The following is a 227,610-nucleotide window of genomic DNA, read 5'->3' on the forward strand; positions in this document are numbered from 1 at the left end:
AGGAACATCGGCGCCGACGCCCCGGTGAACAGCACCGCGCGCAGCACGCCCGCGCCGCGCCAGTTCAGCGTCGTGCCGAACGCCAGCACCACCGCCAGGATCAACGCGATCCCGATCCCGAACAGCGCGAGTTCCAGTGTGGCGGGCAGGAAGTCGGCCAGATCCGACGCCACGCCGTGCCGGGTCCGGTACGAGGTGCCGAGGTCGCCGGTGACCGCGCCGGTCAGGTAGTTCCAGAACTGGACGGGGATCGGATCGTTGAGGCCCAGAGCCTCGCGTCGCTCGGCCACCGCCGATGCCGACGCCTGCGCACCGAGCTGGGCCTTCACCGGGTCGAGCGGAGAGATGTTCTGCAGCACGAACATCACCGCGGTCAACGCGATCAGGATCGCCACCATCGCCGCCAGGCGGGTCGCCACGAACGTCTTCATCGCATCATCTCGTCTTCATCAGGTTGCGCAGGCAGTCGCCGGCGATGTTGCCCACCAGGGCCAGCGCCAGCACGCCGAGGCCGGGCATCACCGGGATCCACCACTGCTGCAGGAAATAGCTGAGGTTGCGGGCGGAGTCGGCGCCCAGTTCCGGGGCGGGCGCCGACTGGCCGAGACCGAGGAACGACAGCGCCGCCAGCGTGAGGATCAGCGTGCCGATGTCCAGGCTCGCGGCCACCAGCGCGTTGGGCACGGCACCGGGCAGCAGGTGCCGGCCGGCGAGCCGCATGGGGCTCACCCCGGCGAGTTTGGCCGCCTCGACGTGCGGCCGGGCTTTCAGGCGGGCCACCTCGCCGCGGACCAGCCGGGCGTAGAACGGCCACCACACGATCGAGACCGCGATCAGCGTGTGCACGAACCCGGGACCGAGGGCCGCGACCACCGCGATCGCCAGCACCGGGGCGGGCAGCGACAGGAACGCGTCGGTGATCCGCATCAGCAGCGAATCCAGCCAGCCGCCGGCGGCTCCGGCGATCAGGCCGACCAGCCCGCCGATCACCAGCCCGAGTGCGACCACCGCCAGCGCGGCGAACCAGCTCGACCGCACGCCGAACAGGACCCGCGACAGGATGTCGCGGCCGATGCTGTCGGTGCCGAGCAGGAAGCCGCCGTGGCCGGGCGCCTGCAGCGGCATCCCGACCGGGGTCAACGGGTCATACGGAGCGAGGACCGGCACCGCGAGCGCGATCAGGGTGACGACGGCGATCAGCGACAGCCCGATCCAGTTGACGATCGCCGAGTCGATCTTCGGCAGCGCCAACAGCTTCCGCTCGCGACCGCGCACCAGCGGCGCGGCGGGCAGCGCTCCGGCAGCCGGTGACACACCGGACGACACGAGGGCCATCAGCACGCCTTCCGTTCGATGCACGCGACCTGGTGCGGGTTGCCGGGTTCACCCTCCAGCCGGACGTCGAGTTGCCGATCACCGCAGGCATCGACAGCGATCGGGCAGCGTGGATGGAAGGCGCAGCCCGGTGGCGGCGACAGCGGACTGGCGGGTTCGCCTGCCAACGGCTGTGATTCGCGTCCGAGGTCGGGTATGGAGTCGACGAGCGCCTGTGTGTAGGGGTGCGCCGGCGCGCCGATGACCTGCTCGGCGGGTCCCACCTCGACGATGCGGCCGAGGTACATCACCGCGATGCGGTCGGCGACGACGCGGGCCACCGACAGGTCGTGGGTGACGAACACGACCGACATGTTCAGGCTGCGCCGCAGATCGCCGATCAGGTTGAGCACCGACGCCGCCAGCGACACGTCCAGTGCGCTGGTGGGCTCGTCGCACAGCAGCACCGACGGCGGCACGACGGTCGCGCGGGCCAGCGAAACCCGCTGGCGCTGACCGCCGGACAGTTGCGCGGCCCGCGATTTCGCGACCTCGGCCGGCAGCCCGACCCGTTCGAGCACCTCGGCCACGGCCGCCCGGCGGGCCGAGCGCGATTTCGTCGTCCCGCGCAGCCGTTCCGCGATCAGCTCACCGACCGACAGCCACGGCGTCAGCGACGCGCCCGCGTCCTGGAACACCATCTGCGGGCGCCGCCCGCCGGCCAACTCGACCGTCCCGGCCGTGGGTTTCTCCAGACCCGCGATGACCCGTAGCAGGGTCGACTTGCCCGATCCGCTCTCGCCGACGATCGCGACCGACTCGCCGTGCTCGACGCGCAGCGAAACTCCGCGCAGCGCATGAAGTTTACCGTCATGGTCGGCGCCGCGGTCGAGCCATCGGCGGGTCACCGAGAACGTCTTGGTGACATCGCGCAGCACCACCGAAGCCGGTGCGGCGGCGCGTTCGACGGGTGGCGCCGGGAAGGGCTCGTCGGTGGTCGTCGACTTGGTGCCGAGGTCGCGGGCCACCTCGTCGAGCGGCAACAGGCAGGCGCTGACCCGATTGGCCCCGACCGCGATCGGGTCCGGTGGCGCCTTGGTGCACGCCTCGGTGGTCAGCGCGCAGCGCGGCGCGAACGCGCAGCCGGGCAACGGGGTGACCGGGCTGGGCACGGACCCGGCCAGCGCGGCGAGCCGACGGTCGCGGGCGGTGGTCAGGGTCAGCCGTGAACGCAGCAGGCCGTGGGTGTACGGATGCGACGGCGTCTCGAGGACGGCCGCGGTAGGACCGACCTCGGCGATCCGGCCGGCGTAGAGCACCGCGATGCGGTCGGCGATCTGGGCCGCGACCCCGAGGTCGTGGGTGATCAGCACGATGCTGCAACCGATTTCGTCGCGCAGCCGCGCCAGCAGCCGCAGCACCTGGGCCTGCACGGTGACGTCGAGGGCGGTGGTGGGTTCGTCGGCGATGATCAGTTCGGGGTCGCCGGCGATCGCGATCGCGATCATCACCCGCTGCCGCAAGCCGCCGGAGAGCTCGTGCGGGTAGGCCCGCATCCGTCGCTCCGGCTCCGGGATCCCGACGGCGGTAAGCAACCGCAGGGCCTCTTCGTCGCTGCCCGCGGCTTCGGCGACCTGCCTGCCGATCCGCATCGTCGGGTTCAGCGACGTCATCGGATCCTGGAACACCGCACCAAGATCCAGCCGGCGCACCTTGCGCAGGGCCTTCGCGTCGCCGCGCACCATGTCGGACCCGGCGACCCGTACGGTGCCGTCGATGCGGGTGCCGGCCGGCAGCAACCCGAGCAGCCCGAACCCGAGCACGCTCTTACCCGAACCGGATTCGCCGACCAGACCGAGGATCTCGCCCTTGGCGATGGACAGCGAGACACCGCGCAGCGCATGGACGTCACGGCCGTTGCGCCGGAACGTCACCCGCAGATCGCCGACCGCCGCGACAGGATCCGCCACGGGTGGTGTGTCAGTGGTTTGCGTGTACGCGTCGGCGTCGGATACCGCGATGCCCATCAATCAGAACGCTCCCGCCTTCGAAGCCTGGCGCAGCGGCACGGCATCGGGCTTGCCTGTCAGTTGACAGTTTCGCGCCGGGAAAGCCTCGGCGGGTGTCGCCGGGGTAACCAATTGCGGGAGTAGGTAACCGATAGGTGTCGTGCGTTTCTGTCGTGTGACAGAAACGCAGCGGGCCTGCCGGTGGCGGGGGCCGATGGGTCACGATGACACCATGTCGCTCGCCAGGGCAGGCCGGCCGCGCCTGCACACCCAGCGGCGCCCCGGCCTGACCGCACGCGACGAAATCCTCGACGCCGCAGGCGAATTGTTCACCACGGTCGGCTACGCCGCGACCTCGACACGCACGATCGCGGAGTGGGTGGGCATCCGGCAGGCGTCGCTGTACCACTACTTCAAAACCAAAGACGACATCCTGTGCGCGCTGCTGAACCAGACGGTGACACCGAGCCTGCGGTTCGTCGGCCGCCTCGCCGACACCCATCCCGCGCTGTCCGCGCCCGAACGACTGCACGCGCTGGCGGCCTTCGACGGTGAGCAATTGCTCAGCGGGCGGTGGAACCTCGGCGCGCTGTACCTGCTTCCGGAATTGCGTGATTCGCGGCTGGAGCCGTTCTGGTCCGACCGCGAACGGCTACGCCTGCACTATCTGGAGTGCGGCCGAGGTGTGGTCGCCCAGACCGGGGTGAACGAGGTCGCCGCCGGGCTCCCGTTCCATCTGGTCGAGTCGCTGGTCAACATGTGGGCGATGCCGCCGGGTCCCGGGCGCGTCGAACTGCCGCTGCACGTCGCCGACGCGTGCGTGCGCATTCTGGGCGTGCCCGACGCCGAGATCGCGGCGCTGCGCGAGCGCACCGGCGAGGTGATCTCCGTGCCGGCCGTCCGCTAGCGTTGCCACCGTGTTCCACGTTCTGAAGTCGACCTATCTGCAGCCCGCCGATGTCATCAACCAGACCCGCCCCGCCCACCTGGAATGGCTCAAAGGTGAGGTCGCCGCCGGACGGATCGTGCTGGCCGGACGCCTGGACGATGAGACCGGCGCGGTGCTGGTCACCGGCGACATCACCGCCGAGGAAGCCCAGGACATCGTCGACCGCGACCCATACACGGCCGCTGAGGTGGCCCGTTACGAGCGGACGTCGTTCAACGGCGCGTTCCGCGCGCCCGGACTTTAGGAGCAAATTCACAGCTGCGCGCGGAATCTCTGCGCACTCGCTGTTCGTTGCCCCACAGGATGCCGCAACGTCGCGGTCAGTTTTTGTTGCCGAATATGGGATAGAAGGCCTTCATGAGCACCGTTACCGCCTACGCCGCACCGTCCGCCTCCGCACCGCTGGAGAAGACCACCATCACCCGCCGCGAGGTCGGACCCCATGATGTGGCGTTCGACATCCACTTCGCGGGCATCTGCCACTCCGACATCCACACGGTGCGCGACGAGTGGGGCCGCGCGAGGTATCCGGTGGTACCCGGCCACGAGATCGCCGGCGTCGTCACCGCCGTCGGCACGGAGGTCACCAAGTTCGCCGTCGGCGACCGCGTCGGCGTCGGCTGTTTCGTCGACTCCTGCCGCGAGTGTGAGCAGTGCCGCGCCGGCAACGAGCAGTACTGCACCGGCACCGGAATGGTCGGCACCTACAACGCGATCGGCCGCGACGGGCAACAGACCCAGGGCGGCTACAGCGGCGCCATCGTCGTCGACGAGAACTACGTGCTGCGCATTCCCGAGGGCCTGCCCCTCGACGCCGCCGCTCCCCTGTTGTGCGCGGGCATCACGCTGTATTCGCCGCTGCGCCACTGGAACGTCGGCGAGGGCACCCGCGTCGCGATCATCGGTCTGGGCGGACTCGGCCACATGGGCGTCAAGTTGGCGCACGCGATGGGCGCGCACGTGACGGTGCTCTCGCAGTCGCTGAAGAAGATGGAGGACGGGCTGCGCCTGGGCGCCGACGAGTATCACGCCACCTCTGACGCCGACACGTTCGCCAAGCTGGCCGGCTCGTTCGACGTCATCCTCAACACCGTGTCGGCCAACCTCGACATGGGCGACTACCTCAACCTGCTCAAGGTCGACGGCACCCTGGTCGAGCTCGGTATGCCCGAGAAGCCGATGGCCGTGCCCGCTCATCCGCTCGCCGGCGGCAGGCGCAGCCTCTCCGGCTCGATGATCGGCGGGATCGCCGAGACGCAGGAGATGCTCGACTTCTGCGCCGAGCATGATGTGCTGCCCGAAATCGAGGTCATCACACCCGATTACATCAACGAGGCCTACGACCGGGTGGTGTCCAGCGACGTGCGGTACCGCTTCGTGATCGATACCGCGTCGCTGCGGTAGTCGTCGGGTTCAGTCGACCGGGTTGACTCGGCTGACGATCAGCGGATCGGCCGGCGTGAACGGGAAGTTCGGCAGGTCGTCGATGTGGGTGTTGAACGCCGCGGCCAGCACTTCCCGCGAATACGCGCTGGCCGATGCGCGGTAGCCGATGTCGGCCGGGAAAGGCTGGTCGAAGAAGATCAGGAAGTGCCACTCGTCGCTGCCGATGTTCTCGATGTGGTGTGGATAGGCGCGCGGGATGAAGTACATGTCGCCGGTGGTGAGGTTCCAGGTGTCCAGCGTCCCATCGGGATTCATGATCGTCATCCGCGCGTCGCCGTGCTGGACGTAACCCATCTCGGCGGTGACCGGGTGCCAGTGCGGTTCACGCATACCGTCCTCGGCGACGCGAAGCGAGTACATCGAGATGTCCTTGAGCGCCGGCCAGAACTGGTCGCGGGCGAACCGCGCGTTGCCGCTGACGTAGTTCAAACCCGGTGTCTGGGCTTCGATGTCGAACTTCTGCGGATCCGAGAAGTACGCCGACGGCGGGATCTCGGGGTCCCCGATACGCGCGGCGAGTTTGTGATCGGCGGTGTCGCGGCGGATCCTGGCGAAGTCGGCCGCGGGCAGGTCGTAGGTGTTGCCGAGCACCGCGTCGCTGAACGCGCCGAACGTCGCACCGAGCCCGAAATCCTCGGGGCGCTCGTGGCGGAACGCGATGATGAACTCTGCGACGTCCTCGCCGATGTTCTCGATGTGGTGCAGCGACCCGGAGTCGGCGTGGAACATCTGCCCGGCGGTGACGATGAAACTGGTGAACCGGCTGTGGTTGTCGAGCATCGACACCAGCGCCGTCCCGGACACGCAGTAGGTGAGTTCGTTGGCGTTGGCGTGCCAGTGCGGGGTGCGCATGGATCCGGGGTTGAGCAGCACGCGCTTGATCGAGAGCCGCTTGAGGATCGGCAGGTTGTCGGCGGTGATCCGGCGCATCGAGCCCAGGTCGTTCTCCTCGACGATCTCGCCGTCCATCAGCGAGGCGGTGTGAACGCTGCGGGTCAGTGAAGCGGTCATCGGCGGTTCTCCTTGTTCGTGTGGTGCGGTGCCCTCAGCGTCCTCTCATCGCACCCCCGCGTCGTCGACGTTGGCGGTAATCCGTGCCGCCGAATCCCCGGACGTTGCGCTACCGGCTAGCCGCCAATTCCGCGGCAGCGCCAGCGCCCGGCGCCGCGAGATGCGAGAATCCTGCAAATGTGTGCCCTGCGGGTGGTCATCGCCGACGACGACGTGCTGCTACGCGAAGGCCTGGCCAGCCTGCTGCAGCGGTCCGATTTCGAGGTCGCCGGGCAGGCGGGTGACGCGACCCAGCTACTGGCGCTCGTGCGGGAGCAGAAGCCGCAGCTGGTGCTGACCGACATCCGGATGCCGCCGTCGCACACCACCGAGGGCCTCGACGCCGCGAAGATCATCCGCCAGGAGTCGCCGGACACCGGGATCGTGGTGCTGTCGGCGCACATCGACGTCGACCACGCGACCGAACTGCTCGCCGGCGGCCGCGCGATCGGATATCTGCTCAAATCGCGGGTGACCGATGTCGCCGATTTCGTCGACACCCTGCAGCGAATCGCCAACGGCGCGTCGGTGGTTGATCCGGCGCTGGTCGCCGAACTGGTCGACGCGCGACGCCGCGACGACCCGTTGGCGGCGTTGAGCACCCGTGAGCGCGAGGTGCTCACGCTGATGGCCGAGGGGCTGTCGAATGCGGGCATCGGGCGCCGATTGTGGGTCACCGAGGGCACCGTCGAAAAGCATGTCCGCAGCATCCTGACCAAGCTGAACCTGCCGGAGGCCGGCGACGATCACCGCCGCGTGCGGGCGGTGATCATGTACCTCGAGTCACGCTGAGGCGAGCAGGTCGCGAATCGCGCTCGGCGACAACGCCAACTTGGGCAGGAAACCGCGCGCGGGACTCGCGGCGATCAGATCGGCGAAGTCCTGCTCGTCGTGCGTGGAGATCAGGATGACCGCAGTGTCGGCGAGCTGCTCGGCCAGATCGGCCGCGATGTCGAAGCCGCTCTCGGCGCCCAGGTCGACGTCGACGAGCGCAACGTCGGGGCGCAGGGTCTTGCCCTGGGTCACCGCCTCGGCGCCGTCGGACGCGGTGCCCACCACCGAGATCCCGCCACGCTCGAGCATCGCGCGGGCGGCGTCGCGAAAGCCGGCACTGTCGTCGACGATCAGACAACGCATCGTGGGCCTCCTCGGCGGTTCATACCTTCAGGGTGGCAGGACCCGTGCACCGTTACATTCCCGCTAACCGGAAAGAATCACGCAGGGTCGCGCATTACCATTCGGCCGGTGACCAGCCAATCGCTGCCGAACCGCCTGCTCGCGGCGTTCGTGCGCCCGACGGCGCGCCCGCTGGGCGCCGGCATCGTCGTCGCGGTATGCCTGCTCATCGGCGAGATCCTGGTGGTCCTCGGGTTGAAACGCCTCGCGCCCGACAACGCGTTCGGGGCGATCTTCCTGCTCGGCGTGCTGATCGTTTCGGCGGGCTGGAACCTCGGCCTGGCGATCGCGACCTCGCTGGCCAGCACGCTGGTCTACGTCTACTTCCACCTCGAAGGCCACGACACGCTCGCGCCGTCGATCATCATCTTCCTGACCTTGGCGCTGCTGGCCAACGTGCTGGCCAACCAGGCCCGGTTGCGCACCGCCGAAGCCGAGGAGCGCAGGCGCGAAGCCGCCGGGCTGGCCGGTCAGCAGGCGGCGCTGCGCCGGGTCGCCACGCTGGTGGCGCGCGGAGCCCCGCCGGAGGACGTCTACCGGACAGCGGTCGACGAGCTCGCCCAGAGCCTGGACGCCCAACACGTGACGCTGCTGCTGTTCGAACCGGGTGAGGTGTGCGAGGTATTGGCCACCTGCGACCGGGCGGGCGTGGAATTGTCTGTCGGAGAGAAGTTTTCGCTCGGCGGGGACAGCATCAGCTCGCGGATCCTGCGCACCGCCGAACCCGCGCGCATCGACGACTACTCGGTGACCGCCGGTGAACTCGCCGAGCGTCTGCAGGGCCTGGGCACCCGCTCCGGGGTCGGGGCGCCGCTCATCGTCGACGGTGCGGTGCGCGGCTCGTTGATCGTGGCGGCGCAGGAGGCCAACGCGATACCTGACGGAACCGAGGCGCACATCTGCGATTTCGCCGACCTGGTGGCGACGGCGATCGCCAACGCCGAGACCCGCGCCGAGTTGACCGCGTCGCGGGCGCGCATCGTGGCCGCCGCCGACCAGGCGCGGCGCGGGTTCGAGCGGGACCTGCACGACGGCGCCCAGCAGCGCATCGTTTCGCTGAGTCTGGAGTTGCGCGCGATCGAAGCGGCGGCCGCCGAACCCGAACTGCAGGAGCAGCTGGGCAAGGTGGTCGGTGGGCTCGGCGAGCTCTACACCGATCTGCAGGAGCTCTCGCGGGGGCTGCATCCGGCAATCCTGTCGAAGGGCGGCCTCGGCCCGGCGATCAAGACATTGGCGCGGCGCTCCCCCGTTCCGGTCGAACTCGACCTCGACGTCGACGGCCGGTTACCGGAGTCGGTCGAGGTGGCCGCGTATTACGTTGTGGCCGAATGCCTTACCAACGCGGCCAAACACGCCAACGCGGAGGTGGTGACGGTGGCCGTGACCCGCGGCGAGGACGCGGTGCGGCTGACGGTGCGCGACGACGGCGATGGTGGCGCCGCGCCGGGCGGTGGGTCGGGGCTGGTCGGCCTGCGCGACCGCGTGGAGGCGCTCTCGGGTGAGCTCGCGGTCGTCAGCCATCCCGGCGACGGGACCACGGTGTCGGCGCGGATTCCCGTGCCGGCCTGAACTCAGTAACCGCGGATCTCGACGGCGTTGACGAACATGCCGTGACCGGTGGCGTCGTAGGTGACGCGGGTGCGCAGCCCCTCGGGCTCGATCGTCCAGCCGTTGATCTTGTAGGCGCCGCCGTCGACGGACACCGGGGCGGTCGGCAGCTGCGCGGGATCGGGCAGCAAACCCCGGTCCCAGAAGAACTCACCGGTGCCACGCACCACCGCGAGGTTCAACCGCTGATGCCACTTGGACGACTCCCACGGCGCCATCCCCCACGGCTGGCCGTTGGTCAGCGCGCAGACGGTCATCGGCCCACCGCCGAAGGCCGGGTCGTCGGTGCTGACCAGGCAGCGCACCGACCCCGACTGCAGGAGCACCATCTGGCCCGTGTCGGCAGCGCCGGCCGGTGGTGCCAGCGCAACGAGTCCGAGCATCACGCCGAAGGCCACCGCTATCCGCCGCATGGTTGTCTCCACGTCCTCCGCGATTGAGCTGTCAGCGGAGAATGCTCTCACGCCGGCGATCGCGGCCGGCCGGTTTCCCGCGAACTGTCGCGCGGGTCACCGGGTCAGAAGTCCCAGTCCTCGTCTTCGGTGTTGACGGCCTTGCCGATCACATAGCTGCTGCCCGACCCGGAGAAGAAGTCGTGGTTCTCGTCGGCGTTGGGCGCCAGCGCCGACAGGATCGCCGGGTTGACGTCGGTCTCGTCGCGCGGGAACAGCGCCTCGTAGCCCAGGTTCATCAGGGCCTTGTTGGCGTTGTAGCGCAAGAACTTCTTGACGTCCTCGGTCAACCCGACGGCGTCGTAGAGGTCCTGGGTGTATTCGACCTCGTTGTCGTAGAGCTCGAAGAGCAGCTCGTAGGTGTAGTCCTTGAGCTCCTGCTGGGTGGCGGCGCCCTCCATGGCCAGCCCGCGCTGGAACTTATAGCCGATGTAGTAGCCGTGCACGGCCTCGTCGCGGATGATCAACCGGATCATGTCAGCGGTGTTGGTCAGCTTGGCCCGGCTGGACCAGTACATCGGCAGGTAGAAGCCGGAGTAGAACAGGAAGCTCTCGAGCAGCGTGGAGGCCACTTTGCGCTTGAGCGGCTCGTCACCCTTGTAGTACTGCATGACGATCTCGGCCTTGCGCTGCAGGTTGGGGTTCTCCTCCGACCACCGGAACGCGTCGTCGATCTCGGCCGTCGAGCACAGCGTGGAGAAGATGTTGCTGTAGCTGCGCGCGTGCACCGACTCCATGAACGCGATGTTGGTGTAGACGGCTTCCTCATGCGGGGTCAGCGCGTCGGGGATCAGGCTGACCGCGCCGACGGTGCCCTGGATCGTGTCGAGCAGCGTCAGACCGGTGAACACCCGCATCGTCAGCTGCTTCTCGCTGTCGTTGAGCGTGTTCCACGACGGGATGTCGTTGGACACCGGCACCTTCTCCGGCAACCAGAAGTTGCCCGTCAGCCGGTCCCAGACCTCGGCGTCCTTCTCGTCTTGGAGACGGTTCCAGTTGATCGCCGAGACGCGGTCGATCAGCTTCATGCCATCACTCACGAGAACCCCATTTCACCTGGCTTTTTGTCTGGCGCCGCGGCATCTCTGCGCGACGCCTCCAACACTACAACTGGTGTCGGACATCCCAGCGCTATACGAGATGTTGTGTCTGGCGTGTCGCGTCGATGTCGCAAATCACCGCCGGTAGAAGCCCATGCCCCGGTGGTGTAACTCGTCGGCGGTCACCCACATCCCGACCTAGGCGTGGGCCGCCGGCGCCGCGACGCTGACCCTGGTCATCAGCTCGTCGAGCGCCACCAGGTCGAGGTAGGCCGTCACGCGGGCCACCTGTTCGTCGCGCATGGTCATCACCCAGGCGTAGTCGTTGACGTACGGCACACCGTCACGCGCGGTCGCGGTTCCGCGCCACCGTGCCACCACGACATCGCCCTCGGTGATCAGCTCTCGGACCTCGGCCCGGATCTGGCCCTCGAGGCGAGACACGATGGGCGCGACCGCTTCTCGCAGGAATTGAGATCGGCTGGTGTAGGTCGTCGGATCGGCGGCCCGCGCCACGGTCCACTGGACGTCGTCGGCGAGGATCGCGTAGAAGCCGTGTTCGTCGCCGACGCCACGTGCGAATGCGTCATGCACCACGTCGGCATTGCGCTGTTCCTGCGCGCTGCGAACCGGGCCCTCGGCGTTGCCGGTCGCGCAGCCCGTCGTCACGGCAGCGAACAGCGCGTCAGAGGATCAACGTCGTCGCGCGCAACAGGTGAGGATTCATGGAACCGACGCTAGGAGCGCCGGCGCGAGCCTGGGAGGTTGCGGCTCTCCCAGGATCACCGCACCCGGCTAGCTACTGAAGCTGTACTCCGACGCGTCGAACTTGCGGGTCGCCAGCCAGTACTGCCAGGTCATCCCGCTCCACAGCGTGCGGTTGACGCCGTGCTCGTCGAGATACCAGCTGCGGCATCCTCCGGTGCTCCACACCGTGCCGGCCAGCTCGTCCTGCAGTTCCTCGTTGTAGCGGTCCTGCGCCTCGCGGGTCGGCGCCAGCGCCTGGGCGCCCGCCTTGTCCACCGCGGCGATGGCCTGGGCCGCGTAGCGGATCTGCGACTCGATCATGAACACCACCGAGTTGTGCCCCAGCGCGGTGTTGGGTCCGAGCAGGAAGAACAGGTTCGGCATGTCGGCGACCGTGATACCGCGCAGCGCCGCGATGCCTTCGCGGTTCCACCGGTCGACCAGGTCTTCACCGCGCGGCCCCTTGATCTGGACGTAGGTGTAGGAGTCGGTGACGTGAAAACCGGTGGCGAACACCACGACATCGACGTCGTGGGCGGCGCCGTCGGCGGTGACGATGCCGGTCGGGGTGAACCGCTGGATCGCTTCGGTGATCACCTGGGTCTTCGGGTTGGCGATACCGCGGTAGTAGGTGTCGGAGTTGAGGATTCGCTTGCAACCCGCCCGGTAATCGGGGGTGAGCTTGCGGCGCAGCTCCGGATCCTTGATCGACTTGCGGATGTTCCACTTGCCCAGCAGCTCACCGATTTTCAGCAGCCTCGGCTGCTGGGTCATCGCGAAGCCGACCCCTTCGTGGATCCAGTAGATGCCCGCGCGCATCAACCGGCGGGTGCCCGGCACGGTCGCGAACATGTTGCGCATCCACTGCGGGATCGGGTTGTTGGGCCGCGGCATCACCCACGCCGGGGTGCGCTGGTAGAGCTGCAGTTCGGCCACGTCCTTGACGATCTCCGGCACGATCTGGATGGCGCTGGCGCCGGTGCCGATCACCGCGACTCGCTTGCCCGTCAGCTCGACGCTGTGCTCCCACTCCGCGGAATGGAAAGCGGCACCGCCGAATTCGTCGAGGCCGGGAAAGTCCGGAACCATCGGGATGTGCAGGCCGCCCGCGCCCGAGATGACGAACTGCGCGACGAACTCGCGGCCGTCCTTGGTGAACACGTGCCAGCGGTTCTCGTCGTCATCCCAGTGCGCGCGGTCGACGTGCGAGCCGAACCGGGTGTAGCGGCGCAGCCCGTACTTGTCGGCGACACCCTTGAGGTAGTCGAAAATCTCCGGCTGAAACGACCACATATGGCTCCAGTCGGCCTTCGGTTCGAAGGAGAACGAGTACATGTGTGACGGGATGTCGCAGGCGCAACCCGGATAGGTGTTGTCGCGCCAGGTGCCGCCGATCTCGTCGGCCTTCTCCAGGATCAGGAAATCGACGTTGCGGCGCTGCAGCGCGATCGCCATGCCGAGCCCGGAGAAGCCCGCGCCGATGATCAGCGCTCGGGTGTGCACCGGTTTCGTCGCGGTCGGCTCGGCTGCCTGCTCGGCAAGGGTCATCGTCGTCTCTACTTCCTGGGAACGCCGGTACCGGGTACTTGAAAGCCAGTGTCCGGTTCGGGGCCGACGGTGTCAACGCGCCGTCAGGCGACAGGCTGCTGCTTGGCGACCGCGGTGTGGATGGGCTGGTCGGCGTCGATCTTGATGCCGATCAGCTCGGCGGTGCCGTTGATGGCGCCCACCATGATCGTGGTCATGTGCGCGACGAACTGGTCGGCAGGCATCCGGCGCGGGTTGTCGTCGTCGGCGCCGAGCCACCAGTCTGTCGCGGAGGCGGCGGTGCCGAAGATCGCGTACGCCGCGAGCTCGAACGCCGCCGGATCCGGCGCCAGGTCCTTGAGTTCGGCGCTGATCATGTCGGCGACCGCCAGCGTGATCTCGCTGCCCTTGTTGACGGCGGTCATCGCGGCCGCGGACTGGTCGGCGAACCGGCCCTGCAGCAGGAACCGAACCACGTTGGGGTGCTGCTCGACCAGCTCGACGTAGTGCCCCACACCGCGCGCGACGATCTGGCGCGCCGAGTCGTGCTCGACATCGATCGACGGGATGATCGCCGCCCACAGCATGTCGCGCATCCGCTGACCGATCTCGGTGAACATGTCCGACTTGTCGGTGAAGTGCCGGTAGATCTTCGGCTTGGCGGTGCCGGCCTCCTCGGCGATCTCGCGCACGCTGACGTTGGGACCCAGGCGGTCGATGGCGCGGAAGGCGGCGTCGACGATCTCGGCCCGCACCTTCTTGCGGTGCTCACGCCAGCGTTCGCTGCGGGCGTCGACCTTGACACCCGGTTCGCCGCTGGGGCGTGGCTTGGACCCTCGTCGCACCCGGTCACTGTACCGCTCGGGCACTGCTGACCTGCTCAGACCGCGCTGGTGCGTGTTTCGCGCGGCGCTGGGCAGCCAAGTAATATCGCTGCGACAGCCGAACGACGAGACGAGTTTCATGACGCAGCGATACGACCTGGTCATCGCGGGTGGCGGGCCTTCCGGCTCGGCCGCCGCGTGGCAGGCCGCGCAGACCGGCGCGAAGGTAGTGGTCCTGGACAAGGCCGAATTCCCGCGGGCCAAGCCCTGCGGCGACGGGCTCACCGCCCGCGCCGTGAGCTATCTGCAGAAGATGGGGCTGGCCGAGGAGGTCGCCACCTACCACCGGGTGAACCGCGTGACGGTGTTCAGCCCGAGCGAGTGGGAGCTGTCGTTTCCCAAGCGGCCCGGCATGCCCGACCACGGCCACACGGTCAGCCGTGAGCGCCTCGACACCACCCTGCTCAAGCACGCCGAGTCGGCGGGCGCCGAGGTGCGCCAGGGCGCCGAGGTGAGCGGGCCGATCCTGGAGAACGGCCGGGTCGTCGGGGTGACGCTCAAGAGCGGCGAGAAGGTGTACGGCGACGCGGTGATCGCCGCCGACGGCGCCTACTCCCCCATCAAGCGCGCGTTGAAGATCGACTCGGAGTACAACGGCTACTCGGCGATCGCCATCCGTTCGGAGATGCACGCCAACCGGCCCGACTCCGACAGCCTCGACATCTACCTCAAACTCGTCTTCGAGGGTGATCAGCTGCCCGGATACGGCTGGGTGTTCCCGATGGGCAACGGGATCTTCAACATCGGGCTGGGCTACGTCAACAGTTACAAGAACTGGCAGTCGATCAACGCCACCCAGTTCCTCGGCGACTTCCTGCGCACGCTGCCGCGCGAGTGGGACCTCCCGCCGATCGAAGAGCTGAAGAAGAACAAGAGCGTTCGCGCCTGGCGGCTGCCGATGGGCTTCACCGCGTGGCCGCCGTGGCGACCCGGCGTGCTGTTCACCGGCGACTCGCTGGGCGCGGGCAAGCCGGCATCAGGTGCGGGGATCTCCAAGGCGCTGGAATCTGGTCTGGCCGCGGGCGAGTGCGCGATCGCGGCGCTGCAGAACGGCGGCCCCGACGACTTCACCAATTACGGGCAGCGCATGGAGGCGGCGTGGGGCCGGGAGTACCGGCGCGGCCGCTACATGCACAAGCTCATCGGACAGCCGAAGCTGGCCAACGCGGGCGTGAAGCTGATCGACAACGCCGCGTTCCGCGACCGGATGCTCAAGGCGCTCTACAAGAAGGCCCAGGGCCCGCAGCACACCATCAAGTGAGGCCGAACGGCCAGTTATCCCGTGCGTTTCGCAGCGAAACGTCGGATAATTGGCCGCTCGCCGCGGTTCGAGTAGTAATCGGGGCGAGCGCTCGGTGATCTTCACTAGACTCCGCGTATGGGTGGAGGGGCCAGCGGTGCGGCGGTCGCGCGCGCTGCGGTCACTGCTGTCACCGTCCTCCTGCTCGGCTACCTGGCTGCGATAGCGCTCTATCCTCAACTGCGTCAACGTCTTCCGAACGGTCTGCGGTGGTTCGGCGAGCCGACACCGGTGTCGGTACCGACGATCATCGTCGTCGTGACGCTGCTTCTGGTCGTGGGCGCCACGATCTTTCGCGCGCACGGCGTCCGGGAGACCGGCGCACCGCTGGCCGTGGTGGCCGGGCTGGCGATCATCAGCCTCGGCCTGAGCCTCGCCTCGTTCTGGCGGTGCCACGACGACTCTCACCCGTTTTTCTTCGCGCCGCTGATCGGGGCGGTCGGCGTCGTCAAGGGCGGTACCGGCGCGCTCGAAACCGAGGCCGGTTCGTGCCCCACACCGGTGCCGGTCGCACTGGAGATTGCCCGTCTGTCCGCGCTGGCCGCGATCTTCCTGGGTGTGATCGGTGTCGCGACCGCGCTCTTCCGGAGCCGGATGGACCGGCTGCGGGTCCGGTTCGCCCGATCGGTGACCGTCGTCGTTGGCGTCGACGACGACAGCCAGTCGATGGTTGAGGCAGTCTCTGAGACCCTGAGTCGGCGCAGCACGCTCGTGGTGCTCACCTCGATCCCGGACCGCCACTGCGTGCACGACGCACGGCGTCGTGGGGCCCGAGTGCTCACCACCGATCTCAGCCGGCCCGAGGCACTGGCGACGCTGTCCTTGTGGCGCCGCCTCGACAGGCTGTATCTGCTGTCGGCGGATCCATCGGCGAATCTGCGGCGTCTCGCCGCGATCAACAGCGCGTTGCCGGACCACGAACGGCAGCGCATTCCGCTCATCGTCAGGATCGACGATCCCTGGCAGGCGACGGCGTGGCGCGCAAAGCATTTCGGCGGCACCGACACCCGATGGGCCGCCGACGCCGTGGGCAAGTACGAGGTGACCGCCCGCCGCTTGTTGGACAGCATCACCGCCGAACGGGTCGAGCGACTACTGGTGTGCGGATCCTCGGCGTTGACACTGGCGTTGTGCGCCGACCTTGCGCAGCGTCGCCTGGAACGCGACTATCACGCCGCCGAGGGCACCACTCCGCTACCCCGCCTCGTCCTGGTCGCCGAGAACGCCGACGAGTATCGCCGCGACCACGAGCACAACCTCCGGCAATCGGGTGTGTCGCCGGACCGTGTCACCGTCGATGTAGTCACCGAAAAACCCTCTGTCGCGATGCTTTTGGCGCTCGTCGAGCGCGGCGACCCGGCGGCGACAGCGCTGATCCTCGTCGACGCCCCTACGCTCGACCCGACGACTGCGACCCGGTTGGCCGCACGACTACCGGCCACCAGCATCTGGTCCTGGGACCCGACTGCCGAAGGATCGGACGACCGCGCCGCACTGGTCGGCGAACTTCGCACGTTCCGGCTGAACATGGACATGCCGAACGGCCAAGCTCATGACGCCTGGGAACGCGCCGCCAGACTCATCCACGAGCGCTATTCCGCCGCTACCGCTCACCGCACGGCAGCGACCGCCCCGTGGCGCGAGCTCGACGAGTTCTATCGCGGGTCGAACCGGCGGCAGGTCCAGAACATCCTCTGGATCGTCGAGGCGATCGGCGGGCACACCTGGAACACGTTCGGCGCCGAGACCGAGGTGGTCTCGACCGCCGACCTGCGCGGGCTCGAACCGCTCGAACAGCTCGGCCGCATGGGATTCGACCGCAAGCGAGCTATGGCCATGGCACGCGCGGAGCACGAAGACTGGTGCCGCTACTACCGCAAACACGGCTGGCGGCACGGCCCGGCCCGCGACGACGGCCGCAAGGTGCACGACAAACTGGTCGACTGGGCCGTGATGGCCTCCGACCCCGAACTGCTGGCGCAATCGCTGAGCAGTCTCGCCGTATCGCTGACCGCGATGCGCGAACTCGGTTATCGTTCGCGCCCTGTCGCAGCGGGCGAGGGCGCCCGGTGGCTGCGGTTCCGCCGCGCCGGCACGGTCATCGCGGAGAAGCGCACCCAACCGTGGACGTGGACCGCCGGCTCCGGTGATTCGATGCAGGCCAGTGCGGGTGACTGGGCCGTGCGCGATCCCGACGGCGGGGACTGGTGGTCGGTGCGCGACGACATTTTCACCGCGGGCTACGAACACGTCGACGGCGACCGTTGGCGCAGAGCCGGTTTCGCGATGGCACGCCCCGCCCGGGACGGCGAGGTCGTCGAGACGCTCGAGGGGCCTGTCACCGCGTCGGCCGGTGACTGGGTGGTCCGCGGCGACCGCGACGAGCAGTGGCCGGTGCCGGGCGACCAGTTCGGGCGCCGCTACCAAGGCCCGATCGCGGACTGAGTCAGTCCGGCGCGATCGGTAGCTCGGGGCACGTCTTGATGTAGTCGATATCCGGGGAAACCCAGTCGTCCCACTGCTTTTGACTCATATTCCCCGTCAGTACGGCGCACAGGTCTGCCGGCGACGCGGTCGCGGGCCAGACGCGGCTGGTGCTGTCGACGCCTCCCGCGGCGAACCGCCTGCCGTCCGGGCTCATGGCGAGGCTGACGACCATCCCGGTCGCTCCCCGGTAACTCTTCCCGATCGGTTCTTCGGTCGCGACGTCCCAGAGCCGGACGGTGCCGTCGCGGCTTCCCGACACCGCTCGGTGATCGCTCGGTCCGAAGACGATCGCTGAGACCGGATCCGGGTGACCACGGACGGGCTCGGCATCGTCTTCGATCTCGTCAGGCTGGTGAAATACGACGTCGCCGTCGCCTCCGACGGCGACGGCACCCGAGCGGCTCACTGTCGCGGTGGACATCAGCCCGAGCGGCTCAGAAGAAATCTCCTCACCGGATTCGGCGTTCCAGCGCCAGAGTCGTCCGAACCCGTCGGACCTCTGGGTGGTGCCGAGGACTTCCCCGCCGCCTTCCCGGACCGCGAGGGCAGTGGTCAAGCCTGGCTTCTCAATGGCGGCGCCCACGGCGCTTCCGTCCTGCAGGTCCCACAGTCGAACTGTGCTGCCTTGCCCTCCGGTTGCCGCGAACCTCGCCTCGGGATCGATGCCCAGCGCCACGATGATCGTATCATCGGCGCCGACATCGACCGGAGCACCGAGCGGCCGCCGGGAGGCGACTTCCCAAACCTGTAGTGTGCCCTCGGCGTTCACCGAGACCATACGTTCACCGTCTGCGCTGAACGCCAGGCGCGCCATCTCACCGTCGGCACCCACGAAGGGCTCCCCTACCGGCTCGTGCGTCGCCGGATCCCACAGCCGCAGGCTCCCGTCGATACCACCGACCGCGAGTTTTCCATCGGGGCTGAACGCAACCGTATGTCCGGCAAGGGGAATGACAGCGGGCATACTCCAGATGCGAAGCGAGCCGTCGCTGCTTCCGGCGACCAGTCGCGTGCCGCTCGGGTCGAACGCCAGCGTCGTCACCGTGCCTGACGGGCCGGTGAGCGGGACGCCGACGGGGTCACCGGTGGCCACGTCCCACAGCCGCACGGTGCGGTCGGCTCCGCCACTGGCAAGAAGCCGGTTATCGGGGCTGAACGCCACTTCGGTGGCCTCGCCGGTGTGGCCTTCGAGCGGCTCGCCGGCGGCCCGGCCGGCCTGCACGTCCCACAGCCGCACGGTGAAGTCGGCCGACGTGGAGGCCAGCCAGGCGCCGTCCGGGCTGAACGCCAGATCGATCACATCCTTGGTGTGACCATCCAGGCGGGATGTCGCGCCAGGCGCGCCGAAACTGCCCATGAGGATCGCCGTGTCCCCGGCCCCCCTTCCGTTGGCCGCGATGACGCCTCGGCTGCTGACGGCCACGAGGTCGGCGCCGTTGGCGATCGGCGCGCCCTTGACCCGATGGGACTCCGCGTCGAACACCCGGACCTTTCCGTCATCGGTGTTGACGATGAGTTCCCGCCCGCCCGAGGCGAAATGCACGGACCGCACCGCTGCGGGTTCGTCGTTGGCACCGGCGTCGCCGACGAAGGCGTCACCGGACTGCCTGCCCGAGGCCACATCCCACACCCGCACCGTACCGTCGACGCTCGAGGCGGCCAATCGCTTGCCGTCCGGGCTGAAACTGAGGTCATTCACCGGTTCTTCATGGCCGCGCAGCGGTTCGCCGTGGGGTTGGCCGGTGTCGCTGTCCCATATGCGCACGACATCGTCCGAGCAGCTCGCGGCCAGCAGCCGCCCGTCGGGGCTGAAGGCCGTTCCGGTCACGAGGCCCGGCGTCTGGATCAGCCGTTGGGTCCATGCCTTCTGCACAACGGCGTCGTAGAGCGTGCCTTCGTCGGGGGCCGTGGTCAGCGCGTGCGCGGCCAACAGTTGTTGAAGGGCACGGATATCGCCGCCGGGCTGGGTGTCGGCGAGCATGGCTTGAGCTTCTGCGTTGAGACGCTGGCCCGTTGCCTCCCTGAACTGTCGGGTGGCCTCGTTGCTGGCCGCGTTCGCGCGGACGAAGCCGACGGCGGCCGCGACCGCCACCACCGCCGTGACCGCCAACACCGACCGCAGGATGCGCGAACGTTTGCGCAGTGTCGCCGCGTGTGCTTCAGCGGTGGCCTGCCGTTCCTGCGCCGTCCGAAGTTCGGCCTGTCGTTGTTCCTCCTCCGCGGCCAGTCGCTCGTTCTCCGCGGCGCGTGAGGCGGCGAGAAAGTCGGAGGTACCGGTGAGGCGTTGCTGGAATCCGTCTGCCACCGCGAGGTTCTCGGCGTCCGAGAGGCGGGACCCGGCCAGCAGCCACGCCGGGTCGTGCCCGTTGGTCGCCCACGCGTGGGCGGCCCGTTCCAGGTCGTCGGCATCCTTGAGGGATTTGCGCTCCTCCCGGAGCCAGCCGGCCAGCTCATCCCACTGTCGCAGCAGGCTTTCCAGTGCGACCTCGACGACCGGCTCGCCGCCCCGCGTGTCTTTGACCATCAACCGCTTCGCGACCAGCGCATCGATCAACGGCCGACCGGGCCCGGGCAGATCGGTGTACCGGGCTACTCGACGCAGCGGCTGATCGTTGTCAGGGTTGATCGTGGCCAACCACGGTATGAACGCCGCGCGCAGACTCGCCAGTTGCGAAGCGCGCGTGGCTGGATCCGCGGCCAGCACGTCATCGATCTCCGTCTGCACGACCCGCCGCATTCCGCCCAGCGATTCGTAGTGCGCGGGCGTGAGCTCGCCGGTAATGCCGTAGTCGGTGAAGAGCCGCCACAGGGTCAGCGCCAGCATCGGCAGCGTGTCGGCGCCTTCGCCGGCGTCGACGAGGAGGCGTTCGACGAGTTCCGGTGCCACTCTCAGGGGGCGGCCGCCGTCCGTCGACCGCCGAGCGGGGCCGACGATCACCTCCTGGAACTGGGTGGGAGGCATCGGTTTGAGTTCGTCGAAGAGCACGGTGCCCAGGCCCGACAGCAGGGGGTGGGTCTGCATCGCCTCGTAGCGATCGGTGCGGATGGTCGCCGCCACCACGATTCCCGCCTCCGCGCCGTTCATCTCCTCGATCACGCCACTGAGCAGCCGCAGGAACTGCTCGGAGCTTTCGCCGCCGTCCGCGGTGAACAGCTCCTCGGCTTGGTCGACGGGCACGACAAGGGTTGGCGCGGCCGCTGATTCGCTTCCCTCGTCGTCGTCAGGCACCCGTGCCGCCGCGGCGGCGCGCAGCTCACCGAGTAACCGAATAACTGTCCCGACCTCACCGGCCGCGCATGCCGCCTTCACCTCCCCGAGGGAGGGTTGGGGCAGCCCGTACCGTGCGCGGGTTCGGCACATCGCCTGAGCGAAACCGGATTCACCGGTTATGACATCGCGTTCGGGCCGGACGATGTCGAGGAGTGCGAACCGGCGGTCCTCGCGCCGTAGCCGCGGCAGCAGGCCGGCCCGTAGAAAGGACGACTTACCGGTACCGGACGGGCCCAGCACCACGAACAGCGAGTCGACCCCCGACAGTCGCATACCGCGCACGGCGTCCATCGCCCGCACGATCTGCGCGTCACGGCCGAAGAAGACTGCGGCGTCGGCTTCGTCGAGGGGTTCCCACCCGCGATAGGGCGAGCGCTGCGGATCGTTCGGCGGCGGCCAGGCGAAAGATTCGGCGCCGATCCCCGCGCCGCGGATCCCGTCGCGCAGAAGGTAGAGCCCGGCCGTGAGCAGTTCGACCGGTTCGCCGTCGCCGATGTCGATCCCGGTTTTCGGACCGTCGCCGAACAGGTCGCACCGCTGCCATTCCGAGGTGAGTTCGTCACCGGCCGACGGTTCCAGACGCGCCACGAAGATCTGCTTGTTCAGGTTCTCGGCCGTGCGGTACTCGACCTTGCACTCGTGAGAGGACTCCCAGTTGGTTGACAGCAGGCAGATGACCGCCTCGCAGCGGGCGTTGGCGCGCCGCAGCGCGTCCTTCCAGCGCGTTCCGGTGCGCAACCCGCTCTCGGGGTCGACGTCGAGGAAGATCTCGTTGGCCAGAGGCGGGTCCTGACCGACCAGCCATTGCTTGAGCGCCACCGCGTCGCGCATGTCCCGGCTCGAGTGACTCATGAAGATGCGCGACAAGCTTCCACCCCAACCCGGATCAGCTACTCAATTCGCGCGACGGTTCTGATCGAGCAAATTGACAATGCAGTCAGGGTAGGTGATCTTGTGCTGGCTTGCGTCGGCTTTGGGTAGGCGAGCAACCGGCGCGCAACGACTCAGAAAAGCCGGTACGCCTGGCGCGAGATCGTGAAGCCGTGACCGTCTTCGACGTCACGGCAGGTGACGCCCGACGGTTCACTCTCGCAGCGGAGCACCCCAGCCGAGAAGTCGTCGCCGTAGGCCAGCGGAGCGCCGCCGCCGAGCGCGGTGTCGCCGGCGCAGACGAACCATGCGCCGCGGCCGGGTTGTAGAACGATGCCCTGGCCGTAGTCGAACCGGCATTCCGTCGGTGGTGGCGGAGGCGCCCAGTCACGCTCGGCGATATCGCAGCGGACGTGGTCGACGTCGATGATGCAGCCGATGTTGCCTGAGGGCGAGGTGAATCCGCTGATGTCGGCGTGCGCGGCGGGCAGTGGGGTAAGTAGGGGCGCAGCACCGATGAGAGCGGCGGCAGTAGCCAGTCGGGCGAGCACCATGTCGTGTCCTGTCCAGGAGTCGTTGCACGGTGCTTATCACAAGTTCCGACCCGGTGTCCGGACAACCGTTGCGTTTGCCGAGCGCACGGCTCGGCCCCGGCGAGAAGGTCAGGTCTCGAAGAGCTGCTTGACCTTGAGCAGCAGCTCGTAGACGCCGTAGGCGAACGGGACGGCCACCCAGACCCAGGCCAACACGATGTAGACCTTCGGGATGGTTTCTTGATATTCGTGCAATTCGGCGCTGTGATCGGTCACTGCTTCGCCTCCTGCAGGGTGCCGTCGGCCTGGGCCGGCTCGTGCCATTTGTCGTTGACGGGTCGGATCAACTCGTTGCACACGAAGCCGACGACGAGCAGCCCGATCATGATCGAGAACGACATCGTGTACAGGTCGGGTCCGGACTTGCCCGCCGCCTCCTGGCTGTCGGCGACCGCATTGACCAGAATCGGCCCGAGGATGCCCGCCGCGGACCACGCGGTGAGCAGCCGCCCGTGGATCGCGCCGACCTGGTACGTCCCGAACAGGTCGCGGAGGTATGCGGGGACGGTCGCGAAACCGGCGCCGTAGAAGGACAGGATCAGCATGGTCGCGACGAGGAAGACGACCTTGTTGGAGTTCTCCATCAGCGTGATGGTCAGATAGAGCAACGCACCCACGCCCAGGTACATGCGGTAGGCGTTCTTGCGCCCGATCTTGTCCGACAGGCTCGACCAGCCGATGCGGCCCAACATGTTCGACAGCGACAGCAGCGCAACGTAGCCGGCTGCGGCCGCGGCGAGTGCGGCGGCGGCGACCCCGGCCGCCGGGAAGAAGTCCTGGTAGATCGGCGACGCCTTCTCCAGGATGCCGATCCCAGCGGTCACGTTGAAACACAACACAATCCAGAGCAGCCAGAACTGTGGCGTCTTGAGCGCATTGTTGGCCGAGACCTGACCGCCGGTGACGATCGAGTCCGCAACGGGCGCCGACGGTGTCCAACCGTGCGGTTTCCAGTCCGGCCTCGGCACGCGAACGAGAAGCCAGCCCAGCGACATGAACACCGCATACGCGACGCCGTGCACGAGGAAGGTTTTCGCGATGCCCGAAGAGTCCGTGCCGAACATGTCGAGCATCGCCGTCGACCAGGGTGACGCGATCAGTGCACCGCCGCCGAAACCCATGATCGCCAGCCCCGTTGCCATGCCGGGTTTGTCGGGGAACCACTTGATCAGGGTCGACACCGGCGAGATGTAGCCGATGCCCCAGCCGATGCCGCCGATGAACCCGTAGCCGAGCAGCACCAGCCAGTACTGCCCCAGTGCGAGCCCGGCCGAGCCGATCAGCCAGCCTCCGCAGAAGCAGCACATCGCGGCGAACATGGCCGCGCGCGGGCCGTTGCGGTCGACCCAGGTGCCGAAGATCGCCGCGGACACCCCGAGGACGACGATGCCGACGGTGAACGGCAACGCGCTCAGGGTGCCGGAGATGCCGAGCGCACCTTCCAGCGGGTTCTTGAAGACGCTCCAGGAGTAGGCCGCGCCGATCGACAAGTGGATCGACAGCGCTGCGGGTGGCACCAGCCAACGGCTCCACCCGGGCGAGGCGACGATGCGGTCCCTGCTGAAAAACGGCGCGGGCCGCGTATTGGTGCCTGCAGTCATTCCTCGCCTTTCATCAGACGCCGCGCGCGGTGTGGTGGACGTCACGGCGCGTACCCCGCAGGACGATAGCGAAAACAACGCGAAATTGAAACGTTTCACAGACAGTGCACAGCGGGGCAAAGAGCAAGCGTTTGCTATGCCATGGCCCGACCACACCCATATCCACACCAGATTCGGGTAACCATTGACTAGCGCTATATCGGTTACACACGATGGAGATTGAATCATGACGCACGAGTTGACGACCCGTGACCTGACCAACGACACGTGGGACGACTTCGTCAGCGCGCTCGGCAGCAACGGCGGTGCCCGCGGCTGCTGGTGCATGCACTGGCGGTTGTCGATCGCCGAGTGGATGGAGGGCAAGGGCGAAGGAAACAAGCGGGCGATGAAGAACCTGTCCCGGCGGAAGCCGGCACCCGGCGTCGTCGTCTACGACGGCGCCACACCGGTGGCCTGGTGTTCATTGGGTCCGCGCAGCGCGTTCGCGCGGTTGGACCGCTCGCCGCTGCTCAAACGTGTTGACGACGAGCAGGTTTGCTCGGTCGCTTGTGTGTTCGTCGCGCGCGGATACCGCAGAACCGGACTGCTGCCGTCGATACTGGACGCGGTGTGCGACTACGCAGCGGCCCATGGCTACCCCGCCGTCGAGGGCTATCCGGTGGATCCGCCCGACGGCCGCCGCGCCGGTTCCGACACGGCGATGACGGGCATCGCCAGCGCTTTTCGAGAGGCCGGTTTCACGGAGGTGGCTCGGCCGCGCAAGGACCGTCCGATCATGCGCCGCGCTGTCAGTTGACGACGCTGCGGTGCCTGCTCGCCTTCTCGCGGTTGCCGCAGGTGCTCATGCTGCACCAGCGGCGGCGCCCGCCGCGCGACGAGTCGAGAAACAACCACCCGCAGCGGTGGCAGGTTCTGATCCGGTCCGGCGGCAGGGTGAACGCTGCGTGGACGGCGAGCAGCGCCAGCGCGGCCGGGATCTTCGCCGGCGCGCTGCACTCGACGTCGAGGTTTCCTCCCGCCACGACCACCCCGGTGACGGCGCCGGTGCCTGCCCGTTCGAGCAGGGCGCCAAACTGCTTGGGCGGCAGCGGTTCTACGTTCGACATTGCCGTGAACACCGCCCATACCTGCTCGCGCACCTCCCGCAGGTCAGCGAGCAGGGTCCGCGAGGCAGCCGTCGTCTTCTTGGGTGGGCGGCCGAGAAGCCCGACGGCCTGGCACCACGTCAGCGCGTCCGCGGGTGTCTTCAGCAGTTCGTTGTCCGGCGCCGGATTCGACCGGTCGACCACGGTGTTGGCCAGGTCGAGTACCGGGTGGCCGCCGATGAAATGCGCGTCGCGCCATGGCCCGCGGGGGCGGACAATCAGGTCGGCGGTAGTAACCATTGAACTCAGCGTAACCGGTTGCAGGCCCGCCCTCGGTTTCGCCGAGCGCACGGTTGTTGACGGTCCCACTCGCGGTTTGTGTACACAAGCGTGCGCTCGGCGAATTCCGCGCTAGGCAATGACTTCGTCGGTCAGCCACTGCATCTCCGGATACGGCGTGGACAGAAGCAGCACGATGTGAGTGAAACCCGCGTCGACCGCTTCGGCGATGGCCGTCCGGGTGGAGGCGGGCGATTCGTAGGACACCGGCAGCACCATGGACCGCGTGATCGCCGCGGGGTCCCGGCCGATTTCGCCGCAGAATCGGTCGAGCAATGCACTGCGACTCGTCGCATCGTCGATATCACCGCCCGGAATGTTCCATACGTCGGCGTGTTCGGCGACCACCCGCAGCGTCGCGGTGGCACGCCCGCCGATGACGATCGGCGGATAGGGGCGCTGAACCGGTTTGGGATTGCCGAACGCGGCGGTCAGTTGGTGGTAGTCACCCGGGAAGTCGAACGGCTCGTTCGCTGTCCAGAGTCGGCGGATGATGGTGCATGCCTCGGCGAGGCTGTTGACCGCGTAATCAGCATCGCGGAACGGCAGACCGTTCGAATCGTACTCGTGCCGGGCGACGGGGTGACCGGGCCGCGATCCGGAGCCGATACCGAAGTCGAGCCGGCCACCGGACACCACGTCGACGGTCGTCGCGATCTTAGCCAGCATTGCAGGTGGGCGGAACCGATTGCTGCTCACCATGATTCCGAGGCGCAGGCGTTCGGTCTGCACCGCCAGCGCCGATAGCAACGTCCAGCCCTCGAAGACCGGGCCGGTCACGTCCCCCACGATTGGTATCAGGTGATCGAACAACCAGGCGTGCTCGATCTCGGGGGTGGCGTCAGCCTCCCGCCACACCCGTTGTATCTCGCGATAGTCGACCTGCTGCGGGGCGGTCATGATGCCGAACCTGGGTGAAGTCATCGAGGTCCTCTCGGCGAGTCTGACATGATGAGCGATAAGCGGAACAACGCTCCTGTTCCGAATATACGGAGCGTTGTTCCGGTTAGCAAGGCGATGTACGGAAAGGACGTTCCTCGTGCCCGATGCTCGACCGCGCAAGCGAGCCGACGCGCGCCGCAACGAGCAGACGTTGCTCGACGCAGCCGCCGCGGCGTTCGTCGCTTCGGGCGTGGACGTGCCCGTGCGCGACATCGCTGCGCGCGCCGGTGTCGGAATGGGCACGATCTACCGTCACTTCCCCACCCGCGCGGACCTCATCATCGCCGTCTACCGCCACCAGGTCGAGGCCCTCGCCGAAGCGGGGCCGGCGCTGCTCGAGCGCCACAGCCCCTCTGTCGCGCTGACGCAATGGGTCGATCAACTCGTCGACTTCCTGGTGACCAAGCACGGTCTCGCTGCGGCGCTGCAATCCGAAAGCGCCGGTTTCGAAGCGCTGCACGCCTACTTCCTCGACCGCCTGCTGCCGGTCTGCGCGCAACTGCTCGATGCCGCGGTGGAGGCTGGCGAAATCATCTCCGGCACAGATACTTACGAGTTCATGCGGGCGATCGGAAACCTCTGCGTCGGCGCCGACGCAGACGACCGGTACGACGCCAGGCGGATGATCGGAGTGCTGCTCGCCGGGCTGCGCACCTGAGCATCAGCGCCGGCCGCGCCCCGTGCGACCCGGCTTGCGGCCGACCTTCCCCGCGGCGGCGCGCGCGGCCTGCTTGGCCAGCGTCTTCTCGCGGGCGGTGCGTTTCGGCGCGGGTTCGGCCTGCCCTCGCGACGAACCGGGTTTGCGGCCGCGGACGATGCCGATGAACTCCTCGAGCATCGCCGACTGCGGTCCTGCCGGGACGGCGAGCGCGACGGGGCAGCTGGGTGCCTCGGCGATCGGGCGGTACGTCAGATCCTTGCGGTGGTGCAACCGGGCCAGCGACTGCGGGACGATCAGCACACCGAGGCCCGCGGCGACGAGTTCGACTGCGTCCTCAGTGGTTTCGGGCCGGTGCTCGACCGGGATGCCGGGCGCGTCGGGCCAGTCGACGACGTCGTCGAGCGGGAGCAGTGTCGGTTCGGCGGCGAGATCGGCGGCGTCGACCGAATCGGCGGCGCTGAAGAGATGCTCGCTGGGCACCACGACGACCGTCGTCTCGTCGTAGAGGGGAATGACCGACAACTCGGAGGTATCGGCCGGCAACCGGATCAGCGCGACATCGACGGTGCCCTCCCGTACCGCGTCCGGCGCATCTGCGGCGGCGACGGCGCACAACTGCAGCGGAACGTCAGGGTGGCGCTGCGCCCAGGTCCGTGCCCACTTCGCGGGTGTCGCGCCCGGCACGTAGCCGAGGGTCAGCGACAGCGGGCTCATCGGTTCAGGCTACCGATACGCTTGATCCATGAGCAGGCCGAACGCGCAGTCCATGAAGCCCGCGACCGCAGCGAAGAAGCTGGATGTGTACCTGCCCGCGACGCCTGCGGAGTTCCAGCAGAACGCGATCACCCGGGGTGAACTCGCTGCTTTGCAAGCTGATCCGCCGCAATGGCTCAAGGACCTCCGCAAGAACGGACCGCATCCGAAGAACCTCGTGGCGGCCAAGCTGGGCGTCTCGATCGCCGCGCTCGCGCGCAACGGCGTCGGCGATGCGCTGACCACCGACGAGATCAACCAGATCCTCGACGACAAGCCGGAGTGGCTGGCCGCCGAACGCGAGAGTTACCAGGAGGTGCTGCGCGAGGAGCGCCGCCTCAAGGCACTGCGGGCTGAGTGCGCCAACGACGACTGAGTGTCCTCATGCGCTCGTCAGCGGTCGAACAGATCGCTGAGGCGGTCGAAGAATCCGTCGACGCGCTGCTCGAGCCGGGAACCCTTGCCCCACTTCTCCCAGAGGTAAATCGAGGCGAACAGCGCTAGGACTATCCCGAGCACCAGGGCGGCGACGAGGATCGCCTCATCGGTCGTGGACAACGGCCGCTACAACATGCAGCTGACGCAATTTTCCACCTCAGTGCCTGCGAGGGCCATTTGGCGCAGCCGGATGTAGTACAGCGTCTTGATTCCCTTGCGCCAGGCGTAAATCTGCGCTTTGTTGACGTCACGCGTCGTCGCGGTGTCCTTGAAAAACAGCGTCAGGCTCAGCCCCTGGTCCACGTGCTGGGTCGCCGCGGCGTAGGTGTCGATGACCTTCTCGTAGCCGATCTCGTACGCGTCCTGGTAGTACTCCAGGTTCTCGTTGGTCATGTACGGCGCCGGATAGTAGACGCGGCCGATCTTGCCTTCCTTGCGGATCTCGATCCGGCTGGCGATGGGGTGGATCGAACTGGTCGAGTGGTTGATGTAGGAGATCGACCCCGTCGGCGGCACCGCCTGCAGGTTCTGGTTGTAGATGCCGTGCGTCTGCACCGACTCCTTGAGCCGCAGCCAATCGTCCTGCGTCGGAATGCGAATGCCGGCATCGGCGAACAGCCGACGCACCTTGTCGGTCTTGGGCTCCCACACCTGCTCGGTGTACTTGTCGAAGAACTCCCCCGACTTGTACTTCGACTTCTCGAACCCGCCGAATGCCTTACCCCGTTCGATCGCAATGCGATTCGATGCGCGCAGCGCGTGGTAGAGCACCGTGTAGAAGTAGATGTTGGTGAAGTCGACGCCCTCTTCGGAGCCGTAGAAGATCCGCTCGCGGGCGAGGTAGCCGTGCAGGTTCATCTGGCCCAGCCCGATGGCGTGCGACTCGTTGTTGCCCTGCTCGATCGACGGCACCGACGTGATCGACGTCTGGTCGCTGACCGCGGTGAGCGCGCGGATGGCCACCTCGATCGTCTGCGCGAAGTCCGGCGAGTCCATCGCCTTGGCGATGTTCAGCGAACCGAGGTTGCACGAGATGTCCTTGCCGACCTTCGAATAGGACAGGTCGTCGTTGAACTCCGACGGTGTCGAGACCTGCAGGATCTCCGAGCACAGGTTCGAGTGGGTGATCTTGCCCTCGATCGGGTTGGCCCGGTTCACCGTGTCCTCGTACATGATGTACGGGTAGCCCGACTCGAACTGCAGCTCGGCCAGCGTCTGGAAGAACTCGCGCGCTTTGATCTTGGTCTTGCGGATGCGCGCGTCATCGACCATCTCGTAGTACTTCTCGGTGACCGAGATGTCGGCGAACGGCAGGCCGTACACGCGCTCGACGTCGTACGGCGAGAACAGGTACATGTCCTCGTTCTTCTTGGCCAGCTCGAACGTGATGTCCGGGATGACCACACCGAGGCTGAGCGTCTTGATCCGGATCTTCTCGTCGGCGTTCTCACGCTTGGTGTCGAGGAACCGGTAGATGTCGGGGTGGTGCGCGTGCAGGTACACCGCCCCGGCGCCCTGACGCGCGCCCAACTGATTGGCGTAGGAGAACGAGTCCTCGAGCAGCTTCATGATCGGGATGACGCCCGAGCTCTGGTTCTCGATGTTCTTGATCGGCGCGCCGTGTTCGCGAATGTTGGTCAGCAGCAACGCCACCCCGCCGCCGCGCTTGGACAGCTGCAGCGCCGAGTTGATCGAGCGCCCGATGGACTCCATGTTGTCCTCGATGCGCAGCAGGAAGCAGCTGACCGGCTCGCCGCGCTGCTTCTTGCCGGAGTTGAGGAACGTCGGGGTGGCCGGCTGGAAGCGGCCGTCCATGATCTCGTCGACCAGCTTCTCGGCCAGCGTGGTGTCACCGGCGGCCAGCGTCAGCGCCACCATCACCACGCGGTCCTCGAACCGCTCCAGGTAGCGCTTCCCGTCGAACGTCTTGAGCGTGTAGGAGGTGTAGTACTTGAACGCGCCGACGAACGTCGGGAAGCGGAACTTCTTGGCGTACGCGCGGTCGAGCAGCGTCTTGACGAAGTTGCGGGAGTACTGGTCGAGCACCTCGCGCTCGTAGTAGTCCTTCTCGATCAGGTAGTCGAGTTTCTCGTCCTGGCTGTGGAAGAACACCGTGTTCTGGTTGACGTGCTGCAGGAAGTACTCCCGGGCGGCCTGCACGTCCTTGTCGAACTGAATCTTGCCGTCGGCGTCGTACAGATTCAGCATCGCGTTCAGCGCGTGGTAGTCCATCTCCCCCGGGAGCGCGTGCGCGCCGGTGGTTACAGGCTCTGCAGCTGTGACGGTTGGTGGCACGTCTGTTCCTTCCAGAATTCTTGCAATCCCGCGCGGACGGCGTCGACGTCGTCCGGGGTTCCCATGAGTTCGAAACGGTAGAGGTACGGCACGCCGCACTTGCGGGACACCACATTTCCCGCATAGGCGAACTCGGCGCCGAAGTTGTTGTTGCCCGCGGCGATGACGCCGCGGATCAACGACCGGTTGTGTTCGTTGTTGAGGAACGCGATGACCTGCTTGGGGACATAGCCACCGTCGTTGATGTCAGGAGTCGCGCGCCCACCGCCGTACGTGGGCAGGACCAGCACGTAGGGATCGGCGACCTCGATACGACCGTGCAGCGGAATGCGAACGGCCGGCAGACCCAGCTTCTCGACGAAGCGATGGGTGTTCTCCGAGACGCTGGAGAAGTAGACGAGGTTGCTCATCGGTTCTCCTTTCCGCCGTCCGGTTACCCCGTTTGTCGTCGTCTGTCCGCTTATGCCGTGGCCGCGACGCCGGCCAGCGCCTTGATGCGGTCGGGACGGAAGCCCGACCAGTGCTCGTTGCCGGCCACCACGACCGGGGCCTGCAGGTATCCCAGCGCCATCACGTAGTCGCGGGCCTCGCTGTCGAGGGTGATGTCGACGACCTCGTAGGCGATGCCCTGCTTGTCCAGCGCCTTGTAGGTGGCGTTGCACTGCACGCAAGCGGGCTTGGTGTACACGGTGATCGTGGGCTGAGTCATCTGCGGTACGGCTCCTGTGCGAACGGGGACTGGCAACTGACGGGGTATTGCGTCCCGCCGAGATTCATTGAATTTCAGCGGTCCGGAGGCTCCGGAAATTCCTGCCGACCGGGGCCGCCGTCGCGGGTGTCGGACTGCTCGACACGACCGGTTCTGGGGCTCCGGCCGGCCCTTCGGAAGCGTGGGAATCGTGGGGGCCTGTCGGTGCTCGAAACACTACACCTAGTGTCCGACATTGCGAAGGGATACAAGATGTTCTGAATAACATTTTTGAAATTCCCAGGTCGTAAGCCTTTCGGACGTGTCGGCACCGGCGTGTCGCACGTCACAAGTGCGTGGCGTGTCGCACGGCACCCCTATATCTAGCAGCGACCACCGACAGCGCCGGGCGAGCGACCGTCGGACAGCAAAGCGCCGGCCGGGTCAGAGACGACCCGACCGGCGCAGCGCGGATAACGCCTCAGCCGACCTCGGCGACCAGCTTCCCGACGATGTCACGCAGGTTCGCGGCAACCTCGGCGTTCTCCCGCGGGTGCTTACCGTCGAGCGACTTGGTGGGCACGGACAACTTGAGGTCCTCGACGACGCGCGGGCCGGCGACCCCGAACGACTTGCGGGTCTCGTCGTGCGCCCACACCCCGCCGTACTGCCCGAGCGCCGCGCCGACGACCGCGAGCGGCTTGTCCTTGAGCGCGCCGTTGCCCCACGGCCGCGACAGCCAGTCGATCGCGTTCTTCAGCACGCCCGGGATGCTGCCGTTGTACTCCGGGGTGATGACGAGCGTCGCGTCGGCCTCGGTGGCGGCCCGACGCAGCGCGACCACAGGTTCGGCGACGTCCTCGTTGTCGATGTCCTCGTTGTAGAACGGCAGCTCCCCCAGCCGGTCGAACAGCCGCAGGTGCACGCCGTCGGGCGCATTCTCGATCGCCAACTCGACCAATTGCCGGTTGATCGACGCTGCCCGGAGGCTGCCGAGCAGCACCAGTACGTTTGTGCCCTTGGAGTCCGACATGTTCATCCCTTCGTCGTCGGTTGCCATGCTCGCACGACTCAACTGGACTACAGTCCGAATAATTCCGGCTGAACTAAACTGCTGACATGGTCGCTCCTCGCCCCCTCCGCGGGTTGCCGGTGGCCGACCAAGCACCGCACGAGCGAGGCGACGCCGCGCGCAATCGCACCCTACTTCTCGACGCTGCCCGACGGCTGATCGCCGAACGCGGCGCCGACGCCGTCACCACCGACGACATCGCCGCGGCCGCCGGCGTCGGCAAGGGCACACTGTTCCGCCGGTTCGGCAGCCGTTCGGCGATGATGATCGTGCTGCTCGACGAGGACGAGAAGGCCCATCAGGAGGCGTTCCTGTTCGGCCCGCCTCCGCTGGGGCCCGGCGCGCCGCCGCTGGACCGGCTGCTGGCCTACGGCCGGGCCCGGCTGGAGTTTGTGCATCTGCACCACGGCCTGCTGTCCGACGCCAACCGCGATCCCCAGATGCGGTTCAGCCCGCCGGCCACGCTGCACCACCGGCACGTGCGGGTGCTGCTGGCCGACGCCGGGACCACCGGTGACCTCGACGCGCAAGCCGCCGCACTGCTCGCCTTGCTGGACTCCGACTACGTGCAGCATCAACTCGGCGACCGCGGTGAGACGCTGGAGTCGCTCGGCGATGCGTGGGAGTCGGTGGCCCGCAAGCTCTGTGGCGCATGACGCGCTGGGTGTTGCACGTCGACCTGGACCAATTCCAGGCAGCCGTCGAGATCCGGCGCAACCCCGACCTCGCGGATCTGCCGCTCATCGTGGGCGGCAACGGTGATCCGACCGAACCCCGCAAGGTGGTCACCTGCGCGTCGTATCCGGCCCGCGCGTTCGGCGTGCATGCGGGCATGCCGCTGCGCACGGCGGCCCGCAAGTGCCCGGATGCGACGTTCGTGCCGCTCGACACCGATGCCTACGACGAAGCCTCCGCACAGGTCATGGATCTGTTGCGCGACTTCGGCCATCCGGTCGAGGTGTGGGGGTGGGACGAGGCCTACGTCGGCGCCGACCTCGACGGCGACCCTGTCGCGTTCGCCCAACACATCCGGGAGTCGGTCACCGCCGCGACGGGGCTGACGTGCTCGGTGGGCATCAGCGACAACAAGCAGCGCGCCAAGGTCGCCACCGGGTTCGGCAAGCCCGGGCGCGGGGCCGATTCGCCGGGTGTGTACCTGCTCACCGACGAGAACTGGATGGCGGTGATGGGCGACCGCCCGGTCGACGCGCTGTGGGGCGTCGGGCCGAAGACGTCGAAAAAGCTTGCCGGCATGGGCATCACCACGGTGGCCGATCTGGCCGCCACCGATGCGGCGGTGCTCACCGCGGCGTTCGGCCCGACCACCGGGCTGTGGATCCTGCTGCTGGCCAAGGGCGGCGGCGAGGCCGACGTCAGCGCCCAGCCGTGGGTTCCGCGCTCCCGCAGCCACGTCGTCACCTTCCCTCGCGATCTCGACGACCACGCCGAAATGCAGTCCGCGATAGCCGATCTCGCACGCAAGACGTTGGCCGAGATCATCGAGCAGCGACGCGTCGTCGCCCGGGTTGCGGTCACGGTGCGCACCAAGACGTTCTTCACCAGGACGAAGATCCGCAAGCTACCTGCCCCAACCACCGACGAGCAGACGATCGTCACCACAGCGCTCGCACTGTTGGCGGACTTCGACCTCGACCGGCCGGTCCGGCTGCTGGGTGTGCGCCTGGAACTCACCCCACCCGAGGGCGGGTACTGATGTTGCAGACGATCGCCATCCGCGGATACCGCTCGCTGCGCGACGTGGTCCTGCCGCTGGCGCAGCTGACCGTCGTCACCGGTGCCAACGGCAGCGGCAAGTCGTCGCTGTACCGGGCGCTGCGGCTGCTGGCGGACTGCGGCCGCGGCGAGGTGATCGGCTCGCTGGCGCGCGAGGGCGGGCTGGAGTCGGTGCTGTGGGCCGGCCCCGAACAGCCCAGCGGCGCTCGCCGAAGCGGCCGTGTCGAAGGCACCACCCGCACCGGCCCGGTGTCCCTCGAATTGGGTTTCGCAGCCGACGATTTCGGCTATCTCGTGGATTTGGGCCTACCGCAGATGGCGGGGCACAATTCGCTGTTCGCGCGGGATCCGGAGATCAAACGGGAGGCGGTGTTCGCCGGGCCCGTCATGCGCAACAGTTCGACGCTGGTGCGCCGCACCCGCGACTACGTCGAGACCAGCGCCGAGTCCGGCCGCGGGTTCGACAAGCTGACCCAGGCGCTGCCCCCGTATCGCAGCGTGCTCGCCGAGTTCGCCCACCCCGGCGCCCATCCGGAACTCGCGGCAGTGCGAGACCGGTTGCGGCACTGGCGGTTCTACGACGGGTTCCGGGCGGACGCGGCCGCCCCGTCCCGCCAGCGCCATGTCGGCACCCGCACCCCGGTGCTCGCCGACGACGGCACCGATCTGGCCGCCGCCATCCAGACGATCGTCGAGGCCGGGTTCGACGACCTGCACCGCGCCGTCGCCGACGCCTTCGACGGCGCGTCGGTGTCGGTGGCCGTGCACGACGGGTTGTTCGACCTGCAGTTGCACCAGCCTGGCATGCTGCGTCCCCTGCGCGCCGCCGAATTATCCGACGGCACACTGCGTTTCCTGCTGTGGGCGGCCGCGCTGCTCAGCCCCGCACCGCCCACGCTGATGGTGCTCAACGAACCCGAGACATCGCTGCACCCGGATCTGGTGCGTCCATTGGCGTCGCTGATCCGCACCGCGGCCGAGCACACCCAGGTGGTCGTCGTCACCCATTCGAAGACGCTGCTCGACCACCTCGACGCCGCGCCGCTCGACGAGGACAACGACGGTGCGGCCGTCGAGATCGCGCTGTTCAAGGATCTCGGCGAGACCCGCATCGCCGGGCAGGGCCTGCTGACCACCCCGCCGTGGGAGTGGGGCAAGCGCTAACGACGCGTGCCAGGCCGCAACGCTCGGGTGAACAACACGTTGGCCTGGCGCATCGCGACGCTGTACGGCCACCAGGCGACCCGCTTGAACATGTACAGCGCCCGGATGTCGACCGAGGTGTAGATGAGGAACCGGTTGCGCCGCACGCCCTTGAGGATGCACTCGGCGGCCCGCTCCGGGGACACCGCGTGGCCGCTGAACCGGTCGGTCCACTTCTTCACCCGCGGGTCCTCCCGGTCCACGCCGGCGATCTGAACCGTCTGCACCAGAGGCGTTTTCACCGCGCCGGGCACCACGACCGACACACCGATGCGGTGCCGTGCCAGGTCGAAGCGCAGCACCTCCGACATGCCGCGCAGCCCGTACTTGCTCGCGCTGTAGGCCGCGTGCCACGGCAGCGCCACCAGGCCGGCCGCCGACGACACGTTGACCACGTGGCCGCCGGTGCCGGCCGCCACCATCGGCGGCACGAACGACTCGATCACGTGGATCGGGCCCATCAGGTTGATGTCGACCATCGACTTCCAGTGCTCGTGCGACAGCGTCGAGACCGTCCCCCACGCCGACACCCCCGCGATGTTCATCACGACGTCCATCGCGGGATGGCGCTGATGGATCTCGTCGGCGAACGCACGCACGGCGTCGAAATCGGAGACGTCGAGGGCGCGGTACTCGGGCACCTGCGCGCCCAGCGAGCGGGCGTCGGCGACCGTCTTCTCCAGCCCTTCGGCGTCACGGTCGGTGAGGAACAGCTCGGCGCCCTCGGCGGCCAGCGCCAGCGCGGTCGCGCGGCCGATACCGCTGGCGGCCCCGGTGAGGAAACAACGCTTGTTCGCAAACCCGCTGTGCGCCATGGCGGTCAGGATACTGGCCCTAGTCGCCGGGCTGACCGGACTGCCGAAGGTGTCCCCAGAACGCCGCGACCCACAAGCGCTCGAGGGCCTCGATGGCCCGGTTCGGGTCGGTGTCGCGGCCGACGAAAGTGCTGTCCTGCGTCAGGGTCATCGTCGTGGTCGCGGCCAGCGTGCGCACGAGGGCCTGCAGGTCGTCGGTTACCGGGCGCGCGTCCTCGTCCTGTTCGAGCAACGTGACCAGTTTGTCGATGATGCCGTCGTAGAAATCGTCCATCATCTCGCGGATCTTGGCGTCGGTGAGGCGGGCCGCCGCGCACGCCGACATCACCGGGTCGTCGTTGGCGTACACCTGGGCCGCGCTGCCGACCATCCGTTTGGCGAACGACTCGGGCGTCTCGCCCGGTTCGCGGGGCGCGAAGTGGTGGGTGAGGCTGTCGAGCAGGTCCCCCGCGTCAGCGAGGATCACCGCCAGCACCGCATACTTCGAGTCGAAGTAGAAGTAGAAGCCGGACCGGGCGACGCCGGCGCGCTCACTGATCGCGCTGACCGACAGGTCGGCGAACGACTGCTCCTGGAGCAGGTCGCGAACCGCTTTGATGATCGCGTCGCGCTGGCGGTCACCGCGGCTGCGACGCGCTTGCGGAGCTGGTTGGGCGGTCATCGTCCTAGACCTTCGCACCGCGACGCGCCAGGACAAAACTTGACATGCGTCAAGTGTGCCATCCAGGATGATGATACGAGTGAGAACGGCCACAGTCCCTTGGCTCAGGAGAACGTGAATGGCAACGATCAGCACCACCGACTACCTGCTCGACCAGGCGAAGCGTCGGCTCACGCCGACGCTGAACAACCTCCCGCTGGGGCCGATCGAGCGGCGACTCAACAACCGTGAGTGGCCGCAGTTCACGCTCGCCGAGCCGCCCGCGGGTAGTGGTCTCAAGCCGGTGATGGGCGACGCGGGGCTGCCGGTGCTCGGGCACATGATCGAGGCGTTCCGCGGTGGCCCGGAGTATGTCCTGCACGTGTACCGCAAGTACGGCCCGGTGCACTACGCGTACTCCCCTGCGCTGTCCTCGGTCTCGGCGCTGGGTCCCGACGCCACACAGGCGGTGTTCTCCAACAAGAACAAGGACTACTCGCAGAAGGGCTGGCACCCGGTCATCGGCCCGTTCTTCAACCGCGGCCTGATGATGCTCGACTTCGAAGAGCACATGTTCCACCGGCGGATCATGCAGGAGGCGTTCACGCGGACCCGGCTGTCGGGCTACGTCGAGCACATCGACAAGGTCGCCTCGAAGGTGGTGGCCGACGACTGGGTCGCCAACGATCCGCGCTTCCTGCTGCACCCGGCGCTCAAGGAGCTGACCCTCGACATCGCGTCGGTGGTGTTCATGGGCCATGAGCCCGGCACCGACCACGACCTGGTCACCAAGGTCAACGAGGCCTTCACCGTCACCACCCGCGCCGGCGGCGCGATCATCCGCACCAGCGTCCCGCCGTTCAAGTGGTGGCGCGGGCTGCAGGCACGCAAGGTGCTGGAGAACTACTTCGAGGAGCGCGTCAAGGAGCGCCGCAAGGCCGAGGGCACCGACATGCTCACGGTGCTGTGCCACACCGCCGACGAGGACGGCAACAGCTTCAGCGACGACGACATCGTCAACCACATGATCTTCTTGATGATGGCCGCCCACGACACGTCCACCTCGACGCTGACCACCATGGGCTACCACCTGGCCGCGAACCCGGAGTGGCAGGAACGCTGCCGCGACGAGTCGTCGCGGTTGGGCGACGGGCCGCTCGACATCGAGGCGCTCGAGAAGCTGGAGACCCTCGACCTGGTGATCAACGAATCGCTGCGACTGGTCACCCCGCTGCCGTTCAACGTCCGGCAGGCCGTGCGCGACACCGATCTGCTGGGCTACTACATCCCGGCGGGCACCAACATCGTCACGTGGCCGGGCATGAACCACCGGCTGCCCGAGCTGTGGACCGATCCCGACAAGTTCGATCCCGACCGGTTCGCCGAGCCCCGCTCGGAACACAAGCGTCACCGCTATGCGTTCGCGCCGTTCGGCGGCGGTGCGCACAAGTGCATCGGGATGGTGTTCGGCCAGCTCGAGATCAAGACCGTCATGCATCGGCTGCTGCGCAAGTACCGCCTCGAGCTGCCGCGGCCCGGCTACACCCCGCAGTACGACTACGCGGGCATGCCGGTGCCGATGGACGGTATGCCGATCGTGCTGCGCCCGCTGCACTGACCCTGCTCGCCGCCGAAGCGGCGCCGATTCAGTCCGTCAGGAGGCGGTTGGCGCACGCGATGATCGCGCTCAACGCCGACTGCGTCGCGTCTTCGTCGAGTCCCATCGCCCACTCGGTCCGCAGCCCGTCGGAGCCGCGGATGAAGGTGGCAGTGCGCTCGCCGACGTGCAACTGGTGAAAGTCGACCATCTCCACCCCGATGCCGCGGTCGTAGAGCATCGCGGTCAACGCGGCGACGGGCCCCGGGGCGGCCGCCGACGACGTGCAGATGCGGTCGCCGATCGCCAGTGTCGCCTGGTAGTGGCGGGCCTGGGGGCCGAGCCTGGTGGCGGGGCGGTCCCCGTCGGCGCAACTCCAGCTGCCCAGCCGCAGCGGGCCCGTGGTCGGTGAGTATTCGGCGAGAAACGAATCGAAGGACATCGCGTCGGCCTCCTCGCGCAGACCGCGCGGCATCGGGGCGTCGACGTGAGCCGCGAACGACGGCGGCGCTGCGGTGGTTGCGGATTCTGGTGCGAACGAGATGGTCATGTGCCGGTCTTCTTCGAGAAGGGAAGTGACCGACTACGTAGCGACGACCCACAGCGAGGGGTCGGTCAGGATCAGACCCCGCTGCGGGTTGCTACTACGAGTCGCCTCGGCACGCGTCCGATGCTATCCCCACCCGGTCGCCTGACGCAAAGGCATAATTGTTCGCATACGGTCGGTGGTTCTTCGCCAACTGGCTGGCCTTCGGCCGACGACGGTGAGAAAGTTTTGGCCTGTTTCTCAAGTCGCACTGACCTGGAGGAATCGTGCGAGACACCGACGCGGCACAACCGGATAACGCGAAGACGACCGACGTTCCGACGTCGGTCGGCGGGCGCGTGGGCACCTTCCGCTACTTCCGCCTCGAGGACCGCTGGGAGTGGTCGGAGGCCGTAGCCGAGATGCACGGCTATGAGCCGGGACAGGTGAACCCCACCACGGCCCTGATGATGTCGCACAAGCATCCCGACGACGCCGCCAGCGTCGCGCTGCTGATCGAGACGGTCACCGGTCAGGGCCGGCCGTTCAGCAGCCGCCACCGCATCATCGACAAGCAGGGCAATGTCCACCCGGTGCTGGTCATCGGCGAGCGGATGCGTGACGAGAACGGCGACATCATCGGCACCCAGGGGCTGTATGTGGACCTCGCCAACGTCGACGAGACCGGCACGGTCGACGCCGCGATCGCCGACTTCACCGAACACCGGTCGATCATCGAGCAGGCCAAAGGGGTGCTGATGCTGACCTACGGCATCTCCGCCGAGCGGGCGTTCGACATCCTGGTGTGGCGCTCACAGGACAGCAACACCAAACTGCGGCTACTGGCCCGGCAGGTCGTCGAGGACTTCACCACCACACTGGCGGTGCCGACGGAGCTGCGCGAGCGGGCCGACCATCTGCTGCTGACCGCGCATCAGCGCGTCACCGCGGTGGGCGCGCGCAGCGACGCCTGCTGATCGCTCAGCGCACCAACCGGCGCAGGCACGCCGAGGCGAGCACGACGCCCGCGACCGCCGCGACGACGAGCACGCCGACGTCGAGCAGCGCGTTGGTCGGTGTGCCGATGAGCAGTCCGCGCAACGCGTTGACCTCGTAGCTGAGCGGATTGACCGTCGACAGCCAGCGCAGCCACTCGGGCATCACGTCGACCGGATACAGCGCGTTGGAGGCGAAGAACAGCGGCATGGTGATCGCCTGCCCGATGCCCATCAATCGGTCGCGGTTGCGCACCAGCCCGGCCAGCGTCATCGACAGGCAGGCGAAGAACGCCGAGCCGAGCACGACGATGCCCATGGCGGCAAGGATTTTCAGCGGGTTGACGGTCATGTGCACCCCGAGCAGATAGGCCAGCAGGACCACACCGACGACCTGCACCACCGAGCGGACGCCGGCCGCGAACGCCTTGCCGGTCACCACCGCCGAGGCGGGCGCCGGCGTCACCATGAGCTTGGCGAGGATGCCCGCGTCGCGATCCCAGATGATCTGGATGCCGTAGAAGATGGAGATGAACAACGCCGACTGCGCGATGATGCCCGGGGCCAGGAACGCCAGGTACGACACATCGCCGGTATCGATGACCCGCAGCGCCGAAAACGTCTGCCCGAAGATCAGCAGCCAGAGCGCGGGTTGCACCATGCGGGTGAGCAATTCGGTGCGGTCGTGGCGGAGCTTCTGCAGTTCGACGAGCGCGAAGGCGCCGATCCGCAATGCCAGCCCCCGCACCCCGCGCCAGCCCCGCGGCGCGCGCACCAACACCGGCTCAACTGACACGACGCGCCGTCCTCCTGCTCGAGCGCACCGCGCGGAACCCGGCCTGCGAGGTGCCCTCGCCCAGATCGGTGCCCGCGTAATGGCGGAACACGTCCTCGAGGGTGGCTTCCGGTGACACCGTCTTCTTCAGCTCGGCCGGTGAGCCGACCGCCTGCAGCCGGCCGCGGTCCATCAGCGCCACCCGGTCGCAGAGCGCGTCGGCCTCCTCCATGTAGTGGGTGGTCAGCAGGACCGTCATGCCGAAGTTCTGCTGCATGTACTGCACCTGTGCCCAGACCCCGTCGCGGGCAATCGGATCCAGCCCCACGGTCGGCTCGTCGAGCAGCAGCAGCGACGGCCGGTTCACCAGCGCCTGGGCCAGCTCCAGGCGCCGCACCATCCCGCCGGAGTAGGTCCCGGCGAGGGCGTCGGCGACATCGTGGAGGTTCATCGCCGACAGCGCCTCGTCGACGCGGGCGCGGCGCTCCCGGCGAGGCACGTCGTAGAGCCGCGCGAACAGTTCGACGTTCTGTCGGCCGGTCAGAGCTTGCTCGATGGAAAGCTGTTGTGGCACATAGCCGATGTTGTGCCGGATGTCCATGGTGTGCCGACGCGAGTCGAGCCCGAACACCGCCACGTCACCGCGCTGCACCGGCGTCAGCGTGGTCAGCACCCGCACGACGGTCGTCTTGCCGGCGCCGTTGGGACCGAGCAGCCCCACCGTTTCACCGGGTGCGACCTGCAGGGTGAAGTCCTCGACGGCGGTGAAATCGCCGTAGCGGTGCGACAGTCCGCGGCAGTCGATCGCGAGGGTCTTGGTCATCGGCCTTTTTCCTGCAGCATGCGGGTCATCTCAGCGAGTACCACCAGCCCGCGGTGCAAATCCTCTTTCTGTTCGACGCTCATGTCGTCGAGCACCGCGGCCAGCGTGGCCCTGCGTGCCGCGCGTGACTCGTCGGCGATGCGCTGAGCGTGCTCGGCCAGGTGCAGCCGGCCGATCCGGCGGTCGTCGGCGTCGACCGTGCGCACCAGCATGCCGTCGGCGGCCAGCTTGGACACCAGCGTCGAGGCGGTGTTGGGCACCAGCGCCAGTTCGGCGGCCGCTTCGCGCACCGAGATTCCGGGACGACGGCCCACCAGCCGCAGCAACTCGACCTGCGACTGGGTCAGGCCGTTGGCGTCGAAACCGCGCCCCGCGCTGCGCCGCAGCTGCCTGCGGAACCGTCCGACCACGTCGAACAACTCGCCGATGACATCGGTGCCCGTCGCCATCCCCATACAATACCTCTGTCACAGAGGTATCCCCGCCCTCCCGTCCGGCGCTGCAGGATCGCGCCGTAACGTGTGGCCGATGTCCTGGGCGCTCCTGTTCGCCGCGGGAGTTCTCGGCGGTCTCACCGGCAGCATCGCCGGGCTCGCGTCGGTGGCCACCTACCCGGCCCTGCTGCTGGCGGGCCTGCCGCCGGTGACGGCGAACGTCACCAACACCGTGGCGCTGGTGTTCAACGGCATCGGGTCGGTGCTCGGCTCGCGCCCGGAGCTGCGCGGTCAGGGCCGCTGGATCCTTCGCACGCTGCCGGTCGCGCTGCTCGGCGGATTGGCGGGTGCGGTGCTGCTGCTGTCGACCCCGGCCGAGGGCTTCGAGAAGGCGGTGCCGATCCTGCTCGGCTTCGCATCGGTCGCGATCCTGCTGCCGCGCCGGCCCGGTGACCCGGACCGGCCGGGCAACCACCGGGTCCGCAGCGTGCTCGAAGCGCTGGCGATCTTCGCGATCTGCATCTACGGGGGCTACTTCGGCGCGGCCGCGGGCGTGCTGCTGCTGGCGCTGTTCCTGCGCACCGGCCACGCCTCCCTCGCCGAGGCCAACGCCGGCAAGAACGTCATCCTCGGCATCGCCAACGCCGTTGCCGCCGTGGTGTTCGCCGTCCTCGCACCGGTGCACTGGTGGGCGGTGCTGGTGCTGGGCCTCGGGTGCCTGCTCGGCTCACGGCTGGGTCCGGTCGTGGTGCGGCACGCACCGCCCGGTCCGGTGCGGGTGGCGATCGGCGCGGCCGGCGTGGCGCTGGCGGTCAAGCTCGGGCTCGACGCGTACGGCTAGCCCTCAGATCTCAAAGGGGCTGTCGCCCTTGGCCACCCGCGTGCCCACGTCGATGAGGTTCTGCGCGTTGGCGTGCAGCGCCTCCCCCGCCTCCCGGCTCGCCTGCCCGACGAGGAAACGCGACCAGGTGCCCTCGATGACGATGCCCAGCTTGAAACACGCCATCGCCAGATACCAGTCCAGGTGTTCGGTTCGCCGGCCGCCGGCGGCGAGATAGGCGTCGAGAAGCTCACGGCGGCTGGCCAATCCGCCCAACGCCGCCAGCCGCGCACCGGCGGTGATCACACTGGTCTCCAGCGGCCAGCAGATCAGCATCCAGCCGAGGTCCAGCAGCGGATCGCCGACCGTGCTCATCTCCCAGTCCACGAACGCCGCGAGTTCGGGCCGGTCCCGGCGCAGCAGCACATTGCTCAGATGCGGGTCCCCGTGCATGACACCGGGCCGGTTGTCGGGCGGCAGATTCGCCGTCAGCCACTCCGACAACTCGGTGACGCCCAGCGTCGCGGGGTCGTAGCGGTCGTGCCGGTAGCTCTCCAGCAGCCGGAGAAACTGCGGAACCTGGCGTTCGGTGAAGGAACCCGGCCGCTTGAGCTCGGCGAGCGGGCTGCCTTCCCACTCGACCTGGCCCAGTTGCGCCAGGCTCGCCGCATATGACAGACCCACCTGGTGCCGCATCGCGGGATCTTGCTCGTAGGCCTCGGACATGTCGTCGCCGGGATTGAACCCGTCGATCTCCTCCATCAGATAGAAGACGACACCCAGCACACTGAGGTCCTCGCAGCCGGCGATGAAGCCGGGGTGCGGCACCGAGGTACCCGCGAGCGTCCGCAGCGCCGCGATCTCGCGCAGCATCGTCTTGTCGCTCGTCGGCCGCGGATGTGCGGGCGGCCTGCGCAGCACCATCGGCCGGCCGTCGACCTTCAGGCGCACGACGATGTTCTGCGTGCCGCCGGTCAGCGGTTCGACATCGCTGACCGTGTCGCCCAGGCCCTGGCGGCGCACCCAGTCCTGCACCGCGGCCTGGTGGTCGGAACTCAGTGTCGGAAGCTGCTGCGCGTCGTCGGGCATGCAGACATGGTGTCAGGCCCGCCGCGCGGTCAGCACCAGATACTCCCATTCCATCGTCGACCCGCCGGCGAGGAAGGAGTCCCCGATCCGCGCGATGGCCGCGTCGAGTTCGGCGATCCGGTCCGCGTCGCCGTCGATGGTGCGGTAGGCGGCGATCGTCGGACCGTAGACGGATTTGAAGTAGTCGCAGAACTCGGCACCGGTCCCGAAGTGGTTGACCGGCAACGTGCGTCGCTCGGTGACGACGTCGGTCACCCCGGTACCGAGGAGACCCCGCACGTGGTCCTCGTCGCCCCACAGTGGTGGCGGCTGTGCACCCGGCGGCGGCGCGGGGGCATACGGCTTCATTGTCGAGAACAGCTGGCCGATGTGGCCCTGCGGAGTCCAGTTGATCAGCCCGATCCTGCCGCCCGGCCTGCACACCCGGATCAACTCGGCGGCCGCGCGCTGATGGAACGGCGCGAACATCACGCCGATGCACGACATCACCACATCGAACTCGGCGTCGTCGAAGGGCAGCGCGTGCGCGTTGGCCTCCTGCCACCGCAGCGTCACACCGCGTTCGGCGGCCAGCCGAGCGCCGTGATCGAGCAGGTCCGGACACAGGTCGCTGGCGATGACGTCGGCGCCGGCCTCCGCCGCCGGGATCGCCGCGTTCCCGGTACCGGCAGCCACGTCGAGGACGCGGTCACCGGGTCCGATGCCCGTCGCGGCGACGAGCACCGGCCCGAGTGGGGCGACGAGTTCGGCGGCCAGCCGCGGATAGTCGCCGGAGGCCCACATGGCGCGGTGCCTGGCGGCGATCTGGCTGTCGTCGACGATTGCGGTGGGTTGGGTCATGGTGGGCCTCCTAGTCGGTGCAGATATCGTCGCGCCGCCCGATCGTGCCGATCCAGTTCCAGATCTGTACCGGCAGTGGTTCGCCCCGCACCTGCCGCATGAGCAGGGGTGTCAGTCTTCGTAATTCAGGCACGCCTCGGCACCGTTGATGACGCCCTCGCGGAACGCCTTGACCCGCGCCCACCCCGCCCCCTGGCGTTCGACGTCGCCCTCGCCGCGGAACACCAGCAGCGCCTTGATCGCCTCGTCGAGGTCACCGGGCGAGATGTGGAAGGTGCTGGTGTCGGGGCGGTTGTAGAGGATGACGCTGGCGGTGTAGCCGCCGGCCAGACAGTCGCCGCGCAGCGTCGACGTCTTCTCGTCCGAGTCGTCGCCCAGCCGCGTCAGCGCCGCCAGGCCCCACTGGGTCGCCAGCAGCGACGCGACCGCGTAGTCGCCGCCCTGCTGGTACACGCGCGGCATTCCGAACTCGTTGTCCCAGGCGACGTAATCGTCTGGGACGCAATAGAACAGCACGTAGCCCTCGGCGAGGGTGTCGCCGCACATCGGCGGCGAATCGGGATGGAACGGTTCGATGCTGCGCAGCGGCGGCCACTGCTGCCCGCCTGCCAGCTCGGGATAGACCTGGCTGAAGTAGTCCTCGATGTCGTAGGGCACGCCGTTGACGATGGAGTCGTAGGGCGCGTTGCCTTCCCGGGCCGCGTCCACCACGTCGGTGAAGGGCAACTCGAGGACCATCGGTTCGTCGTCGCGGTAGTCCTTGCACCGGGCCAGGCCGTTGTCGTAGCCGTCCTGGAAGGCGCTGACCCGGTCGAAACCGCTGCCGTGCGCGTTCGGGTCGATGTGGGAGGTGCCCGGCGTGTCACGCAGGTCGAGGATGCCGGCGAGCGCGGTGTCCAGGTCGGCCGCCGTCACGTCGAAGACCCCGTCGTCCTTGGCGTGCCGCGCCCACGCGCCTGCGAAGCAGTCGGCCTGCAGTTCGCTGGTGACGGTGCGCGCGGTGAAGTTCGACCGGGTCTGCACGGCATGGCCCCATTCGTGCGCCATCACCACCGGGATCGCGAAGTCGCCGAACCGCTCCTGCAGATCGGGCAGCAGCAACTGGGCGTCCCATGCGACGACGTCCTCGGTCGAGCAGTAGAACGCGTTACCGGCCACCTCGTCCGGCGACGTCGTGCAGGGCGGCGCGGGACTGTCCTCGGTGACGGCGTGATAGCCGCCCGCGATCGGTTCGAACTCCTTGTCGTACAACGCGGGAAACTGTTCGCCCCAATACTGTTCGAGGTCGGCGATCGCCTGCATGGCGAGCTTGTTGACCGGCGCCGACGGGTCCCCTTCGATGGTCACCTTGCTGACGTCGGGCGACGCCGCGACCTTCGACTGGCCGGATGACGGGATCTGCGGGTCTGGGCTGCTGCACGCCGCGACCAGCAGCACAGCCGTCGCGACGACGCCCCGCTTCCAGTTCATGAGCAGACATTAGCTGCGGCTTCGTATTTTGGATAGCCGCGCGGCTGATCAGTCGAGGATCCGGCGCGCGACGTTGGTGGTGACCAGGTCCAACAATTCGTCGGCGCGGCCGGCCAGGATTGTCCGAATCGCGTAGAGCGAGAAACCCTTCGCTTGCTCGACGGTGATCGCCGGGGGGATCGACAGCTCCTGGCGCGCGGTGACCACGTCGACGACGGCGGGCCCGTCGTGCGCGAGCGCCTCAGCCAGTGCGGGCTGCAGGTCCGCCGGCTGCTCGACGCGACGGCCGAAGATGCCCATCGCGGTGGCGACGGCGGCGAAGTCGGGGTTGACGAGGTCGGTGCCGAAGTTGACGATCCCGGCGGCCTTCATCTCCAGTTCGACGAAGTTCAGCGACGAGTTGTTGAACACGATCACCTTGACCGGCAACCGGTTCTGGATCAACGTGACGAGTTCACCGAACAGCATCGTCAGGCCGCCGTCGCCGGCCAGCGCGATCACCTGCCGATCCCGGAACGCGGTCTGCGCGCCGATCGCCAGTGGCAGCGCGCAGGCCATCGTCCCGTGGTTGAACGACCCGATCAGGCGACGACGGCCGTTCATCGTCAGGTAGCGCGCCGCCCACACCACCGGCGAACCAACGTCGACGGTGAACACCGCGTCGTCACCGGCCAGCTGATTGGTCAGTCCCGCAACGTATTCCGGCCTGATCGGTGAACGGTCGCGGTCGTTGACGGCCAGTTCGTCGAGCCGCTGGCGGGTCTTGCGGTAGTGCCGCAGCGACCGGTCCAGATGGGCACGGTCGCTCTTCTGGCGCAGCAGCGGAAGCAGCGCGTCGAGCGTGTCGCCGACGCTGCCGACCAGACCGAGATCGACCGGGGTGCGGCGACCGAGATGACGGCCGCGGATGTCGACCTGGATGACCTTCGCGTGGTCGGGATAGAACTGCTGGTACGGGAAGTCGGTGCCCAGCATCAGCAGGATGTCGGCTTCCTTGATGGCCTTGTAGCCGGACGCGAACCCCAGCAGCCCGGTCATGCCGACGTCGAACGGGTTGTCGTACTCGATGAACTCCTTGCCGCGCAGCGCGTGCACCACCGGCGCGTTGAGCAGCCCGGCGGTGCGGATCAGCTTGTCGTGTGCGCCGGCGACGCCGGCCCCGCCGAGGATGGTCACCGCGGACGCGTCGTTGAGCAGCGCCGCGGCCTGTCGCAGGGACTCGTCGTCGGGCCGGATGACCGAGCGCGTCGCGGTGATCGGGCGTGGGCGCCAGTCGGATCCGCGCTGGCTGAAGATCTCGCCGGGGATCACCACCACCGCGACGCCGTTCTCCTCGACGGCGGCGCGCATCGCCATCTCGACGATGCGCGGTGCCATCTCGGGCGTGCTGACGAGTTCGCGGTAGACGCTGCACTCGCGGAACAGGTCCTGCGGATGCGTCTCCTGGAAGTACTCCGAGCCGATCTCGGTGCGCGGGATGTGCGCGGCGATCGCGAGCACCGGCACCCGGCTGCGCTGCGCGTCGAACAGCCCGTTGATCAGGTGCAGGTTGCCGGGGCCGCAGCTGCCTGCGCACACGGCCAGCCGGCCGGTCAGCGCGGCGTCGGCGGCCGCGGCGAACGCGGCGCTCTCTTCGTGGCGGACGTGTTCCCAGCTGATCTCACCCGAGCGGCGGATCGCGTCGGTGAACCCGTTGAGGCTGTCGCCCGGCAGACCGTAGACGCGGCGCACACCGCTGATCCGCAGGGCCTCGATGAGGTGGTCGGCAACGGTCGCCACCCGCTCACCCTATCGGCGATTTCGGTGTAGTTGGTGGCGGTCAGCGCCACCAACTACACCCAAGTCCACGCGAACTACTTGGGGGCGAAGCGCTGGCCGGCGTCCAGGCGCAGGCACTGGCCGTTGAGCATCGGGTTCTCGACGATCGCGGCGACCAGCTTCGCGTACTCCTCTGGCTTGCCGAGCCGCTTCGGGAACGCCGCGTCCTTGGTCAGCGCCTTGGCGAACTCGTCGGGGATGCCCTCGGTCAGGCCGGTGGCGAACAGGCTCGGCGCGATCGCCAGCGCGCGGATGCCGAGGCTGCCCATGTCGCGGGCCATCGTCAGGCACATGCCGGCGATGGCGGCCTTGGACGCGGTGTAGGCGACCTGCCCGATCTGGCCCTCGAACGCGGCGATCGAGGCGGTGTTGATGATGACGCCGCGCTCTTCCTGCTCGTCGTCGACGAGGTCCTGCTGGCTCATCTGCCAACCGGCCAGCCTGCTGATGTTGAAGGTGCCGATCAGGTTCAGGTCCACGCACTTGCGGAAGGTGTCCAGGCTGTGCGGGCCGTCCTTCTTGACCGTGCGCTCGGCCGCGCCGCCGCCGGCGGTCGTGACGATGATGTGCAGCGCGCCCAGCTTGCCGACCGCCTCCTGCAGCACCTTCTCGGTGCCCTCGAAGTCGGTGACGTCCACCTCGAAGAAGGAACCGCCGATCGCGTCGGCCACTTCCTTGCCCTTCGACTGCGGCCGGTCCAGCACCGCCACGTCGGCGCCCCGCTGCGCCAACAGTTCGGCCGTGGCCTTGCCGAATCCGGAGGCGCCCCCGACGACGATGGCCTTCTTGCCCGAGATCTCCACTGAGTCCCCTTTCCAAAAAATGCTCGAATCGTAAAGCAACCTAGCTGACGTCACCGTTCGGTAAGCCCTCTGGGTCGCCCGCGTGAGTACTTTGGCGGCATGACGGCTCCCGCGACCAAGGCGATGGGCGGTATCGCGGCGGCCGCAGTCGCGCTCGGCGTCACCCAGCTGCTCGCCGCGTTCGTCGGGCCGCAGGCCGACGCCCGCACCGCGGTCGGGTCCGCGGTCATCGACCTCACCCCGGGACCGGCCAAGGAGTGGGCCATCCAGACGTTCGGGACGGCCGACAAGCTGTTCCTGGCGCTGGCGGTGCTGGTGGTGATCGCCGCCGTCGCCGCGGCCACCGCGGCGCTGGAGACCCGACGCGTTCCGGTCGGCAGCATCGCGATCGTCGCGGCCGGGGTCGCGGGCTGTGCGGCGGTGCTGTCGCGCGCGGGTGCAACGCTGGTCGACGTGGTGCCGACGGTGGTGGGCACGGCGTGCGGTGTCGCGGTGCTGCGCCTGCTGCTGTCCGGCCGGTTCACCGACGCCCCGCCGGCCGGCGACAGCGGCCCCGACCCGGGCCGTCGGTTGTCGTTGGTGACGCTCGGTTTCCTGGGCGTCGGCGCCCTGACCGGGGTGGGCGGCGCGGTGCTCGGGCGCCTGAGCACCTCGGTGTCGGGTGACCGCAACGCGTTCGCACTGCCGAAGGTCGACGTGGCCGCCCCACCGGTGCCGCCGACCGTGCAACCCCAAGGCGTCGCGCTGCCGTCGTTCGTGACCAGCAACGCCGACTTCTACCGCATCGACACCGCACTGGCCGTGCCGCAGCTGAGCCGGGAGAACTGGCAGCTGCGCATCCACGGCATGGTGGACCGCGAAATCACTTACAGCTTCGCCGATCTGGAACAGTTCGAGGTGATCGAGAAACTCGTCACGCTGACGTGCGTGTCCAACCCGGTCGGCGGTGATCTGGTCGGCAACGCCGCGTGGACGGGATACCGCGTGCGGGACCTGTTGGCGCCGGCCGGAATTCACCGCGATGCCGACATGGTGCTGTCGATGTCGATCGACGGCTTCACCGCGGGCACACCGGTCGACGCGTTCACCGACGACCGCGGGTCGCTGCTGGCGGTCGGTATGAACGGCGAACCGTTGCCGACCAACCACGGCTACCCCGCCCGCCTGGTGGTGCCGGGGCTGTACGGCTATGTGTCGGCGACGAAATGGGTTGTCGACCTCGAGGTCACCCGCTTCGACCGCGCGGAGGCCTACTGGACGCGGCTGGGCTGGTCGGCGCGCGGACCGATCAAGACCGAATCGCGCATCGACGTGCCGCGCAGCGGCCAGGACGTGGCCCGCGGACCGGTGACGTTCGGCGGGGTCGCGTGGGCGCAGGATCGCGGCGTGCGCGCGGTGGAGGTTCGCATCGACGGCCCCGACGGCGAAGGTGATTGGCAGCAGGCCGATCTCGGCGCGTCCTACTCCAACGACACCTGGCGGCTGTGGAGCTACCGGTGGGATGCCACCCAGACCGGGCTGCACACCATCACCGTGCGCGCCACCGACAACACCGGCGCCGTGCAGACCGAAGACATCGCCGACCCGGTGCCCGACGGCGCGACCGGCTGGCACAGCGTCGGCTTCGCGGTCGTCTGAATAATCAGCTGCACATCGGACTGCGCGCGCCTATGTTGGCGTGCCATGACCACCGCACAGACCTGGCGTACGACGCTGCGCGCCGCGCTGCTGACCGCCCGCAAGGACCGCGACCCCGTACGCGTGGCGGCCCTGCGCTCGGCGCTGGCCGCGATCGACAACGCCGAGACCCCGGACGACGCGCGCACCGACGCGCCGGCCAGCGCGACGATCGCCGGCGGTGTCGCGGGCCTTGGCGCCGCCGAGGTCGACCGCCGCGAGCTCAGCGACGCCCAGATCCGCGCGCTGCTGACCGCCGAGATCGACGAGCGCCGCAGTGCCGCCGCCCAGGTCGCGGCCGGTGGGCACCCCGACCGCGCCGCCACGCTGGACGCCGAGGCCGCCGTGCTGGCCGGCCTGATGGGAGATGTCTGACCGGCGTGCCAGGCTGGACGCGTGCAGTTGCTCGATGTCGCCACCGCGTCCACCGAGGTCGGCGCCTCCTCGTCGCGGCTGGCCAAGACCGCCCGGATCGCCGACCTGCTGCACCGCGCCGGCGTGGAGAACGACGCCAAGCAGATCGCCGTCGTCGTGTCGTGGCTGTCCGGTGAACTGCCCCAGCGTCAGATCGGTGTCGGCTGGGCGGCGCTGCGGTCGGTGCCGGCAGCGGCGGCGGAGCCGACGCTGACCGTGCTCGGCGTGCACACTCGGTTCACCGAGATCAAGGCGGTCTCGGGCAAGGGCTCGCAGGCCAAGCGTGCCGAGTTGGTCGCCTCGCTGTTTCGCGCCGCCACCGACACCGAGCAGATGTTTCTGCGCCGGTTGCTCAGCGGCGAGCTGCGCCAGGGCGCATTGATCGGGGTGATGGCCGACGCCGTCGCCAAGGCGGCCGGTGTGCCTGCCGCTGCGGTGCGCCGGGCCGCGATGCTCGGCGGCGAGCTGCCCGCGGTGGCGGCCGCGGTGCTGACCACCGGCGAGGCGGCCCTCGAGCAGTTCACGCTGACCGTCGGTCGCCCCGTCGGGCCGATGCTGGCCCAGACCGCGGCCGGTGTGGCCGAGGCGCTCGACTGTCTCGGCGGCACAGGGGTTTTCGAGGCCAAGCTCGACGGCGCCCGCGTGCAGATCCACCGCGCGGGTGACTCGGTGTCGATCTACACCCGCAGCCTGGACGACGTGACCGCGCGCCTCCCCGAGGTCGTCGACGCGGCGCTCGCGCTTCCGGTCACCACGCTGATCGCCGACGCCGAGGCGATCGCGCTACGGCCCGACGGCCGGCCCCACCGCTTCCAGGTCACCGCGTCCCGCTTCGGGCGCTCGGTCGACATCGCCGCCGCGGCCGCCGCGCAACCGCTGTCGGTGTTCGTCTTCGACCTGCTGCACGTCGACGGCACCGACCTGCTCGACAAACCCGCCGGCGAGCGCGTCGCTGTGCTCGACGCGTTGGTGCCGCAACGGCACCGCGTCGACCGGTTGGTCACCGGCGATCCCGCCGCGGCTCAGGCGTTTCTGGAGACGACGCTGGCCGCCGGTCACGAAGGGGTGATGGCGAAGTCGCCGACCGCGCTGTACGAGGCGGGCCGGCGCGGCGCCGGGTGGTTGAAGGTCAAGCCCGTGCACACACTCGACCTGGTGGTCCTCGCCGTCGAGTGGGGGTCCGGCCGTCGCACCGGCAAACTGTCGAACATCCATCTCGGTGCGCGGAACCCCGATACCGGCGAATTCGTCATGCTGGGAAAGACATTCAAGGGCATGACCGACGCGATGCTCGAATGGCAGACCGCGCGGTTCCTCGACCTGGCTGACGGAGCGGCCGACGGCTACGTCGTCAAGGTGCGTCCCGAGCAGGTCGTCGAGATCGCGTTCGACGGCGTGCAAACCTCGTCGCGGTATCCCGGCGGCATGGCGCTGCGCTTCGCGCGGGTGCTGCGCTACCGCGACGACAAGAGTCCCGCCGACGCCGACACAATAGACACGGTGCGGGCGTTCTACCAGGGCGGAAGTTGAAGCCGCCGTTTTGACACAAGGTCCGCGGGTCCGGTGAAAAGATCGTCACATGGCATCTCCCACCGCCGCTTCAGAACGGACCGAAGAAACCGTAGGTGAGGTCACCTACATTCGTAACGACAAGGATCTGCCGCCGGTGGCGATCGTGGATCGTTCGCCGATCACGGTCAAGCATCGGGTGATCTTCGGGATCATCGCCGTCATCGGCGCAATCGCGTGGGCGGTGATCGCGTTCTTCCGCGGCGAGACCGTCAACGCGGTCTGGTTCGTGATCGCCGCGATCTGCACCTATGTGATCGGGTTCCGGTTCTACGCGCGACTGATCGAGATGAAGATCGTGCGGCCCCGCGACGAGAACGCCACGCCCGCTGAGTTGTTCGAGAACGGCACCGATTACATGCCGACCGACCGGCGGGTGTTGTTCGGTCACCACTTCGCCGCGATCGCCGGCGCCGGCCCGCTGGTCGGGCCCGTGCTGGCCATGCAGATGGGTTTCCTGCCCGGCACCATCTGGATCATCATCGGCGCGGTCGTGGCCGGCTGTGTGCAGGACTACCTGGTGCTGGCGATCTCGACACGGCGGCGCGGCCGCTCGCTGGGCCAGATGGCCCGTGACGAACTGGGTACCGTCGGCGGCGTCGCCGCGATCATCGGCGTGCTGGTCATCATGGTGATCCTGCTCGCTGTGCTGGCCCTGGTCGTCGTCGGCGCCCTGGCCGAAAGCCCCTGGGGTGTCTTCTCGATCGCGATGACCATCCCGATCGCGATCTTCATGGGCCTGTATCTGCGGTTCCTGCGCCCGGGCCGGGTCTCCGAAGTCTCGCTGATCGGCGTGGCGCTGCTCCTGCTGGCAGTCGTGGCCGGCGGCTGGGTCGCCGAAACCTCCTGGGGCACCGACTGGTTCACCCTGTCCAAGGTCTCGCTGTCCTGGGCGATCATCATCTACGGCTTCGCCGCCTCGGTGCTGCCGGTGTGGTTCCTGCTGGCCCCGCGCGACTACCTGTCGACGTTCATGAAGGTCGGCACCATCGCCCTGCTCGCCGTCGGCATCGTGCTGGCCCGCCCCATCATGGAGGCCCCCGCGGTCTCGGCGTTCGCCGGCCAAGGCACCGGACCGGTCTTCGCGGGCTCGCTGTTCCCGTTCCTGTTCATCACCATCGCGTGTGGTGCACTGTCGGGCTTCCACGCGTTGATCTCCTCCGGCACCACCCCCAAACTGCTGGAAAAAGAATCCCAGATGCGCCTGATCGGCTACGGCGGCATGCTGACCGAGTCGTTCGTCGCGATCATGGCCCTGATCACCGCCGCAATCCTCAACCAGCATCTGTATTTCGCGATCAACGCGCCGGCCGCCTCGACCGGCGCCACCGCCGAGACGGCGGCCGCCTACGTCAACAGCCTGCCCGTCGACAGCCCGCCGATCACCGCCGAACAGATCACCGCTGCCGCCGAAAGCGTCGGCGAAGAATCCATCGTCTCGCGCACCGGCGGCGCGCCCACCCTGGCGTTCGGCATGTCTGAGGTGTTGAGCAAGGTCTTCGGCGGCGACGCACTCAAGGCGTTCTGGTATCACTTCGCGATCATGTTCGAAGCGCTGTTCATCTTGACCACCGTCGACGCCGGCACGCGCGTCGCCCGGTTCATGCTCTCGGACGGCCTGTCCAACCTCGGTGGGCCGCTGCGCAAGCTGAAGGACCCCAGCTGGCGCGTCGGGGCCTGGATCTGCAGCCTGATCGTGGTCGCCGCCTGGGGCAGCATCCTGCTCATGGGCGTCACCGACCCCCTCGGCGGCATCAACACGCTGTTCCCGCTGTTCGGCATCGCCAACCAGCTACTGGCCGCGATCGCACTGACCGTCGTCACGGTCATCGTCGTGAAGAAGGGACTGCTCAAATGGGCGTGGATACCGGCGGTCCCGCTGTTGTGGGATCTGACGGTGACGATGACCGCGTCCTGGCAGAAGATCTTCTCCGGTGACCCCAAAGTCGGCTACTGGACCCAACATTTCCAGTACCGCAACGCCAAGGACGCCGGCCAGACCGCCTTCGGGGCGGCCAAGGACCCCGGCGAACTCGACGCGGTCATCCGCAACACCTTCATCCAGGGCACTCTGTCGATCGTGTTCGCCGTCCTGGTCCTCATCGTGTTCATCACCGGCCTGATCATGGTGATCCGCTCCCTACGCGGCACGGGGACACCGACGACCGAGGACGAGCCGGTGCCGTCGCGCATCTTCGGACCGTCCGGGCTGATCATGACCAAACCCGAAAAGGAGGTGGCAAGACAATGGGACGCATTACCGCAGCCGCACGCCAAGTCCGTTGGTACTGGGGCTCACTGATGGGTGACAACCACTATCAGCGCTACCTCGAACATCGCAGACGCACCCACCCCGACCAACCGATGCTTTCCGAACGCGACTACTGGCGCATGCGCCACGCGGCATCGGATGCGAACCCGGGGGCGCGCTGCTGCTAGCCCAACGGTCTAGGTCAAGGTGTAGCGGATCGGCAGGTGCTTGAGCCCGCCGACGAAGATCGTCGCCATGTGCTCGGCGGGTCCGGCCAGTTCGATCGACTTGAGCCGCGGCACCAGTTCGCTGAAGAAGCTGTTGATCTCCATCCGGGCCAGCGCGGCACCGAGGCAGAAGTGCACGCCGTATCCGAACGCGTTGTGCCGGTTCGGGTCCCGGCCGATGTCGAAGCGGAACGGTTCGTCGAACACGTCCTCGTCGCGGTTCGAGGAGGCGTAGGACAGCAGCACCGACTCCCCTTCGCCGATCCGCACACCGCGCACAGTGGTGTCCGCGCGGGCGGTCCGCATGAACTCTTTGACCGGGCTGACCCAGCGGATCATCTCCTCGGTGGCCAGCGGTATCAGGTCCATGTCGGCCTGCAGGCGCGCCAACTGGTCGGGATGCTCGATCAGCGCGTGCAGGCCGCCGGAGACGACGGCGCTGGTGGTGTCGTGCCCGGCGGCGGCGATGATCGCGTAGTAGGACACCGTTTCGATGTCGGACAGCGGTTCGCCGTTGACCGTGGCGTTGGCGATGGCCGACGCCAGGTCCTCCGTGGGGTTCGCCCGGCGCGACGCGGTGACGTTGGTGAAGTAGGCGAACATCTCCAGCAGCGCCATCATCTGCTCTTCTTTGGTTGTCCCGCGCTGCAGTTCGGCGTCGTCGTTGCCGAACAGTTCCTGCGTGTACTTGAGCATCTGCGGGAAGTCCGCCTCGGGCAGGCCCAACATCGACATGATCACGTACAGCGGGTAGTTGACCCCGACTTCCTGCACGAAGTCGAATTCGGGCCCCTTGTCGAGCATGTCGTCGACGAACCGCTTGGCCAGCTCGTCGACGCGGACCTTCAACGCGCGCATCGCCTTCGGTCGGAACCAGTTTGCACCGATCGCGCGAATCTCGCGGTGCTGGGGATCGTCCATGTGGATCAGCGTGCTGATGCCGACGGCCGCCTGCTGTTCGTCGGCCTCCTCCGTCATCAGCACCGGCCGTGGCGAGTTGGTGAACAGGTCGTTGGCCCGCTCGATCTCCATGATGTCGGCATGCTTGGTGATCGCCCAGAACGGCCGGCACCCGGGGACGTCCACCCACGACACCGGGGCGTTGGCGCGCAGGTGCGCCAACGCGGCGTGCAGCCGCGGTTCGTCGGTGTAAACCTGCGGATCGGCGAGCACCCTCGCCGCTTCGTCGATGACACGAGCGCTCATCATGGGCCTCTCACTCATGCGGGCGGGCCGCCGCGTAACTCTCGAACAACTTGCAGGACAGTCTCTTCCGCCACCGACGCCGGGAATCCGATCAGCACCCGGTCGATCAGCCCGTCGCAGCGCGCACGCATCTTGGCCGCCAGTTCCTGGATCGGGGCGACGACGGCGAACGCCTCGAGCACCTCGTCGTCGATCAACATGCCCATCGCGTCCCACTGGCCGGCCAGGCTCAGCCGGTGCAGTTCGGTGTGCAGATCGCCCCAGCCGTGCAGGTCGAGCACCTTGCGGTAGGCAGGGGTCGATCCGTAGAACGCGATCTGCTTGCGGGTGGCGACGGCCGCGGCGGCGAGCTCGTCTTCATCGTTGCCGGTGACCACGAAGATCGGGCACGACACCTGAAAGTCGCTGCGCTGCCGACCCGATCGGGCCATCCCCCGCTGCAGCGCCGGAATGGTCACGTCGGCGAAGTAGCGTTTCGTGGTGAACGCGTGGGCCAGCACACCGTCGGCCACCTCCCCGGCCAGTTCGGTCATCGCCTCACCCACCGCGGCGAGGAAAACCTTCGGCATGCCGTAGTCGTGCGGTTCGGGCGTGAACATCGGCGTCATGAGTTTGTGGGTGTAGAAGTCCCCCTCGAACTGCAGCCGGGTGCCGTCGGCCCAACAGGCCCAGATCTCCCGCATCGCCGAGATGAACTCGTGCATGCGCCGAACCGGTCGGCTCCACGGCATGCTGAACCGCTTCTCGATGTGGGGCTTGATCTGAGAGCCGAGCCCGATGATCAGCCGGCCGCGCGAATAGTCCTGCAGATCCCAGCCGATGTTGGCGACCGTCATGGGATTCCGCGCGAACGCGACCGCGATGCTGGTGCCCAGATCGAGGGTCTCGGTGTGCTCGGCCGCCAGGGTCAGCGGCAGAAAGGGATCGTGGGCCACTTCGGCCGTCCAGCACCCGTCGTAGCCGCGGCGCTGCAGTGTGCTCGCCGCCCCGACGACGTTGGCGAGCTGACTCGAAACCGCCCCGTCGACCTTCAGGCCGGCGCCGCTAAGCATGGTCGTAGACGCTACAGTAAGCAATTCAGTATGGTCAACGAGGACATCCCGGTGCGACGATCACCTAGCCGAGGACAGGAGTTGTGATGACCAAGGCCGATGATTGGCACGCCACACTCGACGAATTGTCCCGTCGGCGGCGCACATCTCACGACATGGGCGGTGCCGAGCGGCTCGCCAAGCATCACGGCAAGGGCAAGCTCGACGCCCGCGCGCGCATCGACCACTTCCTCGACAAGGGCACGTTCCGGGAATTCGGCACGCTCGTCGGCGGTGACATCGCCGCCGACGGCATCGTCGCCGGGTCCGGGCTGGTCGACGGCAGGCCGGTGATGGTCGGCGCCGAGGACTTCACGACGCTGGCGGGCAGCATCGGCCCCGGCGGTAACGCCAAGCGGTATCGGCTCGCCGAGTTGGCGCTGCGCGACCGGGTGCCGCTGGTGATGCTGCTGGAGGGCGCGGGTTTTCGGCCCAGCGGTGAGCACTACGGCCGCACCCCCACCGATCTGCTCGCCCAGGCGCAGTGCTCGGGCAAGGTGCCGATGGTCGCCGGTCTGCTCGGACCGTCGGCGGGCCACGGCGCGCTCGTCGCACCGGTGTGCGACTGGACGATCATGAGCCGCCAGGGCGCGATCTTCACGGCGGGTCCGCCGGTGGTGAAAGAGTCGACGGGCGAGGAGATCTCGAAGGAAGACCTGGGTGGTCCGGGTGTCGCGCTCGCCAGCGGGGTGATCCACAATCTCGCCGAGGACGACGAGGCGGTGCTCGACGACATCCGGCGGTACCTGTCGTACTTCCCGTCCAGCGCGTGGTCGTATCCGCCGTCGCTGCCCGCCGGCGAGTCCGGCGAGCCCCGCAGCACCGCCGACCTTCTCGACATCGTGCCCCGCGGGAACCGGCGGGTCTACGACATGCGGCGCGTGCTCGACGTCGTCTTCGACCGTCCCGACTGGTTCGAGGTGCAGCCGAAGTTCGGTCCCGCGATCATCTGCGCGCTGGCCCATCTCGGCGGCCACCCCGTCGCGGTGGTGGCGAACCAGCCGCAGGTGATGGCGGGGTCGATCGACGCCGACGCCGCAGACAAGGCCGCCCACTTCATCGCGGTCGCCGATTCGTTTCACCTGCCGCTCGTGTTCCTCGCCGACAACCCGGGCATGCTGCCCGGCAGCCGGTCCGAGAAGACCGGCGTGCTTCGCAGCGGCGCGCGGATGTTCGCCGCGCAGACGGCGGCGACGACGATCAAGCTGCACGTCACGCTGCGCAAGGCCTACGGCTTCGGCTCGATGGTGATGTCGCTGTTGGGGTTTGACAACCAGAGCGCGACGTTCGCCTATCCCGGCGCGACGATGGGCGCGATGAGCGCCGCCGCGCTGAGCAAGGCGTCGCACGCCGCCGAGGATGTCGAGGCGCAGTTGCGGCAGATGGAGGTCGACGCGTCGTTCCGGTCGGCCGGCCACCTCGGTTTTGACGACCTGATTCATCCCGAGGAGACCCGCAACGCGCTGTTGGCGGCGCTGCAGCGGGCCGTCTACAGCCGGCAGGCCGCCGCGGAACCGATGGCGCGCACGGTGATCACCCCCTGACCCCGGCGGCTTCGGTGCACTACCTTTCGGTCAGCGATCGGAAGCGCACCGAAATCACTCTGACGCGCGGTAAGCCGTGACGATCGGGGCCAGTTCGTCGGGTGTGCAGCCGTGCAGGATGACCGCGTCGGCGCCGTAGTCGAACTCCTTGCGGACCCGGTCCACGCACTGCTGGGCCGACCCGGTCGCCGACGGCTCGAGCCACTCGTCGGGGATCAGCGTGGCGATGTGTTCGATCTGCTCGGCCGACGCCTTGTGGTCGATCCCGCCGGGGATCGACTGCACGACGGAGTCATCACGGAAACGTTGCAGCACAGCGGGATCCCAGCCGTTCGTGTTGACCAACAGGTCGCCGTAGCCCTGCAGGTAGGTGGCCAGCCGCGCGACGGTCTTCTTCAGCCGCAACTCCTCGGGCAGATGGTCGCCGACCGTGGCGAAACACGACCACACCTGCACGCTGCCCGGGTCGCGACCCGCCTGCTCGGCGGCGTCCTTGACCGTCTTGACCGCACGCTGCAGCGTCTCCGGCGTGAAGTAGGTGTGCAGGATGACGTCGTCGAAGGCGCGGCCGCCCAACGCGAGCGTCTGCGGGCCGAACGCGACGATCGCGAGGCGGATGTCCTCGCGGAAGTCCGGATCCAGAAACAGCACCTGGTACTTGCCGATCGGACCGTCGTGGTTGAAGATCAGCTCGCCGTTCCACAGCCGGCGCATGACCTGCGCGAAATCCTCCATCTGCGCGGTGGTGACGGCGGGTATCCCGAAGGCGCCGTAGATGGCGCCGATCCCGCGGCCGATCCCGAGCGTGAACCGCCCGCCCGACATCCGGTGCATCGTGGTGGCCCACGACCCCGTGATCAACGGGTGACGGGTGTTGTGATTCGTTGCCGCCGTGGCGATCTGCATCCGCGAGGTGACCGCCAGCGCGGCGCCGGTCAGCGACGACGCCTCCTTGACGTTCCACCGCTCGGAGATGAACCCGGTGCCGAAGCCGAGCTCCTCGCCGCGACGCGCCTCGTGCATGAGCGTCGCCGGCCCTTCGCCGCCGGCCCCGGCCAGCAGGTAGTAGCCCAGCTCATCGAGCACCCTGGTGTTGGTCACGCCCAGACTCCTTGTTTGTAGCCGCAGTTCCACACCTCGACGATCCTGCCGTCGACCACCCGGAAGACTTCCATACTGCCGATCGTGGTCTGCGTGCCGTCCTTGAGTTCCATCGGCGACTCGTAGACGATCGCCACGTGCTCACCGTCGTCGCCGGCCACCACGAGGTTGAGGTCGAAGCGGATCGTCTCGGTGATCTCCCACATGTCGACGATCCGGCGCACGGCCTGCGCACGGGTCAGGGTGTGCGCCGCCTCCCCGACCTCGTGTCGAATGATGGTGTCGCCCAGCAGTTCCTCGGCGAGCGCGAAGTCCCGCTGATTCCACACCACCAGGTTGTACAGTTCGACGACTTCTCGCGCCGACCGGGTCACGCGAACACCTCCAGCGCGTCGATCTCGTCGATCGCGGGCACCGCGGCGGTGGTCGTCACGTCTGCGCCTTCCGGGTCGCCTCGGCGAGGAAGCGTTCCGAAGCGTGTTGCACCCCACCTGCGAACAGGTGCCCCACGTGGCTGCCGCGGTGCCAGTACAGTTCGCCGCCCCACCGCTCGTGCAACCGTTCGGCGGGTTCCCGACGGGCCATCTGGTCGTGCCATGCCCCGACGATCAGCCTGCGCGCAGGCGGCGCCGACGGTTCGAGCGCCTGATAGTCGACGACCGCCATCGCCCGCCCGACGGGTTCGGAGCACAGCAACTCGACGGTGTCGCGCACGGACGGGCCCCACCGCCCGAGGTGAGCGGCGATCATCGCGTTCAGCCCGAAGATCGGCGTGTACACCGCGACCGCATCGACCGGCTCGAGGTGTGCGACCAGCCCGGCCACGGGGCTGCCCATCGAAACCCCGGACACCACAAGGGCGCTCCCCTGCGGGCGCAGCCACCGAAGTACCGCCCGCACCTCGGAGACCACGCGGATCATGCCGGCCACGTTGTTCAGCGGGTCCATGTTCGGATACGTCGGCCACCGGTCGCGCCGCACCCCGCACCCGGGCTGCACCGGCAGCGCGATGTTGTACCCGAGTTTCTCCTGCAGCCGCCTCGCCCGCGAGAACACCAGGTCGATCGGCAGACCCTGGCCGGCGCCGTGCACCCACACCAGCCACGGCCGGGTGTCGTCATCGCTGCGGCACAGGTGCACCACGGCGGTCGCCGGCCCGCCGAAGCCCTCCGAGGCCAGCGCCTCGGGCAGGTGCGGGTCGTGCTCATAGGTCAGTTGCTCATAGCGGGTCCGGCCGAACCGCCGCTGCCGAATCGCGCTGGGCCGCAGAGGTTCCGGCGCGACGTGTACGCCGGCCGTGCCCAACGCGGCCAGTTCGTCGGCCACCCGCGCGCAGGACTGCACCGTACGCTCGAGCTTCGGCGGGGGTGCGGTCAGCGTCATCCCGGTCAACGCGAGCTCGTCGAGCACCACCTCGCCCAGTTGTCGGGCACCGGTGAGCGAGAGCGCGTTCCAGTCACCCGACTCTCCGACCGCGGCGTGTGCGCGCGGGACCACGCCTGCGAAGTCGCGCCCGATGCGGTAGGCGCGCTCTGCGGTTCTCATGCGAGCTTGAACCCGGTGTACCCCGCGTCGGCGATCTCGTCGCAGCGGCGCCGGTACTCCGGGATACCGGCGACGTAACCCATGTACAGCCGTTTCTTGCCGGGCACGTTGCCGCCGTTGTACCAGGAGTTGCAACTCGGGTGCACCAGCACGGTCGGTTCGACGAGCGCTGCCGTGTGCTCGATCCACTCGTGCTGCGCCTCGGGCAGCGCTTCGATGGTGGTGTACCCGTTGCTTCTCAGGTACGCGATGCAGTCGCCGATCCAGTCGACGTGCTGTTCGAGTGCGGTCACGAAATTGCTTGCCGGAGCCGGGCTTCCGGGCGCCTGGACGATGAACAGGTTCGGGAAGCCCGCCACCGCGATGCCGAGGTACGCGTAGGGCCCCTCGTTGGTCCAGAAGTCCCCAAGCGACAGCTGGTCGCGGCCCGTGACCGCGATCCGCGTCATCGCGCCGGTCATCGCGTCGAACCCGGTGGCGTAGATGAGCACGTCGAGTTCGTGCTCGCCCTGCTCGGTGCGGATCCCGGCCGGGGTCACCTCGACGATGGGCCCCTCGCGCAGGTCGACGCGCGTGACGTTGTCGCGGTTGAACGTCTCGTAGTAGCCCTGGCCGATGATCGGGCGCTTACATCCGAACGGGTGCGTCGGGGTGAGCGCCGCCGCGGTCCGCGGATCGTGGACGATGCGCGCCACCGCCTCGCCGTAGAGTTTGGCCGCCATCCGGTTGGCCTCGATGTCGAAGAACACGTCGCCCCAGCTGAGCGCGCCGATGATGCCGTCCTCCTCCACCGCGCGCAACTGCTCCTCGCGCGTGGCCGATTTCAGCGGCGGCTTGGTCATCATCTCGAACATCACCGAGAACGCGCTCAGCCGTGCGGCGCCGACCGCGTGTTCGCGCTGCGCGGCGCGGATCTCGGCGTAGTTGGCCTTCAACTCGTCGAGTTCGCCGTCGTCGAACGGGCGGACCTGCCACGGCAGCGTGTAGGCCGGTGACCGCTGGAACACGGTGAGGCGAGCCGCCTGCCGCGCCACCACCGGGATCAACTGGACCCCGGTGCTGCCGGTGCCGATCACGCCGACCCGCTTGCCGGTGAGGTCCACGTCCTGCTTCGGCCATCGACTCGTGAACAACGACAGCCCGGCGAAGGAGTCCATGCCCGCGATCTCGGGCTCTTTGGGGACCGACAGGATCCCGGTCGCCGCGACGACGAACGGCGCGACGAGGGTCTGCCCGTCGCCAGTCCGTATCTCCCACCGCGAGCCGGCCTCGTCGAACGTCATCGCCGTGACCTCGGTGTGGAACCGGATGTCGCGCCGGAGGTCGAGGCGGTCGGCGACGAAGTTCAGATACGCCTCGATCTCCGGCTGACGCGGCATCGTCTCGGTCCAGACCCACTCCTGCTGGATCTTCTCGGAGAAGCTGTAGGAGTACTCGATGCTCTCGATGTCGCAGCGCGCCCCGGGGTACCGGTTGAACAGCCATGTGCCGCCGACGTTCTCGGCCTTCTCCAGGACGACGGTGCGCAGGCCCTGCGCACGGAGCCGATGCAGCGCATACAGGCCGGAGAACCCGGCCCCGACGACGATGGCATCGAAGTGGGCAGTATCTGATGTCGTCACAAGAAGGCCCTCACGTCCAGAAGTCGAGATACTGAAACTATTACAGTATTGCCGCGCACACTCGCGCGGTTTCCGACGAAGACGCTTCCGGAAACTGCTACTGTAAGCTGTTCCATTACGCGGATGAGGGAGGCGGCCGACCGCATGAAAGTCCCGTTCACCTGGAAGGTCACCGGCTGGTTCGTCATCGGCTGGTCCGCGGAGTTCCCCGTCGGCGAGACGCGCCCGCTGCGGTACTTCGGCGACGACCTGGTGGCCTACCGCGACGAGGCCGGCGAACTGCACGTGCTGTCTGCCCACTGCCGGCACCTCGGCGCGCACATCGGCCACGGCGGCAAGGTCGTCGGCGACTGCGTGGAATGCCCGTTCCACGGCTGGCGGTGGGGCCCCGACGGCACCAACCGCTACATCCCCTATCAGCCGGACCGGCCCAACAAGGCGCTGCGGCTGCGGGTCTACCCGGTCGTCGAGCAGTACGGATGCGTGTTCGCCTGGCACCATCCCGACGGCGAACCACCCCGGTGGGAGCTGCCGGACCTGTTCCACAAGTTCCCGCAGTTCCCCACCGACGAAGATGCGTATTACCGCCCGTACCCGGAGTTCTCGAGCCGCGCCGAACGCGAACCGGTGCACCCGCAGATCGTCGCGGAGAACGGCCCCGACAGCGCGCACTTCCACTACGTGCACCACGCCACCGTCACCCCGGTGTGCCTCGACTGGGAGGTCGTCGACGAGGAGTGGCGGTTTTTGACGGGTTGGCCCGACGCCGCCAGCGACGACCCCGACAAGATGGCGCTCTACATCCACAGCCACCTGTCCGGTCTCGGGTTCGCGATCAGCGCCTTCGAGGGCTCGTCGAACCACCGGCTGATCTTCGCGTGCACACCGGTCGAGGACGGCTACTCGGACATGTTCTATTCGATCTGGTGGCCGCGGCTACCCGGTGACACCTCCGACGTCCCACCCGAGGAGGTGCGGAAGAAGGTCGAGCGCCAGTTCATGGGCACCGTGTGGGACGACCTCAACATCTGGCGCTACCAGGAGTACATCGAGAAGCCCGCGCTGTCGCGCATCGATGCGAAACCCTATATGGCGCTGCGGAAATGGGCGACGCAGTTTTACGACGTGCCCGCGTCGGTATGACCGACCTCGCCCAGCTCGTCACACCCGGTCGCACCGCGATCGTCACCCAGGAATGCCAGGGCGCCGTCGTGGGCCCGGACGCGGGGCTCAAGGCGCTGGCCGACGAGGCCCGTCGTGAGGCGGTGCCCAACATCGCGCGCCTGCTGCCGGTGGCCCGCAGCGCCGGTGTCGCGGTGGTGCACTGCCTGGTGCAGCGCCGCGACGACGGTCGCGGGGCCAACTCCAACGCCAAGATCTTCCGGATCGGCAGCGGCGTGGCGATCACCCCGGGCACCCCTGGCGCCGAACTGCTGCCCGAACTGGGTCCCGAACCGTCTGACGTCGTGCTGCGCCGTTGGCACGGCATCGGCCCGATGGGCGGCACCGACCTCGACTCGGTACTGCGCAATCTCGGCGTGTCGACGATCGTCGCCGTCGGAGTCTCGGTCAACGTCGCGATCACGAACCTGGTCATGGACGCGGTCAATGCCGCCTATCGGGTGGTGGTGCCGCGTGACGCGGTGGCGGGCATCCCGACCGATTACGCGGATGCCATCATCGACAACACGTTGTCACTGCTGGCGACGATCACGACGACCGACGAGTTGATGACCGCCTGGAAGTAGCCGCCCCGTGACCGACACCGAGGACCACATCCGCGAGTTCGCCCGCATCCAGCCGACTTCGGGCACGCCGCAGATGGGCCGTTTCATCGCCGCGATGCGCCGCCTGCAGGACATCACGGTCTCCGCCGACCCGGATGCCGCGCTGTGGGAAGCGAGCGCGGCGGCCATCGAGGAGGTGTGCGCGCGACTGGAGGAGCACCGCGCCCCCGCCGGTGTGGCGCCCGCCGGGCGGACCACCAACCTGCCGGGCCACGGCCATCCGCTGATGCCGCCCTGGCAGGTGGTGGCGTCCGGGCCCGAGGAGGTCACCATGCGCGGTGCCTTCAGCCGGTTCCACGTCGGCGGCAACGACGCGGTGCACGGCGGGGTGATCCCGCTGTTCTACGACTGGCATTTCGGCATGGTGGTGTCGGCGGCGGGCCGGCCGGACAGCCGCACCGCCTATCTGCACGTCGACTACCGCCGGGTGACACCGATCGAGATACCGTTGGAGGCGCGGGCCTGGATCGACGCGGTCGAGGGCCGCAAGCTGTTCGTGAGGGCGACGATGACCGACGCCGAGGGCAACGTACTATCCGAGGCCAATGGTCTGATGATCAAACTGCTTGCCCACCAGCCTTGAAAGGCATGACGTCTGTGACCACACAGTTCACCGTCCCGGCCGCCGCCGACGCCGTCGCCGCGACGATCGGCGACCGGGAGTTCATCGTCCAGGGCGACCGGCGCTACACCTACGCCCAGGTCGTCGAGCGCGCCAATCGGCTGGCCGCGTTCCTGCACAGCCGGGGGCTGGGCTGCCACGTCGAACGTTCGGAACTCGGCGGCCACGAGGTCGGCCAGGACCTGCTCGGCATCTACGCCTACAACGGTCCCGAATACATCGAGGGCATGCTCGGTTCCTGGCGGTCGCGGGTCGCGCCGTTCAACGTCAACTACCGGTATGTCAAGAACGAATTGCACTATCTGCTCAACGATTCCGGCGCGAGCGCCCTGCTGTATCACGCGGCCTTCGCCCCGCGAGTCGCCGAGGTGCTGCCCGATCTGCCCAACCTGCGGGTACTGATCCAGATCGCCGACGACTCGGGCAACGACCTGCTCGACGGGGCCGTCGACTACGAGTCGATCGTCGGGTCGGGCACCCCCGTGCTGCCGCCGATCGAACCGTCGCCCGACGACCTCTACGTGCTCTACACCGGCGGCACGACCGGCATGCCCAAGGGCGTGCTGTGGCGTCAGCACGACATCTTCATGACCTCCTTCGGCGGACGCAACATGGCCACCGGCGAGCTGATCACCTCGCTCGACAACATCACCCAGCGGGTCGCCGAGGGGCCCGGCACCAAGATCCTCACGCTGCCGCCGCTCATGCACGGCGCCGCGCAGTGGGCGGCCATGACCGCGATGACCACGGGGCAGACCATCGTGTTCATGGCCACCCCCGGCAGCCTCGACGCCGACGAGGTGGTGCAGACGATCGAGCGGGAGAAGGCGCTCGTGGTGCAGGTGGTCGGCGATGCGGTGGCGCGCCCGCTGGCCGACGCGATCGAGCGCAGCTCGGCCGACCTGTCGTCGCTGGCGGTGGTGGCCAACGGCGGCGCACTGCTCACCCCCACCGCGAAGCAGCGCCTGATCGACGTCAAGCCCGGCCTCATCGTCATGGACGGTGTCGGTTCCTCGGAGACCGGCATCCAGATGAACCACATGTCCGCACCGGGCGCGGTCTCGACCGGCAAGTTCAACGCCGGACCCGACACCTTCGTCGCCGCAGAGGATTTCAGCGCGATCCTCGAACCCGGGCACGACGGCATCGGCTGGCTGGCCCAGCGCGGCTTCGTGCCGTTGGGCTACAAGGGTGACGCGGACAAGACCGCCAAGACATTCCCGGTCATCGACGGGGTGCGCTACTCGATTCCGGGTGACCGGGCCCGCCATCAGGCCGACGGTTCCATCGAACTGTTGGGCCGCGATTCGGTGACCATCAACTCCGGCGGCGAGAAGATCTTCGTCGAGGAGGTCGAGACGGCGCTGCTGTCGCATCCCGCGGTGGCCGACGTCGTGGTCGCGGGCCGGCCCAGCGAGCGGTGGGGCCAAGAGGTGGTCGCGGTCGTCGCCCTGACCGGGGACGCCGCCGCCGACGCGCAGGAACTGATCGACCACGCCGCCAAATCGATTGCCCGCTACAAACTTCCGAAGGCAGTGGTGTTCCGGGCGGCGATCGAGCGCAGCCCGGCGGGCAAGGCCGACTACCGGTGGGCCCGCGAGCAGGCGATCAGCGCGAACGCCTGATCCGACGGCCGGTCCGGTTGCCACCTGCCGCGAAATAGCATTCCTGGTCGCAAACTCGTGCGAACAACAGCCCGGAATGCTCTTTCGGCGACGTCGCACGCCGGTGCACGTCTGAACAGCCCCGCACCTATCGTCGCGTAGTCCGATACTGTAAGCTTTACAGTACCCGTGCTCGTTACTGTCGGACCAGACGAGGGAGATCAACCGTGGATAGCCCCGTACAGGATGTCACGGTCGACGAGACCTTCGACCTGCTACGCGACCCCTATCCGCTGTTCGCGCAGCGGCGCCGGGAAACCAGCGGGGTGTTCCGCGGCAGCGTCATGGATTGGTCGCAGGCCCCGGAGGCGATGCCGGAGAACCTCTACGCCGCAGTGTCTTTCGACGCCGTCAACCGGGTCTTTCGGGACGGCAAGGTGTTCAACTCGCACATCTACGACAACACCATCGGCCTGTTCATCGGCCCGACCATCCTGGCGATGGAAGGCAAGAAGCACTGGGACCACCGCAACCTGGTGTCCGCGGCGTTCAAGTCGAAGTCGTTGGCGCGCTGGGACCCCGAGGTGGTCCGCCCCGTGGTCACCGCACTGATCGACGAGTTCATCGAGGACGGGCGCGCCGACCTCGTGCGCCATTTCACCTTCGAATTCCCCACCCGCGTGATTTCCAAGCTGCTCGGCCTGCCCGAGGATGACCTGCCGTGGTTCCGCAAGCGGGCGGTCGAACTCATCAGCTACCACGTCCGATACAAGCGCGCATTCGAGGCGTCCGCCGCACTGAAGGACTACTTCCTGGCGCAGATCGACAAGCGCAGATCCCAGCCGACCGAGGACATCATCGGCGATCTGGTCGGCGCCGAGATCGACGGCGAGAAACTCAGCGACGAGTCGATCTACTCGTTTCTGCGACTGCTGCTGCCCGCCGGGCTGGAAACCACATACCGGTCGTCGGGAAACCTGTTGCACCTGTTGCTCACCCACCCCGAGCAGTTCGCGGCCGTACAGGCCGATCGCGAGCTGATCCCGGCGGCGATCGAAGAGGGCCTGCGCTACGAGACACCGCTGACCACCGTGCAGCGCTACGCGACCGAGGAAACGGAACTCGAGGGCGTCACGCTGCCGAAGGGTTCGGTCGTCGACGTCTGCATCGGCTCGGCGAACCGCGACGAGAACCGCTGGGAGCGCGCGGAGGAGTTCGACATCTTCCGCAAGCGCGTGCCGCACATCTCGTTTGCCGCCGGCGAGCACACCTGCATGGGCCTGCATCTGGCGCGCATGGAGACCCGCGTCGCGCTGGAATGCCTGCTGGACCGGTTGACCGACATCAACCTCGTCACCGACGACAACCCGCATATCGCCGGCCAACCGTTCCGCTCCCCCACGGCACTGCCGGTGACGTTCGAACCGGTCGGCTGATCGGTGGCCAAACCCGGTAGCCGCCAGCGCCGCGACCGCGGTTCGATCAGTGCCGAGGAGATACTCGAGGGCGCACTGGAAGTGGCGCGGGAGGTTTCGATCGAGAACCTGAGCATGCCGCAACTGGCCCGGCATCTCGGGGTCGGCGTGACCAGCATCTACTGGTACTTCCGCCGCAAGGACGATCTGCTCGACGCGATGACCGACCGGGCGCTGGAGCGGTTCGAGTTCACCGTGCCGACCATCTCCGCGGCGAACTGGCGAGAGTCGTTGCGCGATCACGCCCTGACCATGCGTCGGAGGTTCCGCGCGGATCCGATCCTGTGCGATCTGGTGTTGATCCGCGGGCAGTACGGCCACCGCGCGATGCACCATGCGCTGCAGAAATTGGGGCAGCCGATCGGGGCGCTGGTCGAGGCAGGACTCAGCGTCGATCAGGCCGCCGAGACCTACGGCGCGATCTCGGTGCACATCCGGGGTTCGGTGGTTCTCGAGCGCCTGCAGGAACGCACCGAGGGTTTCCCGGCTCAGCGCGACGACGGCGGCCGCTACATCGCGTTCGCCGACGACATCGACTTCGGCTACATCCTCGACAGCATCCTCGACCACGCCGAGGACATCATCCGCGCGGCGTAGCGCCCGTCCTCGGCGCCCGGTAGGCCACCGTCTTGGACTCCAGGTACTGCTCGAAACCTTCGACGCCGCACTGTCTTCCGACACCGCTGTGCTTGAACCCGCCGAACGGTGCGTCGGCGCCGTAGTACATGCCGCCGTTGACCCCGAAGGCGCCGGCACGGATCCGCCCGGCGATGCTCATCCCCCGCTCGTGCGAGCGCGAGGACACCGCCCCGGCGAGCCCGTAGGCGCTGTCGTTGGCGATGCGCACCGCCTCGTCGTCATCGTCGAACGGCAACATCACCAGCACGGGGCCGAACACCTCCTGTTGGGCTATGGCCGCGCTGTAGTCGACACCGACGACGACCGTCGGCGCGACATAATGACCCTGCTCCAGATGCCCCGGCAGCCCGGTGACCGGTCCGCCGCCCGCGACGATCTCGGCGCCGTCGGCGCGCGCTGCGTCGATGGCGTCGAGCACCCGCTTCTTCTGCGCCGCGCTGATCACCGGCCCCACAAAGGTTTCCGGGTCGAGCGGGTCGCCGACGGGGATTGCCTGATAAGCGGCGGCCACGGTGGCGACCGCGTCGTCGAACAGCGACCGGTGCACCAACATGCGGGTCGTGGCCGCGCATGCCTGACCGGCGTGCACACACACCCCGATCGCCGAACCCAGGATCGCCGCCGGTGGTGCGTCGTCCAGCACGATCGAGACCGACTTGCCGCCCAACTCCAGGAACATCCGCTTCATCGTCTCGGCGCCCTGCCGCATCAACAGCTTGCCGACGGCCGTCGACCCGGTGAACGAGATCATGTCGACGCGCGGGTCGGTGCCGAGCAAGCCGGCGACGTCGTTGGAGGGGGTGGGCACGACGTTGACGACCCCGGGCGGGATGTCGGTGTGCTCGGCGATGAGGCGGCCGAGCCGGGTCGCGTTCCACGGTGTGTTCGGATCGGGTTTGAGCACGACCGTGTTGCCGGTGGCCAGCGCGGGCCCGAGCTTGTTGAGGATGACCTCGATCGGGAAGTTGGACGGCGTGATCGCCGCGACGACGCCGACCGGTTCCTTGACGACGGTGCGCACGTTGCGCTCGCCGAACAGCCCGCCGCCGTCGAGGGTGCGAACCCAGTCGAAGTCGAGCATCAGCCGGGCCGGGAACCGCAGCGCATCGGCGAGCGGCCAATCCAGTTGTGCCGACGCGGTGGTCATCGCGGGGCAGCCGACCTCGGCGATCAGCTCTTCACGCAGATCCTCCAACTCGGCCTCGATCGCGGACTGCAGTTGGTCGAGGCACTGCACACGCAGCCGCCGATTGGTGGCCCAGTCGGTTTCGTCGAACGCGCGCCGGGCCGCGGCGATGGCGCGGTCCATGTCCGGTCGACCGGCCGCGGCGGTGGTGCCGAGCAGGCGCCCGGTGGCCGGGCTCAGATTGTCGAACTCTTCACCCGACGCCGCTGCGACGAGTTCGCCGTCGATGAGCATCCGCGGTTCGGCGCGCCGCGCCGCTCGCTCGCCGACGTCGATGCTGGTTTCGGTCCGTTCTGCTGAATTCATGGCGGAGCTCACCCAGCTACCTCGTAGACTCTTGATGCGGGACGACTAACTGTAATGCTTACAGTAAGTTTATTCAACGCCGGAGCGCCAGGTACGAGGGAGCCGATTTGGTCAAGGTCATGGAGGGCGTGCGCGTCCTCGAGGTCGCACAGTTCACGTTCGTCCCGGCGGCGGGGGCGATCCTCGCCGACTGGGGCGCCGACGTCATCAAGGTCGAGCATCCGGCGCGCGGCGACACCCAGCGCGGCTTCATCAACATGGGCGGCTTCCAGCTCGACCCCAACCGGCACCCGCTGATCGAGCATCCCAACCGCGGTAAACGCAGCATCGGCATCGACGTCTCGACACCCGAGGGGCAGGAGGTGCTCTACGAGATCGCCAAGACGGCGGACGTGTTCCTGACCAATTACCTGCCCGCACAACGCCAGAAGAACAGATTCGACGTCGAACACATCCGCGCGGCGAACCCGGACATCATCTACGCACGCGGCAGCGCGTACGGCGACAAGGGACCCGAGCGCGACACCGGCGGATTCGACGGCACTGCGTTCTGGACCCGCAGCGGCGTCGGCCATGCGCTGACCCCGGAGGAGATCGGCGGGGCACTGTCGCAGGGCATTCCGGCGTTCGGCGACTCGATCGGCGGCATGAACATCGCCGGCGGGATCTCGGCCGCGTTGTTCCACCGGATGCGCACCGGCGAGGCGGTCGAGATCGACGTGTCACTGCTCAGCACCGCGTGGTGGGCCGGCGGGGCCAGCATGACCCAGGGCATGGAGACCGGCGAGACCATTCGCTCGCTGATGCCGGACGCGGCGGGCCCGAGCGTGAACCCGTTCATGGCCAACTATCTGTCCTCCGACGGCGGCACGATCAACTTGTGCATCGTCAGCCCGACCGGATACATCCGCGACGCGTTCGAACATCTGGAACTGCCCGAACTCGCCGACGACCCGCGGTTCTCCGACGTCATGCCGTTGATCGAAAATGCCGCGGCGGCAGCGGAATTGATTCGCGAGAAGATCCGCAGCAAGCCGTTCGAGTACTGGCGTCAGCGGCTGAAGACGATGAAGGGTCAGTGGGCGCCGTTCCAGAGCTTCCTCGATCTGACCACCGACGAGCAGGCGCTCGCCAACGACATGGTCGTCGAGGTGGAGGCCGCCGATGGGGGTGCGCCGTTCAAGGTGGTTCGCGGGCCGGTGCAGTTCAACCACGAGCCGCTGCAGACGACACGCGCGCCACAGGCCGGCGAGCACACCGAGCTGGTGCTGATGGACATCGGCATGGACTGGGATCGCATCGAGGCGCTCAAGGAAAAAGGCGCCATCGCGTAGTTGACTATCAGGCGCGCTCGACGCGGATGGGCACCCCGGTCAGCCACGCCATGCCCGACAGCGCCTCGACATCGCCGGGGTCGCTGGACGTCAGTTGGTTGACGTTGGCGCCGCCGGCGCGGTTGGCCAGCCGCCAACTGCCGGTTCCCTTGTGTCCCCAGCCGTGTGGCACCGCGACGACGCCGGCCACCAAGTCTTTCGTCGTCACCACCGGGACGGTGATTGCGCCGTGCGGCGACGTGATCCGGACCTCGTCGCCGTCGGTGATGGTCCGCTCGGCCGCGTCGTCGACGTGCATCAGCGCGTGCTGGCGCCGGTCGCCACGCATCAGCATCGGCGAGTTGTGCATCCACGAGTTCTCCGAGCGCGGTTCCCGCAGACCGATCATTCGCAGCGGATAACCGTCGGGCACCGCACGCCTCGCCAGCTTGTCGACCTCGGCGGCGATCCCGGGATGGGCCAGCCGCACTCGACGCGACAGGTAACCCACCGCCTCGCGCAGCACACCGGTGCGGATATGCGGTGCGACAACGACGCCGTGCGGATGCTTCTCGGTCAGCCGTCGCAGCGTCAGCCCGCCGCGGCGTAGCCCGAACTTGTCACCGCCCTCCGACATTCGCACGAGCGCGTCGATCATGGTCCGCGGCGACGCCTCGAAACCCAACAGCCCTAATACCTTTCGCACGCCCGCGAACGCCGCGAAGGCCGGCACGCTCCGCGCGAGTCGCCCGGCCAGCTCCGCGACGATGTCCCACTCCCCTCGCGCCTCGCCCACCGGCGCGAGGACGGCTTCGGTCGCCTGCCGGAACGGCGTGGCCTGGAACCCCTGGAACGTGTACGGGAAATCGTCGCGTTCGTACATCGTGGTGACGGGCAGGATGTAGTCGCACTGCGCGCTCGTCTCGGTGACGTAGAAGTCGAGCGCGACCGACAGTTCCAGTTCGCCGAACGCCGCCTCGAGTTCCTCGCCGTTGGGCACCGACAGCACGGGATTGCCCGCCGAGACGAACATCGCGCGGATCCGGCGGTCGCCTGATGTCGTGATCTCCTTGGCCATCAGCGCCGCGGGCTCGGAACCGATCGCATAAGGCGTCCCGCTGATCCGCGAGCGCTTGCGCCGATAGGACCGCCGCATGACGGCGCCCATCGCGACGTTCTGCCAGCGTTGGCCGACGGTGTTCATCGTGCTGAACACCGAACCACCCGGCACATCGAGGTTGCCCGCCACCAGGTTCACCGCGTCGATCAGGTACGTGGTCAGCGTGCCGTGGCTGCCGACGCACGTGCCGAGCCTGCCGTAAACCGCCGCCCGCGGCGTGTTGACCAGGTCGCGCGCCAGCGCCCGCACGCTGTCCGCATCGATCCCGGTCGAAGCGGCCGTCGACTCGGGAGCGAACGGCCCAAACAGGGAGCGCAGCCAGTCGACGCCGTCGGCTCTCACGCGAATCGCGGCCACGTCGACCAGTCCCTCGGCGAACATGACGTTCAGCAGCGAGAGCAACAACAACGAGTCGGTGTCGGGGACGATGCCGAGCCATTCGAACGCCGCCGCGGTCTCGGACCGCCGTGGGTCGACGATCACCACGCGACCGCCACGCTTGACGATGTCGGCCATGCGGTCCTTGATCCGCGGCGCGGTGAGGAAGCTGCCGTGTGACACAACGGGATTCGCGCCCATCATGACCAGCAGGTCGGTTCGCGTCAGATCCGGGATCGGCACCGACGTCGGCACGCCGTAGAGCAGCTGGCTGGCGATGAGCCTGCTGTTGGTGTCCTGCGACGATGCGGTGAAGTAATGGCCGTGGCGGCCGAGGCCCTTCAGGAACAGCAGCGCCGCGAAGGTGTGCGCATAGCTGAACGCCCCGGGGTTGCCCATGTACCACCCGACGGCGCCGGAGCCGTGGCGGCGCAGGATCGCCGAGAGCCGGCCTGCGATGTCGGCCATCGCCTCGTCCCACGTCACCTCTTCGAAGCCGGCCGGCCCGCGGCGCAGCGGCCGCGTGACCCGGTCCGGATCGTTGACCACCTCGGTGAACGCGATGCCCTTCTGACAGGCGAAACCGGCCGACAGCGGGTGGTCCTTGTCGGGCCGCAGGGCCATTAGGCGGCCGTCCTCGACCGTCGCGATCATCCCGCACAACGGCTCGCAGATCCGGCAGAAGGTCGGCTTGTTCTCGATGACCGGCGCCACGCCGATTACGATACTGTAAGAGTTACAGTTACACGTCGGATCGGCGTTGACCAGAGAGGATCAGGCATGCACGACGTGGCGATCATCGGTGTCGGACTACACCCCTTCGGCCGCTTCGAGGGCAAGTCCGCGATGGAGATGGGCGTCGACGCGATCTTCGCCGCCGTCGCCGACGCGGGGGTGGAGTGGCACGACATCCAGTTCGCCACCGGAGGCAGCTGGACCGTCGCCAACCCCGACGCGATCGTCGGCATGGTCGGGCTGTCCGGCATCTCGTTCACCAACGTGTTCAACGCGTGTGCGACCGCGGCCAGTGCCGCCAAGGCGTGCGCAGACGGAATCCGTCTGGGCGACTACGACATCGGCATCGCGATCGGGCTGGACAAGCATCCCCGCGGCGCCTTCACCGAGGACCCAGCCCTGGTCGGCATGCCGCGGTGGTACGCCGAGAACGGCCAGTACCTGACCACCCAGTTCTTCGGGATGAAGGCCAACCGCTATCTGCACGAACACGGCATCTCGCAGCAGACGCTCGCCAAGGTCGCCGCGAAGAACTTCCGCAACGGCGCGCTGAACCCGAACGCGTTCCGCCGCAAGCCGATTCCCGAGGACCAGATCCTCAACTCCACGATGCTGAACTATCCGCTGACGCAGTACATGTTCTGCGCTCCCGACGAGGGCGCGGCCGCCGTGGTGATGTGCCGCGCCGACATCGCCGAGCGCTACACCTCCAAACCCGTCTACCTGCGGGCGGTGGAGGTCCGCACCCGCAAATACGGCGCCTACGAGGTGAACACGACGTTCGCGCCCGTCGAGGAGGACGTCGCGCCCACCGTCTACGCGGCAAAGGCGGCATTCGAAAAGGCCGGTGTGGCACCGCAAGACGTCGATGTCATCCAGCTGCAGGACACCGACGCCGGCGCCGAGATCATCCACATGGCCGAATGCGGATTCTGCGCCGACGGCGACCAGGAGAAGCTGCTCGCCGACGGAGCCACCGAGATCACCGGCTCGCTGCCGATCAACACCGACGGCGGCCTGATCGCCAACGGCGAGCCGATCGGCGCATCGGGCCTGCGCCAGATCCACGAGCTGGTGCGTCAGCTGCGCGGCGAGGCCGGCGATCGGCAGGTGCCCGGCGAGCCGAAGGTCGGCTTCGCCCAGCTCTACGGCGCGCCCGGCACCGCGGCCGCGACGATCCTGACCAGGTGACAGCGCCTGACACCCTGCGGGATCCGGGCGATGGTGGCAGAGTGCGCATAGCTCGACGCACCCACCGGAAGGACCCACATGCCCACGATCACCACCACCGACGGTGTCGAGATCTTCTACAAGGACTGGGGGTCGGGCCAGCCGATCGTGTTCAGCCACGGGTGGCCGCTGTCGGCTGACGACTGGGACACCCAGATGCTGTTCTTCCTGCAGCACGGGTACCGCGTGATCGCCCACGACCGACGCGGGCACGGCCGTTCCGCGCAGGTCGCCGACGGCCACGACATGGACCACTACGCCGACGATCTCGCGGCCGTCGTCGAACACCTCGATCTGCACGACACGGTGCACATCGGCCATTCGACCGGCGGCGGTGAGGTCGCGCACTACCTGGCGCGGCACGGCCAGCAGCGAGCGGCCAAGGCGGTGCTGATCAGCGCGGTGCCACCGCTGATGGTCCAGACCGACGCGAACCCGGGCGGCCTGCCCAAGGAGGTGTTCGACGACCTGCAGGCGCAATTGGCAGCCAACCGCTCGGAGTTCTATCGCTCGCTGGCCGCCGGCCCGTTCTACGGATTCAACCGTCCCGGTGCCGAGCCGTCGGAGGCCATCATCGAGAACTGGTGGCGCCAGGGCATGATGGGCGGCGCGAAGGCGCACTACGACGGAATCGTCGCGTTCTCGCAGACCGATTTCACCGAGGACCTCAAGAAGATCACCATCCCGGTGCTGGTGATGCACGGCGACGACGACCAAATCGTGCCGTACGAGGACTCCGCACCACTGTCGGCGAAGCTCCTACCCCACGGCACGTTGAAGACCTACGCCGGTTATCCGCACGGCGCGTTCGTCACCCACCACGACGTCATCAACGCCGACCTGCTGGAGTTCCTGCGATCCTGAGCGGTCACTTCATGGCACGCGCGGATGCCTTCAACATGACCCTGCGCAACCGATCGGAGATGTACACCGCGACAAGGCCGTTGAAGATCTCCTCGCGCAACCGGGTCAGCGTCGAACTCGCGAAGCGCCACTGACCGTCGATCTTCTCGTAGGTCTCGTGGTAGTGACCGTACCCGCGCAGGTTGACGCCGGGGCCGAAGCGCACGACGTCCTCGAGCGCCCACACACCCCGCGCAGCCGTGGCCGAGGTCAGCTCGATCTCCGGGGCGTGCACCTGGTGCACCGTGGCCTGGTCGCGCAGGCTCTTGCGGGTGAACGCGACGAACTCGTCGGCGCCCTCGATGCGCTTGCCGCCGGCTTGCGTGGTGTCGCTGACGAAGTCGTCGGCGAACAGTGTCCGCCACGCCGACCAGTCCTTGGTGTCGAGCAGCCGGCAGTAGCGCGCCTTCAGTTGTTTGATCGCCTCGATCTCGACGAGGTCCGCTTCGGTCATCGGGTGGCCGCTTTCTTCGCCTGGTCGATGTAGAACCGCGCCGCGCGCTCGAGGGACTCGGTGGTCGGCCGCGGGTGCCAGCCGAGTTCGCGGGTCGCCTTGCTGTGGTCGGCAGGGGCCATGATGTGCAGCAGCCGAACACCGTTGGTGTTCATCGGCATTTCGCGGCCGAGCAACCGCGCGACCCGCTCGGCCACCCAGACCGCCGCATAGACGACGGGCAGCGGTATTCCGATACGCGGCGGCTTGGCCCCGACGGCCGTCGCCGCGGTGGTCAGCATGTCGCGCATCGGCATGTAGGTCTCGGAGATGATGTAGCGTTCGCCGGTCCGACCGTGCTCGGCGGCCAGCAGGAACGCCTCGGCGACGTCTTCGATGCCGACGACCTCGGTGCACACCCCGTTGATGTACACCGGGACCTTGCCGAACGCCGCGTACTGCACCATCAGGCCCTGATGCGGCTGCCAGTCGCCGGGCCCGTACGGGTTCGACACGCACATCGCCACGGCGGGCAGGCCACGGTCCCGCGCATAGGACAACACCAGATCCTCGGCCTGACGACGGGATTCGATGTAGGGGCCGCCTTTGTCTCCCCAGTCGAACGGCATGTCCTCGGTGACCGGTCCGCGGCCGTCGCCCAGCGCGATCGTGCCGATCGTGCTGCAGAACACGAACCGGTGCAGGCCCGCCGTCACCGCGACGTCGAGGACGCGCCGCAGGCAGTTGACGTTGGTCTCGAACAGCGGCGCCGGGTCGCGCAGGTGGAAGCGGGTGTCGACGACGCAGTAATAGACGACATCGCGGTCGGCCATCGCCGCGCGAAGCGCGTCTTCGTCGTAGAGGTCGCCGTAGCAGCGTTCGACGTCGAGGTCGTCGATGCCGACGGTCGAACTGCTCTTGCGCAGGTACACCCGCACGTCGTCGCCGCGCTCGGCGAGCTTGCGGGTGACGTGGGAGCCGACGAAACCGCTCGCCCCCATCACCAGTGCGCGCCGCGGTAGATCGGTCATGGCTCCCTCACGAGCGTGCAGAAACTGTCGACATTCCGCGGCGTGTCGTGCGCTGACACGCACGCTCGCGCAAGGGACAGACTAGGACGCTTTCCTCGCCGGTGGGGCGTAGGCCGGTTTTCCGAGGCCCAGCACGTACTGCGCGATCATGTTGCGGAACACCTCGAGGGTGCCGCCGTAGATCCCGACCAGCGGCGCGAACCGGAACACGTACTCGGCGGCGCCGTCGTCGGCGGCCCGGTCGGCGCCCAGTGGCAGCGAGGCCGCCGTGCCGTGAATGTCCATCAGGTCCGGCGAGATGTCGCGCATCGTCTGCGCCAGCGCGACGCGGCCGAAGATGTTCGGCGTGGCGAACGACGCCTCCATCCGCGCGACGCTGCGGCCCAGGCGGTAGGCCACCGCGCCGTCGTCGATCGGCCGGCGGCCGCTGGGGTCCGGCTCGCTGAGCTTCGCGGCGGCCCGGTCCACCGCGGCGGCCATGTTGTTGGCCTGGTGCATCATGATCGCGACGTCCTGCAGCCCGTCGGCGGCGGCCTCGACCGCGCCGTGCTCGGCGTTGAGCGGTTCGCGCACCACCGTCCAGCCGTCGTTGACCTCGCCGAGGCGGTATTTGTCGTCGACCCGCACGTCGGTGTAGTAGACGATGTTGGTCCGGTCGCCGTCGACGGTCCGGATGCCCTGGATCTCGATGCCCGGTGAGTCGAGCGGCACCAGGAACATGGTCAGGCTCTTGTGTTTCGGCGCGTCGGGGTCGGTGTTGGTGATCAGGAAGACGTACTGGCAGTTGTGCGCGCCGGTGGTGAACATCTTGGAGCCGTTGATAATCCAGCCGTCGCCGTCGCGCACAGCCCTGGTCTTGCAAGTCGCGACGTCGGAGCCGCCCTCGGGTTCGGTGTAGCCCAGGCACAGCCGCACCTCGCCGCTGTACACCCGCGGCATCACCTCGGCCTTCAGTTCCGGTGAGCCGAACTTGTCCACCGACCGGGCGATCATCGCGGTGGTGCCGAACGTCACCCACGGCACGTGCGCGCGGCGCTTCTCCAGTTCCCAGATGCGGCGACGGACCCGGTTGAACCCGCCCTCGGACTCGGGTTTCCACTCGCGCTCCAGGTAGCCCGCCCTGCCGAGCGCCAGATGCACACCCTCGTCGAAGTTGTCGCCGGTCTCGCGGTCGCGGCGCAGCACGTCCTCGGTGACGATGTCGGACAAGAACGCGCGCGACTCCTCGAGGAACGCCTGATCCTCGGCGGAGAGCTCGATCCGTGAGAAATCCATCAGCTGCCTACTCCGCTCTCGCGTGCCGCGACGATCTCGGCGATGTACTTCGCACTGGCGCCCGGGTCTCCCCCGGCCAGCGCCCAGCCCCTGGCCCGGACCAGGTATGCGCTCGCCGCGGCTTCGGCCGAGACTCCCAGCCCGCCTTGCACATGCACGGCCATCGTGGCCGCCTTGGCGGCTTCCTCGGCCATGAACACGAACGCCGATGGGGCCAACTCACGGCGTTCGTCCGGCTCGTTGTCGAGGAACCACGCCGCCCGCCGCGCCAGGTTGCGCCCGCCCTGCACCGTGATCGCGATGTTGGCCAGCGGATGCGAGATCGCCTGCAGCGTGGAGATCGGCACGCCGAGCGTGTAGCGGGTCTTGGCGAACTCCGCGGCGATCGTCATCGTCTCCTCGACCAGACCGGCCAATGCCGCCGCCGTGAGTGCTCGCCACTCGTCCAGTGCGCGTTGGAATTCCGCCAACGCTTCGGCGCCGCTGGCCACCACCGTCCGCGTGTCGGCGGCGGCCGGGTCGATCCACGCCATCGGTAACCGGCCGATGTTGTCGACCTTGGTGGGGCGGGTGGCGAACGTCAGCTGGACGATGTCGTCGCCGTCGCGCAGGACGATGTGGTCGGCCACCGATCCGCTGGGCACCAGCCGGGTGCCGGTAACGGCGTCGTGCTGCGGATCCAGGCCGACGATCTGCTGGCCGCTGACGATGTCGGGGTCGACGGCACCGAGGCGCCCGAGCAGCCGCGCCGCGCTGACGTGGTCGATCCACGGCACCGGGGCCAGCGACCGGCCGATCTCCTCGGCGACCAGGGTCAGGTCGACCAGCGTCGCGCCGTCGCCGCCGACGTCTTCCGGCAGCGCCATCGTCGTCGCGCCCATCGTGCACAACCGCTCCCACAGGCTCTTGTCGAACCCGGAAGCCTCTGCGGCACGGACGGTCTCGATCGAACAGTGGGTCTTGAAGAAGTCCTTGTAGGCCGCTTGTAGCGCCTGGTGGTCCTCGGACAGGCTGTAATCGAGCCTGCGCAGTTCGTAGCGGTCCATCACTGCTCCTGGTCGTCGGTGCCGAAGAAGAATTGCTGAGCGTTGTTGTACAGGTAGTTGTCGAGCACCTCGGCGGGCAGGTCGAGCGCGAGCGCCTCGGGCACCACCCGGCGCATCTTGAGCACCGGCCAGTCCGATGCGTAGATCACCTTGTCCGGCCCGCGGGTACGCATGTAGTGAAGCAGGCTGTCGGGCAACCGTTTCGGCGACCACGCCGAGGTCATCAGGCGCAGGTTCTGGTATTTGATCAGCAGCCGGATCGCGACGTCCCACCACGGGTCGGCGCCGTGGATCATGCACAACTTCAGCTCCGGGAACCGCACGCAGACCCGGTCGAGGTGGATCGGGTTCTGCACCTCGCCGGGGATCGGTGGGCCCGGCAGCCCGGTGTTGACGCACAGCGGCAGTCCGAGTTCGGCGCACTTGGTGTAGAGCGGGTAGTACACCGCATCGCTGGGCGGGTACTGGCCGTCGCCCCAGAAGCTCGGCCCCACCGCCGCATACGCCACCGGCAGGCTGCCGACGACCGCGCTCAATTCACGTAGCGACGGGATCGGGCGCAGCAGGTTCATTCCGCCGATCGCCAACGCGAACCGGTCGGGTCTGGCGTCGACGAACTTGCGCGCGGTCGTCGAGGGTTTGGTGAGGCTGTCCATCAGGATCGCCTTCTCGACGCCCTGCTCGTCCATCTCGTCGAGCAGTTCGGCGAGGTCGACCGGCCCGAACATCGACTGTGGGCCCTTGAAGTAGTCGTCGCGCACCTTGAGCATCCATGTCGGCTGCTGCTCGGTCTCCCCGAAGTGGACGTTGACCAGGCAATCGATAGCCCTGTTGCTCATGCGTTCACCTGTTGTGCGGCAGCGGCTTTGGCCCAGCGATAGTCGGGTTTACCGTTGCCGAGGCGACGGACCTGGTCGACGATGATGAACTCCTTCGGCGCTTTGAACCTCGCGAGGCTGTCGGTGCAGTGGGTGTGCAGCGGTTCGTGGCCGGCCGGCGCGTCGTCGTGCAGGGCGACGAGCGCCACCACCTCCTGGCCCCAGCGCTCGCTGGGCCGCCCGACCACCAGTGCGTCGGCGACGGCGGGGTGGGCCCGCAGCACCTCTTCGACCTCTTCGACGAAGACCTTCTCCCCGCCGGTGTTGACGACGAGCGCGTCACGGCCGAACAGCTGCAGCGTGCCGTCGGCCGCCAGCGAGCCGCGGTCCCCGGAGATCACCACGCGGCGACCCTCGACGACGGGAAACGTTCTGCGTGTGGCGTGTTCGTCGTCGAAGTAGCCCAGCGGGATGCGTCCGCCGCGGGCGACGAAACCGACCTCGTCCTCGCCCGGCTCCAGGAAGCGGGTGCAGTCCTCCGACACCACCAGCGCACCCTCCCGCAGTTCGAAGGTGTCCTTCTCGTCGCCGCGCTGGCTGCGGCCGAACCCGACGTTGCCGGTCTCCGACGATCCGTACCCGTTGATCAGCGTGATCTGCGGCAGCAGATCCAGCAGCGCGCGTTGATGTTTGGGGTTCGTCGCCGCACCCCCGGTGCCGATCGCGAACAGCGACGACAGGTCGTAGCCGCCGGTGCGGAGCGCGTCGACCAGGGGTGCCGCGTACGCGTCACCGACCATCGTCATCAGGCCGACCTTTTCGCGCTGCGCGGTGGTGAGCACCGCGCGGGGGTCGAACCGGGTCTGGTCGTAGAGAATCACCGCAATGCCGTTGAGCAGCGCGGCGAACGCGGTCCACATGCCGGCCGCGTGCATCAGCGGGGACACCGCGAACCACGGCTGACCCTGGTTGGCGAGCTTGGCGCGGATCTCGTCGGCGGAGTCGTGGTCGGCGCCGTTCATCGAGATGACGTAGGTGTCGCTCTGCCGCCACATCACCCCCTTGGGCCGTCCGGTCGTGCCGCCGGTGCACACCATCATCACGTCGTCGGGTGACGCCGCGATCGGGTGATCGGCATCGCCTTGTGCCAGTGCGTCTTCCAGCGCGGTGGCGCCGGACAGCCGGGGCGCCGACGCGTCGTCGTCGATCTCGATGAGCAGGTCCGCCGAGGCGGGGGGCAGGACGTCGGCGAACTTGGGCCCGAACGACCGGTGGTAGATGACCGCGCGCGGCCGGAGGTACTCGAAGAGTTCGGCGACCTCACGCGGCGTGTAGTTGTAGTTCACGTTCACCGGCACGGTCCGGGCCTTGAGGCAGCCGATCACCATGTCCGGGTAGAGGTCGTTGTGCATGAGCAGCGCGACGCGGTCCTGCCCGCACTCCCAGTTCTGCAGTTCGCCGCGTTCGCGGTGGACACCGAAACCCTGGCCGGCGAGGAAGTTGGCCAGCCGGCGGGTGCGGTCGGCGGATTCGCCGTAGGTGCTGCGGCGGCTCCCGCAGATCGTCATCAACCGGTCGGGCGCCGCCTCGGCGATCGCGTCGACGACCGCCCCGATCGTCCACTCGGTCATCTGCCGGCGCCGGCCGTCACATCCACACCGAGCAGCGTCAATGCGTTGTCGCGCATGACCATTCGGGTGTCCTCGTAGCTGAACTCCGGGAACTGCGGGATGTCGGCGGTGAACGACGTGGGATCCGCCAACCCCTCACCGTGCGGCCAGTCGGACCCGAACAGGATCTTGTCGACGCCGATGGTGTCGGCCAGGAGCTTCACGTCGTCCTCGTAGTACGGCGCGATCCACACGTTGTTGCGCAGCTGCTCGACCGGGTCCTCCTTGTAGTGGTAAGGCGCGTTGTTGGCGGACTTTCGGAGCCGCTTGATCAGCCGGTAGACGAAGTACGAGCCGTTCTCGATGCTGACCACCTTGAGCTTGGGGTGCCGGGTGAACACCTGGTGGACGATCATCGAGGCGATGGTGTCGTGGATGGCGCGGTCGTCCATGATCACCATGTCGAGCGGGTCGCGCTTGCCGAAACCCTTGAACACGCCGCTGCCGCCCCACAGCGCGGGGATCGCCATGTAGCCGGAGTCGGACAGGTGGAACACCACGGGCACACCGGCTTCGGCGAGTCGCGCCCAGACCGGGTCGTGCACCGGGTCGCCGAGCGATCGGGGCCTGACCTCACCGGGCACCGGCGCCGGCCGCACGCACACCAGCTTCGCTCCCCTGCCCAGGACGAACTCGACCTCCTCGACGGCCTGCTGCGGGTCGGCCAGCGAGATGATCGGCGCGGCGATGATGCGGTGATCCGGCCGGTCGAAACCCCAGTCCTCGTCGAGCCACAGGTTGAACGCGTGGACCGAGGCCATCGTGGCCGGGATGTCGTGCTTGAGCCCCTCCTCCACGCCGCAGGCGAAAGTCGGGAGCATGAACACGGTTTCGAGGTTCTGCCGGTCGAGGATCTTCACGCGGGCGTCGCGGTTCTGGTACTCGGGATGGTCGGCGAGCCGGTCGACCTTCATCAGCGACGCCGGGTCGACGCCTTCGGGGATCTCCCCGCGGAACAGCAGATCCAGGCAGCCGGGTTCGATGATCGGGTCGAAGGTGGGGTTCGGGATGAAGTGGTTGATCACCCCGCCGAACACCGCGTAGGTGCGCTTGCCGTCGGTGAGCATCTGCACGCCGCGGCTGCGGAACTCCTTGGGCAGGTGCCGGGTGAGCGCGTCCAGCGGCTCGTAGTAGTGGTTGTCGACGTCGATCGCCATGTAGTCCAGCGGCTGCGGTGCGCTCATGACGCATCCTCCTTCTCGAGAGGCGGGAAGTTCGGCGGGCGTTTCTCGAAGAAACTGGTGATGCCTTCGATGAAGTCGGGGCGCGTCATCGACTCGTGCATCAGCTTCTCGGCGCGGTTGCTGGCTTCGAAGACGCTGAGCATGGTGTCTTCGTACACCTGTTGTTTGATCACCGCCAAGGAACTCGGCGCACAGTTGGCGGCGATGTCGTCGGCATAGCCGAGCGCATGCGGCAGCAGCTGGTCGGGTGCGAGCACCTTGTTGACCACGCCGAGTTCGGCGGCCTCCTCGGCCAGGAACACGCGCCCGGACAGCAGCAGATCCGATGCCACCCCGACGCCGACGACGCGGGGCAGCATCCACGAGATGCCGTATTCGGCGATCAGCCCGCGGCGGGCGAACGAGGTGGTGAACTTCGCGCCGGCGGCGGCGAATCGCACGTCGCACGACAGCGCGAGCGTCAAACCCATTCCGGCGCAGGCCCCGTTGATCGCGGCGATGACGGGTTTGCGCATGGTCATCACGAAATGCGGATGGCGTTCGCCGACCAGCTTGCCGACGTCGGTGTCCGCGGCGGCGTCCACGGTCGCGGCGCTGATCGTGCTGAGGTCGCCCATGTCGGCGCCCGCGCAGAACGCCCGCCCGCTGCCGGTCACGACGATCGCGCGCACATCGGGGTCCGCCTCGGCGTCGTCCATGCACCGGAAGAAGCCGGAGGCCAGGCCACCGCCCCAGCCGTTCATCCGCTCGGGCCGGTTCAGCGTGATGACCGCGACGCCGCTGCCGCCGACCTCGTACCGCACGGGCGGCGCTGGTGAGTCAGCCGGCTGGGCGACGCGGTCAGGAGCACTCACCCGGTAGTCCTCCTCCGCCGGTCCGAACACTGTGAATGCTCATACTGTACATCTATCGGTAGCGGCTTCCGCAAGGGTCGCGGCGGCCCCTCCCACCTCGTTGACTCTGCGCCGTGGGCGTGATTTCGGGCGTGAATCGCGCCCTGTGCGCAGGATCAACGAATGACGAGGGCCCGGCGTCAGGTGAAGTCGCTGCCGCCGTCGACGTTGATGTTCGCCCCGGTCATGTAGGAGTTGCGCCGCGACGCGAGAAACGCGACCACGGGCCCGATTTCGTCGGGCAGGCCGGCGCGCGGTAGATGCGCGGGGTGCCCGAAATGCTCGTCGATCGCCGCCATGAGCGCATACGGATCGGAGCCGTCGACACCGACCGATTCGGCCCAGCCGAGCAACGCCTCGGAGGCGATGCTGCCCGGCGAGACCACGTTGACCATGATCTCGTCCTTGGCCAGCAGCAGCGACAGGTTCTTCGAGACGCTCGTGAGCGCCGCCTTGGCCGCGGTGTAGGCCGGCAGGATCACGCTCTGGCGCTGCGTCGAGTGCGCGGAGAAGTTGACGATGCGCCCCCACTGCGCACCGCGCAGCAGCGGCAGGGCCGAGCGCACGCAGTGCACCATGCCCATCACGCCGCCGTCGAACGCGATCCGCCACTGCTCGTCGGTGAGATCCTCGAAGGTGCCGACGGCGTCGGGGCCGACGGCGTTGACGAGGATGTTGAGTTCGCCCCAGCGCTGCGCCAACTCGTCGAAGACCCGCTGCACCTGATCGGCGTCGGTGGTGTCGGCCACCAGCCCCAGCGCGTCGGGGCTGCCCAGTTCGCTCAGCGCGGTGGCCGCGTCGGCGACGACGTCAGGGGTGCGGCCCACCACGGCGACGCGGGCGCCGTCCTGCGCCAGGCAGCGAGCGGTCGCGAAACCCATCCCGCGCCCACCGCCGACCACGACGGCGGTCGCGTCCTTCAGCCCGAGATCCATGTCGCCTTTCGCTCCGCCGAATCCGCAGAGGACCTTTCTATAGGACTTACAGTAAAAGAGGGTATCGACCTGGACGGCCGCCGGCCGAAGGCCTACCGGTAGGGTTGACAGTAACGGCCTGGCCCCGACACACCTGCATCGGCGCAGATCAACGGCGGCTGCCGAGTAGATTCAGGTTCACCTACCCCGAGTGCGTGCGGCTTATTCCGATGGAGGTGCCATGGCGAGGCAGGCGACCGCCGAGAAGCGTCAGCGACGCGAGCGCGGGTCCATCAATCCCGACGACATCATCAAAGGCGCCTTCGAACTCGCCGAGCAGGTCGGCATCGACAACCTGTCGATGCCGCTGCTGGGCAAGCATCTCGGTGTCGGCGTGACGAGCATCTACTGGTACTTCCGCAAGAAGGACGATCTGCTCAACGCGATGACCGACCGCGCGCTGCGCCAGTACGTCTTCGCCACCCCGTACGTCGAAGCCAAGGACTGGCGCGAGACGTTGGCCAATCACGCGCGCACCATGCGAAAGACGTTCATGGGCAACCCGATTCTGTGCGACCTGATCCTCATCCGGTCGGCGCTGAGCCCGCGTACAGCCAAGGTCGGTGTGCAGGAGGTCGAGAAGGCGATCGCCAGCCTGGTCGAGGCGGGCCTGTCGCCCGAGGACGCGTTCGACACCTACTCCGCGGTGTCGGTGCACGTGCGCGGATCGGTGGTGCTGCACCGGCTACGCGAGAAGAACCGCGCTGCCGGGGACGGCCCCAGCGACCTCGAGGAGACGATGAACATCGACGCCGACAGCACCCCGTTGCTGGCGCTGGTCACCGAGAAGGGCCATCACATCGGCGCGGCCGACGACAAGAACTTCGAGTTCGGCCTGGAGTGCATCCTCGACCGCGCAGGCCGGTTGATCGACGAGGCCGGCAAAGCCAAGAAGTCCGCGCGCAAACGCTAGGTGCCGGACGCCGGGCGCGCGACCGCCAGGGCCGCGGAGGCCAACAGCGCCAACCGGGCGGCGTCCTCGGATCCGGCGTCGGCGTGGTAGACGACCAGGTACATGCCGTCGGTTCCGCTGATCGCCAGGCGTTCGCGGTTGAGCCGCAGTTCGCCGACCTGCGGATGGTCGAACAGCGTCGACCCGCCTCGCTGCGCGATGACCTCGTACCGCGACCACATGTCCCGGAAGCGCGGGCTCGCCAACGACAGTTCCCCGACCAGTTCGATGTAGCGGGGATCGTCGATGTCGGTGCCGACCGACCGGCGCAGGCTGCTGATCAGGCACTCGGTGGTGCCGTCCCAGTCCGGATGCAACGCGATCTCTTCGGGGTCGAGGAACATGTCGAGCAGCTGGTTGTGTCCCACCGCCAGTCGCGGGGAAAGCGCTGTGGCCAAGGCGTTTACGGCCAAGACGTCGAAATAACGGCCCTCGATGAAGGCGGGCTGGGTCAGCTGCGGTAACAGCTTGAGCATGCCCGGCGGCACTGTTTCCGTGCGCGGCCGACGCCGGGTGCGCCGCGGTTTGTCGGCCGCGAGGCTCACCAGGTACGCCGTGTTCTCCTCGTCGAGCCTAAGCACCCGAGCGATGGACTCCAGCACCTGGATCGACGGGTTGCGGTCGCGGCCGCGTTCCAGGCGCAGGTAGTAGTCGGCGCTGATCCCGGCCAGCATCGCCACCTCTTCGCGTCGCAGACCGGGCACCCGCCGCAACCCGGTCTCCGGGATGCCCGCGGCGGCAGGTGTGACGAGCCCGCGGCGGGCCCGCAGGTACTCGCCCAGTTGGTTCGGCTTGTCGCTCACGCCTACGACGTTATGCCGTCGCGCGCGGATGTGACGGGTCCTGCCACGATCCGGGACGGCGAGGGCACTGGCTGCCCGGCACCGGCCCGCGCAGGCTCGAAGCCGACAGCGCCACCCGGAAGGACATCGCATGACCACTGTGAATCGGCAGATCCTGCTCGCGAAGCGGCCGCAGGGCGCCCCGAAGCCGACCGATTTCACGATCGCGACCGGGCCTGTCCCGGTCCCGGGTGAGGGCCAGGTGCTGATCCGCAACCTGCTCGTCTCGCTGGATCCCTACAACCGCATCATCATGGGCAACGCGAACAGCGACCAACCGCCGATCGACCTCGGCGAACCGATGTTCGGCTTCACCGTGGCGATCGTCGAGGCAAGCAACCATCCCGGCTTCCGCGCGGGCGATCACGTCGCCAGCATGTCCGGCTGGCAGGACTACGCCGTGTCCGACGGGTCCGACCTGCGCACGATCGATCCGGCTGCCGCGCCGCTGTCGGCGAACCTCGGGATCCTGGGGATGACGGGGCTGACCGCCTGGGTGGGGCTGACCAAGGTCATCGACCCGCGACCGGGCGGCACGCTCGTCGTCACCGCCGCCGCCGGCGCCGTCGGATCGGCCGCCGCCCAGATCGGCAAGCTGCGTGGTCAGCGGGTCGTGGGTGTCGCCGGCGGCCCCGAGAAGGCGCGTCACCTTCTCGAGGACCTCGGCCTCGACGCGGCCGTCGACTACAAGGCACCCGACTTCACCGCACAACTCGCTCGCGCGGTCCCCGACGGCATCGACACGGTCTACGAGAACGTGGGCGCGCCCATGGTTGCTCCGCTGCTGCCGCATCTGAATCCCAAGGCGCAGATCGCGGTGGGCGGCGTGATGTCGGCGATCACCGCGACAACGGCCGCGGACGGGCCGGACCGGCTGCCGGACCTGCTCAGGGCCGTGCTGTACAAAGATCTGCTGCTGCAGGGCTTTTCGGTGCCCGACTACTTCGACTGCTATCCCGAGTTCCTCGACGAACTCGGCCCGGCCGTGGCCGCGGGTGCGGTGCGCTACGCCGAGCACGTGATCGAGGGCCTGGACGCCATTCCCGACGCGTTCCCGGACATGTTCACCGGCCGCGTGACCGGAAAGATGATCGCGCGAATCGCCTCGCCGGAATTTTCCGCGGAGCGCAGTTGTCGCACCGATGAGACTCTGACGGCGGGATGACTTGTGACAGAAACACTGATGCGACGTTGGAACTGGACGAGATCGGCCGTGACAACCTGACCTTGCGGCGCGTTCCGGTGCCCGATCCGGGTCCCGGTGAGGTTGTGGTGAAAGTCGCGGCCGTGGCGCTGAACTACCGCGGCAAGATGGTGATCGAGACCGGTCGCGGCCTGCCGCTGCGGTTTCCGTTCACGCCGGCTTCCGACCTCGCCGGGTCGGTGGTGGCCGTCGGCACCGGAGTCAGCCGGTTCGAGCCGGGCGACGAGGTGATCTCGACGTTCACGCCGGACTGGCGCGACGGCCGGCGCGGCGGCACGGCACGCACGCCCTCGTACCGCACGCTCGGCGGCTACTACGCCGGTGTCTTGGCGGATCATGTTGTGTTCGATGAGAACTGGTTCGTCCGCGCACCCGCCACGTTGACGGCGGCCGAGGCGTCCACGCTGCCGTGCGCCGGGCTCACGGCATGGTTCGCCCTGGTCGAACGCGGTCGGGTGCACGCCGGTGACGTCGTCCTGGTCGAAGGCACCGGGGGCGTCTCACTGTTCGGTGTTCAGATCGCCAAGATGCACGGCGCGGAGGTGATCGTGTCCGGAAGCGCAGCCAAGCGTGACCTCGTAATGGCGCTCGGCGCCGATCATTTCGTTGATCGCAGTCAGGACGGCTGGCGCGAGAGCATCCTGGGCCTGACCGGGGATCACGGCGCCGACCACATCCTCGAGATCGTCGGCGGGCCACATCTGGGTGAAGCCGTCGAAGTGGCGGCCGTCGGCGGGCACATCCACCAGATCGGTGCTGTCGCAGGGTTCGACGTGAGCGCCCCCGTCATGCCGCTGATGCTCAAGGACGTGACGATCCACGGCATCGGCACCGGGCATCGTCGCGCCCTGGAAAACTTCGTCGCCGCGGTGGACCGCACCGCGCTGAAACCCGCGATCGACACCCGGTACCCGCTCGACCAACTACCGGCGGCGCTGGATCATCTGGATCGCGGCCCGTTCGGCAAGATCGTCGTCGTGCTGGATTAGCGGCTCTCACGCCGCGACAAGCGCAACACACAACCCGAGGAGGGCAAGCCCCTGCAGTACGACGCGCGCGTCGATCACCGACTCCCACCGGGTTTGCAGGCCGCGGGCGTCGGCAGGCACTTCGTCGGCGACCGCCGCGGCGGTGAGCACGGTGTTCACCGGCTTGCTGATCCGGGTGTAGACCACGAGGAAGCCGATCAGCGCGACCGCGGCCAGCGCGGCAGCCGCGGCGCTCACCCACCGCCCGCCGACGGCGGCCGCCACGGCCGTCGCCACCGCGGCGATCAGGCCGACGGCGCCGATCACCGAGAAGCGGCGGTCGGCGATCCGGTGGATGTGGCCGAGCAGCTGGGTGAGCGTGCGGTCGTCCACTGAAGCGACCGCCGGCCGCAGCACGATCGCGCCGAAGACGTCGGTGCCGTAGACGACGGCGTTGGCGAGAATCGCTGCGACCGCGAGGATTTCAATGAGCGTGTGCATCAGTGCTCCTGTCGGGTGAGGATGCGGTGGGTCAGATCGAGGCGAGCCTGCGCCAGGTCGGGCCGCAACCGCCCGCCGACCTGCAGGGTCGCCAGCCCGTGCAGCGTCGACCACGCGACCTCGGCGCGGGTGCCGTCGGCGTCGGGAAAGGCCTCCCGCAGCGCCGCGAACGCGCTCCGGAGCGGCTCGGGGGTGTCGTCGGCGGCGAACGGCAGTCCCGAGGGCATCGAGAACATCGCCTCGTACACCTTCGGGTGCGCGGCGGCGAAGTCCAGGTAGGCCCGCATGCGGGCCATCGGCGTGGCCGCTACCGCCTCCAGCGCCGCGGCCATGTCGTCGAATCCGGCCAGCGCCACCGCGTCGACGAGCGCCTGGCGGTTGGCGAAGACCGAGTACAGGACCGGCTGGCTGACGCCGAGGTCGCCGGCGAGACGGCGCATCGTGACGGCGGCCCAGCCGTCGGACTCGGCGAGACCGCGGGCGGCGCGGATCACCTGGTCGCGCCGGACATCGAGATCGGGGGCGGGGCGTGGCGACATAAAACGTAGTCTAGCATTGTTAGATAACAATGCTAGATTATGACCGCTCGCCTTCGAAGGGACCTATGAAATGCACACCACCGCGCTGGTCATCACGCTCGTCGCCTGCATCGCCATCATCGCGATCGGCGGCCGCTTCCTACTGCAGCCGCGCCAAGCCACCGTCGCGTTCGGCATCGCCGCCGACAACATCCGCGGCCTCACCGCGATCAAGGGGGTCCGCGACATCACGTCGGGACTGGTGCTGCTCGTGATCTGGGCGGCCGCCGGCCCGGGACCCCTGGGCTGGACGTTGCTCGCCGCGTCCCTCACGCCGATCGCGGACGCCGCGATCGTGCTCACCAACGGCGGCAAGCTGTCCGCCGCGCTGGGTATCCACGGCCTCACCGCGGCACTGCTGATCGCCGCGGGGCTCGTGCTGGCACTGGGGATTTCGGTGTAGTTGGTCGCGCTCACCGCAACCAACTACACCCAAACCGCCTAGACCTCGATGACGACCGCGCCGCCCTGGCCGCCGCCGGCGCACATCGCCGCGACGCCGATGCCGCCGCCGCGCCGCTGCAGTTCGTACACCAGCGTGGTGACCATGCGCGCGCCGGACGCGGCGATGGGATGGCCGAGACTGCAACCACTTCCGGAGAAGTTCACCAGTTCCTCGTCGATCCCGTACTCCCGGCACGCCGCGATCGGCACGGACGCGAACGCCTCGTTGATCTCCCACAGCGCGACGTCGGACGGCTTGAGCCCGGCGCGGTCGAGCACCTTGCCGATCACCTTGACGGCACCGAGGCCGCAGTCGCGCGGGGGCACGCCCGCGGCGGCCCAGGCTTTCACGGTGGCCAGCTTGGTCAGGTTCTTGGCGTCGGCGTAGTCGCTCTCGACGAGCGCCACCGCGGCGCACGCATCGTTGGTGCCGCTGCTGTTGCCCGCGGTGATCGAGAAGCCCTCGATCTCCGGGTGCAGGGGCTTGAGGCCGGCCAGCTTCTCGGCCGTCGTATCGCGGCGGGGATGCTCGTCGACGGCGAACTCGATCACCGAGCCGTCGAACTGCTGGACCTTCAGCGGCACGATCTCGTCGACGAACTTGCCGGCGTCGATCGCGGCGATCGCGCGCTGGTGCGAGCGGGCCGCCCAGGCGTCCATCTCCTCACGCGTGATGCCGACGGCCTGCGCGGTGTTCCAGCCGACGGTGATCGACATGTCGCGTGTCGGCGCGTCGGGCGTCTCGACGTGGGTCGGCGGCATCCACTTCTCCTCGAACTTCAGCTCGGGGCCCGGGATACGCCAGTTGACCAGCGGCGACATCGACAGCGACTGCACACCGCCGGCGATCAGCACCCGCTCCATGCCGGACCCGATCTGCGCGGCCGCGTTGCCGATCGCGGTCAGGCTGCCCGCGCAGTGCCGGTTCACCGACTGGCCCGGCACGTCGGACAGCCCGCAGGCGTCCGCCGCGTAGCGCGCGAGATCGCCACCGCCGTAATTGGATTCGGCGAAAATCAGGTCATCGATGTCCGCGGGGTCGACGCCCGAGCGGCGGATCACCTCGGGCAGGACTGTGGTGATCAGCGTCTCCGGCGGAGTGTTGACCAGCGTCCCCTTGAAGGAACGGCCGATCGCGGTCCTGGCGGCACCGACGATGACGGGTGTGGGCATGTTCTCCACCTCGGGTTTCGACGTTAACGACGTTACAAAACTAGCAGATACTGTAGCTTACGCCGCTACTCCGGTTCGGGGACGTGGAAGTGCTCGTCACGCAGCCGGAACGCTTTCTTGGTGCCGTGCTGCGCGCGGGTCTTGACGAAGTTGAACTCGCCCTCGGCGAACTGCAGGTTTGTCCCGTACGCGTGGAACAGATAGCTCGCCACCTCTTCGCCCTGATAGGCCTGGCTCTGCTCGACCAGCCGGAACGCCTCCTTGGCGATGACGACGCCGTCGGCCGGCATCTTGGCCGCCTTCTCGGCCCAGTAGCGCGCCCTGGCCTGCACCCGGTCGTCGGCACAGGTCTCGGTGAACACGCCGAGATGCTCGACCGCCTCGGCCGAGATGATGTCGCCGGTCAGCAGCAACCGGCGGGCCAGCACCGGCCCGAGCCGGTGAAAGAACATGTGCAGGCTGCCCAGCGCCGGACCGAGGAACCGCGTGGCGGGCATACCGATCTTGGTGGTGCGCCCGATCACGGAGATGTCGGTCATCAGCGCCATCTCGAACCCGCCGCCGAGTGCGTACCCGTTGATCTCCCCCACCGTGACCTTCGGGAAGCCCATGAAGTTGTGGTAGAAGCCGAACGACTTGCGGTCCACGGTCAGTCGGCGGCGCTGGCTCGGGCGCCGCTTGGCCTGCGGGGCGTTCTGGTCGCCGTACCAGCCGTAGGCGTTGTTCATGTCCGCGCCCGTGCTGAACACGCCCTCGGCGCCGCGCAGCAGCACCACGGTGATGTCGTCGTCCTCGGCCACCTGGTCGAGGCAGCGACCGACGGTCTCGCGCATCGCCGCGTCGTAGGAGTTGCGCCGCGCGGGGTTGTTGAACGTGATGGTCGCGATCCGCGCGTCGCGGTCGACGTCGAACAGCACACGGTCATCGGCAGATGCGGTCATCGGTGTTCCTCACGAGGTGTTGGGAATGAGCCTGGCGTCAATGGTCTTGTCCGTCCCGACCGCAAGCGTGTTGCGCCGGGCGGCGGCGAGATGGTCGGTCGCCAGCCGCACCGCACGGGCCTCGTTGCCGTCGCGGATCGCGTCGAGCAGCCGCTGGTGATCCCGCAGGGCGGCCCGCATCGTCTTGTCGTTCATCGGATCCGTCTCGTCGCCCCACACCGATGACTCGTGCGCCGACCAGATCAACTCGAGGGACCCGATCAGCAGGATCATCGGTTCGTTGCCGCAACGGGACACGACAGTCTCGTGGAAGCGCCGGGCATTCGGCACATACTGCGATGGATCGTCGAAATGCGCGGTCTGCCGCTCGATTTCGCTCTCCAGGTACGGCACCACCTCGGTCATGCGGTCCGGCCTGGCCGCGCACATCCCCGCGCAGATCGGCTCGAGGTGCAGCAGCGCACCGCTGACGTCGGCGGGGGTGGCCGACCGCGACTGCAACACCATGCTGATCATGTGCGCCGTGCGGTCCGCCGACGGCTGGTGCACGACGGCACCGCCCATGTTCCCGCGCCGCACCGAGATCAGCCCGTCGGACTCCAGGATGTGGATCGCCTCGCGCAGAGCGGGTGGGCTGACCCCGAACTCGGCGAGCAGGCCGTCCTGCGACGGCAGGACGTCGCCCTCCTTGAGCCGGCCCGACAGGATGTCGTCGCGCAGCCGTGCGGCGACGATCTCGGCGACGCGGGGTTGGCGGATCCGCTGTGCCCCGGTCATGTGGCGCGGCGTCTCCCGAACTCGAACACCGACAGCTTGTCCGGCGAGGACGCCTTGGTGCTGAACTCGCCGGTGCACAGCACTTCGTCGCCGAGCAGCAGCCGCGCCGTCGAGGTGACGCGGCCGTCGACCTCGGCGCGGTGTACGTCGAAGCGCAATTCGGTCAGGATCGGCGTGGGCCTGCGGAACGTGACCGTCAAGGCCCTGGTCTTGCCGGTCCGCCCGATCGCACAGCTCTGGTGCTGGGTCACGCAGTCGAAGAACACCGCCAGGTAGCCACCGTTGACCAGTCCCGGCGGACCCTCGAACAGGACCGGGAACGTGACCCGGCCGGACGCGGACTCCTCGCCGAGTTCGTCAAACGTGTACTCGGGGAAGGCCGGATTGTAGGCGCCGATGTCGAAAGCGTGATCGAGATAGACGCGTTGAGATTCGTTGGCGCCGGGGCCGATTCGTGGCGACGGATCCGTCGGCGCCGCCGCTGCGAGCTCGCGTTCCCACACCCCGATCTGCTCCAGCATGGCGTCCACGGTCGGATGTTCGTGCTCCAACGACAGCAGCAGCCCGCTCAGCCGCCGGATGGCGCCGGCCGCGGCAACCGTCTGGGCCAACGGCTGCTCACCATAACTGGGCGTCTGCGTCGCCATCGTGGCCCTTCCGTGGAGCGAGCTGTCCTTGCTAACTTGTACAAGATAGCAATACTGTATGTCTATCCATAGAGCTCGGGATTGGCGGATTCGACGGTGACCGGTGCGACCGACGACGTGACGACGACGCGCGACGGCGCGGTCCTGCGGATCACCCTCGACCGCCCGTCCAGGCGAAACTCACTGAGCCACAGCATGATCGACGCACTCGTGGACGCCCTCGGCACCGCGGCGACCGACGATTCGCTGCGTGCGGTGCACATCCGCGGCGGGGGTGCCGACTTCTGCTCGGGCGCCGACTGGGTGGCCACCAACGCCGGCGGCGGGCGGCCCCGCACCGGGGACCTGGTCCGCCGCATCCCCCACACCGCGAACCGGGTCATCGAGCTCGTGCACACCCTGCACCTGCCGGTGGTGTGCACGGTGCGCGGCTGGGCGGTCGGGCTGGGCTGCAACCTGGCGCTGGCGGCCGATTTCACCGTCGCCGCCGACGACGCGGTGTTCTGGGAACCGTTCATCGGGCGCGGGTTCAGCCCCGATTCCGGCGCCACCTGGCTACTGCCCCGGCTCGTCGGCCTGGCGCGGGCCCGACGAATGCTGCTGCTCGGCGAGAAGGTCAGCGGCGCGGACGCCGCGCAGTGGGGACTGATCCACGACGCGGTTGCCGAGTCCCAGTTGGACGATGTCGCCGACGCGCTGGTAGAGCGGCTGGCCGCAGGGCCCACCGTCGCCATCGGCCTGGCCAAGCAGGCGATCGGCCACAGCCAGCACGCGACGCTGCCGCAGTCGATGACACAGGAATTGTTCAACGTGGAGTTGTCCTGCCGGACCTCGGATTTCAAAGAGGGCCTGGCGGCGTTCCGCGACAAGCGCCCGCCGGAGTTCACCGGACGCTGACGACAGGGACGACGGAGGAACCTTTGACGGACAACTCGTTCGACAACATCATCTACGAGGTCGACGGGCACAAGGCCACGATCACGCTGCACCGGCCCGAGGCGCTCAACGCGTTGAGCCCGCACATGATCACCGAGCTGCGCGCCGCCTATGACGAGGCCGAGAACGACGACAACATCTGGCTGCTCATCGTCACCGGCACCGGGCGGGCGTTCTGCACCGGCGCCGACGTGGGTGAGATCCCCGAGGACGGCCGGGTCATCTACGAGCGGCCGTATCTGTCCACCTACGACCAGTGGGAGGCGCCCCAAGAGGGCACACCGCCGTTTCGACGGATGGCCAAACCGGTGCTCACCGCGGTCAACGGGTTGTGCTGCGGCGCGGGCCTGGACTGGATCACCACCGGCGACATCGCGATCGCCTCCGACCAGGCGACGTTCTTCGATCCGCACGTCAGCATCGGCCTGGTGGCGGCGCGCGAAATGGTGCGGCTGGCCCGGATCCTCCCGCGCAACATCGCGCTCCGCATGGCGCTGATGGGCAAGCACGAGCGGATGACCGCGCAGCGGGCCTACGAACTCGGCATGATCAGCGAGGTCGTCGAGCACGACCGGCTGCTCGAACGGGCGCACGAGATTGCCGACATCGTGAACTCCAATGCGCCGCTGGCGGTCCGGGGCACCCGGCTGACGATCCACAAGACCCTGGACCTGCCGCTGCACGAGGCCGAGATCCTCGCCGAGACGTTCCGCGAACGCGTGGTGCGCACCGAGGATGCCCTCGAGGGCCCGAAGGCGTTCATGGAGAAGCGCGCGCCGAACTGGCAGTGCCGATGACGGCGTTCCAGACGCTGTTGCTCGACGTGGACCCCGACGACCACGTCGCCACCATCACGCTGAACCGCCCCGAGGCGCTCAACGCGTTCAATCGCACCATGTGCGAGGAGATGTCGCGGGCCTGGCAGCTGGTCAAGCACGACGACACCGTCCACGCGGTGGTGCTGCGCGCCGCCGGGGACCGGGCGTTCAGCGCGGGGCTGGACATCAAGACGCCCTACGGGCAGCCCGGCAATGTGTGGAACCACGAGGACCCTGGCGAACACCTCAGCCCCAAGTGGCAGAAGATGTGGAAGCCGGTGGTGTGCGCGGTACAGGGCATGTGCACCGCCGGGGCGTTCTACTTCGTCAACGAGGCCGACGTGGTCATCTGCTCGTCCGACGCGACCTTCTTCGACTCCCACGTCAGCGCCGGGTTGGTGTGCGCGCTCGAGCCGATCGGGATGATGCGCCGCGTCGGACTTGCCCAGACACTGCGAATCGCGTTGATGGGCAACGACGAACGCGTCGGTGCCGAGACCGCGCTGCGGATCGGGCTCGTCACCGAGGTTGTCGCCCGAGACCAGCTGTGGCGCCGCGCGCATGAGATCGCGGCGGGCATCGCCACCAAACCGCCGTCGGCGACGCAGGGCACGGTCAAGGCCATCTGGGAATCACTGGAGAAGCCGTATCGCGCGGCGATGGAGCAGAACCTGATCTACACCCGGCTGGGCAACCCGCTGGGCCAGGCCGAACTCGCTGCGAACCCCACCCGCGTCGAGCCGAGGATCCGGTGATGGCCGACCACGCTCTCAGCAGGCGTATCCGCGGGATCCTCGCGCTCGGACCGGACACCCCGGCGATCGAACACGACGGGCAGTGGTGCACCTGGGACCAGCTGTCCGAGCACGCCCAGCAGATCCACGGCATCGGGGTCAGAGGCCGCCAGGTCGGAATGCTGTTGCGCAACAAACCCGCTCACATAGCGAGTCTACTCGGCGTACTGCTGGGAGGCGGGACCGTCGTCGTGGTCAACCCCTCGCGCGGCGACGACCGGATCCGGGCCGACCTGGCCGCGCTCGCCCTGCCGCTGGTGATCGGGGAACCCGAGGATCTGGCCAGGCTGGTGTCCAGCCCGGGCACCGACAGAGTCGCCATCTCCGCAATCGGTGATCCCATCCGGTTGACCGCCGCCACGGCGTTGGTTCCCGAGGAGACCCGACCGGGTGTTGCGGTGCGGATGCTCACCAGCGGAACCACCGGGCCACCGAAACGCATCGATCTCACCTACGACATGCTCGCCCACTCGGTGATCGGTGCGGACTTCGATTCCGCGCCGGCGCCGACCAGCCTGCGCCGCGGGGTGGCGATCGTCAACGCGCCGCTGGTGCACATCGGCGGGGTGTACCGCGTGCTGCAATCCGTCTGCGAGGGACGCTCGTTCGCGCTGCTGGACCGCTTCGAGCTGAGCCGCTGGGCCGACGCGGTCCGCAGGCACCGGCCCCGCGCGGTGTCGCTGGTGCCCGCCGCGCTGCGCACCGTGCTGCACTCGGACCTGACCCGCGACGACCTCGAAAGTGTCCAGGCGGTCACCTCCGGCACCGCTCCCCTGTCGGCCGACGACGCCGACGCCTTCACCGAGAAGTTCGGCATCCCGGTCCTGACCTCATACGCGGCAACGGAATTCGGCGGCAGTGTCGCGGGCTGGACACTGGCGGACTACCGGCAGCACTGGGCCACCAAACGCGGCAGCGTCGGCAGGGCCAGCCTGGGCGCACAACTGCGGGTCGTCGACGAATCCGGCCGTGTCCTGGGCACCGACGAACCCGGGCTGCTCGAGGTCAAACCCGGCCAACTCGGCCCGGACGCGGACTGGCTGCGCACCACCGACATGGCGCGCATCGACGCCGACGGCTTCCTGTGGATTCTCGGACGCGCCGACCAGGCCATCATTCGCGGCGGGTTCAAGGTCATGCCCGACGACGTGCGCGCCGCGTTGGAGAGCCACCCGGCGGTGCACAGCGCCGCCGTCATCGGCCGCCCCGACGACCGGCTCGGCGAGACACCGGCGGCCATGGTGGAGTTGCGCGAACCGGCCGATGTCGCAACGTTGACCGAGCACGCGCGAAACCGGTTGGCCGGTTACGAGGTGCCGACGACCATCGTGGTCGTGGAGCAGATGCCGCGCACGCCGTCGGGCAAGCCCGACCTGAGCGCGGTCCGGCAGTACTTCGCCGAACATGGCTGAGCGCACGGTCGGCGCCGTCCTGCGGGCCCGGGCCCGCTCCCGTGGCGATCACCCGCTGCTGGTCTGCGACACCGAGCGGCTCAGTTACGCCGACGCCGAACGTTGCTCCGCTGAGCTGGCTTCGGAACTGATCGCGCTCGGCGCGGGCAAGGGCACCCACGTCGGCGTGCTGTTCCCGAACGGCCCGGCCTTCGTCGTGGCCACGCTGGCCGCCGCCCGCACCGGCGCCACCGTCATCCCGATCTCGACGATGGCGACCACCCCCGAGATGCGCGAACAACTCGTCCACGCCGACGTCGAAATCTTGCTCGCGGCAGGGTCGTACCGGGCACACGACTACCGGCGGCGCCTCGCCGAGGTCGGTGAGCTGCCGCTGCTGCGCCACGTGCTGATCGATTCCGAGCCGACCCGCCCCGTTGATGCGGAACGGGTCGCGGGCCTCGAAGCCGACGTCGACCCGTCCGACGTGCTGGCCATCATCTACACCTCCGGCTCGACCAGCGCCCCGAAAGGCGTCGTGCACACTCACGCCGGGCTGCTCGAGCACCAGGTCGTGCTCAACGAGATCCGCGGGCTCACCGCCGACGACAAGCTGTTCAGCAACTCACCGTTCTTCTGGATCGGCGGGTTCGCGTTCTCGCTGCTGGCCACGCTCCTGGCCGGGGCCACGCTGGTGTGCTCGAACGCCGTCGAACCCGGCGACACCCTCGACCTGCTGGAGGCCGAAAAACCCACCATGACCAACGGTTTCGTCGCCGGCATCGCCGCGCTGGCGCGCCACCCGAGCCTGGCGGCGCGCGACCTGTCGTCGCTGCGGCGCGGCAACCTGTACCCGATCATGGCGCCCGAGGTGCGGCCTGCCGACCCCGAACTACGCCACACCATGCTGGGTATGACCGAGGCCGGCAGCGTGATCCTCGCCGACCCCGACGAGTCCGACCAACCCGAACACCGCCGCGGATCGTTCGGCAGGCCGGTGCCGGGTTTCGAGGTCAAGGTCGTCGACCCGGACACCGGCAGACCCGTCGCAGGCGGTGAGATCGGCGAGCTTTGCGCCCGGGGCCCGTTCATGATGGAGCGGTACTACAAACGCAGCCGCGAGCAGTGCTTCGACCCCGACGACTGGTTTCACACCGGTGATCTCGTGCGCACCGACCCCGACGGCTTCTTCTACTTCGTCGGCCGCCGCGGCGCGATGATCAAGACCGCGGGTGCCAACGTCGCGCCGGCGGAGGTGGAGCGGGCCATCGCGAAGGTGACCGGCGCCGTCGCGCATGTGATCGGGCTGCCCGACGCCGAACGGGGCGAGGTGGTCGCCGCCGTCGTCGCGCTCGCCGACGGCGACACCTTCGACGAGGCGGCCGTCCGCGAGCGACTGCGGGAAGAATTGTCGGCGTTCAAGATTCCGCGGCGCTTCGCCGCGCTGCCGAGCGCGCAGATACCGGTGATGTCCAGCGGCAAGATCGATCTGAAGAGGTTGAGTGAGGTGTTCGATGCCTGACACCATCGACGCGTTGGTGCGACTGCGGGCCCGCGAGGACCCGGCCAAGGAGGCGGTCATCGATCCGTCGGCGCGGCTGACCTACGCCGACCTCGACCAGGAGTCGCGGCGGCTGGCCGCTGCCCTGTTCGCCGCGGGCGTCGGCAAGGGCCGCCGCGTCGGGCTGATCATGCCCAACCGCACTGAGTGGGTGGCATTGGCGGTCGCGGTGACCCGGATCGGCGCGGTGCTGGTGCCGCTGAGCACGCTGTTGCAACCTCCCGAGCTCGCCGCCCAGCTGCGCACCGCCTCGGTGCAGTTCCTGATCACGGTCGAGGAGTTCCGGGGCCACCGCTACCTCGACGACGTCGCGGCCGTGCGCGCCGATCTGCCTGCGCTGCGCGAGGTTTGGCGTGCCGATCGGCTGCCCTCGCAGGGCTCGGCCCCGGTCGACGAGATCGCGGCGACGGTGACGCCCAGCGACACGCTGGCGATCATGTTCACGTCGGGCAGCAGCGGGCCGCCCAAGGGGGTCATCCATTCGCACGGCAACGCGCTGGCCGCGGTGCGCTCCGGAATGGCGGCACGCTGTATCGATGCCGACACCCGGCTGTATCTGCCGATGCCGTTCTTCTGGGTGGGCGGCTTCGCCGGCGGTCTGCTGTCGGCGTTGCTGACCGGTGCGACGCTGATCACCGAGGAGATCCCCCAGCCGGAGACGACGCTGTGCCTCATCGAATGCGAACGGGTCACGCTGTTTCGGGGCTGGCCCGATCAGGCGGAGGCGTTGGCGCGCCAATCGTCTTCTGTCGGCGCCGATCTGTCGTCACTGCGACCCGGGAGCCTGCCCGCGCTGCTGCCGGCCGAACTGCGCGGCGCACCGGGCGCACGGGCGAACCTGTTCGGGATGACCGAGTCGTTCGGGCCGTACTGCGGTTACCCCGCCGACACCGATATGCCCCGCTCGGCATGGGGCAGCTGCGGAAAACCGTTCGAGGGTATGGACGTTCGCATCGTCGACACCGACAGCGGTGAGCCGGTGCCGGCCGGGACCATCGGGATGATCCAGCTCCGCGGACCGCACGTCATGCGCGGTATCTGCCGTCGCAGCCGCGAGGAGGTGTTCACCCTAGACGGCTTCTACCCCACCGGCGATCTCGGCCACCTCGACGCCGACGGGTTCATGTTCTACCACGGCCGTGCCGACGACATGTTCAAGGTGAGCGGCGCGACGGTCTATCCGAGCGAGGTCGAACAGGGTCTGCGGACGATCGATGGCGTGCACAACGCCTGCGTCACCGAGGTCGACGGCGCCGTCGGCGCGTTGGTGGTCTCCGCGCGGACGGTCGAGGAGCTGCACGCCGAGGCCCGAAAGGTGCTGAGCGCGTTCAAGGTGCCGACGGTGTGGCTGGTCACCGAGTCCGACGACGACATCCCGCGCAAGGCGACGGGCAAGGTCGACGCCCGCGCGCTGCGTGATCTCCTCGCGACAGTCAGGTGATCACGCCGCGCTCGGTGAGGTGCTCGATCAACGGGTCCGCGCCCGCGGCGAGATGCTCGGACATCGCGGTGCGGGCCAGGTCCTCGTCGCGGCGCTCCAGCGCTTCGAGCAACCGGCGGTGGTGCGCGTTCGACTGCTCCGGCCAGCCGCTGATGATCGGGAACACCGACTCGGGTGCGTACCGGGTGATCTGCGACATCAACTGGGCGAGTTTCGGCGAGGCGGCGGCGACGTTGATCGCCCGGTGGAACTCGTGATTGAGCCGGACCGCCCCTTCGTCGTCGGCCGCGGCATACGCCTGCTCGAGATCGGTCTGGATCTGCAGCAGCTCACGCAACTGCTCGTCGGTGATCGCCGCCGCCGCCCGCGCCGCCAGTTCACCGCCGATATAGGCCTGCACGTTCGACACGTCGGTGACGTCACGACCGGTCACCGGCAGCACGACGAACCCCCGGCGCGGCTGCTGCGCGAGCAGACCTTCGGCCTTCAACTCGAACAGCGCCTCGCGCACCGGTGTGACGCTGATACCGAGCTCGGCCGCCAACTGGTCCAGCCGCACGTATTCGCCCGCGGCATAGGAACCGTCGAAGATGCGCTTGCGCACGAAGCGCGCGACATCCTCGGCCAGCTGCGGCCGGAACGCGAAACCCGGAACGGTCACGGTCAGACCTGGTAGTCGGCCAGCAGCCGCTTGCTGATGATGTTCTTCTGGATCTCGCTGGTGCCCTCGCCGATCAACAGGAACGGCGCGTCGCGCATCAGGCGCTCGATCTCGTACTCCTTGGAATAGCCGTAGCCGCCGTGGATCCGGAAGCTCTGCTGGGTGACCTCCGAGCAGAACTCGCTGGCCAGATACTTCGCCATGCCCGCGGCGACGTCGTTGCGCTCGCCGGAGTCCTTGAGCCGCGCCGCGTTGACCATCATCAGGTGCGCAGCCTCGACTTTGGTTGCCATCTCGGCCAATTGGAACGCGATGGCCTGATGCTCGGCGATCGGCTTGCCGAACGTCTGCCGCTGCTGGGCGTAGCGCACGGCGAGTTCGAACGCCCGGATGCCGACCCCGCACGCGCGTGCGGACACGTTGACGCGGCCCACCTCGATGCCGTCCATCATCTGGAAGAAGCCCTGCCCCGGCGCCTCGCCGAGGATGTCGCCGGCATAGGCCACGTAGCCGTCGAAGATGAGCTCGGTGGTGTCGATGCCTTTGTAGCCGAGTTTGTCGAGCTTGCCCGGGATCGTCAGGCCGGGGGCGACTTCGCCGTAGCCGACGGGCTTTTCGACCAGGAACGCAGTGAGGTTGCGGTGCGGTTTGTCGGCACCCTCGTCGGTGCGCACAAGCACTGCGACCAGTGTCGAGGTGCCGCCGTTGGTCAGCCACATCTTCTGGCCGTCGATGCGATACCTGCCGTCGTCGCGGCGCGTCGCCCTGGTGCGGATCGCGGCGACATCCGAGCCGAGTTCGGGTTCGCTCATCGAGAAGGCCCCGCGCGTCTCACCCGTCGCCATCCGCGGCAGATAGTGTTGCTTCTGGGCGTCGGTGCCGTGCTGGCGCAACATGTAGGCGACGATGAAGTGGGTGTTGAGCACGCCGGAGATGCTCATCCATCCGCGGGCCAGTTCCTCGACGCACAGCGCGTAGGTCAGCAGTGATTCGCCGAGTCCGCCGTACTCCTCGGGGATCATCAACCCGAACAGGCCCATCTCCTTCATCGCGTCGACGATGGCCTGCGGGTAGGTGTCGGTCTTCTCGAACTCGGGGGCGTTCGGGATGATCTCCTTGTCGACGAACTGGCGCACCGTCGCCAGTATCTCGGTCTGCACGTCGGTCAAGCCGACGGTCTGCGCGAGTTTGGTCATGCGTCAACCCTTTCGAAGATCGCGGCCAGTCCTTGCCCGCCTCCGATGCACATGGTTTCGAGTCCGTAGCGCGCGCCGCGGCGGTTCAGTTCGCGCGCCAGCGTCGCCAACATGCGCCCGCCCGTCGCACCCACGGGATGCCCCAGCGAGATGCCCGAGCCGTGCACGTTGGTGCGGTCGTGGTCGGCGGCGCCGAACTTCCACTCCCGCATCACCGCCAGCGCCTGCGCCGCGAACGCCTCGTTGAGTTCGATCAGGTCGATGTCACCCAGCGTCAGGCCGGCCTTGGCCAGCGCGACCTCGGTGGCCGGTACCGGCCCGATGCCCATGACGTTGGGCGCCACGCCCGCCGACCCCCACGACACCAGGCGCACCAGCGGGGTCAGCCCGAGTTCGGCGGCCTTCTCCGCAGTAGTCACCACACACATCGACGCCGCGTCGTTCTGCCCGCTGGCGTTGCCCGCGGTCACCGTCGCCTCCAAATCATCCTTCAGCAGAACCGGTTTGAGTTTGGCCAGCGACTCGACCGTGGTGTCGGGGCGCGGGTGCTCGTCGGTGTCGATCACCTCCTCGCCCTGGCGCGTCGAGACGGTGACCGGCACGATCTCCTCGGCCAGGACGCCGTCCTTCTGCGCGGCGACGGCCCGCTGGTGGGAGCGCACGGCGAGCTCGTCCTGCTCCTGGCGGGAGATGCCGTACCGGCGGCGCAGGTTCTCGGCGGTCTCGAGCATGCCGCCGGGCACCGGATAGTGCCGCCCGCCCGCGGTGGTCCGCCCGCGGGCGAGCCCGTCGTGCACCTTGACTCCGTTGCGCGCACCGCCCCATCGCATGTCGGTGGAGTAGAACGCCACATTGCTCATGCTCTCGGCCCCGCCGGCGACCACAACGTCGTTGTCTCCGTTGGCAACTTGCAGACAGGCCTGGATGACCGCCTGCAGCCCGGATCCGCAGCGCCGGTCGACCTGCATCCCGGGCACGGTCACCGGCAGCCCGGCGTCGAGGGCGACCACACGGCCGATCGCGGGCGCCTCGCTGCTGGGGTAGCAGTGCCCGAGGATCACGTCCTGCACTGCGGCGGGGTCGATTCCGGTGCGGTCGAGCAGGCCCTTGAGCGCGGTCACGCCGAGGTCGACGGCGGTCAGCGACTTGAACATGCCGCCGTAGCGGCCGATCGGCGTGCGGACGGGTTCACAGATGACGGCGTCGCGCATCAGACATGCCTCCCGCCGGTGACCTCCAGGACCGTCCCGGTCATGTAGGACGACAGGTCGCTGGCCAAGAACAGCGCGACCTTGGCGACCTCCTCGGGTTCACCGGCGCGGCCCATCGGCACCTCGGCCAGCTTCTGATCCCAGATGTGTTGCGGCATGGCCTCGGTCATCGCCGATCGGATCAGCCCGGGCTGGATCGCGTTGACGCGGACACCGAGATGGGCGAGTTCCTTGGCGGCGGCCTTGGTCATCCCGACGATGCCCGCCTTGGCCGCGGAGTAGTTGGTCTGCCCGACCAGGCCGACCTTGCCCGAGATCGAGGACATGTTGACGATCGCGCCGCGCTTGTTCTCCCGCATGATCGGCGCCGCGGCCTTGAGCCCGTTCCAGGTGCCCTTCAGGTGCACGGCGATGACCTGGTCGAACTGCTCCTCGGTCATCTTGCGCAGCGTCGCGTCGCGGGTGATGCCGGCGTTGTTGACCATGATGTCCAGCCCGCCGAAGCGATCGACCGCCGCGGCGACCAGCGCATCGACGTCGGCGGCCGTGGTGACGTCGCTGCGCACCGCGATCGCGACGTCGTCGCCGAGGCGCTCCGCCGCCTCCTGCGTCGCCGCCAGATCCAGATCGCCGAGCACCACGCGCGCGCCCTCGGCGATGAACCGCTCGGCGATCGCATAGCCGAGGCCCTGCGCACCTCCGGTGACGACCGCGGTCTGTCCCGTCAACAACGACACCTGCGCACCCCTTTCGCTGTCGCGGCCCCAGGCCGGGGCCGCATCAGTCGAACATCATATTTCATATATGATCGGCCCCAGCCCAGGGCGCCGAACGGTGATTACCGCGCGACTTTTCGCCGGTTTTTCGAGCGGTAATCACCGTTCGCGCGAAAGAGGAAGACGAGGGAGGCGCCTGCCGATGACGACATCCGAGGTCGGCGACGACGACTTTCAGGAGATCCTGGCCCAGACCCGGCACTTCGTGCGCACCGCCGTGATGCCGCGCGAACAGGAGATCCTGGCCGACGACCGGGTGCCCGACGATCTGCGCGAGCAGGCCAAGAAGATGGGCCTGTTCGGCTACGCGATCCCCCAGGAGTGGGGCGGGCTGGGCCTGAACCTGTCCCAGGACGTCGAGCTCGCGATGGAGCTCGGGTACACGACGCTGGCGCTGCGCTCGATGTTCGGCACCAACAACGGCATCGCGGGCCAGGTGCTGGTGGGCTTCGGCACCGACGAACAGAAGAAGCGCTGGCTCGAACCGATGGCCACCGGCGACGTGGTGGCCTCCTTCGCCCTGACCGAACCCGGCGCCGGGTCCAACCCGTCCGGGTTGCGCACGAAAGCCGTTCGCGACGGGTCGGATTGGGTGATCACCGGCCAGAAGCGGTTCATCACGAACGCGCCGACCGCGGACCTGTTCGTGGTCTTCGCGCGTACCCGGCCCGCCGACGACGACGGCCCCGGCATCGCGGTGTTCCTGGTGCCGGCCGACGCGGCCGGGGTCCAGGTCGGGACCAAGGACGCGAAGATGGGCCAGGAGGGCGCCTGGACCGCCGACGTCAGTTTCGACGACGTCCGGGTCCCCGCCGAGGCGCTGGTCGGCGGCGCCGAGGACATCGGTTACCGGGCGGCGATGATCTCGCTGGCGCGCGGCCGCGTGCACATCGCCGCGCTGGCCGTCGGATCCGCGCAGCGCGCCCTCGACGAGTCGGTCGCCTACGCCGCCACCGCAACCCAAGGCGGCACGCCGATCGGCAACTTCCAGTTGGTCCAGGCGATGATCGCCGACCAGCAGACCGGGGTGTCGGCGGGCCGGGCGCTGGTCCGCGACGCCGCGCGGCAGTGGGTCAGCGGCGAGGACCGTCGCGTCGCCCCCTCGGTGGCCAAGCTGTACTGCACCGAGATGGTCGGCCAGGTCGCCGATCTCGCGGTGCAGATCCACGGCGGCAGCGGTTACATGCGCGAAGTCCCCGTCGAACGCATCTACCGCGAGGTCCGGCTGCTGCGACTCTACGAGGGCACCAGCGAGATTCAGCGGCTGATCATCGGCTCGAATCTGGTCAAGTCGGCGCAGCGGGACCGCGCGTGAGCGGCCGGCTGGCGGGACGCGTCGCGTTCATCACCGGCGCCGCGCGGGGTCAGGGCCGCGCGCACGCCGTCCGGATGGCCGCCGAGGGCGCCGACATCATCGCGATCGACATCGCGGGCAAGCTGCCGTCCTGTGTGCCCTACGAGCACGCGACGCCCGAGGATCTCGCCGAGACCGCCCGGCTGGTCGAGGCCGCCGGCGGCCGGATCGTGACCGCCGAGGTCGACGTCCGCGACGCCGACGGGCTGCGCCGGGTGGTCGACGACGGGGTCGAGCGGTTCGGCCGCCTCGATGTCATCGTCGCCAACGCCGGGATCTCGCCGCCGCAGGTGTGGGACGAGATCACCCCCGAGGACTTCCGCGATGTCATGGATGTCAACGTCACCGGCGTCTTCAACACCGTGACCGCGGGTGCGCAGCGCATCATCGACGGCGGGCGCGGCGGGTCGATCATCCTGATCAGCTCGGCAGCCGGAATCAAGCTGCAGCCGTTCATGATCCACTACACCGCGAGCAAGCATGCGGTCACCGGGATGGCTCGCGCGTTCGCCGCCGAACTCGGCAAGCACTCGATCCGGGTCAACAGCGTGCACCCCGGCCCGGTCAACACGCCGATGGGTTCCGGCGACATGATCTCGGCAATCGGCGCGGCGATGGAGACCAACCCGCAGCTGCAGAACATGATGACGCCGTTCCTGCCGACGTGGGTGCTACAGCCCGAGGACGTCGCCGACGTGGTCTGCTGGCTGGCCACCGACGAGTCGAAACACATGACGGCGACGGCCATTCCGGTCGATCAGGGGTCGACGCAGTACTGAGTTGCTTCGGCCGAGCAGACGCAAAGTGCCCCGAAAACTCCAGAAAAAGGGGCAATTTGCGTCTGCTCGCGCGAAAAGAAATCTAGCGGAGGTAGCGGACGATCGACTCCGCGACCGCGGCCGGCTTCTCCGACCCTTCGATCTCGACGGTGATCGGCATCGTCGACTGGACGGCACCGCCGTCGAGTTGGTCGATCTTTGTCAACTCCGCCGTCGCACGGATCTTCGCGCCCACCTTCACCGGCGTGATGAACCGAACCTTGTTGTAGCCGTAGTTGATCGCCATCGCGACGTTGCCGACGGTGTAGAGCTGATGGGAGAAGTGCGGCAGCAGCGACAGCGTCAACAGACCGTGCGCGATGGTCGCGCCGAAGGGACCGTCCTTGGCCCGCTCGGGGTCGACGTGGATCCACTGGTGGTCCTCGGTGGCGTCGGCGAACAGGTTGACGCGCTCCTGGGTGACCTCCAGCCACTCGGTCGGGCCGAGCCGGCTGCCCTCGGCCGCGATGAACTCGTCGAGGTCGCTGAACTTCTTCACTGCTGCTTCTCCTCCTCGCCGGCGCCGGTCAGAAGACGACGGTCTGGTTGCCGTATCGGATTATCCGGTCCTCACAGTGCCACAGCACCGCCCGGGACAGAACAACGCGTTCCACATCGGAACCGAGGCGGACCAGATCCTCCACGCTGTGCCGGTGGTCGACGCGCACCACGTCCTGCTCGATGATCGGCCCCTCGTCGAGGTCGTCGGTGACGTAATGCGCCGTGGCGCCGACCAATTTGACGCCGCGCTCCTTCGCCCGCCGATAGGGCGCGGCGCCGATGAACGCCGGCAGGAACGAGTGGTGGATGTTGATCAGCGGGCAGCCGACCTCCGCGATGAACCGCGGCGTCAGGATCTGCATGTAGCGCGCCAGCACCACCAGGTCGACGTTGCCGCGCAGCAGGTCCAGTTGCCGGTTCTCGGCCTCCTCGCGGATGTCCTGCGTCGCGGGGATGTGGATGAACGGGACCGAGAACGGCCGCACCTGATCGGCGAGGTCCGGATGGTTCGCGATCACCATCGCCACCGACATGTCGAGTTCGCCGCGACGGTTGCGCCACAGCAGATCCAACAGACAGTGGTCCTCTTTCGACGCCATGATGGCCACGCGCTTCGGTTTGGCCGCCTCGGTCAGGCGGAAATCCATGCCGAACGGCCCGGCCACCCGTTCGGCGAACTCACGCTCGAGGTCGTCGCGGGCGGCGGTCAGCCCGGGCAGGTGAAAGATCGTGCGCTGCATGAAGATGCCGCCGGACTGTTCGGTCGCGTGCTGATCCAGCGACACGATGTTGGCCCCCGCGTCGGCGAGGAACGCGCTCACCGCCGCGACCAGACCCGACCGATCCGCGCAGCGCAGCAGCAATCTGCCGACGTCTTTGACGGGCAACGCCCCCCGGCCCGCACTCGGATACTCTCCCACCACCCGAACAGGGTGTCATCCGACCGGTTACCGCGCAGCGAAATTCGGTATCACACAGGCGCATGCTCGGTACCGCCCGCGCCGGGAAATGTCGTCTTGTCACCTCGAGCGTCGCACTCCCAATTCCGTCGCCGTCGCACGAACGGCCAATTCACGCGGCCTGATTGCGCGGCCCATAAAGGGATCGCTGATATACCGTCGGCACGATTGGCGCCGACCATTCATCGGAACCGTCGGCAGCCTGAACCCCTGCGGTGGGAACCAGCGACGCCTGGCCGACGCTCGGGGCGTGTCGATGCCGAGCAGAATCCCGCGCGCAGTCCCCCATTCAGCCCCGGTGCCCTGATCGCGCCGTCGCCGAGTTCGCCATAACAGGCGTTCGGTTTTCCAGCCTGCGCGAATACTGAATGCTTAATTAGCCAGTCTTATGCTGTCGGCCATTGGCGCAGAACCATTCGCCGAAAGAATCGTTCGTTTGCAGGATAAGATTTGCCGGCAAACTGGTAATAAAACGGTGCACAGCGAGATACTCACACATGGTGTGGGCAAACCCACACCCTTTCAGCGGACCGCACGCCCATCACGTCCGCCTGACGATCGGATGAGTATGACCGTTGCCCCGTGTGAGACCGCCGACCACGCCATGGCCAGTTTGCGGCACAGCCCGAGTTGCTGGGATCCCGAAACCGAATGCGACGTCGTCTTCGCCCATCCGGCGATCGAACGCGAGTTGTGGCGGGACTTCGTCCGCGGCGCCGAACGCAGCTACACCAAACGCGGCGTCGAGAAGGCGCTCGACATGCCCGCCCTGCACTCGGGCGCCGACACGATCCTGTTCGCCGCGTGCGTCGACCGCGCGGGCCGGGTGGTCGGCGGCCTGCGCGCCAAGGGCCCGTACCAGTCCGCCGACGAGGCACACGCGCTGCTCGAGTGGGAGGGCCAACCCGGTTTCGACGCCGTGCGGAAGATGATCTCCGACCGGCTACCATTCGGCGTCGTGGAGATGAAAACCGCATGGGTGACTGATGATCCCGAGCGGAGCCGTCAGCTGACCAGCGCGATCTCACGCACCCCGTTGCACGCGATGGGCATGCTGGACATCCAGTTCATCGTCGCCACCGCCGCGTCCTACGTGCTCAAGCGATGGCTGTCCTCCGGCGGCATCCTCGCAACGAAGATCCCCCCGACGCCGTATCCCGATGAGCGTTACGAGACCCGGCTCGCGTGGTGGGATCGGCTGACGTTCGCCAAACATGCTGATCCCAAACAGCTCTCGCTGTACTTCGCCGAGCAGCAGAGGATGACACCCCGACCCGGCGGTGCTGCACGAGTCGCGGCCGCCACCGGGACGGACCGGTGACAGCAGGCGCCGACCCGTCACCTCCCTGCAGCGCGGTGGTGCTCGCCACCGACGATCCGGCCCTGGCCGCGCTGCGCGCCGACCCGCAGGTCGGCTTCGTCGACACCGCACCCGCGCAGCGGACGGCGTTGCGGCAACTGCGTCCGCCGCCACCCGAAGACGTTGCCGCCGAACAGATCCGATGGGCGTACTACCCGTGGCGACGCACCGCGGTCAGCGTGCTCGGCCCCCGGGGCTTCCGGCGTGCTCGGCTCGACCGCAACCGCAACCTCATCACCGCCGCCGAGCAAGACCGGCTCCGCGGGCTGACGGTCGGGGTCGTCGGCTTGAGCGTCGGCCACACCATCGCCTATACCCTTGCCGCACAGGGGTTGTGCGGCGGCCTGCGGTTGGCCGACTTCGACGAGATGGACCTGACCAACCTCAACCGGGTGCCGGCATCCGTTCTGGACATCGGGATCAACAAGGCTGTCGTGTGCGCGAGGCGGATCGCCGAACTGGACCCGTACCTGCCGGTTTCGGTACAGACATCCGGGATCACCGAGCACAACGTCGACGAGTTCGTCGACGGCCTCGACATCCTGATCGAGGAGTGCGATTCGCTCGACACCAAGGTGCTGGTCCGTGAAGTCGCCCGGCGCCGCGGCGTGCCGGTCCTGATGACCACCAGCGACCGCGGCCTGCTCGACGTCGAACGATTCGACACCGAACCGCACCGCCCGCTGCTACACGGGCTCATCGGCGACGTCGAGGCGGCCCAGCTCCGCGGTCTCAGCAGCGCCGACAAGGTGCCGCACTCGCTGCGTCTGGTCGACGCGAGCCAGGTGTCGAGCCGGATGGCGGCCTCGCTCGTCGAAGTGGGCGAGACGCTGTCGACCTGGCCGCAGGTGACGTCGGAGGTGGCGCTCAACGCGGCGGCAGTCGCGGAGGCCGTACGCCGGATCGGGCTCGGCGAGACGCTGCCCTCCGGGCGGGCGCGCATCGACATCACCGACGTCATCGACCGGCTCGCCGCCCCACCGGTCAACCGAACCCCCGTGCCCGCGGCCGACGAGCAGCCGGAGCCACCCGCCACCGATGTACACGAATTGATCGCCGACGCTGCCGCACGGGCGCCTTCCGGCGGCAACGCTCAGCCGTGGCGCATCGACGTGCGCGACGAACTCGTCAGCATCGAGCTCACCACCGACTACGCGACGACGATGGACGTCGCGTTCCGCGGGAGCGCGGTGGCCGTCGGCGCCGCGGCGTTCAACGCCCGCGTCGCCGCCGCCGCGCACCACCTCACCGGCGCGATCGAATTCACCAGCGGCCGTGGTGATTCCCCGCTGATGGCGACCCTGCGCCTCGCGGACGGCACGGACCCCGACCTCGCGGCCCTCTACGAGCCGATGCTGCGGCGGGAGACCAACCGGCGCCCCAGCCGCCGTGCGCCCGTCCCCGCCGACACGGTGCGCCGGCTTGCCGCCGCAGCCGAAGCCGGAGGTGCGACGCTGCGCGTGCTCAGCGGGCCCGATGAGCTCGCGGCGGCGGCGGCCGTGCTGGCGGCCGCCGACCGGATCCGCTTCCTCACCCCGCGGATGCACGCGGAGATGTTCACCGAACTGCGATGGCCGGGCGAGCCGTCCCCGGACACCGGCATCGACGTCCGCAGCCTCGAGCTGGCGCCCGGCGACCTCGTGATGCTCGACATCCTGCGCCGCCCCGAGGTGATGGCGCACCTGAAGGCATGGGACGGTGGTGCCGCCCTGGGCCAAGACCTGCACAGCAGGGTGTCCAACAGCTCGGGTCTGGCGGTGATCTCGGTCGACGGCAACGAACTGGTCGACTACGCCCGCGCCGGTGCGGCCGCCGAAGCGGTGTGGATTCTGGCCCAACAGTACGGGCTTGCGGTACAACCGGTTTCGCCGCCGTTCCTCTACGCCACCGAGGGGCACGAGCTGCGGCGCGCGTCCGCCGCTTTCGCCGACGACCTCGGCGAGCTGCAATACAATTTCCGCAGGCTGATCGGTGCCGGTCCCACCGAGTCTGAGGCGTTGATCCTGAGATTCACCCACGCACCGCGGGCGTCGGTGCCGAGCCGGCGCCGTGCCCTGACCCGGCGACACCGCGCCGACCGCATTATGGAGAGTTGATGCCCGTCCTGGAGAACCTCGTCACATCCGTCGCCACCCGGCTGATGGGGGTCAACGCGGCCACCGCGGTGGAGGTGAGCCAGGCGGTGCTCGCCGACCTCGTCGAGTACTTCGGCGTCGACGTCAGCTTCCTGCGGCACAACGATCACCGCATCCACGCGTCGGTGCTCATCGCCGAATGGCCGGTCCGCCCCGGCATTCCGGATCCCGATCCGCTGAAGGTCGTGTACTTCGCCGACGCCGATCCGGTGTTCGCGCTGTGCGAGCACCAGAAGGAGCCGATCGTCTTCCGGCCTGAGCCCGCGACCGACGAATACCAGCAGACGATCGCCGAGGGCAGGCAGATCCCGTCGACCTCGATGGCGTGCGTGCCGCTGCTCTCCGGCGAGGTCACCACCGGGGTGCTGGGTTTCGTCAAGTTCGGCGACCGCGACTGGACGGAGGCCGAGCTCAACGCCCTCAAGGCCATCGCGTCGCTGTTCGCGCAGGTGCAGGCCCGGATCGCCGCCGAGGACCAGCTGCGGTACCTGGCCGAACACGACGACCTGACCGGCTTGTGCAACCGGCGCGCGCTGCTGGCCCACCTCGACGGCCGCCTGGCAGACGGCCGGCCCGGTCCGGTCTCGGTGCTGTTCTTCGACCTCGACCGGCTCAAGGCCATCAACGACTACCTCGGCCACACCGCCGGCGACTGGTTCATCCGCGTGCTCGCCGAGCGGCTCCGTGAGACCGCCGACGGCGGCAACCTGCTCGCCCGCCTCGGCGGCGACGAGTTCGTGGTCGTGCCCGCGGACCCGATGGATGCCGAGGAAGCCGAACGGTTCGCGCGGCGCTTGCAGACCCGGCTGCATGAGCGGGTGGCCGTCGACGGCGAGATGCTCACCCGCACCGTCAGCATCGGCGTGGCGGTCGGCGTACCCGGCCGCGACACGACGTCTGACGTCCTGCGGCGCGCCGACCAGGCGGTGCTGACCGCCAAGTCCTCGGGCGGCAACAAGGTCGCGGTCTTCTCCGACGACATGGCGCTGGAGTCGGAGTTCCGCAACGACATCGAGTTGCACCTGGCCGGCGACATCGAGCGCGGCGCCCTGCTGTTGCACTACCAGCCCGAGGTCAACATGCGGACCGGGGAGATCCTCGCGGCCGAGGCGCTGGTCCGCTGGGAACACCCCACCCGGGGTCTGCTGTCGCCGAACGCGTTCATCGGGGTCGCCGAATCCATCAACATCGCAGGCGATCTCGGGCGCTGGGTGATGCGGGCGGCGTGCACCGAGTTCGCCGGCTGGCGTTCGCGCGGGGTCGGCCTGGACGCCGTGCTGCGGATCAACGTCTCACCGGTGCAACTGGTCACCGACGGGTTCGTCGAATCGGTCGCCTGCATCATCGACGAGTTCGGCCTCGACGGCGGATCGGTGTGCCTGGAGATCACCGAGAACGTCGTCGTCCAGGACATCGAGACCACCCGCAAGACGTTGGCGGGCCTCAAACAGGTCGGCGTGCAGGTGGCCATCGACGACTTCGGGACCGGCTACAGCGTGCTGTCCCACCTGAAGTCGTTGCCGGTGGACACCCTCAAGATCGACAAGGGCTTCGTGCGCGACCTCGGCGAGAATCCGGGCGACCTGGCGATCGTGCGCGCCGTCATCGCGCTCGCCGATGCGTTCGGGTTGCAGCTGGTGGCCGAGGGCGTGGAAACGCCGGAGGCCGCGGCGACGCTGCTCGAGCACGGTTGTCACCGCGCGCAGGGTTTCCTGCTGTCGCGGCCGGTTCCCGGGTCCGAGATGGAGGCGCTACTCGCCCAGGGTCGGATACCCCTGGACCTTGGTGCACCGCCACGGCTGTAGGTGGCGGTAGGTCTCGCGCATGTTCGTCGCCAGCCGACGGTTGCGGGACCGGCACGTCGGCGAGACCGATTTCGGCACCGATTCCGACGAGATGAGTTCGAGCCGGCCGAACCTGCTCGCGCGCTGACCGACCACGCAGACGCGCAGCGCGGCGTCCGCAGGCAGGTTGGCGGGCACCGGCCCACCGATCTGGGCTGCGCTGCCGGCGACCGTCACGCCGTGGCGGGCCCGGATCGCGACGAGCCCCTCGGCGGTGTCGAACACCGCGCCGATCGCCACGCCCTCCTCGAACACCACGCGCTGCAGGGTGTGCCCGCCGTGGATCTCGATGTCCTCGTGGGCCGCGCGGGCGGCGAGCCAGTCACGTACGGCGGCACCGACGTCGGCGGTGCCGGGGGTCAGCGCGCCGAGTTCGGAGACCTCGAGGATCTCGCCGTCAGCGCCGCGCATCGTCGAGGTCTGCCAATCGGGCAGTCGCGTCGACAGAAAACCGTAGGGTGTCGCCACGCAGCGGGCCGCCCAGTCCCGGAGCTTCGAGCCGACGAACGGCGCGACGGTCCGGCCCGTCTCCGCCTGCACCGGCGGCGGTGGCGCCACCCGGATCGGCACGTCCAGGTCGTAGCTCGAGCGGCGCAGCGGCCCGAGGTCGGAGACCAGTTCGGTGAAGAACTCGCGGGTCTCGGCGTCCGCGATCCCGACATCGAGCCACTCCCGGCCGGCCGTGTGATCAGCGCCGGAGTCGGCGACGAATACGTCGGCACCGACCTCGCTGACCGCGAGCGCATGGGCCAGACCGGCCGCTCCTGCGCCGGTACAGACCACGTCGACTTCGTCGTTCCACGTCACCGTTAATTACTCCAGTATTGCTGTGATGCAAGCTCGGCCGAACCAAACCGCCTCGATTTACGGTTATTTGCCGATTGTAAAGACACTATTTGATTCCGTCCGGTGCGTTGCCATAGTCCGCGGAGGGATTCGAGGGGGTTTGCCAGCGCGGACCATGGCAACAAGCTGAAAATACCACTGGGATTTGCTTGCCGAGCCCGAACACGCTGATGCCGACGACGACGCGCCACCGGTGCCCCACCGAGGCACGCTGGACTCGAAGTCATCACATTAGGCACCTTACATACTTTTTGGCTGTTTCAACCGCATGGACATGACTTAAAGTCTGTGAATATTCCGCGTAATTCTCAGGTGCCACAGCAGACACAGAAGGAGGCGCGCCCGATTGCTGCACCCACCCGACAGGCGGACTCACTGCCGCCCATTCGACGTTGCAGGTGAAAGAATCGCGAGGCTGGTCAAATGACCGCACGCAATTCCGGACGAACGGCGCCACTCCCCCAGTGACCGAACAAGTCGATCGGCGATCGGATGCCACGCGGCTGCAGATCCTGCGGGCCGCCTCGCACCTGTTCGCCCGCAGCCCGTACAGCCGGGTAAGCCTCGACGACATCCTCGCCGACGCCGCGGTCACCAAGGGCGCGATGTACTTTCACTTCCGGTCCAAGCACGCGCTCGCCCTTGCGATCGTCGAGCAGCGCGTCTATGAGGCCACGACCTCGGTGCAGGAGGTCCTCGACCGCAAGATGTCGGGGTTGGAGACCCTCGTCGATCTGACCTATCTGATCGCGACCGACGACATCGGCAACGAGACCGCCCGCGCGGGTCTGAACCTGCTCGAGTCGATCGGTAGGACCGACGGGCTGCAGTCCGATGTCCTCGGCCAGTGGGTGCACGCGTACACCCGGGTGATCGACCGGGCCGTCGGTGAGGGCGACGTCGGCAACGGCACCGACCCGCAGGCGCTCGGCCGGGTCCTGGTGTCCATGTACATGGGTCTGCGCCAGGCCAGCGACCTCGACGACCCTCGACGCTTCCTCGGCGACCTGCAGGCCGCGTGGACGCTGCTGTTGCCCGGACTGACGACCGCCGACCGTATCCCGTACCTGACGGAGTTCATCAAGCGCCGCACCGCGGTCGCCGCGCGCACTGTGACCCCGCTGGAATGAATTATGATCCCGGTCCAGGCCATCACCGCCCGGTACGGCCGACCGACCGCGGAGGTAGACCGGCGATGGTGCGCCAGGCACGGTCAGAGGCGACACGCAAGCGGATCATCATCTCGGCCGTTCAGCTGTTCACCGAGATCGGCTACGCCGCAGCCAGTTTGGGCGACATCATCGAGCGGGCCGAGATGACCAAGGGTGCGCTCTACTACCATTTCGACTCCAAAGAGGCGCTGGCCACCGCGATCATCGAAGAGGGCAGCGAGATGATGTTCGGGGTCTTCAACCGGATCCGCGACTCGTCGGCGCCTGCGATGGAACGCATCATCCACGGCTGCTTCCTGGTGGGCGATCTGCTCCGCACCGACATGGTCGCCCGCAGCGGCACCCATTTGTTGCGCGCCTTCGGCGAATACAACGACTCCGCGGGCCGGATCTACGACCGCTGGATCGACGAGATGTCGGCCCGCGTGCTCGAGGCGATGCAGGAGGGCGACCTCCGGCCGGGACTCGATCACCGGGCGGTCGGCGAAACGATCGTCAGCGCGATGCTGGGCGCCGAACTGCTCTCGAACTCGACCTCGTCGGGTGCCGATGTGCTGGCCCGGCTGGCGCGGATCTGGGAGGTGCTGCTGCCTGCCGTCGTCACCGACGACGCGCTGGGCTACTTCCGGCAGTTCCTGGCGCGCGAGTCCATGCGGCACACGACCGAGGCCACCGACGGTGACGCGGCCGGATAGGCCTAGAGTTCCTCGACCCAGAGTTGCTCGGTCAGGTCCTGGAAGGTCGCCAGCGCGACCGGGTCATCGCCGCGGCGCAGCGCCGACTTGCTCATCCGGGCGCGCACGATCGACCCGTCGGCATGGGTGAGTTCAACGATGAGGTTCGCGTGCGCGCGCATGGCCGAGACCGCCGACTCGTCGGCGGGCATGGTGTGAAAGATCTCGCGGAACTTCAGCGCCCCGACCGCTTCGGCGGGATAGCCGAGCATGTCGGCAAAGGCGGAGTTCGCGAACACGATGGCCCCGTCTTCCGCGATCGCCAGCACCGGGACCGGCAGCCGGTCGAGCACGACCAGCGCGGGCAGTTCGTTGAGAACCGCCATCGGGGATGCCGGCATCTGGCCGTCTCGTCGCCGCTCCATCCAAGTAATTATGCCGCCGCGTCAATGTGCTGCGGACACCAATTTCGCACCGGGTCGGCCCGGAGTGGCTTTGCCCGCCGGCGCGGGGCGGAATTCCGGCGCGACGCGCGGAGCGGCGGACACGCCAGAACCGCCATTCACTTATCGCACCCCGACTCGGCCCACGTAATTAACTAGGTTTACCGTGTGCTCAGCCTGAAGACAGGGGACGACGATGGATCTGAAGTGGTCGGCCGCCGACGCCGAGTTCCGCGATGAGGTACGCAGCTTCCTCGACGAGAAGCTGACCCCCGAGTTGCGCCGCGCGGGTCGCCTGATGACCAGCGTGTACGCCGATCACGAGGCGAGCATGCAGTGGCAGCAGATCCTGCACGAGCGCGGGTGGGCCGCGCCGGCCTGGCCGGTCGAGTACGGCGGCTGCGACTGGAGCCTGACCCAGCACTACATCTTCAGCCGCGAGTCGACGCTGGCCGGTGCGTCGTCGCTGTCGCCGATGGGCATCCGGATGGTGGCCCATGCGCTGATCAAATTCGGCACCGACGCCCAGAAGGACTACTTCCTGCCCGGAATCCTGACCGGCGAGGTGTTCTTCTGCCAGGGCTACTCCGAACCCGAAGCGGGTTCGGATCTGGCGGCGCTGTCGATGGCGGCCGTGGACGACGGCGACGACCTGGTGTGTACCGGCAGCAAGATCTGGACGACGCATGCCCGCGAGGCAAATTGGATGTTCGCGCTGGTGCGCACCTCGCGGACGCAGAAGAAACAGCAGGGCATCACGTTCGTCCTGATCGACATGTCCTCACCCGGTATCGAGATCCGGCCGCTGGTGATGACGTCGGGCGAAGAGGTGCAGAACCAGGTCTTCTTCGACGAGGTCCGCGTGCCCAAGAAGAACGTCCTCGGACAGATCGACGACGGCTGGACCGTCGCGAAATACCTGCTCGAGTTCGAGCGCGGTGGCGGTGCCTCGTCACCGGCGCTCCAGGTCATGGCCGACGAGATCGCCGCGGTCGCAGCCGAACAGCCCGCGCCCGCCGGCGGCCGGCTCCTCGACGACCCCGCGTTCTCCCGCAAGCTCGCCGATGCGCGGATCCGCACCGAAGTCCTCGAAATCCTCGAGTACCGCGTGCTCGCCGCGGTCGCCGAGGGCAGGAATCCGGGCGCCGCGTCCTCGATGCTCAAGGTGCTGTCCACCGAATTGAGCCAGGCGATCACCGAACTGGCGATGGAGGCGGCCGGTCCCCGCGGCCGGGTCTACCAGCCGCACGCGACGTGCCCCGGCGGGCCGATCTCGGAGTTCGAGCCGCCGGCGGACGGCTACCTCAGCGGCGAACCATGGCAGGCGGTGGCTCCGCTGCGGTACTTCAACGACCGGGCCGGCTCGATCTACGCCGGCAGCAACGAGATTCAGCGCAACATCCTGGCCAAAGCGGCTCTCGGACTCTGAACAGGCGGCGTGGAGATGGACTTCAACCTCAGCAAGGAACAGGAACTGCTGCGCGACGGCCTGACCAAGTTCCTGGCCACTCGGTACGACTTGGAGAAGAGCCGGTCCGCGGCGAAGTCGGGAGCCGGGTGGCACCCCGACATCTGGGCGGGCTTCGCCAACGAACTCGGCATCCTCGGCGCGGCCCTGCCCGAGGAGGTCGGCGGCATCGGCGGGGGGCCGGTCGAGGTGATGGTCATCGCCGAGGCGCTCGGCCACGCGCTCGTGGTCGAGCCGTACGTGGACACGGTCGTGGTCGCCGGCGGGTTGCTGCACCGCGCAGGCGGTGAGGTGGCGTCGGGACTACTCGAGCGCATCGTCGACGGCACCGCCATCGTCGCGCTGGCCGCCACCGAGGAAGCCTCCGGACACGACTGGGCGCAGGTCGCCACCACCGCCGACCGCGACGGCGACGGCTGGGTGTTGCGCGGCGCCAAGATCGTCGCGGCGAGCGCGCCGCTGGCCACCCATCTGCTGGTCACCGCCCGCACGAACAACGGGATCTCGTTGTTCGTCGTCGGCGCCCACGCGACGGGCCTGCAGGCGCACCACTACCGCACGGTCGACGACCGGCGCGCGTCCGACCTGATCCTCGACGGTGTGCGGGTGCCTGCCGACGCGCTGCTCGGCGAGGAGGGCGGCGCCTGGCCGTCGCTGGCGCAGGCACGCGACGAGGGGGCGGCGGCGGTGTGCTCCGAGGCCGTCGGATGCATGCGAAAGGTGGTGGCCGACACCGTCGAATACGCCAAACAACGGCATCAGTTCGGTCAGCCGATCGGCAGTTTCCAGGCGCTGCAGCACCGCATGGTGGACATGTACATGGAGCTCGAACAAGCGGTGTCGGCGGCATACCTGGCGGTGCTCAACCTCGACGCCGAACCCGACGTGCGCGCCCGCGCGGTCTCGGCGGCCAAGGCGACGATCGGCCGCGCCGCCCGCTTCATCGGCCAGGAGTCGGTGCAACTGCACGGCGGAATGGGGATGACCGAGGAACTCGCGATCGGGCACTACTTCAAGCGGCTGACCGCACTGCAGTACGAGTTCGGCCCCACCGACTACCACGTCGCGCGCTACGCGGAGCTCAGCCGGGCCTGACAATCGGCGGGCTGTCGGCGGCCGCCCGTAGGGTGTCGGCGTGGGCTCGCGAGGGTGGACGCTGTTCGTCGCGATGAGCGTCATCTGGGGTATCCCCTACCTGCTGATCAAGATCGCCGTCGAGGGTGTGTCCGTCCCGGTGCTGGTGTTCATCCGGGTCGCGCTCGGCGCTGCGGTGCTGCTGCCGCTGGCGTTGTCGCGGCGCACCGTCGCGATGGTGCGGTCGCACTGGCCCGCGCTGCTGGCCTTCTCGTTCTTCGAGATCATCGCGGCGTGGTGGCTGCTGTCGGACGCCGAGCGGCACCTGACCAGTTCGATGACCGGTCTGCTGATCGCCGCCTCACCGATCATCGCGGCAGTGCTCGACCGTTGCACCGGCGGAGAACGGCTGGGCCCCAAGCGAATTGCCGGTCTGGCCGTGGGGATCGGCGGCGTCGCGGTGCTCGCCGGTCCGCACATCGGCGGCACCACATGGCCGATCGTCGAGGTGTTGCTGGTCGCGACGTGCTACGCGATCGCGCCGCTGATCGCCGCGCGCCGACTGGCCGACGTGCCGACGCTGCCGATGACCGCGGTCTGCCTGACGTTCGCCGCGCTGGTGTACGCGGCCCCGGCGGTCGCGACCTGGCCGCGTCAGATGCCGGAGACCCGTGTGCTGGTGGCGCTCGCCGTCCTCGGGGTGGTGTGCACCGCGGCGGCGTTCCTGTTGTTCTTCGCGCTCATCCGCGAGGTCGGCGCCCCGCGCGCGCTGGTGTTCACCTACATCAATCCGGCCGTGGCGCTGCTCGCGGGAGTGGTCGTGCTGGCCGAACCGCTGACGGTCGGCAACGTCGCGGCACTGGCCCTCATCCTCGCGGGCAGCGTGCTGGCGACGCGGCGCCCGACGAGCGGTCCGCCGGACGGGGACCACCGGCATCGCGGGCCGGGACCAAAGTCCCTGCCGCGGAAGCGCCGCCCGGCCTACCGTCGAGGTGTAGTTCCCGGTTCACGAAGGAGTGCGCCATGACCACCCATCCGAACGGAATCCTCGTCGGTGTCGACGGTTCGACGGACTCCGAGGCCGCGATCCGCTGGGCCACCCGCCAGGCGATCCTGCACGAGCAGCCGGTCGTGCTGCTGCACGCGATCCCTCCGGTGGTGGTGACCTGGCCGGTGGCCTACCTGGAGGCCAGCTATCTCGACTCGCAGGAAGCCGCCGCCGCCGAAGTGCTCGCCAACGCGCAGAAGCTCGTGCAGTCGGCGTCCGGCGACGCGGCGCCGCCGACGGTCAAGACCGAGGTGGTGCACGCGGGAGCGCCGTCGGCGATGGTCGGCGCTTCGCGCGGGGCATACATGACCGTCTGCGGCACCCGAGGTCTCGGTGCGATCGGCCGCGCCCTGCTCGGCTCGACGAGCGGCGGGCTGCTGCACCACGGGCACGGGCCGATCGCGGTCGTGCACGCCGACGACACCGTTGACGACACCGCCCCCGTGCTCGTGGGCGTCGACGGCTCGCCCGCGTCCGAGGACGCCACGGCACTGGCTTTCGACGAAGCCTCCCGCCGCGGCGTCGATCTCGTTGCGCTGCATGCCTGGAGCGACGTGGTCTACCCGGCGCTCGGGATGGACTGGCAGGGCTACGAGGAGGAAGGCCGGGAGGTGTTGGCACAACGGCTGGCCGGCTGGCAGGAGCGCTACCCCGACGTCCGCGTGCAGCGGCGCGTGGTCTGCGATCAGCCGGCCCGCTGGCTCGTCGACCTCTCCGATCAGGCCCAGCTCGTCGTGCTCGGCAGCCACGGCCGGGGCGGGTTCGCCGGGCTGGTGCTCGGCTCTGTCGCCTCCCGCGTGGCCCAGTCGGCCAAGGCGCCGACGATCGTGGCCCGGCCCCGCTGACGGTCAGCGCCCGTCGAGTTGCACCTCGACGTAGGTACTGACGACGTCGATCAGCGCGCGCAGTTCCCGGCTGACGTCGATCGGCTGCTCCACGGCCATCCCGGCGACCATCGCACCCATCAACGTCGTCCAGATGAGGTTGCCGACCGCGTCGGCGTGGGTGGCGTCCAGGCCTTCGGCGACGTAGCGGCCCAGCCGGGTCAGCAGCGAGAACAGATCGGCGAGGTGCCGCTGGTCGACGTCGGCGCGCCCGGTCCGCGTCGCGATCAGAATCTCCAACGCCGCAACCGAAGTCGGGCTGAGAAACGCGTCGGCGACGGCGTTGATGACCGCCGCCGTGCGCGCGCGTCCGGTCAGATCGGTGATCCGGGCCTGCAGGTCACCCAGGCACGCGACCAGATGGTTGAAGCCGTCGTCGACGACGGCCATCAGCAACCCGTCCCGGTCGCCGAAGTGGTACTGGACCACTCCCCATGTGACACCTGCGCGTTCGGTGATGTGCTTGGCGCTGGCCGCAGCGAACCCCTCCTCCAGCACGCAGCGCACCGTCTCGTCGATGACCGACGCGCGGGTGCGGTCCGCCCGGACCTGTTTGCCGTTGGCCGGGCGGCGCGGAGCGACGTTGGTCGACTGGGCCATCGGCTACCGCTTGAAGCGGCCCGCGAACCCGCGCAGCGGCAGGTCCGCACTGGTGATCAGCCCGGGCGGCGCGGCGACCACCGACCGGATCGCGTGCAGCGCAGGCATTCCCGTGACCGTCATGCCGATCGACGCGAACGCCTCGGGGTTGGACAGGTCGACGCCCGGCTTGGGGAAGATCATGTGCTTGTTGTAGATACACGGGTCACCCTTGATCTGGGTGATGTAGCAGCCCTTGATGTCCCAGCTGGGGTCGGTGTGCGGGGTCATCTGCCACTCCAGATGCGTCTCGACCCGCGGGACTCCGTCGACCATGCCCTGGTACTTGATGTAGTTCCCGCCGAGCGACCCCTTCGGCAGCTGATACCAGCCGAGGTCGACATCCTTTGTGCAGGCGCCCAATTCGTAGCTGAACTTGACCTCGTCGAGTTGCAGGTCGAAGCAGTCGGCCATCATCAGCACACTGTCGGCGAACACCCGGGTGTACTTCTCCAGCTTGCCGGGGATCTCGGGGTCGTCGACCGGCTGGCCGTAGCCGACCTCGATCCAGGTGTCCCTCGAGTGGTGGCACGACACGTCGACCGACTCGATGGTGGTGACGTTCTCGATCTCGGCGACGTCGGCCGAGCACACCACACCCAGGATCTGGTTCACGCCCGGGTTCATGCCGGTGCCGTAGAACGTCGATCCGCCTCTGCGGCAGGCGTCCTCGAGGAGCTGGGACACGGGCTTGCCCGACGGGTGCGGATGGTTGGTGTCGCGGTGCCAGCCGGTGATCCAGTCGGCAGTCGTGACGATGTTGATGCCGGCCTCGAGCACCCGGACGTAGAGATCCTCGTCGGGGAACACGCCGTGGAACGTCAGCACGTCGGGTTCGGCGGCAATGATCTCCTCGACCGTGCCGGTGGCGGTCACGCCGACCGGGCCGATCCCGACGATCTCGCCGGCGTCGCGGCCCACCTTCTCGGGGGTGTAGCAGTGCAGGCCGACCAGTTGCAGGTCCGGATGTTGGCCGATCCGCTTGATCATCTCGGTGCCGAGGTTGCCGGTCGCGACCTGAAAGACGCGGATCGGTTGGGCGGGCGTTGCGGTCATTCGGGACGGCCTTTCTCGGATGTGCCTGCCGGAGCGGCTGATTGGAGGTCCGCGGCGCTGCCGCCGCGGCCGTCGGGATAGAACTGGGTGGCCCACTTGCGCAGCGCGGTGAACCCTTCGTACTCGGCGGTGGCCAGCGCGGGCGGATCGGAGTAACGCTGATGCGCCCAGATGTGCACGTCCTGGGCGAACTGGCGGATGACCTCGGCGCCGAACTGCTCGGCCTTGGCTTCGGCGCGCTCATCGTCGCGGCCGGGTGTACGGCCGATGTAGACCATGAAGCGGACGTCGGACGTGCGCTCGTCGACCGGGGTGATCGCCGAGATCGTCCGGTTGTCGACCATGCCCCAACTCTTGGTGACCGCGATCCCCAGTCCACCGTTGATTGCTTCGACCCCGCTCTTGACGTCGTCGATCGACTGGTGCTCGTCACCCTCGAACGTGATCGTGAAGTCGACATAGGACCACGGTTCGGCGAAGTCGTGCCGGGTGAACACCGGGACGATCGGCGTCTTGTGCACGAACTTGAAGTGCGCGAAGTCGACGCCGTTCTCCAGCACGTACTGCGGATGCATCTCCAGACCCTCGCGGTAGAGGGTCATCGGCGGGTAGTAATCGGCGGCGGTGCGGTCGTCGCCGAAGCTGGCAAAGATGTCGGGCGCATCGAAATACGGTGCGCGGCCGTCGATGTCGTGCCAGATGTAGATCGAGTCGTTCCGCTCGGCGACCGGATAGCTGCGGATCCGCCTGCCGCGGTTCGGCCGGTCCTGGTACGGGATGCAGACGTTGCGGCCCTCAGAGTTCCACTGCCAGCCGTGGAACGGGCACAAGATGACCTCGCCCTCGACGTGGCCGCCGTACCCGAGATGGGCACCGAGGTGCTCGCAGTAGGCATCCATCACCACGGCCTCACCCGAGGCGGTGCGCCAGCAGATCATCTCGCGGTCGAAGTACGTCATCCGCCGGATCTCGCCGGGTTTGACCTCCGCCGACCAGGCCACCTGGAACCATCCGGTCGGCTTCATGGACAAGGGCGGTTTGGCCATTGCCGTCCTCTCGGGCTGCACCGTTGCTGCGGAACAAATCATAGAGCACTCAATGTAAATCTGCCTCCACAATGGGGCGGTGGGAAACCGAATCCAGACGCTGCTCGGCGTCGACTATCCCGTCGTTCAGGCCCCGATGACCTACATCGCCCGCGCCGAACTCGCCGCCGCCGTGTCCGAGGCCGGCGGCCTCGACATGATCGAGACGCTCACCGATCAGGGCCGCGCCGATCTGCTGCGAGTACGTGAGCTCACCGACAGGCCGGTCGCGGCCAACCTGATGATCCAGGGTTGGAAGGCCGACCCCTCGATCGTCGACACGCTGGCCGCCGCCAGTGTGCGCCACGTGTTCACCTCGGCGGGCGATCCGGCGCTGTTCACCGCGCGGTTGCACGACGCGGGGATGACGGTCGTGCATGTGGTCGGGTCCCTCAAGGGGGCGCACAAGGCCGCCGACGCGGGCGTCGACGCGTTGGTGGTCGAAGGCGTGGAGGGCGGCGGGTTCAAGTCGATGCTCGGTGCGTCGACGATGGTGCTGCTGCCGCTCGTCGCCGAACACGTCGACCTGCCGATCATCGCGGCCGGCGGGATGTGCGACGCCAAGTCGGCGGCCGCCGCGCTGGTGCTGGGCGCCGAGGGCGTTCAGATGGGCACCCGGTTCCTGGCCAGCCTGGAGTCGGCCGTGCACGCGAACTTCAAGGACGCGATCGTCGCCGCCAACGACGCCGGCACGGTGATGCTCAACGTCCCGGGCAACCCCACGATGCGGGTGCTGCACACCGGCCTGGCCGCCCGGGTCGCCGCGCATGATCCGAACGCCTCGCTGCTGGGTCGGATCACCGAGCTGTACTTCGACGGCGACATGGACGCCAGCGTCGCCAACACCGGTCAGGTGTCCTCACGCATTCAGGAGGTACTGCCGGTCACCGAGATCGTGCGCCGGACGTGGACCGAGATCGAGGCGGTGTTGACCACCGCGCGCACGCGTCTCTAGGCGATGCGTTCGAGGGTGCGCACCGGTTCGGCCGTGCGTGCCGGCTGCGCCTCCGGGCATACCGCCCGGGTGGTGCGCGGGCCGCGGGCACGCTGGCGGAGCTTGATCAACGAACCGGACCTGACGACGCCCAGCGGACCCGGGCCGGCGAACCGCGCAATGCCCGACGCCCGCATGGTCAGCGCCGCCTTGGCCTGGCGGTAGCCCAACCGGACGCCGGCCGCGGCGACGATGAGCAGCGCGCCGACACCGGGCAGCGCGACCGCCGCGAGCGCGGTCAACGAGGCCGGAACCAGCACCGCTTCGATCACGTGCTGGAAGATCGACTGAGCGGTCCTCGGCGGGTCCATCTTCAGCGGCACCGTGCCGGAAACCGACAGCGGCTTGGTCAGGTCGGCGGAGGCGACCTCGCCCAGCGACGGGCGCGGAGCGAGCGTGCCGAACAGTGGGCCGCTGTCGACGGGCGGTGCGACCTCGACCTGGGCGGCGTTGGGCCCGAACAGCGGCGCACCGGCCGGCGGGGCCTTGACCTTCACCGCGTCGAACGAGCCGCCCGCTCCGATCAGCGGTTGGTTCGGCGGAACCGGCACGCCGAGGAGGGCGTACAGGTCGCCGGGCACCTGCGCGAGCGGCATCATCGCGCCGGCCACCGTGGTGAGCATCTCCTGCACCGAGGCGATCGCGTCGCGCACCGGGGTCGTGGAGGTCCGCAGCTCGGCGAGGGTTCCCGGAACGGAGTTCATCACGTTGCCGACGGTGCTGAACGCGTTCGTCACCGGCGAGATGGCCTTCCACACCGGGTTCACGGGCGGAGTGACCGCGGAGGGGATCGCGGCGGGAACGACGGGCGGTTGCGCGTCGGGCGTCGACGCGAACGAAGATCCCGCGTCGGCGGGCGAGGTCGCGGTGGGCGTCGGAGCCGGGGCCTGCGTGCTGGCCGACGGCGTCGGCGCGGTCTCGGATCCGGCGGCGGGCGTCGACGGCGTGGCGGAGCCGGTCGGCTCCGAGTCACCGGCCGGAGCCTGGTCCTTCTCGTCGTCGGTGCTCAGCGGGGTCGCGTCGACCGCATCGTCTGGCTCGGTCTGCTGCGACGTCGTCGGGCCGGTCGACGTGTTGTGAACGGTCCCCGTGGTGGTCTGGGTGCCCTGCGCACCGACGTTCGATTCCTTGTTGCCGTCGGCCCCGGTGGAGCCGCCGACCGACCCGGATTCGGATCCCTGGCTCGGTCCCGAGGAGGTGCTACCGGACTCGTCGGCGAGCGCGATCGCACTGCCGCTGAACAACAGTCCGGCGGCGAGCACACATACGCCCGCGGTGATGCGCAGATGTGACGTAGGAATGATCGCCTCCGTCTCCCCAAAAAAAGAACTCTCGAAGAGAGTTTCCACAGCGATTGTTACATAAAAAAGTCCCCGCAATACAGCGATATGGCGGACTTCTTGCAGGCCGTAGCGGTTATCGCTGACCGGTGAGTGAGCCGAGCAAACCACCGAGCAGAGTCAGTACCGCGTAAATGGGATTGCCTGCTGGCGGTTTCGGTGTGGGAGTTACCGGCGGCTGTGATGTCGGCAACGTTGTCGGCGGGTTCGACGAAGTCGTCGTGGGGACGGAAGTTGTCGTGGTCGAGGAGGTCGACGGGGTTGTCGGGGTGGCGCCCGGACCGTGCCCGGGGTTCCAGGTGACCTGCGTGCCCGCCCACGGTGTCCAGGTGATCTTGCCGTTCTGGAACTGCATGGTCGTTCCGGTGAGCCCGCCCGCCTCGTCGGTCAGGGCGAGGCCGAGCTCGGGCACCCAGGCGGCGGCCATGTTGCCACTGCCGGAATGCGCGCCCGTGGCCTCCGAGTACCAGACCCGCAGCCCGTTGGTCTTGTTGAAGTCCTGGTAGCCGTCGGCAAACGGACCTTTGGGGCTCACCACATACAGGCCGGCCTTGATCGCCACCGGGTTGGGCGAGGTGACGAATCCGGTCGCGGTCTCATAGACGGTGTCGACGGTGCGGACCTGCGCCCACACGTTGTCGGTGGTCCGGTAGACCGGCGACAGCGGCGTGCCCGCGGACTCGTCGGTGTAGCCCGCGAAGCGGGTGAACTCGGCGGACTTGGCGATGGCGCCCGACGCACCGGCACGCACCGTCGCCTGCGCGGGTTTGGGCGTCCAGTTGGTGTTGTAGATGCCGACGGTGTCCTCGGCACCGATGCTGCCGGTGTGGCGGTCGCGGGTGGTGTAGATGAACATCGGCCCGGTGTAGGGCAGTTCCTGCCACTTCAGCAGCATGTCGCTGATGTAGTCGGTCTGCCTGGCCACTCCCCCGCTGGAGACGGGTTGGCCGTACTCGGTGCACCAGATCTTCTTGGCGTCGTCACCGTTGGCGACCATGATCTGGCGCATCTGCATCAACTGCAGAACCGGCGAGTTCGCGATGCCGACGCCGGCGGAGAACTTCAGGCTGTAGTGGTACGGATGGAAAGTCAGCGCGTCGAAATACGGGCCGGCGCCCGCGGCGTACATGCGGGTCAAAAACGCGACCGGATTGATCGCCATTCCGTTGACGTCGATGACCGATCCGACGGAACCGCCGAGCACCTCGATGGACGGATCGATCGCCTTGATTTTCGGATACGCCGCCTTGAGTAACTCGGCATAACCGGCGGGGTCGGGGGCGGGCGTATAAAAGGTGATCGCATTCGGTTCGTTCCAAATTTCGACCGCCGCGATTTTGCCCAGGTATCGGGTCACGACTTTCGCGACGAAATCGCCGTACGCCGCCGGGGACGCGGGCCGACCGCTCAGGTACTGCCCGCCCGATCCGACCGCCCAGCGCGGCGTCGAGTTCACCATCGCGACGACGGCCAAGCCCCGGGAGGCGGCCGAGTTGACGGTCTTGTCGACCGTGCGCCAGTCCAGCACGCCGTGGGTCGCTTCCACGCCGGCCCACGGAACCATCAGGCGGACCGCCTTGACGTTGTCGGCCCGCAGGGTGTCCATCGTCTTGTCGACGTCGGCCTGGGTCATCCCGTAGACGTCCGAGTCGGCGATGGCCGTGGTCGTCGGCGCGGGGTTGATCGTGACGGTGGCGACCGCCAGCACGCGCCGGGGGCGCTTGTGCTGGGCGAGGTCGCTGCCGATCACGGTGGTGGCAACCAGTCCGACGGTCACCGCCATTGCTGTGGTCAGCAGGGCCCGCCGTCGTCTGTGACGCACTCTTCACCTTCACGGTCTCGGGCAGCGGAGCCCGGGTGGCTTTGCTGCAGGGTCATCTTGGCGCGCAATGTGACGGTAGTGGCGGATGTTGCCGGTGTGTCGCGTGTGCTGATCTTGAAAGTGCCGGCAGCGTCGCCGCGTCAATTTCTAAGCGGACAGTACAAACAGCCCCGCCGGTCTCCGTCGCTGACAAACTGATCAGCAAGTGGTGACGGTTGCCGAGACCCGGAACGGACGACGCCGGGATTGTTGAACTTCGCCTCTGACGGATCACGTTGCGTCACAGGCGTTCAGCTGCCCCTGATACGGGGCCGCAGACTCGAGGAAGCACGAAGTGTGAGGAGATGAGGTTGCCCGACTACGACTACGAAGAGATGAAGCGCGAAGCCGAACAACACATCCGGTTCGACAAGGACCGGAAGAACCGGATCGCCTACATCACCTTCAACCGCCCGGAGGCGCAGAACTCCACCACGATGGGCATGCGCCAGCTCTATGCGGACCTGATTCACAAGTGCAACGTCGACGACGACGTCAAGGTGGTCGTCATCCGCGGCGAGGGCGAGGATTTCGGCAGCGGCGGCGACCTTCCCGAACAGCGCGACATGCTGGAGAGCCCGGGCATGCCGCTGCTGCACGAGTTGGCGATCAACGACGACGACGTCAGGTACCCGCCGGGCGGCTCCTACCGGTACCTGTCGACGGTGACCGACTTCTACGCCAAGGCGCGGGCCGGCAACCGGCCGCTGCAGGAGCTACGCAAGATCAGCATCATCGAGGCCAAGGGCTACTGCTACGGCTGGCACTTCTACCAGGCCGGTGACGCCGATCTCGTGATCTCGTCGGACGACGCGCTTTTCGGCCACCCCGCGTTCCGCTACGTCGGGTGGGGGCCGCGGCTGTGGTGGTGGGCCGAGACGATGGGCCTGCGCAAGTTCTCCGAGATGCTGTTCACCGGACGCCCGTTCAGCGCCAAAGAGATGTACGAGTGCGGCTTCCTCAACAGCGTGGTGCCCCGCGACCAGCTCGAAGCCGAGACCGAGAAGTACGCACTGGCGTGCTCGAAGTCGCGGCCGACCGACACCGTCGCGGTGCAGAAGACGTTCCTCGAGCTCTACAAGCAGCACAAGGGCGAGTACTTCGGCAGCCTGCTGACCGGCATGGTGGAGGGCATGCTGCCGTTGATCCAGAACGACCAGCAGAACGACGTCGACCTCACCGAAGGCACCTTCGAAAAGGGCCTCAACAACGTGGTCAAGGACAACGACCTGAACTTCCCGCCGGAGTGGCGGCTCAGCCGGTCGGGCCGCAACAAGCCCTGAGTTGTCGTGTCCGCGTTGAGCGGCTTCCGGGTCGTCGAGGTCGCCGAGCAGGTCGCAGGTGAGTACTGCGGCAAGCTGCTCGCCGATCTGGGAGCCGACGTCGTCAAAGTCGAGCGACCCGGGTGGGGCAGTCCCACCCGGGCGCTGGCGCCCCGAGTCGGCGACGGCAGCGCCCTGTTCGCCTACCTCAACACCAACAAGCGCTCGGCCGAGCTCGACCTGGCCGGCGTGCACGAGCTGATCGCCACCGCCGACGCCGTGATCGACGACCACGGCGAGACCTGGGCGGCCGCGCACGGGCTCACGGAGGCCGAGGTCACCGGCCGCCACCCCGGCGTGGTGTTCTGCGCGGTCACCCCGTACGGCCGCACCGCACCGCCGGAGTTCGACACTGCGGTGAGCCTGAACGTCTTTCACGCCGGCGGCTGGGGTTACCACACCCCCAGCCACGCCGACCCGGCCCGACCGCCGCTGAAGGGCCCCGGCCGCTTCCTCGCCGACTACGAGGGCGCGCTGGATGCCGCCCTTTGCGTCGCGTCGGCGTTGTTCGACCGCATGCACACCGGCCGCGGCGAGTTCATCGACGTGTCGCAGCAGGCAGTGCTGGTCTCGCGGGCCGACTGCATGCTGGGCCGGTTCCTCGCCGGTGAGATCGCGCCGCAGAACCGCCGCGACGACTACGACCAGGCCGGCCCGGCGTCGTTCTTCGCCTGCCGCGACGAGTTCGTCTACCTGTACATGACCAGCCGTGCGCACTGGCTCGGCCTGAAAACCTTGATGGGCTCGCCGGACTGGCTCGACGAATTCGCCGACGACTGGCTGGAATTCGGCGTCACGCCGCAGCGGGTGGCCGACTTCCGCCGCGGCTTCGCCGCCTGGATGAGCTCCCGACCCGGCGTGGCCACTGCCGAGCAGGCGCAGCGGCTGGGGGTCCCGCTGGTGCCGGTCAACGACGCCGCGGACCTCCTGAACTCGCCGCAGTATCGGCACCGCCGGTTCTTCCGCGACGTCACCCATCCGGACCTGGGCCGGGCCGCCTATCCCACCGCGGGATACCGGCTGAGCGCGTCGGAGGACCGAAGCCCGGTTGCCGCACCGACTCTCGGCCAACACACTGCGGAGGTACTTGCGGAAGCCCGCAGGCCGCGTACACCGCCAGCCGTGTTGGCGCCGCAACTCAAGGTGCCGTGCCGGGCGCGGGGTGGACCACTGCAGGGTGTCCGCGTGGTCGAGTTGACCAAGGTGTGGGCGGGGCCCTACGCGGGCAAGCTGCTGGCCTTCCTCGGCGCCGAGGTGATCAAGGTGGAGAACTCGCGGGCGCCGGAGGAGATGCGCGCGTACGGCGGCACCGACGTCAACCATGCGCCGTACTTCCTGAGCATCAACCCCGAGATTCTCAGCGTGGACCTCGACATCAAGACCCGCCAGGGCCGGGATGCCCTGTGCGCGTTGATCGCTCGCAGCGACATCGTGCTCGACAACCTGCGGCCCGGCGCCATGGAGCGGCAGGGACTCGCGCACCGCGACCTGGTGGCGCTCAAGCACGACATCATCTCGGTCTCCATCAAGATGTGGGGCAACGACGGTCCACTGGGTCACCAGACGGGGTACGCACCGTGCTTCGCCGCGCTGGCGGGTCTCGCCTCGCTCGTGGGCTATCCGGGCGGACCTCCCCTCGGCGCCAGCATGCGCTACGGCGACTCCACCGTCGGGGCGGCGGCGGCGTTCGCGGCCGTTGCGGCCCTGCTGCACCGGGACCGGACGGGCGAGGGCCAGTTCGTCGACGTGTCCGCGGTCGAGGTGCTGTCGTCGATGATCGGCGACTGCCTGTTCGAGCAGAACCTCACCGGCAGGCTGCTGGGCCCGGACGGCAACCGTCATCCGGACATGGCGCCGCACGGGTGCTATCCGTGCGTCGGCGATAACTGGATATCGATCGCCGTCGCCAATGACGGTCAATGGCACCGGCTGTGCGCCGTACTCGGCGCCGATCATCTCGCCGCCGATGCCCGTTACCGGGATTCGGCCACCCGGCATCGCAACCTCGACAGCCTCGATGCCGACCTGAGCGCGCTCACAGACTGCCACGACGCGACCGACCTCGCACACCGGCTGCGCGCCGCGGGTGTGGGCGCGGCCAAGAGCGCGACGGTCACCGACGTCATCGGCGACGAGTTGCTCTGGCAGCGCGGCGCGTACCGTTTCGTGTCGGACCGGCTGGAGGGCAGGCGGCCGGTACTCGGGCCGCCGTGGCGGATGTCGCGCCCGGCCGACATCGACACCGGCGCACCGGATCTGGGTGAACACAACGACTACGTGCTCGGCGACATCTTCGGGCAGCAGGGAGCGAGAACGACATGACCGCCCTGGCCGGGACGGTGGCGCTGGTGACCGGCGCCAGCAGTGGGATCGGTGCGGCGACCGCCCGCGCGTTGGCGGCCGAAGGCGCCGCGGTGGCGCTGCTGGCGCGGCGGCGAGACCGGCTGACTGCGCTGGCCGACGAGATCACGGCGGGCGGCGGCACCGCGGTGGCGGTCACCGCCGATGTGACGGATTCCGAACAGGTCACCGCCGCGGTGGCCGCCACCGTCGAGGCGTGCGGCCGCCTCGACGTGTTGGTGAACAACGCGGGCCTGTTGCGAATGGGCCCGGCCGCCCAAGCGCCGCTGGGCGACTGGGACGACCTCGTCTCGGTCAACGTGCGCGGCGTCCTGTACACCACCCACGCCGCGCTCCCCCACCTGATCGCCGCGGCGGCCGACTCCCTGCGAGGCGTGGCCGACGTCGTCACGATCAGCTCCACCGGAGGCCGCGTGGCCCGGCCGGGCACCGCCGTCTACTCGCTGACCAAGTTCGGCGTCAACGCGTTCAGCGAGGGCATCCGCCAGGAGTTGATCGGCAGCCGCGTGCGGGTGGGCATCGTCGGGCCGGGCAGCGTCGAGACCGAGATCACCGATCACCTTGACGCAGACGCACTCGCAGCACAGCGGGCGCGCACCGCCGGTGTGCTGAAGCTCGAACCCGAGGACGTCGCCGACGCGGTCACCTACATGGTCACCCGCAACCGGCGCGTCGCGGTCAATGAGATCCTCGTGCGCGCAGCGGAGCAGACGTGGTGAGCATCGACCATGTCCGCGGGGACGCCACCGGCCTGACGTTCCCCGCGCACATCGGCGCGCTGCGCGACGCCGGCACCGCCTTCCTGACCGAGGCGTTCCGGGCCTACGGTGCGCTGGCACCTGACAACGCGGTTGTCGCAATCGAAGGCCTCGAAGAGGTTTCGGGCGGCAGCACCGGGCGCAAGGCGCTGCTCACCGTCCGCTACGCCGCACCCGGCCCCCGCACCGACCTGTTCGTCAAGTTCTCGCGGGACTTCGACAATGCGGTCCGCGACGTCGGGCGCGCCCAGATGGCGGCGGAGACCCGGTTCGCGGCACTCACCCGCTCGCCCGCATTCCCCATCGCGGTACCCGCCACGCAATTCGCCGACTATCACCGCGGCTCCGAGACCGGATTGCTGATCAGCGAACGAATCGCGTTCGGCGAGCACAACATCGAACGGCAGTACCACAAGTGCCTCGATTACGAGATGCCCGCGCAGGCCGAGCACTATCGGGCCCTGCTGACCGCCGTGGCCCGACTGGCAGGCACGGAGCGATCCGGGCGGTTGCCCGCCGACCTGCTCGCACAGTTCCCCGTAGACCTGCAGGCCGCGACGGTAGGCCAGCGGCCCACGCTCACCGCCGAGCAACTCGACCGTCGCCTGCTCCGCCTCACCGAGTTCCTCGAGCGTCACCCGGGCCTGTTCGCCGAGAACCTGCGGACGCCCGAATTCTTTTCCGCGCTGACCGCGCAGGCACGCGTGCTGGCCCGGCGCGAACCCGACGTGTGGCATCAATTGGGTGGAGACGCGGACAGCCTGGCGTTGTGCCACTGGAACGCCAACGTCGACAACGCGTGGTTCTGGCGCGGCGACGACGGAGAACTGCGGTGCGGCCTGATGGACTGGGGCTGCGTCAGCCGGATGCACGTGTCGATGGCGATCTGGGGTGCGCTGTCGGGAGCCGAAACCTCGCTGTGGGACGACCATCTCGACGAGCTGCTGGAGTTGTTCTGCAAGGAGGTGTCGGTCAGCGGCGGTCCGCTGCTCGACCCCGCCACGCTCGAACGGCATCTGCTGCGGTACGCCACGCTGATGGGCGTCACGTGGTTGCTCGACGTGCCCGCGCTGGTCCGCAAGCGCCTGCCCGACGCGGGGCCGCACACGACGCGCACCGACCCGCGGATCAAGTCCGACGAGGGTGTGCGTGCGCCGCTGCAGATGCTGACGAACGTGCTGAACCTCTGGCAGACAAGGGATCTGGACGGCGCGCTGGCCGACCTCTAGTCGAGCAGCGCGCGCACCTGCTCACGGGCGAAGAACTCCTGGTCCTCGCCCCAGCCCTGCAGCCCGTCCCAGCGCCAGTCGGTCAGCGTCCAGAACGTCATCCGTCCCGGCCACCCGAGCCAGCGCAGCGCCGTGCGCACCGCCCCTTCGGCGTGCAGCACCCGACCGCGGTCGTCCTCTGCGTCGAGCACCACCCGAGCCGGAGCACCGGCACGGCGGTCGAGCACCCGTCGCTCCCCGGCCACCAGTTCGCCGATTTCACCGTCGCGCAACAGGTATCCACCGATCACGCGGTCCACACCGGAGCGACCCGCCATCGTGATGGCGTGCCAGCTGGACTCCGGACCGGCGATGGCCCACAGGTAATCGCCGGGTCGCCGGGCGCCAGGACGGTGCGGGCCCCACGTGCGGTCGCGCATCGAGTAGCAGTCGATGTCGAACCGGTCACCGTCGAGTATCGCGGTACCCCGCATGCGGCCGGGCTGGTCGAAGTGGCAGTGCTCCGCCCACGCCGAGCCGAGGACGTGCGGCGCCATCAGCGCTGTCCACTCGAGGTCGAGGTCCAGTCCCAGTTCCGAGTACGACAGCCGATACCGCCTCATCGGTTCCACCACCACGTGCCGCAACGAATTGGGCAGTACGAAGTCGGCGTATTGCAGTGTGCCGGTGGGCGGTTGGGTCCAACGCCAGTCGTAGAACAGGCAGTCGTAGGTCTGTTCGCCGCTGGGATCCCAGATCGCGGGGCCGCCCCCGCTGGTCCCGGTGCGAATGTCGTGGAAGTAGTAGACGAAGCCGATGACATCCCGTTCGGGGATCGAGAAGTGGAACCACCCGCTCTCGTTCCAGTACGGATCGTCGGTGGCGGGGTGGAAGGCTTCGTCGAGGTTGTCTGCCATCGGTTGTCAGCCCGGATAGGTGACGGCGGTCAGCTGCTCGGACAACCGCCACAGCGCGCGGCGTTTGTCGTCGTCGTCGACCGATGTCGGCACCTTGGCGAAACCGACACCGCCGCCGGCGGTTTCGTACAGGCCACGAGGACCGTAGTATGCACCGCCCTCGGCGTCGGGTGACGTGGCGGCGTACAGCGTCGGCTTGATCCCCTCGTCGACGTCGAGCCACATGAACGGCAGCAGCCGCCAGGTGGCCTGCGTGACCCGCGCGTTCAGGGTCGGCTTCTCGCGGCCGTAGGAGGCGCCGCTGAGCAGATTAGTCTTCGACAGTCCGGGATGGGCGGCGTTCGACGTCAGCCCCCACCCGTGCGCGCGGCTGCGTCGGTCCAACTCTTTGGCGAACATCAATTGGGCGAGCTTCGCCATCCCGTACGAGCGCATGGGCCGATAGCCGCGTTCGGCGTTGGCGTCGTCGAACGACAGGCGGCGCTGGGTCGCGGCGATGCTGCCGACGGTGACCACTCGCGCGCCGTTTCGAAGCAGTGGCAGCAGACGGCCGGTCAACGCAAAATGCCCGAGATGGTTCGCCCCGAACTGCAATTCGAAACCGTCCGCGGTGACCTGCCGCTGCGGCGGGGTCATCACACCCGCGTTGTTGATCAAGATGTCGATCGGCCTGCCGTCGGCAACCATCCGGTCCCCCAGCACCGCAACGCTTTCCAGCGACGCGAGATTCAGATCCGCCACGGCGAGCTTCGCGCCCGGCACGGCCCGGCGGATCTGCTCGATCGCGGCCTCCCCCTTGGCCCGACTGCGAACTGCGAGGATCACGTCGGCGCCTGCCTTCGACAGTTCACGGGTCAGCCCGAAGCCCAGGCCGCTGTTGGCGCCGGTGACGACGGCGAGGCGACCGGACAGACCGGGCACGCGCAACTGCAGTCCACTGCTCACGACGGCCTCCTCGACGCGAGCCGACGAGCCGGCGCCTGCCACAGGCCGGTGATCGCGTCGGTGAGCCCCTCCGCGGCCTGCGGCCAGGGCGACCGGGCGACCGGCCCGTGCGCTGCCAGCGCCCCCTCGTGTTCGGCGCAGGTGTGCATGAGCAGGTTGCGCGCCATGACGATCCGCTCGAACCGCACGCGTTTCGGGAGATCGGCCAGGCATCCGGTGATGCCGTCGATCACCTGCACCAGATGCGGCGAGGTGAGAGCGTCCTTGGTGACCACCTCGCGGTAGGTCGGGTCAGCCATGGCTTGAGCGGCGAACCGCGCGTACCAACTCGGGATGCCGAGTTCGTCGAGGTGGTCGATCAGCGGCCGCACCAGGCAGTCCACCCAGTCGCGCAAGCCCGCCGACGGTCCGAGTTCGGCAAGCATGGCGGCCCTCAGCCGCTCGATCGGCACCCGGTGCTTGTTCTCGATGGCGCGCAACAGGTCGACGCGGGTCCCGAAGTGGTAGCAGACCGCGGCGTTGTTGCCTTGCGAGGCGGCGTCGCTGATCTGCCGGTTGGACACCGCGTGCATGCCGCGTTCGGCGAACAGGCGCTCGGCCGCGGCCAGCAACAGTTCCCGGGTGCCCTCAGACCGATGACCGCTGAGCGGCCTGGCTGCTGTCACCGGATCAGTAGACACCGTGCGTCGAGTTAAATCAAGCGATTGATTTAGTTGGCCGTGCTTGTCCGGGACCCGCCGCGCCCGCACGATGAGACGATGCCGGCGAATGCGCGCGTCCTCGTGGTGGGGTCCGGGTTCGCCGGACTGTGGGCGGCGCTGGGCGCGGCGCGCTGCCTCGACGAACTCGGTGCCCGCGACGTCGACGTGACGGTCATCAGCCCGCAGCCCTACCACGACATCCGGGTCCGCAACTACGAGCCCGATCTGAGCGGGTGCCGAATCCCGTTGCGCACGTTGCTCGATCCGGTCGGTGTGCGGCACATCGCCGCCGCCGTGCGCGACGTCGACACCTCCGCGGCGACGGTATGCACCGACGACGGCGCGACACTGAACTACGACCGCCTGGTGCTGGCGATGGGCAGTCGCGTCGTCACACCCGACATCCCGGGCCTCGCGGAGTTCGGTTTCAATGTCGACACCTACGACGCGGCGCTACGACTGCAGCGCCACATCCGCGGGTTGGCGCCCGGTGACCCGGCGTCGGCCACCGCCGTCGTCGTCGGCGCGGGCCTGACCGGAATCGAGACCGCCACCGAATTGCCCGCGGTGCTCGGCGACGAGGTCGCCCCGCGGGTGATTCTGGTCGATCGCAATCCGCGCGTCGGATCGGACATGGGCGACTCGGCACGGCCCGTGATCACAGAAGCGTTGCGCATCAACGGTATCGAGGTACGCACGGCGACCGCTGTCACCGCAGTGGACGCTCGTAGCGTCACACTGTCGACGGGCGAGGTGATCGCCGCGGCCACCGTGGTCTGGTGCGCGGGCATGCGAGCGCATCCGCTGACGGAGCGAATCGGAGTACCACTCGACGGGTCGGGCCGGCTACCCGTCGACGACTACCTGCGCGTCGCACACACGTCCGGCGTCTTCGCCGCGGGTGACGTCGCCGCGGCGCGGATGGACGACGCGCACATGTCGGTGATGTCGTGTCAGCACAGCAGGCCGATGGGCCGGTATGCCGGCTACAACGTAATTGCGGATCTGCTCGGGCAACCCATGCTGCCGCTCCGAATCCCGTGGTATGTGACGGTCCTCGACCTCGGACCCGCGGGTGCGGTGTACACCGAGGGTTGGGACCGTCGGGTGGTCGCCACCGGAGCGACGGCCAAGGCGACGAAGCGGGTCATCAATCGGGAGCGGATCTATCCGCCGCGCACCGGTGATCGCGAGGCGCTGTTGGCCGCAGCCGCCCCGACGCTGCAGGGTGCACCCACGTACGGGGCGTAGCGATCACCTGCCGGTGCGCTCCCGGTGTTTACAGCCGGGCCAACAGCACGGCCGGCGCTTGCCCTCCTCGAGTTCCTCCTGAGTGCGCCGGATGCGGCGCTCGCGGGTCTTGTCCTGCTTGGCGTCCTCGACCCAGCAGATGAACTCGTTGCGGGCCAGCGGCGTGATGTCGTTCCACGCCGCCAGCGCGGTGTCGTTGGCGAGCAGAGCGGCCCGTAGATCTGTCGGCAGCTCGTGCACCACACCACCAGAAACCTGCGCGCTACCCATGGCGGTCACGATAGGTCATGCGTGCGGGCCCGCGGCGCGCCGAAACTCCAATCCGGGAAATCCCTACGTTTTCTCGGCGAGAACGCACCCGCTGCCCACCGCCCGGCCGTAAACGCCCAGTCTGGGCGTATGACGACGACAGTTGCGACGTCAAGGTATTCCGGCCGCAGATATGTACACCTACCACCAAGATCATCGGCGGGATACGCTCCTGCCCGTGCAAACCCGACTCGGCACGCACGGCCGACACGTGTTCGGCTACACCTCGCCGTGCGCCTCGGAGCAGTCGGTGCAACGCCAACTCGAGATTCTGGTCGAGCACGGGGTCGCGCCCGACGACGTCTTCAGCGAGGCGGCTCCGTGGGGCGCCGAGCGGCCGGCGCTGGCGGCGCTGATGGAGCGTCTGGGAGACGGTGACTCGGTCGTCGTCGTCGGCCTGCACCGGCTGGGGCACAGTGCCGCCGAGATCGTGGACCAGGTGCTGGCATTCCAGTCGCGAGGCATCACCCTGACCGTCCTGAGCAACCCCGCCGAGGCACCGCCGCTGCCGGTCCCCGCGATCGGTGGTCCGGCGCACTTCCTGGGCGCGCTGCACGCCAACAGCCATGACGGGCCGACGAAGCCGTTCGGCCGCAGCAGGCCGATTGGCCGACCCGTCGCGCTGGATGCGGCCAGAACCGACACGGCGCGGCGGATGATCGCCAGCGGGATGTCCAAGACCGCCGTCGCCAAGATCCTCGGCGTCAGCAGGCCGACGCTGTACAAGGCGCTGGCCGCCCTCGACGAACAGAGCTGAGCCCGGCGCATGCGGTCGGCACTGACCATCGGCGAGTTCGCCGCGATGACGCATCTCAGCGTGCGGACGTTGCGCCGGTACCACGAAGCCGGCCTGCTGGAACCGGCGTCGGTCGACCCGGCCACCGGCTACCGCTACTACACGGCCGAGCAGATTCCGACCGCGCAGGTGATCCATCGGCTGCGCGAACTCGACGTGCCACTGGCCGAGGTCCGGTCCATCCTCGCCACCGACGATCCGCACCGACGCGCCGAGGTGATCGCCGGCCACGTCCGCAGGCTCGAGGCCGAACTCGACCGCACCCGGGCGGCCGTCGCGTCGCTGCGCCGCCTGCTCAATCCGGAGCCGCCCGACATCGCCGTCGAGTTGCGCTCGCTCCCCCGGCGCACCGTCGCCGCGGTCACCGGTCACGTCACGATCGAGAAATCGCTTGCCTGGTACGACGATGCGATGGCCGAACTGGACGCGGAGTTCCCTACCGCCGAGCGCACCGGACCGCCCGGCGGCCAGTACGCCAACGAGTTGTTCACTCTCGGCGCCGGTTCGATGACCGTCTATCGGCCCGTCCGGGAACCGCGTCGGTCCGGGCGGATCGAGGTGGTCGAGCTTGCGGCCGCCGACCTGGCCGTCGCCGTCCACGCCGGGCCGCACGACGACCTCGACGTCACCTACGGCCGCCTCGGCAACTGGGTGGTGACGCACGCGCTGACCGTCGACGGCCCGGTGCACGAGACCTATCTGGTGGGCCCGCGCGACACGGCTCAGGCCGACGAGTGGCGGACGGAGATCGGCTGGCCGGTCTTTCGGGTGGCACCTACCGTCGATGGGGAGTCAGACCGCGAAATCCGCACCGCGCGATAGCTTCTCATACGCTCGGATCTCGGTCAGCGACTCCTCCAAGGTGTCGACTACGGCGTCGAAGCCGCCGCTGCCAAGGATGAGCCGGCGCGGCGGCGGGTTCTCGGCCATTGCGGAGATCACCGCTCGCACACCGCGTGCGGGGTCGCCGGGCTGCGCGCCGTTCTGCTCAATCATCGCGGCCCGGACCTGTTCGAGCATCGGCCGGTACTCGGCGATCGGCTCGGTGACGGGTTCGTCGGCGAATCCTGTGTAGGCGCGGGTGCGGAAAGCGCCCGGTTCGACGGCCATCACGCGGATCCCCAACGGCGCCACCTCTTCGCGAAGTTGTTCGGTGACCGCCTCGAGCGCGAATTTGGTTGCGCTGTAATAGCCGAAGCCGGTGGCACCGAGCAACCCCGCCACGGACGACATGTTCACGATCCATCCGTTGCCCCTGGCACGCATGCCGGGCAAGGCCGCTCTGGTGACCGTCAGCACTGCGAAGAAGTTCAGCTCGAACATCCTGCGCACGTCGGCCTCGGCCATCCCTTCGATCGACCCGTACCACCCGCGGCCGGCGTTGTTCACGAGCACGTCGATGCCGCCGAAGCGGTCCTCGGCGGCGCCGACCGCCGCCCGGACCTGATCCGCGTCGGTGACGTCCAGATGCAGCACCAGGACCCGATCGCCGAATCCTTGTGCCCACTGGCTCAATTCGTCGGGACGACGAGCCGTGAGCGCCACCCGGTCACCGATCTCCAGCGCCGCCTCTGCGAATGCCATACCGAAGCCACCCGGTGTACCGCCGGTGATGAACCATGTGCGGCTCACGGTTCGATCACCAGTCGAGAGATCAGGCCGCGGTCGAGCGTGAAGCGGAAGTGCAGATCGGCTACGCCGCCAGGAAAGTCACCTTCGAGGTGCTGCACGACGTCGAAGCCTGCCTCCCCGATGGCCGTCGCGCCGACGTATTCGGTGGTGTAGGTGTACTCGCTGCTCGCGGTGGCGACGTCGCGGGCGTCGTGGGCGGCGAGGTACGTGGCGATCGCGGTGGGCAGGTCGGTGTATTGGTTGTTGTGCACTGTCATGCCCTCACCATCAGGTCTCCCCCAGGGAGAGGGTCAAGCCGCTCAAGATCAGTACATTTGAAGCATGGCTGTCGATCACCTTGCGACGATCGTCGCCTACGCCGGGGTGGCAGCCGCCGTCACAGTGTGGTTCTGGCGTACCCAGGGCGGCGATGTGCGGCCGGTGCTGCACGGGGTCGTCGCCGTGGTGTTCGGGGCACTGTGGCCGGTTGCGCTGCCCTACCGCGCGGCCGTTCGGGCGACGCTTCGGGTTCTCGCGCGTCGGCGGAGCGAGAACGATCGCGACAATATTCCGGACACCGCTGACCAGCGGTGACACCATGTCGATGTGGGCACCAGCCGGGCTCGTGGCGGTGAAACGACAGACCTGACCTGCGTATCTTGCGGCAGCCGCGCCGATGCGCCGGGCAGGTTCTGCAGCCAATGCGGGGCTCCGCTCGCGCGGGACCATCCTTGCGCCGAGTACAAGCAGGTGACCGTGCTCTTCGCGGACGTGGTGCGGTCATTGGAAATCGCGGCAACCCTCGACATGGAGCGATTGCGCGACATCATCACTGAGCTGCTCGAGCGCTCGGCGGCAGCGGCACGCCGCTACGGCGGCGGGACCGCCGAGTACACCGGTGACGGGTTGATGGTCATCTTCGGCGCCCCGGCGGCGTTGGAGGATCACGCCGTCCGGGCGTGCCTTGCCGCGCTGGCCATCCAGCGCGCTGTCGGCGAGCTGGCCACCGAAGTGGCGCGCGGTGACGGCGTCACGCTGCAGATGCGGGTGGGCTTGAACTCCGGCCGGGTCATCGCCGGTGAGGTCGGTCTTGGGTCACCGCGATACGCCGCGACCGGTGAGACGGTCGGCTTCGCGCACCGCATGCAAGCGGCCGCGCCCGCCGGCGGCGTGCTGCTTTCCGACACCACCGCGCGGCTCGTCGAACACATCGCGACGTTGGCCGAACCGGAATGGGTGCACATCAAAGGCTCTGCCCGTCCGGTTCGGGCCCGTTGCCTGCTGTCGGTGGAACCGCGGGATGCCCCGCTACGACGCACCGAGGGCAGGCTCGTCGGGCGGCGTGGGGAGATGGCGACACTCGATGCGGTGCTGCAAGGTGCGACGGACCGCCGCGGCGGCATCGTTAATGTCGTGGGCCCCGCGGGGATGGGCAAGAGCCGGTTGGCCAGAGAGGCCGCGATGTCGGCAGCCGGCCTCGGGATGGAGGTGTGCTGGGCGTTCTGCGAGTCACACACCCGCGACGTCCCGTTCTACGCCGTCACCAGGCTGCTGCGAGCCGCCAACGGTCTCGCCGACCTCGACGACGGGGCCGCTCGCGCGAAAGTCCGCGAGCGGAGTCCCGACGCCGACCCGATTGATCTGCTCCTGCTTGACGACCTGCTGGGCATCGCCGATCCCGATTTGCCGCTGCCACAGATGGACCCGGACATCCGCCGGCGCAGGCTGACAGCTCTGATCAGCAGTCGTACGATGGCGCGCACCCATCCGGCGCTGTTCATCCTCGAGGACGCACACTGGATCGACGCGGTCAGCGAGTCGATGCTGGCCGAGTTTCTCGCCGTGATCTCACAAGCGGTGTCGATCGTGCTGATCACCTCGCGCCCTGACTACGCCGGCGCCCTGTTGCGCGTTCCGGGTGCGCAGTTGATCACCCTGGATCCCCTCAGCGACTCAGCGATCACCGAACTTCTCGACGAACTGTTGGGACGCGACGCCTCGGTCGCCGAGCTGTCGGCGACCATCGCCGAGCGCGCCGCGGGCAACCCGTTCTTCGCCGAGGAGATGACCCGCGAGATGGTGCAGCAGGGGGTGCTCACAGGCGACCGCGGTGACTACTTCTGCGACACGGATATTACGGAAGTGAGCGTCCCCGACACCGTGGCAGCCGCCATCGGCGCGCGGATCGATCGACTGAGCGCGCCTGCCAGGGAAACGTTGAATGCGGCCGCTGTGATCGGAACGCGCTTCGACGCGGAATTACTCTGCGCGTTGGGGGTTGATGAGGTGCTCGACGAGTTGCTTGGCGCGGAGCTCATTGATCAGGTGCGGTTCAGTTCGACAGCCGAGTACGCTTTCCGGCACCCGTTGATCCGCGCGGTAGCGTATGAAGCTCAGCTGAAATCCGCTCGCGCCAAATGGCACCGACGCTTGGCGGCCGCAATACAGCACCGTACGCCGGGGTCGGTGGAGGAGCACGCGGCGCTGATCGCCGAGCACCTGGAAGCCGCCGGCGACCTGTGGGAGGCCTACGACTGGCACATGCGCGCTGGAGCATGGTCGACCAACCGCGATCTGGTCGCGGCGCGGACCAGTTGGGAGCGCGCCCAACACATCGCCGACGCGCTCCCGGCGGCGCAGCTGTCCATGCGGATCGCACCGCGAACCATGTTGTGCGCCACCGACCTCCAGGCTCGAGATGTCCAACAGAGCCGGTCCCGCTTCGCCGAACTACAGGACCTGTGCGGCGCGGCCGGAGACAAGGTCTCGCTGGCGATCGGGATGAGCGCCGCCGCGACGGAGGCACTGTATTCCGGCCGTCCGCACGAGGCGGCGCATCTGGCCTCGCAGCACATGGCGCTGTTCGAGTCGGTCGACGATCTCACTCCGGTCATGGGTTTGGCGTCCGTGGCCTTCTGCAGCTGGCACGGCATTTTCGCGTTCGATGACATCCTGCGGTGGACGCAGAGGATTGTCGACATGGCCGCCGGCGACCCCGGGGTGGGCGCGGGTTACGGCGTGGCGTCACCGCTGGCGATCGCGATGGCATGGCGGGGCACCGCCCGGTGGTGTACTGGCCGGCCCGGATGGTGTGAGGACCTGCACGACGCGGTGGAGATGGCGCAGAGCAGCAACGCGGAGACCTTTTCCGGTGCCATCGCGTGGAGTTACGGCTTCGCGATGCAGTTCGGGATGCTGCAGCCCGATGACCACGTCCTGGCCGCCAGTGAACACGCTCTGCGCACGGCGCACCGAGCCAGCAGCGACCGAGCGACGGGGTTGGCCGGCTACACGCTTGCTGTCGCGTTGCTCAACCGTGACGACCCGGACGAGCGTCACCGCGGGGTCGACTTGATGAGGCAGACCCGCGAGTTGTGGCTGCGCAAGCGCGCGCTCTTCCTGCTCCCGGTCACCGACGTGTGGGTGGCCAGGGATACGGCCCGGCACGGCGACTGCGATGCGGCGATCGAGGTGATGCGTCCCGCCGTCGACGAACTACGACGGATGTACCCGTTCTACGGCGTCTGGGGCACCGGGGTTCTGGTGGAGACCCTGTTGGAACGGGGTGGGCGCAGCGATGTGGCTGAAGCGTTCAAGGCAATCGATTGGTTGGCCACCCTGGCGACCGACGGCGGTGCGGCCGTCGTAAACCAGATGCTCTCGAAGCTGAGCGGTCTCGCGGAAACTGTTGCATCCGAACGTCATTGATCGTTCATTCCGAGTCGTCGTCATTAGCTGCGTCGTTTTCGGAGGGACTGTCGTTGGTCGGTGACGGGGAGGACTCGTCATCGGTGCCGGTCTCATCGTCGTCGGCGGACAAATCATCGGCGTCGGTGATCGGACCTTTCTGCTGGCCGTCCTCATCGGACTCCTCTTCGCGATCCGCGAGTTCGGGTTCTGGCTTCTCGGACTGTTTCCTCTCGGTCAGCGAGGTGGCCGGGTCGGACTCTGCGTCGATCGGCGGTTCCGTTCGGGGCGGCGCGCTGTTCCGCACGGCCGGCCTGGCGTTCGCCTCTTCGGGGGCCGGCGCCGAAACCGGTTCTGGCGACGGAGCGCTCGGTTGTGGTGATGCACCGGCGAGGGCCAGCGCATTGTTGACTCCCTCACCGACCGCATTCACCAGGTCTACGGCGAGCTTCACCGGATTGATCGGGGGCAGGAGTCGCGCCGGTGTGGGTTCCCACGGCGGGATGGTGCGGTCGTAGCCCAGCCCGACGAGAACACGGAAGAACGGCTCGAACACGTCGATCACGGCTTCCGGCACGCCAAGTGTGCGCAACGGTCCGAACAGCGGCAGGTCGGCGGTTTCGAAGAAGTAGTAACTCGTGTCGCCGTGTGTGCCCTGATAGGCAGGCGACGTCGTGGGATCTTCGGGCAGGCTGACGTCGAAGGGGTAGGTGTGCACGTACAAGAATCCCAGAAGCGCATTCAGATCAGCGATGAAATTCAGTGGGTACAAGGGAAAGTCGGACACACCGTCGGACTCCCGGATGATGACATCGGTGTGGAACTCGGTGTCAGTCGGCGCTGGCGGGTTGAACGACCAGTCGAGCACCGGGATGTACAAGCCCGGAAAGCGGCTGTAGATGCCGCCATTGGGCACATGGAAGTCGCCGCCGAGCACGAAGCTGATGTCGGGAGCCGCCGTCCCCGCCGGATAGCGCTCGGCGAGCCGGCGCTTCGCCGCCGTCGCGACGATCGCGCCTTGCGAATACCCGTAGATCACCAGCGGGCCATCACCTTGCGCGGCCATCGCCTCCTCGAGGCTGTCGACCCCGGCGCGGATCGACTGGTCGGTGGTCAGGTCGAAGAGGCCCGACAGTTTCCACCACGGCTGGTCCGGCCAAGCTGCACCGCCCGGTCCGAAGAAGCTTGGATCGCCGACCACGCGTCCGGCTAGCCGCATCAGCCCGGTGAGGGGCCACGCCTGCCCGGGTGCGGTCACCGCCTCGGGGGTGATGTCCTGGTTCGGATGTGTGGGCGTGATGAATTGGTTCATGATGCGGTCGACGTCGGCGTCGTGCCAGCGGGGGCAGGTGGTCCCGCACACCAGGAGTGCAGTCGAGGCGGCAGACAGTTGCACGGCTGGCGTCGTCGTGACTGCGGCCAACACGACGGTCGCCATTACCGCGGCCGTCGACGTGCCGATCGACCTCGCCACGCGCGCGGCCGCACGCAACCGCCAAGTGGCCGCTCGGGCATCGGCGTGCTCTGCCGTTGTCATCAGCCCTCCTTCGCCTCGGCGGGGGTCATTGGAAGTCATCGTCTGCTCCGGAGGCGAAAGGGAACTCAGTAGCGCGCTACTGCAATCTCACCGGTCGGCTACTGGCGTTACTGAACCGCAGTAGTAAAAGCCTGTCCGTGCGCGCGTGACTAGCCGTGTGCGTTTGCTGATCGCCACGTCTGTGTGAACGTGTCGTTACTGGCGCCCGGGCTTCGTGCGAGGTCAGGCAACCGCAGCTGAACTTGTCGGTCCCGTCGTTATCCTTTAGCTATGGGGAGACAGGGGTGGATACCCGTGATCGCAACAGCAACCGGTACGGCCGGGTGCTCACGAGCCGGCCTTGCGGTCATGGACGAGGAGGAATGTCCAGACCGAGTTCGTCGGCACCACCAGATAGACCGACCATGAGTCGCAACAATTCGAACGACGTCGGTAAAGGCGTCGGCGGGCTGATCTTCTTCATCTTCGTTCTGATCGCGTTGATCCCGAAAGAGATATGGATCCTTCTCGGCGTTCTTGCGGGGGGCGGGATCGTGGTCGGACTGGCTGCGTGGTCGGTATCTGAATTCAACAAGAGTCGCGCTGCAGCGGAAGCTCGGGAGATCGCCGAGCGCAAGGCGCGGGCGGCTGCCGAGCAACGCGAGCGAGAAGACCGAGCCCGTCGTGAAAAGCACTGGCGCAACAGAACTTTGGGCAAGAAGAACGCCGCGCTGGTCGAATCGGCGTTGGCCGACGTGGAAACGGTAGCCGCTTCGGAAGCGGCACGGGCGGGGTGGCTCGGTGATGTCGACTTCTCGTCCGACATCGCGGCGATCACCGCCGGCTTCGAGAGGGCGCACGCGCTGCGACGAGTCATCAGTCAACTGGCCGCGCTGGACGACCCCAGCCCTGATGACAAGAAGATCCTCGCCGAGGCGAGAGCCGCGGTCGCCGATCTGGACGACGAGGCCGCCGAACGCGTCGAGATGATCGCGAAGTGTGCGCGAGAGGCGCGCCTGGTCGACGAGTCGCTGCGGAACGAACGAAAGGCCGCGCGTACCGCCGAGCAACGCGCCCAATTACACGCGCAATTGAGCGCCATGCTCTATGGGATCGAAGCGGCTCCTGATGTCGCGCCGCCGGATTCAGCGGCGGACGCGGTGATGGCACGGGTGCAGGCGTACCGCGACATCAAGAACCAGATTCAGCTGAATGCGCCCACCAGCCACAACCACGACCTGAGTCCCGGCACCTCGGAACGGCTGCTCGCGTTGAAGGCACAGGTGGCGCCCCGGACAGTCCGGTGCTTCAACTGCGATTACGTGCAGAAGGTCCCGGCAACGGCCACGGTGGTGCCGTGCGTCAACTGTGACGCTCGGATGAAACTCAAACCGCAGCCGACGGCCTGATCACCTTCCGGTCACCTCTGAGTCTCGACGCGTCCAGCCTCTGCGTGTCATGACCTCCATCCGGGTAACCGGAGCTAGGAAGGACTCACTATGGCCATGCTCTCGAGAATCGTTTTCCTGTCTGCTGCGATCGTCGGTGCGCTGACCGTCGCGTCCGTCGCGGCGGCGTCGCCCGAGAGCGACTTCTGTGGGAGTATGACGGGCGCCGGGTTCACCGGTGACTGCGCGACCATATCTACCCTCGCGCGAGACGTGTGCGCGCAGTACGACCGCGGCGCTGATCTGACGGCCGTCCTGGACAAGCTGGATCAGACGACCAAGGACGAGAACTTGTCGAACTACATCGTCGCCGGCGCTCAGCTCTACTTCTGTCCACCACCGACAACTACCTGATCCGTTTTTGTCGGTGGTCGAATGTATGTTCGAACCATGGCAGAGAGCCAGGTGCAGGACGCGATGGCCGCGGTGCGCGCGGCCGTCGACGCGCTGGCCGCCTGCGATCTGGACCTGCTGAATGCGCCCGAGCTGGTGGCTGCTCTCGATGACTTCGAGACGGTGTCGTGTCAGCTGCCCGCGGTGGGGCATCGGTTGTTGGCGCGGCTGCGCGCCGAAACCACGCCGCAGCAGATGGGTGCGCACAACTGGAAAGAGGTGCTGCGCGTGCGGTGGCGGCTGTCCTCACCCGAAGCCCACCGCCGCCTGACCGAAGCCGAACTGCTCGCCCCGCGCCAGTCGGTGACCGGGCCGGCGTTGGCGCCGCAGTTGGCGGCCACCGCGGTGGCCCAGGCGCACGGGTTGATCAACCCTGAGCATGTCGAGATCATCCGCAAATCGGTGGCCAAACTACCCAGCTTCGTCGACACCGCCACCCGCGAGAAATTCGAAGTCGACCTCGTCGGCATGGCCGTCAAAGCCGGACCCAAAGAACTCACCGACACCGCTGAACTGATGCTCTACCTCATCGACCAAGACGGCCCTGAGCCCACCGACACCGACCGCGCCCGCAAACGCGCCGTCACCAAGTCCAAACAAGGCGCCGACGGGATGGTCGAACTGCGCGCGCGGCTCACGCCCGAAGCGTGGGCTGGGCTCGAGGTGCTGTTCGCCAAATACGCCGCCCCCGGGATGTGCAATCCCGATGACCCCGAACCGTGCACCTCGGGCACCCCCACCCAAGCCCAGATCGACAACGACCACCGCAGCCTGGCGCAACGCCAACACGACGCCCTGATCGCGCTCACCCGCATCGCCTTGATGAGCGGCGAGCTCGGTCAGCTCAACGGGCTACCGGTGTCGATCATCATCCGCACCACCTTGCAAGAGTTGGAGTCGCGTGCCGGGGTCGCCACCACCGGCGGCGGTACCCGCATGCCGCTGCCCGACGTCATCCGCCTGGCCGGCCACGCCAACCACTACCTGGCGGTGTTCGACCGCGCCACCGGCTCCGCGCTGGATCTGTACCGGTCCAAACGGGTGGCTTCTCCAGCCCAGCGGATCATGCTCATCAGCCGCGACGGCGGCTGCACCAAACCCAGCTGCCCCGTCGGCGCCTACGGATCCCAGGTCCACCACGTCAGCACCGACTGGGCCCAAGGCGGCAACACCAACATCGACGAACTCGGCCTGGCCTGCAGACCCCACAACTGCAGCGTCGACGACGACAGCGGCTGGACCACCCACATGACCCACACACACAACGTCGAATGGCACCCCCCACCCGGCCTCGACACCGGCCAAAACCGCATCAACTACTACCACCGCCCCGAACTGCTCCTCCAACCCGACGACACCGAAACCGGCGACACAAAGCCGGTGCGCGACAGCGGAAGTGGCGGCGCTAAGCCAAATGCCGAGCCCACCGACGACACCGAAGGTGACGCTGAGCAGGACACCGCAGAACCGGTCGACGACACCGAAATCGATGCGGCGGACTTGGACTCCGAGCCGATCAACGACACCGAAGCCCACGAACCGGAACCGCGCCCTAAGCCCGCCAACACCATCGAACACGGCGGCGCCAAGCCCGACGCCCCAACGCCCACCGACCCCATCGACGTGAGCGCCGGCGACGCCGACGCGCGCGACGCGCAGGCAAAGCTCCGAGCGCGGTTCGACGACATCACAATCGACGACACCCAACCCGACGTCGAGCCGATCGAAGACCCCGAGCCGACCGACGACACGGCCGCCATCGACGAACCCGCAGTCGACAAGGCAGGTGAACCAGGCGGCCCCTCACCGCCGAACAACAACGCGGCCTGACGGCCGTAGAGATTCACTAAACGGGAACGGAGATCGCCGAAGTGGCGCTTCGAGTCATCCGTAGAAAAGTCGGGCGAGGAAACTGCGCCCGGGCCGACCGCTGGTCGCGGTCCCAATTAAGTGGAGCTAAGGGGATTCGAACCCCTGACCCCCACACTGCCAGTGTGGTGCGCTACCAACTGCGCCATAGCCCCTTGAGTCGTGCTCATCGAAGTTACACCAACGGTGCGGGGCCCTCAAAATCGCTGGTTACGGGACTTCGCCGCCGGCCTCGGGACCGAACGGGCGCACCGGCGTGTGCTCGCTCGACGGCCGCGACCGAGTCTCCGGGGCGAATATCCAGCCGATCGCCGCCAGCCCCAAGATGACGCCGCTGACCAGGAACGCCAACCCGAACGAGGTGTACTGCGCGATCAGCCCCACCAGCAGCGATCCGCCGATCGAGCCGAAGTCCGCCATCATCTGGAACGTCGCGACCGCGGTCCCACCGCGCGACTTGTTGCCCACCACATCAGCGACAGCCGCCTGCTGCGGTGAGACGAAGATCCCGGTGGCCGCCCCCGCGACATACGCCGCGACCAGGAACACCGGCAGCGACGTGGTGAAGCCCACAAGCGCCGTCGACACGGCCGCCAACGCCAGCCCGAAGATCACCAACCGGCGCCGGCCCAGCCGGTCCGACAGATACCCGCTCGGGATGACGACCGAGATGTTGCCCACCGCGAACGCGGTCAACGCCAGCCCCGCCGCCCCGGCCGAACGGCCCAGCACCTCGACCACGAACAGCGGCACCAGCGCGATCCGCAGTCCGAACGAGGCCCACCCCGTCGCGAAGTTCGAGAACAGCGCCGCCCGGTACGCCCGGTGCCGCGCCACCGCCCGGAACGACACCGCCGCATCCACATCGTCGTCGGACCGGCCGACGACCGCCGAATTACGCAGGCTGACGAAAACGACTGTGGCCGCGACCAACAGCGCGGCCCCGTAGATCAGAAACGGCGCCGACAGCCCGAAGCCCGCCGTCAGGCTGCCCAGGATCGGCCCGCCCACCGACCCGATCATGAACCCCGACGAGAACAACCCCGCCACCCGCCCGCGCGCGTCGGCCGGCGAGATCCTGATCATCAACCCCAGCGAGGACACCGTGAACATCGCCGACCCGGTCCCGCCCAGCGACCGGAACACCAGCAGCTGCCAGTACGTCTCGGCGAACGCGCACGCCGCCGTCGACACCGCGACGATCAGCAATCCGCTGATGTAGACCCGCCGCTCCCCCAACTGCTGCACAAGCAGGCCCGCGGGCGGCGCCCCGATCAGACGCATCACGGCGAAGGCGGTGATGACGAACGTCGCGGCGCTGATGCTCACCCCGAAGTGACGGGCGTACTGCGGCAGCACCGGCGCCACCACGCCGTAGCCAAGCGCCACCACGACGTTGGCGCATACGAGTACCCAGACCTCCCGGGGCAGCCGAGGCTTGGCGACCGGGCGACAGTCGCTCTCCGGATCAGAGCTCACGCAATGACCTTATTGACCACCTCGCGGGCGGCTTCCTGCACCTCGGCCAGATGCTCCGGCCCCTTGAACGACTCGGCGTAGATCTTGTACACGTCCTCCGTGCCCGACGGCCGCGCCGCGAACCACGCGTTCTCCGTCGTCACCTTCAACCCGCCCAGCGGCGCACCGTTGCCCGGCGCCGACGTCAGCTTGGCGGTGATCGGTTCGCCCGCCAACTCCGTTGCGGTCACCTGCTCGGGCGCCAGCTTGGCCAGCCGCGCCTTCTGCTCGCGGTCCGCGGGCGCGTCGATCCGCGCGTACGTCGGCGCCCCGTACTTGTCCGCAAGCTCGACGTACCGCTGCGACGGCGTCTGCCCGGTCACCGCGAGGATCTCCGAGGCCAGCAGCGCCAGGATGATGCCGTCCTTGTCGGTCGTCCACACCGACCCGTCGCGCCGCAGGAACGACGCGCCGGCGCTCTCCTCGCCGCCGAATCCGATTGTGCCGCCGATCAATCCGTCGACGAACCACTTGAACCCGACCGGCACCTCGACCAGTTTGCGACCCAACCCGGCGACCACCCGGTCGATGATCGACGAGCTGACCGCGGTCTTGCCGACCGCCGTCGACTCCGGCCAGTCCGGCCGGTGCGCGTACAGGTAGTCGATGGCGACCGCGAGGTAGTGGTTCGGGTTGAGCAGCCCACCGTCCGGCGTGACGATGCCGTGCCGGTCGGAGTCCGCGTCGTTGCCGGTGGCGATCTGATACCGCTCCCGGTTGGCGATCAGCGAGGCCATCGCGTTCGGCGAACTGCAGTCCATCCGGATCTTGCCGTCGGTGTCGAGCGTCATGAACCGCCACGTCGCGTCGACCAGCGGATTGACCACGGTCAGATCCAGGTTGTGCCGTTCGGCGATCGCACCCCAGTAGTCGACGCTCGCACCGCCGAGCGGATCCGCCCCGATCCGGATCTTCTCGCCGCTGATCGCGTGCAGGTCGACGACGTTGGGCAGGTCGGAGACATAGGCGTCGAGATAGTCATGACGTTGGGCGCCGGCCAGCGCGCGCGCCAGCGGCACCCGCTTGACGCCCTTGAGCCCGTCGCGCAGCAGTTCGTTCGCCCGCCGGGCGATCGCACCGGTGGCGTCGGTGTCGGCGGGTCCACCGTTGGGCGGGTTGTACTTGAACCCGCCGTCGCGCGGCGGATTGTGCGACGGGGTCACGACGATGCCGTCCGCCAACTCGGTGCTGCGCCCGCGGTTGTAGGTGAGGATCGCGTGGCTGACCGCCGGGGTCGGCGTGTAGCGGTCCGCCGAATCGATCATCGCGACAACGTCGTTGGCCGCCAGCACCTCCAGCGCCGACACCCACGCCGGCTCGGACAGCGCGTGCGTGTCGCGGCCGATGAACAGCGGGCCGGTCGTGCCCTGCGCGGCGCGGTACTCGACGATCGCCTGCGTGGTGGCCACGATGTGCGCCTCGTTGAACGCCGCGTCCAGGCTCGACCCGCGATGCCCGGAGGTGCCGAACACCACCTGCTGATCCACGTTCTCGGGGTCGGGCTCTCGGGTGTAGTACGCCGTCACCACCTGGGCGACGTCGATGAGGTCCTCGGGCTGCGCCGGCTGACCGGCTCGGGGGTTGGCCGCCATGCCCTCGATTCTGCTCCTTGCAATCGCGCGGTGTGCGCCTCGGTCCAGCCATACTTTGCGCTGTGTTCGGATACGACGGCCGTGAGGTGCTCGCGGTCTTTGTCGGCGGTGCACTCGGCACGCTCGCGCGCGCGGCCATCGAGACCCTGGCTGCCCCCGAGCCGGGGCACTGGCCGTGGCCGACGTTCGCGGTCAACATCGTCGGCGCGTTCCTCCTGGGCTACGTGGCCACGCGGTTACCCGAGAACAGTTACCGCCGTCCGCTGCTGGGTACCGGGCTGTGCGGCGGGCTGACGACTTTCTCCACCATGCAGGTCGAGATGCTGCGGATGGTCGAGCGCGAGCACTTCGCGCTGGCGGCCGGCTACGCGGCGGCCAGCATCGTCGCGGGGCTGGCGGCCGCGTGGGTGGCGGCGCGGTGGGCGGAGCGATGACGGTCATCGTGTGGGTGGGCGTCGCGCTGCTCGGCGGCGCGGGTGCGGTGGCGCGCTTCCTCATCGACCGCGCCGTGTCGCACCGGCTGACCGGGTTGTTCCCGTCGGGGATCTTCGTGGTCAACATCTCCGGTGCGCTGGTGCTGGGCCTGCTCTCCGGTCTGGCGCTCGGGCCGACGGCCGCTCTGCTGGTGGGGGTGGCCTTCGTCGGCGCCTATACGACGTTCTCCACCTGGATGCTGCAGACCCTCGAACTGCGCGAAGGCGGGCGCACCGGCTTGGCCGTGCTCAACATCGTGCTCAGCCTCGTGATCGGGCTGGCCGCCGCCGCAGCGGGACACTGGATCGGCACGCACCTGTGAGCCGGGGTAAGCCTAGCCTTACCTGAGTCGACGTAGTACCGTCGCACGCCGTGAACCCGTCTAATCCAGAAGCCGTCAGCGTCGCGCTCGCCGAGATCCTGCGCGACGACATGAACGTCGACGTCCGACGAGTCACCCGCGACTCCCGCCTGATCGACGACGTCGGCCTCGACTCGGTCGCGTTCGCGGTCGGCATGGTGGCCATCGAGGACCGGCTGGGCGTGGCGTTGAGCGAAGAGGACCTGCTCAGCTGTGACACCATCGGCGACCTGGAAGCGGCCATCCTGACCAAAGCGGCTGCGACACCCTCGAACTCGTGACCGAGCTGGCCGCGGCGCTGTCGGCGGCGATGACGGCCGCCCCGACCCGGCTCGCGGTGCTCGACACCGGGACCGGTCAGTGGGCCCGGCACCCGTGGCCGGAGTTGCACGCCCGCGCCGAGAACATCGCCCAGCGGATCACCGACGACGCGGCCACGGCGGTCGGCCTGATCGGCGAGCCGACAGTCGAGTTCATCGCCGCGATCCCCGGCGTATTCTTCGCCGGCGCGGGCCTGTCGATTCTGCCCGGCCCGATCCGCCGCGCCGACCCGGACCAGTGGGCCCGCGGCACGCTGGCGCGGCTCGCCTCGATCGGCGCGACGACGGCGTTCAGCCACGGCGCCGAACTCGCGCTGCTGCGCAAGCACAGCGAGTCCATCGTCGTGCACGACGTCGCCGAGGTGGGCCATCCGCGCCGCTCCACGACGTTCCGCGGACCTGACGACGCCGCCGTCGCGATCCTGCAGGGCACCGCGGGATCGACGGGAACGCCTCGCACAGCGCAGATTTCGCCGGCCGCGTCGCTGGCCAACCTGCGCGGGCTGATCAACCGGATCAACGTCGACCACCGCAACAGGCTGCACAGCTGGCTGCCGATCTACCACGACATGGGGCTGTCTTTCGTGCTGGTGGCCACGTTGGGCCAGGCGGACCTGTGGCAGGCGCCCACGTCGGCGTTCTCCGGTTCGCCGTTCAACTGGCTCAAGTGGCTCACCGAGAGCCAAGCCACCATGACCGCGGCGCCGAACATGGCGTTCAACCTGATCGGCAAGTACGCACGCAGCCTCACCGGATATGACCTGTCCAACCTCGGGTTCACCCTCAACGGCGGTGAGCCGGTCGACTGCGTCGGCTATCAGCGCTTCGCCGACGAGATGGCCCGATTCGGTTTCGACCCCGCCACGCTCGCGCCGTCTTATGGCTTGGCCGAATCCACCTGTGCGGTCACCATTCCCGAGCCGTTCTCCGGTCTGCGGGTCGACGACGTCACGGTCAACACCGATGCGGGCGGTGCCACCCGCCGGTTCGCCGTGCTCGGCCACCCGATCGACGGCATGCAGGTGCGCATCAACACCGGCGGCGCGCACACCACCGAGGTGACCGGGCGTGAGATCGGTGAGGTCGAGGTCCGCGGCACGTCGCTGATGACCGGCTACGTCGGGCATGCTCCGCTCGACCCGCGGGGCTGGTTGCCCACCGGTGATCTCGGCTATCTGACCGACGCCGGCCTGGTCGTCTGCGGCCGCGCGAAGGAACTGATCACCGTCGCCGGCAGGAACGTGTTCCCCACCGAGATCGAGCGGATCGCCGCCGAGATCGACGGTGTGCGCGACGGCTGCGTCGTCGCCGTCGGCACCGGCGAAGCGTCGGCGCGGCCCGGCCTGGTGATCGCCGCGGAGTTCAAGGGCGACGACGAACCCGCCGCCCGCAGCGCCGTGGTGGCCCGCGTCGCATCGCAGTGCGGCGTCGTGCCCGCCGATGTGGTGTTCGCCAAACCCGGTGCGCTGCCCCGTACCTCGTCGGGCAAGCTGCGCAGGCTCGAAGTCCAACGCACGCTGGAGGGAGCAGGCCGATGACGGAGTACGACGAACTGCTCGACCGGGTCTTCGACGACCGTGTGACCAACTGGACCGCGAAAGCCGAAGAGAACGAGAAGTTCCCGCGCGAGCTCATCGAGTACCTCGGCGAGTCCGGAGTTTTTGCCGCCAAATGGCCAGCCGGACAGCAGCATCCCGACGTCGCCAAGGTCATCGCGTTGGCCCGCAAGCTCGGCACCCTGGGCTCGGCCGGTATCGGAGTCGGTGTCGGGCTTCATGATTCGGCGATCGCGATCCTGCGCCGCTTCGGCAAATCCGAGTACCTGAAGGACATCGCCGAGCAGGCCATCCGCGGCGAGGCGGTGCTCTGCATCGGCGCCTCCGAACAGTCCGGCGGGTCCGATCTGCAGATCGTCGGCACCGAGGCGCGTTCGGCGCGCGACGGTTTCGAGGTCAAGGGCGTCAAGAAGTTCGTGTCGCTGTCCCCCATCGCCGACCACGTGATGTGCGTGGCGCGCAGCCTCGACAGCGATCCCAACAGCAAGCACGGCAACGTCGTGGTGATCGCCGTGCCGTTGGCGCAGTGCGAAGTGCAGACGCCGTACCGCAAGGTCGGCGCGGGACCGCTGGACACCGCCGCCGTGCACATCGACACGTGGGTACCCGCCGATGCGCTGGTCGCCCGCGCGGGCATCGGGCTGGCCGCGATCTCGTGGGGTTTGGCGCAGGAGCGGATGTCGGTGGCGGGCCTGGTGTCCACGTCGGCGCAGCGGGTCATCGGAATCACGTTGGCGCGCATGATGACTCGACGCCAGTTCGGCCACACGCTCTACGAGCACCAGGCGTTGCGGCTGCGGATGGCCGACCTGCAGGCGCGGGTGGACATGCTGCGCTTCGCGTTGGACGGGATCGCCGCGACCGGCAAGCTCGACCTGCGCACCGCCGCCGCGATGAAGGTCAACGCCGCGCGCCTCGGCGAAGAGGTCATCAATGAGTGCATGCACATCTTCGGCGGCTCCGGCTATCTCGTCGACGAGACCCCGCTCGGCCGGTGGTGGCGCGACATGAAACTCGCCCGCGTCGGCGGCGGCACCGACGAGGTGCTGTGGGAGCTGGTGGCGGCGGGCATGAAACCCGACCACGACGGCTACGCGGAGTTCAACCAGCTGCCCCGATACCGGCGCAGATCAGTCCGCTCGCGGCAGGGCGTAGAGGGCCATCCGGCGGTTGGACATGTCGTGCTCGCCGAGGAAGTCGCAGCCGGCGTACTCGCACACCCCGCGGGCGCCGGAGTTGCGGTGGTCGGGGTCGAACATGATCCGCTTGCACTGCGGGTCGAGCTCGAAAATGTTCTCAACCAAGCGCGGCAACAGGATTGGCGCGATACCGCGGTTCACGAACCGTATCTCGGCGATCGCGGCGTGCAGGCCGATGTCGTGCGGATCGGCGTCGTAGCGCGGCGCGATCGAATCCTTGGCGGCCCGGTACAGCTCGATGTATACGAACGGCTGGCCGCGGAAGCTGCCGACGAACGGTCGCGAGTACTGCCCGGCGAGTTGGGCGCTCAGGTACCGGTGCCAGCGATGCGGCGGCCAGGCGTACTCCCACGCCTCGACCAGGTGCGGGCGGTTCATCCACTCCGAGATCATCTCCGCGTCACCGTCGGGGTCGGCGAGTTTGATGTCGTACGGCGGGCCCAGCGTCGGCGTCGGCGGAGCCGCGACCGCGCGGACGGCATCGGAGATGTCGGTCAGCTCGCGCGGCAGCACGGATGAGGGCGCGTCGTCGATCTCGGTCATGTCCCGACGAGCCTATCAACCGCCATTAAGGGTAGGGTTACCTTCCTCACTGGTCGAAGAGCCCGTCGAGCACGCCCTGTTCCATCTCGATCCACCGGCCCACACGTTTGCGGACCTTGGCGATCGCCGCGTCGTCCAGATGCTGCGCACCCTCGGGCGTGATCCGGCAGAGGTCCATCGGACCGCCCACGCTCGGCGACGACATGTCGAGTGCGTCGAGCACCCGCAGCGCGGCCACCACGCCGTAGTCCACCGGCCGCTCGGCCATCCCGAAATGCGCCAGCAGCGCGTGCGCCTGCTGCGCCATCGGCGACCCGCTGCCGACCGCGTGAAAGCCGATCTCCTCGTAGTGGCCGATCAACCCGTGCGGGTCGACGTCGACGATGAATGGCTCACCGTCGGCATAGCCGGCGGCCAGCACATACGTCGCGGGCGTCGCGCCGGGCTTGCCCTCCGGCACGTCGCTGATGAAGTTCGCGTAGTGGCGTTTGAGGACCGGCAACACCCGCTCCTGCAGGGCGTGCCCCACGTCGGACGCCTCGACGATCGCGTCGGCCTCGGCGCCGAAGATCCGCTCGAGGTCATAGAGCACCGCGCGTGACCCGCTGCCACCCCACGCGGCGTTCGGGCCCAGCGGGTGCAGCTTCTGAGCCGGATAGCTCAGTCCCCGTTCCGGATCGGTGATCTGTGAGTCCGACGCCACCACCAGTCCGTCGGCGCACCGCAGGGCAAGGACGACCGTCATCGGCGCTGTTTCCCGGGCATCGCCCGATCGTCTCATGCGCGGATGGCATGGTGGGGTCATGCCGGTGGATCGACGAGCGGACTTGCAGCGTTGGCAGGACTCGGGCGCGATCTGGGAGGTTCGCGCGCGGCGCGGCGACAGCGTGACCGTCGCCCTGCTGCGCTGCGACGGGGGCGAGGAGGTCGAGGTGTTCACCTCCGACGATCCGCGGCTGTTGGAGTTCATCGGTGACCGGCGCAGCAGTGAGGAGTGACATGCAGGTCGGCAAGCTGGCCTTCGTTCCCGCGACGACGGCGCCGGACCTGGTGGCCGAACCGGTGCGGCGGCGGCTGACCGAGGGGTTGTGGGTCGCCGAGATCGACCCGACGCTCGCGGATACGGCCGCGTTCTGCGAGCACTACGACGTCGCGCTCGAGGTGTCGGCCAACTGCGTGGTCGTCGAGGCCAGACGCGCCGAACGAGTCTGGTACGCCGCCTGTCTGGTGCTCGCGACCACCCGGGCCGACGTCAACGGCGTGGTGCGCAAACACCTTGGCGCACGGAAGATCTCGTTCGCCGCAATGGACACCGCGGTGTCGCTGACCGGGATGGAGTACGGCGGGATCACGCCGGTCGGACTGCCCGACGACTGGCCGATCCTCATCGACGAGGGTGTGCTCGCCCAGGAGCACGTGATCATCGGCGGCGGCGTGCGCGGCTCGAAGCTGCTGGCCGTCCCCGCGGTGCTGGCCCAGCTGCCGAACGCCGAGGTGCTCGCGATCACGAAGGCGGATTGACCGCGCCGCGAACGAGTTCGGTGAACGCGGCCGCCGCGGCGTCGACGCCGGCGAGGTCGTCGGTCGCGACGAGGTCGAGCAGCAGCCCGCGCGCCACCGCCAGCCCGAGCCGCACCATCGCCGGTTCCGCCCCGGCTTCGGCGAGCCAGTCGTCGACGGCGCCGGGCAGCATCCGCGCGAACGGTTGCTCGCCCTGTACGCCGCGCGCGTAGCACTCGAAGAACAGCCGCTCGAACGCCCGCAGTTCCGGCCGCCGTAGGTTCGCCCACATCGCGGCGATCGCCTCGGCCGGATCCTCGGATAGTTCACGCAGCAGTGCCATCTGCCGTTGCTCGACCGCACCGACGATTGCCAGCATCAACTCGTCGCGCGATCCGAAGTGGTGCAGCAGCATGCGGTGGCTGGTGCCGACGGCGGCGGCCAGAGCACGCAGCGACCGGTCGCCGATGCCCGCGGCCGCGACCTCGGCCACGAGCGCGTCCAGCAGGTCCTGGCGACGGCGGAGGTCAGGGGGCCGAGCCATCGGCATGGTGCAGTTGTTCGCAGCGCGCCTTGAGTCCAGCGGCCTCGAGGTCGAGGTAGCGCCGGGTCATCGACCGCACGAGCGCCCCCACCAGCGCGCCGACCGGACCCCGTTGTTCGAGGCGCTGATCGATCCGCGTGGCGGTCGCTGAGGCCGCGGCGACGTCGTGCCGGGCGATGGTCAGCCCGCCCGGCGAGCGTTGCTCCCAGGTCCACGACGCACCGGGGACCATTTCGGTGACCGCCCACACCAGCCGTGGCATCCGCGGCTGCTTGATCGCGAAACGGCGGCCGACTTCGAGCCCTGGTCCATCGAGGGCGACGAGCCGCGTGACCGAGGCTGTCCACTCCGGCCACCGCTCGACGTCGCTGAAGACCGTCCAGACGAGGTCGGCGGGAGCGTCGATGTCGATGCCGCACGCGGTGATCATGTACCAAACGGTACAACAATTGCGCGGCCGTTGTTGCGAACCGCGTAGATCGGGCACGCCGGTCGGTTACCGTACGGCCAACGGAGTTTGCTCGCGGAAGGATTCCGGCAGTGGCAACGACGCCCACGACATATGCCCGGTTCGTCGGCAGAATCGGCGCGCTGGCGGTCGCGCTCGGGGTGGGCGCGGCGGTCGCGACCACGCCGGGCTTCGCGCTCGCCGACGACGGCGGACCGGACACGGCGGACACATCCGGCCCATCGGATCCGGGGCCGGACGCCTCCCCCGCGACGGGCGCGAAGGACACCGACGAAGCCGAGGACAAGGACGTCGAGGATGAGGTCACCGAGGACGACGACGTCGACGACGAGGACGTCGAAGTCGATGACGACGATCCCGCTCCGAAGGACCGCGACAACGACTCGGACACACCGGAACCGCCCCGCCACAAGGCGTTTCGTACGGTAACCACCGAGGAGCCGGAGCCGGTCAGCGTTCCCGACGAGATCGACGCGACCCCCGCGGAACCGGCGCCGGAACCCGAACCCGAACCGACCGTCACCGCGGAGCCGCCGACCCCGGAGCCGCCGACCGAGACGGTGGACGAGACAGTCCTGCCCGCGACGGCGACCGCAACCGTGACGGAAGCGCCCACCCTGGTCACCTCGGTGCTCTCGGCGCTGGGGTTCGGCCCGCTGGCGAGCACCGCACCGGCCGCCCCGCCGTCGCCGCCGCTGCTGTGGACCATGCTGGGCTTCGCGCGCCGCGAGGTCGGCCACACCGCCGAGACCGCCGCGACCACCGAGACGACGGTCAGCCCGTTGGCCACCGCCGAACAACTCGCCGCCGAGCGCGTTGCCGCACGCACCGTCCAGACGTTGCCGGTCATCTTGATGAAAATGGTTCTGCGCCAACAGTTCCTGGCGGCTGCGCAGCGGCTGTACCCGGACGGGATCGACGCCGAGAACATGGCCGCGCTGAACCGCGCCGTCGACGAGTACGCGATGGGCGCGGCGTTCCAGCAGCAGTTGCTCGACTCGATGAACCCGAAGGTCGTCGCGCAGGTGGCCCCGCCGCACGTCTGGTTCGACGAGGCGGTCCCGGGGTCGCGGATCCTCTACGACAACCCCGACACCGTCTACCGCTTCATGGGGGTCAACGGCGCCTCGGAGTACGTCATCACCGGGCGCTTCCACGACCTGACCGCCGACGGCCGACCCTCCGACGTCACCTTCAGCGTGCTCGAGGGCCTCGCCGGTACCACCTCCGCGATCCTGACCGCCGACCATCTCGACGTCAACGAGGACGGCACCTTCACCATCACCGTGAGCCGCGAACCGGCCAACGGGCGCAGGAACCACCTCCAGCTCACCTCGGGATCGACCATCATCGCCGCGCGAGACACGTTGGGCGACTGGAACTCCGAGGTGCCGATGAGCCTGTCCATCGAGCGGGTGGGCGGCCCACCGAACAGCCTGTTCGCCCAGATCGGCGGGTTCGCGTTCCTCGGCCAGTTCGTCAGCGGGAACCCGCTGCTGACCACACTGGTGTCGCTGGTGCCCCCGCTGCCGCACATGCCGCCGCTGCTGCGCGGCGCGTTCACGGCGGTGATCCTGGTGGTGCGCGGCGCCGCCGAGCAGGCCAAGTACATGGCGCTGGCCACCACCGACCCCGACACCGGAGAACCGCGGCCGGTCAACGAGATCAGCCAGCCCGCGAGCAACGCCGAGTTCCTCGCCAACCAGCTGCAGAGCAACGGCCACTTCCAACTCGCCGACGACGAGGTGCTCGTGCTCACCATCGACCCGGGCGACGCGGGCTACTTCATCGTCCCGACCTACAACATCTGGACGATCACCGACGACTACTGGAGCGAACCCGGCAGCCTGAACAACGAGCAGGCCGTCCGCAACGCCGACGGCACCTACACCGTCGTCATCTCCCCCACCGACCCCGGCGCGGCCAACTGGGTCTCCACCAGCGGCCTCAACCAGGGCACCGTCGCGATCAGGTTCCAGGACCTCGGGCTCGTCGACCCGCGCATCGTCGACCAGCAGGTGATGTCGCACGAAGCGTTGCGTGACCACCTGCCGGCTTCCGCGTTCGTCACACCCGAAGAGCGCGCCGCCCAACTCGCGCTGCGGCAAGCCGGGTTCGACAGCCGCTGGTCGTGAGCCCCGCCGCTGTGCGGCAAGATGGCCCGGACATGACCACCGGCGACATGACCACCAGCGGCGAACCCGTCTCCCGCCGACGGCACATCCTGCGGCTCGCCGTGTTCGTCGCCTTCCTGGGCGTGATGTTCTATCTGACCGCGGTCGCCGACGTGATCGATGTCGACCAGGTCCGCCGGGCGGTGGCCTCCGCCGGCCCGGTCGCGCCGCTGGTGTACGTCGTGGTGTCCGGTCTGCTCGGCGCGGTGTTCGTCCCCGGCCCGCTGCTGGCCGCCGCCAGCGGGGTGCTGTTCGGACCGCTGATGGGCACCTTCGCCACCCTCGGCGCCACGGTGACGACCGCCGTCGTCACCAGCCTGGTGGGCAGGCGGGCCGGCCGCGACAGCGCTCGTGCGCTGCTCGGCGAGGAGCGGGCCACCCGGCTCGACGGGTTGATCGCGCGCGGCGGGTTGTGGGCGGTGGTCGGACAGCGGTTCGTGCCGGGTATCTCCGACGCGCTGGCTTCCTATGCGTTCGGCGCGTTCGGAGTTCCGCTGTGGCAGATGGCTGTCGGCGCGTTCATCGGTTCGGTCCCGCGGGCGTTCGTGTACACCGCGTTGGGCGCGTCGATCTCGGATCTGAACTCGCCGTTGACCTACGTGGCGATCGCGGTGTGGTGTGTCACCGCGGTGGTCGGGGCATTCGCCGCGCACCGGGGCCTGCGCAGCTGGCGGCGTAGCCCCGACGAGCCCGGCGCCTAGTCCGGCAGCTGCGCGCTGCCCGCCGGCGGGGCCAGCTGCCAGGTGTCGCAGGCCATCGCGAGCATGCCGTAGGTGCCGACGACGAAGATCAGCTCCATCGCCTGATGCGTGCCGAGTTCGTCGACGAGTCGCCGCCACTGCGCGGGCGTCGCCCGGCCCCGCGCCAGCAACTCGTCGGTGGTCTCGAGCACCAGCCGGTCGACGCCGTCGAACTCGGCGTTGCCGCGCGCTAACCGGTCGATGTCCTCGTCGGACAGCCCGCCGGCCTTCGCGATCCTCATGTGCTCACCCCAGAAGAACGCCGAGCGCCGGGCGTGCGCGAGCCGCAGCACCGCCAGCTCGCGCAGCCGCAGCGGCAGTTCGCCCTGCTGCAACAGGAACGCGTTGAAGCCGAGGAATTTTCGCGCCATCTTCGGATGGCGGGCCAGGACGCCGAGGATGTCGAAATTCGCCGGGTCCCTGGCCTCGCCCGAGCCGGCGCGCGGGACGTCGGCGCCGGGTATGCCCATCAACGCGCCGACCGCGGCGTACTCGTCGTCACCCCATTCGGCGGCGGTCAGCGGCGCCAGCAGTGGAGATCCGTCCTCGTCGGTCATGCTCACCTTTCGTCGTCGCGGTGCAATTCGGCCAGCGCGTGGATCTGTTCGAGGTAGTGCTCGACCGAGCGGTGGATGAACCGCGGACACCACGGTCGTGCCCGCCGCGGCCATCGCCCGCAGCGTGTCCCTGGTCGCGTCCGGGTTGTCGATCGGGTCCAGTGGCCGGTCGGCGGGCAGCACGACCTCGAAGCCGGGCGGTATCTCGCGGGCGCGCAACCATTCTGCGGCGGTCTGCAGCGGGATCCCGAACGGGCACCAGCCGTCGGCGAGCGTGAGCGCACGCCGCAGCGACCGCTGGGTCCGCCCGCCGACCCAGATCGGCATGTGCGCCTGCAGCGCGCACGGGTCCACGGTGAGGCCGCCGAACGAGTAGTACTCGCCGTCGTAGGCCGGCTCGTTGCTCGTCAGCGCCGCGCGCAGCGCCCGCAGCGCGTCGTCGGCGCGGGGTCCGCGGTCCTCGAACGGCGCCCCGAGCAGATCGAACTCCTCCTTGAGCGACCCGACGCCGACGCCGAGGATCACCCGGCCACCGCTGACGTGATCCAGTGTGCCGTAACGCTTCACGATCGCCAGCGGGTGGTGATAGCCCAGCACCAGCGTCATCGTGGCCAGCCGGATGTGGCGGGTCTTGGCGGCAACGTAGCCCAGTGTCGCGAGCGGGTCCCAGTAGCGGGCACCGCGCCGGCCCGCTTCGGAGGCGGGGATGCCGATGTGCTCACTGCAGGTCAGATGGTGGTAGCCCAACCGGTCGGCGGCCTCGGCGACGCGGCCGATGTCGTCGACCGTTGCGTCGCGCTCCCAGGTCAGTTTCGTGCCCGCGACGTTGGTGACGACGGGCGTCGCGATTCCGAGTTTCAATGCAGCGGCTCTTCGCCCGCCAGGATCGTGCGGTGCATCAGCCTGCCGCTGTCGGCGGCGTACGGCAGCGCCCGGTGCATCGTGCCGGTGTTGTCCCAGATGAGCAGGTCACCAACCTGCCAGCGGTGCCGGTAGACGTACTGCGGCTGCGTCGCCCAATCCCGTAGGCGCGCAAGCAGTGCGCGGCTTTGTTCGACGGGCATCCCGACGACGTAGTCGGCCGTCGCGCCCAGCAGCAGCGACTTGCGCCCGGACCGGTGGGTCCACACGATCGGGCACGCCTTGGTCGCCGACTTCTGCCAGAACGCGATCTCGTCGTAGCTCATCTCCGGGGTCACGTAGTACTGCGACCGCTCGGCGCTGTGCACGACGCGCAGATCGGCGATCAGGTCCTTGTCGGACTGCGGCAGATCGTCGTAGGCCGCGTAGGTGTTGCAGAACTCGGTGTCACCGCCCGTGTCGGACAGCCGCACCGCCCGCAGCAGCGTCGCCAGGTTCGGATACGGCTGAAGCGAACCGTCGAAATGCCAGAACAGCGAGCCCTTCAGGTATTTCGCACGCTGATTGACGGTCTCGTCGAGCGAGATCTTGTAGATCCCGTCCTCGCCCTCGTTGGCCACCACCGTGCCGAGTGTCCTGGCGATCGCGACCTGCTGCTCGTCACTGATCTGCAGGCCGCGGAAGAACACCACACCGCGTTGTTCCAGTGTGGCGCGGATCGTTTGGGCTGCCCGCCCGCACACCAGCGTGTCCAGGTCGGTGCGGATCTCGCTGCCGATACGGGGTGTCAGGTCGACGACGTCGAGTGCGGAAGTCAGGCTCACGGCGGCTCAGCTCACTCTCGTCAGGATCGTCTCGGCCGAATGTTTGACGCGCGGTTGGCCCCACAACTCCACCGCGAGCGAGACGGTGATCAGCGAGTACAGCAGGTTGCGCAGATTCGCGACGTCGTCGGGCAGCGGTTCGCCGTACTCGAACTTGTCGACGTAGGCCAGCGCCTCCTCGGCGAAGGGGAAGATCTCGTCGTAGAAGGCGCGGATCTGCTCCATCGAGCTGTTGACCCGCTTGACGTAGCGGTCGTGCCCGTCCTCGATGGCCCATTCGGGCACCAGGTGTTCGAGGTGTGAGAATCCCGGCGGCAGAACGGCGCTCATCGGCCTGCCGTTTCGCCGGCGCTGACGTAATCGCCGACGACCTTGTGGAAGTGGCGCAGCAGGATCTCCTCGTCGTTCATCGTGAAGTGGGTCAGCGCACCGCTGTTCAGCATCGCCTGCAGGCCCTCCGACGGGCTGGCGTCCTCGAGGATGATGTCGTTGAGGAAGGTGACCGTCAGCTCCTGGCCCAGCCGCTCTTTGTGTGTTGTCGGCGGCTGGTAATACGCCTCGGTCTCGAAGATGTGCGAGTGCGGTCCGGTGGGCCAGTGCGTGTGGACGGTGAAACCCGACGCCCCGAAGATCAGCGCGAAGTTCGGGAAGAACTGGAACGAGTCGAATCCGTACTTCTCCGAGCGCGTCGGGTTGATGCCCGGCGGCATCGGCCCGCGGTCGGGCTTCTTGTTCCACGGCCCGGCGGCGCTGGCCTCGAACACGCACTCGATCGGCTTGGAGTACGGCGTCTTTCGGGACGGTTCGCCGGAGAACGAGAACATCCGGTGTGGGCCCTTGAGCCGGTAGGCCAGCGCGTCGGTGAACGGATTCGGTTGGTCGAAGGCGTCTCTGGCCTCGGCGGTGAGCGCGCCGAACGACGACGCGTGGAGGTACGGCCCGTGATAGCTCTCCGCGAAACCGTCGAGGAAGATCTTCCAGTTGCACTGCAGTTCGGCCTTGAACTTGTACACCTGGTGCGGGCCGGCGAACGGGTACCCCTCGATCTCGTGCGCCAGCTCGCCCAGGAAGTCGCGCAGCGGTTCGGTGTTGTGCGGGTTGAGGTTGATGAAGATGAAGCCCTCCCACACCTCGCACTGGATCGCGGGTACCCGGCAGCTGTCGGCATCGAAGTCCAGCAGCAGATCCTTGCGGGTGGCCGAGTGCAACGAGCCGTCGAGCTTGTAGCGCCACCCGTGGAAGCGGCAGTACAGCAGCGGCGCGCGGCCCTCGACTTCCTGGAACGGATCGTCCTCCCACAGCATCTTGTTGCCGCGGTGCGGGCAGATGTTGTGGAACGCCCGGACCACGTCATCCTTGCCGCGCACGATGATCACCGACGTGTTGAGGAAGCGCAGCTCGCGGGTGAAGTAGCTGCCCGACTTGGACACTCGTTCGACGCGGCCCATGTACAGCCAGGTCTTCTTGAAGACGTGTTCGCGTTCCTTGTCGTAGAACTCCGGTGAGACGCAGTCCTCGAGCGAGACCGGCCCGCGGCCGAGTTCCGGGTAGGCGTCGGTCCAGTGTCCGCTCGCGGGTTTGGTCACCAGGCTGTCGTGACTCAACGGTCCTCCTCCGTCGGGCTGGAGACGGTAGGCCGAAGGTACCGCCGGAGAATCCGCCGAAATAGACCCATTCGCGCAACACCGTGTTGCATATTTGGAACGACGACGGGCGCGCGGGAGGTGGAGTGTGGAGCAGAACCTGCCCTTCGACCTCGACGCCCTGCTGATCTTCGGCAAGGTCGTGGAGAACCGCAGCTTGTCGCGGGCGGCGACCCTGCTCGGCATGCCGAAGTCGACCGTCAGCCGCAAGCTCACCAAGCTCGAATCCGACCTCGGCATCAAGCTGCTGCGCAAAAACACCCGCCAGCTGACGGTCACCGACGTCGGCGAGAAGGTGTACCGCCACGCCGTCAACATCCTCACCGAGGCCAACGGCGTGCGCGCGCTGGTGGAGAGCAGCCGCCAGGAACCCCGCGGTGAACTGCGGGTGGCGATCCCGGTCTTCGTCGGCATCGACTACGCGTCGCGGGTCGGCGCGGCGTTCCTGCGGCACTATCCCAACCCGCGGCTCGACATCCGCCTCGTCGACAACATGGTCGACCCGATCCGCGACGGATTCGACGTGGTGTTCGGCACCGGGCCGCTGCAGGATTCCACGCTGATCGCCCGCAAGGTGTTCAGCCTCGAGTTGTTTCTCTGCGCCGCACCGCATTTCGTCGACCAGCTGCCGCAACCGCTCACCGAGCCCGGGCAGCTCGACTCCGTGCCGTTCATCGACTTCGGGTTCGGTGGGCCGCGCCGGCTCGCCGTCACCCGACGGTCGCGCCGGCTGGAAGTGACGCCGCCGGTGCGCGCCCGCGCCAACAACTTTCAGGTGTGCAAGCAGTACATCCTCGAAGGGCTGGGCGTCGGCGCGATGCCGACCCAGATCATCTGCACCGCCGAACTACGTGCGGGCACGATCGTGCCCGTGCTGCCCGACTGGCGCCTCGACCCCCTCGACGTCCACATGATCTACCCGTTCGAGCTGTCGTTCTCCACCCTGATCAGCGCGTTCTACGAAACCGCGCGCGAGATCATCGTCGAGAACATCGCGCGCGCCTGAGCGCGACGTAGCGCACACTTCGGCGCTGGCGTGCATAACCGGGATGTCATTGGGAATACCTGCCGCGATTCTGCCCGGGACACGCCATGGAGACCTGATGTCGAAGTACCTGTACGCGATCGGCGCCTTCAGCTTCCGACGGCGCTGGTGGGTGCTCGGCGTGTGGCTGGCCGTGCTGATCGGCGTCGCCGCGGCCGCGGTCGGTCTGCGCGGCGAGCCCAGCGACAACTTCAGCATCCCCGGCACCGAATCGCAGCGCGCCGTCGAGCAACTGCAGCAGAAGCTGCCCGCGTTCAGCGGTGCGCAGACCCAGATCACCTTCGCCACCCCCGGCGATCCCCGACTGACCGACCCGGCGGTGGTCGACGCGATCAACCGCTCGCTGGACACCGTGCGGTCCATCCCCGAGGTGGCCGTCGCCGCTGGGCCCGCCGAGACCCGGCTGATGTCGGCCGACGCCAACGTCGGGCTGGGTCAGGTGCAATGGAAGGCCCAGCCGGGCGAGGTCGACGACGCGACGCTGACGGCCCTGGAGTCGGCGATGGCGCCCGCGCAGCAGGCCGGAGTGCAGGTCGAGTACTCCGGCAGCGTCTACCCCGGCTACCGGGTCAAGGTCTCGGAACTGCCCGAGATCATCGGAATCGTCGCCGCGTTCCTGATCCTGCTGGTCACCTTCGGCGCGGTGGTCGCGGCCGGGCTGCCGATCATCACCGCCTGCATCGGCGTCGGGATCGGCGCGGCCGGAATCTTCGCGGTCGCCGCCCTTGTCGAGATGCCCACCGCGGCGCTGTCACTGGCGCTGATGCTGGGCCTGTCGTGCGGCATCGACTACGCGCTGTTCATCCTCAACCGCTACCGCAACAACCTGCTGCTGCTCAAACCCGAGCAGGAGGCGGTCGCGCTGGCCGTGGGCACCGCAGGCGGCGCCGTGGTGTTCGCCGGGCTCACCGTGATCATCGCCCTGTGCGGCCTGTCGATCGTCGGCATTCCGTTCCTGACCTACATGGGGCTGGCCGCCGCGGTGTCGGTGCTGATCGCCCTGCTGATCGCGGTCACGCTGCTGCCCGCCCTGCTCGGGTTCGCCGGCAAGCGGGTGGCCAAGTTCATCAAGACCCCGCTGCAGCCGGGACGCGCCAAGGAGGTCGCGCAGGTCGCGGCCTACACCCCGCACCGCACGCTGGGCGCGCAGTGGGGCCGGTTCGTCGTCGCGTTCCGCAAGCCGCTGCTCGTCGCGGGGACCGCGGCGCTCATCGTGATCGGGCTGCCGGCGTTCGGGATGCATCTCGGATTGCCCAGCGGCTCTTCGCAACCCGAGTCGAACACGTCGCGCAAGGCCTACGACCTGACCGCGCAGAATCTCGGCCCCGGATTCACCGGCCCGCTTCTGGTGGTCGCCGACCTGACCGAGGCGCGTGACCCGAACGCCGCGGCCACCATCGCCGGCAACCTGCAGCGTGAGCAGGGCGTGGTGACGGCGGCCCCCGGTATCAGCCAGAACGGCACCGCGATCATCCAGGTCATCCCGGAGACGGGTCCGAACGACACCGCCACCGCCGACCTCGTCAAGCGCATCCGCGCCGACCGCGCCGCCATCGAAGGCGACACCGGCGCCACCATCCTCGTGGGCGGCAACACCGCGTCCAACATCGACACCTCCGAGAAGCTGGCGGCCGCGCTGCCGGTCTTCCTGCTGGTCGTCATCGGGTTGGCGTTCATCTTGCTGACGGTCGCGTTCCGCGCCGCGCTGGTGCCGATCACCTCGATCATCGGGTTCCTGCTGTCGGTGTTCGCCGCGCTCGGAGTGCAGGTCGCTGTGTTCCAATGGGGCTGGGGCGCAGACCTTCTCGGGATCACCCCCGGAGAGACCATCAGCTTCCTGCCGATCATCGTGCTGGCCATCATCTTCGGGCTGTCCAGCGACTACCAGGTGTTTGTCGTGTCGCGGATGAAAGAGGAATTGGCGCGCACCGACGACGCGCTGGAGGCGGTGCGCACCGGCGTGGGGTTGTCCGCGCGCGTGGTCACCGCTGCGGCGCTGATCATGTTCGGGGTGTTCATCGCGTTCCTCGCCGGTGGTGACCCGATCATCAAGTCCGTGGGCCTCACGCTCGCCGTCGGCGTGTTCCTCGACGCGTTCGTCGTCCGCCTCACGCTGATCCCGGCGATCATGGGCATCCTCGGGCGCAAGGTGTGGGCACACTCGCGGTGGTTCGAGAAGTACGTACCCGACGTCGACATCGAGGGCACCGCGCTGGAGCGCGCCGACCGCCGCGAAATGGCCTCCACCGGGACGTAGCGCGTTTAGCCGGCCTCTGGCCGGGTAGTTCCGCGGCGACACCGGCCGTTGGAGGGGACCATGCTCGAAGCAGCAGCCGTGACGAAGGGCCGGTTGGACCGCCGCAGCGAGGCCGTGCTGGCGCAGGCGCCGATCCTGCGGGGCCTGTCCCCCGACGACCGTGCCGAACGGATCGGTTGTTTCGATGCGGTCCGGTTCCGGGCCGGCGACTGCATCTACCGCCAGGGCGAGCGTGACACCCGGCTCTACGTAGTACTGGCCGGCAAGGTCAAGATCGGCTGGAGCTCAGCCGACAACCCCGCGAAGCTGCTGGCGGTCATCGGGCCGCCGGACATCTTCGGCGCGGAGTCGATGTTCGACCCCGGACCACACGCCGATTCGGCGACGGCGCTGACGAACGTCTGCGCGGCGGTGATCGACCGCGAGAAGTTGCAGGCGTGCATCGCCGGGAGCCCGCACGTCACCGAGCGGTTGATGCGGGTGCTGGCGCGCGGCCTGCAGCGCACCGAAGACCTCATCACAGATCTGAACTTCACCGATGTGCCCGGCAGGATAGCCAAGCAACTGCTGTCGCTGTCGCAGCGGTTCGGCGTCCGCCGGGACAACCAACTGCACCTCGACCACGACCTCACCCAGGCCGAGATCGCCCAATTGGTCTGCGCGTCAAGGGAATCGGTCAACAAGACGCTCTCCGAGTTCGCCCAGCGCGGCTGGATCACGGTCAGCGGTAAACGCATCGTCATCCACCAGACCGAGCCGCTGGCCCGCCGGGCGCGCTGAGCCCGGCACATTTGATGGGGTTGCCAACCGGCACGCGGGGGTACCTGTTAGGTCATGGACGCTGACACACTCATCGCGATGGCAGGGCTGACGGCGCTGGCCGCGGCCGCGCTGACCGGAGCGGTCTGGGACAGCGCGTTGGTGAGCAGCCCCGTGCGGGTGCGGCCACGTTCGCGCGGCAGGCACGCGCTCGACGCACCGACACGGGCACGCGAACTCGCCGGCTGACCACCCCGCGGCGATGTTTCGACATGCCGCGCCAGGGGGTAAACCCCAGCAGCCACAGGTTCAGACCCGAGCCGTGCGAGCGATACGGCAGGGTCGAGAGTGAGGAGCCTGTGTGGTGTCAGAGACGACTTCCGAATACGCAGACGTGACGGACATGTTCCGTCAACTCAAGACGCTCGACGCCGGGTCCGTCGCGTATCGGCGCCAGCGGGAGGCGATCGTGGCCCGCACACTGCCGCTGGCCGATCACATCGCCCGCCGCTACCGCAACCGCGGCGAACCGATCGAGGACCTGATCCAGGCCGCCCGCGTCGGACTGGTCAACGCGGTCAATCGTTTCGACCCCGACAACGGCGCCAATTTCCTGTCGTTCGCCGTGCCCACGATGATGGGCGAGGTGCGCAGGCACTTCCGCGACTACGGATGGGCCGTCAAGGTGCCGCGCCGGCTCAAGGACCTACAGGGCCAGTTGGTCAAGGCGCGCGCGGAATTGTCCCAGCAGATCGGGCGGGCGCCGACCGCCTCCGAGGTCGCCGCCCACCTCGGCATCGACCGCGAGTCGGTGATGGAGGCGACGATCGCGAGCAGCAACTACTCCACGCTGTCCACCGACGTGCAGACCTCCTCCGACCACGAGCACCGCTCGGTTGGCGACACCTTCGGCGACGTCGACCCCAACATCGACAAGGTCGTCGACCTCGAAACCGTGCGGCCGCTGATCGCCGCCTTGCCCGAACGCGAGCAGACCGTGCTCACACTGCGGTTCTTCGAGAGCATGACCCAGACGCAGATCGCCGAACGAATGGGCTACTCGCAGATGCACGTCTCGCGCCTGCTCGCCCAGGCGTTGCGACGGCTCCGCGAGCAGGTGGCCGAACCGCCGGCCGATGAACCGCCGCGCGGCAGGCGCCGCCCGCCGCCGGTCAGGCGCGGCGCGGCATGAACACCGGCACGAACGCGTCCTGACCCTGGCGTTCGAAGCGCACCTGCACCGGCAGCCCGATGTGGACCGAATCCGGTTCGCAGTCCACGATATTGGCCGCCAACCGCAGCCCGACCTGTTCTTCGAGCTCGACGATCGCCACCACGTACGGCACCGGCACGGCCGGATTGAACGGCTGATGGTTGACGGTGTAGGTGAACACGGTGCCGCGCCCGGACACCGCGCGCGGGGCCAGTTCCCCGCCGCAGTCCGGGCAGTCGGCGGCCGGCGGTGACACCCACCGCTCGCAGCTCACACACCGGCTGATCAGCAGCCTGCCGTCGCCGCCGCCCGTCCAGAACGGCCGGTTGTGCTCATCGAGAGGCGGCAGCATCCTCGCTGCGGGTGCGACGTCATCGGACACACCAGGCAAAGTACAGTCGACCGCACTGTCTTCACAAAAACGCGCGAACGGGAGCAGGACACCGATGGGCACGAGCACCTTCGAGAAGGACGCGATCATCAGTGGCCTCGGCATTTCGCGCATCGGACGGCGCACCGGCATCCCCGGCATGGAACTGACCATGGAAGCGGTGCACGCCGCGGTTGCCGATGCCGGGCTGCGCGCCGAGGACATCGACGGCGTCGTCACATTCGGCGACGTCCCATCGACCGAAGTGATTGCCGCACTGGGCAATCACGCCACCGACCAGGGCTTCGGCTATCCCACCGGCGGCATCCTCACCCCGGTCATGTCCGCGATGGTGGCGGTGTCGGAGCGTCGCGCGCGACACGTGCTGGTCTACCGGACCGTGCAGATGCTCGGCGGCACGATGAACCAGGCCCCCAGCGGCGCCGACGACAACCCGCTGGCCAATCCGCCCGTCGAACCGCGTACCCCGGGCACGCCGCGCAAGTTGCGGCCGTTCGAGGACGTCGGCGAACTACTGGCCGCGCACGCCTACTCGGCGGCCAACTGGCTCGCGATGCACTGCCGTCGGCACATGGAGTTGTACGGCACGACGAAGGAACAGCTGGGCTGGCTGGCGATCAACAGCAGACGCAATGCCGCGCTCAATCCGCTTGCCGCATACCGTGATCCGATGAGCATGGCCGACTATCTGGCGGCTCGGCCGGTGTCCACGCCGTTCGGGCTGTTCGACTGCGACGTCCCGATCGACGGGTCGATCGCGCTCGTCGTCTCCCACGCCGACCACGCCGCCGACTGCCCGCAGCCCGCAATCCGGGTGGAAGCCGCCGGCGGATCGTATGGTTCGGGCGGATGGTTCCACCGCGACGACTTCCCGAAGATGGCCTCCACCGACGCCGCGGCGCAGATGTGGTCACGCACCGACCTGCGTCCGTCCGATGTCGACGTGGCCGAACTCTACGACGGTTTCACCTTTCTGACGTTCGCCTGGCTCGAGGCGCTCGGGTTCTGCGCCGACGGCGAGGCGGGCCCGTTCGTCGAGGGAGCGACGCGGATCGCCCTCGACGGTGAGCTGCCGCTGAACACCTACGGCGGGCAGTTGTCGGCAGGCCGGATGCACGGATACTGGCTGCTGCACGAGGCCTGCGCGCAGCTGCGCGGGCAGGCCGGTGACCGCCAGCTGGCGCGGCAGCCCGAGGTCGCGGTGGCCGCGGCCGGCGGCGGCCCGATCGCGGGCTGCCTACTGCTGACGCGCTGACTGCGGGTTCGGTCTGCGCAGCGCGCCCCACGCGCCCACGCCGATCCCGATGACCGCGCCGCCGAGACCGATGACGCGCTGCGAGCGCTTCATCTCGTGGTGCACGCCGATCCCGCCCAGCAGGTCGGCGGCGTCGGCGCCGCCGGAAGCCAGGAACCATCCGCGGGTGTCGCGGCCGCGCAGCGCCGCCGACAGCAGCAGCCCGCCGATCAGCGCATCGCGATACCCCATGGACCGCAGCAGCAATCGCGTTGTCGCAGCGGGCTCGTCGGGGTCACCCCAGAGCCGGTTGGCGCGCAGCGGGTCGATCAGGAACGAGACGCCCGAGGCGAAGCGGATACTGCCCGCGACGAGCGCGGCGCGGTCGAGTGCCATGGCCGCAGCCTAAGCGATAGGTTGCCCCGCATGGACGACGATCCTCTGTACTCTACGGGCTCCGCGGCGATGATCCTGGCGATGGCCGCGCTCAAACACGCCGGCGGCACACCGGCCGGTGAGGCGTTCACCGCGGCGCACGAGGAGTGGCGCAACCACGTCCGCGTCCGGCACAAGGATTCGTGGTTGTTCAGCGAGATGCACGAGGCCGTCGCCCGGTTGACGCGCTGACGGGGACTAGCCGACCGCGAACAACTCGAGCTGGATGTTGTCCGGATCGCGGAAGACGACCGTCGCGAACGGGAACGGCTCCTCCCCCGCGCGTACACCGGAATGCGGGATGCCGAGTTCGTCGAGCCGCCGCGTCCACTGGTCGAGTTCGTCGCGCGACGCGACGTTGAGCGCCACATGGTCGAGACCCGTTCGTGCCTCGTCGAACCGCTGGCCGTCGTTGCCGGTGTTGGTGTGCAGTCCGATCACCACCCCGGAGCGCGGTTCGATGAGCAGTTCGCCGTAGCCGGTGTCCTCGCAGTCGTAGTGCGGGAATTTCATCGGCACCCGCTGTGCACCGAGCAGCCGCTCGTACCACGCCAGACTCGCTTCGAGATCGGTCACGGTGATCGAGAAGTGGTGAATTCCGGTGATGGCCGGTTCGGTCATCGCGCCTCCTGTTGCGCTAGACCTCGGCGACGAGCCCGAGGTCCCGGTAGATCTTCGGACGTTCGGCGTGCGCGTCGGGCAGGAACGGGAAGATCGTCCAGTCGTGGACCTGGCCGTTGCGCAGTTCGAAGGTGAAGTCGGCGCCCGGTGTGGCGCTCGCCTTCTGCTGCAACACAAGCACATCCGGTGTCCGCAGGTCCAGTGAGCCGGCGTAGACCGTGGTCGGCGGCAGACCCGCCAGCGACCCGTAGATCGGGCTGGAGAGCGGGTGCTGGGTGCCGTCCGGGTCCCCCGGTGTCTCCAGGCCGCGCGACCACCACAGCCCGTTGCGCTTCGAACTGGCCGCGCTGAGCAACGGATCGTCGACGTCGGCGATGGCCGGGTTGGTCATGCTCGAGTCCAGCGCGGGCGAGAGCAGCACGAGGCGTCCGGGCAGCGTGGCGGCCAGGCAGGCCTGATCACCGTCGCAGCGGCGCACGAGTTCCTGCGCGGCGGCCAGCGCGATCGAACCGCCCGCCGAATCGCCCAGCACGCTGACGTTGTCGCGGCCGTGAGTGTCCACCTGGGCGGCGATGAAGTCGGCCACGGTCGGCACGACCGTCTTGGCGGTGCCGCCGGTGCCCTGCGCGTTGGCGAGCGGGTACAGCGGCACCACCACCGTCGCACCGGTGTCGCGGGCTAGATCGGCGTAGGTCCACCAGTGGAACAGGCTGGCGGTGGAGATGAACGCGCCGCCGTGCATGGCGACCACCACCTTCTCGGTGGGTTCCGGCGGCGCCAGCGTCCACACCTTCCAGCCCTGGTACTCCGAGCTGCTCACCTTCAGCCCGAACGTCACGAAGAACGGCGGCACACCGTCGGTGAAGAACGGGATCCGCGCGCTGGTGCCGTTCAGTTCGATGCCGAACAGGTTGAGCACCGGCTTGATGAGCCGCAGTCCCGCGACGAAGATCTGCGTCACCAGCGACGGCCGGCCGGTGAACACCGGTTCCGCGTCGGTCACCTCGGCGGCGGCCATCGGCGTGCTGACCGATTCGACGACCGGCGCGTTCGACAACAGGGCGCTGTCGACTTCGCGGCGGGCAAATGCCATGAGCGTCAACGGGATCGGTGGCGGCGGAGCGGGTTGGGCGGGCCCGTCGGCCAGGGGCGCCAGCACCGTCGTCAGCACCGCTGAGAGCAGCGTGGCCGTCGTGCTCACCGGGGCCGGGTCGGGCTCGCGGTCCGGCGCGACGGTGACGACGGTCTCGGCCGGCGGCGCCTCAACCGGTTGCGGCGCAACGGGTTCGGTGACTTCGACGAGATCGGGCTCGGGCGGCGTCGCCGGCTCGACCGGGTCGGCCACCTGAGCGGTGGGTGCCGCCGGCTCGGGTTCGGTGACGACGCGGTCCTTGTCGCGCTTGACGGTCCCGGCGCTCTCCGGCGCCGGTTCTGGTTCTGGTTCTGGTTCTTGCGGGTCGTCGTCGCGGTGGTGCGCGCCGCCGGTCGAGACGACGACGCCGACGGGGGCGGACCGGACGTCGTCGCTCTCCGGCTCGGCCGGCTCCGACGGTTCGGCAGGCTCAGCGGACGGTGACTGCTCGGACTCCTGCTCGGCGGGCGCGCTGGCGGGCGTGTCGGGTCCGCTGTCCTCGGTTTGCGCCCAGGCGACGCCGCCGCCACTGAACGCGGCGGCTCCGACACCCAACGCGACGGCCAGACCGCCGATCCGACCGATGTACGTGACAGCTCTGTCCATGCCGACGGTCATATCAGATTGTTTGCCAGAAACCCGTCGGATTGCGCGGATTGCGGTCAGCGGCCGTGGCCGGCGAAGAACTGTCCGGTGGCCTGCGAGGCGTCGAACGGGCTCAGGAAGCCACCCGGCCACACGTGGCCGCCACCGTCGATCTGGACGAACACCACCTCGGTTCCGCCGGCGCAGCCGGCCGCCGCGATCCGGCGCACCGGGCCGTTGACCTCTTCGACGGGCGGCGGGCACCCGTTGACCTCGCGCCACCGCTGCGCCATCGCCGCCGGCGCGACGATGTCGCTGGGGCCGCCGCGCCCGAACATCCGGCCGCCGCCGATCGGCACGACCGGGTCGGCGGTGCCGTTCACCTGCAGGACCGAGACCGCCTGCGCCGGTGCGCACGGCAGCCCCGCGGTGAACGACGCGGCGACCGGGGCGATGGCGGCGAAGACGTCGGCACGCTGACAGCCGAGCCGCGACGCCATGAACCCGCCCGCCGACGTGCCGGTGGCGAAGATCCGGCCGGGATTGATGTCGTAGTCCTGCCGCAGGCGATCCACGAGCGCGACGATGAAGCCGACGTCGTCGACACCCTGACGGTCCGGCACCGACGCGCCCCGCCCGTCGGCCCAACTCATGTCCACGCCGTCGGGGTAGGCGACGACGAACCGGTGCTGATCGGCGATCGCGTCGTAATTCGTCGCCTCGGCCTGGGCGAACCCTGTCATGCCCGCGCCGTGCAGGTTGACGACGAGACCGGCCGGTTCCTCCGGTCCCGGCGGGGTGTGCACCTGATAGGTGCGGTTGAGGCCGCCGACGGTCAACGCGCCCGCCGCGTCCCCTCCGGGGAAGGCCGCCACCGGAGGACTGGGAAAGCCGAGGAGTAGACCGGCCAGCACGGCCGCCCCCCGAAGGATCGCGCTCACATCGCGACTCTAGAAGCCCGCGCCGCGGATTTCGCCACATCGCCGACATGCGTTTGGCCGTCCCGGCGCCGGGTATCACGAGCGGACTCCGGACCTGATTTCCCGTTCGACGATTGGACCGCTTTGATCACCTCGCAGATGACGTCCAACCCGGCCGTGGCTCGCCTGCACCAGTGGCCCGTGCCGGTGAGCATGACGCTCACCGGGACCCTGCGCTTCGTCGCGGACCGCGCCGCCGAGGAGGTGGGGGTGTCGGCGGGCGCCTGCGTCAACCTGCTGACGACGCGCGGTCGGCGCATCACCTCGGTGGCCACCGACCCCGTCGCCGAGCGGCTCAGCGCGCTGCACGACCGGTTCGACGACAACCCCGGCGCCGCAGCGTGGGCGCGCGGCGCGGCGGTCGCGGTCACCGGTTCCAACCACCAGCAGCCGTGGTCCGCGTGGCGCAGGCAGGCGATCGAACTGGGCGCGCCCAGTGTGCTGTTCGCCGCGCTGTGCACACCGCAACGGGTGCTCGGCACCTTGATGGTGTACTCGCCCCGACCCGACGCCTACCGTCGCTCGGACGAGGAGATGCTCGACGGTTACGCGCGCGACGCGGCGATCCTCATCGACGAAACCCAAAGCGCCCGTACGCAGTTCATCCGCACCGCCAAGACCAAGCGCTGAATCAGTCCGCCGTGGCCTGCCGACGGGTCGCTGCACGGGCCGCGAGGTAGAGCACGGCGCCGACGGCCAGCAGGATCGCGGCGAACAACCACACCTTGGCGGTCTGCTGGGTGAGCAACAGCACGCACGAGGCCACACCGAGCACCGGCACCGCGGTCCACACCCGGAAATGCGGGTGCTCGACGTGGTCGCGGCGCAGGACCAGCACGGCGATGTTGGTCGAGATGAACACGAACAGCAGCAGCAGCACGACGGTCTCGGCGAGCGTGGACAGATCGCCGACCAGGCTGAGCAGCATGGCCACCACCGTCGTCGCGAGGATCGCCGCCCACGGCGTGCGTCGCTGCGGCAGCACGCGCCCGAGGACGGCGGGCAGCAGGTTGTGCTCGGCCATGCCGTAGGTCAGCCGGCTCGCCATGATCATGGTGAGCAGTGCACCGTTGGCGACGGCGACCAGGGCGATCGCGCTGAACAGCCAGTCCGGCACGCCGACGCCGGCCGCCGAGACCACGTCGAGCAGCGGACCGGATGACTCCGTCAGATCGCCTGCGGGCAGCGCGATCGCGCTCGCGAGGCCGACCAGCGCGTAGAGCACGCCGGCGGTGATCAGCGCCCCGAACAGGGCGGTCGGATACACCTTGCTCGGGTTGCGGATCTCCTCGGCGACGTTGGCCGAGGTCTCGAAGCCGACGAACGAGTAGTAGGCGACGATGGCACCGGAAAGGATCGCCAGCGCGGGTGTCGCGCCCTCGGGGAACTCGACGACGCGGCCCACGTCGCCCCGGCCGCCGCCGACCATCACCGCGACCGCGATCACGACGATGAGCAGACCGGTCAGCTCGATCACCGTCATCACCACATTGCTCTTGACCGACTCGCTGATGCCGCGGGCGTTGAGGCAGGCGACCAGTCCCAAAAACACGATCGCGGCGGGCACCGCGGGCACGTCGATGAACGTCGTCAGGTAGTCACCCGCGAACGCCAGCGCGAGCCCGGCCGCGCTGGTGACCCCGGCGGCCAGCATGCTGAACCCGACCAGGAACGACACCACCGGCCGTTTGAACGCGCGCTCGGCGAAGACCGCCGCGCCGCCCGCGCGCGGATACTTCGTCACCAGTTCGGCGTAGGAGCCCGCGGTCAGCAGTGCCAGGAACAGCGCCGCCAGCAGCGGCGCCCACAGCACCCCGCCGACGTCGCCGGCGAGCACGCCCATCAGCGCGTAGATCCCGGCGCCGAGCACGTCGCCGAGGATGAACAGGAACAGCAGCGGACCGGTGATCTTGCGCTTCAGCTTGCCCTCGGCAGCCGGATCGCTGGTATCGCTGTCGTGAGCCTTGGCCGCAGACGTCATGCACCTGCAGATACCCCGCGACTTGTGCGTGAAAACGATCGCCTGCCCTCTTTGCCACGCTGGTTGTGAGTCAGTCAGACCGGCGTGAAGGGGTTGGTTTATGTCTATCAGTCCGGGGTTTACTCCTGGCGAGATTCGGGAGCTCGTCGTGGAGTACGAGCTTGTGCCTTATGGGCAAAAGGGGCCGTTCCTTGCTGCTCGGGGGGTGTCGACTCACCAGTTCCGACGGTGGCAGGCGGCGGTGTTCGTTGGTGACCTCGACCGCGCCCTGATTCCGAGGGAAGGTGGTCCTATGACGGTTCCCCCGGCACGACGCAGGGCGTTGGCCAAGGCGAATGCGGCCAAGCAGGATCGCGATGAGGCCGAACTGGCGCATCTACGAGAGCGGGTACGCGAGCTCGAGGCCACGAATGAGGCGTTGGGAAAAGCTATCGGGCTCTTGCACGCGATGAACGCACAAGAGCCCGACGAAGCCCCGCCGACGAGCGATCCCGACGATTCCTCGACCTCGAAAACGAGCTCGTCGCCGAGCTCAGCGCGGCAATCGGATCGCAGCGTCGAGCGCTGAGGTTCATCGATCTGTCGCGCTCGACGTGGCACTACCGCTCAAAGCCGCGCGCGAAAGTGGCCGATCCGCTCCCGCAGAAGGACCGGGCCTACCCCTCTCGCATCCCCCAGGCCGACCGGGCGGTGATCCATGACAAGATCACCGCTGGCTGGCAGACGGGAACATCGGTAGATCACGCCTTCGCTGCGGCTTGGGATCAGGGCGTGATGCTGGCCTCGCGGCGTTCGTGGTGGCGCATCGCGGCCGAGATCATCGATCAAAGCGCCCGCCCGGTGGCGCCGACCCGCTCCCGCAGTAGGACACCGCGGGCGACCCCAGTACTCAAAGCCACCGGCTCGCAGCAGATTTGGAGTTGGGACATAACTGAGTTGCGTAGCCCGTGGCGTGGTGTGACGTTCAAGGCGTATTCGATCATCGATATCTACTCCCGCAAGATCGTGGGTTGGCGTGTCGAAGAACGCGAGTGCGACGCGCTCGCCGTTGAACTACCCCAGGTTTTCTTCCTATGCGGTTGCGAGGGCCGGGGCTGGCTGGCTCGCATGGTGTGAGTCCGCGGTGAGGGCGGTCTCGTACTCGGCTGGGGTGAGGTAGCCGAGGGCTTCGTGCAGGCGTTCCTGGTTGTACCAGGCCACCCATTGAGCGGTTGCCAGTTCGACGTCGTCGACGCCGCGCCAGCGCCGGCCGCGGTAGATCAGTTCTGTTTTGTAGGCGGCGTTGACTGCTTCGGCCAGGGCGTTGTCATAGCTATCTCCGCGAGATCCCACCGATGGCGCGATGTCGAGCTCAAGTAGCCGCTCGGTATAGGTCAGCGATAGGTATTGCGATCCGCGGTCGGAATGATGGATCAACTCAGAAAGATCTGAGTTCTGTTGCCAAACAGCATGATTGAACGCCTGAAGAGGTAAGTCTTCGGTGCTCATCGTGGGCGACACCGCCCACCCGACGATCCGTTTAGTGCAGGCATCGGTGACGAACGCGGTGTAGCAGAACCCCTGCCAGGTCCGCACGTAGGTGATGTCGGCGACCCAGAGCCGATTGGGTGCGCTGGTGGCGAACTGCCGGTTGACCAGATCGGCCGGTCGGGCCGCGGCGGGGTCGGTGATTGTGGTGAATACCGGTTTGCCGCGCCGCACACCGCGCAGGCCAGCCAAGTGCATTAACCTGCGGGTTTGTTCGCGTCCGATCGACCAGCCACGCCGGATCATGGCGTGCTGCATTTTCTTGACGCCGTAGACCGAGTAGTTCGCCCGGTGCACGGTGGCCAGCTCGGCGATCAGCAGCTCATCGCGCAGAGCGCGGTCGCAGCGGGGGCGGGTCTTGGCGTCGCGGTAACCGCGGGAGGTGAAAAACCCAGGGATAGCTGCCCGCAGAACACGGCAGATGAACTCGACCCCGAACTGATCGCGATGCGCATCGATGTAGGCGATCATTTCGTTCCTGGGCGGTCGAGTTCCGCTGCGAAAAACGCTGACGCAGACTTCAAAATCTCGTTCGCTCTTCGTAATTCGGCGACCTCGCGCTTGAGGCGGCGAATCTCAGCGTGCTCGGAGGTCGTCACGCCAGGGCGTTCGCCGGCATCGATCTGCGACTTACGCCGCCACCGACGCACCGACTCCTCGGCAACCCCGAGTTTGCTCGCAACAGACTTGATCGCCTCGAACTCAGACACTTCCGCAGACTCCATTGTGGTGTCCACCAAACGCAACGCACGCACCCGAAACTCGGGCGAATACTGACGGGGCATAACTTCCAATCCTCCTATAGAGATCGGAAGAAAACCTGGGGTAGTTCGGTCAAGTCCAGGGACGTGGTGTACGACGTCGTCGTGTGATTCTTCGATGTGGTCGTTTAGGCGGGCAGTGCCGCGGGGGTGGCCTCCTGTTCGGTCGGGGTGTCGTTGACGGTGCGTGATTTGCTCAGGACGTCGAGTCCGAGGTAGCGCCTGGATTCGGCCCATTCGTCGTGTTGTTCGGCCAGTACCGCGCCGACGAGGCGGATCAGGGCGTCGCGGTCGGGGAAGATACCCACGACGTCGGTGCGCCTCCGGATCTCCTTGTTCAGTCGCTCCTGGGGATTGTTCGACCAGATCTGGCGCCAGATCTGCTTGGGGAATGCGGTGAACGCCAGCAAGTCCGGGCGGGCTGCTTCGAGGTGCTCGGCGACCCTGGGGAGCTTGTCGGCGAGTGCGTCGATGATCCGGTCATATTGTGCGGCAACGGATTCAGTGTCGGGTTGGTCGAACACCGAATGCAGCAGGGTGCGCACCCACGGCCACGAGGCTTTCGGGGTGATGGCCATCAGGTTGGTCGTGTAGTGCGTTCTGCAGCGCTGCCAGGCCGCGCCGGGCAGGGTGGCGCCGATCGCGGCGACCAGGCCGGCGTGCGCGTCGCTGGTGACCAGTTTGACCCCGGACAGCCCGCGGGCGGTCAGTGACCGCCAGAACGTCAGCCAGCCGGCCCCGTCCTCGGCGGTGGTGACGTCGATGCCGAGGATCTCGCGGTAGCCCTCGGTGTTGACCCCCACCGCGATCAGGGCGTGCACGTTGACCACCCGGCCGCCTTCGCGGACCTTGAGCACCAGGGCGTCAGCGGCGACGAAGGTGTAGGGGCCGGCGTCTAAGGGTCGGGTGCGGAAGGCTTCGACGGCGGTGTCGAGTTCCTTGGCCATCACGCTGACTTGGGACTTCGACAGGCTGGTGATGCCCAGGGTCTCGACGAGTTTGTCCATCCGCCGCGTAGAGACACCGAGCAGGTAGCACGTCGCGACCACGGTCGTCAGGGCCCGCTCAGCGCGTTTGCGGCGTTCCAGCAGCCAGTCTGGGAAGTAGGAGCCGTGCCGCAGCTTGGGGATCGCGAGATCTAACGACCCTGCGCGGGTGTCGAATTGGCGATGGCGGTAGCCGTTGCGGGAGTTGGTGCGCTCGGTGCTGCGCTCGCCGTATCCCGCGCCGCACAGGGCGTCGGCTTCGGCGCCCATCAGGGTGTGGATGAAGGTGGCCAGCAGCTCGCGCAGCACGTCGGGGTGGGTGGTGGTGAGTCGTTCGGCCAGCACGGCGGGCAGGTCGATATTGTGGGCAGTGGTCATCGCGTTGATTCCTTTGCTCGAGTGACTTTCGCGGGTCTCTCGAAGAATCACGCGATGACCTTCAATCATTCGGCTACGACACGCCGGTACCGCTGATCAGGCCCGACTCGTACACCACTCTGCTGGACGCAACCGGTAGTTCAGTCGTCGGCATCAACCTTCCCGCCGAAAACGAACCCAACCGACTCCACGCAGCTTGACAACGCCCGCTGCCGAACGGAATCACTCACAAATCGCTGGTTGCGACACGGTCACGGATGTATATCTATCCGCGCACGAAGATCACTTCTGCCTCATCGGTCACTAACGTCACTTGCGCCCTATCGCAGACGTCACCGCGACGTCCGCCTCGGAAAGGTGTGACATGTCGCCGCGTTCCCGCATCTGCTCGGTGTCGATGATCCCGGCGGCCACCGCCACCGTGATCGCGCTGGGCGTCGCGTTCGGGGTGACACCGAGTGCGCTGGCCGAGCCCTGCACGGGCGCCGCCGCGGCCGCGCAGCCGCCCGCGGCACCCAACGCGGGCGCGACGCCGGCGCTGCCGGGCGGCCCGCCGGTCGGGCACCGGCCGCGCGGCACCAACGACGGCGCGCCCCTGCCGCGGCTCGGGCAGCTCCCGCGGTCGGCGCAGGTTCAGCAGCAGGTCGCGGTCGCGCCGACGCCGCCGGCCGATGATATTGCCGCGCAGCAGATCCCGGTCGCGGCCCCGCCGCAGCCACCGCCGCCGCCGGCCCCGCCGGGCACGTCGCTGGTGGGGTGGGTGACCGGACCGGAGAGTCCCAACGACACCATCGGACGGTTCGCCATCACCGGCACCGACCTCGGGATCATGTGGGACAACGGCGATCCGGGCAACCGCCAGGTGCTGATGGCGTTCGGCGACACCTACGGTTACTGCGGCGTGCGCGGACAGCAGTGGCGGTACAACACGCTGTTCCGCACCCAGGACGGGGCGCTGTCGAAGACGGTCGCGGTGCCCGACGGCACGGTGGGCAACCGGTATTCGGGTTCGCCGCTGTGGGCGCCGGGGTTGTCCAAACAGATCATCAACACCACCAAGTGGGCGCCGACGGAGAAGGGCATCATCCCGACGGCAGGCATCGCGGTCGGCGGGAACCAGTACATCAACTTCATGTCGATCAAGAGCTGGGACAGCGACGGCCGCTGGACGACGAACTATTCGGCGATCGCGGTCTCACCGGACAACGGCGAACACTGGGGCGTGTATCCCGGAAGCGTGCGCACTCCGGGCAACGGCAGCATCGAGGGCGCCCGGCACATCCCTGGCAACCAGAACTTCCAGCAGGGCGCGTTTCTCAAGCCCGGTCCCGGCGACCCCTACCTGTACTCGTTCGGCACGCCCGCCGGCCGCGGTGGTGCGGCCTACATCTCGCGGGTGCCTGCGGACGGGATCGCCGACACCGGTCGTTACGAGTACTGGAACGCCGACCGCAACGCCTGGGTGCCACGGGATCCCGGTGCCGCCACGGTCGTCATACCGGGGCCGGTCGGAGAGATGACCGCGCAGTTCAACACCTACCTGAACCAGTACCTGGTGCTGTACTGCAACGGCGCCAACGACGTGGTCAGCAGGACCGCGCCCGCACCGCAGGGGCCGTGGAGTCCGGAGCGGCTGCTGGTGCGGTCGGCAGAGATCCCGGGCGGCATCTATGCGCCGTTCCTGCATCCGTGGTCGACCGGCAAGGAGTTGTACTTCAACCTGTCGCTGTGGTCGGCCTACAACGTGATGCTGATGCGCACCGTGCTGCCCTGATCGCACTTAATCTTGGTGCGCCGGTTGCACTTCGGCGACCTGCGTCAGGCCGCTGACGGTCAACACCGGCAACAGGATCGGGTTCACCACGATCCGACGGATCCGGCCCGCGTGCTCGAACAACGCGTTGATCGCGCCGCTGTCGAGGTACTCGATGCCGCTGAAGTCGACCACCACCGGTTCCGAATCAGCGGCCGCCATCGCTTTGGTGAAGGCCTCGACATTGCTCAGATCCAGTTCACCGGTCGCGCTCACCAGCACCGTGCCGTCCTCCCCGCGGCCGGTGCGCACGTCCACGTAAGTGGCCATCAGGCAATCCTCGCGTGCATGTTGATCGTCGTGCCGTACTCCCCCGGTTCGATGGAGACATCCTGCATCAGGGCCCGCATCAGCGCGATACCCCGGCCTCGGTGCGCAGCCGGATCGAAGTTGGGCGGTTTCCAGACCCCGGTGTCGACGATCGCCACGTGCAGCCGGTCCGCCAGCACGGTCGCGCGCAGCGAGACGGTGCCGCCGGCGCGGTCGCGGTGGCCGTGCTCGATCGCGTTGGCCAGCGCCTCGCCGACCGCGATCAGCACGTCGAGGGCCTGGGCGGGCGCGACGCCGGCCTGCGTGAGCCAGGCGCGCAGCGCGCCGCGGGTTGGCGCCAGTTCGTTGGCGTCGGCGGCGAATTCGATCTCCAGGGGGGCAGGCTGGCGGTACATCATGAGGGCAACGTCGTCCTGGTATCCGTAGTGCGGGGTCAATTTGGACATGACCTCGTCGGCCAAGTCGTCGAGCGCGACGGCGCGGTGGTCGGTCAGCACGCCGGTGAGCCGGCGGATTCCGGTGTCCAACGACTCGCGCCGCCGCTCGACGAGGCCGTCGGTGTAGAGCAGCAGCGTCGCGCGCGGCGGTATCACGTCGCGGCTCTCGGGCCGGACGTGGTCATAGGACAGCCCGAGCGGGGTGACCGAGGCATCGTCGAGCAGCCGGGTGCCGCCGTCGGCCAACACCAATACCGGTGGCGGATGCCCGGCACTGGAGTACACGAGCTCGCCGGTCTCCGGCGTGAGCACCGCGCAGAACGCGGTCGTGCACCGCGCACCGGGCAGCCGGGCCGCGAACCGGTCGAGTGCCGACAGCGCGGCGGCGGGGCTGGGATGTTCCAGAAGCAGTGCGCGGCAGGCGCTTCGGAGCTGACCCATCACCGTCGCCGCGGGCAGCCCGTGCCCGACGCAATCACCGACGATCAGCGCGATCCGGCCGTCGTCGAGGTTGACCACGTCGTACCAGTCCCCGCCGACCTGCAACGGCCGCGTGGCCGGCTGATACCGCACCGCGAACCCGCTGGACACCGTCGGCCCCAGGATCGCGTGCTGCAACGCCAGCGCCGTCTCGCGCTGCTGATCGAGTTGATGCACCCGTTGCAGACCCTGCCCGAGCCGGCCCGCCAGCACGGCCAGCAGCGTGTGGTCCTCGGGGGTGAACGGTCGCCGCTCGGCCAGCTGGAGATGCAGCACCAGCACACCTCGCGGGTGTTGCAGCGCGATGCGCGCCGTGCCGGGTTCGGTGGTGTCGGCGACGAGCGAGTCGGCGGTGCGCAGCGCCAGGATCTCCTGTTGGGTGCCGGCCGGCAGATCGTGCCACCGCAGATGCTTCCCGGCGCTGACGAATTCGATGGGCTCGCTGAGGTTCTCGGCGTCCTCGGTCGGGAAGGTGGCGGCCAGCACATGGTTGGCCCGCCACACCGCGTTGAGCTCGTCAGCAGCGGCGCGGACCGCGTCGCGCAGGGTGTCGGCCGAGGCGAGTTGCTCGTTCAGTGCGGCGAGCGCGGTCTCCCGCTGCACGGTGTAGTGTTCGGCGGTCACGTCGCGGAAGGTGCCGACGAGCATCTTTCGCCCGGTGTCGATCTCCTCGATTTTGTTGAACGCCACGGTGATCCACAGCCGGTGCCCGTTGCGGTGGGTGACCGGGATGGTGAATCGGCCGTTCGGTTCGCTCAGCATCCGGGTGAACGCGTCGCTGACCTGTCGGTGCGCCTCGGGGTCGGTGTCGGCGGCGGGCCACCACGGCTGCCACGGCAGGTACGGCGGGCCCTCGACGCCGAAGCCGAGGATGTCGGTGAACGCGGCGTTGATCTCGATCACCGCACCGTCCTCGTCGCAGACGAAGAAGGCCTCCTGCAGCGAATCCACGAGCGCGGTGCGCCATCGGGCGTGATGGTTGCGCAGCCGGGCGAGCTTGACGTTGGTGCGCACCCGCGCGAGCAGCTCGGCCGCCGCGAAGGGTTTGACCAGGTAGTCGTCGGCACCGGCCTGCAGGCCGTCGATCGCGGCCTCCTGTCCGGCGCGTGCGGACAACAGCAGCACGGGCACGGCTGCGGTGCGCGGATCCGAGCGCAGCGCCGCGACGAGCTGCAGCCCGTCCAGCCGCGGCATCATCACGTCGCTGACCACCATGTCGGGGGTGTCTGCGCGGATCGCGTCGAGCGCGCTCTGCCCGTCGGTCACGGCGTCGACGAGATAGCCGTCGTTGCGCAGCAGTCGAGCGACGTATTCGCGCATGTCGGAGTTGTCGTCGGCGATCAGCACCCGCGGTGTCGCGCCGGCACCGAAGACCGCTGATGCCGCGGACGCCCTGGATGCCGGGGCGACCGGCGGTGCGTCGAACGCCTCCTCGGACGGCAACCAGCGCATCGCCTCCTGCAGATAGGCTTCGGCGCTCTCGGCCCGGGTGCGCGCGTCCGTCGCGGGCACGATCGCGTCGGCCGGCAGATGCGCGCTGCCGACCGGCAGCCGGATGGTGAACGTCGTGCCCACACCCTCGGTGCTGTCGGCGGCGATGCGACCGCCGTGCAGTTCGATGAGCTCCCTGACCAACGCGAGGCCGATGCCGCTGCCCTCGTTGGACCGCGCGCGCACGTTGTCGATGCGGTGGAACCGTTCGAACAACCGCGGCATCTCGTCGGCCGCCACGCCGACGCCGGTGTCGGCGACGGTGACCACGGCTTCGGCGCCGTCGCGGCGCACACCGACAGTGATGCCGCCGTCGAACGTGAACTTCAGCGCGTTCGACAACAGGTTGAAGACGACCTTCTCCCACATGTCGCGGTCGATGTAGACCGGTTCGCCGACGGCGGGACAGTCGACGGTGAACGCGAGGCCGGCCCGCTCGATCGCCGACCGGAAGACGCTGGCGAGTTCGGCGGTGACTGCGCCGAGATCGACCGGCACGTACCGCGCCCGCATCCGGCCGGCCTCGATACGCGAGAAGTCGAGCAGCGTGTTGACCAGCTTCGCCAGGCGCAGCCCGTTGCGCCAGACGATGTCGAGCTCCTCACGGGTGGGCTCGTCGAAATCGGCGCCGCGACCGCGCATCTCGGCGACCGGATCGAGGATCAGCGTCAGCGGCGTGCGGAACTCGTGGCTGATGTTGGAGAAGAACGCGGTCTTGGCGCGGTCGAGCTCGGCCAGTTCCTCGGCCCGCTGCTGCTGCGCCTGATAGTTGCGCGCGCTGCCGACCCCCGCGGCGATGTGTCCGGCGACCAGGGTGACGAACCCGCGATAGGTCTCGTCGAGCGGGCGGTACCGGTTCAGCGCGGCCACCAGCAGACCGCTCGGCGATCCGCCCTGCTGCAGCAGCGGCACCACCAGCGCCTGGACCGGCGGCGCGTCCCACGCCCCCGTCGGCACCTGCGGATACCGGTCGGGGACGAGGTCGACGACCGTCGACTCGCCGCTGACCGCGTGGCTCACCGGCCAGACCCCGGAGTCGTCCGCCGCCAGCCGCGACGGCGCAATGCGGTGTCCGCCAACCACACCCGTCGCCCCGGCCAGCCGTGCGCCGCCGTCGTCGTCGAACAGGTAGGTCAGGGTGAACGGCAGATCGCTCATGTTGTTGCCGAGCTGGCGGTCGGCGAACGCGAGGGTCTCCACTTCGGTGCGCACCACGCTCGGGTCCGAGCCCAGATCGCGCAGCGTCGCCATCTGGCGTTCGCTGATCACCTTCTGGGTGTCCTCGCTGACCACACACAACATCCCGACCACGACGCCGTCGTCGTCGCGCAGCGGACTGTACGAGAAGGTGTGGTAGGTCTCCTCCTGGTACCCGGAGCGCTCGAGGAACAACAGCAGCGCCGAATCCCAGGTGGCCTCACCGGTGGAGAGCACCCGGTCGATGCGCGGTCCGATGTCGGGCCAGATCTCCGCCCACACCTCGCGGGCCGGGCGCCCGAGCGCCCACGGGTACTTGCGTCCCAACGTGCCGCGGCGATAGGCGGCGTTGCAGAAGAACGTCAGCTGCGGGCCCCACGCCATCCACATCGGGAACCGCGACGACAACAAGATGCTGACGGCGGTGCGCAGGCTCTGCGGCCAGTGCGCCACCGGCCCCAGCGGGGTCGCCTCCCACGACACCCTCGCGAGGTCGGCGCCGACCGCGGGGTCGGCACTGAAGACCTCCGGCAAGGGCTGCGGCCCGCGCGGCGCGCTCACCCTTCGACCGCGTCGGCCACGGACCTGTACGGTCGGATGACCTTGTCGAGTCGAGTCACCTCGATGGGACGCACCACCTCGGGGTTGGCGGCCACCAGCCGCACCGAAACCCCCGCGACCGAACCCTGCTCGTAGCAGTCGAGGACGGCGTTGAGGCCGGCGCTGCCGAAGTACGTCACCGCGCCGAGCTCCACGACCAGCAGCTTCGTCGGGTGCCCGCCGGCCGCTTCGAGGGCAGCATCGAGGTGCGGCTGAAGCTTCGTGACGGTGCCGGAGTCGACCTCACCGCCGACCGACACCACCACCGCGGCGTCCCGCACATCCTGCTTGACCTCTAACAGAGCCACGGTCGGGCACCTGTCACCGAGGCAACCGGCTGATCTTCATGGATTGCTGATACCCCAACTCGACAGATTTCAGCTGTGACATTCATGCGGGTTCGCTCATCCGGCGGTCCGCTGGTGCGCGGTCAGCAGCAGGTGGTCGAACTGCCGTCGCAGACCGTCGCGTTGCGCGTCGACCGACCCGAGGCCGGCGACGACCTGCCCGGCCAGCGTGCGCAGTTTGGTGTTCGTCTCCTGCGAGCGCCACATGAGCAACTCGAACGCGGCGTCGGCGTCGATGCGGTAGACGAGCATCAGCGCGCCCTTGGCCTGCTCGATCGCCGCACGCGCCTCGAACATCTCGGGCAACGTCTCCGACAGCGCCTGCCGTCGCGTCTGGGCGAAGGTGTCGGTCAGGTCGACGTAGTAGCCCTCGGTGCCCGCCACCGCACCGGACTCGTCGAACATCCGGTCCCCCAGCACGATGACCGTGTGCACCTTGCCTGCGGTGTCGATGAACCGGTGCCGGCTGGAGAACGACCCGCCGGAGTGCAGCGCGTGGTCGAGAAGGTCCTGCACCTGCTGCCGGTCGTCGGGATGTTTGTGCGACAGCAGCAGTTCGGTCGTGGGCTCGACGGCGCCGGGTTCGTACCCGTGCATGCGGGCCACTTCGTCGGACCACTCCCAACGTTGGCCGACGAACCAGAACCGGAAGGTCCCGACATTGTGGTCCGCGATCGCCCGGTCGGAGGCAGACGGCAGCGGGCTGTTCGCGACCTCCGGCTCCGACATGGGCACATCATCGCATGTCAGCGGCACCGACGAGAGCGTTCGCGAGGTCCCGGTCAGTTCAGTCGGCGGTCGCGCCGACCCGGTCCGGGAACAGCGCCGCCAGGCGTCGCCGCGACGCCGGGGTGCGCACTCGCAGCGGCCACCAGAACCATCGGCCGAGCAGCGCCGCGATCGACGGCGTCATGAACGCGCGCACGATCAGCGTGTCGAACAACAGGCCGAGCGCGATCGTGCTGCCGACCTGGGCGATGCTGAGCAGGTCGCCGACCACGAACGACGCCATCGTCGCGGCGAACACCAGACCGGCCGAGGTGACCACCGAACCCGAACCGGCCATCGCGCGGATGATCGCGACCTTGAAGCCGTGGTGCAGTTCCTCTTTGAACCGCGACACGAGCAACAGGTTGTAGTCCGACCCGACCGCCAGCAGCAGGATCACCGACATCACCAGCACGATCCAGTGCAACCGGATGCCCAGCAGGTGCTGCCACACCAGCACCGAGAGCCCGAACGACGTGCCCAGTGAGAGCAGCACCGTACCGACGATGACCGCCGCCGCGACCACGGCCCGCGTGATGATCAGCATGATGATGAAAATCAGTGCGGCAGCCGATAATCCGGCGATCATCAGGTCATAGTTCGACCCGTCGCGCATGTCCTTGTAGGTGGCGGCGGTGCCACCGAGGTAGATGGTCGACCCCTCCAGCGGGGTGCCCTTGATCGCTTCCTTGGCAGCCAGTTTGATCGCGTCGATGTGGTCGATGCCCTCGGGAGTGGCGGGGTCGCCCTCGTGCTCGATGATGAACCGCACCGACTTGCCGTCGGGCGAGATGAAGTTCTTGATGCCTCGTTGGAAGTCCTTGTTGTCGAACACTTCCGGGGGCAGGTAGAACGAGTCGTCGTTCATCGACTCGTCGAACGCGTCGCCCATGGCGTGCGAGTTCTCCTGCATCGCCGCCATCTGGTCCTGCAGCCCCTTCTGGGAGGACTGCATGGTCAGCATCATGGTCCGCATCGTCTTCATGGTCTCGATCTGCTGGGGCAGCAGCGTGACCAGTTGCGGCATCAGGCTGTCGAGATGCTCGAGGTCGGGCACCAGGCGCTGGATGTCGTCGGTCATCGTGTCGATGCCGTCGAGGGTGTCGAACACCGATCGCAGCGCCCAGCAGATCGGGATGTCGTAGCAGTGCGGTTCCCAGTAGAAGTAGTTGCGGATGGGTCGGAAGAAGTCGTCGAAATCGGCGATGTGGTCCCGCAATTCGGCGACGTCGACCGTCATGTCCTTGGTCTTCTGGACCATGCTGTGGGTGGTCGCGGCCATCTGCTGGGTGAGGCTGGCCATCTTCTCCATCGAGGCGATGGTCTTGCCCATCTCGTCGGCCTGCACCAGCATGTCGGCCATCCGGTCCTGCTGGTACTTCTGGTTGAGCTGTTGGGTGGTGCCCTGCATGCTCAGCAGGAACGGGATCGTGGTGTGCTCGATGGGCTTGCCCTGGGGCCGGGTGATCGTCTGCACCCGCGCGATACCCGGCACCCGGAACACCGCCTTGGCGATCTTGTCGATGACGAGGAAGTCGGCCGAGTTGCGCAGATCGTGGTCGCTTTCGACCATCATCAGTTCGGGGTTCATCCGGGCCGCGTCGAAGTGCCGGTCGGCGACGGCGTACCCGATGTTGGACGGGGTGTCCTCCGGCAGGAAGTGGCGGCCGTCGTAGTCGACCTTGTATCCGTTGAGGGCCAGCAGACCGATCAGCGACAGCGCGCAGGTCGCGGCCAACACCGGTCCGGGCCAGCGCACCACGACGACGCCGATGCGGCGCCACCCGCGCGAGTTGATGGCGCGCTTGGGTTCGAACAACCCGAATCGGCTGCCGATCACGACGACGGCCGGTCCCAGCGTCAGCGCCGCGAGTACGGCGACGAGCACGCCCACCGCGCACGGCACGGCCATGGTCTGGAACCACGGCAGCCGGGTGAACTTCAGGCACAGCAGCGCCCCGGCGATCGTCAGGCCCGAGCCGAGCACGACGTGGGCGGTGCCGTGAAACATCGTGTAGTAGGCGGTTTCGCGGTCCTCACCGAGTTGACGCGCCTCCTGATACCGGCCGATGAGGAAGATCGCGTAGTCGGTGCCCGCGGCGATCGCGATCAACGTCAACAGGCTTGTCGCGAACGTCGACAGCCCGATGAAGCCGGAATTGCCGAGGAACGCCACGATCCCGCGCGAGGCGCCGAGTTCGACGAACACCATGAACAGGATCAACAGCATGGTGGCGACGGAGCGGTAGACGATCAAGAGCATGATCGCGATCACGATCAACGTGGCCACGGTGGCCTTGACCGCGCCCTTGTCACCGGCGACGCGCTGGTCGGCGTTGAGCGCCGCGCCGCCGGTGACGTACGCCTTGATCCCTTCTGGCGCCGGGGTTTCGGCGATGATGTCGCGCACCGCTTGGATCGACTCGTTGGCGATCGTCTCGCCCATGTTGCCGCGCAGGTAGATCTGCACGTAGGCGGACTTGCCGTCGGCGCTCTGCGCGCCCGCCGCGGTCAGGGGGTCGCTCCAGAAGTCGGCGACGTGCTCGATGTGCACCGGATCGGCGCGGAACCGTTGGATCAGTTCGTCGTAGTACCGGTGCGCGGCGGCCTCGAGCGGTTTGTCGCTCTCGAGGATGACCATCGCGTTGCTGTCGGAGTCGAACTCCTCGAAGTTGGCGCCGACGCGCTGCATCGCGATAAAGGCCGGCGCGTCGTGCGCGTTCATCGAGACGGTGTTGGCCTCGCCGACTTTCTCCAGCGAGGGCACGAACACGTTGGTGACCACGGTCAGCACCACCCAGCCGATCAGGATGGGGACGGCGAGCAGCCGGATGGCGTGGGCGATCCGCGACCGCTGGGCAGCAACCGCTTCGGTTCCGCTCATCCCCGGTCCCCTTTGTCGCGCTTACGGGCCTTTACAAACCCCGCTGGTTGTGTCGTATATCTAGCCGGTCGAAGTATTAGCTGTCAACGCGGACTTGACAGCAACTTCACAGCTAAGGCGTGATATTCGGCCACGCGGGTGCGAGCACTTTGCCTGACGCTTGAGGTGGCGACGAGCCGCCTGGGAGCGGCGCTCCTTCTCGAGGGCCCTCTGCCCTGTCACCGCACCGGCGTCGGCAACCTTTCGACCACTCGGCAGCAGATCCCGCGCCGTGACGTGGCGAAGGTCACCATCCGCTGGGGTACGTAGCCCCCGATCGTCAGTGACCCTTGGGTAAATTTCGACTCGGTCGCTTGGTCATGCCCGAGCACCCCGCTTCAGCTGCGATCTCGTCTCGCCGCCGCCAGCCGTAACAGAACCTATGTAGACAAGCGAAGCTCTTGTTTCTTAGGTGAGGCTCAGCTAATCTTCGGCTGCCGTTTGGCAAAACCACAGGCACAACAGGAGAAAACGTGCAGCTAGCAGTTCAGGCGGATCCGCCGGTTTACGGGCCCTCGCCCAGTTACTCACCATCTACTCGTCGTGGCAGCAAGCTGATGGTTGCTGGCGTTGCGATGGCCAGTGCCGGCGCGATCGCCCTCAGCCCGGTCAGCCCGATGCCCGACATCCAGGAAGTCTCGGAGCGCGCGGCGCAGGCCGCGGCGGTCGAGCTCACCGCGGCCACCAACCCGTTCGTCGTGTGGGGCCAGACGGCCGCCAACACCTTCGACAGCCTGTCGAAGCTGACTGCAGGCACCACGGATGCCGCGTCCAATCTGCTGGGAGCGCTGAGCACCGGTTACATCTTCCAGGAGACCGCGAACTTCCTGGTGCAGAACATCCTGAACCCCGGGCCGCTGCTGAACGAGTTCCAGAACTTCAACACGAACTTCGGGCCCACCATCCAGACCGCCCTTGCGAACACCAACACGGCGATGGAGACCGCGTTCGGACTGCTGCCGGGCGTGCTCCAGAAGTCGCTGGGGTACCTGTCGGAAGGCAAGTTCTTCGAGGCGTACTCGGAGGTCAACGGCTGGTTCGTGCTGAACTATCTGGGCGGGATGCGGCCACTGATCCCGATCTTCTCCATCCCTGGTCAGTTCGTGGCCAATCTCCCCGGCGCGGTGAAGCTGCCCGCGCTGCTCGACGTCATCTCCGAATTCGCCGCGACCAAGGCGATCTTCGAACCGATCGTCGGCTCGATCGTCCGCATCACCGAGAGCCTCGACGAGGCGCGGGCGTCGTTCGTCGCCGGCGACCTGGTCGATTTCGCCACCCATCTGGTGAACCTGCCGGTGCTGGCCGTCAACGCGTTGGTCAACGGGTTCATCCCGAAGGCGACCAATCCTCCCGCCGAGTGGCAGGGTCTGCTCGACCGCGGCCTGTTCACCTACCTCGGTGTCACCTTGCCGAACCTGATCGCCAATGCGATCAAGCCGCCCGCGCCCCCGGTCGAGACGAGCTTCAGCACGCAGGGCGGCCCGAGCGACTACAGCCTCGGCGGTGACACCGTGCCGGTGAACCTCGTCAGCGATGGCACAGACGATGGCGAGGGCGAAGGCTCGGGTGCGGGCGCGGGAGAGGAAACCGGCGCGGGCGCGGGCACTGGTGAAGAAACCGGCGCGGGTGAGGGCACCGGCGCGGGCGAAGGTGGCGAGACCGGCTCCGGCTCCGGCACCGGCACCGGCACTGGGAATGACAATGGCTCGGGCACCGGAACTGGCACTGGCAGCGGTGACGACGACCTCGACACCGGCGACGACGCCGATGACCCGGAAACCGGTGACGACGACAACGAGACCGGTGACGACGACAACGAGACCGGCAGTGGCTCGAATACCGGCGGCGGCACCAACACTGGCGGCGGCACCAACACCGGCGGCGGCACCAACACCGGCGGCGGCTCGAACGACGGTGGCGGTTCCAACGACAACGACAACGACAACGACTAAGTAAGCGCGACGGCGACGGCCCCCTCGGCAACGAGGGGGCCGTCTCTCGTCTGCGGCGGAAGCGGAATCAGCGGGCGCCGCGCACCAGCCGGCCCGGCCGGGCCCCGGTGTCGACTCCGTCGCGGCGCACGACCACTCCGGAGACGATGGTCTCGGTGTATCCGGAAGCGCCCTGCACCAGGCGTTGTCCGCCCGCCGGCAGGTCATAGGCCATACGAGCGGGATGCAGGGTCAGTGCGTCCATGTCGATGACGTTGATGTCGGCTTTCTTGCCCACCTCGATCACGCCGCGGTCCGAGAGGCCGAACAACTGTGCGGTGTCGTGCGATTGTTTGCGAATCACATACTCCAGCGGCAGCCTGTCCCCGCGGTGACGGTCGCGGGCCCAGTGCGTCAACAGGAACGTCGGATAGGACGCGTCGCAGATCATGCCGCAGTGCGCGCCGCCGTCGGACAGGCCCACCACGCCCGCCGGGTGCAGCAGCATCTCGCGGATCGCGTCGTGATTGCCGTAGAAGTAGTTGAAGAACGGCAACATCAGCATCGCGGTCGCATCGGACTCGAGCATCAGGTCATACAGCGTCGACAACGGGTCCTCGCCGCGTTCCTTGGCGATGTTCGCGACGGCGCGGTCAGGAGTCGGCTCGTAGTCGGGCGGATCGCCCAGCGCGTAGATCCGGCCGAGCGAATACTGCACAAGCGCAAACATATTGTCGAACAACAATTTCGGGTCGGGCGGCAGGTCGTTTTCGGCCAGGATCGCGCTCTTGACGGCCGGGTCGGCGAGGCGGGCGGCCAACTCCTCGCGACCGCATTCGGCCTTGAGTCGGCGGAAAGTCGGCCGATGGGTGAACGCGTGATGCCCCGGGAAGCCGAACAGCATCCCGAACGGACGCGCGGCGATCTGCGGATAGAGCGGACTGCCTGCCGCGTGCGCCTGCGCCGAAACCTCCAACTGTTCCCGCCACAGGTCCGGCGCCGCATCCACTTGGATCATCCCGAACGAGATCGGCCGGTCGATCTCGGCGGCCAGGCGGCTCATCCACTCGAGTTCGTTCTTGGGCGCGATGATGTCCTCCCCCGCAACGCCCTGCGGCGCCAGTTCGAACACGGCACGCCCGCCCGCGGCCATCGCCCGGCCCAGGCCGAACAGTTCGTTCTCGGCGGCGAAGGTTCCCGGTACCGGTTCGCCGTCGATGGCGCGATGACCGAGCGTGCGCGAGGTTGAAAAGCCCAGCGCGCCGGCCTCGACGCCCTCTTGCACGAGGCGGGCCATCGCGGCGATGTCGTCGTCGGTGGCGGGTTCGTTGCGGGCGCCGCGCTCCCCCATCGCGTACGCGCGGACCGCGCCGTGCGCGATCTGGCTGCCCACATCGATGGCATAGTGCTGCTTTTCGATGACGTCGAGGTAGTCGGGATAGCTCTCCCAGCCCCATGAGATGCCCTCGGTGAGCGCGGTGCCGGGGATGTCCTCGACTCCTTCCATCAGGCCGATCAGCCATTCCTCGCTGCCCGGCCGCACCGGCGCGAAGCCGACGCCGCAGTTGCCGGTCACCACGGTGGTGACCCCGTGGTTGCTCGACGGCTCGAGCAGCCCGTCCCAACTGACCTGTCCGTCGTAGTGGGTGTGGATGTCCACGAAGCCAGGAGCGACGATTTTGCCTGTGGCGTCGATGGTTTCGGCGGCTTCCCCCTCCAGTGGGGGGTCGCCGGGACCCCGGCGGCGAACCTCGACGATCGCGCCGTCCCTGATGCCGATGTCCGCGGTGAAGCGGTCGGCACCGGTGCCGTCGACGACCGTTCCTCCGGTGATTTTCAGATCGAACACGATTGCCCTCCGGACGCACCGACCAGCCGTTATCGTGGGCACTGTAACACCGTTACAGAGCGGTTCGGGGCAACTTCGAAAGGTCTGAGCGTGACGCAAACGACGCCCGACGTCCGACGCGAGGACGCGATCGGAACACCGCCTCCCCGGCCCACTCTGGTGCCCGTCGAGCGGTATCACTCCCCGACCTTCGCGCGGCTGGAGAACGAGCGGATGTGGCCGAAGGTGTGGCAGCTGGCCTGCACGGTCGATCACGTGGCTGAGCCCGGCGACTACTTCGAATACCGCTGCGGCCCCTACTCGGTGCTCATCGTGCGCGACGACGACGGCGTGCTGCGCGCCTTCCAGAACGTGTGCCGCCACCGCGGTAACTCGCTGTGTTCGGGTTCGGGTTCCGAGCTGCGAGAGCTGCGCTGCGGCTACCACGGCTGGACGTGGGACCTGTCGGGCGTGCTGCGTCGGGTGCCGAACCGCAAGGGTTTCGGTGCGCTGCGGCTGACCGATCTGCCGTTGATCGGCGTCGCGGTCGACACCTGGGAGCGCATGGTGTTCGTCAATCTCGACCGCGACGCGATGCCGCTGCTGGAGTATCTGGAGGAAATGCCGGGCGACGTGGAGTGGGCCCGGCTCGGCGAGTTCCGCTGCTACGCAACGATGACCGTCGACGTCGACGCGAACTGGAAGACCATCGCCGACGGGTACAGCGAGACCTACCACATCCAGACGCTGCACCCCGAGCTGCATCGGTGCATGGACGACGTGTATGCGCCACAACGGATCTGGGGTCACACCGGCAAGTCCGAACAGGTCTACGGCGTGCCGAGCCCGAAACTGAAGGACCAGCTGACCGACGCCGAGGTGTGGGACGCCTACGTCAGCACCCAGGGCGCGCTGATGGGTGTCGAGGAGGGCACGCCGCTGCCCGCCGATCGCGCGCCCGGCGCATCGGTCGCCGACGTGATCGCCGCCCGCACCCGCGCGTTCGCCGCATCCCGCGGCGTCGACCTGGACTGGGCCAGCACCGACCAGGTGATGCGGCTTCACCAGTACAACGTGTTCCCGAACATGACGCTGCTCACCAACGCCGATCATCTGACCGTGATGACGTCGCATCCGGGCGCCGACCCGGACCATGGCGAGCTGGTGATGCTGCTGTGGATGCGGATGCCGCCCGGCGCGCCGCGGGCCAAGCCCGTCGACGTTCGGGTTGCTGCGGCCGACGCGCATCCAGGACTGGTTCTCACGCAGGACATTTCGGTACTGGCGGGTCTGCAGCGCGGTCTGCGCCAACCCGGGTTCACCCACCTGACCCTGTCCAACGAGGAGCGGCGGATCATCAACATGCACCGCAACCTCGAGCGGTATCTCGAGCTACCGCAAGCCGACCGGATGACCGGAGGTGAACCCGGTGCCTGACGCGGCGATCTCCGCGGAGACCATCGTCGACGCCGCCGCGGCGATGATCGAACTGGACGGGGTGGACCGCTTCACGATGCGCGGCCTGGCCGACCGGCTGGGCGTGGCGGTGACGTCGATCTACTGGCACGTCGGCGGGCGCGACAAACTGTTCGACAGCCTGGTCGACCGGCTGCTCGACGAGATGGCGCATCTGCCGATGGCCGGCGACACCGCCGTCGACCGGATCGCCTCACTGGCGCACGCCCAGCGCCGGCTGCTGATCGAGCGGCAGCACCTGCTGGCCATCGCGCACTCCCGTGACGCCACGCCGCGATTGTTCCTGCCCGCTCAGCGCGCACTGGCGACTCAGCTGGCCGAACTCGGTGTGACGGGCGCCGACGCGGCGTTGGTGTTGCGGGCCGTCGAGGTGCACGTGATCTCCTCGGCCGTCATGCGATTCGCCGCGGTGCGCGGCGAGAAGCACGACGAAGAGGACCCGACGCTGTGGACTGACGACTGGCCGGACCAGGACCTGGTCGGTGCGCTGCAGTCACCGACCGACTACGACGCGGTGTTCACCTACGGCCTCGAGGCGCTGCTGGCCCGGCTGCGGTGACTACGCCGGTTCGTAGCGCAGCATCGTGACGTCGTGCTCGGGGTAGTCGATGAACACCGGTTTGACCCGCATCCCGACTTTCAGGCCGGCCGGGTCGACATTGACCAGTTCGGTCGAGAACCGCGGGCCCTCATCCCATTCGACGATCGCGAGCAGTTGCGGTACGGCGTCGGCGAAGTGCGGCCCCACCGGCCGGCGGGCCACCGTGAACGAGTACAGGGTTCCCATCCCGGAGATCTCGCGCCATTCCAGGTCGTCGGCGAGGGTGCGCGGCGCGCGGACTCTCGGATAGAACACGTACGCATCCGATGACGGCGAATACTGGATCACGACGCGGTGCTGCGCGAGCGCATCCCAGAAGGGCGCGGTGGTCGGGGTCTTGACGGGCATCGGGCGTTCGAACGTGGTCACGGTCAGTCTCCCTCGAGGATCAGCGCGGTCTGCTCCGAGAGGATTCCGCCGTTGCCGGAGACGAACGCGCGGTTGCAGTCGCTCACCTGCGCGGCGCCGGCGCGGCCCATGATCTGCCGGGTGGCGTCGCACACGTGGTGCATGCCGCCGGCCAGACCCGCCTGCCCGAAGCCGAGTTGGCCGCCCGCGGTGTTGAGCGGGAAGTCGCCGCGGAACGTCAGGTCGTGGTCGGTGACGAACTGCATGCCCTTGCCCTTCTCGCAGAATCCCGCGTCCTCGAGCGACAGCAACACCGTGATCGTGTAGCAGTCGTAGATCGAGACCATGTCCATGTCGGTGCGGGCGAGCGAGGTCATGCCGAACGCTGTTTCGGCGGCCTCGGCCATCGGGGTGTGCAGCAGATCGGCCGCATAGGTAGGTGTCTTGAACGGTACGTGCTCGCCGAAACCCTTGATCCACACCGGTCTGTTGCGGGCGCGCTTGGCGGCGTCAGCGCAGGCGACGACGACCGCGGCGCCGCCGACGCAGGGCATGACGATCTCGAGCATGTGCAGCGGGTCGGCGATCACCGGGCTCGCGAGCACGTCGTCGACGGTGAGCGGCTTGTCCTTCCAGATTGCACCCTCGGTGTGGTTGGCGTTGACGCGCTGGTCCACCACGATCTTGGCCATCGCGCGTTCGTCGTAGCCGTACACCGCACCGTAGCGGGTGGCGACCTGACCGTATGGCCCGTTCTGGCCGAGGTTGCCGTATGGGATCTCGAATTCGGCCTGCGGAGAGCCGTATTGGTTGCTCGACGAGCCGAAGAACACGGCGTCGACCAGCGGCTTGGGTTTCTTCTCCGAGATCGGCGTGATGTAGCGCGCGGGCAGCGCGCACACCACCACGTCGCACAGCCCGAGTTCGACGGCCGCGGCGGCGCGCCACACCATCGCGGCGGCGCTCGCCCCGCCCAGATCGACGATCTCGGCGAAGTTGGCGCGCACCCCGAGGTATTCGGCGATGGTCGACGGGACGAAGATCTCGGACTCCGCCAGGTGCGAGGTGACGATCCCGTCGACCGCATCCGCCCGCAGCCCCGCGTCCTCGAGCGCCGCGGCGGCGAGTTCGGCCCACTGCTCCAGGGTGAACGGCGCCGGAGTGGCCTTGTTCAGTCGCTCCGGTGGCAGTTCGACGTAGCCGACGATGGCGGCGTCACCGCGTAGTCCCTTCCGTCGTGGTCCCATGCGTGTCCTTTTCGTCGTCACTTGCGGGGCAGGCCGAGGATCATCTGGGCGATGATGTTGAGCTGTATCTCCTTGGTGCCGCCGCCGATGAGTTCGGCGGGCACCCGCAGATATGGCGGTACGACGTCGGATTCCGCGGCCATGGCCGATCGGCCCGCCGACGCCAGCGTGGCCGGGAAGGTGCGTCGCAGCAGCACGTTCATCGCGACCTTGGCGATGCTGGACGTGGCGCCGGACGGCTGCCCGTCGAGCAGCCGGAGCGTCTCGCGCACGCCGAGCGCCTTGATGGCGTTGGCGTAGGCGTCCAGTTCGCCGAGTTCGCGCAGCACGTTGTCGTCGACCGCGCCGTCCGCGCCGGCCAGGCGGCGCAGCGGCGCGGCCCGGTCGAACTGCACGTAACCACTGATGGCCGAACGCTCTTCGGCCATCGTGGCGATCGCCAATGCCCATCCGCCGGTGGGTTCGCCGAGCAGCATCTCGTCGGGCACGAACACGTCGGCCAAGAAGACCTCGTTGAACTCCTCCTCGCCGCTGGCCTGCTTGATCGGCTGGATGTCGATGCCGGGCGAGCGCATGTCGACGATGAAGTAGCCGATTCCGCGGTGTTTGGGGGCGGACGGATCGGTGCGGGCCAGCAGCGCGCCGTAGTCGGCCCGGTGCGCCGACGAGGTCCAGATCTTGTGCCCGTTGATCCGCCAGCCGCCGTCGACCTTGGTCGCCCTGGTGGCCAGCGCGGCCAGATCCGATCCCGCGCCCGGTTCGCTGAACAGCTGGCACCAGGCAAGCTCTCCGCGCTGGGTCGGCGGAATCAGTTGCCGCTGAAGCTCTTCGGATCCCGCCCTGATCAACGAGGGCAGGATCCATTCGGCGATGCCCAGCGACGGCCGCACCAGCGATGGCCGCTTGGTGAACTCCTCGTCGATGATGAGCTGCTGCAGGGGGCTGGCGTCGAGACCCCACGGCGGCGCCCAGTGCGGTGCGATCAGACCCGCGTCGGCGATCGCGGTGCGCTGCGGTCCAATGGCGAAATGCTCGTAGTCGCCCTGACGGCCCTGTCCGTCGTTGCGCAGTGCGGCCGCCTCGTCGAGTGTCTCGGCCACGCGGGCACGGAACTCGGCTTCGGCGTCGCCGAGGTCGACCGAGAAGTTGCGCTCCTGCGTGGCGGTCGCCGCGCCGAGGCGCCGCGCCCACCGGTTCGGGGCGCCGGCCGATGCGGCCAGGCTGGTGGCGCGCCGCCAGTACAGGTGCAGGTCGTGTTCCCAGGTGAACCCGATGGCGCCGAACATCGTCAGGGTGTCGAGCACCAGATCGGCGCACGGGGCGACGGCCATCAACGCGGCACCGGCCGCGGCGATGGCGTGCTGCTCGATCGGTTCGCCGACCGCCCGCACCGCGTCCCAGGTAGCGGCGCCGGCCAGTTCGCTGTTGACCAACAGCATTGCGGCGCTGTGCTGCAGCGCCTGAAAGGTGCCGATCAGCTTGCCGAACTGTTCACGGGTGCGCAGGTGTGCCGTGGCGGCTTCCACGCACCACTGCATGATGCCGGCGGCCATGCTCGCGGTCAGCGCGGTGCTCACATACTCGGCACGGTCGGTCACGATGCCGGCCAGCACATCGTCCTGCCCGACCGCATAGCCGGTGAGCCGCAGCCTGCCGAGGTCGGTCAGCAGGTCGGTGGCCGGAACGGGTTCGGCGGTGGCCGCCACGTTCGCGGTGTCGACGGCCACCCAGATCGTCTCACCGTCATCGGTGACGGCACCGAGCACAGCGATTGCGGCCGAACAGATTCCGGCCGTCAACTCCGAGGTTCCGGTCACCGACCAGCCGTCGCGCTCGCGGCGCGCGGTGGCGCCGGAGTGCTGCGGGAGCAGCAGCGCCGCCGGGGCGCCCTCTGCCAGGCGTGCCAGCAGCGCCTCGACCGGCGGTGACTTGTCGGCCAGCAGGGCCACCGCGCCCGCGGTCACGGTCGGCAGCAGCGGCCCGGGCAGCGCCGCCTTGCCGGCCGCCTCCAGCACGCACGCCGCGTCGAGCAGGCCACCGCCCTGGCCTCCGCATCGCTCCGGCAGATGCACGGCGTGAAAGCCGGTGGCCGCGAACTCGTTCCACCAGGACGGCAGCTGACCGTCGCCGAGTGAGGCGAAGGTGTCCCGGGTGCTGCTCAGCGGCGCCCGCCGGGCCGCGAATTGAGCGACCGCCTCGGTGAGTTCACGTTGTTCGGGACGCAGGGCGAGGGTCATCGGTACTCCGTGCGGGTGGGGTGCGACGTGCGGAAGAAGTGGGCGGCGGCGATGATCGCCTCGCATGTGGGCGAGGGCTCCCAACCCAACTCGCGGACCGCCTTCGAGTGATCCGAGCGCACAGTGTCGGGGTCGACGAGGTCACCGCGCCAGACGTCGACGGCCAGCCCCTCGATGCCGCGCGTAGAGCTGGTGGAGCGGAGCAGCACCCGGACGTCATCACCGCGGGCGACCAACTGCTTGGCGACGTGGGAGCCGAGGAAGCCGCTGGCGCCGATGACGAGTTTCGTCGTGGTCACCGGCCAATGTCGCCATCCTCTCCGCTCACGAGACGCAACGTCTCGTCTTGCCAACACTATGGTGTGGTGTCACGATCTGTAAAGACAGATCCGACTACCCGCGGAGTCACCCATGGTCACCGAGGCGAAGACGCCCCGCAGGCGCAGCGAGCGGTCGCGCACGGCGATCGTCACGGCGACCAGGGAGCTGCTGCTGCAGCGGGGGTTCGACGGACTGAGCATCGAGGCCGTCGCGGCGCGGGCAGGCGTGGGCAAGCAGACGATCTACCGGTGGTGGCCCAGCAGGCCCGCGCTGGTCGCCGACGTCCTGCTCGCCGACGCCGACAAGATCCTGCACCCGGTCGGCCACACCGACGACCTCACCGCCGATCTGGTTCGGTGGGCGACGCGGCTCGCGGCCACCCTGACGACCGCGCGGGGCAACGCGATGCTGCGCGTGCTGACCGTCGCCGGGCTCGAGCACGCCGACACCAAAGCCCGCATGTACGAGGCGTTCAGTGTGCCGTTGCACGATGGCGTCGAATCTCGGTTGTCGGCGGCAGGTTTGGCCGAGCCGACCTCCGCTGCCGCGGCCGACGCGATCGTCGGCGGCATCGTGTACGCGATCCTCAACGAGGGACGGTCGTACCCGTCCGCCAGGGCCGAGGTCATTGTCAGGACCGTGCTCGCTGGACTGATGCGATGAGATCGCCGTCGGTGTTCCGCGTCGTCGGCGAAGACGGGGTGGGCGTCGTCGCCGACCGGCTCGGTGATCCGTCGGCACCGGCGGTGGTGTTCCTGCACGGCGGCGGCCAGACCCGCCGGTCGTGGGGGCGAGCGGCGGCCGCGGTCGCCGAGCGCGGGTGGCAGGCCGTCACCGTGGATCTGCGGGGCCATGGGGAATCCGACTGTTCCCCCGACGGCGACTACCGGGTCGAGCGCTTCGCCGGTGACGTGGTGCGGGTGCTCGAGCACCTGCCGCCGGAACCCTCGATCGTCGGTGCGTCACTCGGCGGGTTCACCGCGATGCTGCTCGCCGGTGAAGTCGCGCCGAGAGTGGCGCGCGCGGTCGTGCTCGTCGACATCGTGCCCGAGATGAATCCGGTCGGGGCGTCGCGGATCCACGAGTTCATGACCGACCGGATGCGGTCGGGCTTCGCATCGCTCGACGAGGTCGCCGACGCGATCGCCGAGTACAACCCGCACCGGCGCCGGCCGGCCGATCTCGACGGGCTGCGCACCAACCTGCGCGAGCGCGACGGCCGCTGGTACTGGCACTGGGATCCCAAATTCATCGACGGTACGGCCGCCGCACCGCCGATCGAGGTCACCGACGCCGAGCGGATGCACCGCGCGGTGGGCTCGATCCTCGCCGATGGTGTCCCGATGCTCCTGGTGCGGGGACAGATGAGCGACCTCGTCACCGAGGAGCGTGCGCACGCGTTCCTGCAGCGGTTCCCTGGTGTCGAGTTCGTCGACGTCGGCGGCGCCGGCCACATGGTCGCCGGCGACCGCAACGACCTGTTCGCCGACGCGGTGGTGGACTTCCTCCTGCGTCACTGATCCGCTGCGGTCCGTCCTACGGCAGTGCCCTGATCGGCGGGCGGACCGGTTCGGCACCGGCCATGGCGTCGAGCGTCTCAGGTGACGGCTGGGCGGCGAGGTACGCGACGAAACCATCGAGCAGCGCGCTGACATGCACCGCATAGCCCACCACGGGCGCACCGAACGACAACGCGCGCTGCCGGTCGGCGCATGCGTGTAGACACATAGCGGATACTTGGTGAATTCGGTTGTGACGCAACGTGTCCGGCACATGCTCGATCAGTGCTCCGACTCTGTTGACATACCGCTCGTGGGATTCGCGATGCTCACCGGGCAGCGCGTCCAGCGGGCTGACCGAGTAGTCGTGGCGCAACAGTTGCTCCAAGAACGGCAGATAGAAGCAGTCGCGGTCCTCCGCCAGTTCGATCAGCGGCAACAGATGCGCTTCAACGACTCGACGCAGATCGTCGACCGGCGCGCGCGCCTGCAGCAACTCGCGGTGGCGAGTCAGCTGCTCGAGACGGTTGAGCAGGATGGCCTGCACCAAGCGCTCCTTGGATCCGAAGTGGTACTGCACCGCGGACTTGTTCGCCATGCCCGCTTCGATGCCGATCTGACGCAGCGGCACTCCGTCGAGGCCCCGCTGCGCGAAGAGCCGCTCAGCAGTCAGGACCAGCTGCTGTTTGGCCGATGGCTTAACCGCGCCCGAGACCGTCTCCGTCACCGCACCAGAGTTTCACACTGGACATCCTAAGTCCATCGACTTAATGTTCAGGCATTCGACTTATAGGAGGTGCGATGCGGGCGCGACCTTTCGCAGACGTCATGGATTCCGACCCGCTCGCCGCACGGGTGTGGTCGCGACCAGGTTTGACCAGGCGAGACCGCAGATTCGTCACACTGACGTGCGTCTGCGCCGCCGAGCCCGTCGACCAGATCGACGCACATATGTACGCCGCGCTCGCCAGCGGCGACATTGCGTTCAACGAACTGCTGGAGTTCGTTCTGCACTTCGCGGTCTACTGCGGCTGGCCGAAAGGCTCACAGGCAGAGGGATCCGCGCGTGCCCAAGCGGCTCGGCTGGCCGCGGAGCGAGGACACGCCGCACCGGAACTTCCGGAGTTGCCGGCAGAGTCCCTCGGGACCACGGACCACGCGCAACGGCTCGCCGAGGGTGAACGGTGCTTCGTCGACGTGAATCTGCTGCCCGCCCCGCCGCGCGACTCACCGTACTTCCAGGCGGGGATCTTGGCGTTCGTCTTCGGACATCTCTGGCAGCGGCCGGGCCTCGGGCGGCGCGAGCGCCGGTTGATCACGGTGGCCAGCGTCGGAGTCTCCGACGCCCTCGGCCCGATCTATTCACACGTCGGTTCCGCGCTCGAGTCGAAAGATCTCACCCGCACCGAGATGGACGAGGTGATCCTCCAGTTCTCCGCGTACAGCGGCTTTCCGAGGGGCAGGGTGCTGCAGCGAGCCGCAGACGAGTCCTGGCAGCGGATCTCCGCTGCGCGAGCGAAAGGTTGACAAGCAATGACGAATTCACTCGAGGGACGGGTCGCGTTCATCACAGGAGCCGCCAGGGGCCAAGGTCGGGCGCATGCCGTGCGATTGGCCCGCGCCGGCGCGGACATCCTCGGCGTGGACATCTGCGAGGACATCCCGTCGATGACGTATCCCAATGCGACGTTCGCGGACCTCGAGGAAACCGAGCGGCTGGTCGAAAAGGAAGGACGCCGCATGCTCGCCTGCAAGGGCGACGTCCGCCGACTCGACGACATGCATGCCGCGGTTCAGGCCGGAACCGATCGGTTCGGTCGCATCGACATCATCATCGCCAACGCCGGGATCATCCGGCTGGCCGGCGAGTCCGAGGACTTCATGGCCGACTGGCAAGACGTCATCGACATCAACCTGACCGGCGTCTACCAGACCATACGAGCCGCTCTGCCGGTCATGCGCGACGGCGCGCGGGGCGGCTCGATCGTCATCACCAGCTCGACGGCGGGTCTAAAGGGCACCGCTTCGCTCAATGCCAGCGGCAACGCCTACGCCGCCGCCAAGCGCGGCGTTGTCGCACTGATGCAAAACCTCGCCAATTACCTTGCCCCGGAGTGGATAAGGGTGAACACCATCCACCCCACCGGGGTGCTGAGCGGGATGACGCAGAACGAAGCGATGGCGGAGCTGATGGCGCACGCAGCCGCGGGCGGTCAGAACGCGATCTCCGGGATGGAGAACGCATTGCCGCTGCCCATCCTGCAACCTGAAGACATCGCCAACGCGGTGGCTTTCCTGGTGTCGGATGAGGCCAGATTCATCACCGGCACCCAGTGGCCGCTCGACGCCGGCTTCTCCGTCCGGTGAGGGTGAGTCGACCGTGACGGCCCTGAAGAATGCGACCGCCGTCATCACCGGCGCGGGAAGCGGAATCGGGCGCGCCAGCGCCCACGCGATGGCCGCGCGTGGCGCCCGCGTCGTCGTCGCGGACATCGATGGGGACGCGGCCGAGCGAGTCGCGGAAGAGATCGCCTCCTCAGGCGGACAGGCCGCCGCGGTGGTATGCGATGTGACCGCCGAGCACGCTCATGCCGAGCTCGGGGAGTTCGCCGTCGACCGCTTCGGCAGGGTCGATGTGGTGATGAACAACGTCGGAGTACTGACCAGCGGGCGCCCCGACCACCTGCCGGTCAGCGAATGGCAACGCATCATCGACACAAACCTGATGTCCGTGGTCCGCAGCAACGCCGTGTTCCTGCCGGTGCTGATGCGCCAGGGCCGCGGTCACATCGTCAACACCGCCTCCTTCGCCGGACTGTTTAGCTATTCCTACGACCGGCTGCCCTATGCCGCCACGAAAGCCGCCATCGTGCAGATGTCCGAAGGGCTGCGGCTCTATCTGCAGCCGCGAGGCATCGGCGTCACCGTGGTGTGCCCCGGGCCGGTGGCGACCAACATCCTGTCCTCGATGCCGCCGACGTTCGGCCCGCCGGTCAAGACGGGCCTGCCCGGTGAGCAGTCACGGTTCTTGCGCCGGAAGTGGTCGGCGCGCAGATCGTCGATGCGGTCGTCGACAACACATTCATGGTCGTCACACACCCGCAGATCGTCGAAATGCTGGTGGACCGCGCTTCGGACTGGGAAAGGTTTCTGGCCAGGCAGATCGCTGCACTCGGGGACTGATCGGTCGAACCGCTGCCGCAGCGGGCAGCCGTAGAACGCGAAACCGATGCGCAGGGTATAGCGCGGCGATTTCGGGGAATGACTATGCGGTCAATATGCGCGCGAGGAGTCCCCGATGAACATCGTTTCGACGGCCGCCCGGATCGTGACGAAAACCGCTGACACGGCCACCGCGGCGGCCGGGGCGGTCGGCGGAGCCGCGGTCAGCGGGGTGGTCGGCGGGGTGCAGGGCGTCGCGGCCGGTGTCCGCCGCGGGCTCGACGACGGGAGCCGCTCGTCGGCTGCGGCCGCGCTGACGCTGGGCGCGGTCGGCGCGGCGGGCCTGGTGGAGTGGCCGGTGCTGTTGACGGTCGGCGGGGCGGCGCTGGTGATCCGCCAGCTCAACCGGCACACCGAACCGGCCATCCCCGAAACCGCCGACGATCCCCCGCCCACGCGCAAGACGGCCACGAGATCCAAGCGGCCGGCCGCCAAGGCCTCGCCGTCGCGGCGCGGCAGCAGGTGAGCCTCCTCGGACGGCTGGCCGGAGCCGCGACAACGGTCATGACCGCCCCGGTGGCGGTGACCGCGGTGTGCGCGAACAGTGCCCTGCAGATCGGCGCCAAGGTGGCCGCCGCACCCGGTCTCGACATCCTGGCCGGCGAGTCGATGGGCGCGGTCGCCGCCCTCGCCAAGGAGATGGTCGGCGGTTCGCCCAGCAGGCGCTGCTGGCGCAACGAGGACCGCTGGTGGATCGAGGTGCGCGGGCTCGGTGGCGAGACCGGACGCGCGCTCGGCCGAGACGTCGTGCAAGCCCTGCTGGGCGAACCCGGCGTCCGCACGGCCGGTCTCAATCACGCGCTGTCCCGCGTGGTGGTCACGGTCGACGAGGACGCGCCGCCGCTGGACCGGCTCTGCCGTGTCATCGCGACCGCCGAACGGAACGCGGGCGTCTCCACGCGCCCCGCGTCCGATCTGCCAGCCGACCGTATCGTGTTGAAAGGCAAGTTGATCGGCGCTGCCGCGAACACCGTCGGGCTGTGCGCGGCCGCAACGGGTCGCGTGCTGAGGTGGCCGGGGCTGCCCTCCGGACTCGCCGGTGCGGTCACCACGATCGACTATCAGCCCAAGCTGCGCGCGGCCGTGGAGGACCGCCTCGGCACCACCGCCGCCGACACGGCCATCGCGTTGGCCGCGGCGACCGTGTACACGCTGACGGAGACGCCGAGCTCGCTGGCCGTGGAGGCGGTGCGGCACCTGACTCAGGCCGCGGAGTCGTTCGCGTTCGCGCAGTCGTGGCGGCGCCGCGAACCCGACCTCGCGACGTCCCCGCACGACGACCACCACAGCGCAAAACCCCGTCCCTGCCCGCTGCCACCGGGACCGATCGAACGGCATCTCAACCGCAGCGGGCGGGCCCAGGGCATCGCCGCTGCCGCGGTCGGAGTCGCCACCCGCAACCTCAACACGGCGGCCACGGCCGCGATGGTCGCCACCCCGAAGGCCGCTCGCAACGCGCGCGAAGGGTTCGCGGCGACGCTCGGGCGCGGGCTGGCCGACCGGCACGGCGTCATCGCCCTCGACACCGGCGCGATCCGCCGACTCGACCGGGTCGACGCCGTCGTCGTCGATCCGCGCACGCTGCTGACCGACCGGCTGCGGATCGGCCGGACGCGGGGGGTCGCCGACGGTGATCGCGCAGCGGTATGGCAATGGGCACAGGACAATCTGGCGCGGGAGCGGTCCACGGTCGGCTGGCATCGCGCACCCCTGCACGCCAACGGCGACGGCCCGGCGCAGGTGCTGATCCGTCACGAATGCCGGCCGCTGGCGGCACCGGTCCTGCGCGAGATCCGGCGCGGCGGTGCGGAGTTGGTCTCGGTGGATGCTGACGACCTCGACGACCTGCGGTCCTCGTTCGACGAGCTCGTCGCCGCCGGCGAATCGTTGGAGCAGGCACTGGCCGAGGCGGTCCGCGAGCTGCAACGACAGGGAAGGGTCGTCGCCGTGCTGTCGACAGTGGCGGCCGAGGCGTTGTCGGCCGCCGATGTCGCGATCGGTCTGCTCTCCGAGGAACACCCGCCGCCATGGCCCGCCGACCTGCTGGCACCCGACCTTGCCGCCGTATGGCGGATCGCGCACGCGTTGCCGGCGGCACGCAGGGCCAGCCGCCAGGGCGTCGAATTAGCCACCAGCGCTTCGATGTTGGGTGGGCTGCTGATGGTGCCCGGGGTGCGCGGCCGCGGACCGGGCCCGGTGACCGTGGGCGCCGCGGCAGGTTTGATGATCGGCACCCTGCTGGCGAGGGGTGCGCTCGGTGATGACGTTCCGAACCACGCACCCGAGCTGGAATGGCACGCCATGACCGCCGAACAGGTTCAGGAGCACCTGCCGCCACCCAGAACCGAGGAACCACAAGCACGTTCGCGGTTGAGTGCCACCGCGACCGCATCAGCCGGCGCAGTACAGCAGGTCGCGGGGCCGGCGTACCGGCTGGCCAGGGATCTGACCGTCGCGCTGCGCCGTGAACTGGCCGACCCGCTGACCCCGGTGCTGGCCGTCGGTTCTGCGGCCAGCGCACTGCTGGGTTCGCCCGTCGACGCGGTTCTCGTCGGATCGGTGCTCACCGGCAACGCGGTGCTCGCGGCCTCTCAGCAGGTCCGCGCCGAGCGGCTGCTGAGCCGCCTGCTGGCAGTGCAGGATCCGCCGGCCCGGCGCCTCACCGACGGCCGAGAGGAGACCGTCGACGCCGCACGGCTGCGCCCGGGCGACCTGATCGACGTGCGGCCCGGCGAGGTGGTACCTGCCGACTCCAGGATCATCCACGCCGCCGACACCGAGGTCGACGAGTCGTCGCTGACCGGTGAGTCGCTTCCGGTGCCCAAGCAGGTGGCCGCGACTCCCGGCGCGGCGGTGGCCGAGCGCAGTTGCATGCTGCACGCCGGCACCACCGTCGTCGCGGGCACTGCGGTGGCGGTGGTGACCGCGGTCGGCGCCCGCACCCAGGCCAACCGCGCCGCCCAGCTGCCGTCGCCCGAGAAGTCGGCCGTCGGATTGCAGAGCCAACTCAAGGATCTGACGAACCGCGCGTTGCCGTTCAGCCTCGCCGGCGGGGCGCTGGTGACCGGCCTGGGTGTGCTGCGCCTGGCGCCGCTGCGTCGGGCGGTGAGCAGCGGCGTCGCGGTGGCCGTAGCGGCGGTTCCCGAGGGCCTGCCGCTGGTCGCGACGCTGGCGCAGCAAGCCGCCGCGCGCAGGCTCACCCGGGCCGGCGTGCTGGTGCGCAGCCCGCGTTCGGTGGAAGCACTCGGCAGAGTCGGGGTGGTCTGCTTCGACAAGACCGGCACGCTCAGCGAGAACCGGTTGCGCGTGGCCCGTGTGCACGCCGCACCGGGCGTCGACCGCGACGACGTTCTGGCGTGCGCGGCCCGTGCCACCCCACCGAAGAACGGCGAACGGCACGAGCACGCCACCGACGCAGCGGTGATCGCTGCCGGTCCGCCTCACCAAAAATTTAGTGGCGCAACGTATCTGCCGTTCCGGTCGGGCCGCCCGTTTTCGGCGTCGCTCGACAAGAGACAGCTTTGCCTCAAGGGCGCACCGGAGGTTGTGCTGGCCGCGTGCGGTGACACCGACCCGGCGGTGAGCCGCGCGCTGCACGAAATGGCGGGGTCCGGGCTGCGGGTCATCGCCGTCGCACGCCGCACGGTGTCCGCGCGTGAGGCGGCCGCCGCACGACGCGGCGATGACGCGCTGGCCGGACTCTGTAGGGAACGGCTCGAACTGGTCGGCCTGCTCGGACTGTCCGACACTCCGCGCGCAGAATCGGCACCACTGTTGAAAGCGTTGCGGCAACAGCGGATCGGCGTGCGGCTGCTGACCGGCGACCATCCGATCACCGCGACCGCGATCGCCGCCGAACTCGGCATGGCGGTCACCGCCGACCAGGTGATCAGCGGGGCGGACTGGGACGCGATGTCGCGGCGCGCGCAGGAGGCCGCGGTCCGCGAGCGGCTGGTGTTCGCCCGGATGACACCCGAGCACAAGGTCCAGGTGGTGCAGACGCTGGAACGAATCGGCCAGGTGTGCGCGATGGTCGGCGACGGCGCGAACGACGCCGCGGCGATCCGGTCGGCGACGGTCGGCATCGGGGTGGCGGCGCGCGGCAGCGACCCGGCCCGCACCGCCGCCGACGTCATGCTGCTCGACGGGCACATCGGCGCGCTCGTCGACGCGCTCGACGAAGGCAGGCAACTGTGGCGGCGGGTGCAGGCCGCGGTGGCAGTTCTGTTGGGCGGCAACGCCGGCGAGGTAGCGTTCTCGATCATCGGATCGGCGTTGACGGGATCGTCGCCGCTGAACGCGCGGCAACTGCTGCTGGTGAACATGATGACCGATGCGCTGCCGGCCGCCGCGCTCGCCGTCAGCCCCGCCGTCACGCCGTCCGATGGCGCCGGGCCGAACCAGGCCGCGCTGTGGCGCACGGTCGCGATTCGCGGCACCACGACCGCCGCGGCGGCGACGACCGCGTGGCTGATGGCCGGGTTCACGCTGACCCCCCGGCGGGCGTCGACGGTGTCGCTGATCGCGCTGGTGTCAACACAACTCGGGCAGACGCTGCTCGACTCGCACAGCCCCCTCGTCGTGGGGACTGCCCTCGGTTCGCTCGCGGCGCTCGGCGCGGTGATCAGCACGCCGGGGATCAGCCAGATGCTGGGGTGCACACCGCTGGGTCCGCTGGGGTGGGCGCAGGCGATCACGATCGCGTCGGCGGCCACGCTCGCGGCCGGCGTCGGCCCGCGACTGCTGGGCCATCAGTCGTCGATGTCGACGACACCCAACCGCCACAGCACCGCATACAGTTCGCGCAGCGGGACGGCGAGCAACCCGGATACCACTGCCACGGGATCGGAGGACGGTGCAGACATGTCCTCGACGCTCCCCACAGTGCCCGTCGAGAGGCCCAATTCGCCATGACCGGAAGGTGACCGATGGCTGAATCCTCCCCCACATCGCACCGCGATGCCGTCGAGCGAGTACGCCGAGCGCAGTCGTTCTCAGTTGACCTGCCGGTGGTCGGCCGGGTGCGGATCCCGCGGCCCGAACAACTGGCCTTCTACGGAACACTCGGGGTGCTTGCCGCCGTGGAGATCATCGAGTGGCCGATCGCCCTGGCGTTGGCCGCCGGTCATGTGCTGATGCAGAACGAGCACAACCGGGTGGCACACGAGATCGGCGAGGCACTCGAAGACGCGTGACGGTCTAGGCACCACCGCCGAACACGAAGCGCCGACCGGTGACGCTGAGCGGCTTGATTCGGACATAATGCTGCTTGGCCGTCCCCGTCCACGGAAGCAGTTGCGCGCGTTCGGCTTCGGCGATCTCATCATCGGTGCGCAGGGTGCGCGCACTGCCCTTGACGATTACGCTCCAGCCCTCGGCAACGTTGTGATCGTCGGCTTCGAACAGCACGTTGTTGTTGATCATCGCGCTGACCAACTTGGTACCCTCGGCCGTCCGGAAAAGCACAGTCCGATGCTGCACCGTGAAGTTCACCGGAAACACCTCGGGTTGTCCGTCGACGCTGGTCACGAGCCGGCCCAGCGCGACGCTCGACAGCAGATCCCAGCACTCACTGACCGGCAGTATGGACACGGGCTGGCTTTCAATCGACATGGCCTCACGTTATGGCGACCCGGTTGGTTCCCGGAAGTGACTGAAGTCCTTGAATGAGAGACCGAACGGCAACTGTGACAGTGCCTCAGCCGTCCCGGACCACCAGCACGGGCATGCGCGCCGATTCCACGACAGCAGCACTCACCGACCCGAGGAGCATTCCGGCCAACCCGCCCCTGCCGTGACTGCCGACGACGATCAGCTGGGCTTCCTCCGATTGTCTGAGCAACTCACGGGCCGGATGGTCCATGACGACGACCCGCCGCACATCGACGTCGGGGTGGCGCGCGCGATACGGCGCGAGGCGTTCGCTGAGGAGCTGCATGGCGTGACGCTGCAGGTCGGGCCAGCTGCCCTCGTGCAAGTCCGCGGCCGTGACATCGCTCCACGCATGGACCGCGATCAGGTCGACGTGGCGCCACGCTGCCTCGGCGAACGCGATGCCGGTGGCGGCCTCCGAGACCTGCGAGCCGTCGACCCCGACGACGACGGGCGCTCTGTCGGGGTGCGGCATCAGCGGATCCTCGTCGTGAATCACGGCCACCGGACATTTCGCGTGGCGCACGAGCCCCGAACTCACCGACCCCAGCAGCTGTCGTCCGACGCGACCCATCCCCCGCCGCCCGACCACGAGCATCTCGGCACCGTCCGACACGTCAACCAGCGCGGAAACCACCGGCGGGGCGAGGATCTCGGTGGTGATGCCGACTTCCCGGCCGCGAACGGCTCGACCCGCGACCTCCACGGCATCCTCGAGAAAGCCGTGCGCCGAGGACACCTCCCCGACATGGACGATCGACAGCGGTGACCCGCGCAGCGCGGACTCGCGCGCCGCCCAATCCACGGCCACCCGCGCGCTCGGTGAACCATCGACAGCGACGACGACACCGTGTGGGGTTGCTCCGAGCGGCATCTACGTTTCTCCGATCATCGACACCAGGATCGTCGGTCCAGTACCCAGACGACGAGAGTCCGAAGTCCCCATTTGCGGTCATCACCCGGCGTTCGGCACTACCGTGTGATCGGTCAACCAGCATCGGAGGTCGTCATGGCGGGCAACACGGTCGGCAGGGTAGCCGGCAAGGTCGCGTTCATCACCGGCGCGGCGCGCGGCCAGGGCCGCGAGCATGCGGTCCGGTTGGCCGAAGAGGGCGCCGACATCATCGCCGTCGACGTCTGCGACGACATCGCCGCCGCCGGCTATCCCGGCCCCTCGGAGGCGGACCTCGCCGATACCGCGGCGCTCGTCGAGAAATCCGGCAGACGGGCATTCGTCGCGACGGCCGACGTGCGCGATCTCGACGGGCTGCGCGCCGCGCTCGAACGCGGGGTCGGCGAACTCGGTGCGATCGACATCGTGGTGGCCAACGCCGGGATCAGCGCGAGCCCCGCCCCCGCCGCGATGATCGAAGAGTCGGCGTGGCAGACGATGATGGACATCAACGTGACCGGCGTCTGGCACACCGTCAAGGCGGCGCTGCCGCACATGACCAACGGCGGCGGGTCGATCATCCTGGTCAGCTCGATGCTCGGGTTGCGCGGCGGCGGCTACATGGCCCATTACGCGTCGGCCAAACACGCCGTCGTCGGCCTGATGAACTCCCTTGCCAACGAACTCGCGCCGCAGTGGATCCGGGTGAACTCGATCCATCCGGGCAACATCCTGACGCCGATGATCGACAACGACCACTTCCGTCGCACTGTGCGCCCCGATCTGGCGGAGCCGACGATGGACGACGCGGTCGCGGTGATCGGGCACTTCCACATGCTGCCCAAGCCGCTGATCGAAGCACGGGCGGTGAGCAACGCCGTGCTGTTCCTGGCCTCCGACGAGGCGCAGTACATCACCGGAGCTGCGCTGCCGGTCGACGCGGGCGCGGTCGCGAAGTTCTGAACTCTCAGCGCCGCGACCGGCCGAACCGCGCGAACCGCCAGAGGTAGCCGGGCAGCCGTCGCAGCGGGACGCTGGCCGGCCAGTCGGCGGCGCGGAAGTACGCGTCCGATCCGCCGTCGACGAAGATCACGCTGCCGCACAGGAAGTCGGCGGAATCCGACAGCATGAACAACATCCAGTCGGCGAGCTGCCCGGCGTCGCCGAAACCACCCACCGGTACCGGGAACGCGTTGACCGCCTTGGCCTCTCGGGGCGACGCCAGCTGCTGCTCGAGCAGCGGGGTCATGATCGCGCCCGGGGCAAGCACGTTGAGGCGGATCCCCTCACCGGCCCATTGTGGGGTGACGGCCGTGCGCCGCGCCCAGCGCGAGACCGCGATCTTCGACGCGGCGTAGCCGAGTGCGGGTGCGACCGGCCCGAGCAGGCGCAGCGAACGCGCCGCCTTGGCCAAGTCCCCGTCGAGCAGCGCGCGCACCGTGCGCCGTGGCACCGTCGGCGTGGTCGTCGTTGAATTGCTCCCGATCACAACCACTTTCGCGTTACCCGACGAGGCGAGCGCGGGCCGCAACGCCTGCAGCAGGTCGACCACACCGCCGTAGTTGACCTCGACGATGCGGCGCAATCCCTCGGCGCTCGGCGTCGGCCCGATCCCGGCTGCCATCACCGCGCCGTCCAACCGGCCCTCGGCCGCGGCCAGCACCGCCGCGGCGGCCTGACTGCGACCGGATTCGGTGGACAGGTCCGCGACGACGTCGCCCTCCTTGACGTCGACCGCGATCACCGTGTGCCCGGCCGCCCGCAGCTTGTCCGCGGCCTGACGTCCCATTCCGGACGCAGCGCCGGTCACCACGTACACACCCATCACAGACCCCTGCCCTCGCCGCTGCTGCTCGCCGCGACGCTGCGCCCGGCGTCGACGGCAGCGTAACGACCCCGTCGGAGCGGCAGCAGCACAGGGCCGGACCCAAACTATTACGTTTCCGTCAATTTATCGGCGTAAGCCTGTACAGCAGCCAAGATCAGGGGCTATACCTGAGGTGGGCCCGCCCCCGAGACGAGACAATGGCCGGCTCCGCGCGAACTCCCGGCGAGACCAGCAACCATGTCGCCGGGAGTTCCGCTGACGGGAGACGTTTTGGGCCCGCGGACATCGGGCACAGATCGGACATGAGCCACGATCCCCACCCGCCGACCGATCGGGTCAGCTCCGCCCTCTGGGTGGGCATCGCCGCAGGAATCTTCGCGATTGCCTTCCTGTCCGTCTTGTTGGCCGTGGGCTGACCACCTGCTAGTTGGGATCGGTAGCCGCCGACGCCGCCTGTACTCGAGTCACAACGACGCCGCCGGGCGTCGTGTGACGAGAGGAAAAGCAATGAACATCGTGCCCAGCCGCATCCACGATCAGGTGAGCCGCGTGGACCGGAACTACAGCCTGGCCATCGGCATCGCCGCGGGCTTGACCGCGATCTGGTCGCTCTACCGAGTGTTCTGGCTGTTCTACGCCGCTGCGACGTTCTCGACCGTCGGCTGGTCCCCCGTCTCGCTCGTCGTGCCACTGGTGCTGTGGGGTGTGATCGGCGTGACGTCCGGGCTGGTCGCGGTGGTGTTCCTGCAGCGCTACGCCAAGGAACCCTGACCGGTCGATCCGCCGGGCCCGTCGTACGCCTTCGGACGGACCGTATTCTTCGTTGCGACGTTTACGAGCGACAGGAGAACGATGACGATCTTGGACCGGTTCCGCCTCGACGACAAGGTCGTCATCATCACCGGCGCCTCCTCGGGCCTGGGCGTGTCGTTCGCCGAGGCGTGCGCGCAGGCCGGCGCGGATGTCGTGTTGGCCGCCCGGCGGGTCGAAAAACTCGAAGGCACAGCAGAACTCGTCAAGAAGGCCGGTCGGCGCGCGCTCAGTGTGCAGACCGACGTGGTGGATCCCGACCAGTGCACGGCGCTGGTCGACGCCGCGATGCAGGAGTTCGGCCGCGTCGACGTACTGGTGAACAACGCCGGTGTCGGCACCGCCGTACCCGCAGTCCGCGAGACGCCCGAGCAGTTCCGCACGGTCGTCGACGTCAATCTCCACGGGTCGTACTGGGCCGCGCAGGCCTGCGGACGAGTGATGCAACCCGGAAGTTCGATCGTCAACATCTCCAGCGTGCTGGGCCTGACCACCGCGGGGCTCCCGCAAGCCGCCTACAGCGCGAGCAAGGCCGCGATCGTCGGCTTGACCCGCGACCTCGCGCAGCAGTGGGGTTCACGAAAAGGCATCCGGGTCAACGCGATTGCGCCGGGCTTCTTCGAGTCCGAGATGACCGACGAATACTCGCCGGGATACCTCGAGGAGACGCTGGCCCGCCGCGGAGTGCTGAAGCGGATGGGCGATCCCGCGGAATTGGCAGCCACGGTGGTGTGGCTGGCCTCGGCGGCCGGCGGCTACGTCACCGGTCAGACCATCGTCGTCGACGGCGGCGTCACGATCACCTGATGCCGGAGACCGGCGCCGCGGCCAGACTCAGGCGGGACACGATCACGCCCGGGCCGTGCAGGGACGGCCCGGGCGGATCCGGCGGTGACTCAGAAGTAGGTCGTCGCCGTCGTGCTGGTCCCGTTGTCACAGGTGATCGTGACGGTCCAATTGCGGAACCGCGGAACGGCCGGGACGATCCTGAGGTCGTAGGTCGAGTTCGCGGCCAGCCCGAAGCTGCGGTTGAAGTTGTCGGTCGCGTACGTGCACTGCGACGACACCCCGCTGCGATCGGTGATGTGGGCTTCCAGCCCGCCGATGACCGTGTTGAACGAGACCGTCGGACCCAGCTTCGGCGCGGGCGGAGGCGGCGGCGGGTCGTTCGGCGGCGGCGGCGTGGAACCGTTCGCGCAGCCCGAGACGATGATCTTCGCGCCCTGCTGATTCTGCAGCAGGCTCTTGGCCTTGCTCTGGGCGGCCGAAAGCGTTGCGGCAGAAGCCCCGGTGCGCTCGCCGTAGTCGTTCGACGCGGCCGCGGCGCATTCGTTCTTCGCGATGACCTGCGCGGCGCAGTGGCCGGCGCCGTTGCCCGAACAGTTGGTCAGCGCGCTCATCGCGGCGCCCTCCTCGGTGGAGTTGATTCCCGAGCCTCCGGCCATCGTGACGGGAGGATTCTCGTTGACGAATCCGACTGCGAGAGCGATGTACTGGTCGGCGGCGTGCGCCGGCGCAGCGGCGACGATCATGCCGGCGGTGGTCGCGGCGGCGGCCAGTACGACGGCGGCGGTGCTGCGGGCGCGTCGGCCCCTGGTGATGGTGGTCATGATGTTCTCCTGATGCTGCTCGATAGGTGGTCAGGGTGGTGGGTGGTCACCCTGTGCGGCAATAGTCGCCTGGCACAAGCAGTTCGGAGAATCGCCGAAAGGTGAGAACCCGCGGCGACAAAGACAGGTTCTCCTATCCGCCGGGTAAGTGCAGCGCCCGCGCCGCGGCCGTCGCCACGTCACCTTGCAGATCGGAGACCGGGCGGCTACCCCGTAGATGAATCACGTTCGTCAGCAACACCACGTAGCTGTCAGACGCCGGGTCGATCCACAGCGAGGTACCGGTGAAGCCGGTGTGCCCGAAACTGGTGCCGACGGGGAAGATCGTCCCCCGCGGCCGGGAGTGTGCGGTGTCGATGTCCCACCCGAGACCGCGCAGATCGGGGCCATCCGGCTGCTGCGGCGATGTCATGAGCTGAACGGTCGACCGCTCGAGCGGGAACGTGCTCCGTCGGCCGGCCAACCGATCCAGCAGGGCCTGCGCGAACAGGTTGAGGTCGGCCACGGTGGAGAACACGCCCGCGTGGCCGACCACTCCGCCCATGCGGCGGGCGGTCGGATCGTGCACGGTGCCGCGCAGCAGGTGGTCGATGTCGGGGTTGCGGCCCGGGTCGGCCCTGCTCTCCTCGTCGCGGGCGGTCGGTGCGATGTGGGGCAACAGATCGGTGCTCCACGTACCCGCCGGACAGGCGGCCGGGGCACGCCCTGGTGCCCAGGCGATCGCCGCTCCCCTGATCTCGTGTGGCCCACAGGCCTTGGCCGGCGGCAGGTACCGGGTGTCGGTCATCCCGATCGGCGCGAAGACCGCCCGCTGGACGTAGACGTCCTCGGCCTCGCCGGTGAGCGTCTCGACCAGGGCGCCCAGCAGCACGTAGCCGATGTCGGAGTAGCGGAACACCGCGCCGGGGTTCGACTGCAGCGGCGTGGTGAGCGCGCGCCGCACACCTTCGGCCTTGTCGGCGTGCTCGAGGCCCCACGGGTCGCGCAGATCCAGATCGCCGGGCAGGCCCGAGGTGTGGGTGAGCAGCATCCGCACAGTCACTCGGGCCCGCTGCGGATCGTTGGACGGATTGAACGCGGGCAGGTAGGTCTGAAGCGGTTCGTCGACCGATACGGTTACCCGTTCGGACAGCTGCATCACCGCGGTGGCGGTGGCCAGCGGTTTGGTCAACGACGCGATGTCGAAGACGGTGTCCTCGGTCATCGGTTCGGCCGGTCCGGGCGCACCGTCGAGATCTTGTTCGCCGGCGAGCTTGCGCACACCGTAAGCCCGCTGGAACACGACGCGGCCCGCATGCCCGACCGCCACCACGGCGCCCGGGAGTCGGTTGGCGGCGATCGCGTCGTTGATCAGCCGCGAGATCTCCGGGATGTCGGGCGTCGGTGCGGCGCGCGGGACCGGTGCCGCGGAGACCGGAGCCGGTGTCTGCGATGACGGCGGAGGTGGGGGCGGGTTGCCGCACGACGTCAGGGCCAGCACGAGGACGCCCAGCACCGCGGCTGCGCGCGCAGACAGGTCGAGCTTGCTCATCGCCGTCGCCAGCTTAGGGCGTTCCCGACGATTCCGCTGCGAGATGTTGTTACCATCGCGACGTGCATACCCCGGCTGACGGACAACGCCGCCCGTCGCGCCGTGATGTCCTCAAATCCGCTGCGGCAGCGCCGTTTTTCCTGATGGCCGCGCAGATGCCGACGGCGTCCGCGCAGGGTTTGCGGGTGGTCGATTTCACCCATCGGCAGGTGCCCGCCGATCAGATCAAGGCAGCGGGCTACGACGGCGCGCTGGTCTACGTGTCCGAGCTGCGTCCGGGCGCCGATTTCGACTTCAAACCCGTCACGCGCGCCTATGCGGACTCGCTGCGCGCCGAAGGTTTGCACGTCGCCAGCTGCTACCAGTACGGCAAGCCGGGGTGGCCGACGCCGTCGGATTACACGCGCGGGTATGAGGGTGGTGTCGCCGACGCCGAGACCGCGGTGCGCCTGCACACGGCGGCGGGCGGTCCGCCGTCGGCGCCGATTTTCTTCAGCATCGACGAGGACATCGACGGTGATACGTGGAAAACGGTTGCAGTAGAATGGCTTCGGGGTATCAACTCGGTCATCGGGGTGAACCGCACCGGCGTGTACGGGCACGTCGGGGTGTGTGGCTGGGCGATCGACGACGGGGTGATCGGGCGCTCGACCAGCGACGGCCATTGGTGGGCGTGGCAGACGAGGGCCTGGTCTGGCGGTGAGCGCGACCCCAGAGCCGTCCTATACCAGGCCGTGGTGGTCAGCGGGTCGGAGCCCGGTATCGCCATGGGCGGGACTCACGTCGACGAAAACGAGGTGCTGGCAGCCGATTTCGGCCAGTGGGACCTCGACCGGACGTGAGGCTGTTCGAACAGCCGTGGCCCGACGGTGACTTCCGGTTCTTCCAAATCGGCCATGTCGTCGACGACGTGCTCGCCGCGGCCGCCCAGTGGGCACGCACGTTCGGCGTCGGCCCGTTCCATGTGCTTCCGGTCGGTGAGCAACAAGCCGATTACGGCGGTGAGGTCCGCACCGTCCGCATCCAGGTCGCCGTCGCGCAGGCCGGGCCCGTTCAGATCGAACTGATCCAGCAGCACTGCGAAACCCCGAGCGTCTACTCGGACTGGAGCCGCGGAGGGACCAGCGCTGTGCACCAGATCGCCACGCTGACAAACGATTACGACGGCAAGGTCGCCCACTTCGTATCGCTGGGTTATCCGGTCGTCGCGCAGAGTAGGGGCGGCGGGCTGCGGGTCGCCTACATCGACACGGTCGCGGACTTCGGCTTCTACACCGAGGTCGTCGCGGGCCCGCCGACGTTCGTCGACCAGCTGCGTGCGATCTCCGAGACCTGCGCGAACTGGGACGGCCGCGACCCGGTCCGCATCATGACCCGCGACGGCTACCGCGTGCCCTGAGATCGGCGTCTGGCAGGATCCACCTCGTGACAGATGACCTGACGGGTCCGCTGCAGGGCACCGCGCTGAAAAAGGCGGTACTCACTTCGCTGGAAACCCTTGAGCGCGCGTTGACGCCGGAGCCGTTGGGCGGCAATCGGTTTCGGGCCGACAACGAGCGGGACCGGTTCGGCCGGATCTTCGGTGGTCAGCTGCTCGCGCAGGCGCTGTACGCGGCCTCGCGCACCGTCGAGCAGCACGCGCCGGCGTCGTTGCACGCCTACTTCGTGCAGACCGGCGCCTCGGACACGCCGGTCGACATCGCCGTCGATGTCGTGCGTGACGGGCGGTCGATGGCGACCCGGCAGGTCACCGTCGCGCAGGGCGAGCGCACGTTGTTGACGGCCATGGCGTCGTTTCACACCAACCCGGACGAGCCGGTGCTCGACGCGCCCCGGCCGGATGTCCCGGGACCCGAGGAGATGCCGCTGCTGCAGCACTGGGTGCACCAGGTGCCGGCGTCGTTGCGGACGAACGCGCAGAGCTGGGTCGACGTCCCGCCGGCGATCGAGATGCGCATCGCCGAACCGACGAGCTTCCTGGGCGGCCGACAGACGCCGGCGCCACGCTCGCACTGGATGCGGGTGCCGCGCACGATCGGCGACGAGCCCGCGCTGCACGCCGCAATGCTCGCCTACGCCAGTGACTACCTGATGCTGGACATGGCGATGCGTAACCATCCGGACCCGGCCGACTACGGGTCGATCACCGCGGTCAGCCTCGACCATGGGCTGTGGTTGCACCGTCCCGTCCGGTTCGACGAGTGGCATCTCTACACCCAGCAGACGGTGGCCATCACCGGACACCGGGCGTTGATCCGCGGCGTCATCCACGACGCGGCCGGCCACACCGTCGCCAGCACGGCGCAGGAGATGTTGATCCGCCCGCTCTGAACCGGACGCACGCGCTACTGCGCGAGGTATCCACCGTCGACGGGCAGCACGGCGCCGGTGATGAAGGAGGCGTCGTCGGACGCGAGGAAGACGATGGCGCTGGCGACTTCGGCCGGTTCGCCGATCCTGCCCATCGGATGCATGCTTTCCACCGCCGCCAGGTACTCGGAGCCACCCGGCTCTTCCGGGAGACGCTTGACCCGTTCGGTTCGAATGGTTCCGGGGGCAACGGCATTGACTCTGATCCCGCGGTCAGCCCACTCGACCGCCAGGTGCTTGGTCATGCCGGTGGCGATGAACTTGGCGGGCCCGTACGCCGCCTGCCGCTTCTGTCCGGCCAGCCCGGAGATCGAGGAGAGACACACGATGGCGCCGCCCCCGGTCGGCAGCATGGCCTCGATCGCGAATTTGCAGGTGAGGAACATGCCGCGCCCGTCGATGGCCATCACTTCGTCCCAGTCGGCGGCGGAGACCTCGAACGCGTCGCCGAGCGGGATGATCCCGGCGTTGGCGACCAGCACGTCGAGCCGCCCGTAGCGGTCGGTCGCCGCCCTGATCATCCGTCCCGCGTCGTCCTCGACCGAGACGTCACCGACGACCGTCTCGACCTCCGCGCCGGTTTGCCGTAGTTCGTCAGCCAGCGCGAGCAGCGGCCCGCCTTGGATGTCGGTCACGACCAGCCGCGCGCCCTCGCGCGCGAACAACACGGCGGTCGCGCGGCCGATGCCGAATGCCGCACCGGTGATCACCGCGGACTTTCCGGCGAGACGTCCGGGTCCGCGGGTCATTGCCGTCGCTTCGGTCGCCATACGGTTGTTCCCCCTTGTGCGCCGATGCGAAGCGATACCCGTGCGGACGCCCCCAGCCAGGAATCGTAGCCTCGCCGAACGGCAACAAAGCCATGAAATGAGAAGTGGGCCAGAGCGCAATCGCTCTGGCCCACTCTCGTTGTGGAGCTGCCGGGAATTGAACCCGGGTCCTACGGCGTTCCCTCGAGGCTTCTCCGTGCGCAGTCCGCTATGCCTCTACTCGGATCTCCTGATCACGCGGACGAGTCAGGATGACGATCCCAGTCGCTGTTTGATGTCCCCACAGGTCCCGCGACCGAACCCGTGGGTGGGTCCCTCTAGCTGATGCCAGGATCCGGGCCGAGGGCGCTCCCGGGCTGACAGACCAGCCGTCGCTTAGGCAGCGAGGGCGTAGTCGCGCTGATTGGAATCGGCGCTTAATTGGTTGCAACGACGCTTACGGTGGTCTCTTGCCTGCACCGGCACGCTTCCCTTGATTCGACGCTCGAAGTCGAAACCGTTCAGCCCCTTGTTGTGTTGTCGAAACATCACCCTGCCGCGAAGGCAGGACTACTCATGGTACACGAATATCAACGCCGGCCTCCACCGCTTTCTTCCGAGCGGCCGTCGAGCCGGTGCGCGAGTGTGCGCTCAGGGCGAGAAATCGGCCCAGATTTGACCATGGTTTCACAGTCGGCGGGCCGAGCGGCTCAGATCACGAAGTTGAGGTGCTCGACGATGCGCCTGCCGACGGCCTGGTCGCCGCCATAGCCGACGACGCCGTGGTCCAGCGCCTGCCGTCCGCCCGCCAGCCGCGCGAACAGCAGCGCGTCGAGCGTGATCGTCGTCGTCGGCTCGTCGCCACCGAAGTCGTCGACCACCCGGGCGCGACCGTCGACAGCCACGTTGATGGTCCGGCCCAGCGGACCGGTCAACACGATCGACACCCGCGACCCCTCCGGCGCCCGGCCCAGCTTGCCCACCACGAAGCCCATGCTCGCGGTCAACTCGTCGAGCGCGAGTTCCGGCGAGCTGCCGGTCGGGTCCGTCGCCGGCCGCTCGAGCGCGTCGCGGATGTCGTGCTCGTGCATCCAGCAGTCGAAGACACGCACCCGCATGAACCGGCCGTAGCTGTCCGGACCCGCCGGTGTGAACGTCTCGGTGTTCCAGTCGTCGTCGGATATCGCGGCCAGCGCGTCGCGGCGTTCGGCGGTGACATCGCGGTATCGCTGCAGCAACTCGCCGGCCGGCAGGACGCTCAGCTCACGGACCCACAGCTCGTTGAGAACCCCGATGTCGTTGCGGACGTGGGCGAGCGTCGACACGTCGATGTCGGCCTGCGGTGTCGGCGCCCCCTGCAGCATCGACTCCGTCCCGACCACATGCGCCACCACGTCGCGCACCGACCAGCCGGGCAGCGATGTCGGCGCCTGCCACTCGGCTTCGGCGAGGTCCCCGACGACGTCGTCGATCGCGTCCCATTGCGCGAACAGGCCGTCGAGCACCGCGGATTTGTCGAGGAGGATCACCGGTCCGATGCTAGACGGCGGCACCCGCCCACTAACCGGCGGCGATCATCGCGACCGCGGCCAGCGCCAGCACCATGCCGACGGCCTGCCAGCGCGACACCCGCTCGCGCAACACCAGGATCGCCAACAACACCGTCGCCGCCGGATACAGCGACATCAGCACCCCGGCCAGCGACAGCAGCGAGGCCTGCAGCGCCAACAGCATCGCGATGTTGGCGCCGACGTCGAGGAACGCCGCCAACACCGCCAGCTTCAGCGGCGTGCCGGTCGGCGGCCGCAGGTTGCGGCTGACCAGCGCGATCAGCACCACCAGCGCCGTCGCCGACATGCGCGCGAACACCAGCGGCCACAGCTTCGCCTCCACCGGCGCCTGGTCGATCAGCACGAAGTTCATGCCGAACGCCACTCCGGAGCCGACGGTCAGCCACGCGACCGTCGCGGTGAACCGGTGCGGCCGCACGTCCTCATCCGAAACCTCGCGGCTGACCAGCACCACCGCCACCAGCGCCACCACCACACCGATCCCGGCGATCAGGCCCGGCCGCTCCCCCAGCGCCAGGCCGACGCCGACCGGGATGCCGGCCACCAGAATCGCGGTCAGCGGCGAGACCACCGAGATCGGCCCTGACCCCAGCGCAGCGTAGAACCACCAGACACCGAACGCCTGCGACACCCCGCACAGCACGCCCCACAGCACCGCGCCGTGCGAGACGTCGCCGCCGACGACGGCCGCCAACACGGCCAGCAGCACCATCGCGATCGGGTACGACACGAGCACCACGCGCAGCGCGGCGACCCGCCGTGACGCGATCCCCCCAACGAAGTCGCTGATCCCGTAGCCCAGCGCGGACGCCAACGCCAGGACGATTCCGATCAGGTCATGCCCTTGGCGCGTCGCCCCAACTCGCGGATGATCTCGCGGTCGGCGTCGCGGCGCGCGAGGTCCTGGCGTTTGTCGCGGGCCTCCTTACCGCGGGCCAACGCCAACTCGACCTTGACCTTGCCGTCGGTGAAGTACAGCGACAGCGGCACCAGGGTGAGGTTGCCGTCGCGGATCCGCCCGATCAGCTGGTCGATCTGCTTGCGGTGCAACAACAGTTTGCGGTTGCGCCGCGGCGCGTGGTTGGTCCAGGTGCCGTGCTGATACTCCGGGATGTGCAGGTTGCGCAGCCACACCTCGCCGTCGTCGACGGTGGCGAACGCGTCGGCCAGCGACGCCTGCCCCTCACGCAGGCTCTTGACCTCGGTGCCGACCAACTGCACCCCGGCCTCGAAGGTCTCCAGGATCGAATAGTTGTGCCGGGCCCTGCGATTCGTCGCAACGACCTTGTTGTTGCTGGACCTCGACGGGTCCGCCTTCTTGGCTTTCTTTGCCACGGCTACCTTCGTATGTAGAGCCGTAGTGTGACGTACGCCGTGACACCCGACATCGCCAACCCCAGGAACAGCATCAGCGGGGCGCTGAAGTACAGCACGTCGGCGTAGTCGACCTTGGCGATGAGATTCGCTTGGTAGAACTGGTTGAGTGCGTTCTCCAGGAACAGCGCCCGCACCACGATCAGCCCGACGATCGCGATCACCACACCGATCAACGCGGCCAGCATCGCCTCGACGAGGAACGGTAACTGCGTGTACCAGCGACTCGCGCCGACCAGGCGCATGATGCCGATCTCGGTGCGCCGGGTGTAGGCCGCGACTTGAACCATGTTGGCTATCAACAGCACTGCGCCGATCGCCTGCACCAGCGCGACCGCGAACGCCGCGTTGCTGATCCCGTCCAGCACCGCGAACAACCGGTCGATCAGGTCCTTCTGGTTGAGCACGTTGAGCACACCGGGTTGGCCGACCATCGCCTGGTCGAAGTCCTTGTGCTGCTCGGGATTGTTGAGCTTGACGATGAACGACGCCGGGAACGCGTCGCGGCCCGCGACGTCCTTGTACTGCGGGAACTTCGTGATCGCGTCGTCGTAGGCCTCGTCGCGGTTGAGGAAGCGCACCGAACGGACGTCGTCGCGGTCCTCGATCTGCTGGCGCAGCGCCTTGCACGGGTCGGCGTCACACGACGGGTCGTTGGCCGACACGTCGTTGGTCAGGAAGACCTGGCTCTCGACCCGGTCGAGGTAGATGTTGCGG

At 68.3% G+C, this 227,610-nt stretch carries 215 protein-coding genes, 1 tRNA gene, 1 other RNA gene, 5 pseudogenes and 1 other annotated feature (2 of these 223 only partly in view); of the genes and pseudogenes, 102 read left to right on the top strand and 120 right to left on the bottom strand.

The genetic code is table 11. From position 1 onward, the window contains the following. The 3 genes in view from BLW81_RS25460 to BLW81_RS25470 are tightly spaced (at most 4 nt apart) and all read right to left on the bottom strand, a layout consistent with a single transcriptional unit that may run on beyond the window. Positions 1-431 carry the start of an ABC transporter permease gene (locus tag BLW81_RS25460; RefSeq protein WP_083409600.1) on the bottom strand. 574 nt of this gene lie to the left of the window's left edge, so 431 of the gene's 1,005 nt are visible here — the first part of the coding sequence; it begins with the start codon at positions 429-431; its stop codon lies off the left edge, out of view. A 4-nt stretch (positions 432-435) separates the two neighbouring features. Then, a complete protein-coding gene (locus BLW81_RS25465; protein WP_083410813.1) occupies positions 436-1,335 on the bottom strand; it encodes an ABC transporter permease in 900 nt (299 codons plus the stop codon). Continuing rightward, on the bottom strand, positions 1,335-3,341 hold the full coding sequence (locus BLW81_RS25470; protein ID WP_083409601.1) for a dipeptide ABC transporter ATP-binding protein: 2,007 nt from the start codon (positions 3,339-3,341) through the stop codon (positions 1,335-1,337). The genes BLW81_RS25465 and BLW81_RS25470 overlap by 1 nt, the downstream gene beginning before the upstream one ends. 214 nt (positions 3,342-3,555) lie before the next feature. Here BLW81_RS25470 and BLW81_RS25475 point away from each other — a divergent pair, with 214 nt between their 5' ends. The 3 genes from BLW81_RS25475 (at position 3,556) to BLW81_RS25485 (ending at position 5,676) form a co-directional block, all read left to right on the top strand. Next, on the top strand, positions 3,556-4,230 hold the full coding sequence (locus BLW81_RS25475) for a TetR/AcrR family transcriptional regulator (RefSeq protein ID WP_083410814.1): 675 nt from the start codon (positions 3,556-3,558) through the stop codon (positions 4,228-4,230). Between the two features lie 10 nt (positions 4,231-4,240). Further along, positions 4,241-4,516: a YciI family protein gene (locus BLW81_RS25480; RefSeq protein WP_083409602.1), complete on the top strand. Its 276-nt coding sequence runs from the start codon at positions 4,241-4,243 to the stop codon at positions 4,514-4,516. 113 nt (positions 4,517-4,629) lie between these two features. Further along, complete coding sequence (locus tag BLW81_RS25485) at positions 4,630-5,676, top strand: NAD(P)-dependent alcohol dehydrogenase (protein WP_083409603.1); 1,047 nt, start codon at positions 4,630-4,632, stop codon at positions 5,674-5,676. A 9-nt stretch (positions 5,677-5,685) separates the two neighbouring features. Here BLW81_RS25485 and BLW81_RS25490 read toward each other — a convergent pair whose 3' ends face one another. Then, positions 5,686-6,729, bottom strand: a complete 1,044-nt coding sequence (locus tag BLW81_RS25490) for a cupin domain-containing protein (protein ID WP_083409604.1) — start codon at positions 6,727-6,729, stop codon at positions 5,686-5,688. Positions 6,730-6,906: 177 nt separating this feature from the next. Between BLW81_RS25490 and BLW81_RS25495 the strand changes: the two genes are divergently transcribed. Beyond that, positions 6,907-7,560, top strand: a complete 654-nt coding sequence (locus tag BLW81_RS25495; protein ID WP_083409605.1) for a response regulator — start codon at positions 6,907-6,909, stop codon at positions 7,558-7,560. Here BLW81_RS25495 and BLW81_RS25500 read toward each other — a convergent pair. Next, on the bottom strand, positions 7,552-7,905 hold the full coding sequence (locus BLW81_RS25500; RefSeq protein ID WP_083409606.1) for a LytR/AlgR family response regulator transcription factor: 354 nt from the start codon (positions 7,903-7,905) through the stop codon (positions 7,552-7,554). The two genes, BLW81_RS25495 and BLW81_RS25500, sit on opposite strands and share 9 nt — an antisense overlap. A 108-nt stretch (positions 7,906-8,013) precedes the next feature. On the opposite strand from BLW81_RS25500, the gene BLW81_RS25505 reads away from it, so the two are divergent. After that, the gene (locus BLW81_RS25505) at positions 8,014-9,513 is read left to right on the top strand and encodes a GAF domain-containing sensor histidine kinase (protein WP_083409607.1); all 1,500 of its coding nucleotides are present in this window, start codon (positions 8,014-8,016) and stop codon (positions 9,511-9,513) included. A gap of 2 nt (positions 9,514-9,515) precedes the next feature. Here the strand turns inward: BLW81_RS25505 and BLW81_RS25510 are convergent, their stop codons facing one another. From BLW81_RS25510 to BLW81_RS25530, 5 genes are all read right to left on the bottom strand, one after another. Beyond that, positions 9,516-9,965 carry a hypothetical protein gene (locus BLW81_RS25510; protein ID WP_083409608.1) on the bottom strand — a complete coding sequence of 150 codons (450 nt, stop codon included), beginning with the start codon at positions 9,963-9,965 and terminating at the stop codon, positions 9,516-9,518. Between the two features lie 104 nt (positions 9,966-10,069). After that, on the bottom strand, positions 10,070-11,032 hold the full coding sequence (nrdF, locus tag BLW81_RS25515; protein WP_083409609.1) for a class 1b ribonucleoside-diphosphate reductase subunit beta: 963 nt from the start codon (positions 11,030-11,032) through the stop codon (positions 10,070-10,072). Positions 11,033-11,242: 210 nt separating this feature from the next. Further along, complete coding sequence (locus BLW81_RS25520; protein ID WP_235632092.1) at positions 11,243-11,713, bottom strand: nuclear transport factor 2 family protein; 471 nt, start codon at positions 11,711-11,713, stop codon at positions 11,243-11,245. 126 nt (positions 11,714-11,839) lie between these two features. Then, entirely contained in the window at positions 11,840-13,339 is a 1,500-nt protein-coding gene (locus tag BLW81_RS25525) for a flavin-containing monooxygenase (protein WP_083409611.1), read from the bottom strand. A gap of 83 nt (positions 13,340-13,422) precedes the next feature. Next, complete coding sequence (locus tag BLW81_RS25530) at positions 13,423-14,163, bottom strand: TetR/AcrR family transcriptional regulator (protein WP_197680344.1); 741 nt, start codon at positions 14,161-14,163, stop codon at positions 13,423-13,425. Between the two features lie 118 nt (positions 14,164-14,281). Between BLW81_RS25530 and BLW81_RS25535 the strand changes: the two genes are divergently transcribed. Continuing rightward, on the top strand, positions 14,282-15,463 hold the full coding sequence (locus BLW81_RS25535) for an NAD(P)/FAD-dependent oxidoreductase (protein WP_083409613.1): 1,182 nt from the start codon (positions 14,282-14,284) through the stop codon (positions 15,461-15,463). Between the two features lie 117 nt (positions 15,464-15,580). Beyond that, positions 15,581-17,947, top strand: coding sequence for a hypothetical protein (locus BLW81_RS25540; protein WP_083409614.1), 2,367 nt, complete (start codon positions 15,581-15,583; stop codon positions 17,945-17,947). A gap of 1 nt (position 17,948) precedes the next feature. Here BLW81_RS25540 and BLW81_RS25545 read toward each other — a convergent pair whose 3' ends face one another. The 4 genes from BLW81_RS25545 to BLW81_RS25555 all read right to left on the bottom strand — a co-directional run bounded on the left by BLW81_RS25545 (position 17,949) and on the right by BLW81_RS25555 (position 24,324). Next, a complete protein-coding gene (locus BLW81_RS25545) occupies positions 17,949-22,112 on the bottom strand; it encodes an nSTAND1 domain-containing NTPase (protein ID WP_235632093.1) in 4,164 nt (1,387 codons plus the stop codon). Positions 22,113-22,264: 152 nt separating this feature from the next. After that, positions 22,265-22,684 (bottom strand): DUF6636 domain-containing protein, encoded by a 420-nt coding sequence (locus tag BLW81_RS25550; RefSeq protein WP_083409616.1) that lies wholly within the window; start codon positions 22,682-22,684, stop codon positions 22,265-22,267. Positions 22,685-22,792: 108 nt separating this feature from the next. Beyond that, entirely contained in the window at positions 22,793-22,939 is a 147-nt protein-coding gene (locus BLW81_RS29670) for an MFS transporter small subunit (protein WP_157897835.1), read from the bottom strand. After that, on the bottom strand, positions 22,936-24,324 hold the full coding sequence (locus BLW81_RS25555; RefSeq protein ID WP_083409617.1) for an L-lactate MFS transporter: 1,389 nt from the start codon (positions 24,322-24,324) through the stop codon (positions 22,936-22,938). The genes BLW81_RS29670 and BLW81_RS25555 overlap by 4 nt, the downstream gene beginning before the upstream one ends. Positions 24,325-24,550: 226 nt before the next feature. On the opposite strand from BLW81_RS25555, the gene BLW81_RS25560 reads away from it, so the two are divergent. Next, positions 24,551-25,123, top strand: coding sequence for a GNAT family N-acetyltransferase (locus BLW81_RS25560; RefSeq protein ID WP_083409618.1), 573 nt, complete (start codon positions 24,551-24,553; stop codon positions 25,121-25,123). Here BLW81_RS25560 and BLW81_RS25565 read toward each other — a convergent pair. Both BLW81_RS25565 and BLW81_RS25570 read right to left on the bottom strand, forming a co-directional pair. Continuing rightward, positions 25,116-25,712, bottom strand: a complete 597-nt coding sequence (locus tag BLW81_RS25565) for a CGNR zinc finger domain-containing protein (protein WP_083409619.1) — start codon at positions 25,710-25,712, stop codon at positions 25,116-25,118. The two genes, BLW81_RS25560 and BLW81_RS25565, sit on opposite strands and share 8 nt — an antisense overlap. A 111-nt stretch (positions 25,713-25,823) precedes the next feature. Beyond that, positions 25,824-26,936, bottom strand: a complete 1,113-nt coding sequence (locus tag BLW81_RS25570; protein ID WP_235632094.1) for an LLM class flavin-dependent oxidoreductase — start codon at positions 26,934-26,936, stop codon at positions 25,824-25,826. On the opposite strand from BLW81_RS25570, the gene BLW81_RS25575 reads away from it, so the two are divergent. Then, positions 26,845-27,351: a TetR/AcrR family transcriptional regulator gene (locus tag BLW81_RS25575; protein ID WP_235632095.1), complete on the top strand. Its 507-nt coding sequence runs from the start codon at positions 26,845-26,847 to the stop codon at positions 27,349-27,351. The two genes, BLW81_RS25570 and BLW81_RS25575, sit on opposite strands and share 92 nt — an antisense overlap. A gap of 3 nt (positions 27,352-27,354) precedes the next feature. On the opposite strand, the gene BLW81_RS25580 is transcribed toward BLW81_RS25575, so the two are convergent. Then, positions 27,355-28,068, bottom strand: coding sequence for a LysR family transcriptional regulator substrate-binding protein (locus tag BLW81_RS25580; protein WP_083409622.1), 714 nt, complete (start codon positions 28,066-28,068; stop codon positions 27,355-27,357). A gap of 28 nt (positions 28,069-28,096) precedes the next feature. Here BLW81_RS25580 and BLW81_RS25585 point away from each other — a divergent pair, with 28 nt between their 5' ends. Beyond that, positions 28,097-28,483, top strand: a complete 387-nt coding sequence (locus BLW81_RS25585; RefSeq protein WP_083409623.1) for a DUF5997 family protein — start codon at positions 28,097-28,099, stop codon at positions 28,481-28,483. A 17-nt stretch (positions 28,484-28,500) separates the two neighbouring features. Here the strand turns inward: BLW81_RS25585 and BLW81_RS29675 are convergent, their stop codons facing one another. The 5 genes from BLW81_RS29675 to BLW81_RS25610 all read right to left on the bottom strand — a co-directional run bounded on the left by BLW81_RS29675 (position 28,501) and on the right by BLW81_RS25610 (position 32,561). Continuing rightward, a complete protein-coding gene (locus BLW81_RS29675; RefSeq protein WP_173839680.1) occupies positions 28,501-28,665 on the bottom strand; it encodes a hypothetical protein in 165 nt (54 codons plus the stop codon). 6 nt (positions 28,666-28,671) lie between these two features. Further along, positions 28,672-30,840 (bottom strand): class 1b ribonucleoside-diphosphate reductase subunit alpha, encoded by a 2,169-nt coding sequence (gene nrdE, locus BLW81_RS25590; RefSeq protein WP_083409624.1) that lies wholly within the window; start codon positions 30,838-30,840, stop codon positions 28,672-28,674. Further along, the gene (nrdI, locus tag BLW81_RS25595; protein ID WP_083409625.1) at positions 30,807-31,250 is read right to left on the bottom strand and encodes a class Ib ribonucleoside-diphosphate reductase assembly flavoprotein NrdI; all 444 of its coding nucleotides are present in this window, start codon (positions 31,248-31,250) and stop codon (positions 30,807-30,809) included. Before nrdI ends, nrdE begins: the two co-directional genes overlap by 34 nt. A gap of 50 nt (positions 31,251-31,300) precedes the next feature. Continuing rightward, a complete protein-coding gene (locus tag BLW81_RS25600) occupies positions 31,301-31,549 on the bottom strand; it encodes a redoxin NrdH (protein WP_083409626.1) in 249 nt (82 codons plus the stop codon). A 460-nt stretch (positions 31,550-32,009) separates the two neighbouring features. Then, positions 32,010-32,561, bottom strand: a complete 552-nt coding sequence (locus BLW81_RS25610) for an NADPH-dependent FMN reductase (RefSeq protein ID WP_083410815.1) — start codon at positions 32,559-32,561, stop codon at positions 32,010-32,012. An 86-nt stretch (positions 32,562-32,647) separates the two neighbouring features. Here BLW81_RS25610 and BLW81_RS25615 point away from each other — a divergent pair, with 86 nt between their 5' ends. Genes BLW81_RS25615 through BLW81_RS25625 form a run of 3 tightly spaced genes read left to right on the top strand, consistent with a single transcriptional unit; the run spans position 32,648 to position 35,498 of the window. Then, positions 32,648-33,256, top strand: a complete 609-nt coding sequence (locus BLW81_RS25615; protein WP_083409628.1) for a TetR/AcrR family transcriptional regulator — start codon at positions 32,648-32,650, stop codon at positions 33,254-33,256. Then, positions 33,253-34,314, top strand: coding sequence for a DNA polymerase IV (locus tag BLW81_RS25620; RefSeq protein WP_083409629.1), 1,062 nt, complete (start codon positions 33,253-33,255; stop codon positions 34,312-34,314). The genes BLW81_RS25615 and BLW81_RS25620 overlap by 4 nt, the downstream gene beginning before the upstream one ends. Further along, positions 34,314-35,498 (top strand): AAA family ATPase, encoded by a 1,185-nt coding sequence (locus BLW81_RS25625; RefSeq protein ID WP_083409630.1) that lies wholly within the window; start codon positions 34,314-34,316, stop codon positions 35,496-35,498. The genes BLW81_RS25620 and BLW81_RS25625 overlap by 1 nt, the downstream gene beginning before the upstream one ends. On the opposite strand, the gene BLW81_RS25630 is transcribed toward BLW81_RS25625, so the two are convergent. Further along, positions 35,495-36,352, bottom strand: a complete 858-nt coding sequence (locus BLW81_RS25630; RefSeq protein ID WP_083409631.1) for an SDR family oxidoreductase — start codon at positions 36,350-36,352, stop codon at positions 35,495-35,497. The two genes, BLW81_RS25625 and BLW81_RS25630, sit on opposite strands and share 4 nt — an antisense overlap. A gap of 19 nt (positions 36,353-36,371) precedes the next feature. Further along, positions 36,372-37,013 (bottom strand): TetR/AcrR family transcriptional regulator, encoded by a 642-nt coding sequence (locus BLW81_RS25635; RefSeq protein WP_083409632.1) that lies wholly within the window; start codon positions 37,011-37,013, stop codon positions 36,372-36,374. 118 nt (positions 37,014-37,131) lie between these two features. Here BLW81_RS25635 and BLW81_RS25640 point away from each other — a divergent pair, with 118 nt between their 5' ends. Next, positions 37,132-38,610: a cytochrome P450 gene (locus BLW81_RS25640; protein ID WP_083409633.1), complete on the top strand. Its 1,479-nt coding sequence runs from the start codon at positions 37,132-37,134 to the stop codon at positions 38,608-38,610. 28 nt (positions 38,611-38,638) lie between these two features. Here the strand turns inward: BLW81_RS25640 and BLW81_RS25645 are convergent, their stop codons facing one another. Then, positions 38,639-39,139 (bottom strand): 2-isopropylmalate synthase, encoded by a 501-nt coding sequence (locus BLW81_RS25645; protein ID WP_083409634.1) that lies wholly within the window; start codon positions 39,137-39,139, stop codon positions 38,639-38,641. Between the two features lie 263 nt (positions 39,140-39,402). Between BLW81_RS25645 and BLW81_RS25650 the strand changes: the two genes are divergently transcribed. Beyond that, the gene (locus BLW81_RS25650; protein WP_235632096.1) at positions 39,403-40,092 is read left to right on the top strand and encodes a PAS and ANTAR domain-containing protein; all 690 of its coding nucleotides are present in this window, start codon (positions 39,403-39,405) and stop codon (positions 40,090-40,092) included. A 4-nt stretch (positions 40,093-40,096) separates the two neighbouring features. Here the strand turns inward: BLW81_RS25650 and BLW81_RS25655 are convergent, their stop codons facing one another. The 3 genes from BLW81_RS25655 to BLW81_RS25665 are packed head-to-tail and all read right to left on the bottom strand — an operon-like array spanning position 40,097 to position 42,157. Continuing rightward, positions 40,097-40,906, bottom strand: coding sequence for an ABC transporter permease (locus BLW81_RS25655; RefSeq protein ID WP_157897836.1), 810 nt, complete (start codon positions 40,904-40,906; stop codon positions 40,097-40,099). Continuing rightward, positions 40,896-41,708, bottom strand: coding sequence for an ATP-binding cassette domain-containing protein (locus tag BLW81_RS25660; RefSeq protein WP_083409636.1), 813 nt, complete (start codon positions 41,706-41,708; stop codon positions 40,896-40,898). Before BLW81_RS25660 ends, BLW81_RS25655 begins: the two co-directional genes overlap by 11 nt. Continuing rightward, positions 41,705-42,157, bottom strand: coding sequence for a MarR family winged helix-turn-helix transcriptional regulator (locus tag BLW81_RS25665; RefSeq protein WP_083409637.1), 453 nt, complete (start codon positions 42,155-42,157; stop codon positions 41,705-41,707). Before BLW81_RS25665 ends, BLW81_RS25660 begins: the two co-directional genes overlap by 4 nt. A gap of 79 nt (positions 42,158-42,236) precedes the next feature. Between BLW81_RS25665 and BLW81_RS25670 the strand changes: the two genes are divergently transcribed. Then, entirely contained in the window at positions 42,237-42,983 is a 747-nt protein-coding gene (locus tag BLW81_RS25670) for a sulfite exporter TauE/SafE family protein (protein ID WP_083409638.1), read from the top strand. A 3-nt stretch (positions 42,984-42,986) separates the two neighbouring features. Here the strand turns inward: BLW81_RS25670 and BLW81_RS25675 are convergent, their stop codons facing one another. From BLW81_RS25675 to BLW81_RS25695, 5 genes are all read right to left on the bottom strand, one after another. Further along, positions 42,987-44,051 (bottom strand): phosphotransferase family protein, encoded by a 1,065-nt coding sequence (locus BLW81_RS25675; RefSeq protein WP_083409639.1) that lies wholly within the window; start codon positions 44,049-44,051, stop codon positions 42,987-42,989. A gap of 12 nt (positions 44,052-44,063) precedes the next feature. Next, a complete protein-coding gene (locus tag BLW81_RS25680; protein ID WP_083409640.1) occupies positions 44,064-44,891 on the bottom strand; it encodes a class I SAM-dependent methyltransferase in 828 nt (275 codons plus the stop codon). Positions 44,892-45,002: 111 nt separating this feature from the next. Next, positions 45,003-46,361 (bottom strand): neutral zinc metallopeptidase, encoded by a 1,359-nt coding sequence (locus BLW81_RS25685; RefSeq protein ID WP_083409641.1) that lies wholly within the window; start codon positions 46,359-46,361, stop codon positions 45,003-45,005. 48 nt (positions 46,362-46,409) lie between these two features. Further along, positions 46,410-48,140 (bottom strand): ubiquinone-dependent pyruvate dehydrogenase, encoded by a 1,731-nt coding sequence (gene poxB, locus BLW81_RS25690; protein ID WP_083409642.1) that lies wholly within the window; start codon positions 48,138-48,140, stop codon positions 46,410-46,412. 74 nt (positions 48,141-48,214) lie between these two features. Further along, on the bottom strand, positions 48,215-48,982 hold the full coding sequence (locus BLW81_RS25695) for an SDR family NAD(P)-dependent oxidoreductase (RefSeq protein WP_083409643.1): 768 nt from the start codon (positions 48,980-48,982) through the stop codon (positions 48,215-48,217). A gap of 99 nt (positions 48,983-49,081) precedes the next feature. Between BLW81_RS25695 and BLW81_RS25700 the strand changes: the two genes are divergently transcribed. The 5 genes from BLW81_RS25700 to BLW81_RS25720 are packed head-to-tail and all read left to right on the top strand — an operon-like array spanning position 49,082 to position 55,081. Further along, on the top strand, positions 49,082-50,620 hold the full coding sequence (locus BLW81_RS25700) for a molybdopterin-dependent oxidoreductase (protein ID WP_083409644.1): 1,539 nt from the start codon (positions 49,082-49,084) through the stop codon (positions 50,618-50,620). Between the two features lie 45 nt (positions 50,621-50,665). Continuing rightward, on the top strand, positions 50,666-51,034 hold the full coding sequence (locus BLW81_RS25705) for a GatB/YqeY domain-containing protein (RefSeq protein WP_083409645.1): 369 nt from the start codon (positions 50,666-50,668) through the stop codon (positions 51,032-51,034). A 21-nt stretch (positions 51,035-51,055) separates the two neighbouring features. After that, the gene (locus BLW81_RS25710) at positions 51,056-52,603 is read left to right on the top strand and encodes an ATP-dependent DNA ligase (RefSeq protein ID WP_083409646.1); all 1,548 of its coding nucleotides are present in this window, start codon (positions 51,056-51,058) and stop codon (positions 52,601-52,603) included. Positions 52,604-52,652: 49 nt separating this feature from the next. Continuing rightward, on the top strand, positions 52,653-54,944 hold the full coding sequence (locus BLW81_RS25715) for a carbon starvation CstA family protein (protein ID WP_083409647.1): 2,292 nt from the start codon (positions 52,653-52,655) through the stop codon (positions 54,942-54,944). Continuing rightward, positions 54,890-55,081, top strand: coding sequence for a YbdD/YjiX family protein (locus BLW81_RS25720; protein WP_083409648.1), 192 nt, complete (start codon positions 54,890-54,892; stop codon positions 55,079-55,081). The genes BLW81_RS25715 and BLW81_RS25720 overlap by 55 nt, the downstream gene beginning before the upstream one ends. Before the next feature lie 9 nt (positions 55,082-55,090). Here the strand turns inward: BLW81_RS25720 and BLW81_RS25725 are convergent, their stop codons facing one another. Next, positions 55,091-56,326 (bottom strand): cytochrome P450, encoded by a 1,236-nt coding sequence (locus BLW81_RS25725; protein WP_083410817.1) that lies wholly within the window; start codon positions 56,324-56,326, stop codon positions 55,091-55,093. A 14-nt stretch (positions 56,327-56,340) separates the two neighbouring features. Beyond that, positions 56,341-57,378: an LLM class F420-dependent oxidoreductase gene (locus tag BLW81_RS25730; protein ID WP_083409649.1), complete on the bottom strand. Its 1,038-nt coding sequence runs from the start codon at positions 57,376-57,378 to the stop codon at positions 56,341-56,343. 86 nt (positions 57,379-57,464) lie between these two features. Between BLW81_RS25730 and BLW81_RS25735 the strand changes: the two genes are divergently transcribed. Then, complete coding sequence (locus BLW81_RS25735) at positions 57,465-58,961, top strand: acyl-CoA carboxylase subunit beta (protein ID WP_083409650.1); 1,497 nt, start codon at positions 57,465-57,467, stop codon at positions 58,959-58,961. Between the two features lie 54 nt (positions 58,962-59,015). Here BLW81_RS25735 and BLW81_RS25740 read toward each other — a convergent pair whose 3' ends face one another. From BLW81_RS25740 to BLW81_RS25755, 4 genes are all read right to left on the bottom strand, one after another. Further along, positions 59,016-59,984 carry a TIGR03857 family LLM class F420-dependent oxidoreductase gene (locus BLW81_RS25740; RefSeq protein WP_407662359.1) on the bottom strand — a complete coding sequence of 323 codons (969 nt, stop codon included), beginning with the start codon at positions 59,982-59,984 and terminating at the stop codon, positions 59,016-59,018. Between the two features lie 74 nt (positions 59,985-60,058). Then, positions 60,059-60,436: a nuclear transport factor 2 family protein gene (locus BLW81_RS25745; protein WP_083409652.1), complete on the bottom strand. Its 378-nt coding sequence runs from the start codon at positions 60,434-60,436 to the stop codon at positions 60,059-60,061. 55 nt (positions 60,437-60,491) lie between these two features. After that, entirely contained in the window at positions 60,492-61,607 is a 1,116-nt protein-coding gene (locus tag BLW81_RS25750; RefSeq protein ID WP_083409653.1) for an alpha/beta hydrolase, read from the bottom strand. After that, positions 61,604-63,229: a flavin-containing monooxygenase gene (locus tag BLW81_RS25755; RefSeq protein ID WP_083409654.1), complete on the bottom strand. Its 1,626-nt coding sequence runs from the start codon at positions 63,227-63,229 to the stop codon at positions 61,604-61,606. The genes BLW81_RS25750 and BLW81_RS25755 overlap by 4 nt, the downstream gene beginning before the upstream one ends. Positions 63,230-63,373: 144 nt before the next feature. Here BLW81_RS25755 and BLW81_RS25760 point away from each other — a divergent pair, with 144 nt between their 5' ends. The 6 genes from BLW81_RS25760 to BLW81_RS25785 all read left to right on the top strand — a co-directional run bounded on the left by BLW81_RS25760 (position 63,374) and on the right by BLW81_RS25785 (position 69,314). Continuing rightward, positions 63,374-64,372, top strand: coding sequence for an aromatic ring-hydroxylating oxygenase subunit alpha (locus BLW81_RS25760; RefSeq protein ID WP_083409655.1), 999 nt, complete (start codon positions 63,374-63,376; stop codon positions 64,370-64,372). Then, complete coding sequence (locus tag BLW81_RS25765) at positions 64,369-64,977, top strand: cysteine hydrolase family protein (RefSeq protein ID WP_083409656.1); 609 nt, start codon at positions 64,369-64,371, stop codon at positions 64,975-64,977. Before BLW81_RS25760 ends, BLW81_RS25765 begins: the two co-directional genes overlap by 4 nt. 7 nt (positions 64,978-64,984) lie before the next feature. Beyond that, positions 64,985-65,599, top strand: a complete 615-nt coding sequence (locus BLW81_RS25770; RefSeq protein WP_235632097.1) for a PaaI family thioesterase — start codon at positions 64,985-64,987, stop codon at positions 65,597-65,599. Between the two features lie 5 nt (positions 65,600-65,604). Continuing rightward, entirely contained in the window at positions 65,605-67,263 is a 1,659-nt protein-coding gene (locus BLW81_RS25775) for a medium-chain acyl-CoA ligase Mig (RefSeq protein ID WP_083409657.1), read from the top strand. A 206-nt stretch (positions 67,264-67,469) separates the two neighbouring features. Next, entirely contained in the window at positions 67,470-68,678 is a 1,209-nt protein-coding gene (locus BLW81_RS25780) for a cytochrome P450 (protein ID WP_083409658.1), read from the top strand. Positions 68,679-68,681: 3 nt separating this feature from the next. Then, the gene (locus BLW81_RS25785) at positions 68,682-69,314 is read left to right on the top strand and encodes a TetR/AcrR family transcriptional regulator (RefSeq protein WP_083409659.1); all 633 of its coding nucleotides are present in this window, start codon (positions 68,682-68,684) and stop codon (positions 69,312-69,314) included. Here the strand turns inward: BLW81_RS25785 and BLW81_RS25790 are convergent. Then, entirely contained in the window at positions 69,298-70,848 is a 1,551-nt protein-coding gene (locus BLW81_RS25790; RefSeq protein WP_083410819.1) for an aldehyde dehydrogenase family protein, read from the bottom strand. The genes BLW81_RS25785 and BLW81_RS25790 overlap by 17 nt on opposite strands. A 119-nt stretch (positions 70,849-70,967) precedes the next feature. On the opposite strand from BLW81_RS25790, the gene BLW81_RS25795 reads away from it, so the two are divergent. Further along, the gene (locus BLW81_RS25795; RefSeq protein WP_083409660.1) at positions 70,968-72,182 is read left to right on the top strand and encodes a CaiB/BaiF CoA transferase family protein; all 1,215 of its coding nucleotides are present in this window, start codon (positions 70,968-70,970) and stop codon (positions 72,180-72,182) included. A 7-nt stretch (positions 72,183-72,189) separates the two neighbouring features. On the opposite strand, the gene BLW81_RS25800 is transcribed toward BLW81_RS25795, so the two are convergent. After that, positions 72,190-74,313, bottom strand: coding sequence for a molybdopterin-containing oxidoreductase family protein (locus BLW81_RS25800; protein WP_407662360.1), 2,124 nt, complete (start codon positions 74,311-74,313; stop codon positions 72,190-72,192). 126 nt (positions 74,314-74,439) lie between these two features. Here BLW81_RS25800 and BLW81_RS25805 point away from each other — a divergent pair, with 126 nt between their 5' ends. Together BLW81_RS25805 and BLW81_RS25810 are read left to right on the top strand one after the other, a co-directional pair. After that, positions 74,440-75,585: a thiolase family protein gene (locus tag BLW81_RS25805; protein WP_083409662.1), complete on the top strand. Its 1,146-nt coding sequence runs from the start codon at positions 74,440-74,442 to the stop codon at positions 75,583-75,585. Positions 75,586-75,663: 78 nt separating this feature from the next. Beyond that, positions 75,664-76,488: an alpha/beta fold hydrolase gene (locus BLW81_RS25810; protein WP_083409663.1), complete on the top strand. Its 825-nt coding sequence runs from the start codon at positions 75,664-75,666 to the stop codon at positions 76,486-76,488. Positions 76,489-76,492: 4 nt separating this feature from the next. Here the strand turns inward: BLW81_RS25810 and BLW81_RS25815 are convergent, their stop codons facing one another. The 9 genes from BLW81_RS25815 to BLW81_RS25855 form a co-directional block, all read right to left on the bottom strand. Continuing rightward, complete coding sequence (locus tag BLW81_RS25815) at positions 76,493-76,981, bottom strand: nuclear transport factor 2 family protein (protein WP_083409664.1); 489 nt, start codon at positions 76,979-76,981, stop codon at positions 76,493-76,495. Further along, positions 76,978-77,991, bottom strand: a complete 1,014-nt coding sequence (locus BLW81_RS25820) for an NAD-dependent epimerase/dehydratase family protein (RefSeq protein ID WP_083409665.1) — start codon at positions 77,989-77,991, stop codon at positions 76,978-76,980. Before BLW81_RS25820 ends, BLW81_RS25815 begins: the two co-directional genes overlap by 4 nt. An 81-nt stretch (positions 77,992-78,072) precedes the next feature. Further along, complete coding sequence (locus BLW81_RS25825; RefSeq protein ID WP_083409666.1) at positions 78,073-79,266, bottom strand: acyl-CoA dehydrogenase family protein; 1,194 nt, start codon at positions 79,264-79,266, stop codon at positions 78,073-78,075. After that, the gene (locus BLW81_RS25830) at positions 79,266-80,312 is read right to left on the bottom strand and encodes an acyl-CoA dehydrogenase family protein (RefSeq protein WP_083409667.1); all 1,047 of its coding nucleotides are present in this window, start codon (positions 80,310-80,312) and stop codon (positions 79,266-79,268) included. Before BLW81_RS25830 ends, BLW81_RS25825 begins: the two co-directional genes overlap by 1 nt. Beyond that, positions 80,312-81,151 (bottom strand): amidohydrolase family protein, encoded by an 840-nt coding sequence (locus BLW81_RS25835; RefSeq protein WP_083409668.1) that lies wholly within the window; start codon positions 81,149-81,151, stop codon positions 80,312-80,314. Before BLW81_RS25835 ends, BLW81_RS25830 begins: the two co-directional genes overlap by 1 nt. Then, the gene (locus BLW81_RS25840) at positions 81,148-82,761 is read right to left on the bottom strand and encodes an acyl-CoA synthetase (protein ID WP_083409669.1); all 1,614 of its coding nucleotides are present in this window, start codon (positions 82,759-82,761) and stop codon (positions 81,148-81,150) included. The genes BLW81_RS25835 and BLW81_RS25840 overlap by 4 nt, the downstream gene beginning before the upstream one ends. After that, entirely contained in the window at positions 82,758-83,984 is a 1,227-nt protein-coding gene (locus BLW81_RS25845; protein ID WP_083409670.1) for an amidohydrolase family protein, read from the bottom strand. Before BLW81_RS25845 ends, BLW81_RS25840 begins: the two co-directional genes overlap by 4 nt. After that, the gene (locus BLW81_RS25850; RefSeq protein WP_083410820.1) at positions 83,981-84,838 is read right to left on the bottom strand and encodes an enoyl-CoA hydratase; all 858 of its coding nucleotides are present in this window, start codon (positions 84,836-84,838) and stop codon (positions 83,981-83,983) included. The genes BLW81_RS25845 and BLW81_RS25850 overlap by 4 nt, the downstream gene beginning before the upstream one ends. A gap of 179 nt (positions 84,839-85,017) precedes the next feature. Beyond that, positions 85,018-85,812 (bottom strand): SDR family NAD(P)-dependent oxidoreductase, encoded by a 795-nt coding sequence (locus BLW81_RS25855; RefSeq protein WP_083409671.1) that lies wholly within the window; start codon positions 85,810-85,812, stop codon positions 85,018-85,020. A gap of 220 nt (positions 85,813-86,032) precedes the next feature. Between BLW81_RS25855 and BLW81_RS25860 the strand changes: the two genes are divergently transcribed. Then, the gene (locus tag BLW81_RS25860) at positions 86,033-86,764 is read left to right on the top strand and encodes a TetR/AcrR family transcriptional regulator (protein WP_083409672.1); all 732 of its coding nucleotides are present in this window, start codon (positions 86,033-86,035) and stop codon (positions 86,762-86,764) included. Here the strand turns inward: BLW81_RS25860 and BLW81_RS25865 are convergent. Next, positions 86,761-87,606: a helix-turn-helix domain-containing protein gene (locus tag BLW81_RS25865; RefSeq protein WP_083409673.1), complete on the bottom strand. Its 846-nt coding sequence runs from the start codon at positions 87,604-87,606 to the stop codon at positions 86,761-86,763. The two genes, BLW81_RS25860 and BLW81_RS25865, sit on opposite strands and share 4 nt — an antisense overlap. A gap of 130 nt (positions 87,607-87,736) precedes the next feature. Here BLW81_RS25865 and BLW81_RS25870 point away from each other — a divergent pair, with 130 nt between their 5' ends. Beyond that, positions 87,737-88,810, top strand: a complete 1,074-nt coding sequence (locus BLW81_RS25870) for an NADP-dependent oxidoreductase (RefSeq protein WP_083409674.1) — start codon at positions 87,737-87,739, stop codon at positions 88,808-88,810. After that, complete coding sequence (locus BLW81_RS25875) at positions 88,807-89,838, top strand: zinc-dependent alcohol dehydrogenase family protein (RefSeq protein WP_157897837.1); 1,032 nt, start codon at positions 88,807-88,809, stop codon at positions 89,836-89,838. The genes BLW81_RS25870 and BLW81_RS25875 overlap by 4 nt, the downstream gene beginning before the upstream one ends. Before the next feature lie 6 nt (positions 89,839-89,844). Here BLW81_RS25875 and BLW81_RS25880 read toward each other — a convergent pair whose 3' ends face one another. Both BLW81_RS25880 and BLW81_RS25885 read right to left on the bottom strand, forming a co-directional pair. Next, positions 89,845-90,318: a DUF1772 domain-containing protein gene (locus BLW81_RS25880; RefSeq protein WP_083409675.1), complete on the bottom strand. Its 474-nt coding sequence runs from the start codon at positions 90,316-90,318 to the stop codon at positions 89,845-89,847. Further along, a complete protein-coding gene (locus BLW81_RS25885) occupies positions 90,318-90,857 on the bottom strand; it encodes a TetR/AcrR family transcriptional regulator (protein WP_083409676.1) in 540 nt (179 codons plus the stop codon). The genes BLW81_RS25880 and BLW81_RS25885 overlap by 1 nt, the downstream gene beginning before the upstream one ends. 70 nt (positions 90,858-90,927) lie before the next feature. Here BLW81_RS25885 and BLW81_RS25890 point away from each other — a divergent pair, with 70 nt between their 5' ends. Then, the gene (locus BLW81_RS25890) at positions 90,928-91,299 is read left to right on the top strand and encodes a DUF4267 domain-containing protein (protein ID WP_083409677.1); all 372 of its coding nucleotides are present in this window, start codon (positions 90,928-90,930) and stop codon (positions 91,297-91,299) included. A 38-nt stretch (positions 91,300-91,337) separates the two neighbouring features. On the opposite strand, the gene BLW81_RS25895 is transcribed toward BLW81_RS25890, so the two are convergent. The 4 genes from BLW81_RS25895 to BLW81_RS25910 form a co-directional block, all read right to left on the bottom strand. Beyond that, a complete protein-coding gene (locus tag BLW81_RS25895) occupies positions 91,338-92,513 on the bottom strand; it encodes a thiolase family protein (protein WP_083410822.1) in 1,176 nt (391 codons plus the stop codon). A gap of 65 nt (positions 92,514-92,578) precedes the next feature. Then, positions 92,579-93,454: an enoyl-CoA hydratase/isomerase family protein gene (locus BLW81_RS25900; RefSeq protein ID WP_083409678.1), complete on the bottom strand. Its 876-nt coding sequence runs from the start codon at positions 93,452-93,454 to the stop codon at positions 92,579-92,581. Between the two features lie 9 nt (positions 93,455-93,463). After that, positions 93,464-94,231: a FadR/GntR family transcriptional regulator gene (locus BLW81_RS25905; protein WP_083409679.1), complete on the bottom strand. Its 768-nt coding sequence runs from the start codon at positions 94,229-94,231 to the stop codon at positions 93,464-93,466. Next, positions 94,228-94,878 carry a hotdog family protein gene (locus tag BLW81_RS25910; protein ID WP_083409680.1) on the bottom strand — a complete coding sequence of 217 codons (651 nt, stop codon included), beginning with the start codon at positions 94,876-94,878 and terminating at the stop codon, positions 94,228-94,230. The genes BLW81_RS25905 and BLW81_RS25910 overlap by 4 nt, the downstream gene beginning before the upstream one ends. A gap of 96 nt (positions 94,879-94,974) precedes the next feature. On the opposite strand from BLW81_RS25910, the gene BLW81_RS25915 reads away from it, so the two are divergent. From BLW81_RS25915 to BLW81_RS25940, 6 genes are read left to right on the top strand one after another with little or no spacing between them, the layout of a single operon-like run. After that, positions 94,975-95,775 carry an enoyl-CoA hydratase/isomerase family protein gene (locus BLW81_RS25915; protein ID WP_083409681.1) on the top strand — a complete coding sequence of 267 codons (801 nt, stop codon included), beginning with the start codon at positions 94,975-94,977 and terminating at the stop codon, positions 95,773-95,775. Positions 95,776-95,798: 23 nt separating this feature from the next. Beyond that, on the top strand, positions 95,799-96,611 hold the full coding sequence (locus tag BLW81_RS25920) for an enoyl-CoA hydratase/isomerase family protein (RefSeq protein WP_083409682.1): 813 nt from the start codon (positions 95,799-95,801) through the stop codon (positions 96,609-96,611). Then, positions 96,608-97,387 carry an enoyl-CoA hydratase/isomerase family protein gene (locus BLW81_RS25925; protein ID WP_083410823.1) on the top strand — a complete coding sequence of 260 codons (780 nt, stop codon included), beginning with the start codon at positions 96,608-96,610 and terminating at the stop codon, positions 97,385-97,387. Before BLW81_RS25920 ends, BLW81_RS25925 begins: the two co-directional genes overlap by 4 nt. Continuing rightward, positions 97,387-98,838: a class I adenylate-forming enzyme family protein gene (locus BLW81_RS25930; protein ID WP_083409683.1), complete on the top strand. Its 1,452-nt coding sequence runs from the start codon at positions 97,387-97,389 to the stop codon at positions 98,836-98,838. The genes BLW81_RS25925 and BLW81_RS25930 overlap by 1 nt, the downstream gene beginning before the upstream one ends. Beyond that, entirely contained in the window at positions 98,831-100,339 is a 1,509-nt protein-coding gene (locus BLW81_RS25935; RefSeq protein WP_083409684.1) for a class I adenylate-forming enzyme family protein, read from the top strand. The genes BLW81_RS25930 and BLW81_RS25935 overlap by 8 nt, the downstream gene beginning before the upstream one ends. After that, positions 100,332-101,819, top strand: a complete 1,488-nt coding sequence (locus BLW81_RS25940) for a class I adenylate-forming enzyme family protein (protein WP_083409685.1) — start codon at positions 100,332-100,334, stop codon at positions 101,817-101,819. Before BLW81_RS25935 ends, BLW81_RS25940 begins: the two co-directional genes overlap by 8 nt. Here BLW81_RS25940 and BLW81_RS25945 read toward each other — a convergent pair. The 4 genes from BLW81_RS25945 to fabG are packed head-to-tail and all read right to left on the bottom strand — an operon-like array spanning position 101,812 to position 105,624. After that, positions 101,812-102,480, bottom strand: a complete 669-nt coding sequence (locus BLW81_RS25945) for a GntR family transcriptional regulator (RefSeq protein ID WP_083409686.1) — start codon at positions 102,478-102,480, stop codon at positions 101,812-101,814. The genes BLW81_RS25940 and BLW81_RS25945 overlap by 8 nt on opposite strands. Positions 102,481-102,482: 2 nt before the next feature. Continuing rightward, complete coding sequence (locus BLW81_RS25950) at positions 102,483-103,676, bottom strand: acyl-CoA dehydrogenase family protein (RefSeq protein WP_083409687.1); 1,194 nt, start codon at positions 103,674-103,676, stop codon at positions 102,483-102,485. Next, positions 103,673-104,887, bottom strand: a complete 1,215-nt coding sequence (locus BLW81_RS25955) for an acetyl-CoA C-acetyltransferase (RefSeq protein ID WP_083409688.1) — start codon at positions 104,885-104,887, stop codon at positions 103,673-103,675. The genes BLW81_RS25950 and BLW81_RS25955 overlap by 4 nt, the downstream gene beginning before the upstream one ends. Beyond that, a complete protein-coding gene (gene fabG / locus BLW81_RS25960; RefSeq protein ID WP_083409689.1) occupies positions 104,887-105,624 on the bottom strand; it encodes a 3-oxoacyl-ACP reductase FabG in 738 nt (245 codons plus the stop codon). Before fabG ends, BLW81_RS25955 begins: the two co-directional genes overlap by 1 nt. Positions 105,625-105,805: 181 nt before the next feature. Between fabG and BLW81_RS25965 the strand changes: the two genes are divergently transcribed. Next, positions 105,806-106,978: an acyl-CoA dehydrogenase family protein gene (locus BLW81_RS25965; RefSeq protein ID WP_083409690.1), complete on the top strand. Its 1,173-nt coding sequence runs from the start codon at positions 105,806-105,808 to the stop codon at positions 106,976-106,978. Continuing rightward, a complete protein-coding gene (locus BLW81_RS25970; RefSeq protein ID WP_083409691.1) occupies positions 106,975-107,796 on the top strand; it encodes a mycofactocin-coupled SDR family oxidoreductase in 822 nt (273 codons plus the stop codon). The genes BLW81_RS25965 and BLW81_RS25970 overlap by 4 nt, the downstream gene beginning before the upstream one ends. Positions 107,797-107,878: 82 nt before the next feature. Here the strand turns inward: BLW81_RS25970 and BLW81_RS25975 are convergent, their stop codons facing one another. Together BLW81_RS25975 and purU are read right to left on the bottom strand one after the other, a co-directional pair. Beyond that, entirely contained in the window at positions 107,879-108,334 is a 456-nt protein-coding gene (locus BLW81_RS25975) for a MaoC family dehydratase (protein ID WP_083409692.1), read from the bottom strand. Positions 108,335-108,362: 28 nt separating this feature from the next. Next, positions 108,363-109,259 (bottom strand): formyltetrahydrofolate deformylase, encoded by an 897-nt coding sequence (gene purU, locus BLW81_RS25980; RefSeq protein ID WP_173839681.1) that lies wholly within the window; start codon positions 109,257-109,259, stop codon positions 108,363-108,365. A 604-nt stretch (positions 109,260-109,863) separates the two neighbouring features. Between purU and BLW81_RS25985 the strand changes: the two genes are divergently transcribed. From BLW81_RS25985 to BLW81_RS25995, 3 genes are read left to right on the top strand one after another with little or no spacing between them, the layout of a single operon-like run. After that, positions 109,864-110,616: a hypothetical protein gene (locus BLW81_RS25985; protein WP_083409693.1), complete on the top strand. Its 753-nt coding sequence runs from the start codon at positions 109,864-109,866 to the stop codon at positions 110,614-110,616. Then, positions 110,613-112,751, top strand: a complete 2,139-nt coding sequence (locus BLW81_RS25990) for an Rv1355c family protein (protein WP_083409694.1) — start codon at positions 110,613-110,615, stop codon at positions 112,749-112,751. The genes BLW81_RS25985 and BLW81_RS25990 overlap by 4 nt, the downstream gene beginning before the upstream one ends. Further along, positions 112,751-114,595 carry a bifunctional diguanylate cyclase/phosphodiesterase gene (locus BLW81_RS25995; RefSeq protein WP_083409695.1) on the top strand — a complete coding sequence of 615 codons (1,845 nt, stop codon included), beginning with the start codon at positions 112,751-112,753 and terminating at the stop codon, positions 114,593-114,595. The genes BLW81_RS25990 and BLW81_RS25995 overlap by 1 nt, the downstream gene beginning before the upstream one ends. Here BLW81_RS25995 and BLW81_RS26000 read toward each other — a convergent pair. Next, positions 114,542-115,441: a hypothetical protein gene (locus BLW81_RS26000; protein WP_083409696.1), complete on the bottom strand. Its 900-nt coding sequence runs from the start codon at positions 115,439-115,441 to the stop codon at positions 114,542-114,544. The two genes, BLW81_RS25995 and BLW81_RS26000, sit on opposite strands and share 54 nt — an antisense overlap. A gap of 503 nt (positions 115,442-115,944) precedes the next feature. On the opposite strand from BLW81_RS26000, the gene BLW81_RS26005 reads away from it, so the two are divergent. Then, positions 115,945-116,610 (top strand): TetR family transcriptional regulator, encoded by a 666-nt coding sequence (locus BLW81_RS26005; protein ID WP_083409697.1) that lies wholly within the window; start codon positions 115,945-115,947, stop codon positions 116,608-116,610. A gap of 65 nt (positions 116,611-116,675) precedes the next feature. After that, positions 116,676-117,347, top strand: coding sequence for a ScbR family autoregulator-binding transcription factor (locus BLW81_RS26010; RefSeq protein ID WP_083409698.1), 672 nt, complete (start codon positions 116,676-116,678; stop codon positions 117,345-117,347). Positions 117,348-117,349: 2 nt separating this feature from the next. On the opposite strand, the gene BLW81_RS26015 is transcribed toward BLW81_RS26010, so the two are convergent. Further along, a complete protein-coding gene (locus BLW81_RS26015) occupies positions 117,350-117,712 on the bottom strand; it encodes a PAS domain S-box protein (RefSeq protein WP_173839750.1) in 363 nt (120 codons plus the stop codon). A 253-nt stretch (positions 117,713-117,965) separates the two neighbouring features. Between BLW81_RS26015 and BLW81_RS26020 the strand changes: the two genes are divergently transcribed. The 4 genes from BLW81_RS26020 to BLW81_RS26035 are packed head-to-tail and all read left to right on the top strand — an operon-like array spanning position 117,966 to position 122,204. Continuing rightward, a complete protein-coding gene (locus BLW81_RS26020) occupies positions 117,966-119,198 on the top strand; it encodes an acyl-CoA dehydrogenase family protein (protein WP_083409700.1) in 1,233 nt (410 codons plus the stop codon). Between the two features lie 15 nt (positions 119,199-119,213). Then, complete coding sequence (locus BLW81_RS26025) at positions 119,214-120,332, top strand: acyl-CoA dehydrogenase family protein (protein WP_083409701.1); 1,119 nt, start codon at positions 119,214-119,216, stop codon at positions 120,330-120,332. Between the two features lie 40 nt (positions 120,333-120,372). Next, positions 120,373-121,338, top strand: coding sequence for a DMT family transporter (locus BLW81_RS26030; RefSeq protein ID WP_083409702.1), 966 nt, complete (start codon positions 120,373-120,375; stop codon positions 121,336-121,338). Continuing rightward, on the top strand, positions 121,335-122,204 hold the full coding sequence (locus BLW81_RS26035; RefSeq protein WP_083409703.1) for a universal stress protein: 870 nt from the start codon (positions 121,335-121,337) through the stop codon (positions 122,202-122,204). Before BLW81_RS26030 ends, BLW81_RS26035 begins: the two co-directional genes overlap by 4 nt. 3 nt (positions 122,205-122,207) lie before the next feature. Here BLW81_RS26035 and BLW81_RS26040 read toward each other — a convergent pair whose 3' ends face one another. From BLW81_RS26040 to BLW81_RS26050, 3 genes are read right to left on the bottom strand one after another with little or no spacing between them, the layout of a single operon-like run. Further along, positions 122,208-122,843 (bottom strand): TetR/AcrR family transcriptional regulator, encoded by a 636-nt coding sequence (locus BLW81_RS26040; RefSeq protein ID WP_083409704.1) that lies wholly within the window; start codon positions 122,841-122,843, stop codon positions 122,208-122,210. Positions 122,844-122,846: 3 nt separating this feature from the next. Continuing rightward, the gene (locus BLW81_RS26045) at positions 122,847-123,938 is read right to left on the bottom strand and encodes an NAD(P)H-dependent amine dehydrogenase family protein (RefSeq protein ID WP_083409705.1); all 1,092 of its coding nucleotides are present in this window, start codon (positions 123,936-123,938) and stop codon (positions 122,847-122,849) included. Beyond that, on the bottom strand, positions 123,935-124,984 hold the full coding sequence (locus BLW81_RS26050; RefSeq protein WP_083409706.1) for a Rieske 2Fe-2S domain-containing protein: 1,050 nt from the start codon (positions 124,982-124,984) through the stop codon (positions 123,935-123,937). Before BLW81_RS26050 ends, BLW81_RS26045 begins: the two co-directional genes overlap by 4 nt. 79 nt (positions 124,985-125,063) lie before the next feature. On the opposite strand from BLW81_RS26050, the gene BLW81_RS26055 reads away from it, so the two are divergent. Beyond that, complete coding sequence (locus BLW81_RS26055) at positions 125,064-125,978, top strand: NAD(P)H-dependent flavin oxidoreductase (protein ID WP_083409707.1); 915 nt, start codon at positions 125,064-125,066, stop codon at positions 125,976-125,978. Here the strand turns inward: BLW81_RS26055 and BLW81_RS26060 are convergent. Beyond that, positions 125,975-127,279 carry a hypothetical protein gene (locus BLW81_RS26060; protein WP_083409708.1) on the bottom strand — a complete coding sequence of 435 codons (1,305 nt, stop codon included), beginning with the start codon at positions 127,277-127,279 and terminating at the stop codon, positions 125,975-125,977. The genes BLW81_RS26055 and BLW81_RS26060 overlap by 4 nt on opposite strands. Positions 127,280-127,433: 154 nt before the next feature. Beyond that, positions 127,434-129,140 carry a glycoside hydrolase family protein gene (locus BLW81_RS26065; protein WP_083409709.1) on the bottom strand — a complete coding sequence of 569 codons (1,707 nt, stop codon included), beginning with the start codon at positions 129,138-129,140 and terminating at the stop codon, positions 127,434-127,436. A gap of 389 nt (positions 129,141-129,529) precedes the next feature. Here BLW81_RS26065 and BLW81_RS26070 point away from each other — a divergent pair, with 389 nt between their 5' ends. Genes BLW81_RS26070 through BLW81_RS26085 form a run of 4 tightly spaced genes read left to right on the top strand, consistent with a single transcriptional unit; the run spans position 129,530 to position 134,888 of the window. Beyond that, complete coding sequence (locus BLW81_RS26070) at positions 129,530-130,501, top strand: enoyl-CoA hydratase/isomerase family protein (protein WP_083410825.1); 972 nt, start codon at positions 129,530-129,532, stop codon at positions 130,499-130,501. 6 nt (positions 130,502-130,507) lie between these two features. Further along, complete coding sequence (locus BLW81_RS26075) at positions 130,508-132,862, top strand: CaiB/BaiF CoA transferase family protein (protein ID WP_083409710.1); 2,355 nt, start codon at positions 130,508-130,510, stop codon at positions 132,860-132,862. Further along, the gene (locus BLW81_RS26080) at positions 132,859-133,620 is read left to right on the top strand and encodes an SDR family NAD(P)-dependent oxidoreductase (RefSeq protein ID WP_083409711.1); all 762 of its coding nucleotides are present in this window, start codon (positions 132,859-132,861) and stop codon (positions 133,618-133,620) included. Before BLW81_RS26075 ends, BLW81_RS26080 begins: the two co-directional genes overlap by 4 nt. After that, entirely contained in the window at positions 133,617-134,888 is a 1,272-nt protein-coding gene (locus BLW81_RS26085) for a hypothetical protein (protein WP_083410826.1), read from the top strand. The genes BLW81_RS26080 and BLW81_RS26085 overlap by 4 nt, the downstream gene beginning before the upstream one ends. On the opposite strand, the gene BLW81_RS26090 is transcribed toward BLW81_RS26085, so the two are convergent. From BLW81_RS26090 to BLW81_RS26100, 3 genes are read right to left on the bottom strand one after another with little or no spacing between them, the layout of a single operon-like run. After that, on the bottom strand, positions 134,885-135,784 hold the full coding sequence (locus tag BLW81_RS26090) for a DUF7064 domain-containing protein (protein WP_083409712.1): 900 nt from the start codon (positions 135,782-135,784) through the stop codon (positions 134,885-134,887). The two genes, BLW81_RS26085 and BLW81_RS26090, sit on opposite strands and share 4 nt — an antisense overlap. A gap of 6 nt (positions 135,785-135,790) precedes the next feature. Beyond that, positions 135,791-136,729, bottom strand: a complete 939-nt coding sequence (locus BLW81_RS26095) for an SDR family oxidoreductase (RefSeq protein ID WP_157897839.1) — start codon at positions 136,727-136,729, stop codon at positions 135,791-135,793. Further along, on the bottom strand, positions 136,726-137,394 hold the full coding sequence (locus BLW81_RS26100) for a TetR/AcrR family transcriptional regulator (protein WP_083409714.1): 669 nt from the start codon (positions 137,392-137,394) through the stop codon (positions 136,726-136,728). Before BLW81_RS26100 ends, BLW81_RS26095 begins: the two co-directional genes overlap by 4 nt. A gap of 93 nt (positions 137,395-137,487) precedes the next feature. Here BLW81_RS26100 and BLW81_RS26105 point away from each other — a divergent pair, with 93 nt between their 5' ends. Beyond that, the gene (locus BLW81_RS26105; protein ID WP_083410827.1) at positions 137,488-138,681 is read left to right on the top strand and encodes an NAD(P)/FAD-dependent oxidoreductase; all 1,194 of its coding nucleotides are present in this window, start codon (positions 137,488-137,490) and stop codon (positions 138,679-138,681) included. A gap of 3 nt (positions 138,682-138,684) precedes the next feature. On the opposite strand, the gene BLW81_RS26110 is transcribed toward BLW81_RS26105, so the two are convergent. Next, positions 138,685-138,951: a YdeI/OmpD-associated family protein gene (locus tag BLW81_RS26110; protein WP_083410828.1), complete on the bottom strand. Its 267-nt coding sequence runs from the start codon at positions 138,949-138,951 to the stop codon at positions 138,685-138,687. Between the two features lie 217 nt (positions 138,952-139,168). Between BLW81_RS26110 and BLW81_RS26115 the strand changes: the two genes are divergently transcribed. Continuing rightward, the gene (locus BLW81_RS26115; protein ID WP_162277411.1) at positions 139,169-139,747 is read left to right on the top strand and encodes a recombinase family protein; all 579 of its coding nucleotides are present in this window, start codon (positions 139,169-139,171) and stop codon (positions 139,745-139,747) included. A gap of 9 nt (positions 139,748-139,756) precedes the next feature. Next, positions 139,757-140,608 carry a MerR family transcriptional regulator gene (locus BLW81_RS26120; protein WP_083409716.1) on the top strand — a complete coding sequence of 284 codons (852 nt, stop codon included), beginning with the start codon at positions 139,757-139,759 and terminating at the stop codon, positions 140,606-140,608. Here the strand turns inward: BLW81_RS26120 and BLW81_RS26125 are convergent. Both BLW81_RS26125 and BLW81_RS26130 read right to left on the bottom strand, forming a co-directional pair. Next, complete coding sequence (locus BLW81_RS26125) at positions 140,579-141,418, bottom strand: SDR family NAD(P)-dependent oxidoreductase (RefSeq protein WP_083409717.1); 840 nt, start codon at positions 141,416-141,418, stop codon at positions 140,579-140,581. The two genes, BLW81_RS26120 and BLW81_RS26125, sit on opposite strands and share 30 nt — an antisense overlap. Further along, a complete protein-coding gene (locus BLW81_RS26130; protein ID WP_083409718.1) occupies positions 141,415-141,675 on the bottom strand; it encodes a hypothetical protein in 261 nt (86 codons plus the stop codon). Before BLW81_RS26130 ends, BLW81_RS26125 begins: the two co-directional genes overlap by 4 nt. Before the next feature lie 64 nt (positions 141,676-141,739). On the opposite strand from BLW81_RS26130, the gene BLW81_RS26135 reads away from it, so the two are divergent. Further along, positions 141,740-141,991 carry a hypothetical protein gene (locus tag BLW81_RS26135; RefSeq protein WP_083409719.1) on the top strand — a complete coding sequence of 84 codons (252 nt, stop codon included), beginning with the start codon at positions 141,740-141,742 and terminating at the stop codon, positions 141,989-141,991. A 12-nt stretch (positions 141,992-142,003) separates the two neighbouring features. Beyond that, on the top strand, positions 142,004-145,105 hold the full coding sequence (locus BLW81_RS26140; protein ID WP_083409720.1) for an ATP-binding protein: 3,102 nt from the start codon (positions 142,004-142,006) through the stop codon (positions 145,103-145,105). Between the two features lie 4 nt (positions 145,106-145,109). On the opposite strand, the gene BLW81_RS26145 is transcribed toward BLW81_RS26140, so the two are convergent. After that, complete coding sequence (locus BLW81_RS26145; RefSeq protein ID WP_235632099.1) at positions 145,110-146,621, bottom strand: PE-PPE domain-containing protein; 1,512 nt, start codon at positions 146,619-146,621, stop codon at positions 145,110-145,112. A gap of 404 nt (positions 146,622-147,025) precedes the next feature. On the opposite strand from BLW81_RS26145, the gene BLW81_RS26150 reads away from it, so the two are divergent. The 3 genes from BLW81_RS26150 to BLW81_RS26160 all read left to right on the top strand — a co-directional run bounded on the left by BLW81_RS26150 (position 147,026) and on the right by BLW81_RS26160 (position 150,271). Beyond that, entirely contained in the window at positions 147,026-148,009 is a 984-nt protein-coding gene (locus tag BLW81_RS26150; RefSeq protein ID WP_083409721.1) for a hypothetical protein, read from the top strand. A 96-nt stretch (positions 148,010-148,105) separates the two neighbouring features. Next, the gene (locus tag BLW81_RS26155; protein ID WP_235632100.1) at positions 148,106-148,402 is read left to right on the top strand and encodes a DUF732 domain-containing protein; all 297 of its coding nucleotides are present in this window, start codon (positions 148,106-148,108) and stop codon (positions 148,400-148,402) included. A gap of 21 nt (positions 148,403-148,423) precedes the next feature. After that, positions 148,424-150,271: a DUF222 domain-containing protein gene (locus BLW81_RS26160; protein WP_157897841.1), complete on the top strand. Its 1,848-nt coding sequence runs from the start codon at positions 148,424-148,426 to the stop codon at positions 150,269-150,271. Between the two features lie 121 nt (positions 150,272-150,392). On the opposite strand, the gene BLW81_RS26165 is transcribed toward BLW81_RS26160, so the two are convergent. The 3 genes from BLW81_RS26165 to pgm all read right to left on the bottom strand — a co-directional run bounded on the left by BLW81_RS26165 (position 150,393) and on the right by pgm (position 153,420). After that, positions 150,393-150,465, bottom strand: a tRNA-Ala gene (locus BLW81_RS26165). Between the two features lie 55 nt (positions 150,466-150,520). Then, a complete protein-coding gene (locus BLW81_RS26170; RefSeq protein ID WP_083409723.1) occupies positions 150,521-151,789 on the bottom strand; it encodes an MFS transporter in 1,269 nt (422 codons plus the stop codon). Beyond that, positions 151,786-153,420 carry a phosphoglucomutase (alpha-D-glucose-1,6-bisphosphate-dependent) gene (gene pgm, locus BLW81_RS26175; protein WP_083409724.1) on the bottom strand — a complete coding sequence of 545 codons (1,635 nt, stop codon included), beginning with the start codon at positions 153,418-153,420 and terminating at the stop codon, positions 151,786-151,788. The genes BLW81_RS26170 and pgm overlap by 4 nt, the downstream gene beginning before the upstream one ends. Before the next feature lie 62 nt (positions 153,421-153,482). Here pgm and crcB (BLW81_RS26180) point away from each other — a divergent pair, with 62 nt between their 5' ends. From crcB (BLW81_RS26180) to mbtN, 5 genes and pseudogenes are all read left to right on the top strand, one after another. After that, positions 153,483-153,854, top strand: a complete 372-nt coding sequence (gene crcB, locus BLW81_RS26180; protein ID WP_083409725.1) for a fluoride efflux transporter CrcB — start codon at positions 153,483-153,485, stop codon at positions 153,852-153,854. Continuing rightward, the gene (gene crcB, locus BLW81_RS26185; RefSeq protein WP_083410830.1) at positions 153,851-154,216 is read left to right on the top strand and encodes a fluoride efflux transporter CrcB; all 366 of its coding nucleotides are present in this window, start codon (positions 153,851-153,853) and stop codon (positions 154,214-154,216) included. Before crcB (BLW81_RS26180) ends, crcB (BLW81_RS26185) begins: the two co-directional genes overlap by 4 nt. A gap of 50 nt (positions 154,217-154,266) precedes the next feature. Next, complete coding sequence (locus tag BLW81_RS26190; RefSeq protein ID WP_083409726.1) at positions 154,267-154,536, top strand: mycobactin biosynthesis acyl carrier protein MbtL; 270 nt, start codon at positions 154,267-154,269, stop codon at positions 154,534-154,536. 5 nt (positions 154,537-154,541) lie between these two features. Beyond that, a complete protein-coding gene (gene mbtM / locus BLW81_RS26195; protein WP_083410831.1) occupies positions 154,542-156,113 on the top strand; it encodes a long-chain-fatty acid--ACP ligase MbtM in 1,572 nt (523 codons plus the stop codon). Beyond that, positions 156,110-157,246: pseudogene (gene mbtN, locus BLW81_RS26200) on the top strand (mycobactin biosynthesis acyl-ACP dehydrogenase MbtN); the annotation flags it as partial. The gene mbtM and the pseudogene mbtN, both read left to right, overlap by 4 nt. Before the next feature lie 15 nt (positions 157,247-157,261). On the opposite strand, the gene BLW81_RS26205 reads toward mbtN, so the two are convergent. Next, on the bottom strand, positions 157,262-157,873 hold the full coding sequence (locus BLW81_RS26205) for a GNAT family N-acetyltransferase (RefSeq protein ID WP_083410832.1): 612 nt from the start codon (positions 157,871-157,873) through the stop codon (positions 157,262-157,264). A 46-nt stretch (positions 157,874-157,919) separates the two neighbouring features. After that, positions 157,920-158,618 (bottom strand): Ntn hydrolase family protein, encoded by a 699-nt coding sequence (locus BLW81_RS26210; RefSeq protein ID WP_083409727.1) that lies wholly within the window; start codon positions 158,616-158,618, stop codon positions 157,920-157,922. 58 nt (positions 158,619-158,676) lie between these two features. On the opposite strand from BLW81_RS26210, the gene BLW81_RS26215 reads away from it, so the two are divergent. Then, positions 158,677-158,871 (top strand): hypothetical protein, encoded by a 195-nt coding sequence (locus tag BLW81_RS26215; protein ID WP_083409728.1) that lies wholly within the window; start codon positions 158,677-158,679, stop codon positions 158,869-158,871. A gap of 1 nt (position 158,872) precedes the next feature. Beyond that, positions 158,873-159,394: a YbaK/EbsC family protein gene (locus BLW81_RS26220; protein WP_083409729.1), complete on the top strand. Its 522-nt coding sequence runs from the start codon at positions 158,873-158,875 to the stop codon at positions 159,392-159,394. Here the strand turns inward: BLW81_RS26220 and BLW81_RS26225 are convergent. Both BLW81_RS26225 and BLW81_RS26230 read right to left on the bottom strand, forming a co-directional pair. Next, positions 159,378-159,917, bottom strand: a complete 540-nt coding sequence (locus BLW81_RS26225) for a TetR/AcrR family transcriptional regulator (protein ID WP_083410833.1) — start codon at positions 159,915-159,917, stop codon at positions 159,378-159,380. The two genes, BLW81_RS26220 and BLW81_RS26225, sit on opposite strands and share 17 nt — an antisense overlap. After that, entirely contained in the window at positions 159,901-160,347 is a 447-nt protein-coding gene (locus BLW81_RS26230) for an SRPBCC family protein (RefSeq protein ID WP_083409730.1), read from the bottom strand. The genes BLW81_RS26225 and BLW81_RS26230 overlap by 17 nt, the downstream gene beginning before the upstream one ends. 110 nt (positions 160,348-160,457) lie before the next feature. On the opposite strand from BLW81_RS26230, the gene BLW81_RS26235 reads away from it, so the two are divergent. Together BLW81_RS26235 and BLW81_RS26240 are read left to right on the top strand one after the other, a co-directional pair. Further along, positions 160,458-162,521 (top strand): DUF1214 domain-containing protein, encoded by a 2,064-nt coding sequence (locus BLW81_RS26235; RefSeq protein ID WP_083409731.1) that lies wholly within the window; start codon positions 160,458-160,460, stop codon positions 162,519-162,521. Between the two features lie 47 nt (positions 162,522-162,568). Further along, positions 162,569-163,261: a TVP38/TMEM64 family protein gene (locus tag BLW81_RS26240; protein ID WP_083410834.1), complete on the top strand. Its 693-nt coding sequence runs from the start codon at positions 162,569-162,571 to the stop codon at positions 163,259-163,261. On the opposite strand, the gene BLW81_RS26245 is transcribed toward BLW81_RS26240, so the two are convergent. The 5 genes and pseudogenes from BLW81_RS26245 to BLW81_RS26265 all read right to left on the bottom strand — a co-directional run bounded on the left by BLW81_RS26245 (position 163,258) and on the right by BLW81_RS26265 (position 167,146). After that, positions 163,258-163,857 carry a carboxymuconolactone decarboxylase family protein gene (locus BLW81_RS26245; protein WP_083409732.1) on the bottom strand — a complete coding sequence of 200 codons (600 nt, stop codon included), beginning with the start codon at positions 163,855-163,857 and terminating at the stop codon, positions 163,258-163,260. The two genes, BLW81_RS26240 and BLW81_RS26245, sit on opposite strands and share 4 nt — an antisense overlap. Positions 163,858-163,859: 2 nt before the next feature. Further along, a pseudogene (locus BLW81_RS26250) lies at positions 163,860-164,718 on the bottom strand (LLM class F420-dependent oxidoreductase). After that, positions 164,715-165,542, bottom strand: coding sequence for a TauD/TfdA dioxygenase family protein (locus tag BLW81_RS26255; protein WP_083409733.1), 828 nt, complete (start codon positions 165,540-165,542; stop codon positions 164,715-164,717). The pseudogene BLW81_RS26250 and the gene BLW81_RS26255 overlap by 4 nt, the downstream one beginning before the upstream one ends. A 6-nt stretch (positions 165,543-165,548) precedes the next feature. Continuing rightward, the gene (locus tag BLW81_RS26260; RefSeq protein WP_083409734.1) at positions 165,549-165,872 is read right to left on the bottom strand and encodes a hypothetical protein; all 324 of its coding nucleotides are present in this window, start codon (positions 165,870-165,872) and stop codon (positions 165,549-165,551) included. Next, positions 165,869-167,146, bottom strand: coding sequence for an aromatic ring-hydroxylating oxygenase subunit alpha (locus tag BLW81_RS26265; RefSeq protein WP_083409735.1), 1,278 nt, complete (start codon positions 167,144-167,146; stop codon positions 165,869-165,871). Before BLW81_RS26265 ends, BLW81_RS26260 begins: the two co-directional genes overlap by 4 nt. Before the next feature lie 127 nt (positions 167,147-167,273). On the opposite strand from BLW81_RS26265, the gene BLW81_RS26270 reads away from it, so the two are divergent. From BLW81_RS26270 to BLW81_RS26285, 5 genes are all read left to right on the top strand, one after another. Beyond that, positions 167,274-168,191 (top strand): LysR family transcriptional regulator, encoded by a 918-nt coding sequence (locus BLW81_RS26270; RefSeq protein ID WP_083409736.1) that lies wholly within the window; start codon positions 167,274-167,276, stop codon positions 168,189-168,191. Positions 168,192-168,288: 97 nt separating this feature from the next. Then, complete coding sequence (locus tag BLW81_RS26275; protein WP_083409737.1) at positions 168,289-170,487, top strand: MMPL family transporter; 2,199 nt, start codon at positions 168,289-168,291, stop codon at positions 170,485-170,487. Positions 170,488-170,547: 60 nt separating this feature from the next. Then, positions 170,548-171,267 carry a Crp/Fnr family transcriptional regulator gene (locus tag BLW81_RS26280; protein ID WP_083409738.1) on the top strand — a complete coding sequence of 240 codons (720 nt, stop codon included), beginning with the start codon at positions 170,548-170,550 and terminating at the stop codon, positions 171,265-171,267. A gap of 78 nt (positions 171,268-171,345) precedes the next feature. Beyond that, positions 171,346-171,495, top strand: coding sequence for a hypothetical protein (locus tag BLW81_RS29545; protein WP_162277387.1), 150 nt, complete (start codon positions 171,346-171,348; stop codon positions 171,493-171,495). Positions 171,496-171,610: 115 nt separating this feature from the next. Further along, on the top strand, positions 171,611-172,438 hold the full coding sequence (locus BLW81_RS26285) for a SigB/SigF/SigG family RNA polymerase sigma factor (RefSeq protein ID WP_083410835.1): 828 nt from the start codon (positions 171,611-171,613) through the stop codon (positions 172,436-172,438). On the opposite strand, the gene BLW81_RS26290 is transcribed toward BLW81_RS26285, so the two are convergent. Further along, positions 172,419-172,811, bottom strand: coding sequence for a Zn-ribbon domain-containing OB-fold protein (locus BLW81_RS26290; RefSeq protein ID WP_173839752.1), 393 nt, complete (start codon positions 172,809-172,811; stop codon positions 172,419-172,421). The two genes, BLW81_RS26285 and BLW81_RS26290, sit on opposite strands and share 20 nt — an antisense overlap. A 94-nt stretch (positions 172,812-172,905) precedes the next feature. Between BLW81_RS26290 and BLW81_RS26295 the strand changes: the two genes are divergently transcribed. Continuing rightward, the gene (locus BLW81_RS26295) at positions 172,906-174,105 is read left to right on the top strand and encodes a thiolase family protein (protein WP_083409740.1); all 1,200 of its coding nucleotides are present in this window, start codon (positions 172,906-172,908) and stop codon (positions 174,103-174,105) included. Here BLW81_RS26295 and BLW81_RS26300 read toward each other — a convergent pair. After that, the gene (locus BLW81_RS26300) at positions 174,088-174,480 is read right to left on the bottom strand and encodes a DUF4267 domain-containing protein (protein ID WP_083409741.1); all 393 of its coding nucleotides are present in this window, start codon (positions 174,478-174,480) and stop codon (positions 174,088-174,090) included. The genes BLW81_RS26295 and BLW81_RS26300 overlap by 18 nt on opposite strands. 30 nt (positions 174,481-174,510) lie before the next feature. Here BLW81_RS26300 and BLW81_RS26305 point away from each other — a divergent pair, with 30 nt between their 5' ends. After that, entirely contained in the window at positions 174,511-174,711 is a 201-nt protein-coding gene (locus BLW81_RS26305) for a hypothetical protein (protein WP_083409742.1), read from the top strand. 6 nt (positions 174,712-174,717) lie between these two features. On the opposite strand, the gene BLW81_RS26310 is transcribed toward BLW81_RS26305, so the two are convergent. Genes BLW81_RS26310 through BLW81_RS26320 form a run of 3 tightly spaced genes read right to left on the bottom strand, consistent with a single transcriptional unit; the run spans position 174,718 to position 177,798 of the window. After that, positions 174,718-175,140, bottom strand: coding sequence for a VOC family protein (locus tag BLW81_RS26310; RefSeq protein WP_083409743.1), 423 nt, complete (start codon positions 175,138-175,140; stop codon positions 174,718-174,720). 16 nt (positions 175,141-175,156) lie between these two features. After that, a complete protein-coding gene (locus BLW81_RS26315; protein ID WP_157897843.1) occupies positions 175,157-176,878 on the bottom strand; it encodes an alpha/beta hydrolase in 1,722 nt (573 codons plus the stop codon). 56 nt (positions 176,879-176,934) lie between these two features. Next, positions 176,935-177,798 (bottom strand): CE1 family esterase, encoded by an 864-nt coding sequence (locus tag BLW81_RS26320; RefSeq protein WP_083409745.1) that lies wholly within the window; start codon positions 177,796-177,798, stop codon positions 176,935-176,937. A 138-nt stretch (positions 177,799-177,936) separates the two neighbouring features. On the opposite strand from BLW81_RS26320, the gene BLW81_RS26325 reads away from it, so the two are divergent. Continuing rightward, complete coding sequence (locus BLW81_RS26325; RefSeq protein WP_157897844.1) at positions 177,937-178,467, top strand: GAF domain-containing protein; 531 nt, start codon at positions 177,937-177,939, stop codon at positions 178,465-178,467. A gap of 1 nt (position 178,468) precedes the next feature. On the opposite strand, the gene BLW81_RS26330 is transcribed toward BLW81_RS26325, so the two are convergent. Next, on the bottom strand, positions 178,469-179,818 hold the full coding sequence (locus tag BLW81_RS26330) for an APC family permease (RefSeq protein ID WP_083409747.1): 1,350 nt from the start codon (positions 179,816-179,818) through the stop codon (positions 178,469-178,471). 292 nt (positions 179,819-180,110) lie between these two features. Between BLW81_RS26330 and BLW81_RS30090 the strand changes: the two genes are divergently transcribed. Continuing rightward, positions 180,111-180,386: a hypothetical protein gene (locus BLW81_RS30090; RefSeq protein ID WP_235632101.1), complete on the top strand. Its 276-nt coding sequence runs from the start codon at positions 180,111-180,113 to the stop codon at positions 180,384-180,386. 56 nt (positions 180,387-180,442) lie between these two features. Further along, a complete protein-coding gene (locus tag BLW81_RS26340; protein ID WP_157897845.1) occupies positions 180,443-180,934 on the top strand; it encodes a hypothetical protein in 492 nt (163 codons plus the stop codon). On the opposite strand, the gene BLW81_RS26345 is transcribed toward BLW81_RS26340, so the two are convergent. Together BLW81_RS26345 and BLW81_RS26350 are read right to left on the bottom strand one after the other, a co-directional pair. After that, positions 180,890-182,130 (bottom strand): IS3 family transposase gene (locus tag BLW81_RS26345; RefSeq protein WP_407662279.1). Its coding sequence is split into 2 segments (ribosomal slippage): positions 180,890-181,848 and positions 181,848-182,130, totalling 1,242 coding nucleotides; the frame shifts between segments, so codons are not numbered across the junction. The two genes, BLW81_RS26340 and BLW81_RS26345, sit on opposite strands and share 45 nt — an antisense overlap. Continuing rightward, positions 181,738-181,855: a sequence feature (AL1L pseudoknot), on the bottom strand. (Overlaps the previous gene by 118 nt.) 104 nt (positions 182,131-182,234) lie before the next feature. Next, a complete protein-coding gene (locus tag BLW81_RS26350) occupies positions 182,235-183,470 on the bottom strand; it encodes an IS256 family transposase (RefSeq protein WP_083407378.1) in 1,236 nt (411 codons plus the stop codon). A 364-nt stretch (positions 183,471-183,834) separates the two neighbouring features. On the opposite strand from BLW81_RS26350, the gene BLW81_RS26355 reads away from it, so the two are divergent. After that, the gene (locus BLW81_RS26355; RefSeq protein WP_157897846.1) at positions 183,835-185,244 is read left to right on the top strand and encodes a glycoside hydrolase family 183 protein; all 1,410 of its coding nucleotides are present in this window, start codon (positions 183,835-183,837) and stop codon (positions 185,242-185,244) included. Between the two features lie 6 nt (positions 185,245-185,250). Here the strand turns inward: BLW81_RS26355 and BLW81_RS26360 are convergent, their stop codons facing one another. The 5 genes from BLW81_RS26360 to BLW81_RS26380 form a co-directional block, all read right to left on the bottom strand. Beyond that, the gene (locus BLW81_RS26360) at positions 185,251-185,553 is read right to left on the bottom strand and encodes an STAS domain-containing protein (protein ID WP_083409749.1); all 303 of its coding nucleotides are present in this window, start codon (positions 185,551-185,553) and stop codon (positions 185,251-185,253) included. After that, positions 185,553-189,719, bottom strand: a complete 4,167-nt coding sequence (locus BLW81_RS26365) for a SpoIIE family protein phosphatase (protein ID WP_235632102.1) — start codon at positions 189,717-189,719, stop codon at positions 185,553-185,555. Before BLW81_RS26365 ends, BLW81_RS26360 begins: the two co-directional genes overlap by 1 nt. Further along, the gene (locus tag BLW81_RS26370) at positions 189,716-190,066 is read right to left on the bottom strand and encodes an STAS domain-containing protein (RefSeq protein ID WP_083409750.1); all 351 of its coding nucleotides are present in this window, start codon (positions 190,064-190,066) and stop codon (positions 189,716-189,718) included. The genes BLW81_RS26365 and BLW81_RS26370 overlap by 4 nt, the downstream gene beginning before the upstream one ends. Before the next feature lie 96 nt (positions 190,067-190,162). Next, positions 190,163-190,834, bottom strand: coding sequence for a PAS and ANTAR domain-containing protein (locus BLW81_RS26375; RefSeq protein WP_083409751.1), 672 nt, complete (start codon positions 190,832-190,834; stop codon positions 190,163-190,165). Positions 190,835-190,892: 58 nt separating this feature from the next. After that, on the bottom strand, positions 190,893-193,757 hold the full coding sequence (locus tag BLW81_RS26380; protein ID WP_083409752.1) for an MMPL/RND family transporter: 2,865 nt from the start codon (positions 193,755-193,757) through the stop codon (positions 190,893-190,895). Between the two features lie 596 nt (positions 193,758-194,353). Here BLW81_RS26380 and BLW81_RS26385 point away from each other — a divergent pair. Next, positions 194,354-195,748 (top strand): hypothetical protein, encoded by a 1,395-nt coding sequence (locus BLW81_RS26385; protein ID WP_157897847.1) that lies wholly within the window; start codon positions 194,354-194,356, stop codon positions 195,746-195,748. Positions 195,749-195,815: 67 nt separating this feature from the next. Here the strand turns inward: BLW81_RS26385 and BLW81_RS26390 are convergent, their stop codons facing one another. Next, complete coding sequence (locus BLW81_RS26390) at positions 195,816-197,576, bottom strand: N-acyl-D-amino-acid deacylase family protein (RefSeq protein WP_083409754.1); 1,761 nt, start codon at positions 197,574-197,576, stop codon at positions 195,816-195,818. A gap of 90 nt (positions 197,577-197,666) precedes the next feature. On the opposite strand from BLW81_RS26390, the gene BLW81_RS26395 reads away from it, so the two are divergent. Together BLW81_RS26395 and BLW81_RS26400 are read left to right on the top strand one after the other, a co-directional pair. Beyond that, on the top strand, positions 197,667-198,992 hold the full coding sequence (locus tag BLW81_RS26395; protein WP_173839682.1) for an aromatic ring-hydroxylating oxygenase subunit alpha: 1,326 nt from the start codon (positions 197,667-197,669) through the stop codon (positions 198,990-198,992). Beyond that, a complete protein-coding gene (locus tag BLW81_RS26400; protein ID WP_235632103.1) occupies positions 198,985-199,590 on the top strand; it encodes a TetR/AcrR family transcriptional regulator in 606 nt (201 codons plus the stop codon). Before BLW81_RS26395 ends, BLW81_RS26400 begins: the two co-directional genes overlap by 8 nt. On the opposite strand, the gene BLW81_RS26405 is transcribed toward BLW81_RS26400, so the two are convergent. The 4 genes and pseudogenes from BLW81_RS26405 to BLW81_RS30095 form a co-directional block, all read right to left on the bottom strand. Beyond that, positions 199,591-200,001, bottom strand: coding sequence for a Zn-ribbon domain-containing OB-fold protein (locus BLW81_RS26405; protein WP_083409756.1), 411 nt, complete (start codon positions 199,999-200,001; stop codon positions 199,591-199,593). Between the two features lie 2 nt (positions 200,002-200,003). Beyond that, a complete protein-coding gene (locus tag BLW81_RS26410; RefSeq protein WP_083409757.1) occupies positions 200,004-201,227 on the bottom strand; it encodes a thiolase family protein in 1,224 nt (407 codons plus the stop codon). A gap of 17 nt (positions 201,228-201,244) precedes the next feature. Beyond that, positions 201,245-203,464 (bottom strand): acyl-CoA dehydrogenase family protein, encoded by a 2,220-nt coding sequence (locus tag BLW81_RS26415; RefSeq protein ID WP_083409758.1) that lies wholly within the window; start codon positions 203,462-203,464, stop codon positions 201,245-201,247. 113 nt (positions 203,465-203,577) lie between these two features. Next, positions 203,578-203,763, bottom strand: a pseudogene (locus tag BLW81_RS30095) (SDR family oxidoreductase); the annotation flags it as partial. Positions 203,764-203,875: 112 nt separating this feature from the next. On the opposite strand from BLW81_RS30095, the gene BLW81_RS26425 reads away from it, so the two are divergent. Together BLW81_RS26425 and BLW81_RS26430 are read left to right on the top strand one after the other, a co-directional pair. Then, positions 203,876-204,448: a TetR/AcrR family transcriptional regulator gene (locus BLW81_RS26425; RefSeq protein ID WP_083409760.1), complete on the top strand. Its 573-nt coding sequence runs from the start codon at positions 203,876-203,878 to the stop codon at positions 204,446-204,448. Continuing rightward, positions 204,445-205,305, top strand: coding sequence for an alpha/beta fold hydrolase (locus tag BLW81_RS26430; RefSeq protein WP_083409761.1), 861 nt, complete (start codon positions 204,445-204,447; stop codon positions 205,303-205,305). The genes BLW81_RS26425 and BLW81_RS26430 overlap by 4 nt, the downstream gene beginning before the upstream one ends. A 16-nt stretch (positions 205,306-205,321) precedes the next feature. On the opposite strand, the gene BLW81_RS26435 is transcribed toward BLW81_RS26430, so the two are convergent. Next, positions 205,322-206,011 (bottom strand): TetR/AcrR family transcriptional regulator, encoded by a 690-nt coding sequence (locus BLW81_RS26435; protein ID WP_083409762.1) that lies wholly within the window; start codon positions 206,009-206,011, stop codon positions 205,322-205,324. 74 nt (positions 206,012-206,085) lie between these two features. Here BLW81_RS26435 and BLW81_RS26440 point away from each other — a divergent pair, with 74 nt between their 5' ends. From BLW81_RS26440 to BLW81_RS26460, 5 genes and pseudogenes are all read left to right on the top strand, one after another. After that, entirely contained in the window at positions 206,086-206,811 is a 726-nt protein-coding gene (locus BLW81_RS26440) for a carboxymuconolactone decarboxylase family protein (RefSeq protein WP_083409763.1), read from the top strand. A gap of 6 nt (positions 206,812-206,817) precedes the next feature. Then, entirely contained in the window at positions 206,818-207,651 is an 834-nt protein-coding gene (locus BLW81_RS26445; RefSeq protein WP_083409764.1) for a mycofactocin-coupled SDR family oxidoreductase, read from the top strand. A 13-nt stretch (positions 207,652-207,664) separates the two neighbouring features. Next, positions 207,665-208,501 (top strand): SDR family oxidoreductase, encoded by an 837-nt coding sequence (locus BLW81_RS26450; protein WP_235632104.1) that lies wholly within the window; start codon positions 207,665-207,667, stop codon positions 208,499-208,501. An 81-nt stretch (positions 208,502-208,582) separates the two neighbouring features. After that, positions 208,583-208,972 (top strand): hypothetical protein, encoded by a 390-nt coding sequence (locus BLW81_RS26455; protein ID WP_083409765.1) that lies wholly within the window; start codon positions 208,583-208,585, stop codon positions 208,970-208,972. Positions 208,973-209,010: 38 nt separating this feature from the next. After that, positions 209,011-213,321: pseudogene (locus tag BLW81_RS26460) on the top strand (HAD-IC family P-type ATPase); the annotation flags it as partial. Here the strand turns inward: BLW81_RS26460 and BLW81_RS30315 are convergent. Then, positions 213,300-213,371, bottom strand: a pseudogene (locus BLW81_RS30315) (hypothetical protein); the annotation flags it as partial. The pseudogenes BLW81_RS26460 and BLW81_RS30315 sit on opposite strands and share 22 nt — an antisense overlap. A 63-nt stretch (positions 213,372-213,434) precedes the next feature. Between BLW81_RS30315 and BLW81_RS26465 the strand changes: the two are divergent. Beyond that, positions 213,435-213,701, top strand: a complete 267-nt coding sequence (locus BLW81_RS26465) for a hypothetical protein (protein ID WP_083409767.1) — start codon at positions 213,435-213,437, stop codon at positions 213,699-213,701. A 4-nt stretch (positions 213,702-213,705) separates the two neighbouring features. Here BLW81_RS26465 and BLW81_RS26470 read toward each other — a convergent pair whose 3' ends face one another. Beyond that, the gene (locus BLW81_RS26470; protein ID WP_083409768.1) at positions 213,706-214,119 is read right to left on the bottom strand and encodes a pyridoxamine 5'-phosphate oxidase family protein; all 414 of its coding nucleotides are present in this window, start codon (positions 214,117-214,119) and stop codon (positions 213,706-213,708) included. Positions 214,120-214,204: 85 nt separating this feature from the next. Continuing rightward, the gene (locus BLW81_RS26475) at positions 214,205-215,032 is read right to left on the bottom strand and encodes a universal stress protein (RefSeq protein ID WP_083409769.1); all 828 of its coding nucleotides are present in this window, start codon (positions 215,030-215,032) and stop codon (positions 214,205-214,207) included. 135 nt (positions 215,033-215,167) lie between these two features. Between BLW81_RS26475 and BLW81_RS26480 the strand changes: the two genes are divergently transcribed. Then, the gene (locus BLW81_RS26480; protein WP_083409770.1) at positions 215,168-216,013 is read left to right on the top strand and encodes a mycofactocin-coupled SDR family oxidoreductase; all 846 of its coding nucleotides are present in this window, start codon (positions 215,168-215,170) and stop codon (positions 216,011-216,013) included. Positions 216,014-216,017: 4 nt separating this feature from the next. On the opposite strand, the gene BLW81_RS26485 is transcribed toward BLW81_RS26480, so the two are convergent. Continuing rightward, on the bottom strand, positions 216,018-216,875 hold the full coding sequence (locus BLW81_RS26485) for an SDR family oxidoreductase (RefSeq protein WP_083409771.1): 858 nt from the start codon (positions 216,873-216,875) through the stop codon (positions 216,018-216,020). Positions 216,876-217,385: 510 nt separating this feature from the next. Between BLW81_RS26485 and BLW81_RS26490 the strand changes: the two genes are divergently transcribed. Together BLW81_RS26490 and BLW81_RS26495 are read left to right on the top strand one after the other, a co-directional pair. Further along, entirely contained in the window at positions 217,386-217,649 is a 264-nt protein-coding gene (locus tag BLW81_RS26490) for a hypothetical protein (protein WP_083409772.1), read from the top strand. An 81-nt stretch (positions 217,650-217,730) separates the two neighbouring features. After that, on the top strand, positions 217,731-218,495 hold the full coding sequence (locus BLW81_RS26495; RefSeq protein ID WP_083409773.1) for an SDR family NAD(P)-dependent oxidoreductase: 765 nt from the start codon (positions 217,731-217,733) through the stop codon (positions 218,493-218,495). Positions 218,496-218,584: 89 nt separating this feature from the next. Here BLW81_RS26495 and BLW81_RS26500 read toward each other — a convergent pair whose 3' ends face one another. Together BLW81_RS26500 and BLW81_RS26505 are read right to left on the bottom strand one after the other, a co-directional pair. Then, complete coding sequence (locus BLW81_RS26500; protein ID WP_083409774.1) at positions 218,585-219,298, bottom strand: DUF4189 domain-containing protein; 714 nt, start codon at positions 219,296-219,298, stop codon at positions 218,585-218,587. 133 nt (positions 219,299-219,431) lie between these two features. Further along, positions 219,432-220,829, bottom strand: a complete 1,398-nt coding sequence (locus BLW81_RS26505; RefSeq protein ID WP_083409775.1) for a serine hydrolase domain-containing protein — start codon at positions 220,827-220,829, stop codon at positions 219,432-219,434. Between the two features lie 143 nt (positions 220,830-220,972). Here BLW81_RS26505 and BLW81_RS26510 point away from each other — a divergent pair, with 143 nt between their 5' ends. Genes BLW81_RS26510 through BLW81_RS26520 form a run of 3 tightly spaced genes read left to right on the top strand, consistent with a single transcriptional unit; the run spans position 220,973 to position 223,160 of the window. After that, the gene (locus tag BLW81_RS26510) at positions 220,973-221,671 is read left to right on the top strand and encodes a DUF1906 domain-containing protein (RefSeq protein ID WP_173839753.1); all 699 of its coding nucleotides are present in this window, start codon (positions 220,973-220,975) and stop codon (positions 221,669-221,671) included. Next, positions 221,668-222,228 (top strand): VOC family protein, encoded by a 561-nt coding sequence (locus BLW81_RS26515; RefSeq protein ID WP_235632106.1) that lies wholly within the window; start codon positions 221,668-221,670, stop codon positions 222,226-222,228. Before BLW81_RS26510 ends, BLW81_RS26515 begins: the two co-directional genes overlap by 4 nt. Before the next feature lie 26 nt (positions 222,229-222,254). Continuing rightward, positions 222,255-223,160: an acyl-CoA thioesterase gene (locus BLW81_RS26520; protein ID WP_083409778.1), complete on the top strand. Its 906-nt coding sequence runs from the start codon at positions 222,255-222,257 to the stop codon at positions 223,158-223,160. A gap of 14 nt (positions 223,161-223,174) precedes the next feature. Here BLW81_RS26520 and BLW81_RS26525 read toward each other — a convergent pair whose 3' ends face one another. The 6 genes from BLW81_RS26525 to ftsX all read right to left on the bottom strand — a co-directional run. After that, positions 223,175-223,969 carry an SDR family NAD(P)-dependent oxidoreductase gene (locus BLW81_RS26525; RefSeq protein WP_268875571.1) on the bottom strand — a complete coding sequence of 265 codons (795 nt, stop codon included), beginning with the start codon at positions 223,967-223,969 and terminating at the stop codon, positions 223,175-223,177. A gap of 139 nt (positions 223,970-224,108) precedes the next feature. Next, positions 224,109-224,477: a transfer-messenger RNA gene (gene ssrA, locus BLW81_RS26530) on the bottom strand. Positions 224,478-224,658: 181 nt separating this feature from the next. After that, positions 224,659-225,486 (bottom strand): maleylpyruvate isomerase family mycothiol-dependent enzyme, encoded by an 828-nt coding sequence (locus tag BLW81_RS26535; RefSeq protein WP_407662361.1) that lies wholly within the window; start codon positions 225,484-225,486, stop codon positions 224,659-224,661. 22 nt (positions 225,487-225,508) lie between these two features. After that, positions 225,509-226,354, bottom strand: coding sequence for an EamA family transporter (locus tag BLW81_RS26540; protein ID WP_083409780.1), 846 nt, complete (start codon positions 226,352-226,354; stop codon positions 225,509-225,511). Beyond that, positions 226,351-226,854 carry an SsrA-binding protein SmpB gene (gene smpB / locus BLW81_RS26545; protein ID WP_083409781.1) on the bottom strand — a complete coding sequence of 168 codons (504 nt, stop codon included), beginning with the start codon at positions 226,852-226,854 and terminating at the stop codon, positions 226,351-226,353. Before smpB ends, BLW81_RS26540 begins: the two co-directional genes overlap by 4 nt. Before the next feature lie 2 nt (positions 226,855-226,856). Further along, positions 226,857-227,610 carry the 3' portion of a permease-like cell division protein FtsX gene (gene ftsX / locus BLW81_RS26550; protein ID WP_083409782.1) on the bottom strand. It continues 143 nt past the right edge of the window, so only the last 754 of its 897 coding nucleotides appear in the window; its start codon lies off the right edge, out of view — the gene reads right to left on this strand; it ends in the stop codon at positions 226,857-226,859.

Source organism: Mycolicibacterium rutilum (assembly GCF_900108565.1).
Classification (GTDB): domain Bacteria; phylum Actinomycetota; class Actinomycetes; order Mycobacteriales; family Mycobacteriaceae; genus Mycobacterium; species Mycobacterium rutilum.

Coding starts and splice junctions, on each gene's coding strand:
- BLW81_RS26210 (WP_083409727.1), bottom strand. CDS start 158,618: ATGACGGTCGTCCTTGCCCTGCGGTGCGCCGACGGACTGGTGGTGGCG.
- BLW81_RS25765 (WP_083409656.1), top strand. CDS start 64,369: ATGACCGACCTCGCCCAGCTCGTCACACCCGGTCGCACCGCGATCGTC.
- BLW81_RS26380 (WP_083409752.1), bottom strand. CDS start 193,757: ATGAGCGGAACCGAAGCGGTTGCTGCCCAGCGGTCGCGGATCGCCCAC.
- BLW81_RS25845 (WP_083409670.1), bottom strand. CDS start 83,984: ATGAGCGCACCGCAGCCGCTGGACTACATGGCGATCGACGTCGACAAC.
- BLW81_RS26135 (WP_083409719.1), top strand. CDS start 141,740: ATGGCTGTCGATCACCTTGCGACGATCGTCGCCTACGCCGGGGTGGCA.
- BLW81_RS25555 (WP_083409617.1), bottom strand. CDS start 24,324: ATGACTGCAGGCACCAATACGCGGCCCGCGCCGTTTTTCAGCAGGGAC.
- BLW81_RS26485 (WP_083409771.1), bottom strand. CDS start 216,875: ATGGGTGTGTACGTGGTGACCGGCGCTGCGTCCGGAATGGGACGTCAG.
- BLW81_RS26385 (WP_157897847.1), top strand. CDS start 194,354: ATGGTTGCTGGCGTTGCGATGGCCAGTGCCGGCGCGATCGCCCTCAGC.
- BLW81_RS25600 (WP_083409626.1), bottom strand. CDS start 31,549: ATGACTCAGCCCACGATCACCGTGTACACCAAGCCCGCTTGCGTGCAG.
- BLW81_RS25740 (WP_407662359.1), bottom strand. CDS start 59,984: ATGCACGAGGCGCGTCGCGGCGAGGAGCTCGGCTTCGGCACCGGGTTC.
- BLW81_RS25900 (WP_083409678.1), bottom strand. CDS start 93,454: ATGACCGCATCTGCCGATGACCGTGTGCTGTTCGACGTCGACCGCGAC.
- BLW81_RS26105 (WP_083410827.1), top strand. CDS start 137,488: ATGCCGGCGAATGCGCGCGTCCTCGTGGTGGGGTCCGGGTTCGCCGGA.
- BLW81_RS26120 (WP_083409716.1), top strand. CDS start 139,757: ATGCGGTCGGCACTGACCATCGGCGAGTTCGCCGCGATGACGCATCTC.
- BLW81_RS25720 (WP_083409648.1), top strand. CDS start 54,890: ATGGGACGCATTACCGCAGCCGCACGCCAAGTCCGTTGGTACTGGGGC.
- BLW81_RS25835 (WP_083409668.1), bottom strand. CDS start 81,151: ATGAGCAACAGGGCTATCGATTGCCTGGTCAACGTCCACTTCGGGGAG.
- BLW81_RS25485 (WP_083409603.1), top strand. CDS start 4,630: ATGAGCACCGTTACCGCCTACGCCGCACCGTCCGCCTCCGCACCGCTG.
- BLW81_RS26455 (WP_083409765.1), top strand. CDS start 208,583: ATGAACATCGTTTCGACGGCCGCCCGGATCGTGACGAAAACCGCTGAC.
- BLW81_RS26150 (WP_083409721.1), top strand. CDS start 147,026: ATGAGTCGCAACAATTCGAACGACGTCGGTAAAGGCGTCGGCGGGCTG.
- BLW81_RS25860 (WP_083409672.1), top strand. CDS start 86,033: ATGGCGAGGCAGGCGACCGCCGAGAAGCGTCAGCGACGCGAGCGCGGG.
- BLW81_RS25855 (WP_083409671.1), bottom strand. CDS start 85,812: ATGGATCTCGGGCTGAAGGACGCGACCGCCGTCGTGGTCGGCGGTGGG.
- BLW81_RS26090 (WP_083409712.1), bottom strand. CDS start 135,784: ATGGCAGACAACCTCGACGAAGCCTTCCACCCCGCCACCGACGATCCG.
- BLW81_RS26020 (WP_083409700.1), top strand. CDS start 117,966: ATGGATCTGAAGTGGTCGGCCGCCGACGCCGAGTTCCGCGATGAGGTA.
- BLW81_RS25560 (WP_083409618.1), top strand. CDS start 24,551: ATGACGCACGAGTTGACGACCCGTGACCTGACCAACGACACGTGGGAC.
- BLW81_RS25950 (WP_083409687.1), bottom strand. CDS start 103,676: ATGACCAAACTCGCGCAGACCGTCGGCTTGACCGACGTGCAGACCGAG.
- BLW81_RS25610 (WP_083410815.1), bottom strand. CDS start 32,561: ATGTCGGACTCCAAGGGCACAAACGTACTGGTGCTGCTCGGCAGCCTC.
- BLW81_RS26240 (WP_083410834.1), top strand. CDS start 162,569: ATGACCACCAGCGGCGAACCCGTCTCCCGCCGACGGCACATCCTGCGG.
- BLW81_RS25750 (WP_083409653.1), bottom strand. CDS start 61,607: ATGAGAACCGCAGAGCGCGCCTACCGCATCGGGCGCGACTTCGCAGGC.
- BLW81_RS26280 (WP_083409738.1), top strand. CDS start 170,548: ATGCTCGAAGCAGCAGCCGTGACGAAGGGCCGGTTGGACCGCCGCAGC.
- BLW81_RS25775 (WP_083409657.1), top strand. CDS start 65,605: ATGACGTCTGTGACCACACAGTTCACCGTCCCGGCCGCCGCCGACGCC.
- BLW81_RS25525 (WP_083409611.1), bottom strand. CDS start 13,339: ATGACCCTTGCCGAGCAGGCAGCCGAGCCGACCGCGACGAAACCGGTG.
- BLW81_RS25800 (WP_407662360.1), bottom strand. CDS start 74,313: ATGATCGCGACGGTCGAGGACGGCCGCCTAATGGCCCTGCGGCCCGAC.
- pgm (WP_083409724.1), bottom strand. CDS start 153,420: ATGGCGGCCAACCCCCGAGCCGGTCAGCCGGCGCAGCCCGAGGACCTC.
- BLW81_RS25730 (WP_083409649.1), bottom strand. CDS start 57,378: ATGCTTAGCGGCGCCGGCCTGAAGGTCGACGGGGCGGTTTCGAGTCAG.
- BLW81_RS25550 (WP_083409616.1), bottom strand. CDS start 22,684: ATGGTGCTCGCCCGACTGGCTACTGCCGCCGCTCTCATCGGTGCTGCG.
- BLW81_RS26025 (WP_083409701.1), top strand. CDS start 119,214: ATGGACTTCAACCTCAGCAAGGAACAGGAACTGCTGCGCGACGGCCTG.
- BLW81_RS25825 (WP_083409666.1), bottom strand. CDS start 79,266: ATGGATTTCTCACGGATCGAGCTCTCCGCCGAGGATCAGGCGTTCCTC.
- BLW81_RS26440 (WP_083409763.1), top strand. CDS start 206,086: ATGCGGGCGCGACCTTTCGCAGACGTCATGGATTCCGACCCGCTCGCC.
- BLW81_RS26215 (WP_083409728.1), top strand. CDS start 158,677: ATGCCGGTGGATCGACGAGCGGACTTGCAGCGTTGGCAGGACTCGGGC.
- BLW81_RS26465 (WP_083409767.1), top strand. CDS start 213,435: ATGGCTGAATCCTCCCCCACATCGCACCGCGATGCCGTCGAGCGAGTA.
- BLW81_RS25510 (WP_083409608.1), bottom strand. CDS start 9,965: ATGCGGCGGATAGCGGTGGCCTTCGGCGTGATGCTCGGACTCGTTGCG.
- BLW81_RS25820 (WP_083409665.1), bottom strand. CDS start 77,991: ATGACCGATCTACCGCGGCGCGCACTGGTGATGGGGGCGAGCGGTTTC.
- BLW81_RS26110 (WP_083410828.1), bottom strand. CDS start 138,951: ATGGGTAGCGCGCAGGTTTCTGGTGGTGTGGTGCACGAGCTGCCGACA.
- BLW81_RS26010 (WP_083409698.1), top strand. CDS start 116,676: ATGGTGCGCCAGGCACGGTCAGAGGCGACACGCAAGCGGATCATCATC.
- BLW81_RS26290 (WP_173839752.1), bottom strand. CDS start 172,811: ATGCTGCCGCCTCTCGATGAGCACAACCGGCCGTTCTGGACGGGCGGC.
- BLW81_RS25995 (WP_083409695.1), top strand. CDS start 112,751: ATGCCCGTCCTGGAGAACCTCGTCACATCCGTCGCCACCCGGCTGATG.
- BLW81_RS26230 (WP_083409730.1), bottom strand. CDS start 160,347: ATGATCACCGCGTGCGGCATCGACATCGACGCTCCCGCCGACCTCGTC.
- BLW81_RS25535 (WP_083409613.1), top strand. CDS start 14,282: ATGACGCAGCGATACGACCTGGTCATCGCGGGTGGCGGGCCTTCCGGC.
- BLW81_RS26425 (WP_083409760.1), top strand. CDS start 203,876: ATGGTCACCGAGGCGAAGACGCCCCGCAGGCGCAGCGAGCGGTCGCGC.
- BLW81_RS25725 (WP_083410817.1), bottom strand. CDS start 56,326: ATGAGCGCTCGTGTCATCGACGAAGCGGCGAGGGTGCTCGCCGATCCG.
- BLW81_RS25500 (WP_083409606.1), bottom strand. CDS start 7,905: ATGCGTTGTCTGATCGTCGACGACAGTGCCGGCTTTCGCGACGCCGCC.
- BLW81_RS26295 (WP_083409740.1), top strand. CDS start 172,906: ATGGGCACGAGCACCTTCGAGAAGGACGCGATCATCAGTGGCCTCGGC.
- BLW81_RS26315 (WP_157897843.1), bottom strand. CDS start 176,878: ATGGACAGAGCTGTCACGTACATCGGTCGGATCGGCGGTCTGGCCGTC.
- BLW81_RS26330 (WP_083409747.1), bottom strand. CDS start 179,818: ATGACGTCTGCGGCCAAGGCTCACGACAGCGATACCAGCGATCCGGCT.
- BLW81_RS26245 (WP_083409732.1), bottom strand. CDS start 163,857: ATGACCGACGAGGACGGATCTCCACTGCTGGCGCCGCTGACCGCCGCC.
- BLW81_RS26035 (WP_083409703.1), top strand. CDS start 121,335: ATGACCACCCATCCGAACGGAATCCTCGTCGGTGTCGACGGTTCGACG.
- BLW81_RS26510 (WP_173839753.1), top strand. CDS start 220,973: ATGGCCGCGCAGATGCCGACGGCGTCCGCGCAGGGTTTGCGGGTGGTC.
- BLW81_RS26205 (WP_083410832.1), bottom strand. CDS start 157,873: ATGACCGAGATCGACGACGCGCCCTCATCCGTGCTGCCGCGCGAGCTG.
- BLW81_RS25760 (WP_083409655.1), top strand. CDS start 63,374: ATGAAAGTCCCGTTCACCTGGAAGGTCACCGGCTGGTTCGTCATCGGC.
- BLW81_RS25580 (WP_083409622.1), bottom strand. CDS start 28,068: ATGAGCCCGCTGTCGCTGACCCTCGGCTACGTGCCGGGCGCGACACCC.
- BLW81_RS25615 (WP_083409628.1), top strand. CDS start 32,648: ATGGTCGCTCCTCGCCCCCTCCGCGGGTTGCCGGTGGCCGACCAAGCA.
- BLW81_RS25875 (WP_157897837.1), top strand. CDS start 88,807: ATGACTTGTGACAGAAACACTGATGCGACGTTGGAACTGGACGAGATC.
- BLW81_RS25840 (WP_083409669.1), bottom strand. CDS start 82,761: ATGACCGAGTGGACGATCGGGGCGGTCGTCGACGCGATCGCCGAGGCG.
- BLW81_RS25630 (WP_083409631.1), bottom strand. CDS start 36,352: ATGGCGCACAGCGGGTTTGCGAACAAGCGTTGTTTCCTCACCGGGGCC.
- BLW81_RS25895 (WP_083410822.1), bottom strand. CDS start 92,513: ATGCCCACACCCGTCATCGTCGGTGCCGCCAGGACCGCGATCGGCCGT.
- BLW81_RS26475 (WP_083409769.1), bottom strand. CDS start 215,032: ATGCCGCTCGGAGCAACCCCACACGGTGTCGTCGTCGCTGTCGATGGT.
- BLW81_RS26220 (WP_083409729.1), top strand. CDS start 158,873: ATGCAGGTCGGCAAGCTGGCCTTCGTTCCCGCGACGACGGCGCCGGAC.
- BLW81_RS26410 (WP_083409757.1), bottom strand. CDS start 201,227: ATGGGACCACGACGGAAGGGACTACGCGGTGACGCCGCCATCGTCGGC.
- BLW81_RS26050 (WP_083409706.1), bottom strand. CDS start 124,984: ATGGCCAAACCGCCCTTGTCCATGAAGCCGACCGGATGGTTCCAGGTG.
- BLW81_RS25490 (WP_083409604.1), bottom strand. CDS start 6,729: ATGACCGCTTCACTGACCCGCAGCGTTCACACCGCCTCGCTGATGGAC.
- nrdF (WP_083409609.1), bottom strand. CDS start 11,032: ATGAAGCTGATCGACCGCGTCTCGGCGATCAACTGGAACCGTCTCCAA.
- nrdI (WP_083409625.1), bottom strand. CDS start 31,250: ATGAGCAACCTCGTCTACTTCTCCAGCGTCTCGGAGAACACCCATCGC.
- BLW81_RS25790 (WP_083410819.1), bottom strand. CDS start 70,848: ATGAATTCAGCAGAACGGACCGAAACCAGCATCGACGTCGGCGAGCGA.
- BLW81_RS26225 (WP_083410833.1), bottom strand. CDS start 159,917: ATGGCTCGGCCCCCTGACCTCCGCCGTCGCCAGGACCTGCTGGACGCG.
- BLW81_RS26305 (WP_083409742.1), top strand. CDS start 174,511: ATGGACGACGATCCTCTGTACTCTACGGGCTCCGCGGCGATGATCCTG.
- BLW81_RS25565 (WP_083409619.1), bottom strand. CDS start 25,712: ATGGTTACTACCGCCGACCTGATTGTCCGCCCCCGCGGGCCATGGCGC.
- BLW81_RS25475 (WP_083410814.1), top strand. CDS start 3,556: ATGTCGCTCGCCAGGGCAGGCCGGCCGCGCCTGCACACCCAGCGGCGC.
- BLW81_RS26065 (WP_083409709.1), bottom strand. CDS start 129,140: ATGGCGGTGACCGTCGGACTGGTTGCCACCACCGTGATCGGCAGCGAC.
- BLW81_RS30090 (WP_235632101.1), top strand. CDS start 180,111: ATGACGGTTCCCCCGGCACGACGCAGGGCGTTGGCCAAGGCGAATGCG.
- BLW81_RS25465 (WP_083410813.1), bottom strand. CDS start 1,335: ATGGCCCTCGTGTCGTCCGGTGTGTCACCGGCTGCCGGAGCGCTGCCC.
- BLW81_RS26275 (WP_083409737.1), top strand. CDS start 168,289: ATGTCGAAGTACCTGTACGCGATCGGCGCCTTCAGCTTCCGACGGCGC.
- BLW81_RS25795 (WP_083409660.1), top strand. CDS start 70,968: ATGGAGGGCGTGCGCGTCCTCGAGGTCGCACAGTTCACGTTCGTCCCG.
- BLW81_RS25495 (WP_083409605.1), top strand. CDS start 6,907: ATGTGTGCCCTGCGGGTGGTCATCGCCGACGACGACGTGCTGCTACGC.
- BLW81_RS25665 (WP_083409637.1), bottom strand. CDS start 42,157: ATGGCGACGGGCACCGATGTCATCGGCGAGTTGTTCGACGTGGTCGGA.
- BLW81_RS25935 (WP_083409684.1), top strand. CDS start 98,831: ATGGCTGAGCGCACGGTCGGCGCCGTCCTGCGGGCCCGGGCCCGCTCC.
- BLW81_RS26500 (WP_083409774.1), bottom strand. CDS start 219,298: ATGACCACCATCACCAGGGGCCGACGCGCCCGCAGCACCGCCGCCGTC.
- BLW81_RS26355 (WP_157897846.1), top strand. CDS start 183,835: ATGTCGCCGCGTTCCCGCATCTGCTCGGTGTCGATGATCCCGGCGGCC.
- BLW81_RS25830 (WP_083409667.1), bottom strand. CDS start 80,312: ATGGACCGCTACGAACTGCGCAGGCTCGATTACAGCCTGTCCGAGGAC.
- BLW81_RS26155 (WP_235632100.1), top strand. CDS start 148,106: ATGCTCTCGAGAATCGTTTTCCTGTCTGCTGCGATCGTCGGTGCGCTG.
- BLW81_RS25955 (WP_083409688.1), bottom strand. CDS start 104,887: ATGCGCGACGCCGTCATCTGTGAACCCGTCCGCACGCCGATCGGCCGC.
- BLW81_RS26430 (WP_083409761.1), top strand. CDS start 204,445: ATGAGATCGCCGTCGGTGTTCCGCGTCGTCGGCGAAGACGGGGTGGGC.
- BLW81_RS25925 (WP_083410823.1), top strand. CDS start 96,608: ATGACGGCGTTCCAGACGCTGTTGCTCGACGTGGACCCCGACGACCAC.
- BLW81_RS26310 (WP_083409743.1), bottom strand. CDS start 175,140: ATGACCGAACCGGCCATCACCGGAATTCACCACTTCTCGATCACCGTG.
- BLW81_RS25930 (WP_083409683.1), top strand. CDS start 97,387: ATGGCCGACCACGCTCTCAGCAGGCGTATCCGCGGGATCCTCGCGCTC.
- BLW81_RS26525 (WP_268875571.1), bottom strand. CDS start 223,969: ATGGCGACCGAAGCGACGGCAATGACCCGCGGACCCGGACGTCTCGCC.
- BLW81_RS26505 (WP_083409775.1), bottom strand. CDS start 220,829: ATGAGCAAGCTCGACCTGTCTGCGCGCGCAGCCGCGGTGCTGGGCGTC.
- BLW81_RS25670 (WP_083409638.1), top strand. CDS start 42,237: ATGTCCTGGGCGCTCCTGTTCGCCGCGGGAGTTCTCGGCGGTCTCACC.
- BLW81_RS26040 (WP_083409704.1), bottom strand. CDS start 122,843: ATGGCCCAGTCGACCAACGTCGCTCCGCGCCGCCCGGCCAACGGCAAA.
- BLW81_RS25810 (WP_083409663.1), top strand. CDS start 75,664: ATGCCCACGATCACCACCACCGACGGTGTCGAGATCTTCTACAAGGAC.
- BLW81_RS26445 (WP_083409764.1), top strand. CDS start 206,818: ATGACGAATTCACTCGAGGGACGGGTCGCGTTCATCACAGGAGCCGCC.
- BLW81_RS25625 (WP_083409630.1), top strand. CDS start 34,314: ATGTTGCAGACGATCGCCATCCGCGGATACCGCTCGCTGCGCGACGTG.
- BLW81_RS26260 (WP_083409734.1), bottom strand. CDS start 165,872: ATGAGCGCCGTTCTGCCGCCGGGATTCTCACACCTCGAACACCTGGTG.
- BLW81_RS25985 (WP_083409693.1), top strand. CDS start 109,864: ATGACCGTTGCCCCGTGTGAGACCGCCGACCACGCCATGGCCAGTTTG.
- BLW81_RS26415 (WP_083409758.1), bottom strand. CDS start 203,464: ATGACCCTCGCCCTGCGTCCCGAACAACGTGAACTCACCGAGGCGGTC.
- BLW81_RS25815 (WP_083409664.1), bottom strand. CDS start 76,981: ATGACCGAAGCGGACCTCGTCGAGATCGAGGCGATCAAACAACTGAAG.
- BLW81_RS25585 (WP_083409623.1), top strand. CDS start 28,097: ATGAGCAGGCCGAACGCGCAGTCCATGAAGCCCGCGACCGCAGCGAAG.
- BLW81_RS26480 (WP_083409770.1), top strand. CDS start 215,168: ATGGCGGGCAACACGGTCGGCAGGGTAGCCGGCAAGGTCGCGTTCATC.
- BLW81_RS29545 (WP_162277387.1), top strand. CDS start 171,346: ATGGCAGGGCTGACGGCGCTGGCCGCGGCCGCGCTGACCGGAGCGGTC.
- BLW81_RS26375 (WP_083409751.1), bottom strand. CDS start 190,834: ATGTCGGAGCCGGAGGTCGCGAACAGCCCGCTGCCGTCTGCCTCCGAC.
- BLW81_RS25640 (WP_083409633.1), top strand. CDS start 37,132: ATGGCAACGATCAGCACCACCGACTACCTGCTCGACCAGGCGAAGCGT.
- BLW81_RS25545 (WP_235632093.1), bottom strand. CDS start 22,112: ATGAGTCACTCGAGCCGGGACATGCGCGACGCGGTGGCGCTCAAGCAA.
- BLW81_RS26360 (WP_083409749.1), bottom strand. CDS start 185,553: ATGGCCACTTACGTGGACGTGCGCACCGGCCGCGGGGAGGACGGCACG.
- BLW81_RS25715 (WP_083409647.1), top strand. CDS start 52,653: ATGGCATCTCCCACCGCCGCTTCAGAACGGACCGAAGAAACCGTAGGT.
- BLW81_RS25700 (WP_083409644.1), top strand. CDS start 49,082: ATGACGGCTCCCGCGACCAAGGCGATGGGCGGTATCGCGGCGGCCGCA.
- BLW81_RS25880 (WP_083409675.1), bottom strand. CDS start 90,318: ATGCACACGCTCATTGAAATCCTCGCGGTCGCAGCGATTCTCGCCAAC.
- BLW81_RS26470 (WP_083409768.1), bottom strand. CDS start 214,119: ATGTCGATTGAAAGCCAGCCCGTGTCCATACTGCCGGTCAGTGAGTGC.
- BLW81_RS26495 (WP_083409773.1), top strand. CDS start 217,731: ATGACGATCTTGGACCGGTTCCGCCTCGACGACAAGGTCGTCATCATC.
- BLW81_RS26080 (WP_083409711.1), top strand. CDS start 132,859: ATGACCGCCCTGGCCGGGACGGTGGCGCTGGTGACCGGCGCCAGCAGT.
- BLW81_RS25805 (WP_083409662.1), top strand. CDS start 74,440: ATGCACGACGTGGCGATCATCGGTGTCGGACTACACCCCTTCGGCCGC.
- BLW81_RS26350 (WP_083407378.1), bottom strand. CDS start 183,470: ATGACCACTGCCCACAATATCGACCTGCCCGCCGTGCTGGCCGAACGA.
- BLW81_RS25735 (WP_083409650.1), top strand. CDS start 57,465: ATGACCAAGGCCGATGATTGGCACGCCACACTCGACGAATTGTCCCGT.
- BLW81_RS25890 (WP_083409677.1), top strand. CDS start 90,928: ATGCACACCACCGCGCTGGTCATCACGCTCGTCGCCTGCATCGCCATC.
- BLW81_RS26130 (WP_083409718.1), bottom strand. CDS start 141,675: ATGACAGTGCACAACAACCAATACACCGACCTGCCCACCGCGATCGCC.
- BLW81_RS25905 (WP_083409679.1), bottom strand. CDS start 94,231: ATGACCGGGGCACAGCGGATCCGCCAACCCCGCGTCGCCGAGATCGTC.
- BLW81_RS26325 (WP_157897844.1), top strand. CDS start 177,937: ATGACGTCCAACCCGGCCGTGGCTCGCCTGCACCAGTGGCCCGTGCCG.
- BLW81_RS26145 (WP_235632099.1), bottom strand. CDS start 146,621: ATGACAACGGCAGAGCACGCCGATGCCCGAGCGGCCACTTGGCGGTTG.
- BLW81_RS25645 (WP_083409634.1), bottom strand. CDS start 39,139: ATGACCATCTCGTTCGCACCAGAATCCGCAACCACCGCAGCGCCGCCG.
- BLW81_RS26300 (WP_083409741.1), bottom strand. CDS start 174,480: ATGGCACTCGACCGCGCCGCGCTCGTCGCGGGCAGTATCCGCTTCGCC.
- BLW81_RS25885 (WP_083409676.1), bottom strand. CDS start 90,857: ATGTCGCCACGCCCCGCCCCCGATCTCGATGTCCGGCGCGACCAGGTG.
- BLW81_RS25635 (WP_083409632.1), bottom strand. CDS start 37,013: ATGACCGCCCAACCAGCTCCGCAAGCGCGTCGCAGCCGCGGTGACCGC.
- BLW81_RS25705 (WP_083409645.1), top strand. CDS start 50,666: ATGACCACCGCACAGACCTGGCGTACGACGCTGCGCGCCGCGCTGCTG.
- BLW81_RS25660 (WP_083409636.1), bottom strand. CDS start 41,708: ATGACCAAGACCCTCGCGATCGACTGCCGCGGACTGTCGCACCGCTAC.
- BLW81_RS25685 (WP_083409641.1), bottom strand. CDS start 46,361: ATGAACTGGAAGCGGGGCGTCGTCGCGACGGCTGTGCTGCTGGTCGCG.
- BLW81_RS26160 (WP_157897841.1), top strand. CDS start 148,424: ATGTATGTTCGAACCATGGCAGAGAGCCAGGTGCAGGACGCGATGGCC.
- BLW81_RS26045 (WP_083409705.1), bottom strand. CDS start 123,938: ATGACCGCAACGCCCGCCCAACCGATCCGCGTCTTTCAGGTCGCGACC.
- BLW81_RS25965 (WP_083409690.1), top strand. CDS start 105,806: ATGACGACATCCGAGGTCGGCGACGACGACTTTCAGGAGATCCTGGCC.
- BLW81_RS25470 (WP_083409601.1), bottom strand. CDS start 3,341: ATGGGCATCGCGGTATCCGACGCCGACGCGTACACGCAAACCACTGAC.
- BLW81_RS25940 (WP_083409685.1), top strand. CDS start 100,332: ATGCCTGACACCATCGACGCGTTGGTGCGACTGCGGGCCCGCGAGGAC.
- BLW81_RS25620 (WP_083409629.1), top strand. CDS start 33,253: ATGACGCGCTGGGTGTTGCACGTCGACCTGGACCAATTCCAGGCAGCC.
- BLW81_RS26015 (WP_173839750.1), bottom strand. CDS start 117,712: ATGGCGGTTCTCAACGAACTGCCCGCGCTGGTCGTGCTCGACCGGCTG.
- crcB (WP_083410830.1), top strand. CDS start 153,851: ATGACGGTCATCGTGTGGGTGGGCGTCGCGCTGCTCGGCGGCGCGGGT.
- BLW81_RS25540 (WP_083409614.1), top strand. CDS start 15,581: ATGGGTGGAGGGGCCAGCGGTGCGGCGGTCGCGCGCGCTGCGGTCACT.
- BLW81_RS25870 (WP_083409674.1), top strand. CDS start 87,737: ATGACCACTGTGAATCGGCAGATCCTGCTCGCGAAGCGGCCGCAGGGC.
- BLW81_RS25910 (WP_083409680.1), bottom strand. CDS start 94,878: ATGGCGACGCAGACGCCCAGTTATGGTGAGCAGCCGTTGGCCCAGACG.
- BLW81_RS26490 (WP_083409772.1), top strand. CDS start 217,386: ATGAACATCGTGCCCAGCCGCATCCACGATCAGGTGAGCCGCGTGGAC.
- BLW81_RS25675 (WP_083409639.1), bottom strand. CDS start 44,051: ATGCCCGACGACGCGCAGCAGCTTCCGACACTGAGTTCCGACCACCAG.
- BLW81_RS25680 (WP_083409640.1), bottom strand. CDS start 44,891: ATGACCCAACCCACCGCAATCGTCGACGACAGCCAGATCGCCGCCAGG.